General features: G+C 68.2%; 200 protein-coding genes, 5 tRNA genes, 1 pseudogene and 3 riboswitches. Of the genes and pseudogenes, 75 read left to right on the top strand and 131 right to left on the bottom strand.

Going from position 1 to position 230,686, the window contains the following annotated elements; translation table 11 throughout:
- Positions 1–67: 67 nt before the first annotated feature.
- Positions 68–1,144 (bottom strand): YeiH family protein, encoded by a 1,077-nt coding sequence (locus DID98_RS08045; protein WP_124485438.1) that lies wholly within the window; start codon positions 1,142–1,144, stop codon positions 68–70.
- 111 nt (positions 1,145–1,255) lie between these two features.
- On the opposite strand from DID98_RS08045, the gene DID98_RS08040 reads away from it, so the two are divergent.
- From DID98_RS08040 to DID98_RS08005, 8 genes are all read left to right on the top strand, one after another.
- On the top strand, positions 1,256–2,149 hold the full coding sequence (locus DID98_RS08040) for a LysR family transcriptional regulator (protein ID WP_124570533.1): 894 nt from the start codon (positions 1,256–1,258) through the stop codon (positions 2,147–2,149).
- Positions 2,150–2,311: 162 nt separating this feature from the next.
- Complete coding sequence (locus DID98_RS08035) at positions 2,312–3,076, top strand: sugar phosphate isomerase/epimerase (RefSeq protein ID WP_124570532.1); 765 nt, start codon at positions 2,312–2,314, stop codon at positions 3,074–3,076.
- Positions 3,077–3,104: 28 nt separating this feature from the next.
- A complete protein-coding gene (locus DID98_RS08030; RefSeq protein WP_044848249.1) occupies positions 3,105–4,097 on the top strand; it encodes a sugar kinase in 993 nt (330 codons plus the stop codon).
- Between the two features lie 165 nt (positions 4,098–4,262).
- Entirely contained in the window at positions 4,263–5,543 is a 1,281-nt protein-coding gene (locus DID98_RS08025) for an MFS transporter (protein WP_044848248.1), read from the top strand.
- 5 nt (positions 5,544–5,548) lie between these two features.
- On the top strand, positions 5,549–6,514 hold the full coding sequence (locus DID98_RS08020) for an NAD(P)-dependent oxidoreductase (protein WP_124570531.1): 966 nt from the start codon (positions 5,549–5,551) through the stop codon (positions 6,512–6,514).
- Positions 6,515–6,836: 322 nt separating this feature from the next.
- A complete protein-coding gene (locus DID98_RS08015) occupies positions 6,837–7,880 on the top strand; it encodes a LacI family DNA-binding transcriptional regulator (RefSeq protein WP_124570530.1) in 1,044 nt (347 codons plus the stop codon).
- Positions 7,881–7,934: 54 nt separating this feature from the next.
- Entirely contained in the window at positions 7,935–8,723 is a 789-nt protein-coding gene (locus DID98_RS08010) for a YhfC family intramembrane metalloprotease (RefSeq protein WP_124570529.1), read from the top strand.
- Positions 8,724–8,736: 13 nt separating this feature from the next.
- Positions 8,737–9,099, top strand: a complete 363-nt coding sequence (locus tag DID98_RS08005; RefSeq protein ID WP_044848245.1) for a DUF3022 domain-containing protein — start codon at positions 8,737–8,739, stop codon at positions 9,097–9,099.
- A 39-nt stretch (positions 9,100–9,138) separates the two neighbouring features.
- Here the strand turns inward: DID98_RS08005 and DID98_RS08000 are convergent, their stop codons facing one another.
- Together DID98_RS08000 and DID98_RS07995 are read right to left on the bottom strand one after the other, a co-directional pair.
- Complete coding sequence (locus DID98_RS08000) at positions 9,139–9,570, bottom strand: PGDYG domain-containing protein (RefSeq protein ID WP_124521715.1); 432 nt, start codon at positions 9,568–9,570, stop codon at positions 9,139–9,141.
- Between the two features lie 131 nt (positions 9,571–9,701).
- The gene (locus DID98_RS07995; RefSeq protein WP_124485446.1) at positions 9,702–10,247 is read right to left on the bottom strand and encodes a Spy/CpxP family protein refolding chaperone; all 546 of its coding nucleotides are present in this window, start codon (positions 10,245–10,247) and stop codon (positions 9,702–9,704) included.
- A 323-nt stretch (positions 10,248–10,570) separates the two neighbouring features.
- Between DID98_RS07995 and DID98_RS07990 the strand changes: the two genes are divergently transcribed.
- Both DID98_RS07990 and DID98_RS07985 read left to right on the top strand, forming a co-directional pair.
- Positions 10,571–11,035 carry an Lrp/AsnC family transcriptional regulator gene (locus DID98_RS07990; RefSeq protein ID WP_006481526.1) on the top strand — a complete coding sequence of 155 codons (465 nt, stop codon included), beginning with the start codon at positions 10,571–10,573 and terminating at the stop codon, positions 11,033–11,035.
- A 445-nt stretch (positions 11,036–11,480) separates the two neighbouring features.
- Positions 11,481–12,581, top strand: a complete 1,101-nt coding sequence (locus DID98_RS07985; RefSeq protein WP_040144221.1) for a saccharopine dehydrogenase family protein — start codon at positions 11,481–11,483, stop codon at positions 12,579–12,581.
- Between the two features lie 9 nt (positions 12,582–12,590).
- On the opposite strand, the gene DID98_RS35760 is transcribed toward DID98_RS07985, so the two are convergent.
- Genes DID98_RS35760 through cydX form a run of 3 tightly spaced genes read right to left on the bottom strand, consistent with a single transcriptional unit; the run spans position 12,591 to position 13,533 of the window.
- Positions 12,591–12,737, bottom strand: a complete 147-nt coding sequence (locus tag DID98_RS35760; protein WP_185640836.1) for a hypothetical protein — start codon at positions 12,735–12,737, stop codon at positions 12,591–12,593.
- Positions 12,738–12,772: 35 nt separating this feature from the next.
- Entirely contained in the window at positions 12,773–13,390 is a 618-nt protein-coding gene (locus tag DID98_RS07980) for an ATP-binding protein (RefSeq protein WP_044848242.1), read from the bottom strand.
- Positions 13,387–13,533 carry a cytochrome bd-I oxidase subunit CydX gene (gene cydX / locus DID98_RS07975; RefSeq protein WP_044848241.1) on the bottom strand — a complete coding sequence of 49 codons (147 nt, stop codon included), beginning with the start codon at positions 13,531–13,533 and terminating at the stop codon, positions 13,387–13,389. The genes DID98_RS07980 and cydX overlap by 4 nt, the downstream gene beginning before the upstream one ends.
- Positions 13,534–13,712: 179 nt before the next feature.
- On the opposite strand from cydX, the gene corA reads away from it, so the two are divergent.
- Positions 13,713–14,690 (top strand): magnesium/cobalt transporter CorA, encoded by a 978-nt coding sequence (gene corA / locus DID98_RS07970; protein ID WP_044848267.1) that lies wholly within the window; start codon positions 13,713–13,715, stop codon positions 14,688–14,690.
- A gap of 18 nt (positions 14,691–14,708) precedes the next feature.
- Here the strand turns inward: corA and DID98_RS07965 are convergent, their stop codons facing one another.
- Positions 14,709–14,996 carry a YciI-like protein gene (locus DID98_RS07965; protein WP_124485447.1) on the bottom strand — a complete coding sequence of 96 codons (288 nt, stop codon included), beginning with the start codon at positions 14,994–14,996 and terminating at the stop codon, positions 14,709–14,711.
- 453 nt (positions 14,997–15,449) lie between these two features.
- On the opposite strand from DID98_RS07965, the gene DID98_RS07960 reads away from it, so the two are divergent.
- From DID98_RS07960 to DID98_RS36180, 3 genes and pseudogenes are all read left to right on the top strand, one after another.
- Positions 15,450–15,938, top strand: a complete 489-nt coding sequence (locus DID98_RS07960) for an aminoacyl-tRNA deacylase (protein ID WP_044848239.1) — start codon at positions 15,450–15,452, stop codon at positions 15,936–15,938.
- A 325-nt stretch (positions 15,939–16,263) separates the two neighbouring features.
- Positions 16,264–17,754, top strand: a complete 1,491-nt coding sequence (locus DID98_RS07955) for an ISNCY family transposase (RefSeq protein WP_260428057.1) — start codon at positions 16,264–16,266, stop codon at positions 17,752–17,754.
- Between the two features lie 214 nt (positions 17,755–17,968).
- Positions 17,969–18,271: pseudogene (locus DID98_RS36180) on the top strand (ISNCY family transposase); the annotation flags it as partial.
- 84 nt (positions 18,272–18,355) lie between these two features.
- On the opposite strand, the gene DID98_RS07945 reads toward DID98_RS36180, so the two are convergent.
- The 3 genes from DID98_RS07945 to DID98_RS07935 all read right to left on the bottom strand — a co-directional run bounded on the left by DID98_RS07945 (position 18,356) and on the right by DID98_RS07935 (position 23,266).
- The gene (locus tag DID98_RS07945) at positions 18,356–21,454 is read right to left on the bottom strand and encodes an efflux RND transporter permease subunit (RefSeq protein WP_124570528.1); all 3,099 of its coding nucleotides are present in this window, start codon (positions 21,452–21,454) and stop codon (positions 18,356–18,358) included.
- Positions 21,451–22,572 (bottom strand): efflux RND transporter periplasmic adaptor subunit, encoded by a 1,122-nt coding sequence (locus DID98_RS07940; protein WP_124570527.1) that lies wholly within the window; start codon positions 22,570–22,572, stop codon positions 21,451–21,453. Before DID98_RS07940 ends, DID98_RS07945 begins: the two co-directional genes overlap by 4 nt.
- Positions 22,573–22,648: 76 nt before the next feature.
- Positions 22,649–23,266 (bottom strand): TetR/AcrR family transcriptional regulator, encoded by a 618-nt coding sequence (locus DID98_RS07935; protein ID WP_124485450.1) that lies wholly within the window; start codon positions 23,264–23,266, stop codon positions 22,649–22,651.
- A 98-nt stretch (positions 23,267–23,364) separates the two neighbouring features.
- Between DID98_RS07935 and DID98_RS07930 the strand changes: the two genes are divergently transcribed.
- The 7 genes from DID98_RS07930 (at position 23,365) to DID98_RS07900 (ending at position 31,554) form a co-directional block, all read left to right on the top strand.
- A complete protein-coding gene (locus DID98_RS07930) occupies positions 23,365–24,831 on the top strand; it encodes an efflux transporter outer membrane subunit (protein WP_124570526.1) in 1,467 nt (488 codons plus the stop codon).
- 236 nt (positions 24,832–25,067) lie between these two features.
- Positions 25,068–26,000: an AraC family transcriptional regulator gene (locus tag DID98_RS07925; RefSeq protein ID WP_124570525.1), complete on the top strand. Its 933-nt coding sequence runs from the start codon at positions 25,068–25,070 to the stop codon at positions 25,998–26,000.
- 373 nt (positions 26,001–26,373) lie between these two features.
- Entirely contained in the window at positions 26,374–27,843 is a 1,470-nt protein-coding gene (locus DID98_RS07920; protein WP_124485453.1) for a catalase, read from the top strand.
- Between the two features lie 66 nt (positions 27,844–27,909).
- Positions 27,910–28,551 carry an HD domain-containing protein gene (locus tag DID98_RS07915; RefSeq protein WP_124485454.1) on the top strand — a complete coding sequence of 214 codons (642 nt, stop codon included), beginning with the start codon at positions 27,910–27,912 and terminating at the stop codon, positions 28,549–28,551.
- A gap of 159 nt (positions 28,552–28,710) precedes the next feature.
- Positions 28,711–29,457, top strand: a complete 747-nt coding sequence (locus DID98_RS07910; protein ID WP_124485714.1) for a glucose 1-dehydrogenase — start codon at positions 28,711–28,713, stop codon at positions 29,455–29,457.
- A gap of 317 nt (positions 29,458–29,774) precedes the next feature.
- Positions 29,775–30,311: a DUF3331 domain-containing protein gene (locus DID98_RS07905; protein ID WP_124570524.1), complete on the top strand. Its 537-nt coding sequence runs from the start codon at positions 29,775–29,777 to the stop codon at positions 30,309–30,311.
- A gap of 535 nt (positions 30,312–30,846) precedes the next feature.
- Positions 30,847–31,554 (top strand): SDR family NAD(P)-dependent oxidoreductase, encoded by a 708-nt coding sequence (locus DID98_RS07900; protein ID WP_124570523.1) that lies wholly within the window; start codon positions 30,847–30,849, stop codon positions 31,552–31,554.
- 192 nt (positions 31,555–31,746) lie between these two features.
- Here the strand turns inward: DID98_RS07900 and DID98_RS07890 are convergent, their stop codons facing one another.
- Positions 31,747–32,679, bottom strand: coding sequence for a LysR family transcriptional regulator (locus DID98_RS07890; RefSeq protein ID WP_124570521.1), 933 nt, complete (start codon positions 32,677–32,679; stop codon positions 31,747–31,749).
- A 339-nt stretch (positions 32,680–33,018) separates the two neighbouring features.
- Between DID98_RS07890 and DID98_RS07885 the strand changes: the two genes are divergently transcribed.
- From DID98_RS07885 to DID98_RS07860, 6 genes are all read left to right on the top strand, one after another.
- The gene (locus DID98_RS07885; RefSeq protein WP_124485458.1) at positions 33,019–33,483 is read left to right on the top strand and encodes a RidA family protein; all 465 of its coding nucleotides are present in this window, start codon (positions 33,019–33,021) and stop codon (positions 33,481–33,483) included.
- 271 nt (positions 33,484–33,754) lie between these two features.
- Positions 33,755–34,174 carry an organic hydroperoxide resistance protein gene (locus tag DID98_RS07880; protein ID WP_124570520.1) on the top strand — a complete coding sequence of 140 codons (420 nt, stop codon included), beginning with the start codon at positions 33,755–33,757 and terminating at the stop codon, positions 34,172–34,174.
- A 66-nt stretch (positions 34,175–34,240) separates the two neighbouring features.
- The gene (locus DID98_RS07875) at positions 34,241–34,567 is read left to right on the top strand and encodes a DUF4148 domain-containing protein (RefSeq protein ID WP_124570519.1); all 327 of its coding nucleotides are present in this window, start codon (positions 34,241–34,243) and stop codon (positions 34,565–34,567) included.
- Positions 34,568–34,657: 90 nt separating this feature from the next.
- The gene (locus tag DID98_RS07870; RefSeq protein WP_124570518.1) at positions 34,658–34,984 is read left to right on the top strand and encodes a DUF4148 domain-containing protein; all 327 of its coding nucleotides are present in this window, start codon (positions 34,658–34,660) and stop codon (positions 34,982–34,984) included.
- A gap of 72 nt (positions 34,985–35,056) precedes the next feature.
- Positions 35,057–35,386, top strand: coding sequence for a DUF4148 domain-containing protein (locus DID98_RS07865; protein WP_124570517.1), 330 nt, complete (start codon positions 35,057–35,059; stop codon positions 35,384–35,386).
- 141 nt (positions 35,387–35,527) lie between these two features.
- Complete coding sequence (locus DID98_RS07860; protein ID WP_124570516.1) at positions 35,528–36,271, top strand: GNAT family N-acetyltransferase; 744 nt, start codon at positions 35,528–35,530, stop codon at positions 36,269–36,271.
- Positions 36,272–36,395: 124 nt separating this feature from the next.
- Here DID98_RS07860 and DID98_RS07855 read toward each other — a convergent pair whose 3' ends face one another.
- From DID98_RS07855 to DID98_RS07830, 7 genes are all read right to left on the bottom strand, one after another.
- Positions 36,396–36,851, bottom strand: a complete 456-nt coding sequence (locus tag DID98_RS07855) for a MarR family winged helix-turn-helix transcriptional regulator (RefSeq protein WP_044843621.1) — start codon at positions 36,849–36,851, stop codon at positions 36,396–36,398.
- 126 nt (positions 36,852–36,977) lie between these two features.
- Positions 36,978–37,121, bottom strand: a complete 144-nt coding sequence (locus DID98_RS35755; RefSeq protein ID WP_185500367.1) for a hypothetical protein — start codon at positions 37,119–37,121, stop codon at positions 36,978–36,980.
- On the bottom strand, positions 37,118–37,489 hold the full coding sequence (locus DID98_RS07850) for a GFA family protein (RefSeq protein WP_124485462.1): 372 nt from the start codon (positions 37,487–37,489) through the stop codon (positions 37,118–37,120). Before DID98_RS07850 ends, DID98_RS35755 begins: the two co-directional genes overlap by 4 nt.
- A gap of 190 nt (positions 37,490–37,679) precedes the next feature.
- Positions 37,680–38,780, bottom strand: coding sequence for a nitronate monooxygenase family protein (locus DID98_RS07845; protein ID WP_124570515.1), 1,101 nt, complete (start codon positions 38,778–38,780; stop codon positions 37,680–37,682).
- 279 nt (positions 38,781–39,059) lie between these two features.
- Positions 39,060–40,319, bottom strand: coding sequence for an MFS transporter (locus DID98_RS07840; RefSeq protein ID WP_124570514.1), 1,260 nt, complete (start codon positions 40,317–40,319; stop codon positions 39,060–39,062).
- Entirely contained in the window at positions 40,316–41,518 is a 1,203-nt protein-coding gene (locus tag DID98_RS07835) for a YbfB/YjiJ family MFS transporter (RefSeq protein ID WP_124485465.1), read from the bottom strand. Before DID98_RS07835 ends, DID98_RS07840 begins: the two co-directional genes overlap by 4 nt.
- A gap of 117 nt (positions 41,519–41,635) precedes the next feature.
- Positions 41,636–42,562, bottom strand: a complete 927-nt coding sequence (locus tag DID98_RS07830) for a LysR family transcriptional regulator (RefSeq protein ID WP_044843518.1) — start codon at positions 42,560–42,562, stop codon at positions 41,636–41,638.
- A 143-nt stretch (positions 42,563–42,705) separates the two neighbouring features.
- Between DID98_RS07830 and DID98_RS07825 the strand changes: the two genes are divergently transcribed.
- Both DID98_RS07825 and DID98_RS07820 read left to right on the top strand, forming a co-directional pair.
- Complete coding sequence (locus DID98_RS07825; RefSeq protein WP_124570513.1) at positions 42,706–43,875, top strand: hypothetical protein; 1,170 nt, start codon at positions 42,706–42,708, stop codon at positions 43,873–43,875.
- A gap of 486 nt (positions 43,876–44,361) precedes the next feature.
- The gene (locus DID98_RS07820; protein WP_124570512.1) at positions 44,362–45,819 is read left to right on the top strand and encodes an MFS transporter; all 1,458 of its coding nucleotides are present in this window, start codon (positions 44,362–44,364) and stop codon (positions 45,817–45,819) included.
- Between the two features lie 95 nt (positions 45,820–45,914).
- Here the strand turns inward: DID98_RS07820 and DID98_RS07815 are convergent, their stop codons facing one another.
- The 5 genes from DID98_RS07815 to DID98_RS07795 form a co-directional block, all read right to left on the bottom strand.
- Positions 45,915–46,808 (bottom strand): LysR family transcriptional regulator, encoded by an 894-nt coding sequence (locus DID98_RS07815; RefSeq protein WP_124485468.1) that lies wholly within the window; start codon positions 46,806–46,808, stop codon positions 45,915–45,917.
- 121 nt (positions 46,809–46,929) lie between these two features.
- A complete protein-coding gene (locus tag DID98_RS07810) occupies positions 46,930–47,757 on the bottom strand; it encodes an alpha/beta hydrolase (protein WP_124570511.1) in 828 nt (275 codons plus the stop codon).
- A 294-nt stretch (positions 47,758–48,051) separates the two neighbouring features.
- Positions 48,052–48,435, bottom strand: coding sequence for a VOC family protein (locus DID98_RS07805; protein ID WP_044843522.1), 384 nt, complete (start codon positions 48,433–48,435; stop codon positions 48,052–48,054).
- A 19-nt stretch (positions 48,436–48,454) separates the two neighbouring features.
- Positions 48,455–49,420: a hydroxymethylglutaryl-CoA lyase gene (locus DID98_RS07800; protein WP_124570510.1), complete on the bottom strand. Its 966-nt coding sequence runs from the start codon at positions 49,418–49,420 to the stop codon at positions 48,455–48,457.
- A 29-nt stretch (positions 49,421–49,449) separates the two neighbouring features.
- Complete coding sequence (locus DID98_RS07795; protein WP_124570509.1) at positions 49,450–50,640, bottom strand: CaiB/BaiF CoA-transferase family protein; 1,191 nt, start codon at positions 50,638–50,640, stop codon at positions 49,450–49,452.
- A gap of 27 nt (positions 50,641–50,667) precedes the next feature.
- On the opposite strand from DID98_RS07795, the gene DID98_RS07790 reads away from it, so the two are divergent.
- Complete coding sequence (locus DID98_RS07790) at positions 50,668–50,967, top strand: hypothetical protein (RefSeq protein ID WP_124570508.1); 300 nt, start codon at positions 50,668–50,670, stop codon at positions 50,965–50,967.
- Between the two features lie 67 nt (positions 50,968–51,034).
- Positions 51,035–52,000 (top strand): D-2-hydroxyacid dehydrogenase, encoded by a 966-nt coding sequence (locus tag DID98_RS07785; RefSeq protein ID WP_124570507.1) that lies wholly within the window; start codon positions 51,035–51,037, stop codon positions 51,998–52,000.
- A 342-nt stretch (positions 52,001–52,342) separates the two neighbouring features.
- On the opposite strand, the gene DID98_RS07780 is transcribed toward DID98_RS07785, so the two are convergent.
- The 12 genes from DID98_RS07780 to DID98_RS07725 form a co-directional block, all read right to left on the bottom strand.
- The gene (locus tag DID98_RS07780; protein ID WP_044843526.1) at positions 52,343–52,555 is read right to left on the bottom strand and encodes a hypothetical protein; all 213 of its coding nucleotides are present in this window, start codon (positions 52,553–52,555) and stop codon (positions 52,343–52,345) included.
- A gap of 277 nt (positions 52,556–52,832) precedes the next feature.
- Positions 52,833–53,270: a hypothetical protein gene (locus DID98_RS07775; RefSeq protein ID WP_044843527.1), complete on the bottom strand. Its 438-nt coding sequence runs from the start codon at positions 53,268–53,270 to the stop codon at positions 52,833–52,835.
- Positions 53,271–53,490: 220 nt separating this feature from the next.
- Positions 53,491–54,414: an ABC transporter permease gene (locus tag DID98_RS07770; protein ID WP_124521752.1), complete on the bottom strand. Its 924-nt coding sequence runs from the start codon at positions 54,412–54,414 to the stop codon at positions 53,491–53,493.
- Positions 54,414–55,286, bottom strand: coding sequence for an ABC transporter permease (locus tag DID98_RS07765; protein WP_124570506.1), 873 nt, complete (start codon positions 55,284–55,286; stop codon positions 54,414–54,416). The genes DID98_RS07770 and DID98_RS07765 overlap by 1 nt, the downstream gene beginning before the upstream one ends.
- 145 nt (positions 55,287–55,431) lie before the next feature.
- Complete coding sequence (locus tag DID98_RS07760; protein WP_124570505.1) at positions 55,432–56,511, bottom strand: ABC transporter ATP-binding protein; 1,080 nt, start codon at positions 56,509–56,511, stop codon at positions 55,432–55,434.
- 49 nt (positions 56,512–56,560) lie between these two features.
- A complete protein-coding gene (locus DID98_RS07755) occupies positions 56,561–57,727 on the bottom strand; it encodes an ABC transporter substrate-binding protein (protein WP_044843531.1) in 1,167 nt (388 codons plus the stop codon).
- 280 nt (positions 57,728–58,007) lie between these two features.
- Positions 58,008–58,583, bottom strand: coding sequence for an alpha/beta hydrolase (locus DID98_RS07750; protein ID WP_124570504.1), 576 nt, complete (start codon positions 58,581–58,583; stop codon positions 58,008–58,010).
- A 22-nt stretch (positions 58,584–58,605) separates the two neighbouring features.
- Complete coding sequence (locus DID98_RS07745) at positions 58,606–59,934, bottom strand: MFS transporter (protein ID WP_124570503.1); 1,329 nt, start codon at positions 59,932–59,934, stop codon at positions 58,606–58,608.
- 164 nt (positions 59,935–60,098) lie between these two features.
- Positions 60,099–61,154 (bottom strand): 3-keto-5-aminohexanoate cleavage protein, encoded by a 1,056-nt coding sequence (locus tag DID98_RS07740; RefSeq protein WP_044843535.1) that lies wholly within the window; start codon positions 61,152–61,154, stop codon positions 60,099–60,101.
- Positions 61,155–61,274: 120 nt separating this feature from the next.
- Positions 61,275–62,123 (bottom strand): TauD/TfdA family dioxygenase, encoded by an 849-nt coding sequence (locus tag DID98_RS07735; protein WP_124570502.1) that lies wholly within the window; start codon positions 62,121–62,123, stop codon positions 61,275–61,277.
- Positions 62,124–62,133: 10 nt separating this feature from the next.
- Positions 62,134–63,114, bottom strand: a complete 981-nt coding sequence (locus tag DID98_RS07730; protein WP_124570501.1) for a quinone oxidoreductase — start codon at positions 63,112–63,114, stop codon at positions 62,134–62,136.
- Positions 63,115–63,147: 33 nt separating this feature from the next.
- Complete coding sequence (locus DID98_RS07725) at positions 63,148–64,146, bottom strand: universal stress protein (RefSeq protein WP_124570500.1); 999 nt, start codon at positions 64,144–64,146, stop codon at positions 63,148–63,150.
- Between the two features lie 255 nt (positions 64,147–64,401).
- On the opposite strand from DID98_RS07725, the gene DID98_RS07720 reads away from it, so the two are divergent.
- The 3 genes from DID98_RS07720 (at position 64,402) to DID98_RS07710 (ending at position 69,547) form a co-directional block, all read left to right on the top strand.
- The gene (locus tag DID98_RS07720) at positions 64,402–67,095 is read left to right on the top strand and encodes a LuxR C-terminal-related transcriptional regulator (RefSeq protein WP_124570499.1); all 2,694 of its coding nucleotides are present in this window, start codon (positions 64,402–64,404) and stop codon (positions 67,093–67,095) included.
- A gap of 300 nt (positions 67,096–67,395) precedes the next feature.
- Entirely contained in the window at positions 67,396–68,520 is a 1,125-nt protein-coding gene (locus DID98_RS07715; RefSeq protein WP_124485483.1) for a porin, read from the top strand.
- Positions 68,521–68,842: 322 nt separating this feature from the next.
- Positions 68,843–69,547 (top strand): glutathione S-transferase N-terminal domain-containing protein, encoded by a 705-nt coding sequence (locus tag DID98_RS07710; protein ID WP_124570498.1) that lies wholly within the window; start codon positions 68,843–68,845, stop codon positions 69,545–69,547.
- A 151-nt stretch (positions 69,548–69,698) separates the two neighbouring features.
- On the opposite strand, the gene DID98_RS07705 is transcribed toward DID98_RS07710, so the two are convergent.
- A complete protein-coding gene (locus tag DID98_RS07705; RefSeq protein ID WP_124570497.1) occupies positions 69,699–70,211 on the bottom strand; it encodes a MarR family winged helix-turn-helix transcriptional regulator in 513 nt (170 codons plus the stop codon).
- A gap of 135 nt (positions 70,212–70,346) precedes the next feature.
- Here DID98_RS07705 and DID98_RS07700 point away from each other — a divergent pair, with 135 nt between their 5' ends.
- Positions 70,347–71,531, top strand: a complete 1,185-nt coding sequence (locus DID98_RS07700) for an MFS transporter (protein WP_124570496.1) — start codon at positions 70,347–70,349, stop codon at positions 71,529–71,531.
- 264 nt (positions 71,532–71,795) lie between these two features.
- On the opposite strand, the gene cobM is transcribed toward DID98_RS07700, so the two are convergent.
- From cobM to cbiE, 4 genes are read right to left on the bottom strand one after another with little or no spacing between them, the layout of a single operon-like run.
- The gene (gene cobM, locus DID98_RS07695) at positions 71,796–72,524 is read right to left on the bottom strand and encodes a precorrin-4 C(11)-methyltransferase (RefSeq protein WP_124570495.1); all 729 of its coding nucleotides are present in this window, start codon (positions 72,522–72,524) and stop codon (positions 71,796–71,798) included.
- Positions 72,525–72,568: 44 nt separating this feature from the next.
- Complete coding sequence (locus DID98_RS07690) at positions 72,569–73,300, bottom strand: cobalt-precorrin-6A reductase (protein WP_124570494.1); 732 nt, start codon at positions 73,298–73,300, stop codon at positions 72,569–72,571.
- The gene (locus tag DID98_RS07685; protein WP_124570493.1) at positions 73,297–74,385 is read right to left on the bottom strand and encodes a cobalt-precorrin-5B (C(1))-methyltransferase; all 1,089 of its coding nucleotides are present in this window, start codon (positions 74,383–74,385) and stop codon (positions 73,297–73,299) included. The genes DID98_RS07690 and DID98_RS07685 overlap by 4 nt, the downstream gene beginning before the upstream one ends.
- The gene (gene cbiE, locus DID98_RS07680) at positions 74,385–75,620 is read right to left on the bottom strand and encodes a precorrin-6y C5,15-methyltransferase (decarboxylating) subunit CbiE (protein ID WP_124570556.1); all 1,236 of its coding nucleotides are present in this window, start codon (positions 75,618–75,620) and stop codon (positions 74,385–74,387) included. The genes DID98_RS07685 and cbiE overlap by 1 nt, the downstream gene beginning before the upstream one ends.
- A gap of 226 nt (positions 75,621–75,846) precedes the next feature.
- Positions 75,847–76,039: riboswitch (cobalamin riboswitch) on the top strand.
- Between the two features lie 106 nt (positions 76,040–76,145).
- Between cbiE and cobG the strand changes: the two genes are divergently transcribed.
- From cobG to cobJ, 4 genes are read left to right on the top strand one after another with little or no spacing between them, the layout of a single operon-like run.
- Positions 76,146–77,507, top strand: a complete 1,362-nt coding sequence (cobG, locus tag DID98_RS07675) for a precorrin-3B synthase (protein ID WP_311767928.1) — start codon at positions 76,146–76,148, stop codon at positions 77,505–77,507.
- Positions 77,500–78,126 (top strand): precorrin-8X methylmutase, encoded by a 627-nt coding sequence (locus DID98_RS07670; RefSeq protein ID WP_124570491.1) that lies wholly within the window; start codon positions 77,500–77,502, stop codon positions 78,124–78,126. Before cobG ends, DID98_RS07670 begins: the two co-directional genes overlap by 8 nt.
- Positions 78,123–78,857, top strand: coding sequence for a precorrin-2 C(20)-methyltransferase (locus tag DID98_RS07665; RefSeq protein ID WP_044843548.1), 735 nt, complete (start codon positions 78,123–78,125; stop codon positions 78,855–78,857). The genes DID98_RS07670 and DID98_RS07665 overlap by 4 nt, the downstream gene beginning before the upstream one ends.
- Positions 78,854–80,605: a precorrin-3B C(17)-methyltransferase gene (gene cobJ, locus DID98_RS07660; protein ID WP_124570490.1), complete on the top strand. Its 1,752-nt coding sequence runs from the start codon at positions 78,854–78,856 to the stop codon at positions 80,603–80,605. The genes DID98_RS07665 and cobJ overlap by 4 nt, the downstream gene beginning before the upstream one ends.
- 254 nt (positions 80,606–80,859) lie before the next feature.
- Here the strand turns inward: cobJ and DID98_RS07655 are convergent, their stop codons facing one another.
- The 4 genes from DID98_RS07655 to DID98_RS07640 all read right to left on the bottom strand — a co-directional run bounded on the left by DID98_RS07655 (position 80,860) and on the right by DID98_RS07640 (position 85,553).
- Positions 80,860–81,603, bottom strand: coding sequence for an IclR family transcriptional regulator (locus tag DID98_RS07655; protein ID WP_124485494.1), 744 nt, complete (start codon positions 81,601–81,603; stop codon positions 80,860–80,862).
- Positions 81,604–81,655: 52 nt separating this feature from the next.
- Positions 81,656–82,822, bottom strand: a complete 1,167-nt coding sequence (locus DID98_RS07650) for an acyl-CoA dehydrogenase family protein (protein ID WP_124485495.1) — start codon at positions 82,820–82,822, stop codon at positions 81,656–81,658.
- A gap of 106 nt (positions 82,823–82,928) precedes the next feature.
- Complete coding sequence (locus DID98_RS07645) at positions 82,929–84,230, bottom strand: CitMHS family transporter (protein WP_124570489.1); 1,302 nt, start codon at positions 84,228–84,230, stop codon at positions 82,929–82,931.
- Between the two features lie 117 nt (positions 84,231–84,347).
- Entirely contained in the window at positions 84,348–85,553 is a 1,206-nt protein-coding gene (locus DID98_RS07640) for a CaiB/BaiF CoA-transferase family protein (RefSeq protein WP_124570488.1), read from the bottom strand.
- Between the two features lie 272 nt (positions 85,554–85,825).
- Between DID98_RS07640 and DID98_RS07635 the strand changes: the two genes are divergently transcribed.
- Both DID98_RS07635 and DID98_RS07630 read left to right on the top strand, forming a co-directional pair.
- Entirely contained in the window at positions 85,826–86,068 is a 243-nt protein-coding gene (locus tag DID98_RS07635) for a hypothetical protein (protein WP_124485498.1), read from the top strand.
- A 145-nt stretch (positions 86,069–86,213) separates the two neighbouring features.
- Positions 86,214–86,642 carry an NUDIX hydrolase gene (locus DID98_RS07630; RefSeq protein WP_044843626.1) on the top strand — a complete coding sequence of 143 codons (429 nt, stop codon included), beginning with the start codon at positions 86,214–86,216 and terminating at the stop codon, positions 86,640–86,642.
- Positions 86,643–86,657: 15 nt separating this feature from the next.
- Here the strand turns inward: DID98_RS07630 and DID98_RS07625 are convergent, their stop codons facing one another.
- From DID98_RS07625 to DID98_RS07590, 8 genes are all read right to left on the bottom strand, one after another.
- Positions 86,658–86,984: a low molecular weight protein tyrosine phosphatase family protein gene (locus DID98_RS07625; RefSeq protein ID WP_124485499.1), complete on the bottom strand. Its 327-nt coding sequence runs from the start codon at positions 86,982–86,984 to the stop codon at positions 86,658–86,660.
- A gap of 36 nt (positions 86,985–87,020) precedes the next feature.
- Positions 87,021–87,593 carry a DUF1993 family protein gene (locus tag DID98_RS07620; protein WP_124485500.1) on the bottom strand — a complete coding sequence of 191 codons (573 nt, stop codon included), beginning with the start codon at positions 87,591–87,593 and terminating at the stop codon, positions 87,021–87,023.
- A gap of 128 nt (positions 87,594–87,721) precedes the next feature.
- Positions 87,722–88,174 (bottom strand): YaiI/YqxD family protein, encoded by a 453-nt coding sequence (locus tag DID98_RS07615; RefSeq protein WP_044843557.1) that lies wholly within the window; start codon positions 88,172–88,174, stop codon positions 87,722–87,724.
- A gap of 84 nt (positions 88,175–88,258) precedes the next feature.
- Positions 88,259–88,867 (bottom strand): VWA domain-containing protein, encoded by a 609-nt coding sequence (locus DID98_RS07610; protein ID WP_124570487.1) that lies wholly within the window; start codon positions 88,865–88,867, stop codon positions 88,259–88,261.
- Positions 88,868–88,935: 68 nt separating this feature from the next.
- Entirely contained in the window at positions 88,936–90,024 is a 1,089-nt protein-coding gene (locus DID98_RS07605; RefSeq protein WP_124570486.1) for an ATP-binding protein, read from the bottom strand.
- A complete protein-coding gene (gene cobN, locus DID98_RS07600) occupies positions 90,021–93,833 on the bottom strand; it encodes a cobaltochelatase subunit CobN (RefSeq protein WP_124570485.1) in 3,813 nt (1,270 codons plus the stop codon). Before cobN ends, DID98_RS07605 begins: the two co-directional genes overlap by 4 nt.
- Positions 93,834–93,839: 6 nt before the next feature.
- A complete protein-coding gene (gene cobW, locus DID98_RS07595) occupies positions 93,840–94,928 on the bottom strand; it encodes a cobalamin biosynthesis protein CobW (protein ID WP_124570484.1) in 1,089 nt (362 codons plus the stop codon).
- Positions 94,929–94,953: 25 nt separating this feature from the next.
- A complete protein-coding gene (locus DID98_RS07590; protein ID WP_124485505.1) occupies positions 94,954–96,012 on the bottom strand; it encodes a HoxN/HupN/NixA family nickel/cobalt transporter in 1,059 nt (352 codons plus the stop codon).
- Between the two features lie 184 nt (positions 96,013–96,196).
- A riboswitch (cobalamin riboswitch) is annotated at positions 96,197–96,460 on the bottom strand.
- Positions 96,461–96,591: 131 nt separating this feature from the next.
- A riboswitch (cobalamin riboswitch) is annotated at positions 96,592–96,828 on the top strand.
- Positions 96,829–96,937: 109 nt separating this feature from the next.
- On the opposite strand from DID98_RS07590, the gene cobA reads away from it, so the two are divergent.
- Genes cobA through DID98_RS07570 form a run of 4 tightly spaced genes read left to right on the top strand, consistent with a single transcriptional unit; the run spans position 96,938 to position 100,066 of the window.
- Positions 96,938–97,747, top strand: coding sequence for a uroporphyrinogen-III C-methyltransferase (cobA, locus tag DID98_RS07585; protein ID WP_185640835.1), 810 nt, complete (start codon positions 96,938–96,940; stop codon positions 97,745–97,747).
- Complete coding sequence (locus DID98_RS07580; RefSeq protein WP_124892200.1) at positions 97,744–98,121, top strand: cobalamin biosynthesis protein; 378 nt, start codon at positions 97,744–97,746, stop codon at positions 98,119–98,121. The genes cobA and DID98_RS07580 overlap by 4 nt, the downstream gene beginning before the upstream one ends.
- 34 nt (positions 98,122–98,155) lie before the next feature.
- On the top strand, positions 98,156–98,758 hold the full coding sequence (gene cobO / locus DID98_RS07575; protein ID WP_044843565.1) for a cob(I)yrinic acid a,c-diamide adenosyltransferase: 603 nt from the start codon (positions 98,156–98,158) through the stop codon (positions 98,756–98,758).
- A 3-nt stretch (positions 98,759–98,761) separates the two neighbouring features.
- On the top strand, positions 98,762–100,066 hold the full coding sequence (locus DID98_RS07570) for a cobyrinate a,c-diamide synthase (protein WP_124570482.1): 1,305 nt from the start codon (positions 98,762–98,764) through the stop codon (positions 100,064–100,066).
- A 34-nt stretch (positions 100,067–100,100) separates the two neighbouring features.
- Here DID98_RS07570 and bamE read toward each other — a convergent pair whose 3' ends face one another.
- The gene (gene bamE / locus DID98_RS07565; RefSeq protein ID WP_124570481.1) at positions 100,101–100,640 is read right to left on the bottom strand and encodes an outer membrane protein assembly factor BamE; all 540 of its coding nucleotides are present in this window, start codon (positions 100,638–100,640) and stop codon (positions 100,101–100,103) included.
- A 251-nt stretch (positions 100,641–100,891) separates the two neighbouring features.
- Positions 100,892–102,055 (bottom strand): M20 aminoacylase family protein, encoded by a 1,164-nt coding sequence (locus tag DID98_RS07560; RefSeq protein ID WP_124570480.1) that lies wholly within the window; start codon positions 102,053–102,055, stop codon positions 100,892–100,894.
- Positions 102,056–102,409: 354 nt separating this feature from the next.
- Here DID98_RS07560 and DID98_RS07555 point away from each other — a divergent pair, with 354 nt between their 5' ends.
- Positions 102,410–103,480: a type IV toxin-antitoxin system AbiEi family antitoxin gene (locus tag DID98_RS07555; protein ID WP_124570554.1), complete on the top strand. Its 1,071-nt coding sequence runs from the start codon at positions 102,410–102,412 to the stop codon at positions 103,478–103,480.
- Positions 103,449–104,354 carry a nucleotidyl transferase AbiEii/AbiGii toxin family protein gene (locus DID98_RS07550; RefSeq protein WP_124570479.1) on the top strand — a complete coding sequence of 302 codons (906 nt, stop codon included), beginning with the start codon at positions 103,449–103,451 and terminating at the stop codon, positions 104,352–104,354. Before DID98_RS07555 ends, DID98_RS07550 begins: the two co-directional genes overlap by 32 nt.
- Before the next feature lie 42 nt (positions 104,355–104,396).
- Here DID98_RS07550 and DID98_RS07545 read toward each other — a convergent pair whose 3' ends face one another.
- The 9 genes from DID98_RS07545 to DID98_RS07505 all read right to left on the bottom strand — a co-directional run bounded on the left by DID98_RS07545 (position 104,397) and on the right by DID98_RS07505 (position 126,741).
- The gene (locus DID98_RS07545) at positions 104,397–104,819 is read right to left on the bottom strand and encodes a PIN domain-containing protein (protein ID WP_082088439.1); all 423 of its coding nucleotides are present in this window, start codon (positions 104,817–104,819) and stop codon (positions 104,397–104,399) included.
- Positions 104,816–105,082, bottom strand: coding sequence for a type II toxin-antitoxin system VapB family antitoxin (vapB, locus tag DID98_RS07540; RefSeq protein ID WP_044843570.1), 267 nt, complete (start codon positions 105,080–105,082; stop codon positions 104,816–104,818). Before vapB ends, DID98_RS07545 begins: the two co-directional genes overlap by 4 nt.
- Positions 105,083–105,353: 271 nt before the next feature.
- Positions 105,354–106,370, bottom strand: coding sequence for a GNAT family N-acetyltransferase (locus DID98_RS07535; RefSeq protein WP_124570478.1), 1,017 nt, complete (start codon positions 106,368–106,370; stop codon positions 105,354–105,356).
- A complete protein-coding gene (locus tag DID98_RS07530; RefSeq protein ID WP_124485516.1) occupies positions 106,370–107,209 on the bottom strand; it encodes a formyltransferase family protein in 840 nt (279 codons plus the stop codon). The genes DID98_RS07535 and DID98_RS07530 overlap by 1 nt, the downstream gene beginning before the upstream one ends.
- Positions 107,210–107,295: 86 nt before the next feature.
- Positions 107,296–109,560 (bottom strand): TonB-dependent siderophore receptor, encoded by a 2,265-nt coding sequence (locus DID98_RS07525; protein WP_124570477.1) that lies wholly within the window; start codon positions 109,558–109,560, stop codon positions 107,296–107,298.
- Positions 109,561–109,606: 46 nt separating this feature from the next.
- Entirely contained in the window at positions 109,607–110,983 is a 1,377-nt protein-coding gene (locus tag DID98_RS07520) for a lysine N(6)-hydroxylase/L-ornithine N(5)-oxygenase family protein (RefSeq protein WP_124570476.1), read from the bottom strand.
- A 34-nt stretch (positions 110,984–111,017) separates the two neighbouring features.
- On the bottom strand, positions 111,018–112,043 hold the full coding sequence (locus DID98_RS07515) for a GNAT family N-acetyltransferase (RefSeq protein ID WP_124570475.1): 1,026 nt from the start codon (positions 112,041–112,043) through the stop codon (positions 111,018–111,020).
- The gene (locus DID98_RS07510; RefSeq protein WP_124570474.1) at positions 112,033–117,033 is read right to left on the bottom strand and encodes a non-ribosomal peptide synthetase; all 5,001 of its coding nucleotides are present in this window, start codon (positions 117,031–117,033) and stop codon (positions 112,033–112,035) included. Before DID98_RS07510 ends, DID98_RS07515 begins: the two co-directional genes overlap by 11 nt.
- 9 nt (positions 117,034–117,042) lie before the next feature.
- Complete coding sequence (locus DID98_RS07505; protein ID WP_124570473.1) at positions 117,043–126,741, bottom strand: non-ribosomal peptide synthetase; 9,699 nt, start codon at positions 126,739–126,741, stop codon at positions 117,043–117,045.
- A 272-nt stretch (positions 126,742–127,013) separates the two neighbouring features.
- Between DID98_RS07505 and DID98_RS07495 the strand changes: the two genes are divergently transcribed.
- Positions 127,014–128,759 (top strand): cyclic peptide export ABC transporter, encoded by a 1,746-nt coding sequence (locus DID98_RS07495; protein WP_124570472.1) that lies wholly within the window; start codon positions 127,014–127,016, stop codon positions 128,757–128,759.
- 214 nt (positions 128,760–128,973) lie between these two features.
- Here DID98_RS07495 and DID98_RS07490 read toward each other — a convergent pair whose 3' ends face one another.
- From DID98_RS07490 to DID98_RS07425, 14 genes are all read right to left on the bottom strand, one after another.
- Complete coding sequence (locus DID98_RS07490; RefSeq protein ID WP_124570471.1) at positions 128,974–130,005, bottom strand: ABC transporter substrate-binding protein; 1,032 nt, start codon at positions 130,003–130,005, stop codon at positions 128,974–128,976.
- A complete protein-coding gene (gene fhuF, locus DID98_RS07485) occupies positions 130,005–130,805 on the bottom strand; it encodes a siderophore-iron reductase FhuF (RefSeq protein ID WP_124570470.1) in 801 nt (266 codons plus the stop codon). Before fhuF ends, DID98_RS07490 begins: the two co-directional genes overlap by 1 nt.
- The gene (fhuB, locus tag DID98_RS07480; RefSeq protein WP_124570469.1) at positions 130,802–132,904 is read right to left on the bottom strand and encodes a Fe(3+)-hydroxamate ABC transporter permease FhuB; all 2,103 of its coding nucleotides are present in this window, start codon (positions 132,902–132,904) and stop codon (positions 130,802–130,804) included. The genes fhuF and fhuB overlap by 4 nt, the downstream gene beginning before the upstream one ends.
- Positions 132,901–133,752 carry an ABC transporter ATP-binding protein gene (locus DID98_RS07475; protein ID WP_124570468.1) on the bottom strand — a complete coding sequence of 284 codons (852 nt, stop codon included), beginning with the start codon at positions 133,750–133,752 and terminating at the stop codon, positions 132,901–132,903. The genes fhuB and DID98_RS07475 overlap by 4 nt, the downstream gene beginning before the upstream one ends.
- Complete coding sequence (locus tag DID98_RS07470; protein WP_124570467.1) at positions 133,742–134,761, bottom strand: TauD/TfdA family dioxygenase; 1,020 nt, start codon at positions 134,759–134,761, stop codon at positions 133,742–133,744. The genes DID98_RS07475 and DID98_RS07470 overlap by 11 nt, the downstream gene beginning before the upstream one ends.
- A 44-nt stretch (positions 134,762–134,805) precedes the next feature.
- On the bottom strand, positions 134,806–135,048 hold the full coding sequence (locus tag DID98_RS07465; RefSeq protein ID WP_044843583.1) for an MbtH family NRPS accessory protein: 243 nt from the start codon (positions 135,046–135,048) through the stop codon (positions 134,806–134,808).
- A 117-nt stretch (positions 135,049–135,165) separates the two neighbouring features.
- Positions 135,166–135,834 carry an RNA polymerase factor sigma-70 gene (locus DID98_RS07460; protein ID WP_044843584.1) on the bottom strand — a complete coding sequence of 223 codons (669 nt, stop codon included), beginning with the start codon at positions 135,832–135,834 and terminating at the stop codon, positions 135,166–135,168.
- A 328-nt stretch (positions 135,835–136,162) separates the two neighbouring features.
- Positions 136,163–137,185, bottom strand: a complete 1,023-nt coding sequence (locus tag DID98_RS07455) for a fimbrial protein (protein ID WP_124570553.1) — start codon at positions 137,183–137,185, stop codon at positions 136,163–136,165.
- Positions 137,182–137,928 carry a molecular chaperone gene (locus tag DID98_RS07450; protein WP_124485527.1) on the bottom strand — a complete coding sequence of 249 codons (747 nt, stop codon included), beginning with the start codon at positions 137,926–137,928 and terminating at the stop codon, positions 137,182–137,184. The genes DID98_RS07455 and DID98_RS07450 overlap by 4 nt, the downstream gene beginning before the upstream one ends.
- Positions 137,929–137,944: 16 nt before the next feature.
- Complete coding sequence (locus tag DID98_RS07445) at positions 137,945–140,398, bottom strand: fimbria/pilus outer membrane usher protein (protein WP_124570552.1); 2,454 nt, start codon at positions 140,396–140,398, stop codon at positions 137,945–137,947.
- 118 nt (positions 140,399–140,516) lie between these two features.
- On the bottom strand, positions 140,517–141,029 hold the full coding sequence (locus tag DID98_RS07440) for a fimbrial protein (protein WP_044843588.1): 513 nt from the start codon (positions 141,027–141,029) through the stop codon (positions 140,517–140,519).
- A gap of 863 nt (positions 141,030–141,892) precedes the next feature.
- The gene (locus tag DID98_RS07435; protein WP_124570466.1) at positions 141,893–143,356 is read right to left on the bottom strand and encodes an efflux transporter outer membrane subunit; all 1,464 of its coding nucleotides are present in this window, start codon (positions 143,354–143,356) and stop codon (positions 141,893–141,895) included.
- Positions 143,353–146,490, bottom strand: a complete 3,138-nt coding sequence (locus DID98_RS07430) for a multidrug efflux RND transporter permease subunit (RefSeq protein ID WP_124570465.1) — start codon at positions 146,488–146,490, stop codon at positions 143,353–143,355. Before DID98_RS07430 ends, DID98_RS07435 begins: the two co-directional genes overlap by 4 nt.
- Before the next feature lie 19 nt (positions 146,491–146,509).
- Positions 146,510–147,712, bottom strand: coding sequence for a MexX/AxyX family multidrug efflux RND transporter periplasmic adaptor subunit (locus DID98_RS07425; RefSeq protein ID WP_124570464.1), 1,203 nt, complete (start codon positions 147,710–147,712; stop codon positions 146,510–146,512).
- 151 nt (positions 147,713–147,863) lie between these two features.
- Between DID98_RS07425 and DID98_RS07420 the strand changes: the two genes are divergently transcribed.
- A complete protein-coding gene (locus DID98_RS07420) occupies positions 147,864–148,511 on the top strand; it encodes a TetR family transcriptional regulator (RefSeq protein ID WP_124485531.1) in 648 nt (215 codons plus the stop codon).
- 331 nt (positions 148,512–148,842) lie between these two features.
- On the top strand, positions 148,843–150,120 hold the full coding sequence (locus DID98_RS07415; RefSeq protein WP_124570463.1) for a M23 family metallopeptidase: 1,278 nt from the start codon (positions 148,843–148,845) through the stop codon (positions 150,118–150,120).
- Positions 150,121–150,285: 165 nt separating this feature from the next.
- Here the strand turns inward: DID98_RS07415 and DID98_RS07410 are convergent, their stop codons facing one another.
- The 9 genes from DID98_RS07410 to DID98_RS07370 all read right to left on the bottom strand — a co-directional run bounded on the left by DID98_RS07410 (position 150,286) and on the right by DID98_RS07370 (position 162,183).
- Positions 150,286–151,011: an amino acid ABC transporter permease gene (locus DID98_RS07410; protein WP_044843594.1), complete on the bottom strand. Its 726-nt coding sequence runs from the start codon at positions 151,009–151,011 to the stop codon at positions 150,286–150,288.
- Positions 151,012–151,013: 2 nt separating this feature from the next.
- Complete coding sequence (locus DID98_RS07405; RefSeq protein WP_124522206.1) at positions 151,014–151,736, bottom strand: amino acid ABC transporter permease; 723 nt, start codon at positions 151,734–151,736, stop codon at positions 151,014–151,016.
- A 103-nt stretch (positions 151,737–151,839) separates the two neighbouring features.
- Positions 151,840–152,655, bottom strand: coding sequence for an ABC transporter substrate-binding protein (locus DID98_RS07400; protein ID WP_124570462.1), 816 nt, complete (start codon positions 152,653–152,655; stop codon positions 151,840–151,842).
- Between the two features lie 207 nt (positions 152,656–152,862).
- A complete protein-coding gene (locus tag DID98_RS07395) occupies positions 152,863–154,044 on the bottom strand; it encodes a fimbrial protein (RefSeq protein WP_124570461.1) in 1,182 nt (393 codons plus the stop codon).
- 67 nt (positions 154,045–154,111) lie between these two features.
- A complete protein-coding gene (locus DID98_RS07390) occupies positions 154,112–157,108 on the bottom strand; it encodes a GLUG motif-containing protein (RefSeq protein WP_124570460.1) in 2,997 nt (998 codons plus the stop codon).
- Positions 157,105–157,986 carry a molecular chaperone gene (locus DID98_RS07385; protein ID WP_124570459.1) on the bottom strand — a complete coding sequence of 294 codons (882 nt, stop codon included), beginning with the start codon at positions 157,984–157,986 and terminating at the stop codon, positions 157,105–157,107. The genes DID98_RS07390 and DID98_RS07385 overlap by 4 nt, the downstream gene beginning before the upstream one ends.
- Before the next feature lie 4 nt (positions 157,987–157,990).
- A complete protein-coding gene (locus DID98_RS07380) occupies positions 157,991–160,786 on the bottom strand; it encodes a fimbria/pilus outer membrane usher protein (protein ID WP_260428055.1) in 2,796 nt (931 codons plus the stop codon).
- Between the two features lie 29 nt (positions 160,787–160,815).
- Positions 160,816–161,595, bottom strand: a complete 780-nt coding sequence (locus tag DID98_RS07375; RefSeq protein ID WP_260428054.1) for a molecular chaperone — start codon at positions 161,593–161,595, stop codon at positions 160,816–160,818.
- Positions 161,596–161,598: 3 nt separating this feature from the next.
- A complete protein-coding gene (locus DID98_RS07370) occupies positions 161,599–162,183 on the bottom strand; it encodes a fimbrial protein (RefSeq protein WP_124570458.1) in 585 nt (194 codons plus the stop codon).
- 1,127 nt (positions 162,184–163,310) lie between these two features.
- Between DID98_RS07370 and DID98_RS07365 the strand changes: the two genes are divergently transcribed.
- A complete protein-coding gene (locus DID98_RS07365; protein ID WP_124570457.1) occupies positions 163,311–163,631 on the top strand; it encodes a hypothetical protein in 321 nt (106 codons plus the stop codon).
- Positions 163,632–163,657: 26 nt separating this feature from the next.
- On the opposite strand, the gene DID98_RS07360 is transcribed toward DID98_RS07365, so the two are convergent.
- From DID98_RS07360 to DID98_RS07285, 15 genes are all read right to left on the bottom strand, one after another.
- Positions 163,658–164,962, bottom strand: coding sequence for an MFS family transporter (locus DID98_RS07360; RefSeq protein WP_124485536.1), 1,305 nt, complete (start codon positions 164,960–164,962; stop codon positions 163,658–163,660).
- Positions 164,963–165,197: 235 nt separating this feature from the next.
- The gene (locus tag DID98_RS07355; RefSeq protein ID WP_044843597.1) at positions 165,198–166,877 is read right to left on the bottom strand and encodes a SpoVR family protein; all 1,680 of its coding nucleotides are present in this window, start codon (positions 166,875–166,877) and stop codon (positions 165,198–165,200) included.
- Complete coding sequence (locus tag DID98_RS07350) at positions 166,874–168,142, bottom strand: YeaH/YhbH family protein (RefSeq protein WP_044843598.1); 1,269 nt, start codon at positions 168,140–168,142, stop codon at positions 166,874–166,876. Before DID98_RS07350 ends, DID98_RS07355 begins: the two co-directional genes overlap by 4 nt.
- A 125-nt stretch (positions 168,143–168,267) precedes the next feature.
- Positions 168,268–170,190, bottom strand: coding sequence for a PrkA family serine protein kinase (locus DID98_RS07345; RefSeq protein WP_044843599.1), 1,923 nt, complete (start codon positions 170,188–170,190; stop codon positions 168,268–168,270).
- Between the two features lie 543 nt (positions 170,191–170,733).
- The gene (locus DID98_RS07335; RefSeq protein WP_124570456.1) at positions 170,734–172,491 is read right to left on the bottom strand and encodes a methyl-accepting chemotaxis protein; all 1,758 of its coding nucleotides are present in this window, start codon (positions 172,489–172,491) and stop codon (positions 170,734–170,736) included.
- A gap of 279 nt (positions 172,492–172,770) precedes the next feature.
- Positions 172,771–173,700, bottom strand: a complete 930-nt coding sequence (gene rbsK, locus DID98_RS07330; RefSeq protein ID WP_124570455.1) for a ribokinase — start codon at positions 173,698–173,700, stop codon at positions 172,771–172,773.
- Positions 173,697–174,728 carry a LacI family DNA-binding transcriptional regulator gene (locus tag DID98_RS07325; RefSeq protein WP_044843601.1) on the bottom strand — a complete coding sequence of 344 codons (1,032 nt, stop codon included), beginning with the start codon at positions 174,726–174,728 and terminating at the stop codon, positions 173,697–173,699. Before DID98_RS07325 ends, rbsK begins: the two co-directional genes overlap by 4 nt.
- A 35-nt stretch (positions 174,729–174,763) precedes the next feature.
- Positions 174,764–175,783, bottom strand: a complete 1,020-nt coding sequence (locus DID98_RS07320) for an ABC transporter permease (RefSeq protein WP_044843602.1) — start codon at positions 175,781–175,783, stop codon at positions 174,764–174,766.
- Positions 175,780–177,393 carry a sugar ABC transporter ATP-binding protein gene (locus DID98_RS07315; protein WP_124570454.1) on the bottom strand — a complete coding sequence of 538 codons (1,614 nt, stop codon included), beginning with the start codon at positions 177,391–177,393 and terminating at the stop codon, positions 175,780–175,782. Before DID98_RS07315 ends, DID98_RS07320 begins: the two co-directional genes overlap by 4 nt.
- Positions 177,394–177,538: 145 nt before the next feature.
- Complete coding sequence (locus DID98_RS07310; protein WP_044843604.1) at positions 177,539–178,489, bottom strand: sugar ABC transporter substrate-binding protein; 951 nt, start codon at positions 178,487–178,489, stop codon at positions 177,539–177,541.
- A gap of 518 nt (positions 178,490–179,007) precedes the next feature.
- Positions 179,008–179,934 carry a CysB family HTH-type transcriptional regulator gene (locus DID98_RS07305; protein ID WP_044843605.1) on the bottom strand — a complete coding sequence of 309 codons (927 nt, stop codon included), beginning with the start codon at positions 179,932–179,934 and terminating at the stop codon, positions 179,008–179,010.
- An 80-nt stretch (positions 179,935–180,014) separates the two neighbouring features.
- On the bottom strand, positions 180,015–181,073 hold the full coding sequence (locus tag DID98_RS07300) for a sulfate/molybdate ABC transporter ATP-binding protein (RefSeq protein ID WP_044843606.1): 1,059 nt from the start codon (positions 181,071–181,073) through the stop codon (positions 180,015–180,017).
- Between the two features lie 13 nt (positions 181,074–181,086).
- Positions 181,087–182,034 carry a sulfate ABC transporter permease subunit CysW gene (gene cysW, locus DID98_RS07295; protein ID WP_044843607.1) on the bottom strand — a complete coding sequence of 316 codons (948 nt, stop codon included), beginning with the start codon at positions 182,032–182,034 and terminating at the stop codon, positions 181,087–181,089.
- On the bottom strand, positions 182,031–182,930 hold the full coding sequence (gene cysT, locus DID98_RS07290; RefSeq protein WP_044843608.1) for a sulfate ABC transporter permease subunit CysT: 900 nt from the start codon (positions 182,928–182,930) through the stop codon (positions 182,031–182,033). The genes cysW and cysT overlap by 4 nt, the downstream gene beginning before the upstream one ends.
- A gap of 137 nt (positions 182,931–183,067) precedes the next feature.
- Positions 183,068–184,105, bottom strand: coding sequence for a sulfate ABC transporter substrate-binding protein (locus tag DID98_RS07285; RefSeq protein ID WP_124485540.1), 1,038 nt, complete (start codon positions 184,103–184,105; stop codon positions 183,068–183,070).
- A gap of 264 nt (positions 184,106–184,369) precedes the next feature.
- On the opposite strand from DID98_RS07285, the gene lexA reads away from it, so the two are divergent.
- The 3 genes from lexA to DID98_RS07265 are packed head-to-tail and all read left to right on the top strand — an operon-like array spanning position 184,370 to position 186,104.
- On the top strand, positions 184,370–185,017 hold the full coding sequence (gene lexA / locus DID98_RS07275; protein WP_006754655.1) for a transcriptional repressor LexA: 648 nt from the start codon (positions 184,370–184,372) through the stop codon (positions 185,015–185,017).
- Positions 185,018–185,043: 26 nt separating this feature from the next.
- Positions 185,044–185,382 (top strand): hypothetical protein, encoded by a 339-nt coding sequence (locus DID98_RS07270; RefSeq protein WP_124570453.1) that lies wholly within the window; start codon positions 185,044–185,046, stop codon positions 185,380–185,382.
- A gap of 29 nt (positions 185,383–185,411) precedes the next feature.
- Positions 185,412–186,104 carry a DUF2939 domain-containing protein gene (locus tag DID98_RS07265; protein ID WP_124485541.1) on the top strand — a complete coding sequence of 231 codons (693 nt, stop codon included), beginning with the start codon at positions 185,412–185,414 and terminating at the stop codon, positions 186,102–186,104.
- A gap of 95 nt (positions 186,105–186,199) precedes the next feature.
- Here DID98_RS07265 and DID98_RS07260 read toward each other — a convergent pair whose 3' ends face one another.
- Positions 186,200–186,697: a universal stress protein gene (locus tag DID98_RS07260; protein ID WP_044843612.1), complete on the bottom strand. Its 498-nt coding sequence runs from the start codon at positions 186,695–186,697 to the stop codon at positions 186,200–186,202.
- Between the two features lie 327 nt (positions 186,698–187,024).
- On the opposite strand from DID98_RS07260, the gene nodI reads away from it, so the two are divergent.
- Together nodI and DID98_RS07250 are read left to right on the top strand one after the other, a co-directional pair.
- A complete protein-coding gene (gene nodI, locus DID98_RS07255; RefSeq protein WP_124485542.1) occupies positions 187,025–187,939 on the top strand; it encodes a nodulation factor ABC transporter ATP-binding protein NodI in 915 nt (304 codons plus the stop codon).
- 6 nt (positions 187,940–187,945) lie between these two features.
- Positions 187,946–188,779, top strand: coding sequence for an ABC transporter permease (locus DID98_RS07250; protein ID WP_124570452.1), 834 nt, complete (start codon positions 187,946–187,948; stop codon positions 188,777–188,779).
- A 50-nt stretch (positions 188,780–188,829) separates the two neighbouring features.
- On the opposite strand, the gene DID98_RS07245 is transcribed toward DID98_RS07250, so the two are convergent.
- The 4 genes from DID98_RS07245 to DID98_RS07230 all read right to left on the bottom strand — a co-directional run bounded on the left by DID98_RS07245 (position 188,830) and on the right by DID98_RS07230 (position 192,677).
- Positions 188,830–189,252 (bottom strand): hypothetical protein, encoded by a 423-nt coding sequence (locus DID98_RS07245; RefSeq protein WP_044843615.1) that lies wholly within the window; start codon positions 189,250–189,252, stop codon positions 188,830–188,832.
- A gap of 224 nt (positions 189,253–189,476) precedes the next feature.
- A complete protein-coding gene (locus tag DID98_RS07240; protein ID WP_044843616.1) occupies positions 189,477–190,535 on the bottom strand; it encodes a permease in 1,059 nt (352 codons plus the stop codon).
- Positions 190,532–191,659 (bottom strand): tRNA 2-selenouridine(34) synthase MnmH, encoded by a 1,128-nt coding sequence (gene mnmH / locus DID98_RS07235; protein WP_124485543.1) that lies wholly within the window; start codon positions 191,657–191,659, stop codon positions 190,532–190,534. The genes DID98_RS07240 and mnmH overlap by 4 nt, the downstream gene beginning before the upstream one ends.
- 64 nt (positions 191,660–191,723) lie before the next feature.
- Complete coding sequence (locus tag DID98_RS07230; protein WP_124485544.1) at positions 191,724–192,677, bottom strand: LysR family transcriptional regulator; 954 nt, start codon at positions 192,675–192,677, stop codon at positions 191,724–191,726.
- 163 nt (positions 192,678–192,840) lie between these two features.
- Between DID98_RS07230 and DID98_RS07225 the strand changes: the two genes are divergently transcribed.
- On the top strand, positions 192,841–194,262 hold the full coding sequence (locus DID98_RS07225; RefSeq protein ID WP_124570451.1) for a M20 family metallopeptidase: 1,422 nt from the start codon (positions 192,841–192,843) through the stop codon (positions 194,260–194,262).
- Positions 194,263–194,297: 35 nt separating this feature from the next.
- Positions 194,298–195,584, top strand: a complete 1,287-nt coding sequence (locus DID98_RS07220; RefSeq protein WP_124485546.1) for an MFS transporter — start codon at positions 194,298–194,300, stop codon at positions 195,582–195,584.
- 60 nt (positions 195,585–195,644) lie between these two features.
- On the opposite strand, the gene DID98_RS07215 is transcribed toward DID98_RS07220, so the two are convergent.
- Together DID98_RS07215 and DID98_RS07210 are read right to left on the bottom strand one after the other, a co-directional pair.
- Positions 195,645–196,697 (bottom strand): NADP(H)-dependent aldo-keto reductase, encoded by a 1,053-nt coding sequence (locus tag DID98_RS07215; protein WP_124570450.1) that lies wholly within the window; start codon positions 196,695–196,697, stop codon positions 195,645–195,647.
- A 185-nt stretch (positions 196,698–196,882) separates the two neighbouring features.
- Positions 196,883–197,320, bottom strand: coding sequence for a PaaI family thioesterase (locus tag DID98_RS07210; RefSeq protein ID WP_124485548.1), 438 nt, complete (start codon positions 197,318–197,320; stop codon positions 196,883–196,885).
- A gap of 169 nt (positions 197,321–197,489) precedes the next feature.
- Between DID98_RS07210 and DID98_RS07205 the strand changes: the two genes are divergently transcribed.
- Positions 197,490–197,972 carry a helix-turn-helix domain-containing protein gene (locus DID98_RS07205; protein WP_124570449.1) on the top strand — a complete coding sequence of 161 codons (483 nt, stop codon included), beginning with the start codon at positions 197,490–197,492 and terminating at the stop codon, positions 197,970–197,972.
- A 418-nt stretch (positions 197,973–198,390) separates the two neighbouring features.
- Positions 198,391–199,014, top strand: coding sequence for a phospholipase D family protein (locus tag DID98_RS07200; protein ID WP_124570448.1), 624 nt, complete (start codon positions 198,391–198,393; stop codon positions 199,012–199,014).
- 178 nt (positions 199,015–199,192) lie between these two features.
- Here the strand turns inward: DID98_RS07200 and DID98_RS07195 are convergent, their stop codons facing one another.
- The 3 genes from DID98_RS07195 to DID98_RS07185 form a co-directional block, all read right to left on the bottom strand.
- Positions 199,193–199,411 carry a hypothetical protein gene (locus DID98_RS07195; protein ID WP_124485550.1) on the bottom strand — a complete coding sequence of 73 codons (219 nt, stop codon included), beginning with the start codon at positions 199,409–199,411 and terminating at the stop codon, positions 199,193–199,195.
- A 434-nt stretch (positions 199,412–199,845) separates the two neighbouring features.
- Positions 199,846–200,319, bottom strand: a complete 474-nt coding sequence (locus DID98_RS07190; RefSeq protein WP_124485551.1) for a VOC family protein — start codon at positions 200,317–200,319, stop codon at positions 199,846–199,848.
- Between the two features lie 262 nt (positions 200,320–200,581).
- Positions 200,582–200,890, bottom strand: a complete 309-nt coding sequence (locus DID98_RS07185; RefSeq protein WP_044845154.1) for a hypothetical protein — start codon at positions 200,888–200,890, stop codon at positions 200,582–200,584.
- A gap of 201 nt (positions 200,891–201,091) precedes the next feature.
- Here DID98_RS07185 and DID98_RS07180 point away from each other — a divergent pair, with 201 nt between their 5' ends.
- Positions 201,092–201,835 (top strand): DUF695 domain-containing protein, encoded by a 744-nt coding sequence (locus DID98_RS07180; RefSeq protein ID WP_044845048.1) that lies wholly within the window; start codon positions 201,092–201,094, stop codon positions 201,833–201,835.
- 417 nt (positions 201,836–202,252) lie between these two features.
- Here the strand turns inward: DID98_RS07180 and DID98_RS07175 are convergent, their stop codons facing one another.
- Both DID98_RS07175 and DID98_RS07170 read right to left on the bottom strand, forming a co-directional pair.
- On the bottom strand, positions 202,253–202,873 hold the full coding sequence (locus DID98_RS07175) for a hypothetical protein (protein WP_185640834.1): 621 nt from the start codon (positions 202,871–202,873) through the stop codon (positions 202,253–202,255).
- 198 nt (positions 202,874–203,071) lie between these two features.
- Positions 203,072–203,488: a hypothetical protein gene (locus tag DID98_RS07170; protein ID WP_124570447.1), complete on the bottom strand. Its 417-nt coding sequence runs from the start codon at positions 203,486–203,488 to the stop codon at positions 203,072–203,074.
- A gap of 344 nt (positions 203,489–203,832) precedes the next feature.
- On the opposite strand from DID98_RS07170, the gene DID98_RS07165 reads away from it, so the two are divergent.
- Positions 203,833–204,297 (top strand): plasmid fertility inhibition factor family protein, encoded by a 465-nt coding sequence (locus DID98_RS07165; protein WP_044845051.1) that lies wholly within the window; start codon positions 203,833–203,835, stop codon positions 204,295–204,297.
- A gap of 19 nt (positions 204,298–204,316) precedes the next feature.
- Here the strand turns inward: DID98_RS07165 and DID98_RS07160 are convergent, their stop codons facing one another.
- The 9 genes from DID98_RS07160 to ssuD all read right to left on the bottom strand — a co-directional run bounded on the left by DID98_RS07160 (position 204,317) and on the right by ssuD (position 210,564).
- Positions 204,317–204,877: a GNAT family N-acetyltransferase gene (locus tag DID98_RS07160; protein WP_124570446.1), complete on the bottom strand. Its 561-nt coding sequence runs from the start codon at positions 204,875–204,877 to the stop codon at positions 204,317–204,319.
- Positions 204,878–205,451: 574 nt separating this feature from the next.
- A tRNA-His gene (locus DID98_RS07155) sits at positions 205,452–205,527 on the bottom strand.
- Positions 205,528–205,586: 59 nt separating this feature from the next.
- Entirely contained in the window at positions 205,587–206,573 is a 987-nt protein-coding gene (dusA, locus tag DID98_RS07150; RefSeq protein WP_044845062.1) for a tRNA dihydrouridine(20/20a) synthase DusA, read from the bottom strand.
- A 126-nt stretch (positions 206,574–206,699) separates the two neighbouring features.
- Positions 206,700–206,954 (bottom strand): hypothetical protein, encoded by a 255-nt coding sequence (locus tag DID98_RS07145; RefSeq protein ID WP_124485687.1) that lies wholly within the window; start codon positions 206,952–206,954, stop codon positions 206,700–206,702.
- 55 nt (positions 206,955–207,009) lie between these two features.
- Positions 207,010–207,207 carry a hypothetical protein gene (locus tag DID98_RS07140; protein WP_044845064.1) on the bottom strand — a complete coding sequence of 66 codons (198 nt, stop codon included), beginning with the start codon at positions 207,205–207,207 and terminating at the stop codon, positions 207,010–207,012.
- Between the two features lie 141 nt (positions 207,208–207,348).
- Positions 207,349–207,564, bottom strand: coding sequence for a molybdopterin-binding protein (locus DID98_RS07135; protein WP_006400187.1), 216 nt, complete (start codon positions 207,562–207,564; stop codon positions 207,349–207,351).
- 57 nt (positions 207,565–207,621) lie between these two features.
- Complete coding sequence (locus tag DID98_RS07130) at positions 207,622–208,581, bottom strand: ATP-binding cassette domain-containing protein (protein WP_124485688.1); 960 nt, start codon at positions 208,579–208,581, stop codon at positions 207,622–207,624.
- Complete coding sequence (gene ssuC / locus DID98_RS07125) at positions 208,578–209,390, bottom strand: aliphatic sulfonate ABC transporter permease SsuC (protein WP_044845066.1); 813 nt, start codon at positions 209,388–209,390, stop codon at positions 208,578–208,580. The genes DID98_RS07130 and ssuC overlap by 4 nt, the downstream gene beginning before the upstream one ends.
- A gap of 16 nt (positions 209,391–209,406) precedes the next feature.
- Positions 209,407–210,564 carry an FMNH2-dependent alkanesulfonate monooxygenase gene (gene ssuD, locus DID98_RS07120; RefSeq protein ID WP_044845067.1) on the bottom strand — a complete coding sequence of 386 codons (1,158 nt, stop codon included), beginning with the start codon at positions 210,562–210,564 and terminating at the stop codon, positions 209,407–209,409.
- A 341-nt stretch (positions 210,565–210,905) separates the two neighbouring features.
- Between ssuD and DID98_RS07115 the strand changes: the two genes are divergently transcribed.
- Complete coding sequence (locus DID98_RS07115) at positions 210,906–211,334, top strand: hypothetical protein (protein WP_044845068.1); 429 nt, start codon at positions 210,906–210,908, stop codon at positions 211,332–211,334.
- Positions 211,335–211,451: 117 nt separating this feature from the next.
- Here DID98_RS07115 and DID98_RS07110 read toward each other — a convergent pair whose 3' ends face one another.
- Genes DID98_RS07110 through DID98_RS07100 form a run of 3 tightly spaced genes read right to left on the bottom strand, consistent with a single transcriptional unit; the run spans position 211,452 to position 213,471 of the window.
- A complete protein-coding gene (locus DID98_RS07110) occupies positions 211,452–212,600 on the bottom strand; it encodes an enoyl-CoA hydratase/isomerase family protein (protein ID WP_124485689.1) in 1,149 nt (382 codons plus the stop codon).
- Positions 212,601–212,631: 31 nt separating this feature from the next.
- Complete coding sequence (locus tag DID98_RS07105; protein WP_044845070.1) at positions 212,632–212,970, bottom strand: multidrug efflux SMR transporter; 339 nt, start codon at positions 212,968–212,970, stop codon at positions 212,632–212,634.
- A 3-nt stretch (positions 212,971–212,973) separates the two neighbouring features.
- Positions 212,974–213,471, bottom strand: coding sequence for a heme-degrading domain-containing protein (locus DID98_RS07100; protein ID WP_044845071.1), 498 nt, complete (start codon positions 213,469–213,471; stop codon positions 212,974–212,976).
- Between the two features lie 216 nt (positions 213,472–213,687).
- Between DID98_RS07100 and DID98_RS07095 the strand changes: the two genes are divergently transcribed.
- The 7 genes from DID98_RS07095 to DID98_RS07065 all read left to right on the top strand — a co-directional run bounded on the left by DID98_RS07095 (position 213,688) and on the right by DID98_RS07065 (position 219,050).
- Positions 213,688–213,764 (top strand) — tRNA-Met (locus tag DID98_RS07095).
- Between the two features lie 172 nt (positions 213,765–213,936).
- Entirely contained in the window at positions 213,937–214,482 is a 546-nt protein-coding gene (locus DID98_RS07090) for an NUDIX hydrolase (protein WP_040144100.1), read from the top strand.
- 11 nt (positions 214,483–214,493) lie between these two features.
- Positions 214,494–215,258 carry a leucyl/phenylalanyl-tRNA--protein transferase gene (aat, locus tag DID98_RS07085; protein ID WP_124485690.1) on the top strand — a complete coding sequence of 255 codons (765 nt, stop codon included), beginning with the start codon at positions 214,494–214,496 and terminating at the stop codon, positions 215,256–215,258.
- 33 nt (positions 215,259–215,291) lie between these two features.
- The gene (locus DID98_RS07080; protein WP_044845073.1) at positions 215,292–216,122 is read left to right on the top strand and encodes an arginyltransferase; all 831 of its coding nucleotides are present in this window, start codon (positions 215,292–215,294) and stop codon (positions 216,120–216,122) included.
- A 178-nt stretch (positions 216,123–216,300) separates the two neighbouring features.
- Positions 216,301–217,338, top strand: coding sequence for a quinone-dependent dihydroorotate dehydrogenase (locus DID98_RS07075; protein ID WP_124485691.1), 1,038 nt, complete (start codon positions 216,301–216,303; stop codon positions 217,336–217,338).
- A 102-nt stretch (positions 217,339–217,440) separates the two neighbouring features.
- Positions 217,441–218,235 (top strand): cystine ABC transporter substrate-binding protein, encoded by a 795-nt coding sequence (locus tag DID98_RS07070; protein ID WP_044845075.1) that lies wholly within the window; start codon positions 217,441–217,443, stop codon positions 218,233–218,235.
- 122 nt (positions 218,236–218,357) lie between these two features.
- Complete coding sequence (locus tag DID98_RS07065) at positions 218,358–219,050, top strand: amino acid ABC transporter permease (RefSeq protein ID WP_044845076.1); 693 nt, start codon at positions 218,358–218,360, stop codon at positions 219,048–219,050.
- Positions 219,051–219,105: 55 nt separating this feature from the next.
- On the opposite strand, the gene DID98_RS07060 is transcribed toward DID98_RS07065, so the two are convergent.
- The 6 genes from DID98_RS07060 to rnr all read right to left on the bottom strand — a co-directional run bounded on the left by DID98_RS07060 (position 219,106) and on the right by rnr (position 226,302).
- Positions 219,106–220,092, bottom strand: a complete 987-nt coding sequence (locus DID98_RS07060; protein WP_124570445.1) for a Gfo/Idh/MocA family protein — start codon at positions 220,090–220,092, stop codon at positions 219,106–219,108.
- Positions 220,093–220,193: 101 nt separating this feature from the next.
- On the bottom strand, positions 220,194–220,910 hold the full coding sequence (locus DID98_RS07055; RefSeq protein WP_044845078.1) for a FadR/GntR family transcriptional regulator: 717 nt from the start codon (positions 220,908–220,910) through the stop codon (positions 220,194–220,196).
- Positions 220,911–221,194: 284 nt separating this feature from the next.
- Positions 221,195–221,887, bottom strand: a complete 693-nt coding sequence (rpiA, locus tag DID98_RS07050) for a ribose-5-phosphate isomerase RpiA (RefSeq protein ID WP_124570444.1) — start codon at positions 221,885–221,887, stop codon at positions 221,195–221,197.
- A gap of 115 nt (positions 221,888–222,002) precedes the next feature.
- A complete protein-coding gene (locus DID98_RS07045) occupies positions 222,003–222,875 on the bottom strand; it encodes an N-acetylmuramoyl-L-alanine amidase (RefSeq protein WP_124570443.1) in 873 nt (290 codons plus the stop codon).
- A 63-nt stretch (positions 222,876–222,938) separates the two neighbouring features.
- A complete protein-coding gene (gene rlmB / locus DID98_RS07040) occupies positions 222,939–223,682 on the bottom strand; it encodes a 23S rRNA (guanosine(2251)-2'-O)-methyltransferase RlmB (protein ID WP_044845081.1) in 744 nt (247 codons plus the stop codon).
- A 151-nt stretch (positions 223,683–223,833) separates the two neighbouring features.
- The gene (gene rnr / locus DID98_RS07035; protein ID WP_124485696.1) at positions 223,834–226,302 is read right to left on the bottom strand and encodes a ribonuclease R; all 2,469 of its coding nucleotides are present in this window, start codon (positions 226,300–226,302) and stop codon (positions 223,834–223,836) included.
- Positions 226,303–226,551: 249 nt separating this feature from the next.
- Between rnr and DID98_RS07030 the strand changes: the two genes are divergently transcribed.
- From DID98_RS07030 to DID98_RS07010, 5 genes are all read left to right on the top strand, one after another.
- Positions 226,552–226,638: transfer RNA gene (locus DID98_RS07030), tRNA-Leu, on the top strand.
- Positions 226,639–226,974: 336 nt separating this feature from the next.
- On the top strand, positions 226,975–227,964 hold the full coding sequence (locus DID98_RS07025) for an aliphatic sulfonate ABC transporter substrate-binding protein (protein ID WP_124570442.1): 990 nt from the start codon (positions 226,975–226,977) through the stop codon (positions 227,962–227,964).
- Between the two features lie 110 nt (positions 227,965–228,074).
- Positions 228,075–228,161 (top strand) — tRNA-Leu (locus tag DID98_RS07020).
- 560 nt (positions 228,162–228,721) lie between these two features.
- Positions 228,722–228,808: transfer RNA gene (locus DID98_RS07015), tRNA-Leu, on the top strand.
- A gap of 567 nt (positions 228,809–229,375) precedes the next feature.
- Positions 229,376–230,623, top strand: a complete 1,248-nt coding sequence (locus DID98_RS07010; RefSeq protein ID WP_044846997.1) for an ROK family transcriptional regulator — start codon at positions 229,376–229,378, stop codon at positions 230,621–230,623.
- Positions 230,624–230,686: the final 63 nt, after the last annotated feature.

Below are 230,686 nucleotides of genomic sequence, written 5' to 3'. Positions count from 1 at the left end.
AGCACTGCGCCGCGCCCGCGGGACCTTCCCGTCGAGCGCGGCGCGTGTCGCGGCGTGGCTGCGCGGCTCAGCCAAGCCAGTGCTGTACCGCCCAGGTGATCCCGTAGCCGCCGGCGATCAGCCACACGTACAGGATCAGGCCGGTGGTCAGCGCGCGCGGGCCGGCCTCGCGGATCTGCGACACGCGGGTCTCGATGCCGAGCGCGGTCATCGCCATCGTCAGCGCGAAGGTGTCGAGCAGGTTCAGCGTGTGCGTGACGTCGGCGGGCAGCACGTTCAGCGAATTGACGATCACGAAGCCGAGGAAGCCGAGCGCGAACCACGGCACCGCCACCTTGCGCTTGCCTTGTGCGCCTTCAGCGGTCGCATCGGCCGAGCGCGCGGAGCGGGCGAGCCACCAGCCGAGCGTGAGCAGCACCGGCACCAGAAGCATCACGCGGGTCATCTTCACGATGGTCGCGACGTGCGTGACCTCCGGACTGATGTCGCTCGCCGCGCCGACCACCTGCGCGACCTCGTGGATCGTGCCGCCGAAGAACAGGCCGAGGCCGGTCGGGTCGAGGTTGAGCAGGCCGGCGTGATACGCGAACGGGTACAGGAACATCGACAGCGTGCCGAACAGCACCACGCTGCCCACGGCCATCGCGCTCTGGTGCGGCTTCGACTGCAGCGTCGACTCGAACGCGAGCACGGCGGCCGCGCCGCAGATCGCACTGCCGGCGGCGGTCAGGAGCGCCGCGTCGCGATCGAGCTTCATCACCTTCATGCCGACCCAGGTGCCGATCGCGAGCGTGCTGACGACGATCAGCACCGACACCGTCAGGCCCGGCAGGCCGACCTGCGCGATTTCCTGCAGGCTCACGCGCAGGCCGAAGAACGCGACCGCGATGCGCAGCAGCTTGCGCGCGGAAAAGTTGACGCCGGCCGCCCAGCTCGCGGGCATGCCGTCGCGCAGCGCGTTGCCGTACAGCGCACCGGCGACGATGCCGACGATCAGCGGCGACAGGCCGAGCCCGGCGACTGCCGGCAGTTGCGACAGACTGGTGACGGCGGCGGCGAACAGCGCGACGAACAGCACGCCGTTCAACTGGCCGCGCAGCGACGGCGCGGCGTGGGCAAGATGGGGAGTCGGAGCAGTGGACATGGGGCACCGTGATCAAGCAGGTTGCGATGGCCTAATCCTAGTTTGGTTATATCGATATGAAAAATTGTGATTTGTGACGTAAACTATCCGGGAAGCCGATAATTCATCCCCATGACCCCGGATCAACTGATAACGTTCGCGGCCGTCGCCGAACATCTGAACATCAGCCGCGCTGCCGTGGCGCTGCATCTGTCGCAGCCGGCGGTATCGGGCCAGCTGCGCCTGCTGCAGGACGAGTTCGGCGAACCGCTGTACCAGCGTGACGGCCGCGGCATCCGCCTGACGCCGGTCGGCGAGCAGCTCGCGCAGTACGCGAAGGCCCAGCGCGACACGTTCGCGCAGGCGCGCGCGTTTCGCGACGCGGTGCGCGGGCTCGACGCCGGCACGCTGCGGATCGGCGCGAGCACGACGCCGGCCAGCTACCTGCTGCCTTACCTGATCGCGGCGTTCCAGCCGCGCGTGCCGCGGGTGGCGATCCACACGATGAGCGGCAACACGGCCGACGTGGTCGCCGCGCTGGCATCGCTCGACATTGCGATGATCGAAGGGCCGCCCGGCGAGGCGCTGCCGCCCGGCACCGCCGTGCACGCATGGCACGAGGACGAGATCGTCGCGGTCGTGCCGGCCGGGCATGCGCTCGCCGCGCCCGAGTACGCAGCTGGCGTCACGCTCGAGGCACTCGCCGCGCATCCGCTCGTGCTGCGCGAGGAAGGCTCCGGCGTGCGGCAACTCGTGGAACGCGCGTTCGCGCACGGCGGCGCGCCGATGCGTGTCGCGTTCGAGATCGCCGGTGTCGAGGCCGTGAAGGAGGCCGTGCGCGCGGGGATGGGCGTCGGCTTCGTGTCCGCGATGTCGCTGCGCCACGAGGGTGCGGCGCTCGTGCCGCGCTCGCTCGCCCCCGCGCCGCTCACGCGTCATTTCTCGATCCTGGTGCCGCACGGCGCGGCGCCGTCGCGCGTGGCCGCCCAGTTCCTGGAAATGAGCCTCGCGCACGACGCCGGGTAGACACCCGAAGCCGGTCCTGGAGCGCCGGATGCCCCTGCGCCCGCCCACGTTCGTGCGGCGGCCGTCCTTAGGGATTTCCTCTATGGCGTGCGCACGGGGCGAAGCGCACCATCCGTCTCAAGCAAATGGAACCGGTTCCATTCCGGAGAAAAAAGGGCAGACATGGCAGACATCGTGATCGTGGCGAGCGCATTCGGGATGGAACGCGTGCGTCAGGAGGGCCACCGTGCATTCATCGCGACCGCGGCGGCATCCGGCGCGACCGGCTTCGAGGTGCGGCGCGAACTGTTCGCATCGGACGACGACGCGACGCCCGGCGCGCTGGCCGAGCTCGGCACGGCGCTCGCCGCGCACGGGCTGTGGTCGGTCTATTCGACGCCGGCCACGCTGTACACGGAAACCGGCGCGCTCGACGCCGAAGCGCTGCGCGACACGCTCGTCGAAGCCGACGCGCTCGGCGCGCGCTTCGTCAAGTTCCAGCTCGGCGGCTTCGCCGGCAACGCGCACGCAGCCGAGATCGTCGCGCTGTCGCGCGGCGCGCGTGCCCGCGTGGTGGTCGAGAACGGCCAGTTGCCGGTGGGCGGCGCGCTCGCGCAATTCAGCGGGCTGTTCGCGGCGCTGGCCGAGGCGGGCGCGCCCGATGCGCTCGGCATGACGTTCGACATCGGCAACTGGCAGTGGCCGGGCGAAGCGCCGCTCGCGTGCGCGCACGCACTCGCGCCGCATGTGGAATACATTCATTGCAAGGCAGTCGCTGGCGAGGGCGCGCGCCGTTTCGCGGTGGCGCCGGCGCCGGGCGACACGCTCGTCACGGGCGTGCTCGCGGCCCTGCCGCAAGCGGCGCCGCGCGGCATCGAATTCCCGTTCGATGCGGCCGACCTGGCGGGCGATGCTGGCCGGCGCGTCGCGTGGCTCGCCGCCGCGTGACGCTCGAAGGATACGGAGGAATGCACTCATGAAGGCAGCACTCGATGTCGTGACCTACGGCGAAGCGATGGCGATGTTCGTCGCCGCCGAGCCCGGCCACCTCGCGCACGCCGCGCAATTCACGAAACGGATCGCGGGCGCGGACCTGAACGTCGCGATCGGCCTGTCGCGGCTCGGCTTCCGGGTCGGCTGGATGAGCCGGGTGGGCCGCGATTCGTTCGGCGGCTACGTGCTCGACACGCTCGCGCGCGAAGGCATCGACGCGTCGTGCGTGACCGTCGATCCGCGCTATCCGACCGGCTTCCAGCTGAAGTCGCGCAACGACGACGGCAGCGACCCGACCGTCGAATATTTCCGCAAGGGCTCGGCCGCGAGCCACCTGTCGTGCGACGACTACGTGGCCGACTACGTGCTCGGCGCACGGCACCTGCATTTGACGGGCGTCGCACCTGCGATCTCCGCGACGTCGTGCGAGCTTGCGTTCCGGCTGGCGCGCGAGATGCGTGCGGCCGGCAAGACGATCTCGTTCGATCCGAACCTGCGCCCGACGCTGTGGCCGTCCGCCGACGTGATGGCGAAGACGCTGAACGCGCTCGCGTCGCTCGCCGACTGGGTGCTGCCGGGCTTGGCCGAAGGGCAGCAGCTCACCGGGCACGACACGCCGGCCGACATCGCGGGCTTCTACCTGGCACAGGGCGCGCGCGGCGTGGTGATCAAGCTGGGCGCCGACGGCGCGTACTTCCGCACGGCCGACGGCCGCGAGGGCACGGTGGCGGGCGAGCGTGTCGCGAACGTGGTCGACACGGTCGGCGCCGGCGACGGCTTCGCGGTCGGCGTGGTCAGCGCGCTGCTGGAAGGCCGCTCCGTCGAGCAGGCGGTCGCGCGCGGCAATCGCATCGGGGCGCTCGCGATCCAGGTGATCGGCGATTCGGAAGGCTTGCCGACCCGCGCGGCGCTCGATCGGCTCGAAAACGTCAGCAATCGCGCCGATCGCCTAGAGGAAACCGTCACCGCGCAATGAGAGGCCGGACACGGCACAATCCGCGGACCCAATTCGTGCTTCGTGCACGGTTTTGCATGAGGCCGGAGCAGGCGCCATCGCGCCGACGCCGGTCGATTCCCGAAAGGACGGGAGCGGAGCCGGGCGTTTGACCCGCCCACTCCGATCACCCAAGGAGACACTCTGATGGCAGCCAATCTCGCAGCACGACGCTGGTGGACGATCATGCCGATCGTGTTCATCACCTACAGCCTTGCTTACCTCGACCGCGCGAACTACGGGTTCGCTGCAGCCGCCGGCATCAACCAGGACCTCGGGATCAGCAAGGGCCTGTCGTCGCTGATCGGCGCGCTGTTCTTCCTCGGCTACTTCTTCTTCCAGATTCCCGGCGCGATCTATGCGGAGCGCCGCAGCGTCAAGAAGCTCGTGTTCGCCAGCCTCGTGCTGTGGGGCGCGTGCGCGGCGCTCACGGGGGTGGTCACCAACATCCCGTCGCTGATGGCGATCCGCTTCGTGCTCGGCGTGGTCGAGGCGGCGGTGATGCCGGCGATGCTGATCTACATCAGCAACTGGTTCACGAAGAACGAGCGCTCGCGTGCGAACACGTTCCTGATCCTCGGCAACCCGGTCACGGTGCTGTGGATGTCGATCGTGTCGGGCTATCTCGTGCACGAATTCGGCTGGCGCCACATGTTCATCGCCGAAGGCGTGCCGGCCATCATCTGGGCCGTATGCTGGTGGTTCCTCGTGCAGGACAAGCCGGCCGATTCGCCGTGGCTCACCGCGCAGGAAAAGCGCGACCTCGACGCCGCGCTCGCGGCCGAACAGGCGGCGATCAAGCCCGTGCGCAACTACGGCGAGGCGTTCCGCTCGCCGGCCGTGATCAAGCTGTGCGCGCAGTATTTCTGCTGGAGCATCGGCGTGTACGGCTTCGTGCTGTGGCTGCCGTCGATCGTCAAGAACGGCTCCGAGCTCGGGATGGTCGCGACCGGCTGGCTGTCGGCGCTGCCGTACCTCGCGGCGACGATCGCGATGCTGGTCGCGTCGTGGGCGTCCGACAAGGTCGGCTCGCGCCGCGGCTTCGTGTGGCCGTTCCTGCTGGTCGGCGCGGCCGCGTTCGCCGCGTCGTATGCGCTCGGCTCGTCGCACTTCTGGATCTCGTATGCGCTGCTGGTCGTCGCGGGCGCCGCGATGTACGCGCCGTACGGCCCGTTCTTCGCGATCGTGCCGGAACTGCTGCCGAGGAACGTCGCCGGTGGCGCGATGGCGCTGATCAACAGCATGGGCGCGCTCGGCTCGTTCGTCGGCTCGTATTTCGTCGGCTACCTGAACGGGGCGACCGGGTCGCCCGTCGCATCGTATGCGTTCATGAGCGTCGCGCTCGTCGCCGCGGTGATCCTCACACTGTCCGTCAAACCCCAGGCGCGCGATGCGCACCCGCTCGCGACGCCGCTGCAAGGAAAATGAAAACGATGAAGCCTCGTATCGTCGCGTACAAGCCGCTGCCCGATGACGTGCTCGCGTACCTGCGCGAGCATGCGGAGCTCGTGCAGGCCGACGGCGCCGACGCGCTCGCCGACGCCCTCGGCGACGCGGACGGCGCGATCGGCGCGAGCCTGAAGGTCACGCCGCAGATGCTCGATCGCGCGCCGCGGCTGAAGGCCTGGTCGACGATCTCGGTCGGCTACGACAACTTCGACGTCGCGGATCTCACGCGGCGCGGGATCGTGCTCGCGCATACGCCCGACGTGCTGACCGAATCGACCGCCGATACCGTGTTCTCGTTGATCCTCGCGTCCGCGCGGCGGGTGGTCGAACTGGCGGAGTGGGTGAAGGCCGGCCACTGGCAGCGCAGCATCGGCCCCGATCTGTACGGCACCGACGTGCAGGGCAAGACGCTCGGCATCGTCGGGCTCGGGCGGATCGGCGGCGCGGTCGCGCGCCGCGCGGCGCTCGGCTTCCGGATGCAGGTGCTGTACACGAACCGTGCCGCGCACGCCGAAGCCGAGACGCAGTACGGCGCACGCCGCGTGACGCTCGACGAGCTGCTCGCGCAGTCGGACTTCGTGTGCCTGCAGGTTCCGCTGTCGCCGCAAACGCATCACCTGATCGGCGCGGCCGAATTCGCGAAGATGAAGCGTGGCGCGATCCTGATCAACGCGTCGCGCGGGCCGGTGGTCGACGAGGCCGCGCTGATCGACGCGCTGCGGGCCGGCACGATCCGCGGCGCGGGGCTCGACGTGTTCGAGACGGAGCCGCTGGCGGCGGACTCGCCGCTGCTGCGGATGAGCAACGTCGTCGCGCTGCCGCATATCGGCTCGGCGACGCACGAGACGCGCCATGCGATGGCGCGCTGCGCCGCGGAAAACCTGGTCGGCGCGCTGGCCGGCACGCTGCGCACGAATCTCGTCAATCCGGACGCGCTCGCGCGCGTCTGAGCGGCGGCGGCCGGCCGGCGGGCCGCCGCCGCAGTTAGAGTCGATGGTCTTGGTGCGGGAGGGCAGGCTGCGTTATGATCGCCCGCTCGTCGCGCATCGACGACCCGGCCACGCGGCCGGCGGCGTCCGGCGACGGGCATCCGTGCCAGCCCGGTGCGGCCGATCGCCGTGCGTGTCAGGCGAGCGGAGCGGGCGCGAAGGCGCCGGCTTCGATCGACCGCGAAGCAGGGGAGCGGCGGCGTGCGCCGGGGGGCGTTCGTATCCAACAACAAAGGTCCGTCCGCACACGAAGCGGCGCGGATCGTACGTCGCGAGGCACGACTTGAGCGATTCGCAACCTTCCACGCAGCGTCCGGCGACGATCAGCGACGTCGCACGCGAAGCCGGCACGGGCAAGACCAGCGTTTCGCGCTATCTGAACGGCGAGACGCACGTGCTGTCCGCCGATCTGCGCCAGCGGATCGAGACGGCGATCGCGCGCCTGAACTACCGGCCGAACCAGATGGCGCGCGGGCTGAAGCGCGGCCGCAACCGGCTGCTCGGCATGCTCGCGGCCGACCTGACCAATCCCTATACCGTCGAAGTGCTGCTGGGCGTCGAGGCCGCGTGCCACGCGCTCGGCTACATGCCGCTCATCTGCCACGCGGCGAATGAAGTCGAGATGGAGCGGCGCTTCCTGCAGCTGCTCACGACCTACCGGGTCGAAGGGCTGATCGTCAATGCGCTCGGCGCCGAGGAAGACGTGCTGCGCCCGCTGCGCGGCGGCGGCATCCCGGCCGTGCTCGTCGACCGGACGGTCGAGGGCTTCGAGGCGGACCTGATCGGGCTCGACAACACCGATGCGATCGAGACGGCGCTCGCGCACCTGATCGCGCGCGGCTTCGATGCGATTCATTTCGTCGTGCAGCCGTTCGAGCGCGTCAGCTCGCGGCGCCTGCGCGAGGCCGCGTTCCGCGCGGCGCTCGAGGCGCGCGGGCTGCCGGTGCCGCCGACGGTCGTGCTCGACCTGAACGAGCCGGCCGCGGCCGCCGTGGCGCTCGCCGACCTCGACGCGCGCGTCGACGCGGCCACGCAGCGCGGCGTGCGGGCGGCGCTGTTCGCCGCGAACGCGCCGGTCGCGCTCGCGATCGCGCGCCACCTGCGCGCCCGCTTCGGCGCCGCATGGCAGGACAAGGCCGCGCTGCTGTCGATCGACGATCCGGAGTGGGCCGAGCTGATCGGCATCACGACGATCCGTCAGCCGACCTACGAGATCGGCTACAAGGCCGTCGAATTCGTGCACGAGCGCATCGACGGCGCGGTCGGCGACGTGCGCGTCGCGATGCTGCCGGGCGAGCTGATTGCGCGCGCGTCGACCGCAAGCTGAGTATCATGCGGGGCACGCGGCGCGTCAGGTGCGCTGCCCCGAACAAGGAAATTCATGACTGTCGCTCCCGTCACGCTGGCGGTGCTGATCGCCGCCACGCTGATCATCGCGCTACTGCCGTTCGTTCTCTTCCGTACCCTGCGCAAGCCGCTTGCGCTCGACCGCCGCGACACGATCGTCGGCGTCGCCGTCTTCACGCTGTTCGCGATGATCGTCGAACGCGCATTCCATGGCCTCGTGCTGAGTCAGACGCCCGCCGGCGGCTGGCTCACGCAGCCGCTCGCATTCGTCGCGTACAGCGCGCTCGCGACCGCCGTGTTCGAGGAAGTCGGCCGTTATCTCGGGTTCTGGTTCCTGAACCGCCGCTACGGCGCGTCGGCCGGCGACGGGCGCGGCATCGGCTACGGGATCGGCCATGCCGGCGCCGAAGCCTGGTTCGTCGGCGTGCTCGTCTGGGGCCAGTGGTCGTATCTCGCGTGGCTCGCGAGCCGCGGGCAGCTCGAGACGCAGCTCGCGGACCTGCCGGGCGATACCGTCGTGCGGCTGCACGTGATGCTGGCGACGCTGTCGGCACAGTCGATCCTGCTGTTGCTGATCGAGCGCTGCGCGGCGTTCGCGGTGCAGCTCGCGCTGTCGGTGCTGGTCTGGCGCGGCGTGCGTGCCGGCCGCGCGGGCGTACTGCCGCTCGCGATCGTGCTGCATGCGCTGGCGGCCGCACCGGCGTTGCTGTACCAGGTGCGCGTGCTGCCGGCCGGATCGCTCGAGGCCGTGTATTTCGTGCTGGCCGCGATCCTGGTCGCCGTGCTGGTGAAGACGTGCCGGTCGCCGCGTGCGGCGGCCTGACGGGAGAGGCGGAATGGACGACTATCTGATCGAATGCGCAAGCGCCGAATTCGACGCGCTCGCGCGCGTGATCTGCGATCTCTTTCCGGAGCAGACGCGTTTTGCCGAAAGCAGCGACGAACGCGGGCGCTTCCTGTCCGTGCAGTGGCTTGCGATGCGTTTTGGTTCGACGCCGAAACGGATGACGCTCGATATCCGCATCGTGCCGGCCGCGCTGGCGCGCTATCTGGCGCTCAGGCCGATGCAGCGCGCCCGCAGCCACGCGGTGCTGCATGCGTACACGGAAGCGATGCTGGGCTCGCTCGAGGAGCGGCACGCGGCGGGTGAAGCCGTCGAGCGCACCGCGGAACTCGAACTCGACGAAGACTTTGCGTGAGCGGCGACGCCGGCGCGGCGCGTGTCACGCGACGCGCGCTTACGCGTCGCGATAAACCTGCGCGAAGCGCTGCGCCTGCACGACGCCATAGTCGCCGGGTGCATATTGCATGACCCAGTCGCCGGCCACGCCGCGCAGCGTGTCGCCGTTTTCCGAGCGGGCGATCGTGAACGGCTCGTCCATGCGACGGGCGAGCACGACGGCCGGCCGGTTCCGGTAGGCGCCCGGCGCGCCGTGCGCGAGCGCCGGATCGGCGGGCAGGTACTTCGCGTCGAAGCGCGCGCGCGACACGACCCAACGGTCGCCGGTCGAGCCGGTGATCAGCGCGTCGCCCGCGACATAGCGGTTCGGGCCTTCGAGGCTCATCAGTTCGCCGTCGGCATCCGCGAATGCGACCGTGACGGTTTCATCCTTCACGACGCGACGGGCCTGCGGGTCGGTACGCAGATCGAGGTGCTTGAGTTCGAGCATGGCAGGGGGGAAGTGCGGGAAAAGCCGGGAGCTTATCCCGAATCCGGCGCGCCGTGTGACGCGCCGGATTCCCGCGGGATGCGCGACGCCGTTCGGCCCGCACGGGCAGTGCGGCGCCGACGGGGCGGACGTCAGGGTTGCGCGGGCGCGCTGGCGGCCGGCGCGGCTGCTGCCTTGCCTTCCTTGCTCGCGGCCTTGCCCTTGCCGCGGTGTTCGCCGCCGTGGTGCAGCCAGCTGCGGAACGTCGTGTCGGCGAGCGCCTTCTGGTCGGCCGGGAAGCGCTCGTAGAGCGGCGCGAATGCGTCGGCGAGCTTTTTCGCGCCGTCCGCGTTCGCCTGCGCGAGTTCCGCGTACTGCTTCATGTCGTCGACCGCGGACACGTCATGGCTTTCCATCCGGGCGCGATAGAGGCGGCCCATCGTGTCGCCGTTCTCGCGCATCGTGTCGGCGAACGTCTTCCATTGCGGTTCCTGCGCCGACGTGATCTTCAACTGGTCGTGCAGGTACTTGATGCGCTGCTCGATGCGCGCTTCGTGGCGCGCCGCACGCTGCTCGGCGCTCGGGGCCGACGACGCCGTTGCCGCTGCCGGAGCGGGCGTCTGCGGTTGCGGCGGGGTTTGCGCGAATGCGCTGGCTGCAACGGCGAGCGTAGCGAGGGTGAGCGAGATCTTCTTCATGGTTGGCTCTCCGGGGTGGTGTCGTGCGAGCGGGCGCGGCGGCCAGTGCCGCGAGCGCGCATCTCGCGTCGCACCTTATTAGTAGCACGTTGAGTGCAGTGCAGCAGCGAAAGCGACACTTGCTTACATCCGATACGAATCGAAATTGAAAGGGACCTGGCGAAGGCCGGCGATCGATGGTGTTCGATCGGCGAGTCGGGCGCCGCGCGCGAACGAGGCGGGGCGATGCGAACGCGTGAGATCCCGTTTGGGCGCACCGGCGTTCGGCGCTATCATCGCGTCACGTTCCATTTCGCCGGCGCGTTGCACGCCGGCCCAGCCTCATGCGTCCTCCTCGCCTCGACCAACTCGACGACCTCGACCGGCAACTCGTCGCGCTGCTGCAAGCGGATGCGCGCGCAAGCGTCGCCGATCTCGCGCGACAGCTCGACGTTGCCCGCACGACGGTCGTCGCGCGCATCGCGCGGCTCGAGCGTACCAACGTGATCGCCGGTTACAGCGTGCGGCTCGGTCAGGACGTGCTCGACGCGAGCATTTACGCATACGTCGGCATCATTCTCACGCCGAAGTTCGGCAAGGACGTGCTGCGCAAGCTCGACCGGATGCCCGAGGTGCAGCTGTTGTGCGCGGTGAGTGGCGAATACGACTATGTCGCGTGGTTGCGTGCCGATTCGCCGGAACGGCTCAACGACCTGCTCGACCAGATCGGCACGCTCGAAGGCGTCGAGCGTACGACGACGTCGATCATTCTGTCGCGCAAGATCGATCGCGGCACGATCGGCGGATGACGCGTCGCATGCGGTGTCGCATGTGACGCCGCGGCGCGATTCGATTCGTCGCGCAGGCTTTTCCTCCTTTCCCTTCCCCTTGATGCCTTGATGCCCGCCGCCCGCGCACGCCGCGGGCGGGGCGTTGCCTCGTGCGTCCGCACGCGAGCGTCGTTGTGTCGAATGCGTGCCCGGGCGCGCGCAACGATTCATTTGCCTGCCATGTCCCGCCTTGCGTGTTCCTTCCTGTCCGGCCACACGCGTCTATTGCGGCCCGTCTGACGCACGCCGTATACGCGTTTTTTAGATGATTTGGTCGTTGTGACGAAATGTGTAGTCATTTCGTCGAAAGTATCGGTCGTTTCGCATCATTCTTCGTCTTGGAACTGATTTTGCACGTCCCTAAACTGTGTTCATGGCTCGACGCCGTACACCAACACCAAACCCATCATCAGGAGATAAGCGCATGAAAATCGCCATCGTCGGCGCAGGTCTGATCGGCCACACCATTGCTCACATGCTGCGTGAAACGGGCGACTACGAAGTCGTCGCGTTCGACCGTGACGCTGATGCGCTCGCCAAGCTGTCGCGTGAGGGCATCGCGACGCAACGTGTCGATTCGGCCGACGCCAATGCGATCCGTGAAGCCGTGAAGGGCTTCGATGCGCTCGTCAACGCGCTGCCGTACTACCTGGCGGTCAACGTCGCCGCGGCGGCCAAGGCGGCCGGCGTCCATTACTTCGACCTGACCGAAGACGTGCGCGCGACCCACGCGATCCGCGAACTGGCCGACGGTTCGGACCGCGCGTTCATGCCGCAGTGCGGCCTCGCACCGGGCTTCATCGGCATCGCCGCGCACGAGCTCGTGAACGGCTTCAGCGAAGTGCGCGACGTGAAGATGCGCGTCGGCGCGCTGCCCGAGTATCCGACCAACGCGCTGAAGTACAACCTGACGTGGAGCGTCGACGGCCTGATCAACGAATACTGCCAGCCGTGCGAAGCGATCCGCGACGGCCGCAAGCAGTGGGTGCAGCCGCTCGAAGGCCTCGAACATTTCTCGCTCGACGGCACCGAATACGAAGCGTTCAACACGTCGGGCGGCCTGGGCACGCTGTGCGAGACGCTGTCGGGCAAGGTCGAGACGCTCGACTACAAGTCGGTGCGCTATCCGGGCCACCGCGAACTCGTGCAGTTCCTGCTCGAAGACCTGCGACTGTCGAGCGACCGCGACACGCTGAAGTCGATCATGCGCCGCGCGGTGCCGTCGACGAAGCAGGACGTCGTGCTCGTGTTCGTCACGGTGACGGGCGTGAAGGACGGCCAGCTCGTGCAGGACGTGTTCACCCGCAAGATCTTCGCGAAGGACGTGTGCGGGATGCACATGAGCGCTATCCAGATCACGACGGCCGGCGCGATGTGCGCGGTGCTGGATCTGTTCCGCGAAAAGAAGCTGCCGCAAAGCGGTTTCATCCCGCAGGAAAAGGTGTCGCTGAAGGCGTTCCTCGCGAACCGCTTCGGCAAGCTGTACGAAGGCGGCACGATGGAGCGCGTGCACGAAGTCGCCTGACGATCGGTCTCAGGCACGAGGGCCGTGCGACGCCGGGAGCGCAACAGCGCTTCCGGCGTTTTTTTTGACGAGCGCGTCGAAGCCCTTCGCGGCTTCACGGATCGCATTGGCGTCGGCCGAATCGACACGTTGCGTCGCGATGCCTTCACGCGACATGGTGAAGCGACGAGGAGCAGGGCGGTGCGCGCCGCTCAGGCGGGCAGCGGCGGGACGATCGTTGCCGCCGGCGGGGGCGGCACGATGCGGTACAGCAGCGCATCGATGTCCGCGTCGGACGGTGCGGTGTTGTCGAACATCACGATGCCGTCGCATTCGTGGCCGGTCGGCACGAAGCGGCGTTGCCGGTATTCGTCCCAGTGCGCGAGCTTGTACGCGTCGTTCGGATTGCCGCGCGCGACGATCCGCTGGTGCGCGACGTCTTCCGAGGTGTGGACCCACACGACCGTCAGCGCGACGTCCGGCCCGATGCCGAGCCACGTGCGGTCGAGGATGCGCCGGTCGCGCACTTCGCGCGACAGCGGGCCGACCACGAGCGCGCCGATGCCGAGCGCGAGGTTCTCGCGGGCCGTGTCGAGCAGGCCCTGGTATTCGGGATCGCGCAGATGCTTCAGGTAGAGCGGGCTGTCGCGGTCGTTCGGATCGGAGGTGAGGGCGCCCATCGCGGCCGAGCTGTAGCGGCCGTAGAGCGTGTCCTTGTCGAGCAGGCAGAAGGCTTCGCCGGTCGCGCGCATCAGCGGCCCGATCAGCCGCTTCGCGAGCGTGGTCTTGCCGGTGCCGGCATGACCGCAGAAGAACACCAGGTGCGTCACGAATACCGGCTCCCCGAATCCGTGCGCGGTGCGGCGGTGCGCTTGCCGTCGCGCGAGAACACTTCCGCTTCAAGCCACATCGCGTTGATGATGCCGAAGCCGAGCGCCACGCCGATGCCGAGTATCCACGAGAAATACCACATGGGTCTGTCTCCTTGAAGGTTGGGCGGCACGGCCGTGCCGTGCACTTGTCGAAGCGATGCCGTGCGCGAGCCGCGGCGCACGCAATCCGATCATGACCAATATCGGCGTGCCGCGCAAGCCGGGCCGCCCGCGCGGCAACCCGGTAAACTGGTGCGATAACGGCAACATGACGGACATCATGCTCATCAACTGTGCTGCATACCAGGACGGCCGCAAGCTGGCCGATATCGATATCGACGCCATCAGCGAATACGTGTCGAAACCCGAGTGTTTCGTATGGGTCGCGCTGAAGGATCCGACGCCGGACGAGATCGACCTGATGGGCGAGGAATTCGGGCTGCACGAGCTCGCGCTCGAGGATGCCCGCAAGGGGCATCAGCGGCCGAAGATCGAGGAGTACGGCGATTCGCTGTTCGCGGTGCTGCATACGGTCGAGCTCGACCACGACGGCGAATTCAATGTCGGCGAGCTGAACGTGTTCGTCGGCCCGAACTACGTGCTGTCGATCCGCAACCATACCGAACAGGACTTCCGCGCGGTGCGCAAGCGCTGCGAGCGCGAGCCGCATCTGCTGCAGGAAGGGTCGGCGTTCGTGTTCTATGCGTTGATGGACCAGGTCGTCGACCGCTATTTCCCGATCCTCGAGACGCTCGGCAACGAGCTCGAGGAACTCGAGGACCGTATCTTCACCAAGGCCACGCCCGCGTCGTCGCGCGCGATCATCGAGGATCTCTATTCGCTGAAACGCCGGCTCGTGATGCTGCACCAGCACACGGCGCCGCTGATCGAGCCGCTCGCGAAGCTCACCGGCGGACGCATTCCGCAGGTCTGCAGCGGGATGGAGCATTACTTCCGCGACGTGTACGACCACCTGCAGCGGATCGTGAAGACGATCGAAGGGCGGCGCGAGATGGTCGTGACCGCGATCCAGGTCAATCTCGGGATGATCTCGCTTGCGGAGAACGAGGTGACCAAGCGGCTCGGCTCGTTCGCCGCGCTGTTCGCGATACCGACGATGATTGCCGGCATCTACGGGATGAACTTCGCGAACATGCCCGAACTGCACCTCAAGTACGGCTTCTACGGCTGCATCGGCGTGATGGTCGTAGCCGATCTCGCGTTGTGGTGGCGCTTCAAGCGGGCGGGGTGGCTGTAGCCGTGGCCCCATGCACCGTCAGCGCGGAGCGTGCTTGCCGACCACGACGCGCCACGGACGCACGCGCCAGGACTTGACGAGGCCGTTCTGCACGTAGGGATCGGCGCGCGCGAACGATTCGGCGGCTTCCGGCGAATCGCCTTCGAACACGAGCACGGCCTGGTCGGCCGGATCCTGCAACGCGCCGGCGAGCACGAGTTCGCCGCGTTCGGTTGCCGCCCGCGCGAGTGCGAGGTGCTCGGCGCGGTACTGTTCGCGCCGGGACAGGTAATCGTCGACGAGTTCGTAGATCAGCTGGTAATGCATGGTCGCTCCCGGAATCGGCCGCCGCGGGATGGCGGGTGTTGGCTCAGTATAGGGCGAGGTTCTGTCTTTGTCGGCGCGGTTTGCGGTGGCCTCGTTGGTGCGTGGCCGGCCGATCCCCGGCGTGCGATGACGACGGTTTTCAGGTCTCGACGTTCTTCCTTAAAATGCAACTAACGGTCTGGCGCAGATCCGCCATCACATGTGGTGGGGTCCTCGTACGGGAACCGTTACCGCCCGTTGCGTCTCGTTGTGTCTTCAGGAAAGGCGGGGGCAGGCAGACATGTTCCATGCGGATTCCGGGCCCGGATTGCGCGCGCCGGAAAAGGGGGCCGAAGCCGGGGCGAGCGTCGGTGCGGGCGCCGTGCGAGGGCGTTTCCATTGGCCGCAATGCGACCTATGCTGAACAAACCCGGAGCGAACTTCGTTCGTCCGATTCGTCCAGAGAGGTGTGCCATGCCTGTATCAGCCACCCTGCAGGATTGCCTGCGCCAGAAGTCATCGCGGTACGAAGTCGTGTACCACCCGTATAGCCATACCAGCATGGAGACGGCCGCCGCCGCGCATATCCCCGGCGATCGCCTCGCGAAAACCGTGCTGCTCGAGGACGACGAAGGCTACGTCGCCGCCGTGCTGCCGACGTCGCACGCGGTGCGGCTGTCGGACCTCTGGGTCAAGACCGGCCGCCATCTCGTGCTCGCCAGGGAAATCGAACTGCGCGAACTCTTCAAGGATTGCGACCTGGGCGCGTTGCCGCCGGTGTGCATGGCGTACGGGATGAAGACGTTCCTCGAGGAACATCTCGCGCAGCAGCCGGAAGTGTATTTCGAGGCCGGCGACCACGAAGCGCTGATCCACATGATGCAGGATGAATTCCTGTCGCTGATGGAGACGGCCGAGCGCGCGCATTTCTCGCACAAGATGCAGGGGATGTGGTTGTCCTGATCGTCCTGTTGCGGGCGGTTTGCGGTGGCTGGAGACGGCGTCTGGCGGGCGGCCGTCGGGGGCATTGCGTGCCGCAGGTTTTTGCTGAGGCGGGGTTCACGCTGCAAGAACGGTGGCTGCGCGTGACTGGTGAGGAAGGAGGCCGGCGGTGTGCGGCGGGGATTTCAGGGGCGTTTTCGGGTAAATTTCATATTTGACATAATCTCAATTATCGATAGTTTTGATTGTAGTAGCTTTTTAGAAATGTCGTGTTCTGGCTACTTAGAAATGTCGTGTTTTGACCTCGGTATGCTGGCCGGTTCTTTGCGGGACCACGGAGCCGGCCATGTATCGAGGTGCACTGGTGACACTGAACATGCGAGAACTCGACCGTCTGAAGGTAATCCAAGCCGTGGTGGACATGGGACTCAAGCCCGGACGCGCGGCCGAACGACTGGGCGTGACCGTGCGTCAGCTCCAGCGTCTGGTGGATCGTTACCGTGAGTCTGGCGCCGCCGGACTGGCTTCGCGCAAGCGTGGGCGTCCCGGTAATCGGCGGCTGGACGCTGATCTGGCCGATCGAGCACTGTCGATCATCCGTGATCGCTACGCCGATTTCGGGCCGACGCTGGCCTGCGAGAAGCTGTATGAGTGCCACGGCATCCGGCTGGCGAAGGAAACGGTCAGGCGGCTGATGACGGACGCCGGGCTGTGGGTGCCGCGCCGGCAGCGGCCGCCGAAGGTCTACCAGCCACGGGCACGACGCGCGTGCCTGGGCGAACTGATCCAGATCGACGGTAGCGACCACCGCTGGTTCGAGGATCGGGCGCCAGCCTGCACGCTGCTGGTATACGTGGACGATGCGACGAGCCGGCTGATGATGCTGCATTTCACGGCGACCGAGTCGACCTTCAGCTACTTCGAGGCGACGCGCGCGTATCTGGAGCGTCACGGCAAGCCGATGGCGTTGTACAGCGACAAGTACAGCGTGTTTCGCAACGTCAACCCGGGCACGACTGGCAATCGGGTGACGCATTTCGGCCGCGCGATGTACGAGCTGAACATCGACACGTTTTGCGCAAACAGCAGCCCGGCCAAGGGGCGGGTCGAGCGTGCGCACCTGACGCTGCAGGACCGGCTGGTCAAGGAACTGCGGCTGCGCGGGATCAGCACGGTGGCCGAGGCGAACGCCTATGCACCCTCCTTCATGGCGGCCTACAACGCACGTTTCGCGAAGCCACCGAAGAGCAGTTTCGACGCTCACCGGCCACTGCGGGACGACGAGAGCCTTGAGTTGACGCTGACGTGGCGCGAACCGCGGAAAGTGACGAAGTCGCTGACGGTGCAGTACGACCGGGTGATGTACCTGCTGGACGACACGCCAGAGAACCGGAAGCTGATTCACCGCTACATCGACGTGTGGGAGTACCCGGACGGGCGCATCGAGCTCCGGACGGAGGGTCAGGTGTTGCCCTGCAGGCAGTACGATCGGCTGGCCGAGATCGATCAAGCCGCAGTCGTCGAACACAAGCGCCTGAGTCACGTATTGCAGGTCGCTCAGGCGATTCAGGCGCAACGCGATAACAGCCGCATCGGTAAAGCCCCATCCCGAACAAACCGGGGCGACTCGACCAAGACCGATCGAAACAAACCTCAGCCGGGCAAGAAGAAGCAGCGCGAGTTCGTGCAGGCGGACGTCGAGCAAGTGATTGTGGATTTGGCTGAGCGCAGGCAGGCGCAACCGCAACCCCGCAAACCTGGCCGTCGGTCTGCAAGGGACAGTGGATCCGACGCAAGCGCCCTGCCCGTTCAGACGCCCGCCTTCGACACGGCGTAACGAATAAACCAGGACAAACAGGCAGCAAAACCAACCCTAACCCCAACCTCAAAACCGGACATTTCTATTTAGCTGGCGCCACGACATCTTGAAATGGCTACGACATTGATGTGGGAGCAAAGTTGTAATGTCGCATCTGGGCAAAGTTGAAATGTCCGCTTTTCGACCCATCGTAAGCTGACCAGCTGCCGGGTGTCCGGCGCTGGGAGCTTCGATGACTGCGACAGAACGGATCACGATGACGATGCGCGAGTTGGACCGATTCAAGGTCATCCAGGAGGTGCCGGACGGCAAGCTGAAGTCATGGCGTGCGGCCGAACGGCTGGGCCTGACGACGCGGCAGATTCGGCGGCTGCGTGAGCACGGCCCGGCGGGTTTGGTATCGGGACACCGATCGAAGCCCGGCAATCGTCGGCTGGACCCAGGCGCCGCCGACCGGGCACTGTCGATCATCCGCGATCGCTACGCCGATTTCGGACCGACGCTGGCCTGCGAGAAGCTCCCGGAATGTCACGGGCGGAGTTGCCTTCCGTCCGGACGCATCGTTGCCGGTTCACATCGACGCCCCGGGCGAGACCGTCATCGCCCGGAGCGCACCTGCCTACGTCGTCACGCTGGCGCTGGGTTCGAGCGCAGAGTGGTTTTCCCCTGCCCCGGGACGGATCTTGAACCAGATCGAGTACATGGCCGGCAGAAACACCAACGTCAGAACCGTTCCGGCGAATGTTCCTCCGATAAGCGTATAAGCCAGCGTGCCCCAGAACACGGAATGGGTAAGCGGAATGAACGCAAGCATCGCGGCGACCGCAGTCAGGATCACGGGCCGCGAGCGCTGCAGCGTTGCCTCCACCACCGCATCGAACGGCGTCATGCCCGCGCGCGCGTTCTCTTCGATCTGGCCGATCAGGATCAGCGTGTTGCGCATCAGGATGCCTGAGAGCGCAATGAGCCCCACCAATGCGTTGATGCCGAAGGCCTGATTGAACAGCAGGAGTGTCGGCACCACACCGATCAAACCCAGCGGACTGGTCGCGAACACCATCATCGTGGCGGAAATCGAGCGCGTCTGAAAAATGATGATGAGCAGCGTCAGCGCGATCATGATCGGGAACAGCGGCGCGAGCGCAGTTGTCGCCTTGTTGGCCTCCTCGATGGAGCCGGCCTCCTCGATCCGGTAGCCGCCCGGCAGCTTCGCGATGATGGGCTGAAGCTGCGCGAGCATCGCGGTCGACACATCGGGCGGTTGCAACCCTTCGGCGATATCGCCGCGTACGGTGATCGTCGGCGTTCGGTCGCGCCGGCGCAGGATCGGATCCTCCATGCGGATGTCGACTTTGCCGACCTGCGAGAGCGGCACCCGCTGCCCTGCGGCGCCGATCAGCGTGAATCCGTCGATCCGTTGCGGGTCGAGCCGGATGTCGCCCGCCGAACGCGCGACGAGCTCCACGGAACGAATGTCCTCGCGCACGTGCGTGACGGGAATGCCGGTCAGCAGGAATTGCAGTTGCTGCGCGACCGAGCTGGACGTCAGTCCAAACGCCCCGAGCCGATTTTGATCGAGCGTGAAATGCACGGTGGGAACGCGCGGCCCCCAGTCGGCGTTCACCGTTCGCATCATCGGGCTGGCGTTCATGGTCCGTTCGACCTGTGCGGCGATGGTGCGCAACGTCTGGGCGTCCGGGCCCATGACCCTGAACGCAACGGGGTAAGGCGAGTAAGGGCCGAACACCAGCTGCGTGACGCGAACCTGCGCTCCGGGCACCAACCCTTCGGCGATGACCTTGCGCAGACGGAATTTGAGCGCTTCCCGTTGTCGCTCGTCATTCGTGCGGATCACGATCTTCGAGAAGGACGAATCCGGCAACTCCGGAGACATGGCCAGATAGAAGCGCGGAGCGCCCTGCCCGATGTACGAGGTCACGATCTTCGCTTCCGGCTGCTTCGCGAGCCATGCCTCGACCTTTTCCGTTGCCGACGCGGTCTGCTCGATCGAAGTCCCATAGGGCATCTGCACTTCGACGAGCACTTCCGGGCGATCGGAAGTCGGGAAGAATTGCTTCTTCACGAGCCCCATGCCCATCACGGCGACCACGAACGATGCCACCACGATCCCGGCGACCATCCACTTGCGCGCGACCACGCGCCCGAGGAAGCGGCGAAAGCGCCGGTAGTTCGGCGTGTTGTAGATCGCCTCGTGGCCGCCTTCGATTACGGCGATGTCGGGTAACAGCTTGACGCCGAGGTACGGTGTGAAGACGACGGCCACGATCCACGAGGTGACCAGCGCGATGCCGACGATCCAGAACATGTTGCTGGTGTATTCGCCGGCCGTCGAGCGCGCAAAGCCATTCGGCATGAAGCCGACAGCCGTGACCAGCGTGCCCGACAGCATCGGTGCGGCCGTGTGGCTCCACGCGTAAGCTGATGCCTGGACGCGGCTATAGCCCTCCTCCATTTTCACGACCATCATTTCGATGGCGATGATCGCGTCGTCGACGAGCAGGCCGAGCGCGAGAATCAGCGAACCGAGCGTGATGCGGTCGAAGCTCTTGCCCGTTGCGGCCATGACGACGAAGACGCCCGCGAGTGTCAGCGGCACCGCCGCCGACACGACGATGCCGACACGCCATCCCATGCTCGCGAAGCTCACGACCATCACCACGAGCAGCGCGACAAAGAACTTCACCATGAATTCGTCGATGGCCGAATGGATGTTGACGGCCTGGTCGGTCACTTTCGTGAGGCTCATGCCCAGCGGCAGCCCGGCATTGATCGATGCGACTTCCGTGTCGAGCGCCTTGCCGAGATTGAGCCCGTTCCAGCCGTCCCGCATCACGACGCCGAGGAGCAACGCCGGTTCGCCTTTGTTGCGAATCTGGAACGTGGCCGGGTCTTCGTAACCGCGTTCGACGGTTGCCACATCGGAGAGCTTCAGTGTGCGGCCCTGAACGACGATCGGCGTGTCACGGATGGTCTGCAGCTTGTCGAAGGCGCCTTCGACACGAATGAAGACCTGCGCGCCCGCCGTATCGATCGAACCAGCCGGCGTGAGAACGTTCTGGTTGTTCAGCGCGGCAAAGATCTCCTGCGGCGTCACGCCGAGCGTCGCGAGCCGGTCGTGCGAAAACGACACGTAGATCCGTTCCGCCTGCTCGCCGATGATGTTCACCTTCTTGACGCCCGGCACATGAAGAAGCCGCTGGCGCAATCCCTCGGCGTCGCGCACCAGCAATCGTTGCGGCTCGCCTTTCGCCTTGAGCGCGAACAGCGCGAACGTTACGTCGGAATACTCATCATTGACGAGCGGGCCGATCACCCCGGGCGGCAGGTTGCCCGCTTCATCGTGCAGCTTCTTGCGGGCCTGATAGAACTCCTCGGGCACGTCCGCGGGCGGCGTACTGTCGAGCAAGGTCACGGTGGTGAAGGCCAGCCCCGGACGCGTATAGGTCTCGCTCCGGTCGTACCAGCGCAGCTCCTGCATGCGCTTTTCGAGCGGCTCGGCCACCTGGTCCTGCATTTCCTGCGCGGTCGCGCCGGGCCATGCCGTAATGACCGTCATCGACTTGACGGTGAATGGCGGATCTTCGGCCCGCCCCAGTTTCAGGAAGGCAATCACGCCGGCGATCGAAATCAGGATGATCAGAAACAGCGTGACCGAGCGCTCCCGCACCGCAAGAGCCGACAAATTGAAGCCGCTCATTGCGCTGCTCCTTGCGTGGAGACGGATGCCGCGGCCAGCTTGTCGTTGGCGAGACGCACGCGCTCTCCGTCGTGCAGCAACTGGGCACCGAGCGCGACGACCTGGTCGCCTTCGCGAAGATCGCCAGTCACCGTCGCACTGTCGTCGCTCAATGCGGTGACACGAACCTTGTGCCAGGTCACACGCGATTGAGATCGATCGACGGTCCAGACGCCGGTGCCCGTGCCCGGATCGAACAAGGCGCCGACCGGCACCACCATGCCGGCCTGTGTCTGGCCGGCATTGCCGGTGAGATCGATGGTCACGGTCGCGCCGAGCGGCGCATTCGAGAGCGCGCCCTCGAGGACGTATCTGGCCTCATAGGTTCGTGTCAGCCGATCCGCAGAATCGGAGAGCTGGCGCAGGACGGCGGGAACGGGCTTCTGGTCCGCGCCGTAAAGCGTCGCCGCGGCAATCGAGCCGGACGCGGGACGCAGCGTCTCGGGAAGCTGGACGACGGCCTCGCGGGGGCCGGCATGCGCGAGCCGCACGACGATTTGTCCCGGCGCGACGACCTGGCCCGGCTCCGCCAGCGTCTCGACCACCACGCCGTCGGCGTCCGCCATGACGACGGCGTATCCGGAAGCATTGTTGGCGAGCACGGCCTGCGCCTGCGCTGCGACGAGCTGGGCCCTGGCGGAATCGGCCGCCGCCTTGAGCTGGTCGTAGGTCGATGCCGACACCGCGCCCGCCCCGACGAGATCCCGATACCGCGCCTCGTCGGCAGCCGTCTGCGTCGCGCGCGCCTGCGCAGCGTCCACGAGTTTCTGCTGCGCACGGGCCTGCAGCCCCAGATCGATCGGATCGATGCGCATCAGGGGCTGGCCGCGCTTGACCGTTTGGCCCGCGTCGACCAGTCGCTCGATGACTTTACCCTGAACGCGGAAACCGAGATCGCTCTGAACGCGGGCGCCCACGACACCCGAAAACGACCGGCTCGCACCCGCCGCACCGTGAACGGCGCTTGTACGCACAAGTGGCGCCTCGGTACGCGGATCAGCAGCCGGATGCTCGCCGCATGCTGCGAGCGCAAGCGAAGCCAGGCCCAATGTGTAGACAAGACGATGGCGCCGGAACATGAGATCCCCTCTCGCAAAGAACAGGAGACCTCATTCTGATACCAGTGACCAAATCAGTCAATAGTCACGGCGAGATTCATGGAGCAAGACTTCTGAGTACCAGGCTCGCGAGTTGGGCCGTCGCCTCTTCCGCGCCATCGAGGTTGTACTGCAGCAGCAAGGGATTGAAGTAAGGCTTCATCACCAGAAAGATCGCATTCACCGCCTCGTCCGGCGGCGTCTTGCGTTCGAATTCGCCGGTTTCTCGTCCGAGCCGCAGGATATCGGCGATGAGTTGCCGGATCTGGTCCTCATAACTCTGGACAGATGGCCAGAGCGATTCGGCCGACACGGCGGCAATATCGTAGAGCTTGCGATCCTGGAAGAAAAGCTGGCCTCCGGTTGAAAGTAAGGTCTTGAACATGCAGCGAAATTTTTCCGTCGCACTGTGCGCGCCGTCGATGTTTTCCCTGACTGCGGCGATCATCGCGGCGAGGCGATTGGCGCAGATGACCTGACCGATCGCCTGTTTGGAGTCGAAAAACTTGTAAATATAGGCTTTTGAAAACCCGATTTCCTTCGCGAGATCGGAGACCGTGGTTTTTTCGTAGCCGTAACGGCTGAAGTATTCCGTCGCGGCGTCGACGATCTGGGCGCGAACTTCGTGGTCCGAGGGGCCACGGGACGAAGAGGTGGAGGGAGTCGGTTTGTTCATGCCTCAAGCTTAGTCCGACGCTCGTCAGTTGACAACGTGTGACCATATTGTATATTGGTCACTATATTTCCCCTCCCGTTGTCGCTCCCGAGATGATCATGCCCTTGCGCCGTCCACTTGTTCTCCTGACTAGCGTCGCCGCCCTTTCGGCGTGCGCCGTGGGTCCCGACTACCGCCGCCCGGATGCGCCGCTGGCGCAGCACTACATGACCCAGCCGCCCGCCCGCGCGGCAAAGGCGCCGGTTGCCGATCTGTCCGCATGGTGGGAAAGCTTCAACGACCCGCTGCTCACGCATTACGTTTCGCTGGCGCTGGCCCAGAACCTGGACCTGGCCCAGGCCGTCGCGCAAATCACTCAGGCGCGCGCGCGCCTCGGCACGGCCAACGCGGCGCTCCTGCCATCGGCCTCGGTTTCCGCGTCGGCGGCACGAGCCTATCAGTCTGTCGATACGCCGTTGGGGCGATTGCTCAATGCCACGCCGGGGTACGAGCGCTGGGGCACCGAGTACGAAACCAACCTGGAGGCCGGTTGGGAGATCGACATTTTTGGCGGTCTGCGCCGTCAGCGTGAAGCCGCGCTCGCCGATTACTCGGCAACGCAGGCGGCGGCAGTCGCTACCCGGCTTGCCGTCGCAGCCCAGACCGCCGATATCTACGTCACGATCCGGGGGCTCCAGGCCCGTCTGGATATCGCGACCCGGCAGGTGCAGACGCAGCAGGCGCTTCTCGCAGACGTGAAACTCCTGTATTCGAAGGGCGCGGCGGCCGACTATCAGGTTCAGCAGGCGCAAGGTGCGCTCGACCAGGTGCAGGCCAGCGTGCCCGTCCTCCTCGCGGCGCTCGATGCGGCGTCGAACGCCCTCGACGTGATGCTCGGTACACCTCCTGGCACGCACCGGGCAGAGCTGGGCTCGCCTTCCCCGATCCCCGTCGCGCCGGCGCTCGCGGAAATGGGCACGCCAGCCGATCTGCTGCAAAGACGTCCCGATCTGATCGCCGCCGAACGTCACCTCGCCGCCGCCAATGCGCGCATCGGCGCTGCGATCGGCGAGTACTACCCGACGGTCTCGCTGAACGCCTTCCTCGGCAGCGCGACCTCGGCCGCCGCCGGTACGTTGTTCTCGGGCGGCGCCAACCAGGCGGCCGGCCTCGTCGGGCTGCGCTGGCGACTGTTCGATTTCGCCCGCATCAGTGCCGATGTCGACGCGGCGAAAGGCGCCGACGCGCAAGCGCTCGCGGCCTATCGGCAGGCCGTGCTCCGCGCCTCCGAGGACGTCGAAAACTCGCTCTCGTCATTGGTGAATCGAGAGGCGCAGGCTGCCACGCTGTCGCATGCCGAGTCGTCGTTTTCCCGCGCCAAGGATTCCTCGATGACCGCGTACCGCAGCGGTGCAGCGAGTTTCATCGACGTATTGCACGCCAACGAGACGCTGCTCCAGGCCGCCGACGCGCGTGCACAGGCACAGACGGAATCCGCTCGTGCAGCGATCTCGACGTTCAAGGCGCTCGGCGGCGGCTGGGACCCGGCATCGCACGATGCGCAGACGTCGTTGAGCTCACGCTGACGCCACCGCCCTGCACTGGCGCGCGCAATGGAGCCTGCGCACGTTCCTGGTTCGCGCAATAGCGCACCGCACCATTGACGTGCGCGTCGCGCCCGCAATCGGAGAGCGTCTCGCGCATCACGACACCAGTCGCGCGCCAGTCATCGAATTGCGCTAAATTGGGCCTGTTTTCATTTGAACCCGCCGTCGGGTAAAGGCACACGACGCCTGTACGGGCGCACTCCAAGGCGCGATGAATGAACGATAGGAATCACGTCGATTTCGGGCAACCCGTTGCAGACGACGCCCTCGCCAAACGGTTTCTACTGCGAGATGCGCCCACCGTGCGGGCCGGCGTTTTCTCCCACGGGCAGCCTATCTCGTTCACACGGTTGACGAACCCCCGGCCTCAACCGGGGCGCTCGCTCACGCCGCAACCGGAGGAAGCCTTTGTCTTTCAGATGCCGCTGATACTGAGCCCCGATCCCGGCCTCCGTTATTCAGGCGGTAACCTCGATGCTTCCGCGTCGTGCAGTCCCGGCAGCTGCTTTCTGCTCGACCTGCGCTCGAGCCCCACGCGCCGTCTCGACATGCCGTTCGATACCATGCGGCTCTATCTGGCCCAGAGCGCGATCGAGGAATTCACCGATCAAAAGCGGCGCCGGCGCATAGGCGGACTCGTGCAGCCGCATCTCGGCGCCAGCGACCCGGTGCTGTTCAGTCTTTCGCATACGCTGCAGGCGGTCCTGCAGCAGCCCGACCTGACGAGTGCGCTGTTCATCGATTACCTCGCGCTGGCGTTTTGCGAACACGTCGTCACACGATATGGCCGAGCCGATCCGGCGCTCCGGCCGCGCCGCTCCGGACTCGCTCCGTGGCAGATGCGGCGCATCGAAGATTATTTCGCGTCCCACCTGCACGACAATCCTTCGATTGCCGATCTCGCGCGCGAGTGCAATCTCTCCACCAGCTATTTCGGTGAAGCCTTCAAGCAGACGACCGGCAGCACACCCCATCAGTGGCTGCTCAAGCGCCGCATCGAGCGCGCGAAATCGCTGTTGCGGGAAACAGATGCGAGCCTGGCCAGCGTCGCATCGGACTGCGGATTTTTCGACCAGAGTCATTTTTCGCGCGTGTTCTCGCGCCTCGAAGGGTGCGGGCCGAAAGACTGGGCGCAGCGGAACCGATAGCGCCGGACAGGTGCGAACGTCGTTATCGGCGCTTGCGCGCTCGCTCGATATGCGTCGACGCGCGACGCACCACCGCCTCTGATCCGAGTCCAACCACTGCCCCGGTGTTCGACGGCCGTCCGCGATTCGTCCATCGAATCGTTGTTTTATACAAGATCGTTCTGGCACCCGACAGGTACGCTTCTCTCACATCGACTCGTCGATGCCCGCGCGGCTCGTCACGGATCGAGCGGGTGGCCGTCGCGGTATGGCCGTTTCTTTTCACCGCACCCGCCGGGATAGCACGCTGATTTGCCCGTAAAGTTTTGCGCGGCCGCCAGCCTGGAACGGTATGGCGCTGCGCCGGTCCGCCCAACCCTCCTGGAGTCGAGGCATGAAAAACCGCGATACGTCTACGCGTCTTGATCACGCAACGGGCGCGCCCGTTGCCGACAATCTGAACATCGAAACGGCCGGCCCGCGCGGCCCCGCGCTGCTGCAGGATATCTGGCTGATCGAGAAACTCGCGCACTTCGACCGCGAGGTGATTCCCGAACGACGCATGCACGCCAAAGGATCGGGCGCGCACGGCGTATTCACGGTAACGCACGACATCACGCGCTACACCAAGGCCAAACTCTTTTCGGAAATCGGCAAGGCAACGCCCGTATTCATGCGCTTTTCGACGGTCGCCGGCGAGCGCGGCGCCGCCGATGCCGAGCGCGATATCCGCGGCTTCGCGGTGAAGTTCTATACGGAAGAAGGAAACTGGGACATCGTGGGCAATAACACGCCCGTGTTCTTCTTCCGTGATCCGCTGCGTTTTCCCGATCTCAACCACGCGATCAAGCGCGACCCGCGCACGGGACTGCGCAGCGCAAACAGCAACTGGGATTTCTGGACGCTTTTGCCGGAGGCGCTTCACCAGGTCACGATCGTCATGAGCGACAGGGGCATTCCGCGCAGCTATCGCCACATGCATGGTTTCGGCAGCCATACGTTCAGCCTGGTCGATGCCGACAATCGGCGGACGTGGGTAAAGTTTCACTTCCGTACGCAGCAAGGCATCGCGAATCTGACGGACGGCGAAGCCGAACAGCTCGTGGGCAAGGACCGCGAAACGCATGGCCGCGATCTTTACGAAAGCATCGAGCGCGGCGACTTCCCGCGCTGGACACTCTTCATTCAGGTGATGAACGACGACGAGGCCAGGTCTCTGCCGTTCAATCCGTTCGACCTGACCAAGGTCTGGCCGAAAAGCGATTTCCCGTTGATCGAGGTCGGCGTACTCGAATTGAACCGCAACCCGGGCAATTATTTCGCCGAGGTCGAGCAGGCGGCCTTCTCGCCCGCGAACGTCGTGCCCGGCATCGGCTTTTCGCCGGACAAGATGCTGCAGGCACGTCTGTTCTCTTACGGCGACACGCAACGGTATCGGCTGGGCGTGAACTTCAATCACATTCCCGTCAATGCGCCGAAGTGCCCCTTCCACAGCTACCACCGCGACGGCGCCATGCGCACCGACGACAACCTCGGCGGCACGCCTTCTTACTATCCGAACAGTTCCGGCGAGTGGGAAGTGCGGCCCGATCTTCACGAGCCGCCGCTGAGAATCGAAGGCGACGCCGCGCATTGGGACCACCGCGTGGACGTCGATCACTTCGCGCAGCCGGGAAACCTGTTTCGCCTGATGAGTCAGGCGCAGCAACAATTGCTGTTCGACAACACCGCACGCCAGATGGCCTCCGTTCAGGCGCATATCCAGGAACGCCACATCCTCAATTGCACGAAGGCCGACCCCGAGTACGGCGCGGGTGTTCGCGAGGCCCTGGCAAGAATCGGGGCGACGACTGCAGCCAAGTAGCCAGCCATTCGCGTGCGGCGTCCGCCACGACGCCGGCGTCCGCTCACATTTCGATGGAGGACCGTCATGTCAGAGTTCATTCAGGATGTCGCGGTGCCCGACAGTCAGCTTGCGCGGGAAATTACCGAGTTCGTGCGCGACACGTCCACCCCGCTGCTCTTTCATCATTCGAGCCGCGTATATTTGTTCGGTGCGCTGGAGGGTGTGCGCCGCGGCCTGAAATTCGATCCGGAACTGTTGTACGCCGGTGCCATGTTTCATGACGTCGGCCTCACCGGAGCGTACAGCAGCGCCACCGAACGCTTCGAAGTCGACGGGGCCAATGCGGCCCGCGACTTTCTCTCGGGCCGGGGCATCGACGCGGCCGACATCGATCTCGTCTGGACGGCGATTGCGCTGCACACCACGCCCGGCATTCCGCGCCATATGCACCCGGTCGTCGCGCTGGTGACCGCCGGGGTCGAGATGGATGTGCTCGGACTGTCGTACCACGCGTTCACGCACGAGGAGCGCGAAGCCGTGACGCATGCGCATCCCCGCCCGCCGCACTTCAAGGAAGAGATCATTCAGGCGTTCTACGACGGCATCAGGCACAAGCCGGAAACCACGTTCGGCAACGTGAAAGCCGACGTGATCGCCGACAAGGAGCCTCATTTCCATCGGGGGAATTTCTGTTCCGTCATCCGCAATTCGGCATGGCCGGGTTGAAGGTGCCGTGTCCCGCGCATCGATGCCCGGCCAGTCGCGCCGCGCCACCCGATCGCGATCGTACGCAGGTCCGCATAGGCAGAAAACACCGGCGATCGCATTGGGCGAGACGGCATGCCGGTGTCCATCAACGGAATCATTCACACTGAGGTGAACATCATGGGCAAGCTTGCACGGAAAGTGGCCGTCGTAACCGGTGCGTCGAAGGGTATCGGTGCCGCCATCGCCAAGGCGCTCGCGGCAGAGGGCGCGTCGATCGTAGTGAACTACGCAAGCAGCAAGACGGGCGCGGATGACGTCGTGTCCGCCATCACCACGGCCGGAGGAAAAGCGGTTGCCGTCGGAGGTGACGTGTCGAAGGCTGCCGATGCAAAAGGCATCGTCGATGCGGCGATCGAAACGTACGGCCGCCTCGACATCCTCGTCAACAACTCGGGCGTCTACGAGTTCGCCCCGATCGAGGCGTTCACGGAAGCGCAATACCGCAGGCAGTTCGACATCAACGTGCTCGGCGTGCTGCTCACCACACAGGCCGCCGTCCAGCACCTGGGCGAAGGCGCCAGCATCATCAATGTCAGTTCGGTCGTCTCGACGCTCACACCGGCGACGACTGCCGTCTACAGCGGCACGAAAGGCGCGGTGGATTCCATCACCGGCGCGCTCGCCCGTGAACTCGGGCCGCGAGGCATTCGCGTGAATACGATCAATCCCGGCGTGATCGTGACCGAAGGCGCGCAAAGCGCCGGGGTGATCGGATCGGAGTTCGAGAGTTCCGCGGTCAGCCAGACGCCGCTCGGGCGCGTGGGCAGACCGGACGACGTTGCGTCGATTGCGGTTTTCCTCGCGTCCGACGACGCAAAGTGGCTGACGGGCGAGCATATCGTCGCCAGTGGCGGCATGCGATGACGCAGGTTCGCGAAACCGCGCACGCAGGTCGGCCTCAAAATCGACGAAACAAGCGTGACGGTCGTTCTGGATTTCTCACGCGTCAGTGCGTCGTCACGTCCAGTTGAAGCGTGACGACCGAAGTTACCGACACGAAACGTCGACGCCCGTACTTTGCAAGTGTGACCTGCATTCGCGGGTCACCTCCCTCTCCCGCTTTTCACGCGTTTTTCGTTCGTTGAACGGTGCGTGGCCGCGGATCGGCGTCAGCACGATCGCACACGCCGGGTTCACGCCGACGTCGCCTTTGACGCTTATCCAATGGCGATCATGAAGCTATGGAAAACACTCCAGGTACCGACGATGTCACGAACGGCATCAGCGACCGGCATCGCTGGGACAGGATTCTCGACGTCCTGCGATCGCCTCCGGCCGCACCGCCCTTTCCGGGAGTGGATGAGCGTGCGTGCATGAGCCACTCAAACCTGGAGGCCGTCCGCATCGTGATTCTCGAGCGCCCGTCAACCGACACCGTTCTCATCTCGTGGAGCAGCTCGACGGCGTGTCGATATGGCGAACAGACCTGGCGGAGAGTTGTTGCCCGAGAGGACGGGGTTTGCATTCTGACGGGCGACTCGATTGCCCGGGGGGATTCGGTCTTTCGTCCAAAGCGCACACGGAATGCGATGTGCAGCAACTCGATGGCGATGATCAAGGCGTCGTCCATCGATCTGCCGCGGTATCGGGTCGGTCAGACATCGGCCAGGTTGGGCGCGGAACCCAAGCCCTCGACGCCAGACCGGCTTGGAGATCGGCACGCAGATGCTCTCCCCGATCTCGAACCGCACCTTGCCCGACTGTTCTCCGAGGCTTGAGTCGGAGGCCGACGTAGGCGAGAAAAAGGAGACGTACGGACCGTTGCGGTGATTGCAGTTCGATTCGATGCGCCAGCAGATGAGCAAGCCCGGGCCGCGGACGGAACAGGAAGCGTATGCAGGTCAGGTCAGACGCGTTTTCGTACTCGCCGGTTTCGATTCATATCGATGCTATTGTGATAAGAAAAGTTATCCGGATAGATCTGATAAACCATCGAAGTACCCGACGTGTCCGAGCACACCATCGCGCGGCATTGACAGCACTTCCTCGCACGAATCCCGGATTTCGCGGCGATTCGACGCGCGGTGTCGCCCGCGATTGCTGCTTTGTTTGCAGCCGCGTCGATTCCCCTTCCGCCGCAACGATCGCCGTCGCGGCCGCCCCGTTCTTTCCCGCATTTGTTCCCGCGACGCAAGACTGTTGGTCCACGGTGGGTGTTCGAACTCCGGCGCGACGCGCCTAAAGTCTGGTCCATCGGATTCATCGATCCGGTCGGCACCGAAGCCGAAAACCAGTCACCTGTCGAGGCATATCATGAGCACATCCAAAGTCATCATCATCACCGGCGCATCGCAAGGCATCGGCGCGGAGACGGTCAACGCATTCCGCGCCCAGGGCCATCGGGTCGTCGCGACGTCCCGTTCGATCGGCGCGTCGGACGATCCCGGCCTGGTCACCGTCGCGGGCGACATCGGCGACCCGGCCGTCGCGCGGCGGGTGGTCGATACCGCACTCGAGCGCTTCGGCCGGGTCGACACGCTCGTCAACAACGCCGGCGTGTTCATCGCGAAGCCGTTCACGCAATACACCGCCGACGACTATGCGGCCATCACCCGCGTGAACCTGGACGGGTTCTTCCACGTCACGCAGCGCGCGATCGCGGCGATGCAGCGCAACGGCGGCGGACACGTGGTCAGCATCACGACGAGCCTCGTCGACCACGCGAACAGCAACGTGCCGTCGGTGCTCGCATCGCTGACGAAAGGCGGACTCAACGCGGCGACGAAGTCGCTCGCAATCGAGTACGCGAAGGCCGGCATCCGCGTGAACGCCGTGTCCCCCGGCATCATCAAGTCGCCGATGCATGCGCCCGACACGCACGCGACGCTCGCCTCGCTGCATCCGGTCGGCCGGATGGGCGAGATGAGCGACATCGTCGGCGCGATCCTGTATCTCGATTCGGCGCCGTTCGTTACCGGCGAGATCCTGCACGTGGATGGCGGCCAGAGCGCCGGGCATTGAGCAGCGACGATGGGAGACTGCGCCGACGCGAACAACGCGAACAACGCGAACAACGCGAACAACGCGAACAACGCGAACAACGCGAACAACGCGAACGGTGAGCGGTGAGCGGAGCGCGGCGGTCCTGCAACGGCGCAGCCGCGCCATTCGCGCCCCGCTCTGCCCCGTTGCCGGCATTCCCCCCGGACGAGCCTAGCGCGCCCGCTTGCCGGGCGCCTGTTGAAGATGTTCGACGAGAAAGTCGACGAACACGCGCACGCGCGAAGACAGATAGCGCGCGTGGGGATACAGCAGCATGAACGGCCGCGACCGGCCGCCCTGGCCGGACAGCACCTCCGTGAGCGTGCCCTCGCGCAGATCCCGGTCGACGATGAAGCGATAGGTCTGGAACAGGCCCGCGCCGCTGCGCGCGAGCGTGACGCCGGCGAGGACGTCGCCCGACGTGCCGTAGCCGCCGGTCGTCGCGACGTCGATTTCCGCCGAGCCGTCGTTGAACAACCACGGAATCGGCCGGCCGCTGCTCGGGAGCTCGAACTGGATGCATTCGTGCGCGTGCAGATCGTCGACGGCGCGCGGCACGCCGGCGCGTTTCAGGTAGCCGGGCGTCGCGACGACAACGAGTTCCGCATCCTCCAGCTTGCGCGCGACCAGGCTCGAATCCGCCGGCGCGCGGCCGCGGATCGCAAGATCGAAACCCTCCTCGGCGAAGTCGATGTTGCGGTTGCTCAGATGCGTTTCGACGCGCACGTCCGGATATCGCTCGCGAAACGCGGGTAACAGCGGCAACACGCGATAGTGTCCGTACGGCGTCGGCATGCTGATGCGCAGCACGCCGGCCGGCGTGGCCTGCTGGCCCGTCGCTTCGCGCTCGGCGTCGACGAGCTGCGAGAGCGCATCACGGCATTGCTCGAAATAGCGCCGGCCGGAATCGGTCAGGCGGATCTGCCGTGTCGTCCGCACGAACAGGCGTACGCCGAGACGCTCCTCGAGGCGCGCGACCGAGCGGCTGACCGCGGCCGGCGTGACGCTCGCAGCCGTCGCCGCGAGCGTGAAGCTGCCGAGTTCCGCGGCCAGGCAGAACAGCTCGATGCTGCCGAGCAGCAGGTCGTCGAATTTTCTCTGCATGGGGCGCTCCTGCTGCTTCGTGCGTGGCGTGGCCGGCAACGTGAACGTAGGCATCACGGAATCGCGCTCGCGGCGAGCCGGCGCGCGCCGTTTCGTCGCGTGACGCTGAAGCAGCGAGTGTGCATGAATCCCGGCCGGGAAACCAGCGTACCGACGACAGTCGCCGGCAACCGTTCGCGCCACATTGCGCCGCGCGCGATTCGTTACATCGCGTGTCGATTCAATTGCGCGAACGATATTTACCGGCGTCGAGCGCCTCAATAGAGTGACTGCCAGAGACCCGTGCGAGTGAAGCTTCCGAGCCTGGGCGCCACTCAATCTTCCCCGAAGGAGCAAGCGATGACGATCGAACAGAAGCTGGCCGAACTCGGCCTCACGTTACCCGAACCGCCGCAACCGCTCGGCAGCTACACGGCCGTCAGCGAAGCCGGCAATCTATTGTTCATCTCCGGACAACTGCCGCTCGTCGACGGCAAGGTTGCCTATACAGGCCGCGTCGGCGAACGGCTGAACGTCGACGACGGGCGGCATGCGGCGCAACTCGCGGCGCTGAACGTGCTCGCGCAGATCCGCAAGCACCTCGGCGGGTTCGAGCGCCTGCATCACATCGTGCGTGTCGAGGGGCACGTTGCGTCGGCGGACGGCTTTTTCGGCCAGCCGGCCGTGATCGACGGCGCATCCGATCTGTTCGCCGCCGTGCTCGGCGACAAGGCCGGACATGCGCGCTCGGCGTTTTCCCAGCGCCAGTTGCCGGCCGACGCAGCCGTGATTCTGGTCGTGATCGCCGAAATCCGGCCGGCGTAGCCGCGTTGCGGTTGCGCGGGCAGCCGCCGTTCCGACGGCGGCCGCCCTGTCCGCGCCCGGAATGTCGCGCGACGCGATCTTTTCGATATAAGGGATGGAACACCGCACATCCTTGCCTGGCAAGGCCGTACACGATCCAGATACATTGAAATACAAAATATCGCATGCGATTTAATCGAATCCGCTTGACGAGGTTCGGCGTCTCGACCAAACTGCATCGCATGCGATCGAATCGCATTAGATAGAACCTTCCAACCTGACGGAGTGAACGATGAGCAAGATCGAAAAAGTGCTGTACACGGGCAAGACGCATACGACTTCCGGCGGCCGCGACGGCGCGGCGCGCAGTTCCGACGGTCGCCTCGACATCCAGTTGTCGTCGCCGGGCACCGCCGGAACCGGCACGAATCCGGAACAACTGTTCGCGGCCGGCTGGTCGGCCTGCTTCATCGGCGCGATGCAGCTCGCGGCACGTGCGGCGAAGGTGACGCTGCCGACCGATCTCGCGGTCGATGCGGAAGTGGACCTGGGCATGGGCGGCAACGCGTACTTCCTGCAGGCCCGCCTGAACGTGAGCGCGCCGGGGCTCGATCGTGACGTCGTGCAGCACATCGTCGACACCGCGCATCAGACCTGCCCGTACTCGAAAGCGACGCGCGGCAACATCGACGTCGAAATCCGCATCGTCTGAACGTTGAATCGGGCGGCCAGGCGCCGCCCTCCCGAATCTCCTGCCATTTTCTTGTCGAGGTAAATGATGAAGACCCAACTGATCGCCGCCCTGCTCGTCGCCGTGTCCGCTGCCGTTGCCGCGCCGGCCTTCGCCAGTGACGCCGTCGTGACGCGTGCGCAAGTGCGTGCCGAACTCGCGCAGCTCGAACGGACCGGCTACCCGCTGAACCGCGCCAGCGACGCGACCTACCCGGACAACCTGCAGGCCGCGCTGACGCAGATCCACGCGGACGACGCGGTGGCCAACGCACCGTCGAACGCGGGCTACGGCGGCGACGCCGTCGCGGCGACGCAGTCGGGCCGACGCGCGGTCGTGCAGATGGCCGAGCGTTCGATCTATTTCGGTCGTTGAGCGCGATCCGCGATTCCGGACGAATCGCGTCGACATGCCGCACACGCCTGAACGCCCCGTTTCTTTCCATTGAATCTGTCGAGGTAAATGATGAAAACCCAAGTGATCGCCGCCCTTCTCGTTGCCGCATCCGCCGCCGTTGCCGCCCCCGCCTTTGCCAATGAAGCCGTCGTGACGCGTGCGCAAGTACGTGCCGAGCTCGCCCAGCTGCAGCAAGCCGGCTATGTGCCGGGCCGCGCGAACGATCCGCACTATCCGGACGACCTGCAGGCCGCGCTGACGCGTATCCATGCGAACGACACGGCCGCAGCGGATACGGCGACGTCCGGTTACGGCAGCGACGCGGCAGCCGGCACGCAGTCGGGTAGCCGTCCTGCCATGCGGGTCGCCGAGCGCTCGATCTACTTCGGCCATTGAATGAAATCGCGATCGGCGCCGGTTGCCGGCGTGCGACGCCCACACTCCGATCACTCTTTTCTGTCGAGGTAAATGATGAAGACCCAACTGATTGCTGGCCTGCTCGTCGCCGTGTCCGTTTCCGCTGCCGCACCGGCATTCGCGACCGAAAGCACCGTCACGCGTGCGCAGGTGCGGGCGGAACTGGCCGCGCTCCAGAAGGCCGGCTACCTGCCGAATCGCCCGAACGATCCGAACTATCCGGAGAATCTGCAGGCCGCGCTGAAGCGGGTGCGCGACAACGCTGCGACAGCGGCCGATACCGACGCATCCGGTTACGGCAGCGACGCCGACGGCGCGACGCAAGCCGGCAGCCGGAACGTCGTTCGCACGGCCGAGCGCTCGATCTACTTCGGTCATTGAGCACCGCGCCGAAATCGACGACGTCATCCATCAAATAAAGCGCATGCGATATAATCGCATGCGCTTTTTGTTCGTCTGAGACCTGAATGGACGATCGCGTCTATGCTGTGCGACGAACGACCTTCAATCAGGGAGCAGGCAATGCGGCAAGCAACGACGGGGAACGAAGGAAGCGGAGCGCATCCGCTCGACAACGCCGTGTGGCATGCGCTCGCCGGCGAGCAGCAGCGTTTTGCGCTCGGCGACGAGCGCGCGCGGCGCTTTCCTCCCGAACTCGCGCCCTTTGCCGGCCTCGCCGAGCGCAGCCCGGCCGCTTTCGACGCGTTGCGCGCATTGATCGACACGCACGGGCCCGCGGCACTGGTCACGCCTGACGAGATCCCGACGCCGGGCGGATGTTCCGTGGTCCGGCGCGCGGTGCTGCATCAGATGATCTGGCAGGGAACGCCTGACGATGCGCAGCCGCTGGAGCATGTCCGGCTGACCGAAGGCGATGTACCGGCCATGCTCGAACTGATCGCGGCGACGGAGCCGGGTCCGTTCGGCCCGCGCACGATCGAATTCGGCGGCTATCTCGGTGTACGGAGAGAAGGACGGCTCGTGGCGATGGCCGGTCAGCGACTGACTGCCGGCGGCCATACGGAGATCAGCGCCGTGTGCGTGGATCCCGCCTTTCGCGGCCAGGGCCTCGCGGCCGGACTGATCCGCGCATTGATCGCGCGGATTCGCGCGCGGGCGGAAACGCCGTTTCTGCATGTGCTGTCGTCGAATCGCGTCGCAATCGAGCGCTATCTGGCACTCGGTTTCACGATCCGTCGCGACATGCAATTGCTGGTGTTGGGGCGTGAGGAAACCGGGACGGGCCAGCCCGAGCGTCAGCCGTAAGCAACCGGGCGCAGCATTGCAAAAGTCGGTCCGGACGGCCGGAAAAGCATGGACATCGTGGAGGAAGCCGGCTGCAATCGCATCGCCGGCTCGACATCGAGCCGGCGGCCAGGCTATTCGTGGTTTACTCGTCGATCGAATCGATCAGGTTGCCGCGCAGCGTGACGATCGCCTTCTGCATCTTCGCGAATTCGTCGGGTTTGAGCCCGGTGGCTTCGACGAGATTCATGTCGAGCCCCTTCTCGCGCACGCGGCGACCGCTTTTCGTCAGGCTCACGACCACCTGACGCTCGTCCGACGGATCGCGGTGCCGTTCCAGATAGCCCATCGCCTCGAGCTTCTTCAGGATCGGCGTCAGCGTGTTCGATTCGAGGAACAGCTTTTCGCCGAGCTGCCCGACCGTCTGGTCGCCCTCCTCCCACAGCGCAATGATCGTGATGTATTGCGTGTACGTGAGGCCGAGCTCCTCGAGGATCGGCTTGTAGGCCTTGCCGAACGCGAGGTTCGTCGAGTAGATCGCAAAGCACAGGAACTCGGAAAGCTTCGGCGTGGCGGGCGATTGGGTTTCGGTCGGTTTCATGAGCATCCTCCATCGACACGGGAGCGTGTCGCAGATAAATGCATTATATATCGCGTGCGATCTTATCGGAAGCATGATTATCGTTTCCGATCGACAGCACGCGACGCGAGCGATGCCCGCTCACGCTCAGGCTCGATCGCCGTCGTTCCGGCCCCGGCGCTCGCCGTGCCGTTGCCGGCTGATCGACAGCAGCGAACACTGCACCGGATGCGCGATTTCGGTCGCGAGGCCGCCCGCGGCGAACAGCAGGATCGTCAGCCAGCGTTTCATGCATCCTCCACGACGGACAGGCTCGCGCCGTCGGCGACGGTCGCGTCGAGCGCATACGGTTCGACGCCTTCGAGGCAGCCGAGATTGACGCGCCAGCACGCGGGATCCTTGCGCGTCTGATGAAACGGGTAGACGCCGCACCGGCTGCAGAAAAAGTGACGGGCCGTGCGCGTGTTGAAACGGTAGGTCGTCAGCGCGTCCTCGCCTGCGACGATCTTCAGGTCGGCGGCGGGGAACATCGGGCTCATCAACGCGCCGCGACGGCGGCAAAGGCTGCAGTTGCAGCGAACGGCCGGCGCAAGCGCGGTCCGGACCTGGAATTTCACGGCGCCGCAATGGCAGGATCCGTTGAACCATGTAGCAGACATGTCGTGCTCCTCGAGAGGTGATGTCTGCTTTATAACGAACCCGGGCGGACGCGTTGTATCGCTCTGTATCCGCGCGGTGCGCAGACACAGAGCATTGCAATTCTGTCGCGAACGGTGCGGATTTCAGCGCCTTCCGGCGCCTTCGGGCACGTCCGCCGCGCGCAGGCGTGCGCGCCGCGTGATCCGGCACTCAGTCCAGCGCGTGCTGCAGCCGCGCAATGGCCGCCCGCGTCTCGCGCTCGAGCGTCGCGAACAGTTCCGCCGCCGGCAGCGACCGCACGAGCGGCGCCGCCTGCCCTGCCCACTGCGCGCCGTAGCCGAACTCGCCCTTCGCCTTCGCGGCCGCATGCAGCGCCTTGCCGGCGTCGTACGCGATCGGATAGGCGGGCGTCGCCGGTGCGTGCGGATCGTCGCCGAGCGCCGTCAGCCGGTTCGCGATGCCGCGCGCGACACGGCCGGAGATCGCGGTCGTGAAGGTCGTGCGGTGCGCCGCGTCGCCGAGGATCGCGCGGCGATAACCGTCGTCGATCGACGTTTCCGGACACGCGACGAACGCCGTGCCGAGTTGCGCGGCCTGCGCACCGAGCGCGAGCGCCGCGGCGATGCCGTCGCCGTCCATGATGCCGCCGGCGGCGATCACCGGCAGCGCGCATTCGCGCACGAGCAGTCGCGTCAGCGCGAACGTGCCGAGCCGGTCGTCGTGCGCCGTCGAGTCGAATACGCCGCGATGCCCGCCGGCCTCGATGCCCTGCGCGACGATCGCATCGATGCCGGCCGCGGCGATCTGGCGGGCTTCGTCGGGATGCGTCGCGGACGCGAACAGCGTGATGCCGGCGCGCTTGAGCATCGCGATCGCCTCGTCGGACGGCAACCCGAAATGAAAGCTCACGACCGCCGGTTTTTCCTCGAGCAACATCGCGAGCATCGCATCGTCCGCGACGAAGCTCGTGTAGATCTCCGACAGCGCCGCCGGCGGCGTCGCGCCGTATTCGCGGAACACCGGCGCGAGCCACTCGAGCCACGCGCGTTCGACCGCGGCATCGGCCCGCGCCGGCTGGTGGCAGAACAGGTTGATGTTGAACGGCCGGTCGGTGAGCGCGCGCGTGTCGCGGATCATCTTGCGCGCGCCGTCGGCGTTCGTCGCGCCGACGCCGAGCGAGCCGAGCCCGCCCGCGTTCGACACGGCAGCCGCCAGCGCGGGCGTGCTGACGCCGGCCATCGGCGCCTGGATGATCGGAGTGCGGACGCCGAGCGTGCGCAGCAGCGTCCGGTTGTCGGTCGGTCGATTCATGTCGTTGCCTCCTGCAACGTCCGGGATCGGAAGGCTCGGGCCGGCTGCCGGCCGAAGCGGCTTGGGTGCGTCCGGCGACGTCGCGGATGCGCGGTGCGTCGCGTGGACCCTGTCATGCGAATGCGAAAGCGGTGCCGGGTTCGGCGGCTGACCAAACGACGACGCGGCCGTCGCGACGCGTGGTTGCGGCGTCGTCTCCGCACGGCGTTCGAACCGGCCGCCCCGCAACTGCGCCCATGCTACGCCAGAGCGCCGCCCGCGGGCCAGCGCGCAGCGCTTCTACCGGCTGCGCACCCGATATGCGAGCGCCGCGCAGGCCGCCAGCAGCGCGGCCGTCACGAAGAACACCGAATGCAGGCCGAGCGCGACGCCGATCTGGCCGCCGATCACCGGGCCGATCACCTGCCCGCCGAACTGCGCGGACTGCAGGTAGCCGAGCATCTGGCCCGTCGCGCGCTCGTCGACCGACTGCCGGACCAGCTTGCCGATCGACGGCAGCAACCCGGCGAGCGTCATCCCCATCAGCACGCGCAGCGCGGCGAGCTGCCACCAGTGCGTGACGAACGCCTGCGGCAGCATCGCGAGCGCTGTCAGCAGCAGGCAGCCGACGATCACGTTCCAGCTGCCGATCCGGTCGGCGAGCGCGCCGAGCCGCGCGGCTGTCAGCATGCTGCCGAGTGCGGAGCCGGCCATCACGACGCCGGCGACGCGCGCCAGATGACTGCCGTCCACGCCGAGCCCGCCGATATAGACCGTGATGATCGGCTCGATCGACATGTTCGCGAGCAGCACCATCATCGCCGTCACGAGCAGCGCGGCGACCGCCACGCGATCGGTGCGCCGGGCCGGGTTCGCCGACGTTGCGCGGGCGTGCCGCGCGTGCGCGTCGGTGGCCGGATCGAAGTCCTCCTTCACGACGACGATCGTCAGCAGCGCGGCGACGGCGATCATCGCGCCACCCGCGAAAAACGTGCCGCGAATGCCGAGCCAGCCCGGCAGCAGGCCGCCGACGAGCGGCCCGACGAGATTGCCCGCGAGCGCGCCGGTCGACAGGATGCCGAGCGCCCAGCCCGCGCGTTCGCGCGGCGCCTGGGTGCCGACCATCACGGTCGACGCGGACGCATAGCCGCCGACGAGCCCGGCGATCAGCCGCAGTGCAACGAGTTCCACCACGTTGTGCGCGACGCCGATCAGCGACATCACGACGGCCATCCCGAGTGCCGCGCGCACGAGCATCGGCTTGCGGCCGAAGCGATCCGCGAGGCGGCCCCACAGCGGTGCGGTGACGGCCGTGCCGAGGAACGTCGCGCCGAACGCGACGCCCGACCACTGGATCACGGCCGACTGCGCGTCGACGCCGAGCTGCCGCACATACAGCGGCAGGAACGGCAGCAGCATGCTGAGACTCACGAGCGTCGTGAACGAACCGAATACGCACACGGCAAGATTGCGCCGCCAGTAGCGCGCATTGCGTTCGGCGTAGCCGGCGCTCGGGCGGCCGGCGTGTGCGGCGGCCGGTGCCTGGGCGGTCGTGCTCATCGCGCCCTCGCCGAGGAGATCACGTCGACCGCGAGCGCCAGCAACAGCGCGGCGGTGCCGACGCCGAACAGCGCTTCGTAACGGCCGCCGCTCGATGCGAACAGGTACGACAGACCGTAGGCGGCGACCGCCTGCATGATCGCGAAGCTGGTCGTCGCGCTGCGCCATGCGCGCTTCGCGACCGACGGATGATGCGCGAGCAGCTCGTTTACGCGGCCCAGCGCGAGCGGCACGATGCCGGGCGTGAACGCGCCGACGAGCAGGCTCGACACGATCAGCGCGGCCGGGCCCAGGCCGAGCAGCGGCAGCGCGACCGCGACGGCTTCGATCGCGAATGCGATCCGCAGTGCGCGGCCGAAGCCCGCACGGTCGGCCAGATGCCCGCACGCGAGCGGCCCGACGATCGCGCCGAGGCCGTACAGCACCCAGTACTGCGCGCCCGCGTCGACGCCCTTGCCGAGTCCGCGCGCGACGTAGTCGACGAGGAAGATCATGTGCGGGACGAGCCCGACCGCGTTGAGCCCGTATTCGACGTACAGCGCGCGCAGGCTGCCGGCCGGCAGGTTGCGCGCGTGCGCGGCATGCGCCGCGGCGGCTGCGGGCCGTGCGTCGTCGGCCGGCCAGCCGCGCCACGCGACGGCGGTCAGCAGTAGCGACACGATCGCGAGCCCGAGCCACGTGACGGTGAGCCCTTGCCGCAGCAGGATCGGCACGATCGTGCCCGATGCCGCGATGCCGAGCCCGATCCCGGTGAAGATGCCGCCGCTCGCGAAACCGCGCCGGGACGGCGGCACGTGCGTGAGGATCGCCGGCGCCGCGAGCACCATCAGCGCCCCGCCCGACAGGCCGGACGCGAAACGCCACACGAAGAACCACACGAACGACACTGGTGCCGCGCACGCGACGAATGCGAGTGTCGCGAGCAGCATCATCGCGCGCAGCACGGCGGTCGAGCCGGCGCGGCGCGCGAGCGTGCCGGCGACCAGCGCGCCGGCCAGATAGCCGCCGAGGTTGGCCGCCCCGAGATACGCGGCGGTGGACGCGGGAAACCAGTGCGCACCGATGATCGCCGGCAAAAGCGGTGTGTACGCAAAGCGCGCCAGGCCGATGCCGATCAGGCTCGCACTGGCGCCGGACACCGTGCCGCGCCACACGTTGAATGCGGGGGCGTGCGGCCGGTCGAGAAGCGCTTGTTGCATGGAGACCTCCCATTCGCTGGGCGGATGCACGCGCATCCGCCGGTTGAAGGAAGTCTAGATTGAACCGGGTATCGGGAGAATCCATGCAGCACGGAAGCCATTCTTCCGCAACGCGATTCAATCTCCGTCGGTGATGGCCGCCAGCTGCGCGAAATGCTCGCGCAATCGCGGCGCGGCGAAATCGACGAACGTCCGCACCTTCGGCACCGACAGGCGTCCGTAAGGCGTGACCAGATGAATCGGCAGTGGCGCGTGCTCGCTGTCGCGCAGCACGATGCGCAGCGCGCCGTCCCGCACCGGCTCCGCGACGTGATACGAGAACAGCCGCGTGACGCCGTGGCCGGCGAGCGCCGACGCAAGCGCGCCGCGGATCGTGTTGACGATGAAGCGCGGTGCGAACTGGACCACCTGCGGCAGCGCCGACGGCGCGGACGGCGGAAAGCTCCACGAATCGAGCCCGAAGTGCGTCATCGAGATGATCCGGTGCCGGGCGAGATCGGCCGGCGCGGTAATCGGCGGATGGTTCGCAAGGTAGTCCGGCGACGCGACGACGACACGCCGCACCGCGCCGACCGGCATCGCGACGAGCGTCGAATCGCTCAGGTGCGCGATGCGCAGCGCGACGTCGATGCCCTCGTCGATCAGGCTGACGGGACGGTCGAGCAGTTGCAGGCGAATCGACACGGCCGGATGGCGGTCGATGAATTCGTCGATGAGCGCACGCAGCACGTCTTCGCCCGCGGCGACCGGTGCGGTGATCGTCAGCAGGCCGCGCGGCGCCGAGCGTTCGTCGGCGATCAGCATGTCGGCTTCCTCGAGATCCGCGAGGATGCGGCGGCACGCTGCCGCATAACGTTCACCGGCTTCGCTCAAACGGATCGTCCGGGTGGTCCGGTACAGCAGCGCGGTGCCCGTGTGTTCCTCGAGAAACGCGAGCGCGCGGCTGACGGCCGCCGGCGAGCGGCCCAGGCGGCGGCTCGCGCCCGCGAGGCTGCCCTCGTCGAGCGTGGCGACGAACACCTTCATCGCATCGATTCGGTCCATGTCGTGTGCGGGGGCGCGTGGGGTCGTGTCGTGGGCGGGAAAAGCCAGCGAGCAGTCTACCGTACGCGCTGCGCAACGCGGGGGCAGCGCGGTCGCGCCGCTTCGTGAAATACTTCGGCCACGCGTCCTTGCGGAACTTCGAGATGACCGACTTGCCTGCCGTGCCCGCGTTGCGTTGCGTCGTCATGCGTTGCGCGTCGGCGTGCGTCGTCGCGTGGCTGGTCGCCGGGCCGGCGATGGCCGGCTCGTCGGCGGTGTCGCCGCCCGGGTTGCCGGCGCCCGCAATCCGCTCGCCGCAACGCATCCTGTTCGTCGGCGACAGCCTCACGCACGGCCGTTACACGCCCGTGCGTTCGTACGGCGCGATGCATGCCGGCCGTCAGGCCGCAGGCGCGGCCGCGGCGCGGGTGATCGACGAGAACTTCGGGCAGACCGGCGCCCGCGCGGAACGCGAGCCGGGCCCGTGGGGCGGGATTCCGGGCATCTTCGCGCGGTTTGCCGTCGAAGCCGGGCTCGACTATGACGTCCATCTCGAAGCGATGTCGGCGACGAGTCTCGCCAAACACGACCGCGTTGCATCGGACGTGATCGACCGGCCCGTCTGGGACGCGGTCGTGCTGCAGGAGTTGAGCGCGAAGCCGCTGCCGTTCGTGCTCACGCATAGCCGTGCCAGCGATCCCGCCGCCTTCTGCGCGAGCGTCGCGAAGATCGCGCGCGGCATTCGCGCTGCTGCACCGCAAGCGCGCGTCTATCTGTACGAAACCTGGCCGGGCGCCGATCTCGCGAAGGCGCTGGCGGGCGAGCCGGGCAGCGCCGGATTTCACGCGCGCTATGTCGAGCGTCTCGCCGAACTCGTCGCCGCGTATCGCGATGCGTTCGAACGCGCCCGCCGCACCGATCCGTCGATCGTGGCCGTCGCGCCGGTCGGCCGCGCATGGCAGCGCGCGTGGATGGCGGGCATCGCCGATCCCGATCCGTATGCGCCGTCGGGCGCCCCGCTGCTGTGGTACGGCATGCGCGCGCACAACGACCCGCCGATCTCGCGGCTCGACTATCAGCATCCGGGCGTGACGGGCGCTTACCTCAGCGCGCTCGTGCTGTTCCAGCAGATCGCCGGCGTCGACGTGCGCACCCTGGGCGCGCGGGAGCAAGCAGCCGCGCAGCTCGGCATCGCGCCGGACCTGGCGGTGAAGCTGCAGGCGGTTGCGTCGGAGACGGTGCGGCATGAACGGGCCGACGTCGGGGGCGGGACCGGCACCGATGCCGGTGCGGCGGCGACGGATGAACGGTCCGATCCGTGCGCGTCGCCATGAGCCGGATGGGCGGACGAGCGGCGGCGCTGCACATTCGGTGCGTCGCAGCGATCGATGAACGCTGACGAATGCAAGGTCCCGCGGCGTCGCTCCGCCGTTCCGTCGCGCGGCGCCGGCGGATTGACCGAGGATACCGAACCGCGCGGTACGCCATCACCATCACCGGCTGCCGAATCCGCGCAGCGCGGCCTATCGTTTTCCCTGCCCTGCCCTTCCAGCTTCGGCTCCCCCTCCGTCCGACGCCCGCCCAGCGGGCGTTTCCCGGCCTTTCTGCGCGGGAAAGGATGCTTGAAGCATCCGCAATTATCGCGTCGCGCAAATTCGCCGACCATGTTTCGGACGATCGGCGCCATCCCGCGCATCCGGCCTTTCGCGGGCCTTGCGGGCACGTGCGCCGCGTCGCGCGACCGGGCCCGTGATGCCGGCCGCGAATAGCCGCGAACGGCCGGGCATCGCGCCACGGCAAATCGATAATCAGGAGACACGATGAACAGCCAATCCCTCGACCTTGGCGGCACCGCGGGCGGACCCGCGTCAGCCGCATCGTCCGCGGCCCGGGCCGGCGCCGATGCGACGGCCCTGCCCGCGCGTGGCATCACGCTCGGCGAATTCATGGACGACCTGCCGGTCGGTGCGCTGCACCGGTTCGTCGTCTGGGTAATCGGCATCGGGCTGTTCTTCGACATGTACGAGATCTTCCTCGTCAGCACGATCGGCTCCGCGCTGCAGCACGAATACGGGCTCAGCCGGCAAAGCGCCGATTTCAAGCTGCTGCTCGCGTCGGCATTCATCGGAATGTTCGTCGGCGCGCTGTGTCTCGGCAGCCTCGCCGACCGCATCGGCCGGCGCAAGGCGTTCCTGATGACGCTCGTCTGGTACAGCGCGTTCTCGCTGATCGGCGCGTTCTCCGTGAACGCCGACATGCTCGTCGCATGCCGCTTTCTCACGGGCATCGGCGTCGGCGCGATCTACCCGGTCGCCGACAGCTTCCTGTCCGAAATCCTGCCGAAGGACAAGCGCGGACGGCTTGCCGCATGGGCCTATACGACTTCGTACGTCGCCGTGCCGCTGGTCGGCTTCCTCGCGCTGTGGCTGAATCCGCTGCACGTCGCGGGCGTGGCCGGCTGGCGCATCATCCTCGCGATCGGCAGCCTCGGCGCCGTGTACGTGCTGCTGGTCCAGCATCGTCTGCCGGAAAGCCCGCGCTGGCTGCTCGCGCAGGGCCGCGCCGCGGATGCGCATGCCGCGGCGAAGCGCTTCGCGGACAGCGCGGGGGTGCGCGTGCCCGACCAGTTCGCGGCATCGGCCGAACCGCAGCGGCCGCTGCGCGTCGGCGAGCGCATCGCGCTGCTGCGCCGCCGGCCGTACGGCGCGCGCTACCTGATGCTCGCGGTATTCCACCTGTTCCAGGGCTTCGGCTATTACGGCTTCGGCACGCTCGCGAGCACGGTCGTCAAGAGCCGCGGGTTCGACGTCACCGACAGCACGCTGTTCATCGCACTGTCGTTCATCGGTTATCCGATCGGCTCGCTGCTGTCGATTCCGCTGCTGAACTGGATCGAGCGCCGCACGCTCGTGATCGTGTCGATCCTCTCGATCGCCGCGTTCGGGCTGTGCTTCGCGTATTCGGGCAATACGGCGCTGATCGTCTGCTTCGGGTTCCTGACGACCTGCGCGTCGAACGTGTTCAGCAACGCGTATCACGTGTATCAGGCGGAGATCTTCCCGGCGCGCGTGCGCTCGACCGCGATCGGCAGCACCTACTCGCTGTCGCGCATCGTCAGCGGCGCGCTGCCGTTCGTGCTGCTGCCGGTGCTGGCCGAGCACGGCGCCGGAGCGATGTTCGGCGTGATCTCGGTCGCGCTCGGGATCGTCGCGGTCACGCTGCGCATGCTCGGGCCGCTGACCACGCGGCGCAGCCAGGACGACATCAACCCGGTATGACGCGGTATGCGGCACGGGGCATGCGCATGCGTGCCCCGTGCGTCGCGCCTGGCGCGCGTTGAACGCAGGTCGCGCATTCTTCGCATTCAGCGCGTTCAGCGCGCCGACATGAAATCGAACAGCTTCGCGATGTCCGTGGTCAGCACGGTGCCGGCCTTCACGCCGACCCACAGCGTGCGCGTCGCCCACGCGTCGTCGAGCGTCACGACGCCGAGCCGCGCCGCGCGCTCGCCCGTCACCGCATCGCGCGGCAACACGCCGATCCCGAGCCCGGCCTCGATCATCCGGCTCACGCCGTCGAAATTCGATACCTGGATGCGCAGCTTCAGCGAGCGCTCGGCCGCGAACGCGGCGTCGGTCATCCGCGCGAGCAGCGAACTGCCGTCGCTCAGGCCGACGTAGTCTTCATCGAGCGTATCCGCGAAGCGGATGCTGTCGCGCGCGGCGAAGCGATGCCCGCGCGGCACGAGCAGCACGAGCTCGTCGCGCCGGTACAGCCGGCGTTCGATGCCGGGCGCCGGCACGTTGTCCGCGAACACGCCGAGATCGGCCTTGCCGGACCCGAGCGCATCGACGATCTCGTGACTCAGCCTTTCCTCGAGACTGACCTTGATGCCCGGGTTGTCGGTCAGGAACGCGGCGAGATCGGCCGGCAGGAACTGGACGATCGCCGACGTATTGGTCCACACGTGAATGTGGCCGCGCACGCCGGCGACGTAATCGCTCATCTCGTGCGCCATCCGGTTCACCTGCTCGATCACCTTCGCCGCATGTTCGAGCAGCGCGCGGCCCGCGGGCGTCAGCTCGACGCCGCGCGCATGCCGGACGAACAGCGCGCTGCCGGTCACGCTCTCGAGTTCGGCGATCCGCTTGCTGACCGCGGACAACGTGAGCTGACCGTGTTCGGCCGCCTTGGTCAGGCTGCCGTGCTCGGCGACGAGAGCGAACACGCGCAGCGACTGCAGATCGAAATGAAGCGGGTTCACCATGACGAGGATCCTGGGGGTGTGCCGTGCGGCGCGTGCGAATGGCGCCCGACCGGCCTGATGCCGATCATACGCCCGGCCGTGAACGCGGCGAAATCGCGCGAAACGATGCAGGACGGCGCGCTCAGCGCGGCGCGATCGCCTGCAGTGCGGCGAGCATCGCGCTGTCCGGTCGCGCGAGATCGTCGAGTACCGTGAAGTGCTGCATGCTCGGCAGCCACGCGCGTGCAACCGGCTCGCCGGCCGTCTCGCATGCGTCCGCGTATTCATGCGCATGGCGCACCAGCTCCGGCAACTCGGCCGCGCCGACCGCGACGACGGTCGGCGCACCGGGGCCGACATGACGCAGCGGGCTGTAGGCGGCGATTTCGTGCGCGGTGAGTCGAAGCTTCTCGCCGAGCACACACAGCGAGATCGGCTCGAGATCGACGAGCGGGCTGATCGCAAGCGCCGACACGACCGCCGGATGCGCGCGATACACGGCGGTCAGGTGACCGCCTGCCGAGTGGCCGCTCAGGTGGATCGGCCGGCCGCCGGTGCCGATGCGATCGGGATCGGCCGCGAGATGGTCGAGCAGCGCGCCGATCTCGCCGACGATGTCGGTCATCGATGCATCCGGTGCGAGCGTGTATTCGGCGAGCACGACATCGAACCCGCGTGCGAGCGGCCCGGCGGCCGCGTACGCGAAATCTTCCTTCGCGCAGTGCTGCCAGTAGCCGCCGTGAATGAACACGAACAGCGGCGCGCCGGGCCGGCCGCAGCGCAGCCAGTCGAAGCGCTGCGCGGGGCGCGACCCGTAACGCAGGTCGCGCTGCGCGGGCGTCGCGGCGTAAAGCGCGGCACTGCGTGCCTGGCAGGACGCGAGTACCGCGGGGAAGTCGGGAATGGCCTTCGTGTTCAGGTAAGCGGCGTCGAGCGCCGCGCGGTCCATGCCGCGATAGAGGATCGTCATTCGGAATGTGCGTGGGTCGGATTGCGGATCTGCGGGACGCGCGTCGCGCCCGCTGCGAAGGCGGCGGACGGACCGGCGCCGATGCACGCCATTATCCGCAGTGCAACGCGGCGCGCCTATCCGGAATCGGCGGGTGCGATACGCGCCTGTCCGCTTTCGGCGGAGGATTGCTGCGTGGCGGGCGCATCGCGCCGGCGCATGCGGAACTGGCAGAACGGACGCGATGCTGCGCCCACGCCGCACGACAGCTCGGCATGACCGCCGCGCGCGCCGTGCAATTCAACGCAACGCAACTCAGATCAGCTCGGAGATCTCGATCAGGTTCAGGTCCGGGTCGCGCACGTACACCGACCGGATCTTCTGTGTCGCACCGGTGCGCTCGACGGGCCCTTCGACGATCGGCCATTCGACGCGGTGCAGATGCGCGATCACGTCGTCGAGCGGCACCGACGCGATGAAGCACAGGTCGAGCGCGCCGGGCACCGGCACGTGCGCCTTCGGCTCGAACTCCGCGCCGCGCACGTGCAGGTTGATCTTCTGGTTGCCGAAGCGGAACGCGAGCCGGCCCGCGCCGAAGGTTTCGAGCTGCATCTGCAGCACTTCGGTATAGAAATGCTTCGTCCGCTCCGGATCGACGCAAGTCAGCACGAGGTGGTCGAGGTGGTCAATCAGTGCCATGTGATTCGCTCCGGTTCGGTTACGACAAAGCCCGCTGCGCCGGCATGTGGCCGGCTTCGGCGCGCGGCGGCGGATGCAGGTCCGAGCGGCGCCCGGCCTTCAGGATCTGGCTCGGCACGTCATGCCCGATCAGCGCGGGCAACCGCGCGGCCGCGGCGAGTACGCCCGCCAAGTCGACGCCCGTATCGTAGCCGTCGAGCGCGAGCATGTGCACGAGCTCCTCGGTGCACGCGTTGCCGGTCGCGCCCGGCGCGTACGGACAGCCGCCGAGGCCGCCGAGCGATGCGTCGAAGCGGTCGATGCCGGCGTCGAGCGCGGCGAGCGTGTTCGCGAGCGCCATCCCGCGCGTGTTGTGAAAGTGCAGCGTGAGCTGCAGCGCACCGAAGCGTTCGCGTGCGCGTTCGGCCAGGTCGCGCACCTGGGACGGATACGCCATGCCGGTCGTGTCGCACAGCGTGAAGCCGTGCACGCCGAGATCCGCGAAGCGCTGCATCCACGCGAGCACGGTTTCCGCACGCACGTCGCCTTCCATCGGGCAGCCCATCGCGGTCGACAGCGACACGTTGAGCGCGACGCCGGTGCCGCGCACCGTGTCGATCACGTCGCGCAGTTGCGCGAACGACTGCTCGCGGGTCATCCGCAGGTTCGTGCGGTTGTGGCTCTCGCTCGTCGACATCACGAGGTTCACCTCGTCGACGCCGCACGACAGCGCGCGTTCCGCGCCGCGCACGTTCGGCACGAGCACCGTATAGACGACGCCCGGCGCGCGCACGATGCCGTGCATCACGGCTTCCGCGTCGCGCAGCGCGGGGATCGCCTTCGGCGACGTGAACGACGTGACCTCGATCTTCGCGTAGCCGCACGCGCTCAACGCGTCGACGAGCGCGATCTTGTCGTCGGTGTCGACGAACGCCGCTTCATTCTGGAAACCGTCGCGTGTCGCGACTTCTTGAATATAAAGTCGTTGGGGATGGGGCTGGTTCATGTCGTCGTCCCGGTCGCAGGTTGGTCGCTTCAGATCACGCCGCGCGTGCGCCAGTCGTCGCGCGTCGCGGCATCGATGCCGATCGATTCGAGTACCGCGTCGGTATCGGCGCCGAGCGCGGGCGCCGGACGCTCGATGCATCCCGGCGTCGCGCCGAGTTTCGGCACGATGCCCGGCACGAGCACGGGCGTGCCGTCGGGCAGCGCGGCGTCGACGATCATGTCGCGTGCGCGGTAATGCGGATCGGCCGCGATGTCCGCGACGTCGTAGATGCGCCCGGACGGGATGCGTGCGTCGTGCAGCGCGGCGAGCGCGTCGTCGAGATCGAGCCGCGCGCTCCATTCGCCGATCGCCGCGTCGATGCGCGCGACCTGCGCGACGCGCCCGTCGTTGTGCGCGAGCGCGGGATCGTCGCCGAGATCGGGGCGCCCGATCAGCGCCATCAGGCGCCGGAAGATGCTGTCGCCGTTGCCGGCGATCAGCGCGTACCTGCCGTCGCGGCAGCGGTACGCGTTGGTCGGAGCGATGCCCGGCAGGCTGCTGCCGGCCGGCTCGCGCACCGCGCCGAACGCCGAGTATTCGGGCAGCAGGCTTTCCATCATGTTGAAGACGGATTCGTACAGCGCGACGTCGACGACCTGCCCCTTGCCGCCCTGCTGTTCGCGATGGCGCAGCGCGAGCAGGATGCCGATCACGCCGTGCAGCGCCGACAGCGAATCGCCGAGCGACACGCCGACGCGCACCGGCGTGCGGCCGGGCTCGCCGGTCAGGTGGCGCAGGCCGCCCATCGCTTCGGCGATCACGCCGAAGCCGGGCCGGTCGCGATACGGGCCGGTCTGGCCGAAGCCCGATACGCGCAGCATCACGAGCCGCGGGTTGATCGCGGACAGCGTCTCCCAGTCGAGCCCCCAGCCTTCCAGCGTGCCGGGCCGGAAGTTCTCGATCAGCACGTCGGTCCCGGCGACGAGGCGGCGCACGACGTCCTGCCCTTCGGGCGTGCGCAGGTCGAGCGCGAGCGAGCGCTTGTTGCGCGACTGCGCGGCCCACCAGACCGACGTGCCGTCGTGCAGCAGCCGCCATTTGCGCAGCGGGTCGCCGACGCCGGGCGGCTCCACCTTGATCACGTCCGCGCCGAATTCGGCGAGCATCCGGCCCGCGAACGGCCCGGCGATCAGTTGGCCGAGTTCCAGCACGCGGATACCGTCCAGGGGGCGCGTCATGACTGTCTCCTGAAAATCGTGTTGTCGATGACGGCGATCATGACGGCGTTCGCATCCGGCGAAAATCGATCGATGCTCAACCAGCCTTTCCTGAACGGAAAGGGACGCGTGGCTCATTTCGCGGGCCAGCACGGCGGCTTCGTCGAGCGCCGCACACGCATCGTCCCAGCGGCGCCCGCGTGCGCCATCGCCTGCAGCACGACGGGGCGCTGCCACAGCGGCTCGTGCGACGGAACAGTGAACCGGGAAGTCGTCGGGCCGGCCGTGCACGGATGGCATCGACGTTTTCCATGCGGGAAAGCGCGCTCGCGCAATGCGCAAGCCTGATCGAATGCGCCGTTGGCAGAATCGTTGCCGTTGCGCGCCCGCCGGGCGCCCGTCAGCGAGGCCCGCCATGTTTTCCAGTTCCTCTCCTGCGCAGATCGTGTTTCTCGACCGCGCGACGCTGTCGCCGCAGACCGTGCTGAAGCCGTTTCCGTTTCCGCACGCGCTGCGGACCTTCGAACGGACGACAACGGACGAAGTGGCCGCGCGTATCGGCGACGCGGACATCGTCGTGACCAACAAGGTCCGGCTCGACGCGACGGCGCTCGACCGTGCGCCGCACCTGAAAATGATCGCGATCGCCGCGACGGGTACCGACATCGTCGATCTCGATGCGTGCGCCGCGCGCGGCATCGTCGTCAGCAACATTCGCGGGTATGCGGTGCGCACCGTACCCGAACACACGTTCGCGCTGATCTTCGCGCTGCGGCGCAGCCTCGTCGCGTATCGCGACGCGGTGCGCGCGGGGCGCTGGCTCGACAGCGGACAGTTCTGCTTCTTCGATCATCCGATCCGCGACCTGGCCGGCGCGACGCTCGGGATCGTCGGCGACGGCGTGCTCGGCCGTGCGGTGGCCGGCATCGCCCGCGCGCTCGACATGCGCGTGCTGTTCGCCGCGCACGGCGCTGCGCGGGGCGCCGGGCATGTGCCGCTCGACACGCTGCTGCGCGACAGCGACGTGATCACGCTGCACTGCCCGCTCACGCCGGCGACCCGCGGCCTGATCGACGCGGCCGCGTTCGCGCGGATGGCGCGCCGGCCGCTGCTGATCAACACCGCACGCGGCGGGCTCGTGGATGAAGGTGCACTCGTCGACGCGCTGCAGTCGGGGCAGATTTCGGGCGCCGGCTTCGACGTGGTCACGCAGGAGCCGCTGCCGGCCGCGCACCCGTTCCACGCGATCCTGTCGCATCCGGCGTTCATCCTGACGCCGCATGTCGCGTGGGCGAGCGACGAGGCGATGCGGGCACTGGCCGATCAGCTCGTCGACAACGTTGCCGCGTTTGCGCGCGGCGAACCTCGGCAGGTGGTGTGACGCCGGTCGCTGCGGACCGAACCTGCGGACCGCGCGAATTCGGGCCGTGCAGTCAGGGCCGTGTAAATGGGGCGCGCAGATCGACCGCGCAAATGGAGCGGCCCCGCTCGATTGCTCGAAGCGGGGCCGACGGAATGGGGGCTGCTTACGCCAGCGACTCGGCACGGTACGGGTTCGTACATCCGCCCTGTCTTGCGGCCGGTTTCCGAATTCCTGATGGGCGCTACTTCAAGGAAATCAGGCCGCCAAATCTGTAGGACGAGTCCAAAACTGATGAAACGGTGCCCAGGACACCGTTCGCTGCCGCGCCGACCGGCGCGCGAGCCTCGACGCGAAGATCGATCAGTAAGCGGACATCTCGACGCAAGGATCGACCTTGGACGGCGAGCAGATGACCGAATACTTGGCGCTTTCGCGCATCAGCGCTTCGCCTTCGTGCAGCGCGATCTTGATCTCGGGGTGACGCTCGTACGCGAGGAATGCGGAGCAGAAGACCGCGGACATCACGACCAGGGAAAACACAAATTTTTCAAGGGATTGGAGACGTTCGGGCATGGTTCGACCTTTCTTCTAGGTCGTGATTATAGCTCGAATTAAGGGTTTTCCCTATATTCCGATCCGCATACCGAGGATGGGTTCGGTCGATACCCGGTCGCGTTTGCGCCCTTTTTTGCCGCTAATCCGGGCCCGAGCACGGGTCGAACAAGATGGGGCACCGCCGCGGTCGCGGCACCGTTCGCGCAGTCCGCCAGCGGTCCGTGGAGAACGGTACGGCTCCGCTCGCCGGGAGCGTCCTCTGAAGAAAGCGCGACGAAGCCCGTCGCCGGCCGCGTCACTGCGGCGCGGATGCGCCGCTCGCCGCGTTGCCGGGCCACGCCTTGCCGATCCTGTCGATCAGCGATTTGGCGGCGCCGGTCGCGATGGCCGCGTCGACGCCCGAGGTCTGCCACGAACCGTCGGCGGCCTCGACGAAGGTCAGGTTCGCGCGCGACGGCGCGTAATCGTGGTTGCGCCACGTGACCACGACGTCGCACGTGTAGGTCCGTTCGCCGACCTTCCTGCAGTCGCCGTCGGGTTTCGCCGAGATCACGTCGGCCGACACGGGCAGCGGCTGGCCGAACAGCGCGTTCAGGCCGCCGTGGTTTTCCGCTTCGAGCGCGCGGCGCACCGCGGCATCGACGTCGCTCGATCCGGGGCCGTCGTGGAGCAGGTTGCAGGCGGCAAGCAGCGTGGCCGCACAGCCGAGCGTGAGCAGCGTGGGAAACTTCATGGAACTCCGCGAATCGGGTGAACGTCGGGCGGCATGCGGCGATGCGAGCGAACGTATCGCCGGGCCGGTACGCTGCGTAGTCTGCAACGTCCGTGCAGGGTTCGCGGTATCCATTTGTAACCAATTGCACGGATGACGCGCGCAAGCATCGCCTGCATCGCTGCGCCGTCGCTGTCCTTCGCGTTGAGTCGCGTTAACGCACGCCGCCACATGTGGACGCCTATTGCCGCTCCTGCTTCACGCGACTCACGAGCTGCGTCGGGCTCACGAACTGCAGCGCGATCACGACCCACACGAGCGTGATGGCCATGTAGATCATCGCCATCGCGTCGATCGACTGCGGCGCGCGCACGCCGGTCGAGAACACCGCGTAATACAGCGCGACGACGAGTGTCTGGGTGCTCGGGCCCGCGGTGAAGAAGGTCAGCTCGAACATCCCGATCGTGCGCACCAGCACGAGCAGCCCGGCCGCGAGCATGCCGGGCACCAGCAGCGGCAACAGCACGTAGCGGAAATAGCGCCACGTGTTCGCGCCGAAGATGCGCGCGGCGGCTTCGAGGTTCGGATCGATCTGCTCGATGAACGGCGTCATCACGAGGATCACGAACGGCAGCGCCGGTACCAGGTTCGCGAGGATCACGCCCGGCAGCGTGCCGGCGAGCCCGACCTTGTACATCACGGTCGCCATCGGGATCCCGTACGTGACGGGCGGCACCATCAGCGGCAGCAGGAACACCAGCAGCGCGAAGCGCTTGCCGCGGAATTGCACGCGCGCGAGCGCATAGGCGGCCGGCACGCCGAGCGCGACCGACAGCAGCACCACCGCGCCGACCACTTCGACCGTCACCCACAGCACGCTCGCGAGCTGGAAGTCTTCCCACGCCTTGGCATACCAGTGCAGCGTGAAGCCCTGCGGCAGCGGCGTGCCGAACCAGCGCGTCGCGACCGAGTTCACCGCGACGGTCGCGATCAGCAGCATCACGTTCAGCAGGAAGAACGCCATCAGCCCCCACACGAGCGCCTTCCATGCACGGCCGGCGAGGCTGCCGCGCAGTTTGCGCGGCTTCATCGCGTTGACTGGCTGCGCGCCGGGCGGGCTGTGCTTCGGCGGCCACGCCGGCGCGGCATGATTGTCGGTCGCCATCAGCCCTTGCCTCCCGTGACCGGACCGGTATAGAAGAAGCGGCGCGCGCCGAGCATCGACGCGACCACCAGCAGCTGCACGAAGCCCATCACGATCGCGATCGCCGACGCGAGCGAATAGTCGTAGCTCTCGAACGCGGCTTCGGCGGCCGCGATCGAGATCACCCGCGTCGGCCCGGCCGGCGCGCCGAGCAGCACGGCCGACGGGAACACCGAGAACGCCTGCACGAACGACAGGCACGCGGCCATCGTGAGCCCCGGCACGAGCAGCGGCAGGTAGATCCGCCGGAACTGCTGCCACGGGTTCGCGCCGAGCGTGGCCGCGGCGCGCGCGAGCGTCGGGTCGATGCCGCTGATGTACGACAGCATCAGCAGGAACGCGAACGGAAAGCCCGACACGATCAGCGACAGCAGCACGCCCCAGTAGTTGTGCGTGAGGCGCACCTCGTCGGTGTACAGGTGCAGCCCTTGCAGCGCCTGCGGGAACCAGCCGTTCGGGCCGAAGTACGTGAGCATCCCGTCGGCGACGAGCACCGTGCCGAGCGTGACGGGAATCACGAGCAGCGTCGTGACGAACTTCTGGTACGGCGAGTTGCGACGCAGCGCGAACGCGACGGGCACCGCGATGCCGACGTTGATCAGCGTCGCCGGCACCGCGAGCTTCAGCGTGACGAGCACGGTCGGCCACATCGCCGTGTCGGTGAAGAACTGCACGTAGTTCGCGAGCACGCCGCCGCCGTTCGTCGGCTGGAACGACAGCACGAGGCCGTACGCGAACGGATAGATGAACAGCGTGACGATGAACGCGAGCGCGGGCGTGACGAGCCACGCCTTCGCGTCGCGCGGCGCGCCGCCGGTCGCGAGCGTGCTCATGCGGCACCGCCCTTGCAAGTGCTGTTTCGACAGTGCCCGACAGAAGCATTCCGTTGCGCAAGAATGTGCGTCCGGCGGGGATGAGGGATGGTTTTCATGCTGGCCTCCCGGGGGCGCGCTGCCGCGCACGCGGCGCCGCGGCCGTTCATCGCGCGTCTCCCGCATAGACGAGCGTGCGCGCCGGGCTCACGCGCAGCCGCAGCCGTTCGCCCTGCGCGAATTCGCCGGCGACGCGCGCCCAGATCGGGCCGAACGGCGTGATCGCACGAATGAGCGAGTCGCGGCCGCCGTATTCGACCGTTTCGACGGTCGCGTCGAATGCGTTGTCGGCCCCTGCTTCCGCGCGCTCGATGTCGTCCGGGCGCAGCGCGACCACGACGTCCTTGCCGTCGAAGCCCGCCATCGGCACGCCGGTGATGCGCACACCCGCGGCGGCGACGTTCACGTAATCGCCGGCCATGCCTTCGAGCGTGAACGGCAGCACGTTGCGATAGCCCATGAAGCGCGCGACGTGCAGGTTGTGCGGGCGCGTGTACACGTCCTTCGGCGACGCGACCTGCTGCACGACGCCCTCCTTCATCACGACGATCCGGTCGGCCATCGACAGCGCCTCGTCCTGGTCGTGCGTCACGTAGATCGTCGCGCGTTCGAGTTGCGTGTGGATGCGGCGGATCTCGGCGCGCATCTCGATGCGCAGCTTCGTGTCGAGGTTCGACAGCGGCTCGTCCATCAGCACCAGCGGCGGCTCGATGACGATCGCGCGCGCGATCGCGACGCGCTGCTGCTGCCCGCCCGACAACTGCCCGGGCAGCTTGCCCTCGTGGCCGACGAGCTGCACGAGTTCGAGTGCCTGCTGCGCGCGCCGCCGCGTTTCCTGCTTCGGCACGCCGCGCATCTTCAGCCCGAAGCCGACGTTTTCGAGCACCGACATGTGCGGAAACAGCGCGTAGTTCTGGAACACCATGCCGAAGCCGCGGCGCTCGGGCGGCAGCACGTCGATGCGCGTGTCGTCGAGCCAGATGCCGCCGCTCGTGAGCGGCTGCAGCCCGGCGATGCAGTTCAGCGCGGTCGACTTGCCGCAGCCCGACGGGCCGAGCAGCGCGACGAACTCGCCGCGCCGGATGTCGAGATCGAGCCCGTTCAGTGCGGCGACCTGCGCGCCCTCCGCATTGGTGAAGCTGCGGCATACGCCGTCGAGCCGCAACCGTTCGAAACTGTGCTTCATTACGCGAACTCCGTCGGCGCGGGCGCCGCGGCGCCCGCGGGTTCATCCGTCATTTCGACTTCTGCGACCCGATCTCGCGGTCCCACTTCTGGAACGCGGCCACCATCGCCTGCGCGTTGAGCGGCTGCACGTGCGGACGTTCCGCGAGCAGCTTCGCGTACTCGGGGCGGCCGAACTTCCTGATCACTTCCTGGCTGTGCGCGGGCGCCATCTCGAGCGTCACGCCCTTCACCGCCGGGCCCGGATAGAAGTAGCCGTCGTCGTAGGTCATCGCCTGCTGCGCCGGTTCGAGCAGGAAGTTCATCAGCTTGAACAGCACGTCGAGCTTGTCCTTCGCCACGCCCTTCGGAATCACCATGTAGTGCGCGTCGTTGACCCACGTCATGTTGTCGAACGCCTGGATCCGGAAGTCGGCCGGCACGATGCCGAGCGCGCGCGGGTTGAGGTCCCAGCCGGTGACGGTCACGGTCATGTCGCGCGTGCCTTCGCCGAGCTCCTTCATCACGGCCGACGTGCCGCCCGGGTAGTACGGCACGCAGTCGTTGAGCTGCTTCAGGAACGCCCAGGTCTTGTCCCAGCCGTTGATCGGATCCTGCGGGTTCTTGTCGCCCAGCACGTACGGCAGCCCCATCAGGAACGTGCGGCCGGGGCCCGAGTTCGCCGGGCGTGCATAGATCAGCTTGTTCGGATGCGCCTTGCACCACGCGAGCAGCTGTTCGGGCGTCTTCGGCGGGTCGGCGACCTTCGCCGGGTTGTATTCGAGCAGCGGGCCGGCCGGCATGTAGGTCACTTCGAGGCCGAAGCCCTGCGCGACATCCTGCATCTTGCGCGGGCCGGGCGCGTACCGGTCGAGCACGCCGGGGAACGCGCCCGCGTTGTCGGGCAGCAGCTTCAGCCACAGGTTCTGCTCGATGCCGGCGGCCAGCGCGTCGGTGCCGGTCAGCACGAGATCGATGTCGGCGCGCCCCGCCGCCTGCATCGCCTTGATCTTGCCCGGCAGCTGCGGCGCGGGCGCGTTCGTGAACGTGACGTTCGCGACGAGATTCGGGTTCTTCTCCTTGAACGCCTCGATGGCCTTCTGCGTGAGCTGCAGGTTGCCCGCGACGTCGACGACGTTCAGCGATACGGGTGCGGCAACGGCTGCCGCGGCCGACAGCGTGAAACCCAGCGCGAGTGCGATCCGGCGCACACGGCGAGCGATCGGGGTGGCGTTCATGTCTCCTCACTTCGGTCGGTGGATGGGACCTTTCTTTTCAGGAAATCATGACGGCGTTATACGATGTCGGTCAACAAAAAACCGACTGGCGCGGGGCGGGAATTTCCCTAACAGAACCCTTCCGTTTCCCGAGGATTTGTAGATTGAGCGATTTCGCGGCGCGACACGGCGACGGGCACGCGGCGTGTTAGGACGTCGTATGTCGCTGGGCGCTCAAATGGAATCGGTTCACGTTGACGCGCCGGCAGGGAATTCATGCGCGGCGCGTTGCCGATGGCGCTCAGGCCGCACCGAGCGCGGTCACCTCCCCGATCAGCCGCTCCGCATCCCGCCACTCGCCGTACCCGGACGCCGGATTCAGATGCCCGACTTCGCCGAGATCGACGAGCTTGCTGCCCCACCCGGCCGCCAGCAGTTCGACGCGTTCGAAGCGCGCGAGCGGATCGTTGCGGCTCGCGGCCACGACGCTCGGAAACGGCAACCGCCCGGTCGGTACCGGGGTCCAGCCGTTCGCGGCGATCGCGTCGGGCGCCGGATAACCGGCGGGCATCGGCGTATCGAGATCGGCCGGCGCCGCGAGCAGCGCGCCGTGGATCTTGCGCGTGGCCTGCCGTGCCCAGTGCACCGTGATCATCACGCCCGCGCTGTGCGCGACCAGAATCACGGGGCCGTCGATCGCGGCGAGCGCCGCATCGAGTGCCGCGACGCGCGCGGCGCGGCTCAGCTTGTCGGCTTCGAGCGGCGCGACGGACCGTGCGTTCGGCAGGCGTCGTTGCAGATGCGTCTGCCAATGGTCTTCGACGTGATCGCGCAAGCCGGGCACGATCAGGATGGTGGGCGCGGTCGCCAGGGTCATGCAGCCTCCGGGTGGGTTCGGTTCAGGAAAGGTGGGACGCGCGCCGTTCGCGTTCGACGCTCGCGAGATCGGCCGCGTAGCTCGCGCGTCCGATCGCGAACAGCACGGCGGCCGCGAGCGGCACGACGGGAATCCATTGCAGTGCGCCGACGAGGCCGGCGCGATCGGCGACCCACCCCGTCAGCAGCGGGCCCGGCGCCATGCCGAGCAGGTTGTTGGCGAGCGTGAGCGTCGCGAACGCCGATGCATGGATCGCGGCGGGCGTCAGGTTCGCGACCATCGCGCCCGATGCGCCGGACGCGCCCGCACCGACCAGCATGCCCGCGCAGATCAGCGCGAGTTGCAGCGGCCCGGGCGGCAGCCGGAACGCGGCCGCGAGGCACACGCCCGTCAGCACGCAATACGCGATCGCGGTCAACCACTTGCGCTTGCCGTCGGTTTTGCCGACACGGTCGGTGACGATCCCGCAGCCGACCATCCCGACGCCCGACAGCAGCACGAAGCCGGCCGCAAGCACCGCGGCGCGGTCCGGCGCCATCGCGTAATAACGGTTCAGGTAGCTCGGCAGCCACGCGAACAGCGCGCCGGGCACGAACAGGTGCAGCCCGCTGCCGACATACGCGCAGATCACCGAACGCGATGCGAACAGCCCCGACATCAGCGCGCGCACGCTGCCGCGCAGGTCGCGCGGCGCATCGGCATGGGGCCGGCACGGTTCGACGCGGCAGGCCGCGAGCCGCCGTTCGGTGACCACGCCGCGGTACGCGACGAGCAGCACGATGCCGAGCGCGGCCATCACGCCGAACGACCAGCGCCAGCCGAGATGCGCGCCGACGAGGCCGCCGAGCGCCATCCCGAACACCGAGCCGAACGCGCCGCCGGCCATGAACGCGCCGGTAAGCGTCGCGCGCAGGCGCGCCGGAAAGATGCTGAGGATCAGTGCGACGCCGACGCTGCCGTACGCGGCTTCGCCGAGCCCGACGAGGCCGCGCGCAACCAGCATTTCCGCGTAGTTGGTCGACAGCGCGCAACCCAGTGTCGCAATGCTCCACAACGCGGCCATCAGGACGATGCTGCGCACGCGGCCGAAGCGGTCGGCGAGCACCGACAGCGGGAACGTCAGCAGGCCGACCAGCAGCGCGACGACGCCGGAGAGCGAGCCGAGCTGCGTGTCCGACAGTCCCCACGCGTGCTTGAGGAGCGGAAACACGGCATTGAGCACCTGCCGCGACATGTAGTCCGACAGCAGCAGGCCGACGGTCAGCCCGAACACGAGCCAGGCATAGGCCGGCGCGCGCCGCCCGGTGGCCGCCACGTCCTGCAGCGACGGCTCGACGTGATGAATCAGCATGCGTGTCTCCTCCGGCACCGGTGCGGCAACGCGCCGGCGCGGCTTGCGCGGCCCCGCTCCGTTCGTCGGAGCTTGCCTCGCGCACTGCGCGAGGGTGGGTGCGGCGCCACATCGATCGGCGGGCGGCGCTCGCGGGCCGCCCGATTGCACGGTCGCCCGGTGCGTCAGGCCGCGCGCAGCGGCACGCTCAGCTGGCCCGGCCGGCGGTTCGGCGCCATCCCGAGCTGCGCGAGCGTCTCGTCGACGCCGTCGTACTGCACGCCGATCCGGTAGATCGCCTTCGCCTCCTTGCCGGTGGCGATCTCGCGCCCGAGTTCGCGCGCGATCCGCGCGCACTGCTCGACCTGCTGCACCGACGTCATCCGGTTGCCCTTCTGGTCGATGATCGTGTCCTCGATCCCGCAGCGCGGATGCAGGCCCAGCGCCATCGCGACAGTGTTGATCGGCAGCACGTTCTTCATCAGCGATTCGAGCGTGATGCACGCGCCGTCCGGGCAGCGCCGCACGAATTCCATGAAGTTGTACGGATTCGGGCCGTCGAAGCCGCCGCCGATGCCGACCCACGTGACGTTCAGCGGCCCGCGATAGACGCCGCGGCGGATGATCCGCTCGAGCGTCTCGAGCGCGTGCATGCCGGTGAGCTGGAAATGCGGCTGGATGCCGGCCGCCTGCAGCCGGCGCAGGTGCTCGTCGACCCAGCCGGGGCCGGCCGGCACGGTCATCTCGCGGTACGCGTCCCACAGCGCGGCCTCGTTCAGCGACGTGCCGGCGATGTCCTTGCGGTTCATCAGCTCGGTGATGTTCATCTGCACGGTGTTGATCGCGACCGTCACCTGGTCGGGCTTCGGCGTCAGCTCGGCGAGCATGTGGCGCGTGTCGTCGGACAGCCATTTCGCCTCGGCGCCGTCGCCTTCCGGCGCGAACGAGATCGAGCCGCCGACCTGCAGGATCATGTCGGGCACCGCCTCGCGCAGCCGGCCGAGCAGCTCGTTGAATTTCGACAGCCGCTTGCTGCCCTTGCCGTCGAGCTCGCGCACGTGCAGGTGCAGCACCGTCGCGCCCGCGTTGTAGCAGTCGACGGCCTTCTGCACGTGCTCGTCCATCGTCACCGGAATGTCTTCCGGAAAGTCGGCGGGCATCCATTCGGGGCCGTACGGCGCGACCGTGATGACTACCTTGTCCTGGTTTTCCGGGTGCAGCGAATCGTCGAGAAATTGCATGTCGTCCTCCAGTGGGAATCGTTTTAGTGCAGGCGTACGGGCGTGCGTATCCCGCCGCGCCGGGCGGCTGGCCTGGCGCGTCGTGTACAGGGTTGCGAGTCGGTTAAGGTGCGGGCGCGCTCAGAACGGCACGTCGCCGACGATGCCCGCGCGCTCCATCCTGCGCACGCACGGCGGGTAGTCCATCACCGCGTAATGCTGGGTGCTGCGGTTGTCCCAGATCGCGACGCTGTTCTTCTTCCAGCGCCAGCGCACCTGGTATTCGGGGATGTAAGCCTGGCTGATCAGGTATTGCAGCAGCTGGCCGGCGCCCGGATTCGCGTCCTGCCCGACGCGCACGCGCCCGGGCGTATGGAAGTTCGTGAAGTGCGTCGTGAACGCGTTCACGTACAGCACCTTCTCGCCGGTTTCGGGATGCGTGCGCACGACCGGATGCTCTGCGTCCGGATACTGCGCTTTCAGCGCGAGGCGCTTGTCGACCGGCATCGCCGCGCCGAAGCTCGCCTCGATGCTGTGGCGTGCGCGCAAGTCTTCGATCTGCTGCTTCACGTGTTCCGGCAGGTTCTCGTATGCGAGCACCATGTTCGCCCACATCGTGTCGCCGCCAACCGGCGGACCCTCGATGCAGCGCAGCACACAGCCCAGCGGCGGCGCCACGCGCCAGCTCGCATCGCTGTGCCACGCATTCTCGTAGCGGTCGTTCGGCTGGTCGGGCGACTTGTAGATCCGCACGAGCCCCGGGTGCTCGGGATCGCTGCCGGCGACCGGATGATCCTCGAGCTCGCCGAAGCGGCGTGCGAACGCGACGTGCTCGGCGCGCGTGATGTCCTGGTCGCGCAGGAACAGCACGCGATGGCGCAGCAGTTGCGTGCGGATCTCGGCGAACAGGCCGTCGTCGTGCACGGCGTCGGCGAGGCTCACGTCCAGCAGCTCCGCGCCGATCGCACAGGTCAGGGGTTCGACTCGCATGCGCGTCTCCTCAGACGATGAATACCGACGAGCCGGTCGTCTTGCGCGACTCGAGATCGCGGTGCGCCTGTGCCGCGTCCTGCAGCGCGTAACGCTGGTTGATCTCGATCCGGATGCGGCCGGCCGCGACGTGCGCGAACAGCTCGCCGGCCAGGTCGTTCTTCTCGGCCGGATCGGCGATGTAGTCGGCCAGCGCCGGGCGCGTCAGGTACAGCGAGCCCTTCATCGCGAGGCGCTGCGGGTCGAACGGCGGGATCGGGCCCGACGCGGTGCCGACGCAGACCATCAGCCCGCGCCGCTTCAGCGAATCGAGCGAGCCCTCGAAGGTGTCCTTGCCGACGCTGTCGAACACGACGTCGACGCCGGCGCCCTCCGTCAGTTCGCGCACGCGCTTCGCGACGTCCTCGCGGCTGTAGTCGATCGTATGGTCGCAGCCATGCGCGCGGGCGATCGCGGCCTTGCGTTCGCTCGACACGGTGCCGATCACCGTCAGCCCGAGCAGCTTCGCCCATTGCGACACGATCAACCCGACGCCGCCCGCGGCCGCGTGCAGCAGGATCGTGTCGCCCGGCGCGAACGCGTGGATGCGGCGCAACAGGTACGCCGACGTCAGGCCGCGCATCGTCATCGCCGCGGCCGTTTCGCAGGCGATCCCGGCCGGCAGCTTCACGAGCGGCGCGGCGGCGATCAGCCGTTCGGTGCTGTACGCGCCGAGCGTGTTCAGGAAGCCGGTGTAGGTCACCCGGTCGCCGGCGGCGACGTTCGTCACGCCGGGGCCGACGGCCTCGACCACGCCGGCGGCCTCGACGCCGATGCCGGCCGGCAGCGGCACCGGATACAGGCCGCTGCGGAAATACGTGTCGGCGAAGTTCAGGCCGACGGCCTCGTGCCGCAGGCGGACCTGCCCCGCGCCCGGGTCGCCGACTTCGACCGCTTCCCAGCGCAGCACGTCGGGGCCGCCGGTTTCGTGGAATCGCACTGCATGTGCCATCTGGTTCTCCGTAGGATTTCAGTCGGATGCGCGTCACGCATCGTCGGGTTCGTCCGCGCCCGGCGTCGTCGCGGCTGAGCCGCTCGCCGGAGGCGCGTCCAGTTCGGTCCAGTCGGCGTCGCTCAAATAGCGCCGCGCGGCCGGGAAAATCACGCCTTCCATGCGCCCCATCTGCTCGAACGCGCCGCGCGCATAGTCGGCGAGCGCGGCATCGAACGCGGCCGACGGCAAGCCGTCGGCGGCGAGCCGCGCCAGCGCGTCGAGCGCGTGCGCATCGCGGCGCCGCTGGCGGTCGAGCTCGTCGAGTTCGGCCGCGGTGCTCTCCGCCCGTCTGCGCAATGCCGCGCACAGGCGTGCTTCGGCGGACGGCCCGGAACGCGCGTCCTGCAGCGCCGCGAGCGACGCCAACGCGGCGTGCACCGCCAGCGTGCGGGCCGCGTCGGCGGCCGGCCGCGTTGCCGAGTCCGGGTCTTCGCTCGCGAGCGTCGGCGCCTGCAACTGCGTCAGCGCCTGTAACTGCGCGCCGAGCGCGCGATGCGCGGCGAGACAGCGGGCCATCACGCGCGCCTCTGCCGGCGCACGCCGCGCCGGGCACACGAGCACCGGCACGCCGCTCGTCGCCAGCAGCAACCGCCGTTGCGCGGCCGCGCCGGCATCGGCATCGTGCGGCAGCGCCGCGACGCCGATCAGGTCGCAGCCGAGTTCGCCGGCGAGCGTGGCGGGCGACGTGCCGCCGGCCGCCGGGTGGCCGGCCCCCGGATCGCCGGCCGCCGGATGGCCGGCCCCCGGATCGCCGGCCGCCGCGATCGCATGGGACAGGCCCTGCGCCCGGGCGGCGGCTTCCACTTTCGCACCGTGTTCCGGCATCCGCGCTCCGGATAAACGCGAGTCGGAGCCAGGCGATTGCGGCGCCGCGCCGGACAGCACGAACGTGACCCGCGCGCCGACCGCACGCGCCAGTTCGAGCGCATGGCCGATCGCGTCGATGCCGCCGGGCACGCCGTCGACCGTCACGAGCAGATGGCGATACATCGTGCCGCTCCGTTTATCCGGCGCTCGGCGCGCTGCAGCGCGCGCCAGTCGATACGATGTTCATGGCCCCCTCCCCGTTGCATTGGTCAATCGCGTTCGTCACGCCTCGGAACCCATGCTATCGGCCGGGCGGCGGCGCGGCCCCACTCGCCGCGGGGGGGATTGACGCGCGAACGCGGTTCGGCCGATCCTTCCCCCCACGCCCACCCCGGACGCCGGCCTGCACGGCAGCGCCGGATTCCGACTGCTGCCCCGATGGCTCACCCACCCGAACGCGCCGACGCGCCCCCGACCGAACTCGTGCTGAAGACGACCGCGCCGCGCGTGCCGGCGCAGTTGCTCGCGCGCGCGCGGCTGAGCCTCGCCGCGGCGGCGTTCGACGCCCGGCCCGTCACGCTCGTGCAGGCGCCGGCCGGCTACGGCAAGACCTCGCTGCTCGCGCAATGGCGACGCGAATCGCTCGCGCTCGGCCGCGCGGTCGTGTGGCTGTCCGCCGACGAGCGCGACGACGCGCCGCGCCTGCTGCAGGGGCTCGTGCAGGCGGTGCGCACCGGTTGCGCGCGACCCGCGTTCGGGCGCCTGATTCCGGACGGCGCGGCCCGCGCGCTGGAGGGGCTAACCGCGTGGCTGGCCGAGGTCGCGCAACTGTCGATCGACGCGCTGCTGATCGTCGACGATGCGGAGCGGCTGCCCGCCGCCGGCCTCGACGCGCTGACCTACGTGCTGCACAACGCGCCGCAGAACCTGCGGGTGGTCGTCGCGGCCCGGCGCGGGCTCGATTACGCGGCCGGCGACCTGCTCGCCGGCGGGCAATGCACGCTCGCGGGCCCCGACTGGCTGCGCTTCACGCTCGACGAGACGATCGCGCTGGTCGGCGCGCGCTTTGCGCAGCGGGTCGACGCCGACGCGTGCGCGCGGCTGTTCGAGCGCGTCGACGGCTGGCCTCTCGGGCTGCAGCTCGCGATGGCCGCGATGGCGCGCTCGGCCGATCCGCGCCAGGCCGTCGATGCGCTCGCCGCACGCATGGACGGCACGCGCGACCGGCTCGTCGAACTGCTGCTCGCGAATTTGTCGGCTGACGACACCGCGTTCCTGACCCGCACGAGCGTTGCCGACCGCCTGCATCCGTCGCTGTGCGCCGCGCTGCTCGACGACGCGGCCGCCCCCGACCGGCTCGCACGGCTCGCGCGCGACACGCCGCTGTTCATCGCGTCCGACGCTTCCGACTGGTGCCGGCTGCATCCGCTCGTGCGCGATACGCTGCGCGACCGTCTGACGACGAGCGCCGAAGCAGACCGCAGCGCGCTGCACGCACGCGCGGCCGCGTGGCTCGACGCGCACGGGATGACGGAGGAAGCGGCGCGCCACGCGTATGCGGCCGGCCAGTTCGAGACGGCATACGCGCTCGCGCAGCGCTGCCTCGAGGACGCGATCAAGCAGGGCCGCATCAACGACGTGCTCGACTGGCTCGCGCTGCTGCCCGATGCGGAACTCGACAAGCGCCCGACGCTGCGGATCGCGGTCGCGTGGGCGCTGGCGCTCGGCGAGCGCCATGTCGAGGCGCGGCGCCAGATCGCCGGCATCCTGGCCGACCCCGGCACGCCGGCCGCGATGCGCTACGAATGCGCGCTGATCCTCAGTGCGGCCGCCTACTACGCGGACGAAATCGACCATTTCGTCGAGCTGTTCGAACCGTGGGCCGACTTCACGCCGCCCGCGGCGACGTGGCTCGCGCAGATGCATGCGAACCGCCTGTCGGCGCGCGCGATCATCGTCGGCGAACCGGCGCAGGCGCGCCGCTTCCAGCAGGCCGCGCCGCGCGGCGCGACCGCGGCCGGGTTCGGCTACGTCGCGCGCTGGGGCGAGCTGATCACCGGCCTGAGCTACCTGCGCGAAGGCCAGATCCGGCTCGCGGACGACGCGTTGTCGCCGGCGCTCGCCCGCGCGGAAGCCGATCTCGGGCGCCGCCATCCGCTGACCTGCATGCTTGCGGCGATGTGCGCGGCGATCGCGTACGAGGCCGATCGCGTCGACCAGGCCGCCGCGCTGCTCGCGAACCGGCTCGACGTGCTCGAGCACGCGGGCACGCCCGACACCGTGCTGCTCGGCTACCGGACGGCCGCGCGCATCGCGCTGCTGCGCGGCGTCGAGCATCGCGCGATCGACCTGCTCGAGGCGCTCGACGCGATGGGCGTCGCGCGCCGGCTGCCGCGCCTGTCGGTCGCGAGCCTCGCCGAGCAGGTGCGCATTCACGCGGCGCGCTATCGCGAGGCGACCTGCCATGCGCTGGTCGAGCGGATCGATGCGATCGCCGCGGCCGAGTTTCCGTCGCACGGGCCGCTGTGGCGGCGCCCCGTCGTGCTGCTGCAGGCGATGGCGCACGCGGGCGCCGCGCTTGCCGCGCGCCGCTGGGACGATGCATGCGCGGCGCTCGACGAAGCCGCCGTGCTGGCCCGCGAAATGAGCATGGGGCGCGAGCGCATCGAGATCATGGCGCTCAGCGCGTTCGCGCTCGAACAGTCCGGGCACGGCGGCCGCGCGCTGCTCGACGAGGCGATGAACCTCGCGGACATGTTCGGCCTCACGCGCACGCTCGCCGACGCGCATCCGGCCGTCGCCGACTGGGCGCGCCGCATCGGCGACGAGACGGCCGCGGGCGACGGACCCGCCCGGCCCGCACAGCCGCAGCCGCGCATCGTGCCGCCCGCGCCGCGCAGCACGGCCAGCCCGCGCGCGGTGCCGAGCGTCGTGCTGACGCCGAAGGAGCGCGCGATCCTCGAACTGCTCGCGCGCAACCTGTCGAACAAGGAGATCGCGGTGGCGCTCGCCGTCGGCGAGGAAACCGTGAAGTGGCACCTGAAGAACCTGTTCGGCAAGCTCGACGCCAGCTCGCGCAAGCACGCGGTGCGCCGCGCGCTGGTGCTCGGGTTGCTCGAAAGCGCGCCTTGACGCGCGCGTTGCCCGCCTGCGCACGTCCGAACCGGCCTCAACTCGCGTCAACTCGCCTTAACTGGCCTTGATCGGCCTTGCCCGGCCGTTGATGACAACCGCGTCACCAGGGCTTCCCTCCGATTCTCCGCAACCCTGCCCCCCGCGCATGGGGGGGAGCGGCCGCGCGCCGTTGCGTAGTCTTTCCGCACGGCTCGCACCGGCGTCGCACCCGGCGCCCTCCCGCCTGCCTCGATGCTTCCCCCGCTTCACCCGCCCGGGCTCGATCCCGTGCGGTCCATTACGATCCTGGAGACTTCGATGAAGACGAAACTGGCCGCGCTCGCGGCGCTTGCCGGCAGTGCGGCGCTCGCGCACGCGCAATCCTCCGTCACGCTGTACGGGGTGGTCGACACGGGCCTGCTGTACCAGAGCACGTCGGCCGCGTCGTTCGGCCCGAGCGCGCCGAACACCGGCAAGGTGTTCCGCATGAAGGACGGCGGCATCTATTCGAGCTTCTGGGGCATCAAGGGCAGCGAGGACATCGGCGGCGGCTACAAGGTCAACTTCAAGCTGCAGGGCTCGTTCGACAGCGGCACCGGCAGGATGCAGCTGAGCGACACGCCGGGCGCCGTCGCGATCTTCAACCAGGTTGCGTCGCTCGGCGTGTCCGGGCCGTTCGGCACCTTCACGGCCGGCCGCCAGATCGTGCCGATGATCTACGCGATGGCCGACACCGACGTGCGCAACGCGCAGTTCTTCGGCAGCGTGCTGACCGCGTGGCTCGGCCTGAACACCGCGGCCGGCTGGCCGGGGACGAGCACCAACGGCGCGATCGGCGCGCTGTACGACAGCAATGCGCTCGTCTATCAGTCGCCGACCTTCGCGGGCGCGTCGATCGCGCTCGAATACGCGCCCGGCGGCGTCGCCGGGCAGTTCCAGGGTGGCACGCGCGAATCGGTCGTGCTGCGGTATTCGAACTACGGGCTCAACGCGTCGGCCGTCTACTACAACGGCCACGACACGAATCCGGCGCCGGGTGTCGCGCCGACCGGCGTCGACAACAACCGCTTCATCTACGTCGGCGCGAAATACACGATCCGCGATTTCTCGGTGTCGGCGTCGTACGGCAACGGCAGGAATCCGTCGCATGCGGACAAGGTGAACCTCGACATGCTGTCGGCCGGCGTCGGCTATCGCTTCACGCCCGCGTTGCAGGTGACGTCGGCGGTGTATTACCTGAAGGACCGCAACCGTTCGGAAAACCGCTCGACGGCCGTCGTGCTCACGGCCGACTACAGCCTGTCGAAGCGGTCGATGGTCTATGCGCAGGTCGGCCACGTGAACAACCGCGGCACGATGAACCAGATGCTCGTGTACGGGCAGCCGGTCGCGCCCGGGGTCGGCACGACCGCGGCGATGGTCGGGCTGCGGCACAACTTCTGACGATGCGGTGCGGTGTGGCACGGGTGCCGCAGCGCGCAGGGCCTGGCGCGATGTCCACAGGCACCCGTTCGCGACACGTCGATGCGTCGTCTGTTGAGGCGGCTGACCGAAACAGGCAGGCGCGCTGCGCGCGGCGGCGCACCGACACGACGCGCGGCCGCCGTCTGCAGCGATCGCGGGGATCGGCTACAGTGGGCGTCTTCGGCGCGCCCCGCCCGCCGGTCGATGCGTTCGTCCCGTTCCTGCCGCCGTGTCAGCGGCTGCCGGCGACGCGTAGCAGGCCGGCGGGGCGCGGATCCTCAACGTTGACGAACGAACCCCCATGCCCGATCTGTCCGCCTTCCCGATCACGAAAAAATGGCCGGCCCAGCATCCCGACCGTCTCCAGCTGTACTCGCTGCCGACGCCGAACGGCGTCAAGGTCTCGATCATGCTCGAGGAAACCGGCCTGCCGTACGAGCCGCACCTCGTGCGCTTCGACACGAACGACCAGCTGTCGCCCGAATTCCTGTCGCTGAACCCGAACAACAAGATCCCGGCGATCATCGATCCGAACGGCCCCGACGGCCGGCCGCTGGCGCTGTTCGAATCCGGCGCGATCCTGATCTATCTCGCGGACAAGACGGGCCAGCTGATCCCGAAGGATCCGGCGGGCCGCTACGAGACGATCCAGTGGGTGATGTTCCAGATGGGCGGCATCGGCCCGATGTTCGGCCAGGTCGGCTTCTTCCACAAGTTCGCGGGCCGCGACTACGAGGACAAGCGTCCGCGCGACCGCTACGTCGCCGAATCGAAGCGCCTGCTCGGCGTGCTTGACGCGCATCTCGCGAACCGCAAGTGGGTGATGGGCGATACGTACACGATCGCCGACATCGCGATCTTCCCGTGGGTGCGCAACCTCGTCGGCTTCTATGAAGCGGGCGACCTGGTCGGCTTCGGCGAATTCAAGCATGTCGCGCGGGCGCTGGACGCGTTCGTCGCGCGTCCGGCCGTCGCGCGCGGGCTCGACATCCCGGCACGCGGCTGAGCCGCACGGCGGGCGCACCCGGTGCGGCCCGCCGTCTGTCCGGCCCGCCGCATCGCGCGGCGGGCGGTTCACGCGCTGCCTTGCGCGCGTTTTCTTTCGGTGTTTCCATGTCCCGCTCGTCGCGTTCGTTCGACGTGACAATGCGGCGGCGCTACTTTTCGGTCGACGCCGACACTTCTCCTCCCAATCCCGCCAGCAGCTTTTCGAGCAACGCCGCAAGTTGCGCCTGCTCCGCCTCCGACAGCGCGGCCAGCATCGCGCGCTGATTGTCGACGTGCGCGACCACCGCATCGTCGATCAGCGCGCGGCCGGCGTCGGTCAGCGCGACGAGCGTGCCGCGGCCGTCGGCCGGGTTCGGCCGGCGCTCGACCCAGCCGGCCTTCTGCAGCCGGTCGATGCGCGCGGTCATCCCGCCCGACGACATCATCAGCGCGTCGTACAGCGCGGTCGGTGTCAGCGCGAACGGCGCGCCGCTGCGCCGCAGCGTCGCCAGCACGTCGAACTCGCCCGGCTGCATCCCGTAGCGCGCGAACAGCGGATTGAGACCGTCGCGCGCGATCACGAGCGCGGCTTCCTGCAGCCGTCCCATCACGAGCATCGACGACGCATCCAGATCCGGACGCTCGACGCGCCATTGCGCGAGCGCATGCGCGGCTCGATCCATTAACCCTCCTCGGCTCACCAGTTATCTTGACGTCGAGATAAATACGCATTTATCTTGATGTCGAGATACTTTACATGAAAATGCACGGCACGCAGGACGGAGGTGTCGTGCACCGATATCGAGGGCCACTCCATCATGAATCGCTTCACTTCCCCCGGCTGGCGGCTGGCCGCCGTCGTACTGGTCGGGTTGAACCTGCGGCCCGCGCTGGCCGCGATCGGTCCGCTGCTCGACATGATCCAGCGTGCGACCGGCATCGGCGATGGCGCGGCGAGCCTGCTGACCACGATCCCGATCCTGCTGATGGGCCTGGGCGCGCTCGGCGCGCGGCGGCTGCAGCGCGTGACGGGGATCGCCGGCGGCGTGTGGCTCGGCGTCGTGCTGATCGGGCTCGCGTGCGCGTCGCGCTTCGGCGCGCAGCACGCGTGGCTGCTGCTCGCGAGCGCAGGTTGCGCGGGCATCGGGATCGCGATGGTGCAGGCGCTGCTGCCGGGGTTCGTGAAGGCGCATTTCGCGACGCGCATCGGCGGCGCGATGGGCGTCTATTCGACGTCGATCATGGGCGGGGCGGTGCTCGCGAGCGTCGTCGCGCCGTTCGCCGCGGCCCGCTGGGGCTGGCTGGTCGCGCTCGCGGGCTGGGCGCTGCCGGCCGCGGTCGCGGCGCTCGCGTGGCCGCTGGCCAGTCGTGGCGGCGACGCACCGGCGTCCGGGCCGACGGCTGCGCCGTTGATGCAGGCGCGGCCGTCGCGCTCGCCGCGGGCCTGGCGGCTCGCGATGTTCTTCGGGATCGCGACGGGTGCCTACACCCTCGTGCTCGCATGGCTGCCGCCGTACTACATGCGGCTCGGCTGGTCGCCGACCGCGGCCGGCAGCCTGCTCGGCGGCGTGACGCTCGCGGAAGTCGTCGCGGGGCTGGCGATCTCGGCGACGATCGACCGCCTGCCCGATCGCCGGCCCGCGCTGCACGCGGCGATCGCGTCGCTGTTCGCCGGATTGCTGGTGATGCTGGCCGCGCCGGACACGCTCGCGATGCCGGCCGCGCTGCTGCTTGGCGCGGGGATCGGCGCGCTGTTTCCGCTGTCGCTGATCGTCACGGTCGATCATGCGGCGACGCCGGCCGATGCGGCATCGCTGACCGGGTTCGTGCAGGGCGTCGGCTATCTGGTCGCCGGGTTGTTTCCGTTCGCGGCCGGCATCGTGCGCCAGCATCTCGCGGATCTGACGCCGGCATGGATCGCGATGGCATGCCTGTGCGTCGTGCTGTTCGCACTGGCGGCGGGCTTCGCGCCGCAGTTTGCGCGGCGTGTCGCGCGTGCGTAGCGCCGGTCAGGCGCGGCACGTGAAGGCGTCGACCCGGTTCGTGGCCGGCGCGCGGTTGCCCGTTGCCGGTTCATGCAGTGCCGTTCGACGATGGACATCGATCGGCGGCCCGGTTCGCGCGGTTGCCCGTTGTCACCCGGTCGCGCCGGTTCACGCGGAGAGCGCCGCTCGACGATGGGTATTGATCGGTTGCCCCGCTCGCGAGGCAACCCATTGTCGCGATGCCTCGCAACGCGAAGTGCGTTGCGTTCGGTACACGCGTCATCACCCCCCGCTCGCGTACAGCGTCGAATCCGCGAACCCTTCCGCATCGAGCACGCGCCCGATCAGGATCAGCGCGGTGCGTTCGATCTGCGTGCCCTGCACCTTGGCGACGATGTCGGCCAGCGTGCCGGTCACGCGCTCCTCGTCGGGCCAGCTCGCGCGATAGATCACGGCGACCGGGCACGCGGGCCCGTAATGCGGCAGCACTTCGTCGACGATCCGCGCGAGATGCCGCACGCCGAGGTGAATCGCGAGCGTCGCGCGATGCGCGGCGAGCGCGCCGAGCGCTTCGCCTTCCGGCATCGTCGTCTTGCCCGCGAAGCGCGTGAGGATCACCGTCTGCGCGACACCGGGCAGCGTCAGCTCGACTCCGAGCGTCGCCGCGCAGGCGGCCGTGGCCGTCACGCCCGGCACGATTTCATAGGGAATCCCGAGCGCTTTCAGCCGGCGGATCTGTTCGCCGATCGCACCGTACAGCGACGGATCGCCCGAATGCACGCGCGCGACGTCCTGCCCTTTCGCATGCGCGTCGGCGAGCAGCGCGACGATCGCGTCGAGGTCGAGCTCGGCGGTATTGACGACCCGTTCCGCACGATGGCCGTCAAGCACGGCCGGCGGCACGAGCGACCCTGCATACAGGATCACCGGGCACGTGCGCACGAGGCGCTGGCCCTTTACCGTGATCAGCTCCGGGTCGCCGGGGCCCGCGCCGATGAAATACACCGTCATCAAAAAATCTCCGTCAATTCATGGGACAGCCGGGTTGCGTGGCATCAAGCACGCGCGGCCGGGTCGAGCGCATCGAGCAGCGCGGCGGCCGAGTCGAACACGCGGTCGGCGTCAGGCAGCGGCGGCCGGCGCAGCATCACGACCGGCAGCCGGCGTTCGCGCGCGACATCGAGCTTGGCTTCGGTCGCGGCGCCGCCGCTGTTCTTGCTGACGACGACGTCGATGCCCGCGAGCGCGAACAGCGCGCGCTCATTTTCGAGCGTGAACGGCCCGCGCGCGGCGACGATCTGCGCGCGCGCGTTGCCGGGATGCGCATCGAGGCAGCGCACCAGCCAGAACTGGTGCGGCGGGATCGCGTCGAGATGCGCGAGCGGTTCGCGGCCGAGTGTGAACAGCGGCCGCCGGAACGGCGCGAGCGCGGCCTCGATGCCGGCCCAGTCGTCGACCATCCGCCAGTCGTCGCCGGGTTGCGGCGCCCACGGCGCGCGGCGCAGCGCCCACAGCGGCACGCCCGCGTCGCGCGCGGCGGCCGCCGCGTTCGCGCTGATGCGCGCGGCATACGGATGCGTGGCGTCGATCACGAGGCCGACGCCGGCACCGCGCAGATACGCGGCGAGCCCCGCCGCCCCGCCGAAGCCGCCGACGCGCACGTCGCAGCGCAGGTCGTCGGGCACCTTGCCGAGACCCGCGAGGCTATAGACGTGCCGCGGACCGAGCGCGCGTGCGATCTTCAGCGCGTCGCCGGTGCCGCCGAGCACCAGGATGCGCGCGCTCATCGTGCGATCCCGACGAAGCGGCCCTGCCGGTCGATCGCGAACATCTCGACGGCGACCGATGGCGGCACGATGTCGCGCGCGACCCGCAGCGCGTGCGCGCAGACGAGGTCGCCGAGCGGCACGCCTTCGGCCTGCGCGAGCTTCAGCGCTTCCTGGCTGGTGTTCGCCGCGCGCATCGCGGCCTGCAGCGCGTCGTTCGCGCCCGCCTCGGCCGCCCACTGCGCGAGCAGCGGCAGGTCGATGCTCGAATGGCGGCTGTGCAGGTCGAGATGGCCGGCCGCGAGCTTGCTGAGCTTGCCGAAGCCACCGCACATCGACAGGCGCGCGACCGGCGCGCGGCGCAGGTGCTTGAGCACCGCGCCGGCGAAATCGCCCATTTCGATCAGTGCCATGTCGGGCAGGCCGTAGTGCGCGCGCATCGCATCCTCGCTCGCGTTGCCGGTGCACGCGGCGATGTGCGCGATCCCGTTCGCGCGCGCGACGTCGATGCCCTGATGGATCGACGCGATGTACGCCGAGCACGAGAACGGCCGCACGATGCCGGTCGTGCCGAGAATCGACAAGCCGCCGACGATGCCAAGCCGCGGGTTCATCGTCTTCAGCGCGAGCGCCTCGCCGCCCTCGACGCCGATCGTCACGTCGAAGCCGCCCGTGTAGCCGTATTCGGCCGCGAGCGCGTCGAGGTGCGCGGTCATCATCTGGCGCGGCACCGGATTGATCGCCGGTTCCCCGACCGGCAGCGTGAGCCCCGCGCGCGTGACGGTGCCGACCCCCGGCCCCGCGTGAAAACGCACGCCGGGCGCGGCGGCGAGCGCGACCCGCGCGAAGATCAGCGCGCCGTGCGTGACGTCCGGATCGTCGCCGGCATCCTTGATCGTGCCGGCTTCCGCGCCGTCGGCCGTGGCTCGGCAGAACGCGAGCCGCATCATCACGCGCTGCCCCTTCGGCAACACGATCTCGACCGCATCGTCCGCGCGGCCCGCGAGCAGCACGCGTGCGGCGGCGAGCGACGTCGCGGTCGCACAGCTGCCGGTCGTGTAGCCGAAGCGCAGCGGTGCCGGTTGTTCGGGGGTTTCGTCGCGCATCAGGCAGGGTCCGCGAGGTCGGTCGCCGTGGAAGCGGGCTTGTGCACGTCGTACAGCGTGACGGGCAACGGCTGCCGCCATGTGTCGAAGCGGCCGAGCGGCTCGGCGTGCGCGAGCGATACGCGCGTGAGCGTGCCGCCGTGCGCGTCGCGCCACGCGGCGAGCGCCAGCTCGCCCTGCAGCGTGACCGCGTTCGCGACGAGCCGGCCGCCGGGCTTCAGCGCCGACCAGCACGCGTCGAGCACGCCGGGCACGGTCGCGCCGCCGCCGATGAAGATCGCGTCGGGCGCGGCGAGCCCCGCGAGCGCATCGGGCGCGCGCCCGGCCACGAGTTGCAGGCCCGGTACGCCGAGCGCGTCGCGGTTGTGCTCGATGTAGCGCTGCCGCTCCGCATGCGACTCGATCGCGATCGCCTGGCACGACGGATGCGCGCGCATCCACTCGATGCCGATCGAGCCGCTGCCCGCGCCGACGTCCCACAACAGTTCGCCGGGGGCAGGCGCGAGGCGTCCGAGCGTCAGCGCGCGCATGTCGCGCTTGGTGAGCTGGCCGTCGTGGCGGTACGCGTCGTCGGGCAGGCCGGGCGTGAGTGCGCGGCGCGGCGCATCGGGGCCGGCCTGGCAGTCGAGCGCGACGAGATTGAGCGCGGCGGTTTCGTCGATGTGCCAGTCTTGCGCGAGCCCGTCGATGCGCCGCTCGAGCGGGCCGCCGAGGTGCTCGAACACGCTGAGGCGCGTCGGGCCGAAGCCGCGCGCGGCGAGTTCGGCGGCGACCGTGGCCGGCGTGCGGCCGTCGGCGCTCAGCACGAACAGGCGCCGGCCCGGCAGCAGGTGACGCGCCAGCGTCGCGAGCGGCCGGCCGACGAGCGACACCGCGCCGACGTCCTGCAACGCCCAGCCGAGCCGCGCGGCTGCCAGCGACAGCGACGACGGTGCGGGCAGCACGCGCCATTCGTCGGGGGACAGTTCGCGCGCGAGCGTCGCGCCGACGCCGAACAGCATCGGGTCGCCGCTCGCCAGCACGCAGACGGGCGAACCGCGCTGCGCGAGCAGGCCCGACAGGTCGAACGGCGACGGCCACGCGGCGCGTTCGGCCGGCAGCCGCGCGGGCAGCATGTCGAGGTGCCGCTTCGCGCCGACGACCCGCTTCGCCTCGAGCAGCGCGCGCCGCGCGCCGCGCCCGAGCCCCGCGTAGCCGTCGTCGCCGATGCCCACTACCGTCAGCCACGCCGTCATGCACCCTTCCCCTTCGTCCGATTCCATCGAGTCGCCGCACGGCGGCCGTGAAGGCGCCGGTGCGGCTGTCCGCATTGCGAAAGTCGGCATGGTACCGTGTTCCACCGCGCGTTTCATCTGCGAGCCCGCCGACGCCGGGCCGCGTTTCGCGTCGTCCACGGCGCCTGCCCGACGGTCGCCCGGCGGTCGCCTGGGGGTCCCGAAACGCCGGTGAAATCGGGTATCCTACGGCCGTTCGTTCGCCGGTGCCCTTCGGGGCCGAAGAGGGAACACAGGGCGCGCCTCGCGCCGCTGTGGCTGCCCCCGCAACTGTAGACAGCGAGCCGATCTCCCCCCTCATGCCACTGGTTTCACCGGGAAGGCCGGGAGCCGGCGCCGACCTGTCAGCCAGGAGACCTGCCGGCCTGAAAGTGCGTGCGTGCCAGTCGGCGTCGGGCGGGGTGTACCGATGCGTTGGCCGCGGCGCGACACTGTCCCGGTATCCCGTTGAGATCCGCCCCCGATTCGAATCCTGCTTCGCCCGTCGTGCGCCCTTCGGCTTGCCCGGGGCTCGTGCGCGTCGTCGCGGCCGCCGACGGCGGGCTGTGCCGGATCAAGCTGCCGGGCGGCCGGCTCGACGCGCGGCAGGCGCGCGCGATCGCCGCCGTCGCGCGTGCCTGCGGCTCCGGCGCGATCGACGCGACCAATCGCGCGAATCTCCAGTTGCGCGGCATTCGCGACGGCACGGCCGATACGCTGGTCGACGCGTTGCTCGACGCGGGCCTGGGCCCACGCATCAACGCGGGCGAGGCCGCTGACGACCGCGCCGCGCTCGCCGCAAGCGACGACGTCCGCAACCTGATGCTCAGCCCGCTTGCGGGGCGCGATCCCGACGCGCTGCTCGATAGCCGCGCACTCGCGCTTGCGCTGCTCGACATGCTGACGCACGAGCCGCGCCGCGGCGAACTGTCGCCGAAATTCTCGATCCAGCTCGACGGCGGCGAATCGGTCGCGGCGCTCGATCATCCGCACGACATCTGGCTCGCCGCGTGGCGTCGCGGCGACGGCGCGGTCCGCATCGCCGCGGGCCTGGCCGGCTGTCCGCCGGTCGCGCCCGGCGATCCGCCCGCCGCGTTCGACGTGGCGCCGGACCAGGCCGTCGCGCTCGTGCGCGCGTTGCTGCTGGCGTTCCTCGATCTCGCGCCGGCCGACGTCACGCGGATGCGCGCGTGCCTCGCGACCGGCGGCGCACGCGCGTTGCGCGAGCGTGCGCAGCATTACGTACCGTTCCCGCTCGAAGCCGATCCGGCACTGGCTGGCTGGCGGCGCACGCAAGCGGATGCCGCGCTGCGTTTCGGCGCACGGCCGTCGCGCGACGCGGATCGCTGCAGCATCGGCGCGCAGTTCGTGCTCGGCCGGCTCGACGCGTCGCAACTGGAACGGCTCGCGGCACTGGCCGACGCCGACGGCGACGGCACGCTGTCGATGACGCCGTGGCAAGGCGTGTTCGTGCACGGCGTGCGGCACGAACGTGCGCCGGCCGTGCTCGACGCGCTGGCGTCGCTCGGGCTCGTGTGCACGACATCCGACCCGCTGGCGGCGCTGGTCGCCTGCACCGGCAGCGCGGGCTGCGCGAAGTCGCGTGCCGATACGAAACGCGATGCGCTCGCGCTGGCCGCGCGCGTCGGCCATCCGGTCGACGTGCACCTGACCGGCTGCGAGCGCCACTGTGCGCTGCCGCACCCCGCGACGCATACGCTGGTCGCGGTCGCGCCCGCGCGCTACGACCTTTACCGGCGCGACGCCGCCGCGGGGCTCGGCGCCCCGCTCGCGCGCCATCTGACGATTGACCAGGCCGCGGCCCGACTGACGGGCGCGCGCCACAGCCAGGACACCACCGATGCTTGACTACATTCGCGACGGGCAGGAAATCTACCGCCAGTCGTTCGCGACGATCCGCGCCGAGGCCGACCTGTCGCAGGTTCCGCCCGATCTCGAGAAACTCGCGGTGCGCGTGATCCACGCGTGCGGGATGGTCGATGTCACCTACGACCTGCGCTTCTCGGCCGGCGCCGGCACGGCGGGCCGTACGGCGCTCGCGGCCGGCGCGCCGATCCTGTGCGACGCGAAGATGGTTGCCGAAGGCATCACGCGCGCGCGGCTGCCGGCCGGCAATCGCGTGATCTGCACGCTCGGCGAACCGGAAGTGCCCGACCTCGCTCGGCATCTCGGCAACACGCGCTCGGCCGCGGCGCTCGAACTGTGGCGCCCGCATCTGGCCGGCAGCGTCGTCGTGATCGGCAATGCGCCGACCGCGCTGTTCCACCTGCTCGACATGATCGACGCCGGTGCGCCGCGCCCCGCGCTGATCCTCGGCTTTCCGGTCGGCTTCATCGGCGCGGCCGAATCGAAGGCGGCGCTCGACGCCGACAGCCGCGGCGTGCCGTACGTCGCGCTGCTCGGCCGGCGCGGCGGCAGCGCGATGGCGGCCGCCGCGGTCAACGCACTCGCGACGGAGGCCGAATGACGGCCCCGCGCGGACGCCTGTTCGGGGTCGGCGTTGGCCCCGGCGATCCTGAACTGATGACGATCAAGGCGCTGCGCGTGCTGCAGGCCGCGCCGGTGGTCGCGTATTTCGTCGCGAAGGGCAAGAAGGGCAATGCGTACGGGATCGTCGAGGCGCACCTGCGCGACGCGCAGACGCAATTGCCGCTCGTCTATCCGGTGACGACCGAGGCGCTGGCGCCGCCGCTTTGCTACGAGACCGTGATTGCCGACTTCTACGACACGGCGGCCGAGATCGTCGCGTCGCATCTCGATGCCGGGCGCGACGTCGCGGTGATCTGCGAAGGCGACCCGTTCTTCTACGGGTCGTACATGTACCTGCACGATCGCCTCGCGCCGCGCTACGACACCGAAGTGATCCCGGGCGTGTGCGCGATGCTCGGCGGCACGGCCGTGCTCGGCCAGCCTCTCGTCTATCGCAACCAGAGCCTGTCGGTGCTGTCCGGCGTGCTGCCGGAGGACGAATTGCGCGCGCGGCTCGCGCAGGCCGACGCTGCCGTCGTGATGAAGCTCGGCCGCAACTTCGACAAGGTGCGGCGCGTGCTCGACGAACTGGGGCTCGCGAAGCGCGCGCTGTACGTCGAGCGCGCGACGATGGCGGCCCAGCGCATCGTGCCGCTCGACGAAGTCGATCCGATGGCGTCGCCGTATTTCTCGCTGCTCGTCGTCCCGGGGGAAAAATGGCAAGGATGACGACTCCGCCCGCGATCGTGATTCTCGGCGCGGGCGCGCTCGATACCGCGCGGCGCATCCAGGCGCGTTATCCGGGGGCCGCCGTGCACGGGCTCGCGTCGCGCGTCGAGGCTGACGTGCCGTTCGACGAACTCGGCGCGCACCTGCGCGAACTCTACGCGCGCGGCTTGCCGATCGTCGCGCTGTGCGCGGCCGGCATCGTGATCCGTTGCGTCGCGCCGGCACTCGCCGACAAGGGTGTCGAACCGCCGGTACTCGCGGTCGCGGAAGACGGGTCGGCCGTCGTGCCGCTGCTCGGCGGGCTGACGGGCGTCAACGTGATCGCGCGCGAAATCGCCGAATGCCTCGGCGTCGCGCCGGCGATCACCACGAGCGGCGAACTGCGCTTCGGCGCATGCGTGCTCAACCCGCCCGACGGCTATGCGCTCGCCGATCTCCAGCAAGGCAAGCGCTTCGTGTCCGACCTGCTCGCGGGCGCGGCCACGCGCGTCGACGGCGCGGCGCCGTGGCTCGACGACGTCGCGCTGCCGCGCGACGACGCGGCCGCGCATGCGATCCGCGTGACGCCCGATGCGTGGCGCGGCGCGCGCGACGAACTCGTGATCCATCCGCGCAGCGTGGTGGTCGGCGTCGATGCGCGCGGCGTGCGGGCCGATGCGGCGCCGTCGCTTGCCGAACGCATCGACGCGCTGCTCGACACGCACGGCCTCGCGCGGCTGGCGCTTGCCGCGCTCGTCGCACCGGCGACGTTGCTTGGCGATGCACGGGTCGAAGCCGCCGCGCGGATGCTGGAGGTGCCGCTGCGCTTCGCCGATGTCGAAGGCGATGGTGATAGCGAAGGCGAAGGCGATAAGGCCCGCGCTGGCAACACCGCTGCCGCCACCCTGCTCGCCCGCACGTTGCGCGTCGCGCATACGCTGCGCGCAGCGACCGATGGCCTCGCGTGCGCGGTCGCTGCCGAGCCCGTCGACCCCGCCACGCTCGGCCGTGCACGCGGCCGCCTGACGGTGCTCGGCCTCGGCCCGGGCGACGCCGCATGGCTCACGCCCGCGGCGCGCAGCGCGCTCGCGGACGCCACCGATATCCTCGGCTATACGACCTACGTGACGATGGCCGGCCCGTTCCTCGCGGAGCAGCGCGTGCACGGCACCGACAATCGCGAGGAAATGCAGCGTGCGCGTCATGCGTTCGAATTGGCGGCCGAGGGCCGGCGCGTCGCGGTCGTGTCGTCGGGCGATCCCGGCGTGTTCGCGATGGCCGCGGCCGTGCTCGAAGCCCTCGACGAAGCGCGCGATCCGCGCTGGGCCGCGGTCGAACTGCGCATCGAACCCGGCGTATCGGCATCGCTCGCGACCGCCGCGCAGGCCGGCGCACCGCTCGGCCACGATTTCTGCGCGATCTCGCTGTCGGACAACCTGAAGCCGTGGGACGTGATCGAGACGCGCCTGCGGCACGCGGCGCAAGCCGATCTGGTGATGGCGTTCTACAACCCGATCTCGCGTGCGCGGCCGTGGCAGCTCGATCGTGCGCTCGATGCGGTGCGCGCGCATCGCGCGGCCGACACGGTCGTCGTGCTCGGCCGCGACATCGGCCGGCCCGGCGCGACGCTCGCGACGACGACACTCGGCGCGCTGCGCAGCGATCAGGTGGACATGCGCACGATGGTGATCGTCGGTTCGTCGACGACGCGGCGTTTCGCGATCGGCGACGGGCGTGAGTGGGTGTATACGCCGCGCTGGTATCGCTGAGCTTTGATGCGGATTGAGCCACAGCCCAGCCTTGCTGGCCGGGGCGGTGGCGTGGTTCGGGCGTCGAGCTGCCCGGATATCGCGCAGCAGCCGTACGCGTTCGCAGCGACCTTCGGGACGCTCGACGGCGAGCGGCGTACCGGCACGTGATGCGATGCGGCCGTTCCCGGTCGCTATCCGCTATCCGGCATCTGGCATTGCGGTGAACGAGACGCGAAGCGAAGCAGGCGCCCCGCCCCGCTTCGCGGCCTTTGCTAGCCGCGCCCCTGCTCGGCCAGCAGCCGCGCCTTCGCATCGACCAGCAGCGCTGCATGCGTGTCGCGATGCTGGCGGATCCGCTCGGTCGGCCCGACGACCGACAGCCCGTACCAGTCGCCGTCGAGCGTCAGCGCGACCGCGATCGCCGACAGCTCGGGCGCGCTCTCGCCGAAGTTCTCGGCCCAGCCGAGTTCGCGAAACCGCGCGGTTTGCGCGACGAGCGCCGGCAGGTCGGCCACCGTCGCATCGGTGAAGCGCTCGAACGACAACTGCGCGCCGAGCGCCTGCTGCGCATCGCTCGCGAGTTCCGCGAAGATCGCCTTGCCGATCGAGTTCGCATGCAGCGGGCGCAGCTCGCCCGGCTGGCGCGTATAGCGGATCGCCTGCTCCGACTCGACGACGTCGAGATACGTGACCGACGCGCCCTGGATCTTGCCGAGCACGGCCGTCTCGCGGCTCGCGTCGCGCAGCGCGACGAGATGCGGATGCACGATGTCGACGACGGGATCGGTCGCGTCGATCGCGGCGGCGATCGTCTGCAGGCGCCGCGTCGGATAGTAGCCGCCGCGCTTGCGCACCTCGTACAGATAGCCGCGGCTCACGAGCGTGCGCGCCATCGCCAGGCAGCTCGACGCCGGCACGTTGAGCAGGCGCGCGAGTTCGGTGAGCGGCAGCGGCCGCCGTTCGGCGGCGAACAGCTCGAAGAGATCGAGCGTGCGGGCAACGAGTTTGACGTCCATGACGAGCGCTTGATTCGGAACGGGAAACGCGCGCCGGGCGAGCCGCCGCGTGTCAGTACGACTTCGGCAGCCCGAGCACCTTCTCCGCGATGTAGCACAGGATCAGTTGCGGACTCACGGGCGCGAGCCTCGGAATCATACACTCGCGCAGGTAGCGCTCGACATGGTATTCCTTCGCATAGCCCATCCCGCCGTGCGTCGCGATCGCCGTCTGGCAGGCCTGGAACGCGGCTTCCGCGCCGAGGTACTTCGCGGCGTTCGCCTCCGCGCCGCACGGCTGCCCCGCGTCGTAGCGCGTCGCGGCCTTCATCACCATCAGCCACGCGGCCTCGAGCTGCATCCACGCCTGCGCGAGCGGATGCTGGATCGACTGGTTCTGCCCGATCGGCCGGCCGAACACGACGCGCTCGCACGCATACTGCGTCGCGCGTCGCAGCGCGGCCTGACCGAGGCCGATCGCCTCGGCGGCGATCAGGATCCGCTCGGGGTTCAGCCCGTGCAGCAGGTAGCGAAAGCCGTCGCCTTCGTTGCCGATCAGGTCGTCGCGCGGCACGCGCAGGTTGTCGATGAACAGCATGTTCGAATCGACGGCCTTGCGGCCCATTTTCTCGATCTCGCGCACCTCGACGCGCGCACGGTCGAGGTCGGTGTAGAACAGGCTCAAGCCGTCGGTCGGCTTCGCGACCTGGTCGAGCGGCGTCGTGCGCGCGATGATCAGCATCTTGTTCGCGACCTGCGCGGTCGAGATCCAGATCTTGCGTCCGCTCAGCACGTAGTGGTCGCCGTCGCGGCGCGCCTGCGTGCTCAGGTGCGTCGTGTCGAGGCCGGCGTCGGGCTCGGTCACCGCGAAGCAGGCCTTGTCGCGCCCGGCGATCAGCGGCGGCAGGAAGCGCGCCTTCTGCGCGTCGTTGCCGAACACCTGCACCGGGTTCAGCCCGAAGATGTTCATGTGGACGGCCGAGGCACCCGACAGGCCGGCGCCCGACGCGCTGATCGTGCGCATCATCAGCGCGGCCTCGGTCATCCCGAGCCCGGCGCCGCCGTGGGCCGGATCCATCGCGATGCCGAGCCAGCCGGCCTCGGCGAGCGCCGCGTGAAAGTCGGACGGAAATCCGCCCGCGCGATCGCGCTCGAGCCAGTAATCGTCGCCGAAGCGTTCGCAGATTTTCTCGATCGCGCTTTCGATCGCGCGCTGGTCGTCGGTCAGGTCGAACTGCATGGATTGCTCTCCAGGAAAACGTGAACGGCCGCGCCGCACTCGAGACGATGTCGGCCTTCGAGGGGGCGCGGTGGCGGCCGGCGCGGCGCGACAGGCACGCGGACGCTCACAACGGAAACACGCCCGCCACGACCGCGGCGAAGACCATCAGCACGGTGGCGGCGAACAGGAACGGGATCGTGAACTTCTGGTGCTCGGCCAGCTCGACGCCGGTCAGGCCGACGATCAGGAACGTCGCGGGCGTGAGCGGACTGACCGGGAACCCGGTGGTCATCTGGCCGAGCAGCGCGGCCTGCGCCATCTGGATCGGCGGTACGCCGAGCAGCTTCGCGCTTTCCGCGAGCACCGGCAGCACGCCGAAGTAGAACGAATCGGGATCGAACAGCAGGCTGAGCGGCATCGACAGCAGGCCGAGCACGAACGGCATGTGGCGCGCATGCTCGACCGGCACGTGCGCGACGACGACCTCGGCCATCGCCTTCAGCATCCCGGTGCCGGACATGATCCCGGTGAACGCGCCGGCCGCGAGCAGCACGCTCGCCATCATCAGCGCGGCCTTCGCGTGCGCGTCGATCCGCTCGCGCTGCGCCTGCACGTCCGGATAGTTGATGACGAGCGCGGCGACCGTGCCGAGCATGAACATCACCACCGGGTCGACGATGCCCGACACCAGCGTGCCGAGCACGACGAGCGTCAGCGCCAGGTTGAACCGGAAGCGGCCGGGCCGGCGCAGCACGCGCTCGGCGTCGGTCAGCTCGCGCGGCGCGACCGCGAGCGACGCCGCGCCGGCGCGATCGAGCCCGAGCCGCCTGGCCTCGCGCACGCCGAGCATGTAGGCGGTGCCGAACACGAACGCGAGCCCGACGATCTGCACCGGGATCATCGGCATGAAGATCGCCGAGCCGGGAATGTGCAAGGCCGCCGACGCGCGCAGCATCGGCCCGACCCATGGCAGGAAGTTGACCCCGGCCGCCATCGACGCGACGCACGCGAGAATCCGCCGGTCCATGCCGAGCCGCGTATAGAGCGGCATCATCGCGGGCAGCGTGACGAGAAACGTGACGGCGCCCGAGCCGTCCAGGTGGATCAGCAGCGCGAGCAGCGCCGAGCCCGTCACGATGCGCGGCGGATGGCAGCCGATCACGCGCAGCACGCCCGCGATGATCGGGTCGAGCATCCCCGCATCGGTGAGGATTCCGAAAAATAGAATCGCAAAAACGAACATCCCGGCGATCGGGCCGATGTTCTGCACGCCGCGCACGATGAACGTGCCGGTCGAGAGTCCGAAGCCGGCCGCGAGCGACGCGGCCACCGGCACGACGATCAGTGCGACGAGCGGCGACAGCCGCTTCGTGATGATCAGGCCGAACAGCGCGACGATCGCGATCGCGCCGATCCATGCGAGCATGATGTGTCTCCTCTGGCGCCGGCGCGCGTCGGGCGCGGTGCGGCGCGATGTCCGAAGCGGCGTGCGGGCGTGCGGCGGCGTCGGGCGCCTTCGCACGGCCGCCGGTCGCCAGGCGTGTCAGTTGCGGCGCGTGCGGCCGGCGTTGTCGTTGGTGTCGTTGGCGTCGTTGGCGTGGCCGGCGTCGCATGCATCCTCGGCAAACACCTGTGTCGCGTGTTCGTTCAGCGCCGGCGGCGGCCGCCGGTACGTGGCCGGTGTGCGGCCGAGCTTGATCGGCGACGCGATGCCGCGATGCCGGCCCAGTTCGACCTTCATCTGCCGATGTGCGACGTGCGGATGGTCGAGCGCCGCATCGAGCCCGAGCACCGGCGCGCACGGCACGCCGCGGCGCATCAGCTGCTCGGCGAGCGCCGCGCCGTCGTGCGCGGCCAGCGCCGTTTCGAGCAGCGCGCGCAACGCGGCGCGGTTCGCGCTGCGCGCGCGGTTGTCGGCGAAGCGCGGATCGGCGGGCCAGTCGCGCGTGCCGAGCACGTCGCACAGCGCGGCGAACTGCCCGTTGTTGCCGACCGCGAGAAAGATGTCGACGCTCGCGGTCGGAAAACTGTCGTACGGCGTGATGTTCGGATGCGCGTTGCCGGTGCGCGTCGGCGCCTTCCCGGAATGGAAGAAATTCGGCGTATGCGGATGCAGGATCGACAGCGCGCAGTCGAACAGCGTCGCTTCGACGAACTGGCCGCGCCCGCTCGCATCGCGTTCGCGCAGCGCCATCAGCACGCCGAGCGCCGCGTTCAGCCCGGTGACGAGATCGACGATCGGCACGCCGACGCGTAGCGGCGCGCCGCCCGCCTCGCCGTTCACGCTCATTAGCCCGGCCAGCGCCTGCACGGCCGCGTCGTAGCCGGGCAGGCCGCCGAGCGGGCCGTCCGCGCCGAAGCCCGAGACGCGGCAATGGACGAGGCGCGGAAAGCGCGCGTGCAGCGTGTCGAAGCCGAGGCCCCAGCGCTCCATCGTGCCGATCTTGAAGTTCTCGACCAGCGCATCGGCGTGCTCGAGCAGGCCGAGCAGCCGCTCGCGATCCGCCGGCTGCGTCAGGTCGAGCGCGATGCCGAGCTTGTTGCGGTTCACGCCGAGGAAATACGACGCCGTGTCGCCGTCGAACGGCGGCCCCCAGGTGCGCGTCTCGTCGCCCGACGGCGGTTCGACCTTGATCACCTCCGCGCCGTGGTCGGCGAGGATCTGCGTCGCGTACGGGCCGCCCAGCACCCGCGACAGATCGATGATGCGCAACCCCGCCAACGCGCCCTGCTGCTTCAGTTCCGCCATGCGTCTCGCTCCTGCTTCCGGTTGATCGGACCGCCGGTTCCGCCGGGCCGACAGCAGCGGCACGGTTGTCCGGACTCGAAGAATAATTCTTGGGTGTGAATTTATATTCACACTCGAGAATTTCATTGTCAAGCAGGAGATGCCTCGGCGGCCGCGCCGAGAACGCGGCCGGCCGCAAGTGGGGACGCCACCGAACGCCGGCCGGTTGCCGCGCCGGGCCGCGATTCGCTAAGCTGGCGGACGGTGCTCAACTGAAGAAAGGCGGAGATTTCATGAAACGCATGCTGCTCGCGGCCATCCTGCTGGCGTCGACGCTGGGCGTCGCTCGCGCGCAAACCCAGACCTTCCATTTTGGCGAGGGACAATTACAGCCGCGGGCCGCCGCGCCGGTGGCACGACCCGCGCCGGTGCGCCCGCACGTGACGCCGCCGCATCACCACCGGCGTACCGTCCACAAGCAGCACCACGGGCGGTCCGGAAAGCCGGCGCGCGCGGGGATCGACACGCACGCGTGAGGTGATCCGCGTTGCGCGCGACAACGCACGGAACTGTCACGAACGGCCGGTATGATCGGCGCGGCGGCTTGCATGCCGTCGTGCCCGGCGATCGGCCGACGTGCATTTCCCTTCACGATTGAGCACCAGTTTTGTTTTGCCGAACATGAATACCGGGCCGGATACCGTCGTCAGCATCAAGGAACGCGCCACGATCGTGTGCCGCCAGCGCAGCAGCGTGCTGCTGGTCGCCCGTACCGCGGCGCGCTGGTCGCTGCCGGGCGGCACGATCCGGCGCGGCGAGACGCCGCTGGAGGCCGCGCAGCGGGAACTGGCGGAGGAAACGCGGCTGGAGGGGCTCGCGCTCGACTACGCGGTGCAGTTCGGCGGCCTCACGAAGCTCCATCACGTGTTCGTGGCCGACGTGCCGAAACACCTGACGCCACGCGCGAGCAACGAGATCGCGCGCTGCAAGTGGTTCGACGTCGAGCGGCTGGAGACGCTGCGTGCGAGCGTGCCGACCCGCAAGATCATCGAGCTGCTGCACCTCGACCGCTTTTCCGCGCTCGCGGACGGGCCGCCTCGCTCGCGCTGAACCGAGCCGCGCGGCTCACGCGCGCAGCAATGGCCCGGCCTTGCGCTCGAGCAGCGCGACCAGCTCGGGCTGCATGTAGGCGTAGCGGTCGGGGATGTCGAGACAGACGATCTTCTTTTGCTTCAGCCGGGCGCCGAATCGGGCGTGCAGCTTCGCCTGGTGCGCGCGTTCCATCACGAACACGATCTCGGCCCACTCGAGCTGTTCCGCGGACAGACGCGTTTCCGCGTCGGGCGCGAGGCCCGCGGAGTCGGTTTCGACGCCCGGCCACGCGGCGAACACCGCCTCGGCCGTCGGGCTGCGCAGCCGATTGCGGCTGCAGATGAACAGGGCGCGTGTCATGCCGGTGCGCGGCGGCGGGATCGTCCGCTCGACCGTTCAACCCTGCGGAATCGTGCCGGGCCGCACGTAGGCCAGCATGTGCGGCACGTAGTCGGCCTTGCCCAGCTCGACGCCGTGATGGCGCAGGATCGCGTACGCAGCGATCGAATGAAAATAGAACTGCGGCAGCGCCCAGTCGCGCACGTACTGCTCGCCCGTCATGTCGAACGCGATACCGTTCGGCAGTGCGAGCGCGATCGGCAGCGCGGCGCCACCGTCGAGTGCGTCGGGCGCGAGTTCGCCGAGGAACGCGATCGTGCCGGCGAGGATGCCCTGTGCGTCGCCCAGCGTGCCGGGCTGCGCATCGGCATGCCAGCCGGCTTCCCGCAACGCCAGCAGCGCGTCCGGCAGCGGTTCGCCGCGCAGCCGGTAGACGGGTTCCATCGCCTGGAAGCACGAAAACCGCACCTGTGCCGCGAGCGGATACATGTCGGGTGCGAGCTTCAGCGCGAGCACCGCATCGGGCGCGTCGCCGGCGGCCTGCCGGTGCGCCACGGCCTTGTCGAGCCACGCGGATTGCGCGCGCAGCATCTGGGTGAACGTTGGAACGAGAAGTTGAGTCGGTGACATCCATGCCCTCCGGTGGGTCGTTCGCGCCACGACATCGATGCCGGGGCAGCACCCGTATTCTGCCGTAGCGGACGGTTCGACGCGAAACCGGTGACGTATCGCACGATCGACGCGCGGGGCCTGATGTGTCACGGCTTGCCGTGGCGTGCCAGGAACCGGTCGAGCTGCGACGCGAACGCCTTGCCGTCGCGTGCGCTGAACGGGGCCGGCCCGCCCGTATCGATGCCCGCGCTGCGCAGCTGATCCATCATCGCGCGCGTCGACAGGCGCTCCTCGATGTTCTCGCGGCTGAACCAGTTGCCGCGCGGGTCGAGCGCATGCGCGCCCTTGTCGAGGACGGCGGCGGCCAGCGGGATGTCGGCGGTGATCACGAGATCGCCGGCTGCCGCGAGCTCGACGATCCGCGCATCGGCCACGTCGAAGCCGGCCGGCACCTGCAACGCCTTGATGAACGGCGACGGCGGCGTGCGCAGGAACTGGTTCGCGACCAGCGTCACGCAGATCTCGGCGCGACGCGCGGCGCGAAACAGCATGTCCTTGATGACGGCGGGACACGCGTCGGCATCGACGAGTACTTGCATGGAAGGCATTCCGGTGAGTAGAAACGGCGATCATAGCGCAGCGCCGGCAATCGGCCCGCCCGGCCCGCGCGCCCGATCACCGGATCAGCCGGCCAGCCGTGGGCACAGCGACGCGGCCGTCATCCATTGCGCGCCCCATGCATCGGCGAGCCGCCTGCCCTGCCCGATCCGCACGGCTGCATCGTCGAAATCGACGAACACGACGTGATCGGCGGCCGCCGGTTTCGGCGGTGTTTCGCGCGTGCGCCCGTCGGACAGCACCCACAGCCAGCGCTGCTGGTCCGGCGTGCGCCGTGCGGCGCCCGCGAGCAAGTGTCCGGCGGCGGCGATGCCGTCCGCAAGCGGCGTGCCGCCGCCGCCGTCCACCGGCTCGAGCCAGCGCGCATTCCACCAGCGCGGCACGGCCGGGCCGAAGCGGCGCTCGGCGCCGTTGCCGCCGAAACAGATCAGCGCGGTTGCCACGCGGTCGCGCGCGGCCTGGTCGAAGTACGCGACGATCAGCCCTTTCGCGAGCGCGAGCCGTTCGTGCGACAGCATCGACGCCGAACAGTCGAGCACGAAGCAATGGAGTGCGCGCGGCGTGCCGGCCTGCTTGCGAAAACGCAGGTGGTCGGTGTGCAGCGGGCCGCCGCGCTTCGCGGCGAGCGTCGCCGGCCATGCAACGGCCGTGCCGGCACGCACCGTACCCGGCACGCGCGCGGCGGCGCCTGGCAGCCATCGAGGACCGCGAACGGTGTTCGCGGCGGCGTCGGCTCGATGGCTCAGCGTTTTTTTAGCGGCAGCGGCACCACGCCTTTCACGTCGCGCAGTCCGGCGGGCTCGGGCGGCAGGTAGCCCCAGTCGCCTTGCGACGCCGTTGCATCGTTTCGTGCCGCGCCCGGTCGATGATCGGGCTGCCGGCGCAGGTCCGGCGGCGCAGGGTCGTCGCGGTCGCCGCCGCCCTCTGCATTCGACTGCGACGCGCCCGACGACGGCGGCGCACCCGCATGACGCCGATGCCGCAGCACCGCGTCGGCTACGCGTTCGACATCTGACACCGTCACCGCGTCGGCCTGTTCCAGCGCCGCGAGTGCGCGCGCGGCCCGCAGCATCACGAGGTCGGCGCGCAGGCCGTCGACGGCCGCGTCGATGCACAGCGCGCTGACGCGCGCGTGAACCGCATCGTCGAAATCCAGCGTCGACAACTTTGCCCGCGCCGCGTGGATGCGGTCGCGGAGGTCGCGCTGTGCAGTCGCGTGACGTGCGCGAAACGCATCCGGATCGAGATCGAACGCGAGGCGCGCCTTCACGATCTGTTCGCGCTGCGCGGCGTCGAAGCAGTTCGCGAGTTCGACCATCAGCCCGAAGCGGTCGAGCAATTGCGGGCGCAGTTCGCCTTCCTCGGCGTTCATCGTGCCGACCAGCACGAAGCGCGCGTCGTGCGCATGCGACACGCCATCGCGCTCGACCACGTTCACGCCGCTCGCGGCGACATCGAGCAGCGTATCGACGAGCCCGTCGGCGAGCAGGTTCACCTCGTCGACGTACAGCACGCCGCGATGCGCGCGCGCGAGCAGGCCCGGCCGGAAGCGCACGCCGTTTTCGGCGAGCGCATGCGCGAGATCGAGCGTGCCCGTGACCTGCTCGTCGCTCGCCGACAGCGGCAGCGTGACGAATGCCCCTTCGGGCAGCAGTTCGGCGAGCGCGCGCGCGGCGGTCGATTTCGCGGTGCCGCGCGGCCCGCTGACGAGCACGCCGCCGAGCGACGGGTCGATCGCCGCGAGCAGCAGCGCCTGCTGCAGCGGTTGCTGCGCGACCAGCGCCGCGAACGGGAATACCGCGCGTGCGTGCTGCGTCGTCGGATCGGTCATCGCCGTCCTCCTTCCTGAAGTTGTTCGCTGTCGAGCCAGACCGCTTCGATCCGCTCGCGATAGTCGCCCGGCTGCTGCCACAGCCCGCGCTGCATCGCTTCGACGAAGCGTTCGCAGATGCCGTGCAGCGCCTTCGGGTTGTGGCGTTCGAGGAACGCGCGCGTGTCGTCGTCGAACAGGTACGCGTCGGCGACGAGCGCGTACTGGTGGTCCGACAGCACGCGCGCGGTCGCGTCATAGCCGTACAGGTAGTCGACGGTCGCGGCCATTTCGGCCGCGCCCTTGTAGCCATGGCGCTTGACGCCGTCGAGCCATTTCGGATTGACGACGCGCGAGCGGATCACGCGCGCGATCTCCTCGCGCAGCGTGCGCATCTTCGGCGCGGCCGGGTTCGCATGGTCGCCGTGATAGATGCTCGGCTGCTGCCCGGACAGGTGCCGCACGGCCGCCGTCATCCCGCCCTGGAACTGGTAGTAGTCGTTCGAATCGAGGATGTCGTGTTCGCGGCTGTCCTGGTTCTGCACGACCACGTCGATCGTCGCGAGCCGCTCGCCGAACACGTCGGGCGCGGGCTCGCCCGCGCTGTTCTGCGCGTATGCGTGGCCGCCCCACTGGCGGTACGCATCGGCGAGATCGGCGTCGCTCTGCCAGTGGCGCTGGTCGATCAGGTCCTGCAGGCCGGCGCCGTAGCTGCCCGGCCGCGCGCCGAACACGCGCCAGCCGGCACGGCGTCGCGCTTCGTCCGGCGCCACGCCCCGCTCGATCCACGTTGCGCGTTCGCGCTCGACGCGCGCGCGGATCGGGTTCAGGGCCTCCGGCTCGTCGAGCGCGGCGACGGCCTGCACGGCGGCGTCGAACAGGTGCATCAGGTTCGGGAACGCGTCGCGGAAGAAGCCGGACACGCGCAGCGTCACGTCGATGCGCGGCCGGTCGAAGATCTCGATCGGCAGGATCTCGAAGTCGGTCACGCGATGGCTGCCGTGCGCCCATTTCGGCCGCACGCCGAGGAGCGCGAACGCCTGAGCGATGTCGTCGCCGCCGGTGCGCATCGTGGCCGTCCCCCACACCGACAGCCCGATCGCGCGCGGATAGTCGCCGTGATCCTGCAGATGACGTTCGATCAGCTGCTGCGCGGATTTCAGCCCGAGCGACCACGCGGCCTGCGTCGGCACCGCGCGCGTATCGACCGAATAGAAGTTGCGGCCCGTCGGCAGCACGTCGGGGCGGCCGCGCGACGGCGAGCCGCTCGGCCCCGGCGGCACGAAGCGGCCGTCGAGCCCGCGCAGCAGCTGGCGCAGTTCCTCGCCGCCGCACGCGTCGAGCGCGGGCATCAGCGTCGCGCGCACGCGTTCGATGACGGCGAGCGTGTGCGGCCAGTCGCCGGGCGGCGTCGTGCCGATCCCGGAAGCGCCGGACGTGCCGGCCGCGCACACGCCGTCGAGCCACTGCTGCGCGAGCCGTTCGAGCCGCTCGCGCGTGTCGCCCGCATGGCGCCACGGCGATGTGTCGAGCGCCTGCAGCACGGCCGGCCGCGGGCCCGTCCACGGCGCGGCCCAGTCGGCCGCGAGCGGATCGAAATCGTCGCCGAGCGCGAGATCGCGCGCGAGCGCGCCGATCAGCCCCGCACGTTCGCCCTTGCCGTCGCCGACCGGAAAGCGCGCGAGCGCGAGCAGCGTGTCGCGGCGCTGACGGTCGGCCGGCGACGCGCCGAACACATGCAGCCCGTCGCGAATCTGCGCTTCCTTCAATTCGCACAGCCACGCGTCGACGCGCGTCAGCAGCGCATCTTCGTCGCCCGCATCGCGCGGCGGCGACACGCTCAGTTCGTCGTGCAGCCGGTGTTCGGCGATCGTCGCGAGGATCGTCTTGCGCAGCAGCTTCGCGCGCCGCGCATCGACCATCAGCGCCTCGTAGTATTCGTCGACCTGCCGTTCGAGATCCTGCAGCGGGCCGTAGTTTTCCGCGCGCGTGAGCGGCGGCATCAGGTGATCGATGATCACCGCCTGCGCGCGGCGCTTCGCCTGGCTGCCCTCGCCCGGATCGTTGACGATGAACGGATACAGGTGCGGCAGCGGCCCGAGCGTCAGGTCGGGCCAGCACGCGTCGGACAGCGCGACGCTCTTGCCCGGCAGCCATTCGAGGTTGCCGTGCTTGCCGAGGTGGATGACCGCGTCGATGCCGAACGCATCGCGCAGCCAGAAATAGAACGCGAGGTACGCGTGCGGCGGCACGAGATCCGCGTCGTGGTAGCTCGCATAGTCGTTCTCGCCGCGCGAACGCGACGGCTGGATGCCGACGAACACGTTGCCCGCGCGCCAGCCGGCGATCGTGAAGCGCCCCTGCCGCAGCGTCGGATCGGCTTCGGGCGGGCCCCAGCGTGCGTTCAGCGCGTCGCGCACGGCGGCCGGCAGTCGCGCGAAATGCGCAATGTAATCGGCCAGCGCGAAACTCTGGAACGCCGGGCGCAATGCGCGCACGGCCGGGTCGTTGGTCACGCCTTCGGTGAGCCGCGCGATCAGCGCGTCGCCGTCGGCCGGCAGGTCGGCCACGCTATAGCCCGCGTCGCGCAGCGCCGCCAGCACGCGCAGCGCGGACGCCGGCGTGTCGAGCCCGACGCCGTTACCGATCCGCCCTTCGCTTTGCGGATAGTTCGCGAGGATCAGCGCGATGCGCTTGTCGGCAGGGTCGAGCGTGCGCAGCCGGCACCAGCCGCGCGCGAGCGCCGCGACGAACGCGATCCGTTCGGCGTCCGGCTGGTAGCGCACGACGTCGACCTCGGTGTGCGGACAACGATATGCCAGCCCCTTGAAGCTCACCGCGCGGGTGACGATGCGCCCGTCGACTTCGGGCAACGCGATGTGCATCGCGATGTCGCGCGCGTGCAGCCCCTGGTTGTCGGCCACCCACGCGTCGCGGTTGCCGCCGGACAGGATCACCTGCAGCACCGGCGCGTCGCCGGCGAGCACGTCGGGCTCGGGGCTGTCGATCGCGCCGGCCGCGAAGGCCGTGGTGTTCAGCACGAGCGCGACACCGTGCGTGTCGCACAGCCGCGTGATGACCTCGCGGCTCACGGCATCCTTCAATGACGTGACGGCGATCGGCAGCGGATTGAGCCCTTCGCGCACGAGCGCATCGGCCAACGCGTCGAACACGGCGGTGTTCGCGGCCTGCCAGTGCGCACGATAGAACAGGATCGCGACGACGGGCGCGCCGGGCGTCCAGCGCGGACGCCAGTCGTCGACGCTCGCCGGGTCGCGCGCCGGGTGATACAGCGCGGCGGCCGGCAGCGGGCGCGGCAGCTCGGGTTCGTCGCCGACCCCGAGCGTATGGAACGCGATGCTGCGCAGCAACGCTTCGGCGTTGTGCATCCCGCCTTCGCGCAGATAGCGCCACCACAACCGGCACAGGTCCGGCGCGACCGTGCTCTTCGCGACGAGGTTCGGATCTTCCTGCAGGTCGCCCGAGAACATCGCGAGCTGCTGCCTGCGTTTCGACGCGAGCGACACGGCCTGTTCGATCCCGTACGGCCAGTACGCTTCGCCGCCCAGATGATCGATCACGACCGTCTTCGCGTGACGCAGCACGTCGTCGACATAGAAATCGACCGACGCCGGCTGCCGCAGGAACGTGACGTTCGCGAGCCGCACGCTCGGAAAGCCGGCCGGCAGCTTCGGCACGACGCTGGCCAGCAGCGACAGCGTCGTGTCGGCCGAGCTCAGGATCACGATGTCAGCCGGCTGCTGGTCGATCCGGACGACACCCTGCGTATCGTCGACGAAGCCGCCCGGCGTGGTGCGCAGCAGATGCATCGTGCGTTACGCCTGTTGCGGCTCGGCCGCGCACGCGACGTCGAACGCGCGCTGCAGCGCGGCCGCGTCGAGATCCTCGCCGATCAGCACGAAGCGGCTCGCACGCGGTTCGCCGTCCTGCCAGCGACGGTCGAAATAGCTGTCGAAGCGACGGCCGACGCCCTGGATCACGAGCCGCATCGGCGCATCGGGCAGCGCCGCGAAGCCTTTCGCGCGGTAGATCGTGTGCGTCTCGACGACACGCTGCAGCGCGGCGATCGTCGCCTCGCGCGAGCCCGCGTCTCCAGACACCACCACCGAATCGAATTCGTCGTGGTGATGGTCGTGATCGCCGTCGTCGGCCGAGCCGTGATGGTCGTGCCGCAGGTGGATCGTTTCCTCCGATGCCGATTCGAGGCCGAGCAGCATCGCGAGGTCGAGCTCGCCGCGCGTCGCGCGCACGATCTTCACCTGCGGCGGGATCTCCTCGCGAATCGCGGCTTCGACCGCGGCGAACTGCGCGTCGGCGACGAGGTCGGCCTTGTTCACGATCACGAGATCGGCGGACGACAGCTGGTCGGCGAACAGTTCATGCAGCGGCGATTCGTGGTCGAGGTTCGGATCGGCGCGGCGCTGCGCGTCGACGGCCTGCGGGTTCTCGGCGAACTGGCCGCTCGCGGCGGCCGGCCCGTCGACGACGGTCACGACCGCGTCGACCGTGAAGCTGTTGCGGATCGTGGGCCAGTTGAAGGCCTGCACGAGCGGCTTCGGCAGCGCGAGGCCCGACGTCTCGATCAGCACGTGATCGATGTCGGCGCGGCGCTCGACGAGCGCTTCCATCACCGGATAGAACTCCTCCTGAACGGTGCAGCACAGGCAGCCGTTCGCGAGTTCGTACAGCTGGCCCGACGCTTCGCTGCGGGCGCCCTCGGCATCCTCGCAGCCGATCCCGCAGCCCTTGAGGATTTCGCCGTCGATGCCGAGCTCGCCGAATTCGTTGACGATCACCGCGATGCGGCGGCCTTCTGCATGCTGCAGGATGTGGCGCATCAGCGTGGTCTTGCCGCTGCCGAGAAAGCCCGTGACGATCGTGACGGGAAGCTTGCGTAGGGTCATGGTGGGTCCTGTGTCTAAGAGGGAGTCAGGCCGAGAGCGTCACGTCGATCTCGTCGTAGCGTTTGAGGCGGTAGATCGCGGCCGATACGATCCAGCACGCGACGAACAGGCCGATCACGACGTAGCCGAGCATGCCGAAATGCGATGCGACCATCGTCGCGAAATCCCATACCGGACCCTGCAGCGAGAGTTTGTCCGCGAGCAGCGCGAGCACCTCGATGCCGCCGATCAGCGCGGCAACCAGCACCGACACGAACGTGATCGTCATGTTGTAGTAGATCTTGCGGATCGGCCGCACGTACGCCCAGCGGTACGCGCCCATCATCAGGATGCCGTCGGTCGTGTCGACGAGCGTCATGCCCGCGGTGAACAGCACCGGCAGCGCCATCACCGACCAGAACGACAGGCCGCCCTGCACCTGCGTGGCCGAAATGCCGAACAGCGCGATCTCGGTCGCGGTATCGAAGCCGAAGCCGAACAGGAAGCCGACCGGATACAGGTGCCAGCTGCGCGACACGAGGCGGAACAACGGCCGGAACAGGCGGGCCAGCACGCCGCGCTGGTTCATCAGCATGTCGAGGTCGGCGTCGACGATCGGCTCGCCGCGGCGGGCCGCGCGAAACGTCCGGTACACGGAGATCAGGATCAGCAGGTTCGCGGCCGCGAGCACCAGCAGGAAGAACGCCGACACGCTCGTGCTGATCACACCGCCCCAGGTCTTCATGCTCTCGAAGCGCGCGAGCGACGCCGCGGTCAGCGCGACCGCGACCGACATCACGATCACCACCGTCGAATGGCCGAGCGAGAAGAACAGGCCCGCGCCGAGCGGGCTGCGGCCCTCCTGCATCAGCTTGCGCGTGACGTTGTCGATCGCGGCGATATGATCGGCGTCGACCGCGTGGCGCAGCCCGAACACGTAGGCGAGCAGCGCGGTACCCAGCAGCACGGGCTGGTCGCGAAACGCGATGAAGGCCCAGATCCACGCGCCGACGTTGAATGCGACGAGCAGTGAATAGATCGCGACGATTTTGCCGCGCAGCCCGGACGGGCTGTCGTTGAACAGGCGGAAGAACGAGTCGAGCATGATGCTCCTTTGCGAACGGTCGACATGATGTATGCCAACACGGCCGTCGTCGGCCTGCCCGCGTAGCTGACCGTTCTTCGCCCCGGCCCGCACGCGTGCAGCGGCTGACGGATCGGCGAAGGAAGGGCAACGCCCGGGCGTCCGGCGAACTGCGGCCGTGGACGATGCGCCGCCTCCCCGCGGCGCTGAACCCCAACGTCTCGGCCGGTATCCGGGCTGACGAACACGCCGCTTCGCCTTCCCGGATGCGCGGCATCCAGTGGCGGTCGTCCGCATGCGGCAGGCATGCGGCGAAGCGGCGCTGCATCGCGCTGGGCGCGACGCGTTCGCTTACCGTTGCGGGGGCAGCACAGGTTGGCCCGACTGCGGCGCAGGCAGGCTCCCTGTTTCCCGTTTAACTGCGCGCGCCGGAGGAGCGCGCGCGAGCACCGAAACGCGTGCGAGTGTAGGCGGCGGTGCGGGGAGCGTCAAGGTAAAGGCGGAACGGCCCGCCGCGGCGCGTCCGGCGTGGTGGCGGCATCGCACCGGGGGCGCTTGCGGCGCCCGCGCGGCGGGTTCGCGCGGGCCGACCGCTGTGCTATCGTATGCGCCGCGTTCGGTGCTCGCATGCGCATTCCGCGCACGCAGTTAAACGGGAAACAGGAGGCGGAAGTCCGCCCGGCCTGTGCTGTCCCCGCAACGGTACGCCGCCCGCGCGCCGCGGTTCCCCCCGCACGCGCCCAGGCCGCCCGCGATGCCACTGCCCTTCAGCGGGCGGGAAGGCTGCGGCCTGGCAAGCGGCCAGCCCGGATACCGGCCGACGCAAGGGGCGAGCCCGCTGCTCGCCGAACGCCCGATCCGCGGGGGACGGATGGGGTGCGCTTTCCGCCCGCGTTCGCGCGGGCTTCGCCCGATCCGTCATGCCTTGCCTGTCCGCCGGCCGCCGATGCGCCGCTCGCTGTTCCCTTTCCACTGCCACGACACGGTGTGCGCCGTGCCGCGTCCGATGAGCCGCGCCTGGCTCGTCGGCGCCGGCCCCGGCGACGCCGATCTGCTGACGCTGAAGGCCGTGCGCGCGATCGCCGCGGCCGACGTGCTGCTCGTCGACGATCTCGTGAACCCCGATGTATTGCGCCATGCGCGCGCCGACGCGCGCATCGAGCACGTCGGCAAGCGCGGCGGCCACGCGTCGACGCCGCAGGAAACGATCGTCGCCGCGATGCTCGCGCACCTGCGCGCGGGCCGCAGCGTCGCGCGGCTCAAGGGCGGCGATCCGTTCGTGTTCGGCCGCGGCGGCGAGGAGCTGCTCGCGCTCGGCGCGGCGGGTTTCCCGGTCGAGGTCGTGAACGGCATCACGGCAGGTATCGCGGCCCCGGCCGCACTCGGCATTCCGGTCACGCATCGCGGCGACGCGCAGGGCGTGATCTTCGTCACGGGCCACGGCGCGGGGGCCGACGAGCCCGACTGGCGCGCGCTGGCCGCGACGCGGATGACGATCGTGATCTACATGGGCATACGCCGGCTCGACACGATCGTGGCCGCGCTGCGTGACGGCGGCGTGCCCGGCGACATGCCGTGCGCGGCGATCGAGAACGCGACGCGCGACGGGCAGCGGCACGCGCTCGCGACGCTCGACACGGTCGTCGAACGCATCGGCGCCGCCGGTATCGGCTCGCCCGCGATCGTCGTGATCGGCCGCGTCGCGGCGCTCGCCGGCGATCCGGCGGTGCGCGCGGCGCTCGGCGGCAGCGCATGATGCGCGTCGCGCTCGGCGTCGGTTTCCGCGCGGGCGTGACGGCCGCGCAACTCGATGCCGCGATCCGCGCGGCGCTGGCGCGCTACCCGGGCGCCGAGCCGGCCGTCGTCGCGACGCTCGCCGACAAGGCGCGTGCCCGGCCGCTGCGCACGCTGTGCGCACGCCGCGGCTGGCCGCTCGTCGCGTTCGACGCGGCGCAGCTCGCGCGGTGCCCCGAACCGGCCTTGAGCGGCCCGTCGGCTGCGGCGCTCGCGCGTTTCGGCGTCGCGGGCGTGGCCGAGCCGTGCGCGCGGCTCGCGGCGCCCGATGGCCGGCTGCTCGGCCCCAAATCCATCCGGGACGGCGTGACGGTCGCGCTCGCCGGCCCGCTCTGAACCTTTTGTTTCGCTTTCGACAGGACGATTCCCGATGAAGACCGATGCCGAATCCCATCAGCGGATGACCGAACGCCGCCGCGCCGGCCATGAAAAGAAGCAGGCTGCCGCTACCCAGGAAAAGGGCCTGCTGATCGTCAATACCGGCAACGGCAAGGGCAAGAGCACGGCCGCGTTCGGCATGGCCGTGCGCGTGCTCGGCCATGGCATGCGGCTCGGCGTCGTGCAGTTCATCAAGGGCGCGCTGCACACGTCCGAGCGCGACTTCCTCGGCGCGGTCGCGCAATGCGACTTCGTGACGATGGGCGACGGCTATACGTGGAACACGCAGAACCGCGACGCCGACATCGCGACCGCGCGCAAGGGCTGGGACGAGGCGCGCCGGATGATCGAAAGCGGCGAGTACCGGATGGTGATCCTCGACGAGCTGAACACCGTGCTGAAGTACGAATACCTGCCGCTCGACGAAGTGCTCGCGACGCTCGTCGCGCGCCCGGAATCGGTGCACGTCGTCGTCACCGGGCGGCATGCGCCCGATGCGCTGATCGACGCGGCCGACCTCGTCACCGAAATGCGTCTCGTCAAGCATCCGTACAAGGAGCAAGGCGTGAAGGCGCAACCCGGCGTGGAGTTCTGAGCAATGCCGGCCTGCCCCGCGCTGTTCGTCAGCGCACCCGCGTCCGGCCAGGGCAAGACGTCGGTGACGGCCGGCCTCGCGCGGCTGCACCGGCGGCTCGGCCGGCGCGTGCGCGTGTTCAAGACCGGGCCGGATTTTCTCGATCCGATGCTGCTCGAACGCGCGAGCGGCGCGCCCGTGCACGCGCTCGACCTCGGCATGGTCGGCGAAGCCGGCTGCCGCGCGCTGCTCGCCGATGCGGCGCGCGACGCGGACCTGATCCTGATCGAAGGCGTGATGGGGTTGTTCGACGGCACGCCGAGCAGCGCCGATCTCGCGGTCGCGTTCGGCGTGCCGGTCGTCGCGGTGATTGCCGCGAAGTCGATGGCGCAGACGTTCGCGGCGATCGCGTTCGGGCTCGCGCGGTTCCGGCCGGAGGTGCCGTTTCACGGCGTGCTGGGCAATCGTGTCGGGTCGCCGCGACACGCGGAACTGCTGCGGCAGGCGCTGCCGGACGACCTGCGCTGGCTCGGGCACGTGCCGGCCGATGCGGGCATCGCGCTGCCGGAACGGCATCTCGGCCTGCACCAGCCGGCCGACATCGACGATCTCGACGCGCGGCTCGAGCGTGCGGCCGACGTGCTCGCGCAGACGGCGCTCGCCGAATTGCCGCCGGCCGTCGCGTTCGCGGAACCGGACGTTCACGCCGCGCTGCCGCGCGTGCTCGCCGGCAAGCGGATCGCGATCGCGCGCGATGCCGCGTTCTCGTTCATCTATCCGGCCAATCTCGCGCTGCTCGAGGCGCTCGGTGCGCAGTTGCGGTTCTTCTCGCCGCTTGCCGACGCACCCGTGCCCGACGATTGCGACGCGCTGTTCCTGCCGGGCGGCTATCCGGAGCTGCATGCGGCGACGCTCGCGGCGAATGCAGTGACCGCGCGGACGATTCGCGCGCACGCGGCGGCCGGCCTGCCGATCGTCGCGGAATGCGGGGGGATGGTGTATCTGTGCGAATCGCTGACCGACGTGGACGGCGCGACGACGCCGATGCTCGGACTGTTATCAGGCCATGCGACGATGCAGCGCCGGTTCGCGGCGCTCGGGATGCAGCAGCTGGACACGCGCACCGGGCCGATGCGCGGTCATACGTTTCATTATTCGCGGCTCGATACGCCGCTGGCGCCGGTGGCGACGGCTGCGCGGCCCGACGGCGCGCCCGGAAGCGGCGAAGCCGTTTATCGCGCGGGCCCGATCGTCGCGACCTATATGCACATGTACTGGCCGTCGAATCCGGAGATGGCGGCCGCGCTGTTCGGCGGCACGGCATTCTGACGAAAATACCCTGGGACACCGCGCGGCCGCGCGGTCAGGGTTTTTCGCGGCCCGGCGCTTCCGAGCGCGAAGTCCGGATCACGGTGCCGTCGGGGGAGAAATGCGCGTTGAACATCGCGTCGCCCGATACGCCGCCCTCGGCCCAGTGCCAGCTCCACACTTCCTCATGGCTCAACGCGTAGTGCGCGACCTCGGTCGGCTTGCCGAGCAGTTGCCGTACGTCGTCCTTCGACATCCCCGGCACGACCTTCGCGATGTTCGCCGCCGTCAGCGCCTGCGTGATCGACACGAGCCTGCCGTCGGGCCCGAAATCGAGCATGTACGTGCGCGTGCCGTACGGGCCGCGCGGATACTCGAAGCGCTGCGAGCCGTCGTCGCCCTGCCGGACCATCTCGGGCTTGCCCGCCTGGCGCAGCACGTCCTCGGTCGTCGAGACGCCCGGCTGCAGATTGCCGAACGCCATCGGATCGGGCTTGATCGCATTCACCGCGTCAGCCACCTTCTGGTCGTCGCATCCGGCCGCCAGAACGCCGACCGCGCAAGCCGTCAGCACGGTCAGAAACTGTTTTCGCATGTCGTCCACACCTGTATTCATCGAGCCGATCCGGCGTCGCGCGCAGCGTAGCACGCGGCCCGTGCCGTCGATGTCAAGGAGCGTCAAATTCAGCGCGCGAGCGCTTTCCAATGGAACATGAGCCTGGGCGAGGGTTTGCGGTAGCTCTTGTGTAGCGCCTTTGGCGCGTTTCCAATGCGTCCCGCGCGGCCGGTGTCATGGCCGCGCGGGCGTGCACCGGGCGGCGGTGCCCACGTCGATGCGCCGCGGCGTCACACCAGGAAGGTCTCCGCCAGCTTGACCCAGTACGATGCGCCGATCGGCAGCGCCGCGTCGTTGAAGTCGTAGCCGGGGTTGTGCACCATGCAGCCGCCCTCCCCGTCGCCGTTGCCGATGATCAGGTAGCAGCCCGGCCGCTTCTCGAGCAGGAACGCGAAATCCTCGCTGCCGGTGAGCGGCACCATCCCGTCGATCAGGTTCGCTTCGCCGACCCACCCGCGCGCGACGCCGCGTGCGAACGCGGTCATCTCCGCATCGTTGACGAGCACCGGATAGCGACGCTGGTAATCGATCGTCGCGGTCGCGCCGAACACGGCCGCCTGCGCATGAACGACTTCCTTGATGCGTGTCTCGAGCAGGTTGCGCACCTCGGGCTTCAGCGCGCGAACGGACAGGCGCATCTGCGCACGGTCGGGAATCACGTTCGGCGCCTCGCCCGCGTGGATCGCACCGACCGTGACGATCGCCATGTCGAGCGGCGATACGTTGCGCGAGACGATCGTCTGCAGCGCGATGACGATCTGCGCGCACACGACGACCGGGTCGATCGCCTTGTGCGGCACCGCACCGTGGCCGCCGCGCCCCTGCACGTCGATGGTCACGGTATCGGACGACGCCATGAACGGCCCCGGCAGGAAGCCGAACTTGCCCGTCGGGAAGCCCGGCATGTTGTGCATCGCGAAGATCGCGTCGCACGGGAACTGCTCGAACAGCCCGTCGTCGAGCATTTTCTTCGCGCCGCCGAGCCCTTCCTCGGCCGGCTGGAAAATCAGGTTCAGCGTGCCGGAAAAGCGGCGCTCGCGCGCCAGGTGCTTCGCGGCCGCGAGCAGCATCGCCGTGTGGCCGTCGTGACCGCACGCGTGCATCTTGCCGGGGATCGTGCTCTGGTACGGCAGGCCGGTCGACTCGTGGATCGGCAGCGCATCCATGTCGGCACGCAGGCCGAGGCGCTGCGTGCCATTGCCCACCTTCAGCTGCGCGACGACGCCCGTGCCGCCGAGCCCGCGCTGCACCGTGTAGCCCCACGCCTGCAACTGCCCGGCGACGAGATCGCTCGTCGCGAATTCCTCGAAGCCCAGTTCGGGGTGGGCATGAATGCGGTGCCGGATCTCGATCATTTCGTCGGCGAGGCCTGCGGGGATCACGCTGTGCGTCACGGTGTCGTCTCCTGGGTTCCGTGGGGAATGTGCAGGCAAGGATAGTCGGTTGAGCGGCAACCGGACAGACAGAAAGTCGTCGCGGCGACAACCTGGAGTTGCCAGTCTGCCCGCCGGCACACGACGAATCGCACGGCGGGAGGAAGCCGGCCATTCGGGTGACTGCCGGCCACGATCGGGATGCGCGATACTGCGAGTTCGTCTTGATTTCTCAGGTGGGAGTGCACGTTGAGTTCCGTTCGTCATTCCGGAATAACCCCGCCTTATCAAAGAGTTGAACGTTCTTGTTCATTTTTTGACGGTTGTACATTTTTTGTGTACGCTGGCAGAAAAGTGAACAAGCGATCCATCCCGATGCCCGAGAACGCCACCCTGCCGATAGCGGAACAGCACGTGCTCGACGAAGCCTGCGCCGCGTTCGAACGCGCGACCCGGCACTTCCATGCGCGGCCCGTGCGCGTGCCGGCAGCCTACGATGCGCATGCCGACGCGATGATCCGTTTCGCCATTGCCGGGCAGGCCTTCGAGATGCCGGCGGCGGTGAGCGTCGGGGTCGAATCGGTGCAGGACGCACGCGCGGCGCTGCGCCGGCGCGGCGGCGCCCCGCTGCCCGGCGAGCGGCCGCTGATGCTGGTTGCGCCGTACGTATCGGTCGAGCTGGCTGCCCGCCTGACCGATCAAGGCATCCCGTTCCTCGATACGGCCGGCAATGCGTGCCTGATCCAGCCGGAAGCGACCGTGATGATCACCGGCCGGCCGAAACCCGCCCGCACGCCGCGCCGGCAGGCATCGCGCGCGACGACGCCCAAGGGGCTGGCCGTGATGTTCGCGCTCGCGACGCAGCCGGGCCTCGTCGCGCAACCGTACCGGGCGATCGCTGCCGCGTCGGGCGTCGCGCTCGGCACGGTCAATCTCGCGATGGACGACCTGCTCGCGCGCGGCCTTGTCGCGCAGCGGCGCAACGGCGAACGGCTGATGCCCGACTGGCCGCGCTTCATGCAGGAATGGGTCGCGCTGTATCCGAGCCGCCTGCGCGCGAAACTGCCGGCCCGGCGGTTTGCCGCGCTCGCGCCCGACTGGTGGCGCGGCTTCGATTTCGCGGCATTCGACGCGCGGCTGGGCGGCGAACCCGCGGCCGACTTGCTGACGCACGACCTGAAGCCGGCCGCGATCACCGTCTATACGCATGGCGCCGTGTCGAACCGCCTGCTGCTCCAGGCACGCCTGCGCCCGGACGAGCGTGGCGACGTCGAGCTGCTCGAAGCCTTCTGGCCGCCGTCGCCGGCGCTCGACTGGCGCGAGCAGGACGTGCCGCTCGTGCCGCCGCTGCTGATCTACGCGGATCTCGTCTCGTCCGGGGACAGTCGCAATCTCGCCGCCGCCGAACACATCCATGACCGATACCTCGCCCGCCCGCCCGCTTGAAGTCGACGCGCGCCGGCCGCTCGAGCCGGCGGCGGTCGCGCTGCTGCAGGCGGTCCGCGCGGCCTGCGCGCAACTCGACGCGGCATTCGTCGTCGCCGGTGCGACCGCGCGCGACATCCTGATGTGGCATGTCCACGGCATCCGCCCGGTGCGTGCGACGCGGGACGTCGACGTCGCGGTGTGCGCGGTGAGCTGGCCGTTTCACGAACGGCTCGTCGATGCGCTCGTCGCGACCGGGCAATTCGCGCGTGCGCCGAAGCATCGGCAGAAACTGCTGTTCGACAGCGGGACGCAAGGCTTTCGCACGGAACTCGATCTCGTGCCGTTCGGGCCGCTCGAAACGCCGCCCGGCGAAATCGCTTGGCCGCCTGGCGGCGATTTCGTGTTGAACGTGCTGGGCTTTCAGGAGGCGATCGATACGGCGCTGGTCGTGTCGATCGCGGCCGACGTCGCGGTGCCGGTGGCGAGCCTGCCCGCCCTTGCGCTGTTGAAGTTGCTCGCGTGGAAGGACCGGCGCGCGCGCCAGAACAGCGACGCGTACGACCTGTTGTTCCTGCTCACGCATTTCCACGACGCAGGCAATCGCGAGCGCATCTGGGACGTGGCGCCCGACCTGCTCGAGCAGCACGGTTTCCAGCCTGAGGTGGCGGCGGCTGCGCTGCTGGCGCGCGATGCGCAGCGGATTGCTTCGCCGCAGACGTACGATGCGATCCGCGCGCTGTTGTCCGACGAAGCAATCTACGCGACGCTCGGGCAGGATCTGCAGGCCCGCGCGTTCGCGCTGCTGCCGGGGGAATTCAGCGCTGACGCCGACCGGTATCTCGACGCGTTCCGCCGCGCCTTCCTCGCGGATCCGCCTGTTCCTCGCGTGTGACGTGCGACCGCGCGGGCGCCACGCCATCGCGCATTCACGACCTCAGGCCGAGGCCGCCCAGTCTTCGAGCGACAACCCCGCGACGCGGCCGAACTCGCGACGATTGTTCGTGACGAGCACGGCGCCGGCCGCGATCGCGTGACCGGCGATCGACGCATCGTTTGCGCCGATCGGCGTGCCGCGCGCGGCGAGGTCGGCGCGAATCGCCGCCGTTGCATCGACCGCCGCGGTATCCCACGACAGCACGCCGTCCAGCCGAGCGACAAAGGCCGTCACGAGTTCCGCATGCTTCGGCGATGCCTTTCTGCCTACCGCGCCGAACCGCATTTCCGCATAGGTAATCGCCGACACGACGATCCGGTGCTGCGCATTGACGCACGACTGCAGCCGGGACAACACCACGGACGGTCGCTCGCGCATGATGAACGAACAGATGTTCGTATCGAGCATGTAGAGCGTGGTCACCGGCCCGACTCCGTCGGTGCGGCGTCATCGGCGCCGGACAAGTCGAAACGGCCGGATTCGACGACAGCCGGGCGCTCGACGAGGAAGTCGGCATCGGCCAGCGGTTCACTCGCGAGCGACAGCCACGTCGGCCGCACCGGCCGCAGCAGCAACGTGTCGCCCTCGCGGCGGATCTCGAGTTCCGTCACCCCCTCGAATTCCATGTCCTTCGGGATGCGGATTGCCTGGTTACGGGCGTTCTTGAAAATGGAAACGGTGCGCATGAGCCACTCCAATGGAGTACGATGCACCCATTCTAGGCATATGCCGGCATATGTCAATATCGGGCGGCGCTGGTGCGGGATCGCGCCTGATGCTGTCGCGGGTGTGCTTGCCATGTCGTCACGACCTGTCTGCGATGAGGGAGCGACCATTCTTCCTCATGCCGCCCACCCGATCCATATCCCGAACGGCCGATGCGCGCCCCCTGCAAGCCGCGCGATACGTCGATGCTTGCGAATCGACGTATCGACGAATCGACGCCTCGCGCCCCCGTCACGGCAACCGGAAAGTGTCGAAGAATGTTTCGCGCTCCATCACGGTAAGCGCCGCGCGCTTGTGCGGGAAATCGAACTCCTTCAACGTATGGAACCCGAGCCGGTGCATGTACGCGATATGCCGCACGTGATCGACGCGCGGCTCGCCGACGAGCCGCTGCGTGCGCGGTTCGTCGACGAACATGTAGTGCAGCACCCCGCTCCACCATGCATGCAGCTTGCCCGCGCTCTGGAAGCGCGAGTCGCCGATCAGCAGGTGCAGCCCGCGATCGTAATCGTGCGCGTCGTAGAACGGCGCGAGGCGGTCCTCCTTCGCCCAGTAGAACTCGAAATAGCCGAACGGCGTGTCGTCGAAATAGCCGATCATCGGATGCATGTGCGGATCGGCGAGCCGCTCCGCGAGATACGCGGCGTGCTCGTCGAGCGTGCCGCGCTGATCCCAGAAATGCGCGACGCGATCGAGGTTCATCCAGTCGCTGAACAGCTGCGCATGTGCAGCGATGTCGACGGTGCGCAGGCTGAACGTCATCCCGACCTGCGGCATGTAGCGCGCATAGATCTCGCCTGCCGGCGACGGCGGCCGCACCGGGTGCCGGTGGCCGTTCGTGATCGTGTAGCGCAGCGGCATCCCGCCCGACGCGGGGGCCTTCAGCCACGGCCGCGGGTTCTGCCAGAACGTCGCGCGCGATGCGGTGACGCGCAGCCGGCCGCCCGCGATCCGCGCGCCGTCGATCACGCCTTCGCGCACCGCGCGCGCGACGTACGACGCGACGGCCGCCGGATCGGCGCCGCCGAGCGGCACCGACACCGTCGCCGCGTCGTGCCGCGTGTCCGTGTTGAACAGCGCGACGAATTCCGCGAGCAGTGCCGCCGGCGGATCGCCGGGCCGCCACGCGTCGAGCGTGCGCTCGACGGCGGGCGGCTCCTGCCCGTGCGCGGCGCCGTCGAGTGCCGCGGCCACGTGGCCTTCGACCGCGTCTACCGCGTTGGCCGGTTTCGTCAGCGTGTCTTCCATCACAGTGCTCCCGCGTCGTGGCGGTCGGCGAGGATGTGCAGCCCCCGCTCGAGCGCCGGAAACAGGCTGCGCTGGAAGTTGTTCCAGCGCAGTTCGAGAATCGTGTCGTCCGGCGCGATCGGCGTGTCGAGCACGTCGCAGATCACCTCGCCGGAATCGATGCCGTTGTCGACGTAGTGGAACGAGGCGCCCGTCATCGTCACCGGTTCGACGCGCGAGGTCGCGCCGCTCGCCCAGTCGACCCGTTCGCCGCGCGCGCCGTGCAGCGCGTCGAGTGTCGCCCACGCACCGCGCCGCTGGTACGGCGAAGCGTCGGCCGTAATGCCGGGATGGATGTTCGCGATGCGGCGGTGAAAGCGCGCGCCGGGACGCACGAGCTCGTCGAGGATCACGAGCAGCCCGTCGAGCACGACCACGTCGGCGTCGAGTTCGAGCAGGCGTTCGAGCAGGCGGCGCTCGAACGCCTGCTTGCCCGTCACGCGCTCGCGCGCGTCGCGCGGCAGCCGGCGGTACGTCGATGCAATCGTGCAGAACAGTTCGTCGACCGGCCGGCCCTGCACCGTCAGCCCGTCGGGCAGGATCCACGGGCGGCCCGGCGTGCGCGCGAAGCCGTAGTCGGCGACCTTCGCGCGGTCGGCCGGCGAGCCTGCGTCGTCGTCGACGATCACGCCCTTGAGCGCATAGCGTTCGCCGAGCGGCGAGTCGTTCAGGCGCTCGACGAGGAATTCGAGCGGCGCCTTCATGTAGCGCGTGCCGCCCCGGTAGGCGACCGGCTGGCCGGCGCGATCGGCCGCGCCGTTGCGCAGCGACTGGATGTAGACGAGATTTTTCTTCGGCATGGAGGCGTCGTGGAAAAAACGGACGACGGCGCCGCGGCCCGCCCGCGCCGGCCCGAAGGCCGGCCGGCGCGCCGCGGCGCGCGGCGTCACCAGTTGTATTTCGCGGTGGCGAGCACCGTGCGGTCGGTCCCGAAAATGCAGACGCTCGTCGACTGGCAACCGCTGATGTAGTGGCGGTTGAACAGGTTCGTCCCGTTCACGGCGAAGCGCCAGTTGCGCGTGTCGTAGTGCACGCCCGCGTCGAACAGCGTGTAGCTCGCGACCGTCAGCGAGTTGTCGGCCGCACCGGCCGACGCGCTCTGGTAACGCACGCCGCCGCCCAGGCCGAAGCCCGTGAGCGGCCCCGTGTGCCACGTCCAGTCGGCCCACAGCGACGCCATCTGGCGCGGTCGCGGAATGTCGACCGGCCAGTTGTTCAGCGATGCGTCGTTCGCCTTCACGTTCTTCACGTCCTGGTAGACGTAGGACGCGATCAGCGACAGGTTGCGCGTGAGCTTGCCGGTCGCGTTCAGCTCGATCCCGCGCGAGCGCACTTCGCCCGTCTGGACCGACGTCGTGCCGGACGGATCGAGATTGAGCGGCGTCGACGTCAGCACGTTGGTCTGGTTGATCTGGTAGATCGCCGCGCTCAGCATCAGGTTCTTGCCGGGCGGCTGCCAGCGCAGGCCGGCCTCGATCTGCTTGCCGCGGGTCGGCTGCGGCAGGCCGCCGCCGTACAGGTTCACGCCGATCAGCGGGTTGAACGACGTCGCGTAGCTGACGTACGGCGACAGCCCGTAGTCGCCCTGGTAGGTGAGGCCCACGCGGCCGGTGAACGCACTGATGTCGGCCTTCGACCGCGTGCCGCCCTCGCGGTCGTCCATCCGCTGGTTGACCCAGTCCTCGCGGCCGCCGAGCGTCAGCGTCCAGCGGTTCCACTTGACCTGGTCCTGCACGTACAGCCCGAACGTGTTCATCGTCGTGTACGTGTTGGTGCGGTACGTGGTGTTCGGCGGCGAGAACACGGACAGCGTGACGGGCGTGTAGACCGGGTTGTAGATGTTCAGCGTCGGCGCGGCGGCCAGCCATTCGCTGTCGGTCGCGGTCTGCCGGTTGTACTGGAAGCCGAGCAGCGGCGTGTGCTCGAGCGGCCCCGTGCCGAAGCGGCCCTGCAGGTTGTTGTCGATGTCGAAGCGGCTGTAGTTCGTCTGGAACACGCCGGCCCAGCGGTTGATGTCGGTCAGGCTGCCGTCCGCGAAGCCCGCGCCGAACACCGAGCCGTTGTCGAGCGACAGGTGCATCCAGCGCACGTTCTGCCGGAACGTCCACATCGAGTTCAGATTCCGCTCGAACTGGTAGCCGAGCGACCACTGCTTCTTGCGGTAGTAGTTGAAATCCGGGTCGCCGCCGTAGACGTCCTTGTCGAGCTGCCCGTTCGGGTTCGGCAACACCGTGCCTTGCGCCGGCAGGAAGTTCGACGAGATGTCGCCCCAGTCCTGCAGGTAGGTGGCGGACAGTGTCAGCGACGTATCCGCGTCCGGGCGCCAGCGGAACGACGGCGCGAGCGCGACGCGCTGGTCGTTGTTCGGGCCGGTCAGCGCGTTGCCGTCGCGCGCGACGCCGACGAACCGGTACGCATACTTGCCGTCCGCATCGAGCTTGTCGCCGACGTCGATCATGAACTGCTTGCGCGCATAGTTGCCGAACTGCACGCCGGCTTCGCGCACGCGCTCGCCGTCGGCCGTCTTGGTCTGCACGTCGATGATCGCGCCCGGGTCGCCGGCGCCGTACAGCACCGACGTCGGCCCGCGCAGCACGGTGATGCTGTCGATCATGTACGGATCGACGCGCCAGCTCGACAGGTTCAGCGTGTTCGGCACCTGCAGGCCGTTCACATACGCGGTCGGCGTGAAGCCGCGCAGCGCCGCGTACCAGTCGGAACGGTTGTCCGAGCCGTACGACGAGAAACCCGGCACGTAGCGCAGCGCCGCGTTCACGTCGGTCGCGCCGGTCATCTCGATCTGCTGCGCGGTGACGATGTTGATCGTCTGCGGGATTTCGTTGATCGACGTATCGGTCTTGGTGCCGGTCCGGCTGCGCCTCGCGACGAGCCCGACCGTGCCGTCGCCTTGCGAGCCCGCGTTGACGTTGATCGCCGGCAGCGTGCCGGACGTCGAGCCATTCTGCGCGCCGGTCGACGTGCTTGCCGCCGCACTAGCCGCCGCACCGTTCTGCGCACCGCCGGCCGACACCGCGGCACCTGCGTTCACGGCCGGCGCCGTCTGGGCGTATGCATGCCCTGCCGCCATCCCGAACGCCACGCTCGCCGCGGCTGCGATCGCACGCACACGCGTGCCTGTTGCCCACTCCATCTTTCTCTGCTCCACTTTCTTGATGCGGTCTCCGACCGCGCCTTTGTCAAAGAGCGAAAGCCATGCGGCCCGCGCTCGCCCCGTTTTGGTGTCGTTGTTCATGCAGCGCCCGGACCGCCCCGTCGTCATGGCCGGGCGCGATCCCTTCCTCGAGCGACGCGCAGATCTCGTCCGCGCGGCGCGCGAGGACCGACAGCAGCGTGTCGGACAGGCCGTGGCTGTCTTCGCAGCAGCCTTGCAGGTAGATGCGCGGCGCGAAGTGCTCGGGCGTCGCGAGCAGGTAGTCGCGCGTGACGTCGCCGCGCGTGAGCGCATCGCCCAGGTGCGGCGCGAGTCCTTCGAGCAGCGCCGAATGCGTGTCGCGCCGGTAGCCGGTCGCCAGCACCAGCGCGTCGAAGCGTTCGACGTGCGTCGCGCCGCTCATCCGGTCGCGCAGCGTCAGCTCGATGCGGCCGTCGGCGGCGCGCACCGCGGCCTCGATCGCGCTGTTCGCGCGCAGCGCGTGACGCGGCGTGCCGTCGATGCGCTGCAGGTACAGCATTTCGTAGATCTGCTCGATCAGCGGCCGGTCGACCACCGCGTAGTTGGTGTCGCGATAGCGCTCGAGCAGCGCGCGGCGCGCGTCGTGCGGCTGCGCGTAGACGACGTCGGTGAACGCAGGGCTGAAGATCTCGTTGACGAACGGGCTGTCGTCGGCCGGTTTCAGTGCGCCCGCGCGCATCACGAGGCTCGCGTCGACGTGCGGGAAGCGGCGCGCGAGGTCGATGAACACCTCGGCCGCGCTCTGCCCCGCGCCGATCACCGCGACGCGACGGCGCTCGCCGTCCGGCGACACGACCAGCCGGTCGATGTCGGTCAGGTAGGACGACGAATGGATCACGCGGTCGCGGCCGAGCGCGGCGAACGCGTCCGGCACCGCCGGCGTGCCGCCGACGCCGACCGACAGCGCACGCGTCACGCGCTGGCGTTCGTGGCCGGCCGCATCGCGCGACAACACGCGCAGCGCGTCGACGCGCGCGCCGTCGCCGCGCACGGGCTCGATCGCCGTGACGGTTTCGCTGTAGTGGACGTGTTCGTCGAACGCGCCGGCGACCCAGCTCAGGTAGTCGTGGAATTCGACGCGGGTCGGATAGAAGTTCTTCAGGTTGACGAATTCGTTCAGCCGGCCGCGTTCGAACAGATAGTTGATGAACGTGTAGCGGCTCTTCGGATCGCGCATCGTGACGAGATCCTTCAGAAACGAGATCTGCATCCGGCAGTCGTCGAGCAGCATGCCGCGGTGCCAGCCGAATTCCGGCTGGCGTTCGACGAAGCAATGCGCGAACGGACGCGTGCCGTGGCGTTCCGCGAGGCGCACGGCCAGCGCCAGGTTCGACGGCCCGAAGCCGACGCCGATCAGGTCGAATACGGTTTCTCTCTGCATGTCTCTCAGCTCCCTTGTCGGTGAAACCGGCCCGTCAGACGTGACGGCCGGAGAAGAAGGTCTCGCGCAGCGTGCGCATCCACAGCGGCTGCCCGTCGGCGAGCGCCAGGCGGCGCTGCCGCGCGAAGCCATGCCGCGCGAGGGTATCGACGACCCGCGCGCGGCCGGCCGGGACCGCGCAGCCGACCGCTTCGGTGCGCGGGTCGTCGAGAAACAGGTAATGCACGACGGACGGCAGCCAGCCCGCCACGCAATGCGGGCCGCGCCAGCGCGATGCGCCGACCAGCATCCGCAGCCCGCGGTCGTAGTCGCGCGCGCCGACGTGCGGCGCGAGCGGGTCTTCCTTCAGCCAGTACGCCTCGACGTACGCGAACGGTTCGCCGTCGAAGCAGCCGACGAGCGGGCTCACGTGCGGATCGGCATCGGGCGCCGTGCCGTGCGCGCCGGGCTGCGTGCCCGGCCAGCCGTCACGCACGCGCGGCTCGTCGAACCAGTGCGCGAGGCGCGCGGCATCCTCGCCCGGCTGCCAGCCGCGCAGCGTGAAGCGCACGCCGAGCGCCGGCAGGTCGCGTGCATACACGTCGCCGCGCGGCGCGGGCGGCCGGCGCGGATGACGCCGGCCGTCGGTCAGCATCGGCAGCGTCGCGCACGGCAGATGCGCGCCGACGCGCCACAGATCGGCCTGCTGGGCCCAGCCCTCGCGCATGCACCGGCCGCCGTCGGCCAGCACGCCGCTCGCGCGCAGCGCATCGAGCGCGACCGCCGGCCATGCGGCCGGGTCGAGCCGGATCGCCGCGTGGCGCGCGCTGTCCGAAAACGCCGCGGCGAGCGCGGCCAGCAGCGCGCGGCGCTGGTCGGCCGGCGCCGCGCGGTGGTTGCAGGCGACGAGGCGCAGCGCGCCGTCGTCGCCGAGTTGCGCACGCAGCAGCTGCGCGCCGATGCCGTCGCCCTGTGCGACGCGGATCTCCGTGCCGTCGCGCACCGCGAACAGGCCGTCCGCGAACGCGAGGCGGTACGTATCGAGCATCGTGAATCCGTCCGGGCGCACTTCAGCCAGCATCGCGCACCTCCAGTCGCGTGTGCGCCGCTGCGTCGAGATGCGTGCCGAGCGCCGCGAGCGTCGGCGACGCGAACACGTCGGCCACCGTCAGCGCGTGCCCGGCGCGGCTCGCCGCATCGACGAAACGCACGACGTCGAACGACGTCGCGCCGGCCTCGAACAGATCGGCATCGGGCGCGGGCGCGGCCGTCGCGAACGTGTCCGACCACAGCGCGGCGAGCGCGGCAGCCGTGTTCGGCGCGCGCGCCGCCGCCGCATGGGTCGCGTTGCCGGCCGGTGCAACCGCGACCGCTGCCGGCGCGGCGAACAGCTCATCGGGCACGCCGAGTGGCGCTTGCGCCGCACCGGCGAAACGCGCGACTTCGTCGTGGTAAAGATCGACGAGCGCATCGACGAAGCGGCCGTCGAGCAGTTCGTCCGCATAGGAGAACGCGGCGCTCACGCGGCCGTCCGGATGCTCGACGACGTCCAGCTCCAGCGTGAACACGACGCGATGACGAACGTCGTCGAAGCCGGCGAGCGACAGGCCGGCCCAGTCGCGTGCGGCCGCGCCAGTCGGGCGCAGGTAGTTGAACATCACCTGGAACAGCGGATTGGCCCGCGCGGCACGCGGCGCGCGCAGCGCCGCGACGACGTCGGCGAACGGCACGTCCGCATGCGCATAGGCGGCAAGCGCCGTATCGCGCACCTGAGCGAGCACGTCCGCGCGGCGGGCCGTGGAATTGAGCCGCGTGCGTACGACCACCGAATTGATGAAGAGACCGAGCGCGTCGCGTGCGGCTTCACCCGTGAGTTCGCGCGTCGATGCCAGCACGCCGACCGGCTGGTCGGCCGCACCGGTCACGCGGAACAGCGCGGTATTGAGCGCCGCATGCAGCAGCATCGGCAACGTCGCGTGCGACGCCGACGCGGCATCGCGCGCGGCACGGATCAGCGACGCGTCGAACTCGAACGCGATGCGCGCCGCACGCCATTGCGGCACGGCCGGCGCGTCGGCGCGCTGCGGCAGCATGGGCGGCGGCAGGTCGGCCAGCGCGTCGCGCCAGTACGCGACACGGGCCGGCTGGCACGGCGCGGGCAGCACGAGCGGCGTGTTTTCTGACGTCGTTGTCGTCGTCGAAGAGGCCCGGGCCGCTTCGACGCGCACGAGCGCGACATAGCGCGCGCGCACCGCGTCGAGCCACAGCTCGATCGATTCGCCGTCCGACACGATGTGATGGATCGTCACCGACAGCACGTGATCGTCCGCGCCGAGCCGCAGCACGCGGGCGCGCCACAGCGGCGCGTCGGCCGCGAGATCGAACGGCGCGAGCGCATCGGCGCCGGTCAGCGCCGCCGCGCGCGCGAGCGCGTCGGGCTGCGCGGACAAGTCGACGACCGGCAGCGCGACGCTCGCCGCGGCGTCGATCCGCTGGCCCGGCAGCATGCCGTCGCGCGCGACGAGCCGCGTGCGCAGCACCGGATGCGCGGCCGCGACCGCCGAAAACGCCGCGCGCAGCGCATCGACGTCGAGCGGGCCGCGCACGCGCAGCGCGACCGGAATGTTGTATGCGGCGCTGTCCGGCTGCGCGCGCCACAGGAACCACAGGCCGAGTTGCGCGGGCGACAGCGGCCACACGCCGTGCGCATCGGGCTTCACCATCGCGACGCCCGGCACGGCGGCGCCGGCGTGCGCGGCGCGCGGCGCGTCGGTCACCTGGCGCGCGTACTGCGCGAGCACCGGCGCTTCGAACAGCGCGCGCACCGGCACGTCGCGGCCGAGCCGCTCGGCGACGCGGGTCGCGACGCGCACCGCCGCCAGCGAATGGCCGCCGAGTTCGAAGAAGTGATCGCCGCGGCCGACGCGCTCGGCGTTCAGCACGTCGCGCCAGATCGCCGCGAGCACGGTTTCGTCGCCGTCGTGCGGCGCCTCGTAGGCACGTTCGACGCGCACCGGCGCCGGCAGCCGCGCCCGATCGACCTTGCTGTTCGCGTTGCGCGGCAACGCGTCGAGCACGATCAGCTGCGCGGGCACCATGTAGTCGGGCAGCGTGCGGCGCAGATGCGCGTCGAGCGTCGCGGCCTCCACCGGTTGCGCGGCCGCCTGCGCGTCGGCGGTCAGTTCGACGTACGCGACGAGCTGCGCCTGCGCGCCCTGCCCGTGCACGACCGCGCACGCTTCGCGCACCGCATCGTGCGCGGCCAGTTGCGCCTCGATCTCGCCGAGTTCGATGCGCAGCCCGCGCAGCTTCACCTGGTGATCGACGCGGCCGATGAAGTCGAATACGCCGTCCGCGCGCCGCCGCACGAGGTCACCCGTGCGATACAGGCGTGCGCCCGGCGCGCCGTACGGGTCGGGCACGAAGCGCTCGGCCGTCAGCGCGGGACGGTCGAGATAGCCGCGTGCGACGCCGATCCCCTCGCCGCCGAGGTACAGCTCGCCGATCACGCCGACCGGCAGCGGATGCAGCCGCGCGTCGAGCACGTGCGCGGTGCGCGCGCCGACCAGCGTGCCGATCGGCAGGTACGCGGCGTCGCCGAGCGTCGCGAGATCGTCGCCGGGACGGAACATCCACAGCGTCGGCGTGATCACGGTCTCGGTCGGCCCGTAGCCGTTGACCACGCGCACGTTCGGCATCGCGCGGCGCAACATCGCGAAGGCTTCGCGCGACGTCGCCTCGCCGCCGACGGTCAGCGAGCGCAGCGTCGGCGGCGCGCCGTGCGCGAGCGCCCATTCGGCGAGCTGCGCGGCGCAGCCGGGCGGCACGTAGGTCATCGTCACGCCGTCGCGGACCATCATCGCGCAGGTCTGCGCGGGCGGCCACAGCACGTCGGCCGTCACCGACACGGCGGCGCCCGACAGGTACTGCGAAAACCAGCCTTCGTGCGCGCCGTCGAAGTTGACCGACTGGAACAGCAAGAACACGTCGTGCTCGCCCGCGCCGTAGCGTTCGGCGATCGCCGCGCAATGCCGCGCGAACGCCGCGTGATCGACGATCACGCCCTTCGGCTTGCCGGTCGAGCCGGACGTGTAGATCGCGTACGCCGCATGGCCGGGCAGCACGTCCGGCAGCGCGACGTCCGCGGCTTCGTCGAGCGCGTCGACTTCGTCCGCGCGCCAGACGCGCAGCGCCGGCAGCTCGGGCAGCGAGGCGGCGCTCGCGGCGTCGGTCAGCACGTGCGCGATGCCCGCGTCGCCGACGATCTGCGCGAGCCGTTCGCGCGGATGCGCCGGATCGAGCGGCACGAACGCGGCGCCCGACTTCAGTACCGCGATCAGCGCGACCAGCAGGTCGACCGAACGCTGCAGCGCGACGCCGACGCGCATTTCCGGCTGCACCCCGGCGGCGACGAGGTTGCGCGCGATGCGGGCCGCGCGCGCGTCGACCTCGCCGCGCGTCAGTGCGCGATCGATGTCGGCGACACCGCGTGCGTCGGGCCGTGCGTGCGCGTGTGCGGCGATGCGTGCGTGCACCGGCACGAACGGTTCGGCTTCGGCCGCGCCTGCCGGCGCATTCCACGCGAAGAGTTGTGCGAGTTCGCCGGCCGGCAGCCAGTCGAGATCGCCGATCGGCATGTCGGGGCGCGCGAGCGCATCGCCGAGCAGCGTGACGAAGCGCGCGGCCAGCCGCGCGATCGCGTCGCCGTCGAACAGGTCGAGCGCGTAGATGAATGCGGCGTCGAACGTGCCGTCGGGCGTCGCCTCGACGACAAGCGTCAGGTCGAATTTCGCGGAAGGCGTGCCGGACGGCAGCAAGGATGCCGATGCCGCGCCCAGCGCCGGCAGCGCGCGGCGCTCGCCGTACGCGGCCATCACCTGGAACAGCGGATGGTGGCTGGCGCTGCGCGGCACGCCGAGCGCATCGACGACCTGCTCGAACGGCACGTCCTGATGCATCTGCGCATCGACGAGCGCGCGTTGCGTGCGCGCGACCAGCGACGCGAAATCGTCGTGCGCGGGCACGTCGACATCGATCGCGAGCGTGTTGACGAAAAAGCCGATCAGGCCGGCCGTTTCCGCGCGCTCGCGGTTCGCGGCCGGCACGCCGACGCAGATCCGCGCATCGCCAGTCGCGCGCGCGAGCAGCGCGTCGAGCGCCGCGAGCAGCACCGCGAACGGCGTCGCGCCCGACGCGGCCGCGAACGCGCGCAGCCGCGCGCCGGTGTGTGCGTCGAGGGAAAACACGTGACGCGCACCGCGTGCGCTGCGGCGCGCCGGCCGCGCGGCGGCGCCGGGCAGCGTCAGCACGCCGCGTTGCGGGTCGAGGCGCTCGCGCCAGAACGCCAGCTGGCGATCGCGCTCGCCGGCATCGAGCCAGCGGCGTTGCCACAGCGCATAGTCCGCATACTGGATCGGCAGCGGCGCGAGCGGCACCGGCGCGCCCGACGCATACGCGCGATAGAACGCCGCGAGCTCGAACCGCATCACGTCCGACGACCAGCCGTCCGACACGATGTGGTGAACGGTCAGCGCGAGCCAGTGATGCGTCGCGTCGAGACGGATCAGGTGTGCCCGCATGAGCGGCGCCGCGCCGAGATCGAACGCGGCGGCTTCGTCGGCCGTCGCGATGCTTTCGGCGCGTGCCATGCGCTGCGCGTCGGGCAGCGCTTCGAGACAGGTCTCGCGCCACGGGCAGCGCAGCGGCGGATGGATCGTCTGCGCGACGCCGTCCTCCGCTTCGTCGAAGGTGGTGCGCAGCGCTTCATGGCGCGCGATCAGCGCATCGCACGCGAGCCGCAGCGCGTGCGCGTCGAGCGGACCGGTCAGCGCGAGCCGCTCGGTGATGTGATACGCGTCCGGCGCGTCGATCAGCCGCGCGTGCAGCCACAGCCGCGTCTGCGCGAACGATGCCGGCACACGGTCGCCGCGCGGCGTGCGCGGCGGGATCGGCAGCATGCGAAAGTCGATGCCGGCCGCGCCGAGCTTGTCGATGAACACCGCGCGCTGCGCGTCGGGCAATTGCGCGAAACGCGTCGCGAGTGCGAGCCAGTCGGGTTGCATCCTCGTCATCCGTCGTCCTTATTGGGTTTCCAGTTCGCCGAGCAGCGCGTCGATCGCGCTCGCCGCGTCGGTCGCGCCGCGTGCCGCGCAGGCCACATCGATCGCGTCCGCGCAGCGTGCGAGCGTGCGGGTGTCGAACAGCGAGCGCAGCGGCAGCGCGAGGCCCCAGTGCAGGTTCGCCTGCGCATGGGCTTGCGTCGCGAGCAGCGAGTGGCCGCCGAGCAGGAAGAAATCGTCGTCGCGGCCGATCGCGTCGACGTGCAGCACGCGTTGCCAGATCGCCGCGAGCGTGCGCTCCGTGTCGGTCGCGAGTTCGCTGGCCGCGGCCGCCTCGCGCACCGGTGCGGGCAACGCATGGCGGTCGCACTTGCCGTTCGGCGTGACCGGCAGCGCGTCGAGTTCGATCAGCTGCGACGGCACCATGTAGGCCGGCAGCTGCGCGCGCAGCGAATCGAGCATGGCCGCACGGTCGAGCGGCCCCGCGTCGCCGCGTGCGACATAGCCGATCAGCTGATCGTCGCGCACGATCACGACCGCGTCGTGCACGCCCGGCGCCGTGCGCAGCAGCGCCTCGATTTCACCCGGCTCGATCCGCTGGCCGCGCAGCTTCACCTGTGTGTCGACGCGGCCGAGGTAGTCGAGCGCGCCGTCGGCGCGACGCCGTGCGAGGTCGCCGGTGCGATACATGCGCGCGCCCGGCACGAACGGATCGGGCACGAAACGCTCGGCGGTCAGCCCCGAGCGGCCGAGATAGCCGCGCGCGAGCCCCGCGCCGGCCAGATACAGTTCGCCGGTCGCGCCGGCCGGCACCGGCTGCCAGGCCGCGTCGAGCACGTGCAGCTGCAGGTTCGCGATCGGATGGCCGATCGGCACCGCGAATGCGTTGGCGTCGTCGGGGCCGCAGGTCCAGTGCGACACGTCGATCGCGGCTTCCGTCGGCCCGTACAAGTTCACGAGCGTCGCGTTCGGCACGAGCCGCGCGACCTTCGCGACGAGTTCCGGCGCGAGCGCCTCGCCACTCGCGACGATCAGGCGCACGCTGTCGCATTGCGCGGCGGCCTGGAAATCGTCGAGATACGCGGCGAACGCGGCCAGCATCGACGGCACGAAGTGCAGCACCGTCACGCCGTGCGCATGGATCGCGGCCGCGAGGCGGGCCGGATCGCGGTGGTCGCCGGGCGCGGCGATCGCGAGCTTCGCGCCGGTCGCGAGCGGCCACACGAATTCCCACACCGACACGTCGAAACCGAACGGCGTCTTGTGCAGCACGACGTCGTCGCGCGTGAGTCGGTACGCGTGCTGCATCCACGCGATCCGGTTCGCGAGCGCGCCGTGCGAGTTGCCGGCGCCCTTCGGCTTGCCGGTCGAGCCGGACGTGTAGATCAGGTACGCTAGCTGGGCGGCGTCGATGTCGGTCGCGATCTCGGCGGCATCGCCCGCTTCGCCGTACTCGCCGCCATCGTTCGCTTCATCGGCGAGCAGATCGGCGACCGTCAGCAACTGCGTCGTCGCGTCGTCGCCGAGCGCAGCCTCGACTCGCGCGCTCAGATGGGCCTGCGTGATCGCGACCGCGGGCCGCGCGTCGCGCAGCAGGTACGCGATGCGCTCGGCCGGATAGTCGGGGTCGACCGGCAGGTACGCGGCGCCGGCCTTCAGCACGCCGACGAGCGCCGTCACCATGTCGAACGAACGCTCGACGCACAGCGCGACCGGCGTGTCGGGCTGCACGCCGCGCCGGCGCAAGGCGGCGGCGACGCGCGTCGTGTTCCGGTCGAGTTCGCGATAGGTCGCGCGTTGCACGTGGCCCTGGGCATCCGCGTATTCGAGTGCGATCGCATCGGGCGTTGCGCGTGCGGCGTCCGCGAATTGCAGATGCAGCGGTTGCCGTTGCGCGTCCGGCCAGCTCCGTGCGGTGTCCTGCGCGCGGGCCAGCGCGTCGCGCGTCGCGTCGTCGGCGATCGACAGCGTGCCGAGCAGCGCGTCGGGCGTGCGGGCCAGCGCATCGAGCGCGCACGCGAACGCGCGGTGCCAGGTCTCGACCTGGTGCGCATCGACGCGCGCGGTGTCGTAGCCGTAGTCGATCGTCAGCTCGGCGCCGCTTTCGATCACGAGCGTCAGCGCGAAATCGGTCGACTCGATGCTGCGCACGCCGCTCAGCGCGAGCGCACGCGGATCGGCATCGCGCGCCGTGTCGTCGACCGGGTAGTTCTCGAACACGACCAGCGTGTCGAACAGTGCGCCGCCGGCGCCGCGCGCCCAGCGCTGGATGTCGGCGAGCGGCGTATGCGCATGCTCGGCAGCCGCCGCGTTCTCGCGCTGCAATCCCTGCAGCCAGTCGGCCGCGCGTTGTTGCGGCGCGGGTGCCGTGATCACCGGCAGCGTGTTGATGAAAAGGCCGAGCACCGTATCGACGTCCGCGAGCGCATCGGGACGGCCCGCGACGGTCGCGCCGAACGCGACGGCCGGCTGGTGCGTCATGCGCTGCAGCGCGAGCGCCCACGCGCCCTGCACCAGCGTGTTGACGGTCAGCTTCAGCGCGCGCGCCGTGTGCGCGATACGCGTCGTCGCGGCCGCGTCGATCGTCGCGCGCCACGTGACCATCTCGGCGTCCGCGCGGTCGGCCACACGCTCGGCGATCAGCGTCGGCGCATCGAGGCGCGCGAGCCGCCCGGTCCAGAAACGCTCATCGGCGTCGCGGTCGCGCGTGCCGAGCCACGCGATGAAGTCGCGATAGCGCAGCGCCGGGCGGCTCGCGAACGGCGACACCGCATCGGGGTCGCGATAGTCGCGCAGCACGTCCGCGAGCAGGCGCGCGGTGCTCCAGCCGTCGAGCAGCACGTGGTGGCGCGTCCACACGACGCGCCACGCGTCGTCCGTCACGCGGATCAGCGTGAGCCGCATCAGCGGCGGCTCGCGCCAGTCGAAGCCGCGTGCGCGATCGACCGCGAGCCACGCGTCGAAGTCGGCGTCGAGCGTGTCGCCGCGCGTACGCCAGTCGAGTTGCTCGACCGGCATCCGCGCATGGCGATGCACGCATTGCAGCGGTGCGGCCTCGTCGGGCATCACGCTGGTGCGCAGGATGTCGTGACGTGCGACCGATGCGGCGAACGCGGCCGCGAGCCGGTCGGCATCGAGCGCCGTCGCGGTCGCGACGAGCTGGTTCACGTAGCTCGCATGACCGGGCGCGAACAGCGCATGGAACAGGATCCCCTGCTGCATCGGCGACAGCGGATACACGTCGTCGATCGTGCGCCAGTCGAGCGGCGCGCGCTCGATCGCGGCCTGCGTGAGGCCGGCAGCCTGCGCGAGCGGGAAGTCGCCCGGCGTCGCGCCGCCGCCGCGATGCGCGACACGCGATGCGCATGCGTCGGCGAGTTCGCGCAGTGCGGCCGCAAAGCGTTCCGCGAGCGCATCGATCGTCGCGCGCTCGAACTGCGGCGCGCCGTATACCCAGTGAACCTTCAGCGTGCGTGCGCCGTCGCGGTCGGTATCGAGATACGCATGGATCGCGAGCGTGTTGCCGAGCGGCCCTTGCGGGTCGCGCTCGATGCCGGTGCCGCCGAAGCGCGGCACGAGCGTCGCGTCGCGCGGTGCGTCGAACTGGCCGAGATAGTTGAACGTGACGCGCGGACGCGGCACGGCGGCCAGCGCCGCCCGCGTCGCCGCGTCGCCGTAGTGCGCGAGCACGCCGAAGCCGAGCCCCTTGTGCGGCACCGCGCGCAGCGTGTCCTTGACCGCGCACAGCGTGTCGCGCGCGGTGGCTTCGACCGGCAGCGTGACCGGATAGTGGCTCGTCAGCCAGCCGATCGTGCGGCTCGCGTCCGCATCGTCGAACAGCGCCTCGCGGCCATGCCCCTCGAGTTCGACGCGGCACGACGCGGCGCCGTCGGCACCGGCAAGCGCCAGCGCGAGCGCCGCGCCCAGCAGTTCGATCGTCTGCGTGCGATACGCGGCGTGCGCGTCGGTCAGCGCGGCGCGGGTCAATGCCGCGTCGATGGTCTGCACGACGACCGCCGCGTCGGCGTTCGTCGCCGGTGCGTCGGGATGATCGGGCACCAGGTCGTCGCCCTGTGCCATGCCGGCCCAGTAAGCCGCTTCAGCCGCGAACGGCGATGCCGGCTCCGTCGCGGCACGCGCGAGGCGCGCGGCCCACGCATCCGCGCGCAGGCCCGGCTGCGAGAGGCGAACGGGCGTGCGCTCGCATGCGGCGCGATACGCGGCGTCGAGGTCGTCGAGCAGGATGCGCCACGACACGCCGTCGACGATCGCGTGGTGAATCGCCAGATACAGCCGCGCCGCGCCGTCCGGCAGACGCGCGGCGCATGCGCACGCGAGCGGCCCGCGGCCGAGGTCGAGGCGACGCTGCAACGCGTCGAAGCGCGCCAGTGCGTCGGCTTCGTCGCGCGCGGCGACTTCGACGAACGGCAGCGCGTCGTAGGGTTTCGGCGCATCGCTCGCGCGCCACTTGCCGTCCGCGCCACGCGCGAAGCGCTGGCGGAATGCGTCGTGATGGGTGAGCAACGCGTCGAATGCACGTGCGAATGCGTCGGCGTCGAACGGACCGCGCACGTCGAACGCGACGGACTGGTTCCAGTGGCCCGGATGCGGCACGTCGAGCGCGAAGAAGCGCTGCTGTGCAGGCGTCAGGACCGCTGCGGAAGCGGTTGCGGACCGAGCCGGCGCGGTCGATGTCGTTGCGGCGGCAACGTCCTCGATCTTCGCGATGCGCGCGAGTTCGGCGACGGTCGGGCCGTCGAACAGCTGCTTCGGCGTGAAGCGCACGCCGCGCTTGCGGGCGCGTGCGATCACCTGCAGCACGAGGATCGAATCGCCGCCGAGCTCGAAGAAATTGTCGTCGCGGCCGACGTGCGGCGCCTTCAGCACCGCTTGCCAGACTTCGGCGAGCGCCGTTTCGACCGGCCCCTGCGGCGCATCGCCGGCGGCCACCGCCACCGGCGCTGCGGCCAGTTCGCGCAGCGCCGCGCGATCGAGCTTGCCGTTCGCGGTCACCGGCAGGCGTGCGAGCACGACGAACTGCGCGGGCACCATGTAGTCGGGCAACGCCGCGCCGAGCGCCGCGCGCACGGCCGCTTCGTCGAATGCCGCGCCGTCGCGCATCACGACGAACGTGGCGAGCCGCAGGCGGGCGTCGTGCTCGATCGCGAGCGTCTCGGCCTGCGCGATCGGGCCGGCCGCGCGTACCGCCGTGCTCACCTCGCCCGGCTCGACGCGATAGCCGCGAATCTTCACCTGGTCGTCGATGCGGCCGAGGAACGCGAGACGGCCGTCCGCGCGCAGGCGTACGCGATCGCCGGTTCGATACAGGCGCGCACCGGCCGCGAACGGATCGGGCACGAAGCGCTCGGCGGTCTGCGCGGGCCGGTTCAGGTAGCCGCGCGCCACGCCCGGGCCGCCGAGATACAGTTCGCCCGCCGCGCCGGCCGGCACGCACGCGCCGAACGCGTCGAGCACCAGCGCGCGCGCATTCGGCAGCGGGCCGCCGAGCGGCACGCCGCTCGCGGGGTCGCGGGCATCGGCGGCGATCGACGCGGTGTCGCACGCGATCGCGCCGACGGTCGCCTCGGTCGGCCCGTAATGGTTGATCACGCGGCAGGCCGGCGCGAGCGCGGCGATTCGCGCGACGAGCGCCCACGTCAGCGTTTCGCCGCCGGTCACGAGCGCATGGCGCGGCAGCACGTCGGCCGGCACGCGCGCGTCGAGCAGCGCCTGCAGGTGGCTCGGCACGATCTTCAGCACGCCGACGTCGCGGCGGCGCATCTCGTCGGCGAACAGGTCCGGATCGAACGCGCACGCGGCCGGCAGCAGGTGCAGCGTGCGGCCCGCGCACAGCGCGCCGAACAACGTCGTGTGGCCGAGGTCGGCGGCAACCGTCGACACCATCGCGAACGACGCGTCCGGTGCGAACGCGAGTTCGTCGAGCATCCCCTGCACGTAGTCGGCCAGTGCGCCGTGAGACACGACGACACCCTTCGGCGTGCCGGTCGAACCCGACGTATAGATCAGGTACGCGCCCTGTTCCGGATGCGGCGCGACGCGGATGCCCGCCGCATGCGCGAGCGTCGCGTCCTGCGCGAGCGTGTCGACGTCGAGCGGCTGTGCGGCGCTGCCGGCCGGCCACGCGGCCCCGTCCGGCTGCTGCGCGACGAGCGCCCAGCGCGCGCCGCAATCGGCGGCCGCGGCCACGAGGCGCGCGGCCGGCTGGGCCGGGTCGAGCAGCACGGCCAGCGCGCCGGCCTTCAGTGCGCCGAGCAGGCCGACGACGAAGCGGGCCGAGCGCTCGATGCAGACGATGACGGGTGCTTCGGCCGTCGCGCCGCGCAGTTTCAGCGCATGTGCGATACGGTTCGATGCATCGTCGAGTTCGGCGAACGTCAGCGACGCCGACGCATCGGCGAGTGCGACGCGATGCGGATACGCGGCGGCCTGCCGCGCGAACGCGGCGACGATGTCGGCGTGTTCGATCCGCAACGCACGGCCGTCGCGCGGCTGGCGCGATGCCGGCGACGCATCGCACGGCAGCGCGGCCGTCGCGCGGTGCGGTTCATGTGCGGCGGACGCGACGAGCGCCGCATAGCTGTCGAGCCATGCGCGCGCGGTGTCGGCATCGATGCAGTCGATCGCATAGGCGGCGACCAGTTCGATCCCGTGCGCGTCGTCGGTGAAATCAAGCGCGAAGTCGAAGCGCGCGGCGAGATCGGGCCCCGGCGTCGCAACGGCGGTCGCGCCCGGCAGCACGCTGTCGTGCCGCGCATCGAACTGCTGCGCGAATTTCACGCGCAGCCATTCGTCGCCGCGCCGGACCGGCGGTTTCACCGCATCGACGACGCGCTCGAACGGCACGTCCTGGTGCGCGACCATGTCGAGTGCCGCCGTGCGCGCCGCGTCGACCAGCGCGCGGAACGGCAGCGTCGGCGCCACCCGCACGCGCAGCGCGACCGTGTTCAGGAACAGGCCGAGCAGCGCGCGGGTTTCCGGCCGCTGCCGATGCGCGACCGGCACCGCGACGACCACGTCGGTCTCGCCGGTCAGGCGCGACAGCCATGCATCGAGCGCAGCCAGCAGTACCGTGAAGACCGTGGCCTGCGCGTCGCGCGCGAGACGCCGGACGTCCGCCGCAACCGTGTCGGGCAGGCGAACCGACACGCGTGCGCCCTGCAGCGTGCGCGTCGCACCCGGCTTCCGATCGACCGGCAGCGCGAGCGGGCCCGGCACGTCGCGCAAGGCGTCGCGCCAGTAATCGAGCTGACGCTCGCCTTCGCCGCCGGCGAGCATGTCGCGCTGCCAGTCCGCATAGTCGGCGTACTGGACCGGCAGTGGCGGCAACGCCGGTTCGCGGCCTTCCGCATACGCACGGTACGCGGCCGACAATTCGTCGAATGCGCAGCGCGAGCTCCAGCCGTCGGTGATCGCGTGGTGCGCGGTCAGCAGCAGCCGGTGGCGATCGTCGGCGAGCACGACGAGCGTCGCGCGCAGCAGCGGTCCGTTCGACAGATCGAACGGTGCGCCCGCGTCGCGCTCGGCGATACGCGCGGCTTGCGCGTCGCGAGCGGCCGGCGGCTGGTCGCGCAAGTCGAGCGTCGCGATCGTAACCGGCAGACGGGCATGGATGCGCTGCATCACGATGCCGTCGTCGTTGTCGACGAGCGTCGTGCGCCACGCGTCGTGCCGCCCGATCACGTGATCGAGCGCACGCTGCAGCGCAGCGCGATCGAGCGCGCCGTCGATCGTCCAGTGCGCGGCGATGTGATACGCGGCGCTGGCATCGCGCGTTTGCGCGAGCACCCAGAAGCGTTGCTGTGCGAGCGATGCCGCGCGATCGACATACGGGGCACCCGATGCGGCGGCGTCGCCAGGTACGCGGCGTGCGGCAATCGCGGCCAGCGGCTCGCCCGTCTCGCGCTCCGCCTGATCGACGTGCGCGGCCAGCTCGGCCAGTGCCGGATCGGCGAACAGCGTGTCGAGCCGCAGGTTCACGCGCAACGCGGCGCGGATCGCGGCCTGCAGTTGCATCGCGGCGAGCGAATCGGCGCCCAGCGCGAAGAAGCGGTCGTCGCGCGACGGCGTCGCGTCGAGGCCGAGCAGCGTCTGCCAGAAGCCGGCGATCTGCGCTTCGGTCGGCGTGCACGGCGCGGCGCCGGCGGGAGCTTCGGCGTCGCGCGCGGCGGCGCTGCGCTCGCGCAGCGCGGCACGGTCGAGCTTGCCGTTCAGCGTGTACGGCAGCGCAGCGCAGCGCACGAAGCGGTGCGGCTGCCACGCGGCGGGCAATTGCGCGCCCACGTGCGCCTTCAGCTCCGCATCGTCGGCGGCCGCGCGCAGCGCGACGCACGCGATCAGCCGCGTCGGCCCGTTGCCGGTTTCGGCGATCACGGCCGCGTCGGCCACTGCCGGATGCGTGCGCAGGCACGCGGCGATTTCCGCGGGCTCCACACGCACGCCGCGCACCTGGACCTGATCGTCGAGGCGGCCGAGATAATCGAACGCACCGTCGGCGCGCAGGCGTGCAAGATCGCCGGTGCGATAGACGCGGGCACCGGGCTCGCCGTGCGCATCGGGAATGAAGCGTTCGGCCGTCAGCGCCGGGCGGCCGTGATAGCCGCGCGCGAGACACACGCCGCCGAGCAGCAGCTCGCCGCCCTCGCCCGCTTCATTCGGCTCGCCGGCCGCGTCGCCGTCGATGCGCGCGACACGCGGGCCGATCGCGCGACCGATCGGCAGCGACGCATACGCATCGTCCGCCGCCAGCGCGGGCATTTCACCCGGCTCGACCGGCCACAGCATCGGCGAGATCACGGCCTCGGTCGGCCCGTAGCCGTTGATCAGCCGTACCGACGGGAACGTGCGGCGCACGAATTCGAATGCCTGTTGCGGCAGCGCTTCGCCGCCGAACGCGAGCACGCGCAAGGCCGGCGGCACGCCGTCGCGCGCGGCGACGGCCGCGAATTCGCGCAGGTAGGCCGGCGGAAATGCGGCAACGCTGACCGCTTCGCGCACCATCAGCGCATGCGCGGCGTCCGGCGCGAACGGTTGCGGCGGCGCGATCGTCACGCTCGCGCCAACCGCGAGCGGCGCGAGCCAGCACTCGTGCGCGGCATCGAAATTGACCGACGCGAAATGCAGCAGGCGGTCGCCGCCCGCGATCGGCAGCGCGGCCGCGAGCGCATCGCAATGCGCGGCGAGCGGCCCGTGCTCGACGATCACCGCCTTCGGCGTGCCGGTCGAGCCCGACGTATAGATCATGTAGGCGGCCGAGCGCGGATGTACCGGCGCGTCTTCGTCGTCGACGCAGGCAGCGGCATCCGCGGAGCTTGCGTCGAACGCGTGATCGAACGACGCGCCGAGCGCCGCGCGGCCGGCCGCATCGACGACGCCGTGCCGCAGTTGCGCATCGCGGACGATCCAGTCGAGGCGCGCGGCCGGATGACGCGGATCGAGCGGCACGAATACGCCGCCCGCCTTCAGCACGGCGAGCAGCGCGACGAACAGCTCGCACGAGCGCTCGACGCAGACACCCACCCGCACTTCCGCGCCGACACCGGCCGCGCGCAGTTGGCGGGCAAGGTGCGACGCACGCGCGTCGAGCGCGCCGCGCGACAGGCGCAGGTCGTTCTGGAAAGGCGCGGCGAGCGCCGGGGCGTCGGGCGCGCGGCGCGCCAGTTCGCGGATTCGGTGATGCAACGCAGTCGGGAAACTCGTCATGTGCGTGAAGTCCTTCGGTCCGGCCGCTTCGGCCAAGTCTCGGGGCCGCATGGGGCGGCTTCACTGGTGTGACGAACGGCGCGGCCGATTTTTTACCGTTTTGCGCGCAAAGCCGGCACGGATGCATTTTTTGAAGGCAGGGCTAAATATTTGCGCGGCCCGTTCGTCTATCAGGGAGGAAAGTCGCAACCGGGCCCGCCCCGCGCGCCGCTTTCGCATCAGTCTTGCCGTTTCCGCAGGGTTTGCCTGCCCTTCATTTACCGACGTTGCCGATGACCGCTGCCCACGAGCCCTCTTCCCCGCCGTCCCTCGACGCCCCCCCCGGCCGCCCCGCGGCCCGCCTGATCCTCGCGTTGCTGCGCGAAAGCCGCGCGTCGCTCGCGCTGGCGCTCGTCGCCTGCGTGCTCAACGGCGTCGCGAGCGTGCTGCTCGTCGCGACGCTGAACCGCGCGCTCGCGACGCCCGGCGCGGCCGACGCGGCGCTCGCGTGGCGCTTCGCGCTGTGCGCGGTGATCGCGCTCGTCACGCGGATCGTGTCGGGCACGCTGTTCGCCCGGCTGTCGCAGGACACGATGGCGCGGCTGCGCATGCACCTCGCGCGGCGCGTCGGCGCGGCCGAGCTGCGCGACATCGAGCGGATCGGCGCGGCGCCCGTGCAGTCGGTGCTGACCGACGACGCGACCAACGTGTCGATGCTGTTCTTCGCGCTGCCGAACCTGGTGATGCACGGCTCGATCGTGTTCGGCTGCCTCGGCTATCTCGCGTGGCTGTCGTGGCCCGTGTGCGTGCTCGCGCTGACCGCGATCGTCGCCGGCTCGCTCGGCTATCACACCGGCGATCGCCGCGCGATCGCGTCGCTGGAGGCGGCCGGCCACGCGCAGGACCGCCTGTTCGGCTATCTCGGCTCGCTGTTCTCCGGCGCGAAGGAACTGAAGCTGCACGACGCGCGCGCGCGCCAGTTCGTCGACGGCCAGCTCGGCGCCGCGATCGGCGAGGTGCGCGACCACCGCCGCCGCGCGTTCAGCGCGTATGCGATCGGCGTCGGCTGGATCATCTTCCTGTTCTACGTGTTCCTCGGCGCGGCCGCGTTCTGGCCGCAGCTCGGCGTGCATGCCGATGCGGGCACGGCGGCCGGCTACGTCGTCGTGTTCCTGTTCATGCTGGTGCCGCTCGACGGTCTGCTGAACAACCTGCCGACCGTCAACGCGGCGCGCGTGTCGCTCGGGCGCATCGAAGGCGTGATGGCCGAATTCGGCGCGCTGCGGACGGTGCCGCCTGCGAGCGACGCGCCCGACGTGCCGCCGGCAGGCGCCGTCACGCTGCGCGGCGTCACGCACGCGTATTTCCACGAGCGCGACGAACGGATGTTCCGCATCGGGCCGATCGACCTGACGATCCGGCCGGGCGAGCTCGTGTTCATCGTCGGCGGCAACGGCAGCGGCAAGACGACGCTCGCGAAGGTGCTGACGGGGCTCTACGAGCCGGAGGAAGGCACGATCGAGGTCGACGGCCGCCCGATCGGCTGGCGCGAGCGCGCCGCGTACCGGCAGCGTTTCAGCGCGGTGTTCAACGACTTCCACCTGTTCGATGCGCTGCTCGGCATCGTCGATCCCGACGATCCGGCGCGGACGCAGGCCGATGCGCGCGCGAACGCGCTGGTCGCGAAGCTCGCGCTCGATCACAAGGTGAAGGTCGTCGACGGCGCGTTCTCGAACCGCGCGCTGTCGACCGGGCAGCGCAAGCGGCTCGCGCTCGTCGTCGCGTACCTGGAGGACCGGCCGTTCTACCTGTTCGACGAATGGGCGGCCGACCAGGATCCGTCGTTCAAGGCGGTGTTCTACGAACAGTTGCTGCCCGAGCTGCGCGCGCGCGGCAAGGCCGTGATCGTGATCACGCACGACGACCGCTATTTCGGTCTCGCCGATCGCCTGCTGAAGCTCGACAACGGGCAGATCGTCAGCGATACGACGCCCGCGCGGTCACGCGCACGCGATGGTGCGGATGTGCTGAGCGCGTAAGTATCGTCAAACACCTGCCGCCTGCGCGCAGCGGATGCTGCACGCAGGCGGTTTCAGGTTCGAAGGATGGTGAGCGTCGGGAAGTACCGGAAGAACCTGAGATATATCGTTTGCGACGTCGACGGAATGCAGCGGAACAGGCATTCGCGCAACACGCGCGAGACAATGCAATTCGCGACCACGCCACCCCACCCGCGCACGACCCGCCGCGCGTTCAGCGCACGGCCGGCAGCGTCAGCATCGTATCGGTCATCACGTCGGCCAGCTTCAGCGCCGACATCGGCCCGCCGAACCCCCAGATGTTCCGCTCGACCAGCGCGATCCTGCGCTCGCGCAGCGCGGGCACGAAACGCCACACCGGCGAATCGAGTTTCGACGACAGCGGCACGTCCATCCCCGTCGCGGTGACGAACAGCACGGCGAGATCGCGTTGCCGGAGCAGATCGGCGGACGTCACGTAAAGCGTGCCTTCCCGCGTCGGCTTCTTCGGCCACGGGTCGAGCCCGAGCGCGCGCGCGAGGCCGGCCGACGTGCTGTTGCCCGTATAGGCCCAGTAGCGGTCGGGCAGCCCGAGATCCTGCAGCAGTGCGATGCGTTCGCCGCCGCGGCCCGCGGCCGCGAGCCGCGCCGCATTGCGCGCGATCCCTGCGTCGAGTTGCGCTTCGACCGCCTGTGCGCGTGCCTCGCGCCCGGTCACGCGACCGATCGTCCGGAAGATCTGGCGCATCCAGTCGAGCTGCGTGACGGGCACGCCGCGTTCCGACACGTTCGGGCTGAACTGGAACAGGATCGTCGGCGCGATCCGGTCGAGCGCGGCGAAGATCGGCGCATGCCGGAAGCCGACGCCGATGATCAGGTCGGGCTTCACCGCGGCAATCGCCTCGAGCCCCGGCTCCTGCCTCGAACCGATGTCGGTCACGTGCGCGAGCCGGTCGCTCTGGTAGCCGAGCCAGCCCGGATAAAACGCGGTATCGGCCATGCCGACCGGCACGAGGTCGAGCGCGATCACGCTTTCCGCGAACATGAAGTCGAGCGCGACCACGCGCTGCGGCCGCACGGGCATCGTCGCGCTCGCCTGCGACACGACGGGGTTGGCGGCGAGCGAGCGGCCCGGTTGCGACGGCATGCCGCCCTGCCCGGCGCGCGCGCCGTCCGCGATCGCGACGGCCGGCGCACCGCAGCACGCGGCGCCGAGCGCGGCCAGTGCCGCGAGCGCATGGCGGCGGCCGGCATGCGGTACCGGCATCACCGGATCGCATCCTGCCCGGCCAGCGCCGCGTCGTCCATCGTCAATAGCAGCGGGCAGCTTCCACACAGTTGCGTTTCTCCAGGAATTTCATAGCGCAGGCAGCATACGCGGCGCGCGCGAAACGGCGTCGGCAGCAGCGGCGAGCGCGGCACGGCGTCGCGCACCGGCATGCGCAGCGGATTCGGCTCGCCGGCGACGCACGACGCGCCGAACAGCCAGTCGGCATCGCGAACGGGATCGGCCGCGCACGGCAGCGCGCGGTACGTGTCGAGCAGATAGTCGAGCAGGTTGCCCGCGTTGCTCCACAGCACGCGCGGCGTGACGCGGCCCATCGCCGCGAGCAGGTCGATCACCGCGCCGAGATGCGCGACGAGCCCCGCATAGCGCGGCGCAGGTTCGTCGCACGGTGCGCCGAGCGCGTCAGGCGAGACATACAACGCGGCCGGCATCCCGTCGTCGAGCGCGACGAAGGTGCGCTCCGGCGCCATGTCGAGCGGCCGGCCGAGCGTCAGCGCGGCGACCACGCCGGCGGGCGCCGCGCGGCCGAAGTAGTACTTGCTCCATTGCGACATCAGCGCGCGCGCATGCAGCACCGGATCGCCGCCGTAGTGGCGGACCATCGCGTCGAGCACCGTATCGCGATGCTCGGGCAGCGCGCTGACCGGCACGACGATCCGGCCCGGCGCGTGCGTGTCGTCGGGCATCCCGAGCCACACGGCGTCGAGATGCGCGGCGAACGGTTCGGGCGCGAACGCGGAGAATCGCGTGGCGCGTGCGCCGTCGAGCGCCGGCGTCATCGCCCCGCGCGCCGGGCGCGGCGCCCCTCGAGGATCAGCAACCCGAGCAGGTAAGGCGCGCCGATCAGCGCGGTCAGCACGCCGGCCGGCACTTCGCGCGGCGCGACGACCGTGCGGGCGGCCAGATCGGCGAGGCCGAGAATCAGCGCGCCGCATGCGGCCGCGAGCCACAGCCGCGTGCGATGCCGGCGCGCGCCGAGCATCGTCGCGACGTGCGGCGCCATCAGCCCGATGAAGCCGACCGGGCCGACCGCCGCGACGGCCGCGCAGGCGGCGAGCGTCGCGATCGTCAGCGCGAGCGGCCGCAGCGCGGCGACCGGCAGGCCGAGCGCGGCCGCCTGGTCGTCGCCGAGCGCGAGCATGTCGAGCGGCCGCGCGAGCCACGCGAATACCGGCAGCGCCAGCACGCACCACGGCAGCAGCATCGACACCTCGCCCCAGCTGCGGCCGTAGGTGCCGCCGACGAGCCAGACGACGAAGCGCGCGGGCTGCACGCTTTGCTGCGTGATCAGCCATTGCGCGAGCGTGGTCCACAGCGCGCCGATCGCGATGCCGGTCAGCGCGACCGCGAGCGGTGCGTAACGATGCCGGTGATTCAGCACGAGCGTGATCGCGAGCGACGCCGCACCGCCGCTCAACGCGGCCGCCGCGAGCGTCACATGCCCCATCAGCGGCCACGTCGACAACGCGAACAGCGTGACGAGCCCCGCGCCCTGCGTGACGCCGAGCACTTCGGGGCCGGCGAGCGGGTTGCGCACGACGCTCTGCATCGCGACCCCGCTCACCGCCAGCAGCGCACCCGCTAGGAGCGCACACAGCAGCCGCGGCATGCGCAGGTCGATCAGCATCCGCGCGACGGGATCGTGACCCGACAGCGCGGCGGACCAGCGTGCCGGCGACAGCCATTCGGGGCCGGCCGACACGCCGACGAACACGACGAGCGCGCCGGCCACGACGAACAGCGCGGTGCGCAGCGGCCAGCCGAGCCGTTCGAGCCAGCCGACCATGCGCGTCGCCCCGCCGCCGGCCGCGCGTTCGGCTTGTGCGTGCAGCACGCCCGACCACGCGGCGCCGCGCCGGATCATCGCGAGCATCAGCGGCGTGCCGACGAGCGCGATCGCGACGCCGGTCGACAGCGTCGCGTCGAGGCCCGACGCGAGCACCGCGCTGTCGGTGACGAGCACGAGCGCACCGCCCGCGAGCGCCGACAGCGGCACCAGCACGCCGAGCCGCGCCGCGCGTGCGCCGCGCACCTGGCGCAGCAGGTTCGGCGCGACCAGCCCGACATACGACAGCGGGCCCGCGATGCTGACGGCCACGCTGGTGAACGCGACGGCGACGATTGTCGCCGCGAGCCGCGTCGCGTCGACACGCACGCCGGCCGCGGCCGCCGCCTCGTCACCGAGCGCGAGCGGATTCAGCGGCCGGATCACGAACGGCAGCGCCAGCAGCGGCACGACGAGCCAGCGTGCGGCGAGCGCGAGCCCGGTCGCGCCCGGCTGATAGAGACTGCCGTTGGTCCACAGCGCGGCGCCCGCGATGTTCTGCTCGAAGAACGCGAGCACGAGCGTCGACAGCGCCGCGAACAGCAGCATGCAGACGCTGCCCGCGAGCACGAGCCGCAGCGGCGTCGCGCGCCAGCCGCCGGCCGCGACGATCGCGCACGCGGCGGCGACCAGCCCGCAGACGAACAGCAGCGGCACTGATGCGACCCCGGCGAGCGCCGGCACCAGCATCGCCGCGAGCAGGCCGAGCTGGGCGCCGCCCGTCACGCCGAGCAGGTCGGGGGATGCGAGCGGGTTGCGCGTGAGCGACTGGAACAGCGCGCCCGCGATGCCGAGGCAGCCGCCCGCCACGAGCGCGGCCGCGACGCGCGGCAGGTTGAGATCGAACAGGAACACGCCCGCGAGCGCGGCCGCGTCGCTGCCCGGCACGGCGTTCCACCACACGCGCAGGTCGGGTGCGACGCGCAGCACCGCCAGCACCGCGATCAGCGCGACGAGGCCGAGCGCAAGCGCGCCGGCGCGGCGGCCGGCTGCCGCACCGTGGGCGCCCTGCCCGCTCGCGGCGAGCCGTTTGCGCATCGCGAACGTCGTCATACGGCGATATCCCGCTGGACTGTGCGATCGAACGCGTCCGTCGCGCCGGATGCCGGCGGTCCGTAGGCCGGCACGCACATCGGCGCGCCCGTCTGCGGATGCGCGAGCTTCAGCATGTCGACGCCGAACGCCGCGCGCAGCTGCGCAGGCTCCAGCATCGCGTCGGGCGAGCCCTGCGCGACGAGGCGGCCGGCACGCATCAGCACGATGTCGTCGCTGTACGCCGCTGCCTGGTTCAGGTCGTGCAGGACCCACACGATCGTCAGCCCGCGCGCGCGGTTCAGCGCACGCAGCGCGTCGAGGATGTCGAGCTGGTGATGGATGTCGAGATAGGTCGTCGGCTCGTCGAGCAGCACGATCGGCGCCTGCTGCGCGAGCGCCATCGCGATCCACGCGCGCTGCCGCTCGCCGCCCGACAGCGCGCCGACGTCGCGCCCGGCGTCGCCGGCGAGACCGCTCGTGTCGAGCGCCTCGTCGATCGCCGCATGATCGGCGCGCGACAGCCCGCGCAGGAAGCCGCCGTACGCGTAGCGCCCGTACGCGACGAGCTCGCGCACCGTCAGGCCCGACGGAATCTGGTTGAACTGCGCGAGCATCGTGAGCTCGCGCGCGAGCGCGCGACGGCGAAACGACGCGAGCGGCTTGCCGTTCACGTCGACCTGGCCCGCACGCGCGGGCTGCAGGCCCGCGAGCGTGCGCAGCAGCGTGCTCTTGCCGCAGCCGTTCGGGCCGCACAGCGCCGTGACGCGGCCGGCCGCGATCGACAGGTCCAGCCCGTCGATCACGACATGGTCGCGATAACCCACCGTCAGCCCGCGCGCGGCCAGCGCGGCGCTACTACGCGTCATCGGTCCTCCGTTCGGTCGCGCGCGGGACCGTGTAACTCTGCGCCATCGCGACGACCACCTTGCGCGGCCCCTCGAACGGGTCACGTGCGTGCGCGGTCAGCATGTTGTCGAGCATCAGCACGTCACCCGTCCGCCACGGGAACACGATGCGCTGGCGGTCGAGCACGCCGCGGATCTCGGCGAGCGCGTCGGCCTCGAGCGGCTCGCCGTCGCCGTAATACACGTTGCGCGGCACGTTCTCGAGCCCGACCGCGTCGACGAGCGCTTCCTGCATGTCGTCGTCGAGCGCGGACAGGTGAAACAGGTTCGCCTGGTTGAACCACACACGGTCGCCCGTGCGCGGATGGCGCGCGACGGCCTGGCAGCGTTCGCGCGTGCGCAGCAGCAATTCGCCGTCGTCGTCGGTACGCCATGCGCATTCGATCCCGCGTGCCGCGCACATCCGCTCGACCTCGGCCGGCTCCTCGGTGCCGAACGATTGCTGCCACGGCAGGTCGAGCCCCTGGCCGAAATTGCGCACGTACAGCAGCTCGCGCTGCTCGAAGCGCGCGATGAGCGCCGGATCGAGCGCGCGATAGACGGCGCGGCTGTCCGCGATCGGCGTCGCCCCGCCCTTCGGCGCCGCGAGCGCGCAATGGAACCAGATCCGCAGCGGCCACTCGCGCGTGTACGACTGCTCGTTGTGCAGCGGAATCGCGCGGTGCGGCGGGTATTCCGTCGACGTGTAGACGGCGCCCTCGACCTGGCTGCGCGGCGTCGACGCGTATTCATAGCCGATCAGCGGATCGCCGAACGATGCCGCGAACCGCTGGAACGCATCGATCGACGGCACGTGAAAGCCCGTGAACAGCACACCGCCCGCCCGTTCGAGCGTGTCGGCCGCGATCGCATGCGCGAGCGGCGCGATCTCGTCGATCGAAATGCCGTCGGCGCTGCGCGGCGACACGACGGTGGGCAGCCCCGGCTCGATACGCAGGTCGTCGAGCGTCGGCAACGAAAGCAGGGTCATGCAACGTCCTCTTCAGGTGACGCGCCGGATCGCGGCGCGGCGGGTCACGACGTGCGCGTCGCGCGTTCGCCGTCCATCGCGCGGCGCAGGCTCGCGGGGCGCATGTCGGTCCAGACGGTCTCGATGTGCGCGAGGCAGTCGGCTTTCGGGCCGCGCACGCCGACCTCGCGCCAGCCGGCCGGCACGGGCCGGAACGTCGGCCAGATCGAATACTGTTCTTCGTCGTTGATGACGACCGTGTAGACGAGGTCGTCGGTATCGGCGGAAGGCGTCGTGGCTTGCGTCATGATCGAAAAAACGGGAAGCGGTTGAAGGATGCGAAGCGGCAAGTGACCGGACCGTCGGATCGTTGGACCGTTGAATCGGCCGCTCCTGTCTTGAAGACGATTGGCCGGCGCGTTTTTTTACCGTCGCCGCGCGCGGCCGCCGAGAAACACCGGGCACGCGACGCCGCGATGGCATGCGTCGAGGCATTCCGCGCAGTGCCGCTCCGCGTCGCGCACCATGAAATGCACGAGGGTTTGCGACACGTTCAGCGCGCGCGCCGCGGTCTGCAGCGTCTCCTCGCGCAGCCGCACCATCTCGAACGCCGCGCGGCTGCGCGCCGGCAGGTCGTCGAGCGCGGCCCATACGCGACGCAGCGTGTCGCGCGTCAGCAGCGCGGCCTCGGGCGTCGGTTCCGGCGACGGCACGTCGAAGCCGTCGTCCTCTTCCGTGTGATAGACGTTCTCGAGGCTTTGCCGGCGGCACGCGTCGATCGACGCGTTGCGCACCATCCGCGTCACGTACGCGACCGGCTGGCGCACGGCGTCCTGGTTCGGGAATTCGACGAGCTTCACGAACACGTCGTGCACGACGTCCTCGGCCCGGCTCGCACAACCGACGAAGCCGCGCGCGACGTTGACGAGCATCGCGCGATGGGCGATCAGCACGTCGAGCAGCGCGCCCTGCGCACGCGGCTGCGCGCCGCGATGCGCCCGCGGTGCGGGACGTGACGGGAGGTCCGGACAACTGCCGAGGAACGGGTTCGCCGCTGCGGCTGCCGGCCGTTCGAGCACTTCCGCCATTGCCATCGATCTGCTCCGTCAGATTTCGAGATAGCGCAATTTAACGTAAACGCAAATCATTCTCAATACGATTACGGGATGTCCCTTCAGATCGTCAGGATTTGTCTGATTAATTGACGGGATCCGTGTTTTTGTCGGACGGGATGGCTGCCGCGCAGCGGTGGCGTGGGGAAAGCTTTCCGCGGGAAGGAATTGGCATGGCACCTAAACGGCCCGCGGCGCCTGGTGGGTGTGGAACGGCGTCGGGAGCGCCGCAAAGAAGCGCCGGCATGCCGGCGCTTCTTTGCGGCGCGCGCGGCGCGCGCGGCGCGTCCGGCCGCGCACGCAGCGCGCGTCAGTAGATGAACAGCCGGATCGTTGCGGTTGCATCGAACCGCCCGATCTTCGGCGGCCCGAACGACTTCAGCACCGCGTCCATCCGCACGCTTTGATTCATCACGTTCGACGGAAACTGCGCGAGCGTGAACTGCTGGTTGAACGGAATCGCGTTGCCCTTGCTGTCCTCGATGCCGATCCCGAAATTGCTGTCCTTCGCCGGCACCAGCAGGCCGTTCTGCAGCGGATAGCTCGTTTCGAAATAGCCGTCGACGCGCACCGCGACGTTGCACTTCTTGGACAACGACAACGAGAACGGCTTGCGCGGCACCACGGGCAGGAAGCCGTTACCCACCGCCTGCACCTGTCCGAAGTTGACGATGCCCGGTTCGGGCGTCACGAGCACGTCGACGAAGCACGGCGTCGGCTTGAGGTTGCGCAGGCCGCTCAGGCGGTACTGGAAGCTCGTGCCGAATGCATTCAGCCCGAACTCGCCGTCGAACTGGAACACAGTGTAGATATCGCTCGGCGGCTGGACCCAGTTGCCCTTCTTGCGCACGACGACCTGGTAGTCGATGCTGATGCGGGTCTGCTCGCAACGCCTGTGATCGAAGTCTTCCCTGCTGCACGGCGGCACCGCATAGCCGGTAAACACCCCGCCGCTGCGATTGCTCGTCTTGTCGAAGTAGTCGACGCCCTTGTAGCGGATGCCGATCTCCAGCCCCCACGCGGCCGGGTTCGTGCGATTCGGATTCGCGTAGAAATAGATGTTGTCGACGACTTTCAGGCTGTCGGCATCGCCGAGGTCCTTGTAGCAATACCCCGACGTCGTGCGGACCGGCGACACCCAGATCACGTAGCCGTCCGGCGCGTCGGTCGGATACGACGCCACGCCGCCGATCGGCTCGGTCAGCGAGGTCGCGCCGCTGTTCGTCAGGCATCGCAGCGCCCACGCCGGCTGCGCCGCCGCGACCAGCAACGCAAGCACGAGCCAGCGCAGCCATGCTGCCGGCCGTTGCCGTTCGCGCATCCCGCCGCTCATCGCTTCACGCTCTTGCACGCACCGGCATCGCACGCGTATTCGACCGCCACCTGGCCGCCGTAATCGTCGATATGCGTGACGAACAGCGTCGACGGCGTCGCGGCCTTGAACGGCACGCCGGCCGTGCTCATCGGGCTCACCATCACCGGCTCGATCGGCACCGGCGTCTTCTGCGCGCCTGCCGTCACCTCGACCACCGTCACGTGGTACGGCGTCGGGTTGTCGAACACGAGCGTGTGCGCGGCCGGGTCCACCCGCAGCGTCATCGGCAGCGTCCAGTCCTCGTCGCGCGCGGGCTGCACGGCCTTCGGCCGGTAGAACAGCTTCATCTGCGTATGCAGCGCGATCTGCAGCGTGTTCGGTATATCGGACTTCGGCGGCACTTCGCGGATGTTCAGGTAGAACACCGATTCGCGATCGGCCGGCAGCGCGGCACCGGGCAGCTTCGCGATCCGCAGCACGTTGCGCTCGTTCGCCTCGATGCGCTGCAGCGGCGGCACGACCATCAGCGGCGACGCGATCTTGTTGCCCTTCGCGTCCTCGAGCCACGACTGCACGAGATACGGATACGTCGTGCTCTTGTTCGTGATCGTGACGATCGCGGCCTGTTCGCCTTCGTTGAAGATCACGCGGGTGCGGTCCGGGACGATCGCCGCGTGCGCGACACCGGCGAGCAGCGCGCTCGCCGCGCTCAGCATGCACGACGCGCGGCGCAGGAAGGAAAGGGAGAAAACGTGGTTCATCGCTGGATCCGTGAAATCATCGTTCGACCCGTGCGGCCGCTGCGTGCGGCTCGCCGGATGCCTGGCACGTCACCGGAATCGGCGTGCCTTCGAGTTGAAGCTGGTTCGGCAGCACGTCCACCGTGCACAGCGTGCGTTCGCCCGCGCGCACCGCGAGCGCGGATTTCGGCTGAACCTGGGTCAGGAACGCGGCCCCGCCCTCGCCGACGATGCCGAGCTCCTTGCCGTTCGCCGCGTCCTGCACCGATGCGCCGAACGGCAGCGGCTTGCCGGCCGCGTCGGTCAGCGTCAGGTACAGGTTGCTGCCGCGCGCCGCCGAAAACCTGACGAAGCCGATCGCGCCGTCGGTCAGCACCATGCGCTGGATCGGGTTCGATACCTGCACCTCGAGCGGCAGCTTCTCGACGTTGACGGTCGCGTCGTACACGTTGTACGGCGAGATCCCGTCGAGCACCGCATAGCCGCGCGAGTCGGTGTGCGTGAGCGTGCCGGACAGCGGCACGTCGCGCACGCCGTCGGTCGAGACCAGGAGGCGCGTATCGCCCGCGTTGCCGTTCGCGTGTGCGGCGAGCCCGTACTGCGTCGCGACGAGCGAGCCGTCGACCTCGAGCGACGCGGCCGCATACGCGTTCGCGACCGTCGACGCCTGTGCGGTCAACTGGACCGCCGACGTGCGCTGGCGGAAACTCGCGTTCGCCGATGCGCGGCCGTCGGTCGCGCCCGCGTTGACCTGGTAGGTGCGGCCGTCCGGATCGTCGTAGATGTAGCCTGCGTTCGCGCTCGTGCTGCCGTTGCCCGTCGTCAGGTTCGACGTGACCGTGTGACGACCGCCGATCGGCAGCGTCGCGGTCACCGAGAGCTGGTTGCCGCTCGTGCCCGCGCTTTGCGTACGGAACGCCGACAGGCTGACGTTCAGGTTGCGCAGCGCACCGATCGAGAACGCACGCGTCAACGTGAGGCCGATGCGCTGCTCGGACGAGCGCGCCCAGTAAGTCGTCTGGTCGTACGAAAAATAGGTCGACGTGTCGCCGAAGCGCTTCGACAGCGTCGCCGAATAGCGCTGCTTGCTGTTGGCGAGGCCGTATGCGGTCGGGTCGCCCGAGAACTGCGCGAAGTTCGTGTATTCGCGCTCGGAAAAGCGGTAGCCGAAAAAGCGCACGTCGGCATCGAGCATGTCGAAATGCTTCGAATAGTTGATCCGGTACGAGTTGCCGTTGCGCGTCGCGCCGTTCCACCACAGGCGCGCACGCGCATGCGTGACGTCGGCCGAGACTGCGCCGAACGTGCCGAAATCGCGGCCGACACCGAGCGCGATCGACGTATAGCCCGACGCGGCGATGAAGCCGCCGTACACGGTGAAATCCAGCGGCAGGCCGTACGCCGCTTCACCGAAACCGAAGAACGGCGTGATGCCGGCACCACCGAACTGCCGCGGCTTGCCGACCGCGGCCTTGTAGCGCAGCTGTCCGGTGCGCGCGAGAAACGGCACGGCGGCCGTCGTCACCTGGAAGCGCTGCACGCTGCCGTCTTCTTCCTCGACCGCGACGTCGAGCGTGCCCTGCACGCTCGTGTTGATGTTCTGCAGCGCGAATGCGCCCGGCGACACGCGCGTCACGTACAGCACGCGGCCCGCCTGCGAGACGGTCACGGTCGCGTTGGTGCGCGCGACGCCCGCGATCAGCGGCGCATAGCCGCGCAGCGAAGGCGGCAGCATGCGGTCGTCGCTGCGGATCGACGCGCCGGTCAGCGCGAACGTGTCGAAAATGTCCGAACTCAGGTAGTCGTCGCCGAACGTCACCGTCGACTGGATCGACGGCAGCGCACGAAATGCGTAAAGCCGGCTGAAGCGGAACGTGCGATCCGCGTACGCGCTGCTGCCCGCGTTCGACTGCGCCTGGTAGTCGCCGCGAAAGCGCCACGCGTCCCAGTTCGCGCCGATCGTTCCGTAGGCCTGGATCGAATTCGTCTGCTCGCCGCCCGAACCGAAGTTGCGGTTCGTGTTCGCGATCACGCGATAGTCGAGCATCGCGCCCGGAATCCCTTCGGACCAGCGCTCCGGCGGCAGGTAGTTCGAATCGGTGAATTCGAGCGCGGCCTGCGGAATCGTGATCTTGAGCCGACCGTCGCTCTTCAGGTAACGCACGGTGGCGCCCTCGATCGCGCCGAGATCGACGCAGCGACCGCCCTGGAAGCGCGGCAGGTCCTTCGCGAGCGACGGCTTCAGCCCGAATTGCGCGACGAGTTCCGGAGGCAGGCACGGCTTGCCTGCACCGGACGGGTCGAGCGCGATGAACTGGATCGCCTGCAGCCCGTAGAACAGGTCGTTGACCTGCACGTCGAGCATGTATTCGCCCGGCAGCGTGAAGTCGGCCTGCGCGAACTGCGACAGGTCGACGTTGTTCGAGCCGTCGATGTCGAGGAACGACGAATTGAATTCCGTCGCATGGCTCTGGCTGCCGACCACCAGCACGGAGACGCAAAGGAAGGAATGTCTGATTCGCACGCGGTGCTACCGGAAGTCCGAGAAAAACTGGGCAGGAAAACAGGCAGGAGAAGGGGTGCGCGCACCCCTCCCCCGTGACGGCCGCTTACTGGTAGCGAACCGTGAAGTTCGCGACGCCGTCGGCCGTACCCGGCGTCACGTCGGCTGCCGTCGCTTCGTAGCGTGCGGCGAAGCGCACGGTGTTGTTGCCGTTCTGCAGCAGGGTTGCAGCGGCCTGTTCGACGCCGTTGTCGAGGTCTTCGCCCGTTGCGCCCTGTACGCGGATGCCGACGTTGGTTGCCGAGCCGATCGTGGCGAGCAGCTTCGGCTGGGCCGCGTTCGACGTACCCGTGAACGTGAAGAATGCGTTCTTCGAGATGCTGGTGTCGCAGTCGGTCAGGACGATGTCGAACTTGACCGGCTCCGACTTGTCGCCGGCCTTCTTGAACGTGTGGGTCGGCACCTTGCCGAGGTTCACGGTCTGGTTGACCGAACCCGAGTCGATACCGCACGCGCCCGCGACGATCTCGCCCGTGAAGTTGATCGTGCCGGTGCCGGCTGCGAAGGCCGAGGTGGACAGGGCTGCGAGTGCGACAGCGGCCAGGAGGGATTTTTTCATGACGTTTTCCGTGAGAATTGCAAAGGGAATGGACGACGTGGCGGATACAAAAGGCAGCGTGTGGTTGGCTTCCGTCCGTCACGAGGCGGCATTATCGAGATATGAATGAAAGAATTCTGTAAAGCATTGTCAAATCGCAAATGACAATCTTCGCCTTGCGTACTTTCAAACCCACTGTTTCCTTGAAATTCTCAATCACGATATTTTCATCCGCAGTCCTTTTTGATTTTCCAGAACCGACTGAAAATTAAAGACATTTCTTTTTGGGATCGCTTATTCCCCGCCCCTCCTTGCTGGATATGGCTTCGACGGATTACCAATCAAAAATGCCAAAATTCTGTCCGATCCTGCCATCGTTGCCCGACCGCAACGAATGCATTCATCGATTTTCAACTGAGAGGAAATTAACAGCTGATTTTCGGTGCCGTGGATTTCTCGCGCAAACGATTGCGCAATCCGCACAAACGTTTTGCCGCGACATTTCGTCACCCGTCATTATTCCCGATACAAGAATCAATTGAATCGTCAACCCGGGATTAAAAGCCGCATGTAATGCCGTGCGCCGTCTCGACATTCGGCGTACCTGCGCGACGACGCGCACGCGACGTTTCGGCGCCCTGGATGGAATCGAAAAAGGAGGAAGTCCGGCACGCTCGGGGCCGTGTGACGACGCGATCGGTCGCCAGGATGCGTGACGGGTTGAAGGCGCGCTTCAGCTCGACAGCGGGGAGAAACTATATGGATGACGACGACGCGCGGATGCGTTCATCGTCGATCGGTGCCGACGGCCGGATGGACGCCACACCGGTCGGGGTGGCGACGACACATCGCAATGCGCGATCGCCACCCGCACGGCTAGCGAATCACGCGGCGGCCTCCCCGGCTGACGCCGGCGTCCAGCCGCCGCCCAGTGCGCGATACAGCGCAATCGCATTCGCGAGCCTCAGTTCCTTGAGCCGGATCAGTTCCTGTCCCGACTCGTACGTGCTGCGCTGCGCGTCGAGCAGTTCGAGATACGTCGCGACGCCGCCCGCATAGCGGCGCTCGGCGAGCTTCAGCCGCGCGCCGTCGGCCGCGTACACGTCCTGCTGCGCGGCAAGCTGGCGATCGATCCAGTCGCGCGCGGCGAACGCGTCGGCCACTTCGCGAAACGCGGTCTGCACGGTCTTCTCGTATTCGGCGACCGCGATGTGCTTGCGCGCGGTCGCGACGTCGAGATTCGCGCGATTGCGGCCGCCCGCGAAGATCGGCAGCGTGATGCGCGGCGCGAACGTCCACACGCTCGTGCCGCCCGCGAACAGGCTCGAGAACGCGTCGCTGACCGAGCCGTAGTCGGTCGTCAGCGCGACGCGCGGGAAGAATGCGGCGCGCGCGGCGCCGATCTGCGCGTTCGCGGCCTTGAGCCGCGACTCGGCCTGCCGGATGTCCGGCCGCCGCTCGAGCAGCGCGCTCGGCGCGCCGGGTGCCACCGGCGCGATCGCGAGCGCGTCGAGCGCGGTGCCGTCGGCCGGCACCGTGCGCGCGAAATCGCCGGCAAGCAATTGCAGCGCGCGCACCGACTGCGCGTGTTCGCGCTGCAGCGCGGCCTGCGACGCACGTGCGGACGCGACCAGCATCTCGGCCGAGCGCAGCTCGATCGCATCGCTCGTGCCGGCCGCATAGCGGCGCTGCGTGAGCGCGGCGATGCGCTCGCGCGCGTCGAGGGTGTGCTGCGCCAGCGCCAGTTGCGCGTGCAACGACCGTTCGGAAACGTACGCGCCGGCGACTTCGGCAATCACGCCGATGCGCACCGTGCGCTGCGCGTCGGCCGTCGCGAAATACTCGGCGAGCGCTGCATCCGACAGGTTGCGCACGCGGCCGAACAGGTCGAGCTCGTACGCGCTGATACCCACGCCGGCGCGATACAGCCCGCTCACCGCGCTCTCGCGCACGACCGGGTCGTACTGGCGCGTGCGCTCGTAGCCGAGGTTCGCGTCGAGCGACGGCATCCGGTCCGCGCGCTGCACGCCGTACAGCGCACGCGCTTCGTCGAGCCGGCCGGCCGCGATCCGCAGGTCGCGATTGTTCGCGAGCGCCGCGTCGATCCAGGCCTGCAGCGCCGGGTCGGTGAAATATGCGCGCCAGTCGTCGAGCAGCGCGGCATCGACAGGCGCCGCGACCGACGCCGGCTGCGTGCCGCCGTCGACCGGCGCATAGCTGGCCGGCACCGGCGCCGCCGGCCGCTCGTAGCGCGGCGCGAGCGAGCAGCCGGCGAGCGCGAACGCGAGTGCAGCGGCCAGCGCGACCGGGGCCCGCGGCGTCGCGTGCGCCTTCAGGTGAAACGTCATTGCGCACCCTCCATCGTCGCCGGCCGCGACCCGCCGCGCCGGCGCGGGCCGACGTCGAACAGGCGGCCGACGATCACGAAAAACAGCGGGACGAGGAATACCGCGAGCACCGTCGCCGTGATCACGCCGCCGAGCACGCCGGTGCCGATCGCCGTCTGCGCGCCGGACGCGGCGCCAGATGCGAACGCGAGCGGCAGCACGCCGACGCCGAATGCGAGCGACGTCATCACGATCGGCCGCAGCCGCAGGCGCGCGGCCTCGAGCGCCGCGTCGACGAGCGACATGCGCTGCGCGACCAGATCCTTCGCGACTTCGACGATCAGGATCGCGTTCTTCGCGGACAACCCGATCGTCGCGATCAGCCCCACCTTGAAGTAGATGTCGTTCGGCATCGCGCGCAGCGTGACGCCGAGCACCGCGCCGATCACGCCGAGCGGCACCACCAGCATCACCGCGAACGGGATCGACCAGCTCTCGTACAGCGCCGCGAGCGCGAGAAACACGACGAGCACCGACAGCGCGAACAGCATCGGCGCCTGTGCGCCCGACAGCCGCTCCTCGAACGACTGCCCCGACCACGCGTAACCGATGCCGGCCGGCAGTTTCGCGGCGAGCCGCTCGATCGCGGCCATCGCTTCGCCGCTGCTGTGGCCCGGCGCGGCCGAGCCGTTGATCGTGAACGACGGATAGCCGTTGTAGCGCGTGAGCTGCGGCGGCCCGAGCGTCCAGTGCAGTGTCGCGAACGCCGCGAGCGGCACCATCTCGCCGCGCGCGTTGCGCACGCGCAGCTTCTGCACATCGTCCGGATCGAGCCGGTGCCGCCCGGCGGCCTGCACGATCACGCGGCGCACCTGCGTGCCGTGCATGAAGTCGCCGATATAGTCGGAGCCGAACATCACCGCGAGCGTCGTGTTGATCTCGTCCATCGACACGCCGAGCGCCGACGCCTTGGCACGATCGATGTCGAGCTTGAGCTGCGGCGCGTCCTGCGTGCCGGCGAACATCAGGTCGGTGAGCGCCGCATCCTTGCCGCCCGCCGCGAGCAGTTGCTCGCGCGCGGCGCTGAACGCCGCATGGTCGAGCCCGCCGCGGTTCTGCAGCCGGAAGTCGAAGCCGCCCGTCGAACCGAGATCGGGCAGCGCCGGCGAGTTCATCGCGAACACCGTGGTGTTCGCCGTGCCCGCGAAGCGCGCGTTGATGCGCGCGACGATCGCCTGCACGTGATCGCGCCCGGCCTTGCGCTCCTTCCAGTTCTTCAGCGTGACGAAGATCATCCCGCCGTTCGGCCCCTCGCCGTACAGGTTGAAGCCGCCGAGCGCGAACGTGTACGCGGCCGGCTCGTCGCGACGAATGTACGATTCGACCTCGCGCACGCTCTGCATCGTTTCCGCGAGCGGCGTGCCCTGCGGCCGGATCACCATCACCATGAAGTTGCCCTGGTCCTCGTCGGGCAGGAACGCGCTCGGCAGTTGCGTGAGCATCAGCGCGGCCGCCGCGGTCAGCGCACCGTACACGACCAGCCAGCGCAGCGGCTTGTTCAGCATCGCGCCGACGCGCGTCGCATAGCGCTGCGTCGAGCGCGCGACGAAGCGGTTGAACCAGCCGAAGAAACCGCGCTTTTCGTGATGGTCGCCGGATACCGGCTTGAGCAGCGTCGCGCACAACGCGGGCGTCAGCGACAGCGCGAGAAACGCCGAGAAGCCGATCGAGACCGCGAGCGCCAGCGCGAACTGCCGGTAGATGTTGCCCACCGCGCCGCCGAAGAACGCCATCGGCACGAACACCGACGTCAGCACGACCGTGATGCCGACGATCGCGCCGCTGATCTGCTGCATCGCCTTGACGGTCGCGTCGTAGGGCCCGAGCCCTTCCTCGACCATCAGTCGCTCGACGTTCTCGACGACGACGATCGCATCGTCGACGAGGATGCCGATCGCGAGCACCATCCCGAACATCGTCAGCACGTTGATCGAGAAGCCGGCCGCATGCATCACGCCGAACGTGCCCGCGAGCGCGACCGGCACGACGAGCGTGGGGATCAGCGTCGCGCGCAGGTTCTGCATGAACAGGAACATCACGAGGAACACCAGCACGCCGGCCTCGACGAGCGTCGTGACGACCTTGTTCATCGACACGCGCACGAACGACGACGTCTCGTACGGGATCTGGTATTTCACGCCCGGCGGGAAGTAGGCGGACAGCGCGTCCATCGCCGCGCGCACGCGCTGCTCGGTGGCCACCGCGTTCGAGCCGGGCGCGAGCTTGATGCCCATGCCCGTGGCGACCTTGCCGTTCACGTACGACGGATAGTTGTAGTCGTTGCCGCCGAATTCGATGCGCGCGACGTCGCGCAGATAGAGCGCGGCGCCGTCCGGCTGCGTGCGCAGCGCGATCGCGCCGAAGTCGGCCGGCGTCTTCAGCGGCGCGTCGGCGAACACCGTCGCCGCGATCGGCGCGCTGTCCGGCACCGCGCTGCGGCCGATGTCGCCGACCGTCACGCGCGCGTTGTGCGCACGCACGGCCGACGCGATGTCCGACGCGGTGAGGCCGTGCCCGGCCAGCTTCACCGGGTCGGGCCAGATCCGCATCGCGTATTCGGCGCCCCAGAACTGCACCCGGCCGACTCCGTCGACGCGGCGCAGCGCCTGCACGACGTTCGCCGACGCGTATTCGCCGAGCTGCACGTCGCTCATCCGGCCGTCGTCGGACGTCAGCGACACGACGAGCTGGATGTTGTCCGCAGCCTTCTCGACCTGGATGCCGTCGCGCCGCACGGGTTCGGGCAGCCGCGCCTCGACCGTCTTCAGCCGGTTCTGCACTTCGACGGCCGCGAGATCGGCGTTGACGCCCTGCTTGAACGTCAGGTAGAGCGACGCCATCCCGGCGCTGCTCGTCGCGGACGTATACAGCAGCCCCGGCGCGCCGTTCATCTCGCGCTCGATCAGCGCGGTCACCGATTCCTCGACGACCTGCGCGGACGCACCCGGATACGTCGCATAGATGCTGACGACGGGCGGCGCGATGTCCGGATACTGCGCGACGGGCAGCGCGCGAATCGCGAACACGCCGCCGAGCATGATGAAGAGTGCGATCACCCACGCGAAGACGGGGCGATCGATGAAGAAACGTGCCATGTTGGTCTATGTGAACCGGTCAGGTTTGACGGGCGGCCGCCGGTGATGCGGACTTCGCCGACGAGGCCTTCGTCGGCGAGGCCTGCTCGACGGGCTTGACGGTGGTATCCGGCGCGAACTGCGCGGCGTTGTCGACGATCACGCGCTCGCCGCCCGCGAGACCGCGCGTGATGCGCCAGTCGCGGCCGCTCATCCGGTCGGCGGCGACTTCGACGTCCTTCACCTTGCCGTTCTCGCCGACCACGCGCACCGACGTGCGATCGGCCGTGCGCAGCAGCGCATCGCGCGGCACGAGGATCGCGCGCTGGTCGACGGCCGCGTCGAGCGCGATCCGCACATACGCGCCCGGCAGCAGTTCGCGCTCGGGATTCGGGAACAGCGCGCGCATCGCGACGGTATCGGTGGTCGGATCGACCGCGAGATCGCTGAACAGCAGCTTGCCCTTCAGCGGATACGCGGTGCCGTCGGCGCGCAGCAGCGTCACCGTGACGTCGTGCTGCGCGATGCCCGTCGCGCGCCCGCTCTTCACCGCGCGGCGCAGTGCGTCGACGTCGGCCGCCGGCTGCGAGAAATTCACGTAGATCGGGTCGAGCTGCTCGACGGTCGTGAGCGGCGTCGCCTGGTCCTGGCCGACGAGCGCGCCTTCGGTCACGAGCGCGCGCCGGGCGCGGCCCGAAATCGGCGCGGTGACGGTCGCATAGTCGAGCTGCAGTTGCGCGCGGGCGAGCTCGGCCTGCGCGGACGCGACGTCGGCCTTCGCCTGCGTGTCGCCCGCGACGGCCTCGGTGTGATCGCGCTCGCTGACTGCGCGGTCGCGCACCAGGTCGTCGTAACGGCGGCGCTTGTCGCTCGCCGCGAGCGCGGCGGCCTGCGCCTTCGCGAGCGCCCCTCTCGCTGCGTCGCGCGCGGCCTTCAGCGGTGCGGGGTCGATGCGGAACAGCACCGCGCCCTGCTTCACTTCCTGGCCTTCCTCGTAAGTCCGCGCGGTGACGATGCCCGCGACCCGCGCGCGCACTTCCGCCTGCCGATATGCGTCGAGCCGGCCCGGCAATTCGACGGTCATCGGCACGGCCGTCGGACGCACCGTCACGACCGTCGCGTCCTGGATGGCCTCCGGCGCCTTGTCCGGTTCGCCCTTTCCGCAGCCGGTCGCGGCCAGCACGGCCGCGAGCGCGAACGACGCCAGCCGCAGGCGGCGCCCCAGGGAGCGTTTGTTATTCATGTGCTGACCTCGGATCGTTCGCCGCCGATACAATGCGGCGGCTCAGGGTGGCCGATTATAATCAGTCACGACTGATTAAATACAGGTGGTCGTCATCCGGCCGCCATACTGTCTCAACAAAACGACAGCGAACTGTAAGGAAATTCACGACATGGCCCGCAAGACCCGGGAAGAATCGCTCGCCATCAAGCACCGGATCCTCGACGCCGCCGAGCTCGTGCTGCTCGAAAAAGGCGTCGCGCAAACCGCGATGGCGGACCTCGCCGAGGCCGCCGGAATGTCGCGGGGCGCCGTGTACGGCCATTACCGCAACAAGATGGAAGTGTGTCTCGCGATGTGCGACCGCGCATTCGCGCGTACGTCGGAAGGGTTCGACGCGGTCGACAGCCTGCCCGCGTTCGCCACGCTGCGCCGCGCGGCATCGCATTACCTGCGGCAATGCGGCGAGCCGGGCGCGATGCAGCGCGTGCTCGTGATCCTCTATACGAAATGCGAGCAGAGCGAGGAGAACGGCGCGTTGCAGCGCCGCCGCATGCTGCTCGAGCTGCAGATGCTGCGCATCACCAAGGCGCTGCTGCGCCGCGCGATCGCGGCCGGCGAACTGGCCGCCGATCTCGACGTGCATCTCGCGGCCGTCCATCTCGTGTCGCTGCTCGAAGGCGTGTTCGCATCGATGATCTGGACCAACCGCTTGCGCGGCAATCTGTGGAACGACGCGGAAGCGATGCTCGACGCCGGCTTCGACGCGGTCAGGACATCCGCGGCGCTGCGCGTGCGCGCGCAAAAATTTCCTGTCTGACGAAAAGCCGCGCAATAAATGCTGATTTAACCCGATTTACCGCAGTGCGAAACGAATGAGCCGACCCTCTTTAAAATTTTTAACGTTTCGCGGAACATCGGTAGACTGACGCTGTCATCTTTCTTTAGCGTCTTCGTGATAAACCGGGTTCGACCCGGAAAGGTCACGCCGCCGTTCGAAGCGGGCCTGCCCGCGAGTTGGGTCGAACGGAAACGACACAGGCCCCCTGGCGGGGCCTGTTTTGTTGCACGCCCGTCGCCCGCCCCGTCGTCACCCGACGGATCTGCCGCCGATGGTTCACGCCCACACCTCTTTGAACCGCTTTTCCTGGATGTGGACACCTTTGGTCAAGCCTGCCGCAATTCCTGATGCTTTCGCGCCCGGGCGCGCGCAGCGCCTCGTGCGCGCGCTCGTGCCGGCCGCCGTGCTCGGCGCCCTCGCCGCCTTCGGTCTCGCCGCCGCGCTGCCGGCCGTCTCGCAACTGCCGGGCGCCGTCGACTCGGGCACGGCCGCGCTGCCGCAGCGCGTGCTGTCCGACACGCCGTTTCCCACCGCGCAGCATTTCGTGACGAGCGAACTCGCGCGCACGATCGGCGAGCGCAACGAACGCGACGAACGCCCCGACCGCAACCTGCAGCCGGGCCTGTTCGCGCCGCTCAGCGCGCACCGCAACGACATGCTCGGCTATACGAGCCTGTTCCAGCTCGCGCCGCCCGAGCAGCAGCACGGGATGCGCGCGGGCGACATCGAACTCACGCTGTCCGATACGCTGAACCGTCTCGACGTGCCGCCCGAAGTGCGCATCCAGCTCGGCGATCTCGTCACCGGCAAGGTCGCGCTGCGTGCCGGCGCGCAGCGCGGCGACTACTACCGCATCGCGTACGACACCAACAACGGCACGCCGCACCTCACCGCGCTCGAGCTGCGCGTCGCGGGCCGCACGTTCGGTGCGATCTGGTTCCGCGCGCCGGGCGCCGACCACGGCGCGTACTACACGCTCGACGGCGCGCCGCTCGAAGCGGCCGCGTTCACGATGCCGGTCAAATGGACGCGCATCAGCTCGTTCTTCGGCGAGCGCGTCCACCCGCTGTCGCAGGCGATGGCATTCCATACCGGCGTCGATCTCGCCGCGCCGTCAGGCACGCCCGTCAATGCGGCGGCCGACGGCGTCGTGTCGTTCGTCGGCACCGATCCGGGCGGCTACGGCCACTACGTGATCGTCGATCACGCCGACGGTTATTCGACCTACTACGCGCATTTGTCCGCGTTCGCGCGCGGGCTGAAGACCGGCGAAACCGTCAGGCAGGGCCAGCGCATCGGCTCGGTCGGGATGACTGGCGCGGCCACCGGTCCGCACCTGCATTTCGAAGTGCACGTCGCGAACGACCCGGTCGATCCGCTCGTCACGCTCGCGAGCGCGCAGACGGGGCTGTCCGACATGCAGCTCACTGCGTTCCGCCAGGAAGCGGCGCAATGGCGCTTCCGCCTCGCGTCGATCAGTACGACGCCGTTTGCATTTGCGCAGAGCGACGGCCCGCTGTGGGGCGACTTCGCGACCGGTCCGTCGACGCTGCGTTCGGTGTTCGATACGCACTACAGCGCGTCCTGACGCTGACGCGCTGAAGTGCTGAAGTTCTCAAGCACCGAAGTTCTGAAGCACCTTCACGCCCGTCGCCGCTCGCTCGGCGACGACGCGGCCCGCTGCGGATAGCCGCACGCTCTCACCTTCATCACCGGAAACGCGCCGCATGCATCGCACGCGGCGCGCACGCCGTCACCGCACCGGTTCCGTGCGTTCAGCCGCAGCCCGCGCGATGCGCTCCGCGCGAGGACGACGCGACAGCAACCAGCGCGCCGCACCGTCGAGCGACGTGCACAGCACCAGATAAATCGCCGCGACGAACAGGAAGATCGGCGCCGGATACACCATCAGCCGGTTGTTCACCTGCGTCGCGACGAACGACAGTTCCGGCACGCCGACGATATACGCGAGCGACGTGTCCTTCACGAGCGCGACCCACTGGTTGACGAACGACGGCGTCATGATCCGGATCGCCTGCGGCAGCAGCACGTAGCGCACGGTCTGCCAGCGCGTGAGTCCGAGCGACAGCCCCGCCTGCCACTGCCCGTCGCCGGCCGCGACGATGCCCGCATGCACCGCATGCGCGAGATACGCGCCGCCGATCAGCGCCAGCGCGCACACGACCGTCGCGAGCCCCGGCACGTCCATGTGCAGCAGCATCGGCATCAGGAAGTACGTCCAGAAGATCAGCATCAGCACCGGAATCGCGCGAAAGAAGCCGATGAACGCGAGCAGCAGCACGCGCAGCGGGCCGCGCGCGAGCGCCATCGCGACACCGAGCGCCACGCCCAGCACCGCCGATGCGATGGCCGACGCGATCGCCAGCACGAGCGACAGCGCGGCGCCGCCGAGCGGGCCATCCGGGAATGCGCCGACGAGCAGGTACGGCAGGTTGTCGAGCAGCAGCGAGAGATCCATCGTCAACGCCCCGCCCCGAGCCGGTCGCGCCATTGCGTGGCCGCGTAGGCACCGGCCTCGATCGCGGCCACCGCGGCGACGTACAGCACGGTCGCGACACCGAAGGCGGCAAAGGTCTTGAACGTCTCCGTCTCGACCTGCCGCGACGCGTACGACAGCTCGGCGACACCGATCGCCATCGCGAGCGACGAGTTCTTCACGAGATTCATGTATTGGCCGAACAACGGCGGCAGCGCGATGCGCACGGCCTGCGGCAGCACGACGTAGCGCAGCGACTGCATCGGCGTGAGGCCGAGCGCCGCGGCCGCATCATGCTGCGCACGGCGCACGCCGCGCAGCCCGGCTTCGCATTCCTCGGCGACGAACGCGGCCGTGTACGCGCTCAACCCGAACCAGCCCGCGACGAACTCGAACGACGGCCATGCGAGCGTGAACGGGCCCGCGCTCAGCTGATGGCGCGCGTTCAGCCATGCGACCCATGTGTCGGGCAGCAACGACGCGACGCCGAAATACCAGAACAGCAACTGCACGAGCAACGGCGTGTTGCGGAACGCGACGACATAGCCGGCCGCGAGCGTGCGCGGCGCCGTTCCGCGCGCATGCCGCATGACGGCGAGCAGCAGTCCGCCGACCGTCGCGGCGAGCGCCGACGCGGCCGCGAGGCCGAGCGTCAGCAGGAAGCCCTGCCAGAGCCAGGACAGATATTTGGGAGCCAAGCCGAGCATGGTGGTGCGGGCGCGAAGCAAGCGATCAAGAGAAACGAAAAACGCCGCGATCCCCACGCACCGGCACGACCGATGGCGGAGCGCGGCGCGTCCTGCATGCGACTCAGGTCTTGTCGCCGATGCGGAAGATGCGCGTGAGCGGCGTCTTCGTCGTCGGACCGAACCACGCGTCGTAGATCTGGCCCGCGCGGCCATTCGCCTCGAGCCCCTTGAGCGTGTCGTTGACGAAGCCGAGCAGGCGCGTCTCGCCCTTCGGCACGCCGACGCCCATGTAGTCGTTGGAGATCGTGAATGCCGGGATCTCGTAGTTCTGCCTGTCGGGCACGTTCGCGAGCAGGCCGATCAGCTTCGGCCCGTCCTGCGTGATCGCCTGCACGTTGCCGGCGCGCAGCGCGGCGAATGCGAACGGCGTGTCGTCGTACGCGACGATCGTCGCCTTCGGGAATTTCTCGCGCAGCGTGATCTCGTTCGTCGTGCCCTTGTCCGCGCCGACGCGCAAGCCGTTCAGCTGGTCGGCCGATTTCAGCACGCCCTTCTTCGCGAGAAACTGCTGGCCCGACGAGAAATACGGGATGCTGAAGTCGACCTGCTTCGCGCGCTCCTCGGTGATCGTGAAGTTCGCGAGCACCAGGTCGACCTTGCCGGAGGTCAGGAACGGAATGCGGTTCGCGGGATTGGTCGGCTGCAGCTGCAGCTTCACGCCGAGCTTGTCGGCCAGCGCCTTCGCATAGTCGACGTCGAGGCCGACGATGTGATTGCTCTTGCCGTCGACATAGCCGAACGGCGGATTGCTGTCGAAGGTCGCGACGCGCAGCACGCCGGCCTTCCTGATGTCGTCGAGGCGGTCCGCGTGCGCGACCGTGCCGGCCGTGACGAGTGCGGCCCCGACGAGCCACGTAGCGAGAGTGTGGAGTTTCATGAGCACGACCTGATTTGTTATGAAGGCCGGCGCGGATCGCGCGGCGGCCGGTTCGAGGAACATCGCGACGCTGTGTGTCGTCGCGAAGCCGCTAACGTATCAGCGCGTGCGGCGATTCCGAACCAACAAATGGTGCTTTGCTCTGCGGGTTTCGTGATGAGGCATGGCGCGCGCGCATCACCGCGATGCGTGATGCCATGCGCACTTTCATGGAAACGTAAACGAAAACTCCGCACCGCCACCGGCGTAACCGGGCGCCAGTTCGCTATCCGTGCCGGTGCGGATGTACTGGGCGCGCAGCGACATCACGGCGATATCTCCGGTGCGCCGCATCGGATACTGGGTGGCCGCGCCCGGTTCGTCGTAGGCTATCCGCTCGCCGGTCAGCGCGTTCGTCATCACGATGTTGAAACCTTGCGCGACCCTCTGACTGGCCGGTGCGCTCAACTGCAGCAGCGTGCGGTCCGCGTTAGGCTTGGCCGCCTTGTCGCGGAAGCTGATCGACGGTTTCGCCGCGGCAGCGCACTGACTGAGCGTGATATCGAAATCGACGGGCTTCGACGTCGCGTGCAGGCTGGGGAAATTGCTGATCGAGAAATTGCCGAGCGTCACCGGCACGATCATGTTCGACTGGATCTCGCAGCGATTCGGCACCGTGATCTGGCATTCACTGCCGATGCAGATGTTGCCGACGCCGACAAAGGTGCGCCTCTGCTTGCATCGATTGGGGGGGATGGTCTGTTCCGGCACCGTCACGTCGCCGCCGATCGATACGGCGCCTTTCGGGAGATCGACCGCATAGATCGCGACGGTCGGGTTGCCCGGCAAATTCCGGACGACCAGCTTGCCTTCCGGCAACTGTGACGCAGGCTTGCCGAGTACCAGGAACTGCCGGTAACGCATGATCTGGACATCGCCCTTGGTTCCACCACCCGCCGGATCGATGACTTCGGTTTTCCCGACGGCCATCGGAGAACCACTCTGCTGCAACGTTCGTTCGACGCCATCACCGGATACGCCAGCCCACTTGAAGCCGATACCGTCGACATTCGTTTGCGCGACACCGTCTGCAATCATGGTGCCCGGCATCCAGTGCCCGGCGTTCACCAGTTCGTGCGCGCCGTCGGCGCCCGGGCCGCCGTGGTTGAACGAAACGAACAACGAAACGGTACGTTGGTACAGGACCGAGCCGACCGGCGTCGCGCTCGTCAACGGCGTGACGAGTCGCCACGGCGTCGCCTCGACGTTGCTGAATGTGCAATCGAGCGCCGTTGAGGCGCCGGGCGCCGCGGCATGCGCTACCCAGGCAGACGCCGCGCACCCGGCCACCGCCAACCGAAGTATCCGCCGAGCTGTTCGCCCGAGCCCGCGCCACTGAATCCTTGTCATGATGTCTCTCACTGACTGGGCGGCGAGCGCCGCACGCCGGCAGCGTGCGTGCCCGCCGCCGGCTGCATTACTCGATCACGCCGAGGTTGAGCCCCGCGATCTTTTGCAGCGCCGCGTCGCCCGACGTCCCGCTGTTGCGGAACGTGCCCCGGTTGATGCCCACCAGACCGCCGAAGGTCTGACCCGACGATCCGTTGATCCGGCCGCTGGCGGCCGAACGCTCGACCAGCCCCGTGTTCAGGCCCACGAGACCGCCGAGCGTCGCATAGCAGCCGGCCCAGATCGCGCCCGACGCGGACACGTCGATCATCGTGCCCAGGTTTTCACCCGCGAACCCGCCGACCGTGCTCGACGAGCCGCCCTGGACCTTGCCGGTCGCCTGCGCCGTCGCAATCGTGCCCGACGACAGGTTGGTGCCGGCGAAGCCGCCCACCGACGCCCAGCTTCCGGCCGACACGTCGCCGCTCGCGTCGACGTCCATCAGTTCGGCCCCGTTGCTGCCGACAAAACCGCCCGTCTTGCTGTAATTGCCGCCGGTCGTCTTGCCGCGCGCAACCGCGTGGGAAATCCGGCCGCCGAAGTGACTGCCGACGAAACCGCCGTTGGTGCCTTGCCCGCCCGAGACCGCGCCATGCGCTTCCGCCATGTCGATGAGCGAGTCGATGCCCACGTTGATGCCGACGAAACCGCCCGTCGCACCGGTCGACGCGCTCGACACCGCGCCCAGCGCCTTGCTGTTGCGCACGATGCCCTGGTTCAGCCCGACGAAGCCGCCGGTTCCCTGTGCGTATCGGCCGTCGACGACGCCGGAGGCGATCGAATCGGTAACGGTGCCGGTATTGATCCCGACGAGCCCGCCCGCCATGCCGCTCGATCCCCCGGTCACGCGTCCCGACGCCGATCCGCCGTCGATCTCGCCGAGCAGGTTCGCACCCACGAGCCCGCCGACGTTCACGCCGGCAAGATTCGCTCCCGACGTGGAACCGAGGCTCGATGAGCGGAGAATCCTGCCGCCCCGGTTGACGCCGACGAGCCCGCCGATCGATGCCTGGTTCGACGCGCCGCCGGATACGGTCGCGTTCGCCGTGCTGTCGGCCAGCACGCTGTCAGGTCCATTCGTGCCGTTCTCGCCGACCAGTCCGCCAACCGCATACGACATGCCGTTACCTGTCACCGACCCGGCAAACGAGGTATCGCGGATCTCTCCGAGGTTGATGCCGGCCAACCCGCCCAGCGCATTGCTGCGATTGGCACCCGCGCTCACCTGCATGCCTGTCGCCGTCACGTTCGAGATCTTGCCGACGTTTTCGCCGACCAACCCGCCGATGGCGACCGGCCCGACCCCCGATGCCGCGCTGACGCGCAGCGACTTGAGCTTGAGATTGGCGATGGTGCCGGTGTTGCGGCCGAACAGGCCCGCATACGGGCCGCTGCTCGAGATGGTCAGGTTGCTGATCGTGTTGCCGAGGCCATCGAACGTACCGTAGAACGCCGTGCCGGAGCCGATGGTCTGGAACGCGCTGCCGTAGTACGTGCCGGCAATGTCGTTGCCGAGCACGTACAGCCCGCCGAGGTTCGAGCCGGCCGCCTGCAACTGGCCGAGCGTCTGGATCACGGTGTAGCGCTGGCCATTCGACTCGAAGCCCGCGCCGAGCCCCGACAACGTCACGGCCGCGCCGTTGGCGAGCGAATACCCGCCGACATGGTCCAGCGTGAACAGCGCATTCGCGCCCGTCAGCGAAATCGGCGCCGCGATCTGCACGCCCTGCCCGGATGCGATGTCGAGGCGCGCGTTCGCGCCCGTGGCTCGCAACGCGCCGTTGATCGCGACGTTGCCCTGCTTGCTGGCAAGACCCAGCCGGTTGCCGCTGGCCCAGGTCACCGGCCCGTCGACCGACAGCGTGCCGCGTTCGGCGACGAGTTCGACATGGGTGGTCGCAAGGTTGCGGGCCAACGTGTCGGCCACGATCGTACCCGGCTGGTTCGCGCCAGCCTTGACCTTCAGCTCGGACGACGCGATGCGCCAGGTACCGCCATACCCGTTGGTCGCACGGGTATCGACCATCGCACCGAGCGCCACCTTCACGTCGGCGCCCCGCGTCTCGATCGTGCCGCCGTTGCCCGGCGTCGCCGCGCTGGCGTTCAGGATGCCCGCGACGTTGACGATGCCTGCATCGTAACCGTCCAGCGTGATCCGGCCGGCCTTGTTCCTGAGCGTCTTCGCCTCGATGGTGCCCTGGTTGTTGACCACCGTGTTCAGCACCGCATCGGCCGTCTTCGCGCTCATCAGCACCTGCCCGCCGTCGGCCTTCAGTAGCTGCTCGTTGCTCACCAGCGCTGCGAGTATGCCCTTGTCGATCTGCACGCCGAGCAGCTTGCCACCGTCGAAATTCAACGTGACGTCGCTGCCCGCACCCAGCGCGACGGTGCCCATCTGCGCCTGGACGATACCGCGGTTCGTCACTTTCGCGCCGAGCAACGCGATCGCGCCGCCTTCGCCCGCGACGAGATTGCCGGCGTTCACCACCTCGCTTGACGATGAGCCTGCAAACCGGTAGCGGCCGGCCTCGAAGTCGTCGTTCTTGATTTCCAGCGTCGTCGCAACCAGCCCGCCCACGTCGACCTGCGCCCCCTTGCCGAACAGGATGCCGTTCGGATTGACGAGGAACACGCGGCCGTTCGCGTCGATGTTGCCCAGGATCGCGCTGGCGTCCTGCCCGACGACCCGGTTCAGCGCGATCGACGTCACGGACGGCTGGTTGAACGTGACGCGCTGCCCTTTGTCGATGTTGAACGACCGCCAGTTCGTCACCAGTTTGTCGCTATGCTGGTTGATCGACATCTGCTGACCGTTGTCGTAGCGAAGGATGTCCGCCTTCCCGGACAAGATCGTCTCGCCCACCGGCAGCGCATACACGGGCGCCAGCGTGCCGCCCGCGAGCAGTGCCAGCAACGCGACGACGTGCCTGCGCACCGCGGACTTGCCGCGCCGGCGTGCCCGCTCGCCGGCCACCTGCCAAGCGCCCTGCCCGGCGCTCCATACCAAAGCGTATGTCCTGTTCACTTTCGTTTTCCTTGTAGTAGTTGAATCCCTGCCGATGCCCCCGGCAGGACGGGTACTGCAAGCGTTGACGTACCGGCGCCCACTGCGGCGGCGAGCCGCGCCCGGTATTCGTGCGATGCGCCGCTGTCGTCGACGGCGTCGAACACGACCTCGCCCGGATGCGCGGCGGCCTGCGCACCGACCGGGATCTCGGCGCGACCGAACGGCGCGACATCCACCGCGCCGTTCGCAAGCCCGATGGATTCGCCATCCAACGTCACGCGCGTGAGGGTCACGTAATACGGGGTGGGGTTGATCGCGACGATCGACGAGGCCGCCTTCGTGCCGCCCTGCGTCCAGGCGAGCCGGTTCGGTGCGTGTTCGGAGTCCCCCTCGAGACCCGCCGGCCGATACAGCAGCTTCATCCTGAGCCGGTACGCGATGCGCAGCATGTGATCGCCCGCCGACGCGGCCGGCGGTACTTCGAGCAGGTTGATCCAGAAGCACGATTCCCGATCCGGTGCGAGATCGCCGCCGATGGACTGCACGCGGATCGACAACGGCTGCGCCGGATCGAGTCTCGCGAGCGGTGGCGCGACGACGAACGGCACACGCAGGCGGCTCGGGTCGGCGTTCGCGTCGCCATCGTCCAGCCAGGCCTGCACGAGGATGGGTGCCGGCCCGCCGTTGCGCGCGAGTATCGCGAGCGAACGCGCGTCGCCCGGATAAACGAAGCGGGTTCCGATCACGGAAAGCGCCGCCTCGCACCGAACCGTCGCGATGCTCGCCACGCATGCCAACACCGCCACGCACACGAAGCGAACGGTGCCGGCCCGCCCGCGTGAGCGGCATCGCGCGATGCGGATGACAGCGTCGACAGGAAAGACGGCGCGCTGCATCGGACTAACGCTCCCCGACACGGCCGGCGGACGATGCGGCGGCCAGTGGAGGCGCCGTCGACACACGGCAGGTGCCGGTCATCGGCACGTAACCACTGCCCGTGCGCTGTGCTGCCGGCACCGAATAATCGATCACGCACTGCTGGTCGGGACGCGCCCCCCATTCGACGCGGATCCGACCGTCGTTCTCGGCACCGCGCACGAACAGGCGGCTGCCCTGGCCGACCACGCCGAGCGCGGCGCCGGTGCGCGCGTCGAGCGCGCGTGCCGCGAACGGGAGCGGCCGACCGTCGTCGGTCTGCGCGTCGATCAGCAACGCACGCGCCTTCAGCGTGTCGTACGACAGCATGACGACGGAGCCCGCGCGCGGGGCAACGCTGCGCGAAACGGTCTTCAGTTCGACATCATCCGGGACGTCCTTGGGATCGATGTCGACCTTGTTGAGCTGATACGGGATGAGGCTCGGTACGATCGCGTAGCCGAACCGGTCGACGCGTGCGCTCGTATTGGCGACCAGCGCACCGCGCGCGTGCGGCGCGTGCACGACGCCGATCGTCTCGCTCAGCGTGGGCGCCGCCGTCAGACCGCCCGGGTGCAGCACCAGGCCGCCCGTCGCGTTCGCCGATGCCTGCTGGTATTCGCGCCCGAGCCCGAAATTCGCCGACAGCGACATCGACGGCAATTGATAGCCGATGCCGACGCCGCCTGACGCCGCGCGGTTGTTGCCGTCGTAGCTCGACGACAACGAATACGACCCGTCGCTCCGCTCGCCGAATCGGCCGGCCACGCTCGCCGTGGCGCTCGTGCCGGCGCTGCTGTCGTGTGTGACGAGCGTGCTGAAGATCGGCGCGCGCCGCGTGTTGTGCCCCAGCGGGATCGATACGTTCACGCTCACGAGCGTGCTGCCCGCCTCGCCGCCGGACGACGGGCCGCGTGCGGACAGGTTGCGCACACGCTGCACCGACGCGGTCAGCGTGGCGTCGCGCCATTGCGTGCTGTAGCCGAGCGTGAAACTGAGCGACTGCCCGCCCCCCGCCCAGTAGCTGAGCGCCGATCCGTTCGCGTAAACGTTGCCCGATCGCCCGATCTGTTGACTCACGTTGAGGTCGACTCGATTGCGCAGCCGCGGAAACGCTTCGGCGCCGGCGCCCTGGTCGCCCCTGCCGTTCAGCAGCAACGCGTCGCGCAGGCCGAGATAGCCTTTCGTCGAGTAGCGATAGGCGAGCAGCGAAAAGTTCGTGCCGCTGTTCGGCAGGTTCTTGCTGTACGACACGCGGATACTCGACCCGGTCAGACGGTCACCGCCTGGCGGCTGGGTCCGCGCGATCGTGACGTCCGCCGCGAAGCCGCCAATCGACGTGTTGAGCGCGGCACCCATCAGCACCGACTGGTAGCGATTCGCAAACGCGGCGCCTCCGTAGGCCGTCACCGTATTGCTGACGCCACGCTGCACCGTGAACTGGCCGACGTATTGCGTGCCGATATCGCCGCCGAGTTCGATTGCCCGTCCCGCCATCGCGCTGAACCGCGTGCTGCCGGGACGCAACAACTGGACCGTCGTTGCGAACGGCACCACGAAACTGCGCGTTTCGCCGTTCGCTTCGGTCACCGTCACGTTCAGGTCGCCGCCGTAGCTCATCGCCTGAAGGTTCTCGATCGCGAACGGCCCGGGGGCGACGGTCGTCTCGTGAACGAGGTAGCCGCGCTGATAGATCGACACCTTCGCGTTCGTCTGTGCAATGCCTCGCACGATCGGTGCGTAGTAGCGCTGCTCGTCGGGCAGCATCCGGTCATCGCTGGCCAGTTGCACGCCTCGAAACGATATGGCGTCGAACAGTGCACCGCTGGTCGAACTCTCGCCCGCCAGCAACTGCGCACGCCATTCGGGCAGATCGGTTTGTGCATAGACGTAACCGCGCTGGTAGCGCGCGCCACCGCGCTGCGACCAGGTCAGGTTGCCGTTGTGGCGAATCCGGAAGCGCCCTGCGCTCGCCGCCATCGAAAGGCCGGTGTAGAGCTGCGAGAACTCGTCGCCGCCGGAGCGCGTCGTGAACGCGCTGACGTTGTAGTTCAGCAACGCAGCCGGCACGCCGTTCGTCCAGTTTGCCGGGTCGACATAGGTGCTGTGGCTGGCCCGCCGCATATAGAACTGCGGCACCGTCAGATACAGTTTCTGCTCCGCCGGATCGAACGACAGCACAGCACCGGGCACGTACCGGGAAGGCGCGTCGCAGAACAGCGCGTCGGGCATCGGATTCGGCGGCTGGCTGCCGTCCTGGCCTCGCTCGCTCCGGTCGAGGTCGACGCCGGCCCGCTGCAGCAGCAGGCGGTCGTAGCACGGCCGCACGTCGCCGTGCTCGTCACGCCGGAACGTGATCTCCTCGACACCGCGCCACTGCCCGTTGACGATCAGATCCGCACGATGCTGGCCCGGTACGATGCCGTTCGGCCGCTCGAACGGCGTCGTATCGATCGGCTCACTGCCCGGGCCACGCATCAGCATCGAATCGTCGAAATGCGTCGCGCCAGCAGGCGGGAGAATCGGCGATGCGCCCGCGCCTGCATGGCGTGCGTTGTCCGGCTCGATCGCGTCCGCGACAGCGTTTGCGCTCGCCGACATCGCTACCGAAGCAAATACCGAAGCGACTGCCAGCAGGCAAGGACGCCGCGCGGGTCGCGGGACGGGTCCGGATGTGAATGACGAACGTGAACCTTCTAAACTCCGCATGTCGATACAGTTATTTCGCATACCGAATCTCTCGCATCTCATTGCCACCTCGGATTCGACATGCAGGATCATGCCTCTGGCGCGTTGCGTGGACCGACTGCTCAGTCGGTCAGTTTTTTGGTTATCGTGCTGCGCCCGCCGTAGTCGTCGATGACCATGTATCGCACGGCCACGGGGCGATGCGATCGTGCGGCGACACCCGGCAACGGGAAACGCTGGGTGCCAAATGGCACGACCATCCCGCCGCCGGCCGGGATGAAGGTTCCGCCGACATCGCCTTCAACCATCCCGAACGAGACGTAATAGGGTGTCGGATTGGAAACGTCGAGCGACACCTGTCGCTCGTTCGCATGCGACGTACTGGCTGATACCTTCCAGACCAGTTTGGCCGGCGCGGTCTCGACGTCGTTCGCAAGCGCCGCGGGCCGGTAGAACAATTTGATGCGAGTCCGGAAAGCGAAGCGCAGCAGGTTGTCCGTGTCCTGCTCCGCCGCAGGCACCTCGAGCACATTGAGCCAGAACACCGACTCACGGTCGGCGGGCAGCGGCTCCTGCATGTTCGTGATGCGCAGCACCGCGCCCCGCCCCGCTTCGACGCGTACCAGCGTCGGCGCGACGATGAACGGCGTGCGCATCTGCTCCGGAGGCACGTTGGCGCGACCGTCGTCGATCCAGCTCTGTGCGAGCACCGGCGCGGTGCCGGAATTTTCCATCCGGACGGTCACGTCGCGGGCATGCTCAGGGAAAATCACGCGGGTGCCGTCCAGCAGAAGCGCTGCCTGCGCCATCGCGGCGCAGGCAGCCCACGCCACGAAGCCGGCCACGGATGCTAAATAAGGATTACGAATTGACAAGGCCATGACGTGGAACGGGAAATGCACCGATCAGTGGTAAGCGAGCGTGTACCGAATGAACGAGTTGCCCGAGCCGGTCTTGATCGCGGCCGGTTCGGCGGTCGATACGTAAGCCGCCGAGTACGTCAGGGTCGCCGTGTTTTTGTCGATGGTCGCGACCTGCGCGTCCGCCAGATTCTGCGGCTTGCCAAGCACGATCTTGCCGGTCTTGCCGTTGCCTGCATCGCTGATCTGGATCTCGACGCCCTCCGCCGGCTTGGTCCCGATGAGCTTCAGGTTGCCGGTTTCCGGGTTGACGTTGACCGAAACCGGATCGAAATCGATCACGACCTTGGTGCCGTCCGCACAACCCGCGTTGCCGCCAAGTACCAGGCTGAACGGGACAGGCTCCGACGTCGCGCCGATCTTGTCGAACTTGCTCGGGCTGATGCGGTCGCCGAGTTGCACTTCCTTCCGGTTGCCGGCGCCGGGCGCTGCGCCGTTGATGTTGCAGGTGACGTCGGAGATGCTGCCGTAGAAGGCGAGCTCGCCGTCGAACGCGTGGGAAACCGACGGTACCAGCGCGGCGCTCGCGATGCCGGCTGCAACGCAACCCCGAAGCAGATTCATTTTCATCGTTGAATTCCTCTAAAAGCAGACGTTTTTCTCGAAACAACTCGATCGCCATGCAGGCACCTCACTACCCGCAGCCGGATCGAATCGCCCTATTCCGAATAAGCGAATGATTCCATCCAGAAAAATGACGACCGAGTCATTCTATTTTCGAATGCAGATTCCCGATATCGTACAAGTAAGAATTATTGGATTGATTTTCACTCACCCGGAATTCAGATTCAGACATATGCCGACGGCCGTCGCTCCCGTCTGTTTGAAGCGCTTGTCGCGGATCGTCTCGCCGGATCTCCAAATCGACCGCCCGCCAGAAGCGATGGCCAGCGATGCGGCACGATGCGCCGCGGACAGCCAAAGAAACCTACACCAATCGTCAAGATTATTGAAAGCCAATAATCCCTCGCCTTCCGGACGAAGTAATTTGAAATTTATTTCTAGAGCCGATCGGATATAGGACAAGTCAAATGCCCGAACGCTCCAAGGATTTTCGTTTCGCCGCGGAATTGGCCATACGGAATAGCCATTGCGTCCAAATTCGACTTTCGATCGCGATTCGCCATGGCGATCCGGAATTTTCCGCATAATCACATCGACGAACGCTCCGTCACGGACGCGTCTCATTCCGCAACCGCCCAGTCGTCGTCTGGCGAGCGATGCATGGTTTGTTTCGAGGGTGATGTCCGGCGCGCGTTCGTCCGCACCGACATCCGCTGCCGGTCGGTGTTTTCGCCGGTGTTCGGCGCAAGTGCCGCGAGGTACACGAGACGCGTGACATTCGCAAGTCGTCCGCTTCACTGGTCGCTGCGCCATCGTGCAAGCGACCGACCGGCAGCACCGATCCGCCCTGCTGCGCGAGCATCTGGCGCGGCACTCGGCGTCGCCGTCGAGCAACGTCGGCGACAGTTCGACCGCGTGCATAGACGCATGTCGTCTGGATACCGGCACGACGAGCGTGTTGCCCCCTCCTGGCGTCGCCCCGGAAGCCCTGAGCAAGGCGACCGCAAGTTTGCTCATCGTGTCTTTGACTCGGCACGGGCATGACGTGCATCGCATCGCCATCCACTCGGTCGGCCGCAGGCGGCCCCGTCACCGCGGACCGGGACCGTCGCGATGACATGCAGCAAGCGCCCATGGGCAAGCAAGCCGCCACGCGGCACCGGCCCTGCCTCGGCTTGCGAACCGCGCGGCGCGCAAAAAAAGACGCCCGCTGCACGCAGCGGGCGCGAATCCCAGTCAAGGAGGTGTCACACGAACTACGAGTTCAGATTAAGGAAATCGCCTGCAACAAACAACGAATCGATTTCAATATCGATATGACGGGATGCACGCATGCCGGCACGCCCAGCGTCGAGCAGCGGATGCCACCGCCGTGTCGCCGCCGTGACGGCTCCGCCCGTGAAATCGCACGCCGCAAAAAAACGTCCCGCCGGCTGGCGGGACGTTCGTCATGATGCGGATGCGCGCGCCGCGCAATCGATCACGGTTCGTGACGCAGGTACCCTTCCTTGCTCGGATCGCGCATCCGCCACGACACGATCAGCGAGATCGCGCACAGCACCGTCACGTACCAGTAGAAGGTTTCCTCGCTGCCGATCGACTTGAACCACAGCGCGACGTACTCGGCCGAGCCGCCGAAGATCGCGTTCGCGACCGCATACGACAGGCCGACGCCCATCGCGCGCACTTCCGGCGGGAACATCTCGGCCTTGATGAGGCCGCTGATCGACGTGTAGAAGCTGACGATCGCCAGCGCGATCGTGATCAGCACGAACGCGGCCGTCGGGCTCGTGACGGTCTTCAGCGCGTGCATCAGCGGCACCGTGCCGATCACCGCGAACGTGCCGAACAGGATCATCGACGTGCGGCGGCCGATCTTGTCGGACAGCGCGCCGAACACCGGCTGGATCAGCATGTACACGAGCAACGCGACGGTCATCACGTTGCTGGCCGTCTTCGCATGCATGCCGGCCGTATTCACGAGGTACTTCTGCATGTACGTCGTGAAGGTGTAGAAGATCAGCGAGCCGCCGGCCGTGAAGCCGACCACCGTGAAGAAGGCGCCCTTGTGCTGCCACACGCCGCGGATCGTGCCCGCGTCCTTCTTGTCACGCGATGCGCTCGTCGACGTCTCGTCGAGCGATTTGCGCAGGTACAGCGAGATCAGCGCGGCCGCCGCCCCGCAGACGAACGGAATGCGCCAGCCCCACGCCTTCAGCTCGTCGTTCGACAGCGCCTGCTGCAGGATCACGAGTACCAGCAGCGCGCACAGCTGGCCGCCGATCAGCGTCACGTACTGGAACGACGCGAAGAAACCGCGCCGCCCCTTCAGCGCGACTTCGCTCATGTAGGTTGCGCTCGTCCCGTATTCGCCGCCCACCGACAGCCCCTGGAACAGGCGCGCGACCAGCAGCAGCGCCGGCGCCAGCGCGCCGATCTGCGCATAGGTCGGCAGCACCGCGATCACGAGCGAGCCGCCGCACATCATCAGCACCGAGATCATCATCGCCGTGCGACGGCCGTGACGGTCGGCGATGCGGCCGAACAGCCAGCCGCCGATCGGACGCATCAGGAAGCCGGCCGCGAACACGCCGGCCGTGTTCAGCAGCTGCGTGGTCGTGTTGCCGCTCGGGAAGAACGCCGGTGCGAAGTACAGCGCGCAGAACGAGTAGATGTAGAAGTCGAACCACTCGACGAGGTTGCCCGACGAGGCGCCGACGATGGCGAACACGCGCCGCCGGGTGTCATGCGCGGACAGCGCAGCTTGGTCGGTCTGGACGTCCATGGGTTGGTCTGTTCCTTTTAGTGCTTTCTGGGCGAGACGGCTCGCGGGCCGTCGCGTACGGTCGCACGTGGCACCGGTTCCGGCGGCACGGCGCTACGGGATTTTAGCGAAATGTAAAGTAACGGGCTTTCCGGGTTCGTCCGGATGTAGAAAATTTTTCTCCCGGTACGCGTTCGTCATATGAAAACGCCAGCCCTCAGGCTGGCGTCCGATGCAAACTGCTCTCGGGCGATCGTCAGACGCGCACCTCCGGCGGCACGTAGCGGCACTCGTAGCGCTTGCGCACGGTCCCGGCCTCGTCGACGCTTTCCAGGAACACGTCGAACTGCCAGAGCCGCGCCATGTGCTTGAGCACTTCCTCGCTGTCGTTCGACAGATGGCGGTTGTCGGTCATGAAATGGCGCAGCGTGAGGCTGCGGTCGCCGCGCGTGTTCACGGCCCACACCTGGATGTTCGGCTCGCGGTGATGGATGTCGTACTGCCGCGACAACGCCTGCCGCACGTACTGGTAGCCGGACTCGTCGTGGATCGCCGACACCTCGAGCGAATCGCGCATGTCGTCGTCGAGCACCGAGAACAGCCGCATCTCGCGGATCAGGTTCGGCGACAGGTACTGCGCGATGAAGCTCTCGTCCTTGAAGTTGCGCATCGCGTAGTGCATCGCCGGCAGCCACGGGGTGCCCGCGATCTCCGGAAACCACTTGTAGTCCTCTTCCGTCGGCGCCTCGCAGATCCGGCGGATGTCGCTCATCATCGAGAAGCCGAGCGCATACGGGTTGATCCCGCTGTAGTACGGCTTCGTGACGGGCGGCTGGTAGACCACGTTGCTGTGCGAGTGCAGGAACTCCATCATGAAGCCGTCTTCCAGCTTGCCCTGGTTGTACAGCGTATTCAGCAGCGTGTAGTGCCAGAACGTCGCCCAGCCTTCGTTCATCACCTGCGTCTGCCGCTGCGGATAGAAGTACTGGCCGATCTTGCGCACGATGCGGATCACTTCCCGCTCCCACGGCTCGAGCAGCGGCGCGTTCTTCTCCGCGAAATACAGCAGGTTCTCCTGCGGCTCCGGCGGATAGCGTCCTTCCTGCTCCTCCATCTGCTCGGGCTTCTTGCCCGGCAGCGTGCGCCACAGCTCGTTGACCTGCGACTGCAGATACGCCTCGCGCTCGCGCCGCAGCGCGGCCTCCTTCGACAACGACGGCTTCTGCGGCCGCTTGTAGCGGTCGACGCCGTAGTTCATCAGCGCATGGCACGAATCGAGCAGTTCCTCGACGCGATCGAGGCCGTAGCGCTCCTCGCATTCGGCGACGTAGTTCTTCGCGTACACGAGATAGTCGATGATCGCGTGCGCGTCGGTCCACAACCGGAACAGGTAGTTGCCCTTGAAGAAGGAGTTGTGCCCGTACGCCGCGTGCGCGATGACGAGCGCCTGCATCGTCATCGTGTTCTCTTCCATCAGATACGCGATGCAGGGATTCGAGTTGATGACGATTTCGTACGCGAGGCCCATCTGGCCGCGGCGATAGCTTTTCTCGGTCGCGAGGAAGTGCTTGCCGAACGACCAGTGGCGATAGTTGACCGGCATCCCGACCGACGCGTACGCATCCATCATCTGCTCGGCGCTGATCAGCTCGAGCTGGATCGGATAGATGTCGAGCTCGTACTGCTCGGCGACCTGCGAGATGTGCGTGTCGTATTCCTCGAGCAGCTCGAACGTCCAGTCGGACGGGCACGGCAGCGGCTTGCGTTCGGCAACGTTCATACGCGCTTCCTTCTGCCCGGCACCGGGCAAGTCGGCGGCCGGCGCCGCCGGTTCGGTCCGGCCGCTTTGCTGCGATGCGGCAGGGCCGGCCGTGTCGTCGCCGGAAGGGCGCGGCGCGTAGCCGCGCGACTCGTTGTGCAGATGGCGGGTCGTCATGACATTTCCACCTGCTTTTCGAACAATTCGCGAAACACCGGGTAAATATCGGCAGCCGATTCGACTTTCTTCATCGCGAGGTGCGGTTGCGACAGCGCCAGCTGTGCGTACTCCAGCCACAGGTTCTGCTCTTCCGGGGCGACCTGGATATACGCGAAGTAACGCGTCTTGGTGAGGATATCCTCTTCCAGGATTTTGCGACACTTCGGCGAATCGTCAGTCCAGTTGTCGCCGTCGGACGCCTGCGCGCCGTAGATGTTCCACTCGGTCGGCGAGTAGCGCTCGTTCATCACCTTGCGCATCAGTTCGAGCGCGCTCGACACGACGGTGCCGCCGCTTTCGGTCGAATGGAAGAAGGTGTCCTCGTCGACCTCCTCGGCGCGCGTGTGGTGACGGATGAACACGACCTCAATGCGCTCATAGTTGCGCTTCAGGAACAGGTACAGCAGGATGAAGAAGCGTTTCGCGAGATCCTTGCGCTGCTCGTCCATCGAGCCCGACACGTCCATCAGGCAGAACATCACGGCCTGGCTCGACGGTTGCGGCTGCTTCACGCGGTTGATGTAGCGCAGGTCGAACGGATCGATGAACGGGATCCGCCAGATGCGCCCCTTCAGATGATGGATCTCGGCCTCGAGCGTCGCGATATCCTCGCGACGGTCTTCCGGATCGAGCTTCATCACCTCGAGCCGCGCTTCGAGTTCGCGCAGCTCGTTGACGAGCGGCGAACCGAGCGCGATGCGTCGCCCGAGCGCGCTGCGCAGCGAGCGCACGACGTCGATGTTGTTCGGCGTGCCTTCCGCCGACCAGCCCGCGCGCACGTTCTTCCAGCTCGGCACCGTCAGCAGGTGCGTCTTCACGAGGCGCGGCAGTTCGAGGTCGTCGAAGAAGTACTGCATGAATTCGTCGCGGGACAGCTCGAACACGAAGTCGTCCTGCCCTTCGCCTTCGTTGCTCGCCTGACTGCCGCCGCCGCCCGAGCCGCCCTGCGGACGCGGAATCTTGTCGCCGCGCACGTAGTCCTCGTTGCCCGGGTGCACGTATTCGCGACGCCCGCCCGGCGCGTGCCGGAAATTCGGCTCGGCGATGTCCTTGCGCGGAATCGTGATGCTTTGCGTGCTCTGGATATCCTTGATGCTACGGTCGCGCACCGCGTCGGACACGGCACGACGAATGTAGTTCTTGACGCGACGCAGAAAGCGTTCGCGGTTGGCGATGCTCTTGTTCTTGCCGGCCAGCCTGCGGTCGATGATTTGATGAAGCACTCCCGGTCTCCCGCTCGAAAGTCGATCTGCCGGGGCACTCGCCGCGCATGCCGTCTGCCGTCATGCGGGCGGCGCCTCTGAAAGCGCCCGTACGGACTCGCCGCACGGGCGCGGTACCGCGCGCGTCATGACGACTTGCGCACGCGCAGGTACCAGTCGCAAAGCAGCCTCACCTGCTTCGGCGTATAGCCCTTCGCGACCATCCGGTTCACAAAGTCCTCATGCTTGCGCTGCTCCTCCGCCGAACCCTTGGCGTTGAACGAAATCACCGGCAACAGTTCCTCGGTATTCGAGAACATCTTCTTCTCGATCACGACGCGCAACTTCTCGTAGCTCGTCCACACGGGGTTCTTCCCGGCGTTCGCCGCCCGTGCACGCAACACGAAGTTCACGATCTCGTTGCGGAAATCCTTCGGATTGCTGATCCCGGCCGGCTTCTCGATCTTCTCCAGCTCCGCATTCAGCGCGGCGCGGTCGAAGCTCTCGCCCGTGTCGTGATCGCGGAATTCCTGGTCCTGGATCCAGAAGTCCGCATACGTGACGTAGCGGTCGAAGATGTTCTGCCCGTACTCCGAATACGACTCGAGGTAAGCCGTCTGGATCTCCTTGCCGATGAACTCCGCGTAGCGCGACGCGAGTACGTCCTTCACGAACGACAGGTACTTCTGCTCGGTCTCCGGCGGGAACTGCTCGCGTTCGATCTGCTGTTCGAGCACGTACATCAGGTGCACGGGGTTGGCCGCGACCTCGCTCGAGTCGAAGTTGAACACGCGCGACAGGATCTTGAACGCGAAGCGCGTCGACACGCCGGTCATCCCTTCGTCCACGCCCGCATAGTCGCGATACTCCTGGTACGACTTCGCTTTCGGATCGGTGTCCTTCAGGTTTTCGCCGTCGTACACCTGCATCTTCGAGAACAGGCTCGAATTCTCCGGCTCATGCAGGCGCGACAGCACCGAGAACTGCGACATCATCTTCAGCGTGCCCGGCGCGCACACGGCCTCGGCCAGCGACGAGTTGCGAATCAGCTTCTCGTAGATCTTGATCTCTTCCGACACGCGCAGGCAATACGGCACCTTCACGACGAAGATCCGGTCGAGCAGTGCCTCGTTGTTGCGGTTGTTGCGGAAGGCCTTCCACTCCGACTCGTTCGAGTGCGCGAGGATCACGCCGTCGAACGGAATCGCGCCGAATCCTTCGGTGCCCTTGAAGTTGCCTTCCTGCGTCGCGGTCAGCAACGGGTGCAGCACCTTGATCGGCGCCTTGAACATTTCGACGAATTCGAGCAGGCCCTGGTTCGCCAGGCACAGGCCGCCCGAGTAGCTGTACGCATCGGCGTCGTCCTGCGCGTACTGTTCAAGCTTGCGGATGTCGACCTTGCCGACGAGCGACGAAATGTCCTGGTTGTTCTCGTCGCCAGGTTCCGTCTTCGCGATGCCGATCTGCCGCAGGATCGACGGAAAGCGGCGTACCACGCGGAACTGGCGGATATCGCCGTTGTATTCGTGCAGGCGCTTGACGGCCCACGGACTCAGGATGCTCTTCAGGTAGCGGCGCGGAATGCCGTACTGCTCTTCGAGGATCGGGCCGTCTTCGTCGTAGTCGAACAGCCCGAGCGGCGATTCGTTGACGGGCGACCCCTTCAGCGCATAGAACGGCACACGCTCCATCAGCTGCTTCAGGCGCTCAGCGATCGACGACTTGCCGCCGCCCACCGGGCCGAGCAGGTAGAGAATCTGCTTCTTCTCTTCGAGCCCTTGCGCAGCGTGGCGGAAGTACGCGACCACCTGCTCGATCACTTCCTCCATTCCGTAGAATTCACGGAACGCGGGATAGACCTTGATAACCTTGTTCGCGAAGATCCGCGACAGGCGCGGGTCGATGCGGGTATCGATTTGTTCGGGTTCCCCGATTGCAGCCAGCATGCGTTCGCCAGCCGTGGCGTACGCTGACGGATCGTTCTTGCAGAGCGCGAGGTACTCCTCCAGCGAGAACTCTTCCTCTCGCGTTTTTTCGAAGCGGTTCGCGAAGCTGCTGTAAATATCCATGCTACCTCCCTCGCCTGAGTCTGAAGACGTGCCTGCCTTCTATGACTGCGCAGAAGCAAGCGCGTTCGAATTCATCCTAAACCCTTTCTTATTTTTTTTCACGAACTCTTCGTATGAAGTTCGTCATTCTCGACAACACCGCTTGGACAACGCATTTCGACGCTTTACAATCGATCTCCCGTGTCGCGGAAACGGCATCCGCGACGTCTCGTCGAGCATCGGAACGTCTCGTGCGTTGGACACCTCCGTCGTCGTCGCGGCACCCTTCACTCCCCCTTCATCCCTAGACGTTCGAGCGGCCGTTTACGACGACACGCTGCGCGCGCCGTTACAAATTTTTTTCGCATCGTCCGGAGATACCCGTAGTGCGGATGCGAACACGCAGTGCGCGGCGACGCACGAACTTTCACGTGCGCTGTCACATTCCATCGGTCGAAACGACGACGCCCGCATGTCGCGGGCGTCGTGTGCTGCCAAATGGGGAGAGATACGGGGAAAGATACCGGGGAGCGTTACCGCGAAAAGATGCGCGTCACGCGCGAATCAGAACGTTTCCCAGTCGTCGGCGCCGGCAGCCACCGGAGCGGGCGCGGCGGCCGCGGCAGCCGGCTTGCGCGCCGGCGCGGCGCGCTTCGGCGCTGCATCACGATCGTTGCGCGCCACGGCCGGCGCGGGCGGCGAAACCGGCACCGCAGCCGCTGCGGGCACCGCGCGCGGCGCCTGACGTGCGGCGGCAGCGGTCGCCGGCTGCGCCGCGTCGTCGTCGATCCGGAACACCGACGCCGTCTCGCGCAGGCGCGCGGCCTGTTCGTCGAGCGATTGCGCGGCGGCCGCCGCTTCCTCGACGAGCGCGGCGTTCTGCTGGGTGACCTCGTCCATCTGCGCGACCGCGCGCGCGACCTGGTCGATGCCGCCGCTCTGTTCCTCGGACGCCGCCGCGATCTCGCCCATGATGTCGGTCACGCGCTGCACCGCACCGATCACGTCGCTCATCGTGCGGCCGGCTTCGTCGACCAGCGTCGACCCCGTCCGGATGCGCTCCACCGACGCGTCGATCAGCATCTTGATCTCCTTGGCCGCGCTCGACGAACGCTGCGCGAGACTGCGCACCTCGCCCGCCACGACCGCGAAGCCGCGGCCTTCCTCGCCGGCGCGCGCGGCCTCGACCGCCGCGTTCAGCGCCAGGATGTTGGTCTGGAACGCGATTCCCTCGATGATCGCGATGATGTCCGCGATCTTCGCGGAGCTGTCGTTGATCTCGCCCATCGTGCCGACCACCTGGCCGACCACCGTATTGCCCTTGTTTGCAATCTCCGACGCGTTCGCTGCCAGCGAGCTTGCCTGCCGCGCATTGTCCGCGTTCTGCTTCACGGTGCCGGTCAGCTGTTCCATGCTCGATGCGGTTTCCTGCAGCGCGGACGCCTGCTCTTCCGTGCGCGACGACAGGTCGATGTTGCCTGCGGCGATCTGGCGCGCCGCGGTCGCGATCGACTCGCTGCCGCCGCGCACGGTGCGCACCGTGTCGACGAGGCCGCGCTGCATCCTCGCGAGACCGTCCAGGAGCTGGCCCATTTCGTCGCGCCGATGCACGACGATCGAGCGGCGCAGGTCGCCCGCGGCGATCGCGTCGAAATGCGCGAGCGCGTCCGCGAGCGGACGGCCGATCGCACGGCTGAGCGTCAGCCAGGAAAACGCGGCGGCAACCAGACCGGCCGCAAGCAGGACGATCGACAGCACGCGCAGCGTCTCGTACAACGATTCCGCGCGGTTGAAGCCCGCCTGCCCGTCGGTGAACTGGAAATTGCGCAGTGCTTCGCCCGCAACCGAGAGCTCGTTATAAAGCGTCGAGAGCTGCTTGGCGCCCTCGCCGATCCGGTCGTGGTCGCCCGCCGCGACCAGCCCTCCGAACGCGTCGCAACTGCGCTGCAGCGCCTGCCGCTTCGCGGCGACGTCCTGCGCGAGCCGGTCTTCCTCCGGGCCGCGCGGCAGTGCAAGGTATTTTTGCCACCACGCGTCGGACTGCGTGCGCATCGCGCGGCTGCGTTCCACGGCCGCAGCCGAGTCGGGCGTGCCCGCCAGCAGCGCGGCGCGATCGAGCGCCAGGCGCTCGCGCGCCGCGTACATTTCGGCAACGGCCACGTCGACCGCGCTCGGCATCTGGTTCGTGAAAATCTCGCGCGTCGCATCGTTCGAGCGCGTCATCCCGTACACGCCGAGTACGCCAATCGCGCCCAGCAGTACCGCGAGAAACGCCATCGTCAAACCGATGCGCGCACGTATCGTCAGGTTTCCGATCACCATCATTCTTCCTGTGTTGCGTCGTCGTGGACGGGCAAGGCCCGTTTTTCGAAACAGTGTTTCGCCCAGGTGTATTTACGACCGGATGTTGCGCAGCTTGATGGTATTCACATCAATTTTTTCAGCAATTCACCAGTTCATTACAGATTCCAGAATAATAGGGGCGAAGCATCGCCGGCCCGCTTCGTGAACGCGCACGGCAAGCAATCGAGGACAGACAAGTGGGGAAAGATGGCCGGCCGCCTGTTGTCGCACGCGCCGGCCGGGATGCGCGATCCAGCCCTATTCGGCCAGTTCGGCGAGCGTGGGAATCGACGGCTGCGCGCCTGCGCGCGTGACCGACAGCGCCGCCGCGCGTTGCGCGAAGCGGATGGCGGCATCGACGTCCGCGCCGGCCGCGAGCCGTGCGGCGAAACCGCCGATGAAGGTGTCGCCCGCCGCGGTCGTGTCGACCGCCTTGACGACGGGGGCCGGATAGTGGCGTGCCGCGCCGTCGGCCGTCAGCGCGAACACGCCGCGCGCGCCGAGCGTGATCAGCACATTGCGCGCGCCGGCTGCCCGCAATGCACGCGCCGCGGCTTCCGCCTCGGCCGGATTGCGCACCGGCAGCCCGGTAAGCGCGGCCGCCTCGACTTCGTTCGGGATCAGGTAATCGACCAGCGGCAGCCAGCCGTCCGGCAGCGGCGCGACGGCAGGCGCCGGATTGAGCACCACGGTGCGGCCGAGCCGCCGCCCGGCCGACAGCGCGGCGAACACGGCGTCCGGCGGCGTCTCGAGCTGGCAGATCAGCACGTCGGTCGCGGCCAGCGCCGCCTCGTGCCGCGCCACCGTATCCGTCGTGACTTCGCCGTTGCCGCCCGCGACGATCACGATCGTGTTCTGGCTGGCGTCGTCGACGACGATCAAGGCGACGCCGCTCGACGCCGTCTTGCTCGTCGCGAGCCGCGAGCAGTCGATGCCTTCGGTCTCGAGGCCGGCCCGCAGCGCGGTGCCGTGCGCATCCGCGCCGACGCAGCCGATCATCGCGACCTGCGCGCCGAGCCGTGCGGCCGCGACGGCCTGGTTGCCGCCCTTGCCCCCCGCGGCCTGCGCATACGCGTGACCGGCGAGCGTTTCGCCCGGCAACGGCAGCCGCGACGCCCGTACGACGAGATCCATGTTGAGGCTGCCGACCACCGTCACGCGGCCGGCGCCTGCCGCACGCGCCGTCATGGGCGAGCACCCGGCGCGGCCGGCTCGCGGTAGACCGCCGTCGATTCGCGCAGCACCAGACGCGGCGACACGACACGACGACGGCTCGGCGCGGCCGTCGAGCCGCCGCCGATCCGCTCGATCAGCGTCTGCGCGGCCATTTCGCCGAGGGCGCGCACCGACTGGCCGACCGTCGACAGCGCCGGATAGGTATAACGGGAGAATTCGATGTCGTCGAAGCCGATGATCGAGCAGTCGTCCGGCACGCGCATGCCGCGCTCGGCCGCCGCGCGCAGCGCGCCGACGCCCATCAGGTCGTTGCCCGCGAAAATCGCGCTCGGGTGCACCGACTCGAACAGCCGCGATGCCGCGTGATAGCCGCCCAGGCACGAAAAATCGCTTTCCGCGATCGCGCCCGGCACGATGTCGATCCCGCGCTCGGCCATCGCGCGGATGAAGCCGTGCACGCGCATCGCGCTGACGGCCGTGTCGGTCGGCCCGGTGATGCAGCCGATCTTCGCGTGCCCGAGTTCGAGCAGATGACGCGTCGCCAGGTAGGCGCCGCGTTCGTGGTCGATCTGCACGAGATCGGCCGCCAGCCCCTCGATGTTGCGGTCGACGACGACGAGCGGCGCATGCGCGTCGGCGAGCGTCTGCGCGAGCACCGCGTCCTCGCCGGCCGACGCGACGATCAGCCCGTCGATGCGCTTTTCCTGCAGCACGCGCAGGTAGTTGCGCTGCTTCACGGGATCGTCGTCCGAGTTGCAGAAGAACACGCAATAGCCGTTGGCCGCGCACTGGTCCTCGATGCCGCGCGCAAGCTCCGCGAAGTACGGATTCGTGCTGTTCGGCACGACGAGGCCGATGGTCGCCGTCGAGCGCGCCTTCAGCGAGCGCGCCACGGCCGATGGCACGTAGTTCAGCTCGCGGATCGCGCCTTCGACCTTCGCACGCACATCCGCGGACACCGGCCGCGAATTGTTCACCACGTGCGAGACGGTCGTAAACGACACGCCCGCCATGGCCGCCACATCCTTGATCGTCGCCATTTCCCGTTTCTCTCTGGTCTGCTTTCTGTGTAGTTTTACCGGGCGCGCGCGCGCCGGCTGCGATACGTATCGAGCACGACCGCCACCACGATCACCGCCCCGGTGATGATCCGTTTGGTCGGCTCGTTCGCGCCGATCTGCGCCAGCCCCGCGGCCAGCACGGAAATGATCAACACGCCGAAGAACGTGCTGATCACCGAGCCGCGCCCGCCCATCAGGCTCGTGCCGCCGATCACGACGGCTGCGATCACCTGCAGTTCGAGGCCCACGCCCGCGTTCGGGTCGGCGGCCTCGAGCCGCGAGATCTGGAACAGCGACGCGAGCCCCGCGAGCGCGCCCATCAGTGCGAATACGAGGATTTTATACGGCCGCGGGTTAACCCCGGCAAGCCGGACGGCTTCTTCATTCGTGCCGATACCGACAAGATAGCGCCCGAACACGGTGCGCGTGAGCACGAACTGCGCCGCGATCATCACCGCGACCGCGATCAGGAACGCCGGCGAGATGCCGAGCGCGATCGGGTTCGAGAGGAAATCGAACGCGTCGCCGATGTAGGCCGTGCGCGAATTCGTCAGCTGGTACGCGACACCGCGCGCGGCCTCGAGCACGCCGAGCGACACGATGAACGACGGAATCCGCCAGCCCACCGTGATCGCGCCCGTCAGCGAGCCGGTCACGGTCGCGACCGCGATCCCGATCAGCGCGGCGGGCAGCGGCCCCCAATGCCATTTCAGCGCGGCCACGCTGACCATCGACGCGGCCAGCGCGAGCACCGAGCCGACCGACAGGTCGATGCCGGCGATGATCAGCACGAACGTCATCCCGACCGACATCACGACGAGATCGGGGATCTGGTTTGCGATCGTGCTGAACGTATCGTAGGTCAGGAAATGCGAGCTGAGCGTCGAGAACAGCGCGATCATCGCGGCGAGCGCGCCGGCGAGCCCGAGATAGTTCGACACGCCGAGCCGCGTGCCGGACAGCGTGCGCGCGCGGCGCCCGGTCACGTCCTGCTGCGCGCCGGCGTCGCTCGGGGATACGGGAGGCTGGGTCATTGCTGTCGTCCTGTCGTCGAAGAGGCGGAAGCCGCGCGCGGCGCGCTTTCCGCATCCGGATGGCGTGCGCCGTCCGGCAGCGCTGCGCGGCCGAAGCCGGCGAACGCCGCGGCCAGCAGCGCATCCTGGGTCCAGTTGCCGCGTTCGAACACGGCGGTCATGCGGCCGGCCGACATCACGCCGATCCGGTCGCAGATCAGCATCAGCTCGCGCAGGTCGCTCGAGACGACCACCAGCGCCCGGCCCTCGCGCGCGAGCGCGCCCATCAGCGTGTAGATCTCGAATTTGGCGCCGACGTCGATCCCGCGGGTCGGTTCGTCGAACAGCAGCACGCCCATGTCGCGCGCGAGCCAGCGGCCGATCACGACCTTCTGCTGGTTGCCGCCCGACAGTTCGCCGACCGCCTGCGCGGCGCCGTGGGTGCGGATCCGCAGCGCGTCGATCTGCTGCTCGGCGAGCGCCGTCTCGCGCGCCGTATCGACGATGCCGCCGCGCGCGAGCCGGTCGAGCTGGCCGAGCGACACGTTCGACGTGACCGACTGCGACAGCAGCAGCCCTTCGCCCTTGCGGTCCTCGGTGATCAGCGCGATGCCGTGCTTCACCGCGTCGACGGGCGAGCCGATGCGCGCCGGCTTCAGCGGATCGCCGACCGCGATCATCCCGGCGTCCGGCGTGTCCGCGCCGTAGATCAGCCGCAGCAATTCGGTGCGCCCGGCACCGATCAGCCCCGAGATGCCGAAGATTTCGCCCGAGCGCACTTCGAGCGACACGTCCTGCACGGCCGTGCCGCGCGTCATGCCCGACACGACGAGGCGCGGCGCGCCGATGCGGCGCGCGCCGAGGTCGATGTGCTCGCCGACCTCGCGCCCGACCATCAGCGTGACGAGCCCGTCGGACGTCGTCGCGGCCATGTCGCCGACGTGCACGAGCCGGCCGTCGCGCAGCACCGCGACACGCTCGGCGACCCGCGCGAGTTCCTCGAGCCGGTGCGAGATGTAGACGATCGCCACGCCGCGCGCCTTCAGCCGGTCGACCTGCTCGAACAGCAGTTCGACCTCGCGCGCGGTCAGCATCGCGGTCGGTTCGTCGAGGATCAGCACACGGCAGTCGCCGATCAGGTTGCGCGCGATCTCGACCATCTGCTGGTGGCCGATGCCGAGCGCACCCACCGGCGTATCGGGATCGACCGCGTCGAGCCCGACCTGCGCCATCGCGGCACGCGCATCGTCGCGCAGCCGCGCGCGATCGATGATGCCGAAGCGCCGCGGCAGACGGTTCAGGAACAGGTTCTCGGCGACCGTCAGCGTCGGCAGCAGGTTCAGCTCCTGCATCACCATGCGCACGCCGAGCGCCTCGGCCTGCGTGCGGCTCGCCGGCGCGTAGGCCTGGCCGCCGAGTTGCATCGTGCCGGTCGTCGGGTCGACGAGCCCGCCGATGATCTTCGACAGCGTGCTCTTGCCGGCGCCGTTCTCGCCCGTCAGCGCGAGCGCTTCACCCGGCACGAGCGTCAACGTGACGTCGGCGAGCACCGGTTCGGCGTAGGTCTTGCCCACACCGGAGACGGACAGCACGGGAACGGCTGAACGGGAGGGTTGGAAGGTCGGTTCCATCGCGATCCTGGTTGCGGCCGCGCGCACGCGGCGCGCGGGTGTGACGCTCACAAGTGCATGTGCATGCAGTGGCCGTGATCGCGCTCACTCCGTATAACGGCCGCCGGGCCCGCTTCTTGAGGCCGGCGGCCGCGACGGGGCGGCGTTACTTCGTCACGAGATCCACCGGCGTCTCGACCACGCCGGACATGTCGGCCTGCTTGCGATGCTCGGCGATCGCCTTGAGCGCCGTGTCGATGCCGAACACGGCCTGTTTCGCCGCGTACTGGTCGGCGGTCGCGAGCACGCGGCCGTCCTTCAGCATCGGTCTGATCGCGTTGATGTTGTCGTAGCCGACCACGAACACCTTGCCCTGCTTGCCCGCCGCGCGCACGGCCGACACGGCGCCGATCGCCATGTTGTCGTTGCCGCACAGCAACGCGCGCAGGTTCGGGTATTCGTTGAGCATCGCGGACGCGACCGCATTGCCCTTGTCGATCTCCCATTCGCCCGACTGCACCGACACGACCTTCATCCCGCCCGCCTTCATCGCGTCCTCGAAGCCGGCCGTGCGCTGCTGCGCGTTGGTCGTCGTCGACACGCCTTCGAGGATGCCGACCTGGTCGCCCGCCTTCAGCCGCTTCGCGAGGTAGTCGCCGATCTTGCGCGCGCCCTTGCGGTTGTCGGGGCCGACGAACGGCACGTTCAGGTTCTTCGATTTCAGCACGTCCGGGTCGAGCCGGTTGTCGATGTTCACGACGGTGATGCCCGCGTCGACCGCCTTCTTCACGACCGGCACGAGCGCCTTCGAATCGGCCGGCGCGAGCACGATCGCATCGACCTTCGACACGATCATCTGCTCGACGATGCGGATCTGGTTCGCGGTGTCGGTCTCGTCCTTGATGCCGTTCGTGATCAGGTCGAACTGGCCGGCGTTGTGCTTCTGGTATTCCTTCGCGCCGTTTTCCATCGTCAGGAAGAACTCGTTGGCGAGCGACTTCATCACGAGCGCGACCTTCGGCTTGGCCGCGGCCTGCGCATGGACGGCCGGTGCGGCAGCGACCGCGACGGCGGCAAGCGCGGCGGTCAGGAAGCGACGGCGAAAGAGGACATTCATACACATCTCCTGGCGACTGGCCCACGGGCCAGATTATTGTTTGACTGTTGTTTTAATGAGAGCAAACGTTTGCGCTACACTTCCCGGGCATTGGCCATCGTTGCTGCTTGTCGGTACCACGGAATGGAAGCGAGGCAGACGGCCGACTGCCTGGCGCGTGCTGTCGTGACGCGCCACCGCCGGCGGGACGCCGGCGGAGTGGAAGCTATGCTGTACCGTTTCGGTTCGACGCGCAACCCGTCTGATCAATATTTAAGGGTTTATTCGGAGCGCGCGGTTGCACGTGCCGATTGCGGCGCGTTACATGATCGAAGCGAGGCACGCGCATGCGCCGTCTTGTTTTTCTATTGGTCGGCGATCAGATGACGGCCGCCGCTCACGGCAACCCGGCTTGTGAGCGACAGCTTCGATCGAAGGACCGACGCGTCGGCACGCCCTGAGATGGCGGATGCAGCATCGGCGCCCGATGCAACGCGTCCGAAGGGCGCCTGCCGCGCCCCCGGAACATCGTCCCGCCGTCAGACCGCTTCGCGCAGCAGCCCGGCGATTTCCGCTTCGTTCAGGTGCGGCGCGAACATCTCGATCAGCCGGTACGCATACGCGCGCAGGAATGCGCCCTTGCGCAACCCGACCCGTGTCGTGCTCGCCTCGAACAGGTGCTGCGTGTCGAGCGCGACGAGCCCGGTGTCGCGCTGCGGATCGAAGGCCATCGCTGCGACGACGCCGATCCCCATCCCGAGCTCGACGTAGGTCTTGATCACGTCCGCGTCGATTGCAGTCAGCACGACGTCGGGCACGGCGCCGGCCTGCGCGAATGCCTGGTCGATGTGCGAGCGGCCCGTGAAGTCCTGGTCATACGTGATGATCGGGTACTCGGCGATTTCGTCGAGCGTCAGGTTCTCGCGACCGACGAGCGGATGCCCCTTCGGCACGACGACCGTGTGGTGCCACGAATAGCACGGGAACGTGACGATGTCCGGATAGCGATCGAGCGCCTCGGTCGAGATGCCGAGATCGGCTTCGCCGTTCAGGATCATCTGCGCGATCTGCTGCGGGCTGCCCTGGCGCAGCGCGAGATGCACCTTCGGAAACACCTCGGTGAACTGGCGGATCACCTTCGGCAGCGCGTAGCGCGCTTGCGTGTGCGTCGTCGCGACGACGAGGTGGCCGCTGTCCTGGTCCGCGAACTGGCGCGCGACGCGGCGCAGGTTTTCCGCATCCAGCAGCATCCGCTCGATCAGCTGGTGCACGGCCTTGCCGGGCTCCGTGAGCCCCGTGAGCCGCTTGCCGCGCCGGATGAAGATATCGACGCCCAGTTCATCCTCGAGATCCTTGATCTGCTTCGACACGCCCGACTGCGACGTGTACAGCACGTTCGCGACTTCCGTCAGGTTCATGTTCTGGCGCACGGCCTCGCGCACGAAACGCAATTGCTGAAAATTCATGGGTATGCCTCTTAGGCTGTCGTTGTTTGAATGTCGATTCGGAGCGGTATCCGCCCTCTTCTCTTTACCGCGTCCGGGCGTCAGTGCGCGGGAAACACGCGGACCGCGCGCGGCACGGCCGTCGCGCCGTCGCCGACCTGCAGCGCGAGCGCACGCCACGCGTCGCGATCGAGTTCCGCTTCGAGTGCGCCGCCCGTGCGCGCCTCGAGTTCGACCCGCACCGAGCCGCCGAGCGGGATCACGCGGCGCACGTCGACCGCGATGCCGTCGCGATGGTCGTCGCCGGCCGGCCACAGCTGCAGGTCGTGCGGCCGCACGTATGCGTTCGCGGGACCCGCGAAATCGGCGTCGACCGCGATCGGCGCGGCCGCCCCCTCGGCCACGAAGCCGCGCCCGGCGACCGTGCCCGGCAACCGGTTCGCCGCACCGAGGAATTCGTAGACGAACGCGCTTTGCGGATGATCGTAGACGTCCTGCGGGCTGCCGACCTGCTCCACATGACCGCGGTTCAGCACGACGATCCGGTCGGCCACTTCCAGCGCCTCCTCCTGGTCGTGTGTGACGAAGATCGTCGAGATGTGCAGGTCGTCGTGCAGGCGCCGCAGCCAGCCGCGCAGTTCCTTGCGCACCTTCGCGTCGAGCGCGCCGAACGGCTCGTCGAGCAGCAGCACCTTCGGCTCGACCGCGAGCGCGCGGGCCAGCGCGATCCGCTGACGCTGGCCGCCCGACAGCTCGGACGGGTAGCGCTGCGCAAGCCAGTCGAGCTGCACGAGCTTCAGCAGTTCGTGCACTTTCTCGCGGATCACGGCTTCCGACGGCCGCTCGCGGCGCGGCTTCACGCGCAGCCCGAACGCGACGTTCTCGAACACGGTCATGTGGCGGAACAGCGCGTAATGCTGGAACACGAAACCGACCTGGCGCTCGCGCGCGCCGACCGACGCGACGTCGAGCCCCTGCAGCACGACCTGGCCGGCGTCCGCGTGCTCGAGGCCCGCGATCACGCGCAGCAGCGTGGTCTTGCCGCAACCGGACGGCCCGAGCAGTGCGACGAGCTCGCCCGGCGGAAAGTCGAGCGACACGTTGTCGAGCGCGGTGAAATCGCCGAAGCGCTTCTGAAGGTGACGGACGGTGATACCCATTCTGGTTGCCTCTTTACGATTTCGACGAAATGGCGGCGGCGGGGCCGGCATGAGCGGGAACGTCATCGCGTGCGCCGGCCAGTTCGGCGGCGAGGTGACGCTCGGCGAGCAGCTTCAGCGCGAGCGTGACGAGCGCGAGCAGCGCCAGCACCGACGCCACCGCGAACGCCGCCGCGAAGTTGTATTCGTTGTACAGGATCTCGACGTGCAGCGGCATCGTGTCGGTCACGCCGCGGATGTGGCCGGACACGACCGACACCGCGCCGAACTCGCCCATCGCGCGCGCATTGCACAGGATCACGCCGTACAGCAGGCCCCACTTCACGTTCGGCAGCGTCACGCGCCGGAAGATCTGCCAGCCCGATGCGCCCAGCACGCGCGCGGCCTCCTCCTCGTCGGTGCCCTGCGCCTGCATCAGCGGGATCAGTTCACGCGCGACGAACGGGAACGTGACGAAGATCGTCGCGAGCACGATGCCCGGCACCGCGAAGATGATCTGCACGTCGTGGCCCTGCAGCCACGGCCCGAGCCAGCCCTGCGCACCGAACAGCAGCACGTAGACGAGGCCCGAGATCACCGGCGACACGGAGAACGGCAGGTCGATCAGCGTCGTCAGTAAAGCCTTGCCGCGGAATTCGAACTTCGCGATCGCCCACGACGCGCACACGCCGAACACGAGGTTCAGCGGCACCGCGATCACCGCGACGGTCAGCGTCAGCTTGATCGCCGACCATGCGTCGGGATCCGCGAGCGATTCGAGATAGAAGCCGACGCCCTTGCGCAGCGCCTCAAAAAACACCGCGGCGAGCGGCACGACGAGGAAGAACGCGAGGAACGCCAGCGCGACGCCGATCAGCAGCCAGCGCACGGCGCGCGGCTCGCTGACGGGATCCGGTTGTTTCGCGGCGCGCACGCGCGCGGCGGACGGGTTGTTCAGCACGGCGGTGGACTCCTGGCTCATTGCTGGCCTCCGGCGGCAGTCGCGGCAACGGTGACGGTCGCGGGCGCGGGGCCGCTCGCGCCCTTGCTCGTGCGGCGCTGCAGATACCACTGCAGCGTGTTGATGAGCAGCAGCATCAGGAACGACACGACCAGCATCACGACCGCCAGCGCGGTCGCGCCCGCGTAGTCGTACTGCTCGAGCTTCGTGATGATCAGCAGCGACGTGATCTCGGATTTCATCGGCACGTTGCCGGCGATGAAGATCACCGACCCGTACTCGCCGAGCGCGCGCGCGAACGCCAGCGCGAAGCCGGTGAGCAGCGCGGGCAGCACGGCCGGCAGCACGACGCGGCGGAACGTCAGCCAGCGCGTTGCGCCGAGGCACGCGGCGGCCTCTTCCTGCTCGCGCTCGAAATCCTCGAGCACGGGCTGCACGGTGCGCACGACGAACGGCAGCCCGATGAAGGTCAGCGCCACCAGCACGCCGACCGGCGTGAACGCGATCTTGATGCCGAACGGCGCGAGATACTGGCCCACCCAGCCGTTGGTCGCGTAGACGGCGGCAAGCGAGATGCCGGCGACCGACGTCGGCAGCGCGAACGGCAGGTCGACGATCGCGTCGACGAGCCGCTTGAACGGGAACGTGTAGCGCACCAGCACCCACGCGACGAGAAAGCCGAACACGGCATTGATCACCGCACCGCCGAGCGCGGAGGCAAACGTCAGCCGGTACGACGCGAGTACGCGCGGCGACGCGACGGCGGTGACGAACTGGTCCCACGACAGCGTCGCGGTCTTCAGGAACGTGGCGGCGAGCGGAATCAGCACCACGAGGCTCAAATAGGCCACCGTGATGCCGAGCGTCACGCCGAAACCGGGCAGCGCGCTCGGCTTGCGAAAGGTGTACGTCGTCATCGGATGCTCTTGCTGGGTCGTTGCTGCTCACGGGTCCGACGCAAACGCCGGCGCGGGGAGTCGCGCCGGCGGGCCGTCGGGGATGCGGCGCGCTGTCGTGGCGCGCCGCTGTCGTTGTGGTTTGCTGCTGCCTGGTGTTACTGCGGCTTGTAGATCGAGTCGAACACGCCGCCGTCCGCGAAATGCGTCTTCTGCGCGTTCGTCCAGCCGCCGAACGTGTCGTCGACCGTGTACAGCTTCAGCTTCGGAAACTGCTTCGTCAGGTCCGCCGGCACGTTCTTCGAACGCGGACGGTAGTAGTTGCGCGCCGCGATTTCCTGGCCCTGCGGGCTGTACAGGAAATTCAGGTAGGCCTCGGCCAGCTTGCGCGTGCCCTTCTTGTCGACCACCTTGTCGACCACGGCAACGGGCGGCTCGGCCAGGATGCTCACCGACGGCACGACGATCTCGAACTTGTCGGTGCCGAATTCCTTGATCGACAGGAACGCCTCGTTCTCCCACGCGATCAGCACGTCGCCGATCCCGCGCTGCACGAAGCTCGTCGTCGCACCGCGCGCGCCCGAGTCGAGCACGCCCGCATTCTTGTAGAGCTTCGTCACGAATTCCTTCGCGCTCTGCTCGTTGCCGCCCGGCTTGTGGACCGCGTATGCCCATGCGGCCAGGTAGTTCCAGCGCGCCCCGCCCGACGTCTTCGGGTTCGGCGTGACGATCGAGATGCCCGGCTTGGTCAGGTCATCCCAGTCCTTGATCCCTTTCGGGTTGCCCTTGCGCACCAGGAACACGATCGTCGACGTGTACGGCGATGCGTTGTCGGGCAGGCGCTTCTGCCAGTCCTTGTTGACGAGCCCCTTGTTGGCGATCGCGTCGATGTCGTAGGCGAGCGCCAGCGTCACGACGTCGGCCTGCAGGCCGTCGAGCACCGAGCGCGCCTGCGCGCCCGAGCCGCCGTGCGACTGCTTGAAGTTGACCGTCTCGCCCGTCTGCGCCTTCCACGCCTTGCCGAACGCCTGGTTGAAGTCCTGGTACAACTCGCGCGTCGGGTCGTAGGACACGTTCAGGAACGTCGTATCGGCCTGGGCATGCGTCGCGACGCCCAGCGCCGCCGCCGCGCCCAGCGCGAGTGTTGCGATCAGGCGGCCCACTCCGCCCACCAGCCCCGTATTGCGCTTCGCCATCCTTGGTTCTCCAGTGTTGTCGGTATTGCGATGTCGGGCCAGTCTAGCGAACGGGTTACATGATTAAAAATAATCGTTCCTTATTTTTTAATACCCAAAAGTGCTAACGCAGACGGGATGGACGGTAGAGGCAGATGAACCGGCGTCCGGGCGTCACGAAATCACGTCGGAACCGGCGCGATCGCATCGAACTTCAAGTAACACTTGAAATTCGCGAAGTACTGTATAAAAATACAGCTCACTGTCTATCCATACAGTTCAGCCATGACCAAACTCACCGCCCGTCAGCAGCAAGTGTTCGACTTGATCCGCCGCGCGATCGAGCGCTCCGGTTTCCCGCCCACGCGCGCCGAGATCGCGGCAGAGCTGGGCTTCAGCTCGCCGAATGCGGCCGAGGAACACCTCCGTGCGCTGGCGCGCAAAGGGGTGATCGAGCTGGCCGCCGGCGCGTCGCGCGGCATCCGCCTGCTCGGCATCGACGACGCCCCCCATCAGTTCACGCTGCCGCATGCCGGCCTGATGCAACTGTCGCTGCCGCTCGTCGGCCGGGTGGCGGCCGGTAGCCCGATCCTCGCGCAGGAGCACATCTCGCAGCATTACGCGTGCGATCCCGCGCTGTTCACCAGCAAGCCCGACTACCTGCTGAAGGTGCGCGGCCTGTCGATGCGCGACGCCGGCATTCTCGACGGCGACCTCCTCGCCGTGCAGAAGCGCACGGAAGCGAAGGACGGCCAGATCATCGTCGCGCGGCTTGGCGACGACGTCACGGTCAAGCGCCTGATGCGCCGGCCAGGCGGCCTCGAGCTGATCGCGGAGAACCCGGATTACGAAAACATCTTCGTCAAGGCCGGCAGCGCGGAATTCGCGCTGGAAGGCATCGCCGTCGGGCTGATCCGCTCGGGCGAACTCTGACAATCGGTCTCGCTGAGGAGAACATCATGGAACGCCTTTCCCGTTTGCTGCCTTTCCGTCAATTCGGCCGCCTGCGTCACCTGCGCGGCCGCACGCCCTGCGCGCCGCTGTCCGCCGCGGCGCCCGTGGTGAGCCAAGAAGTCGCAGTTGAACGGCAGGCGTCGCTGCTGCCCTCAGCGCTTCCCGCCTTCGCACGGGTCTCGCTGAACGCCGGCCTGCACCACACGGAACCGGCGCGCCGTGCCCCCGTGCGCGTTTATCACGGCCGGTCGCGCCTGATCATGGTCGGGACGATCGATGCCGTGTGCCGGATGATCGATCGCTGCATCGACGAGGAACGATCGGCCACGCACGGCGGTCTCTGATTGCGGAACCTGTCCGCATCGGAGGCATCGTGACTGGATCTTCGGGCCGCGCGTGGCGGCTCAAGCCCCTGCTGATCGTCGTGCTGGCCGTCGCCGTTTTGGTGGCGATCGGCTATGCGTACGCATCGCCGTATGTCGCGCTCGGTCGCCTGAAATCGGCGATCGATGCGCGCGATGCGCAATCGGTCAGCGAATATGTCGATTTTCCGTCGCTGCGCATCAGCCTGAAGCAGCAGGTCACGGAAGAGTTGATGCACCGGATCGACGCGGTGAAGAAGGACAACCCGTTCGCGGTGATCGGCGCGCTGATCGGCTCTGCATTGATCGGCCCGCTCGTCGATGCGTATGCGACGCCGGAAGGCGTCGCGGCGCTGATGAGCGGCATTCCCCCGCGCGGTAATCCGGGCGAGCGGCCACCCGAATGGTCGGGCCCGCCGTCAGGCGGTGCGCCTGGCAGCGCATCGGCCGCACCGCCGGCCAATCCGGCGAGCACCCCCGTACCGGGCAGCAATGCCTCGGTCGCGTCCGCGCCGGCCCCCGCATCCGCGCCAGCCGGCCCGGGCGACACGCGCCATCCGCAGCAAACGAGCGCCGGCTACCGGAATATCGATGAATTTGTCGTGACCTACCAGCGCAGTGCCGACGGCACGCGCTATGCGGCGATCTTCCACCGCTTTGGCCTGTTTTCGTGGAAGCTGTCCGCGATCGACCTGCACGCGTGAGCGGTCGCGATCGGGATCGATGCCGCTGCGGCGGCAATGGCGAGCGACCGGCGCGGATCGCAGGACAACCCGGCCGGTCACACGATCTCACTGTGTCACTTGCCGCTCGCGGTGGCCGCTTCGCGTTCGCGCGCGATCTCGGCCTTTTGCTCTTCAGCCGACGAACACGCGACCAGAATGCTGCAGTTCACGCGATCGAGCAGTTGCGTATTGCCCGACCCCATCCACCATCTCGACAATCCGCTGCGGCACCGATGGCCGACAACGACGAGGTCGGCCTTCAACTCGGTCGCGAGATTCGCGATTTCGTCGATCGGATAACCGAACGCAAAATGGCCTTCCGCCTGGACGCCGCGCTCGCGCAGCCAGTTCACGCCTTCCTGCAGGATCTCGCGCGCGGTTTCCTCGAAGCGGCCGCAGGCGACGTCGGTCAGCAGCCCCGCGCTTTGCGCGATGCTCGAGCGCATGTCGACGACCGACAGCAAATGCGTTTCCGCCTTCAGGTCCAGCGCGAGATTCGCACCGCACCGCAAGGCCTTGCGTCCTTCGAGCGTGCCGTCGTAGCACAGCAGAATCTTGTTGTAGCTAGCCATGAGACCTCCCTATCGCGACAACGTGCCCTATGCACTCATCATGGTGCGCCGCAATTCCGGACGCAAGGGATGGAAAACGCTGATTCGCCACGCGGGGCGCGTCGGCGATGATGCGGTGCACGATCCGTGCGCGCATGCACCGTCGCGCGCGTGTGCGCCCTGATGAGACGCAGCCGATGCACTAGAATGGCCCGTCCGTGTCCTCGACGTGCGTTCGCCCCGGTCATGCCCATGTGACACGCATTCGCCCGATCCGTTCGCCGAGCGGCATGCCCATCCGGCCGGCCGCGAAACGCGTCCGCGCCTGCCTACAACGACAACCTGCCCATGTCCGTTGCACCGATCGATTTCCGGAACGTCGAAAAGCGCTATGGCGACAAGCTCGTCGTCAACGGCCTGTCCTTCCACGTGCAGGCCGGCGAATGCTACGGCCTGCTCGGGCCGAACGGCGCCGGCAAGACCACGACGCTGAAAATGCTGCTCGGCCTCGTGTATCCCAACGCCGGCACCATTTCACTGTGCGGCGAACCGGTTCCGTCGCGCGCGCGGCATGCGCGCCAGCGCGTCGGCGTCGTCCCGCAGTTCGACAACCTCGACCCCGACTTCACGGTCCGCGAAAACCTGCTCGTGTTCAGCCGCTATTTCGGGATGTCGGCGCAGGCTTCACGCGCGCTGGTGCAGCCGCTGCTGGAATTCGCGAAGCTGGAAAACAAGGCCGATGCGAAGGTCGGCGAGCTGTCGGGCGGGATGAAGCGCCGCCTGACGCTTGCGCGCGCGCTCGTCAACGATCCGGACGTGCTGGTGCTCGACGAGCCGACGACGGGGCTCGATCCGCAGGCGCGGCACCTGATGTGGGAACGCTTGCGTTCGCTGCTCGCGCGCGGCAAGACGATCCTGATCACCACGCATTTCATGGAGGAAGCCGAGCGCCTGTGCGACCGGCTGTGCGTGATCGAGGAAGGCCGCAAGATCGCCGAAGGCGCGCCGCATGCGCTGATCGAATCGGAGATCGGCTGCGACGTGATCGAGATCTACGGGCCGGACCCGGTCGCGCTGCGCGACGAGCTGACGCCGTTCGCGAAACGCACCGAGATCAGCGGCGAGACGCTGTTCTGCTACGTGAGCGATCCCGAGCCGCTCAGCGCCCGGCTCAAGGGTCGCACGGGATTGCGCTATCTGCATCGTCCGGCCAATCTGGAAGACGTGTTCCTGCGGCTCACGGGCCGCGAAATGCAGGACTGATCGATCATGGACGCACGCAACTATTCCCCCGCCGCGCCGTCCGCACCGCCACGCGAATCACGCTTCGCAGTCGCGCTGCCCGCGAATGCCACCAACTGGATCGCCGTGTGGCGGCGCAACTACCTCGTGTGGCGCAAGCTCGCGCTCGCGTCGCTGTTCGGCAATCTCGCCGATCCGATGATCTACCTGTTCGGGCTGGGATTCGGGCTCGGCCTGATGCTCGGCCACGTCGACGGCGTGTCGTATATCGCGTTCCTCGCGGCCGGCACGGTCGGTTCGAGCGTGATGATGTCCGCGAGCTTCGAGTCGATGTATTCGGGCTTCTCGCGGATGCACGTGCAGCGCACCTGGGAAGCGATCATGCACACGCCGCTCGCGCTGGGCGACATCGTGCTCGGGGAGATCGTCTGGGCGGCGAGCAAGGCGCTGTTGTCGGGCGTCGCGATCATGCTCGTCGCGGGCCTGCTCGGCTATGCGCGCTTTCCGTCGATGCTCGCGGCGCTACCCGTGATCGTGCTCGCCGGCCTCGCGTTCGCGAGCACCGCGATGATCGTCACCGCGCTCGCGCCGTCCTACGACTTCTTCATGTTCTATCAGACGCTCGTGCTGACGCCGATGCTGCTGCTGTCGGGCGTGTTCTTCCCGATCACGCAGTTGCCGCCGATCGCGCAGCATGCCGCGCACGTGCTGCCGCTCGCCAACGCGGTCGAACTGATCCGGCCCGCGATGCTCGGCCGGCCGGCGACGGACGCCGGCCTGCATCTCGCGGTGCTCGCCGGTTATGCGGTCGGCGGATTCATCGTCTCCGCGTGGCTGTTCCGGCGGCGCATGATGCGCTGACGGCCGACGCGCACGGCGCGCCGGCTCGCTGCGACGAAGCGGCGGCGGCGTTACTCGTCGTCGTCGCTCCACGGAATCTCGACGTCGGTCAGGAATGCGACGGTCGCCAGCGGGCCGCCTTCGTGGCGGCCGAGCTTGCCGTCCGCGCGATGCCATTCGACGCGGAACTGCGTACCCGGATCGTCGGCAACCAGATAGACCGCGCGCAATTCTTCGGCGTCGGCTTCGTCGACCGGACCGTCGAACGACACCAGCATCTTCTGCGGCCACAGGCCGTTCACCGGATCGTAGATGCGGTCGCCCTGCGGAATCTCGATGCTGGCCTCGACGCCGATCGTGGCGGAGGCCTCGATGATCATCGTGCCGAGCGCGTTCAGCACGGCAGTCGCCCGCGCGGAATTGGCCTGGCGGATCGCGAGATCGCCACGCGTCAGCGCCTTTTCGAGTCGAGGATGAATCTTCGGTTGGGTCATGCGTTTTCCTGTTTGCTTCTTGTAAAGGGCACCGCGCGCGTGAGGCGGCGGCGCCGGATGAATACGACGGTCATGCGACGGGACCGGTCGGCGCCCGCCGCGGCGGCCATCGCGCAGGGTCCGGTCGCCGGCAGCCGGGCATGTCGTGCCCCGCGCCTCGATCGGCCACGCGAGCCGGACTTGTCCGGCCGTCGCGCCCGCTCGCCGTCCCGTCCGCGAGTCCGTCAGAACCCGAATGCGATCGCGAGCAGCCCGCTCACGATCCCGAACACGACGACGAGGCCCGTGACGATCGCCAGCATGTAAGGCTTGAACGACCGCGCGAGCATCGCGAGCGACGGCACGCTGATCGGCGGCAGCGTCATCAGCAGCGCGGCGGCCGGGCCGACGCCCATGCCGAGCGACAGCATCGCCTGGATGATCGGCACTTCACCGGCCGTCGGGATCACGAACAACGTCCCCGCGACCGCGAACGCGATGATCCAGCCGAGATGGTTGCCGATGTCCGGGCCGATATGCGGGAACAGCCACGCGCGCGCCGCGCCGAGCAGCAGCACGAGCACGATGTATTCGGGCACGAGCCGCACGGCCATGCGTGCGAGCAGCTTCATCCAGCGGACGAACGGATTGCCGGCGGCAGCCTGTTCGGCCACCAGCGCGGCGAGTTGCGCGTCGTCGATACTGCGGTCCTCCGGACGCGCGATGCGGTTCAGCAGATAGCCGATCCCGAACACCATCGCGATGCCGAGCACGAGCCGCAACGCGCTCCAGTGCCAGCCGAGCACGAAGCCCATGAACACCAGCGCGGCCGGATTCAGCACCGTGTTGCCAAGCCAGAACGCGACCGCGCCGCCCGGCGACGCGTGCCGCGCACGCAGGCCCGCGACGACCGGCGCCGCGCAGCACGTGCACATCATGCCCGGCAGCGACAGCAGGCCGCCCGCGGCGACACTGCCGAAGCCCGTGCGGCCGAGCACGCGCGCGACCCAGTGCGCGGGCAGCAGCGCCTGGACGGCCGAGCCGAGCAGCAGGCCAAGCACCATGGCCTGCCAGATCGCCTTGCCATACGCCCATGCGTAGTCGAGCGCCGCCTTCAGCGACGGCTCGGGCGCGCTCGCCGACGTGCCCATCAGGATCGACTGGCCGATCGAATGATGCTCGGCGGCGACGAACGCCTTGTTGTAGTACGGGAACCATTTCACGTAGAACAGTCCCGCGACCGCGATCAGCAGGAAGGTCAGCCAGCCGAGCGCCGGACTGGGTTGGGTGCGTGTGGTCGTCATCGTGCGGTGGTCGTAGGGTTGTGGTCGGTGGCGGCTCGCGCCGCCCCGCCGGCGGCGGGCGAGGCCGGCAGCCCGGCCTGCGCGAGCGCGTCGAGCAGCGCGCGCGCCTGCTCGCGCCCGTCGGCCGCATTCGGCCGGAAAGTGAACGTCAGTGCGCGGTTCGGCTTGTTGTACGTGGCGCGGTAGGTGCGCGCATAGGCGGGATCGTAATGCTTGTCGATCAGTTCGGTGAACAGCTCGGCCCGCGCGTCGGCATCGATCAGCGCATGCCAGTGCGCCACCTCGTCACGGCTGTGCAGGCCGATCAGCCGATTGAGCTGCGCCTTGAACGCGGCCGGCTCGTCGAACAGGTGGGCATAGTCGTCAAGGAGAAACGCGATGCGTTCGTCGTGCGCCGCCTCGACCTGCACCCACGGCCCGGCGTGAAACGCGTCGATCAACGCGATCGGCAGGTGCACGAGCCCGATCCTGCGGCTTTCCGATTCGACGAACACCGGCCATTCGGGGTCGAAACGCCCGAGTGTCTCGACGAGCCCCGAATCGAAGCCCTTCTGCGACGGCTGCGGCTTGCCCGGCAGCGCGCCGAGCAGCGAGCCGCGATGGCGCGCGAGCGCCTCGAGATCGAGCGTCTGCGCCCCTTCGTCGCGTAGCGCGTTCAGCAGCCGCGTCTTGCCGCAGCCGGTATGACCGACGAGCGCGATGTAGCGAAACCGCGTCGGCAGCGTGTCGAGCGTCGCGCACACCGAGTGGCGGTACGCCTTGTAGCCGCCGTCGAGCTGGCGCGCCTGCCAGCCGATCAGGTTGAACCAGGTCGTCATCGAACCCGAGCGCTTGCCGCCGCGCCAGCAGTAGATCAGCGGCCGCCAGTTGCGCGGACGGTCTGCAAACGTGGTGTCGAGATGGCGCGCGATGTTGCGTGCGACCATCGCCGCGCCGACGCGCGTCGCTTCATACGGCGACACCTGACGGTACATCGTGCCGACGATCACGCGCTCCTCGTTGCTGAGCACGGGCGCGTTCAGCGCGCCGGGGATGTGATCCTCGGCGAACTCGAGCGGCGTGCGCACGTCGATGATCTCGTCGAACTCGCCGGCGCGATCGAGGGTGACAATCAGGTTCTTCAATTTGGCGTCGAACAGGGGCGATGCGGCTCGGCGAGCCGCACGGGCACGGAAGGCGGATTCGCGATTATCTCACGCCCGGGCGTCCCGGGCCGCGCGCGGCAACCGGCGGCGGCGACGCGGCGCTCATCACGTCGATCAGATGGTCGCGAAACGCGCGCACCGACGCGGGCAGATCGCGCCCCGCCATGGTCTGCACCTGGATGCTGCGCTCGCGCAGCTGGGGGTTCGTGACGGGCACGACGACGAAGCCGTCCGCGTCGAAGCGGTCCCGTACCGACAGCAGCCCGGTGAACATGACCGCACCGGTACGCTGCGCGTAGCGGTACATCACCGCGGTGTTGTTGCTGGTCAGTTCCGGCTCGAGCATGAGCCCGTCGAGCACGCACGCGATGTCGATCAGCTGTCGCACTGTCGTGCCGGCCTCGGGCAGCACATGCGGGTGCCGGGCGACATCGGCGAGCGACACCGAATCGCGCGCCGCGAGCGGATGGTCGCGCCGCACGAGCGCGAAGACCGGCGCACGCTCCGTGTGTTCGACGCGTACGCCCTGCTCCGGCGCCAGGCTGAACGTCAGCCCGATGTCGGCATCGCCGTCGCGCACGCGCCGCGTCGCCTCCGCCGGCGACACGACCCACACCGAGAAATCGACGCCCGGGTGGCGCGCCTTGAAGCCCGCGAGCGCACCCGGCAGGAAATCGATCGCGAACCCTTCCGAGCAGGCGACCTTCAGCAGGCTGCCGTGCAGCGCCTCCAGCCCGCCGATTTCCTTCATCACGTGCTCGGCCTCCAGCAGGCTGCGCTGCGCGAAGCCCAGCAACCGTTCGCCGGCCTCCGACAGCGCCATCCCGCGCGGCCGGCGCTCGAACAGCGGCGCGCCGAGTTCGCTCTCGAGCTTCGCGATCTGCCGGCTGATCGCCGAGACGGCCACGTGCAGCCGCGCCGATGCGTCGCTGATCGAGCCGGTGCGCGCGACTTCGACGAAATACCGCAGCGCAAGACCATGCAGGAAAGCCGCCATCGTTCTGTCCCCGGGCCCGTCGCCCAGGCCGCTCCGCTTTGCCTTTTCGGCAAAGAAATGTTCGAAATTCGATCATTGTGACAAAAAAAACCGCTTCCTAGAATCGATCGCACTCCCGGTCGTGCGCGCCGCGCCCGCCGGAAAACCGATACAGGAGACCGTCTTGAGCCGTACCGCCGCCATCCAGCACGCGCTGAACCAGTTCGAATCGGGCGCGTTCTTCACGACCCTGAGCCGCCGCGTCAGCCTGCGCACCGAAAGCCAGGACAGCGGCTCGGGCGCCGCGCTGCGCGCCTACCTGACCGACGAGATCGTACCGGAGGCCGCGCGCCTCGGCTTCACGTCACGGATCGTCGAGAATCCGGCCGACGGCGGCGGCCCGTTCCTGCTGGCCTCGCGCCACGAGGACGACGCACTGCCGACCGTGCTGATCTACGGCCACGGCGACGTCGTGCGCGGCTACGACGCGCAATGGCGCGCGCCGCTGTCGCCGTGGACGCTGACCGTCGACGGCGATCGCTGGTACGGCCGCGGCAGTGCCGACAACAAGGGGCAGCACACGATCAACCTGGCCGCGCTGGCGAGCGTGCTCGCCGCGCGCGGCGGCCGGCTCGGCTTCAACGCGAAACTGCTGATCGAGATGGGCGAGGAAACGGGGTCGCCGGGCCTCGACGCACTGTGCCGCCAGGAGCGCAACACGCTCGCGGCCGACGTGCTGATCGCGTCCGACGGGCCGCGCGTCACCGCCGAACGCCCCACCGTGTTCCTCGGCTCGCGCGGCTCCGTCAACTTCAAGCTCAGCCTGCGCGCCCGCGACGGCGGCCATCACTCGGGCAACTGGGGCGGCCTGCTGCGCAACCCGGCGACCGTGCTCGCGAATGCGCTCGCAAGCCTCGTCGACGCGCGCGGCGCGATCCGCGTCGCGGGGCTGCGCCCGCCGCCGATCCCGGCCGCCGTGCGCGCCGCGCTCGCCGACCTGTCCGTCGGTGGCGGCCCCGGCGACCCAGCGCTCGACGCCGACTGGGGTGAGCCGGGCCTCTCTGCCGCCGAGCGCGTGTTCGGCTGGAATACGTTCGAGATCCTCGCGTTCAAGGCCGGTAATCCCGACCATCCGGTCAATGCTATTCCACCCGTCGCGTATGCCCATTGCCAGCTGCGTTTCGTGGTCGGCACCGACTGGGAGGCGCTGCATGCGCACCTGCGCGCGCATCTGGATGCGCACGGCTTCGCCGACATCGAGATCGACGTCGAACGCGGCGCACCGGCGACGCGTCTGCCGCCGGACGATCCGTGGGTCCGCTGGGCCGTCGCGTCGCTCGCGCGCACGACCGGCAAGAAGCCCGCGATCCTGCCGAACCTCGGCGGCACGCTGCCGAACGAAGTGTTCGCCGACACGCTCGGGCTGCCGACCCTGTGGGTGCCGCACTCGTATCCGGCGTGCTCGCAGCACGCGCCCGACGAGCACCTGCTTGCGAGCGTCGTGCGGGAAGGACTGCAGATGATGGCCGGCCTCTTCTGGGATCTCGGCGACGCCGCGCCGCCCGTTCGCCGCGCGGCACCCGCCGCGGCCGGCGCCGCCCTGTAACGCGCTTCGCCCCCTTTCTCGGGACTGCTCACACGATGAATACGACCACCCTGACCTCGCAGGACGCCGCGCGCCCCAGCACCGCGAAGATTCGCCGCATCATCTTCGCCGCGTCGATCGGCAACGCGCTCGAATGGTTCGACCTGATCGTCTACGGCTTCTTCGCGGTGACGATCGCCAAGCTGTTCTTCCCCGCGACGAGCGAGGCGACCTCGCTGCTGCTCACGCTCGGCACGTTCGGGCTGTCCTACCTGATCCGGCCGATCGGCGGCTTCGTGCTCGGCGCCTACGCGGACCGCGCGGGCCGCAAGGCGTCGCTGCTGCTGTCGATCGCGATGATGATGGCCGGCACGCTGCTGATCGCGCTGATGCCGACCTATGCGTCGATCGGCATCCTCGCGCCGCTCGGGATCATGCTGTCGCGGCTGATGCAGGGTTTTTCCGCCGGCGGCGAATTCGCGAGCTCGACCGCGTTCCTCGTCGAACACGCGCCGCAGCGGCGCGGCTTCATGTCGAGCTGGCAGTTCGCGAGCCAGGGTCTCGCGACGCTGCTCGCATCGGGCTTCGGTGCACTGCTGACGTCGACGCTGAGCACCGCGCAACTCGAAAGCTGGGGCTGGCGCGTGCCGTTCCTGTTCGGCCTCGCGATCGGCCCGGTCGGGCTCTACATCCGCCGCTACGTCGACGAAGGCATCGAGTTCAAGACGCAGGCGCGCTCGGAAGCGCCCTTGCGCGAACTGTTCGCGGACCAGAAGATGCGCGTGCTGCTGTCGATCGGCGTGCTCGTGATCTCGACCGCGATCAACTACATGGTGCTGTACATGCCGACGTACGCGATCAAGCAGCTCGGGCTGCCGGCATCGACGGGCTTCGCGGCGACGCTCGCGACCGGTTTCGTGCTGACGCTCGTCACGCCGCTCGTCGGCCACCTGTCCGATCGCACCGGACGGATCCGCGTGATGGCGGCAGCCGCCGTGCTGATGCTCGTCACCGTCTGGCCGACGTTCGCGTGGCTCACGCATCACGCGTCGTTCGCGACGATGCTCGCCGCGCTGATCTGGATCGGCCTGCTGAAGGCGACGTACTGCGGCGCGCTGCCGGCGCTGATGGCCGAGCTGTTTCCGTCGCAGACCCGTGCGACCGGTCTCGCCGTCAGCTACAACACGGGCGTCACGCTGTTCGGCGGCTTCGCGCCGTTCGTGATCACGTGGCTGATCAGCGCGACCGGCAACCGGCTGTCGCCGGCGCTGTACCTGATCGGTTGCGCCGTGTTGAGTCTCATCGCTCTGCTGGTCGCGCGCACGCGGCTCGGGATGCGCTGACCGCGCTCGCGAACAAAACGACGGCGCGGCATCCGTGCCGCGCGCCATTTACCGTGACGTCTACGGCGCCGGATTCGGCTGCAGCTCGTGCAGCGCGTCGATCTCGGCGAGGATCTCGTCGGACAGCTTCACGCCGATGCTGCCGATGTTCTCCTTCAGTTGCGCGAGCGATGTCGCCCCGACCAGGTTGCTGCGCACGAACGGCCGGCTGTTGACGAACGCGAGCGCGAGCTGCGCAGGCGACAGCCCGTGGCGCTGCGCAAGCGCGACGTAGCGTGACGTCGCTTCGACCGCCTGCGGCTTGCTGTAACGCTGGAAGCGCTCGAACAGCGTGATGCGCGCGCCGGCCGGACGCGCGCCGTTCTCGTACTTGCCGGACAGCCAGCCGAACGCGAGCGGCGAATACGCGAGCAGGCCGATGCCGTCGCGATGCGTGAATTCGGACAGGCCGTTCTCGAACGTGCGGTTCAGCAGGCTGTACGGATTCTGGATGCTCGCGATGCGCGGCAGCCCGAGCTTCTCGGCCGCGCGCAGGAACTGCGCGACGCCCCACGGCGTTTCGTTCGACACGCCGATCGCGCGGATCTTGCCGGCCTTCACGAATTCCGCGAGCACGCCGAGCGTTTCCTCGATCGGCACCGTATACGCGTCGTCGACCCACGGATACGCGGGGCGGCCGAACGTCGTCGTGCTGCGATCGGGCCAATGCAGCTGGTACAGGTCGACATAATCGGTCTGCAGGCGCTTGAGGCTGCCGTCGAGCGCCTCCGTCAGGTTCTTGCGGTCGAACTGGTTGCCTTCGCCGCGAATATGGCGCGGATTGTGCGGCTGTCGCGCCGGGCCCGCGATCTTCGTCGCGAGCACGATGCGGTCGCGCTGCGCACGATGCCGCGCGAGCCAGGTGCCGATGTACTGCTCGGTGCGGCCCTGGGTATCGGGCTTCGGGGGAACCGGATACATTTCCGCGGCATCGATCAGCGTGACGCCCTGCCCGAGCGCGTAATCGATCTGCTCGTGCGCGTCGCGCTCCGAATTCTGCTCGCCCCACGTCATCGTGCCGAGACCGATCAGGCTGACCTCGATGCCCGAATCGCCGAGTGTGCGGTATTCCATGCTGTTCCTGTCGCGTCAGTGGAAAGCAGAAACGCTATCACACTGAAGCGAATGCTTCAGATGGCCGATGCGTTCACTTACAGGCGGCCTTCGATGTGCGTTCAGCCCTCGCCGATACGGATACGGCCGCCTTCGCGCGCGTCGTCCGGTGGATGGCGCCGGGCGTAACGACACCACGCCACCCGTTACTGCGGCCGCTGAATGAAGCAGGTCGCCGATGCATGCGCGACGATCTTGTCGTCCGGCGTTTTCAGCGTGCCTTCGGCGACGCCCAGCGAACGCGACAGGTGAATCACGCGCCCTTCGGCGATCAGGTCGACGTCGCGCGGCACGGGACGCAGCATCTTCACGTGCAGGTCGACCGTGCCGTAGCCGACGCCCGCGTCGAGCATCGAATGCACCGCGCAGCCCGTGACCGAGTCGAGCACCGTCGCGGCGAATCCGCCGTGCACGCCGCCGAGCGGATTCAGGTGCCGGCCGTCCGCCCGCGCGGAAAACTTCACGTAACCGAGCTCGACGCCCAGCGGCCGCATCGGCATCGTCTCCGAGATCGACGCGAGCGGCACGTCGCCTGCCGCCGCCGCGCGCAGCAGTTCGAGACCGGACAGGGAAAGCGGATTCATCGGGTTGTCTCCTGATTGAACGCGCGTCGCCGCGCGAGTAAGTTCCAAATTGGAACTGATTATTGACAAGCGCGCCAGGCTTGTCAATGCAGCCGGCGCCCGGTGCAACCGAAGCTCAGTTCTATAATCGAACCCGCTCCTTCGCTGAACTGCCGCACGAGACTCGATCATGAAATGGGATGACATCGGTACGCTGAACTGCTCGGTCGCGCGCACGCTTGCCGTGCTCGGCGATCGCTGGACCATGCTGATCCTGCGCAACGCCTTTCTCGGCTGCCGCCGCTTCGATGCATTCCAGACGCAGCTGGGCCTCACGCGTCACGTACTGGCCGAGCGGCTCGCGCGCCTCGTCGACGAAGGCGTACTGGTCAAGCGCGCGTATCAGGAACGCCCGCCGCGCTTCGAATACCGGTTGACCGAAAAAGGCCTCGACCTGTACCCGGCCCTGCTCGCGCTGATGACCTGGGGCGATCGCTGGAAGGACGACGGCCAGGGGCCGCCGGTGCAGTTGCGCCATCGCACCTGTGGCCAGCTGATGCATGCGGTCGCGGTGTGCTCGGCGTGCGGTGAGCCGCTCGCCCCGCGCCACGTGCAGCCGGAACCCGGGCCCGGCTGGGTCGCGCACGAGGTGGCCGGAACGCACGATGCCTGACGCGTCGCGCTGAGCGCCGGTCGTACGCACATGGGTACGCCCATGACAGCGCGGCGCGGCCATCATGCGTGCGCGTGTTGCATGCGTCTTCGCTCGACGCGCATCGTTCGTGTTGCCGCGCCCTGTCTGCCGTTCCCGTCTCGTCGATCGCACGCCGCATTGCCCCTGCGCCCGCACGTGCGTGCCGTTCGTCACGCAGGGACCGTGCCGTCTGCGCACATGCGCGCACCGCGTCGACTTCCGTCACCCGGCACGACCGCCGAGCCGATGCAGGCGCCGCGCGGCATGATGAACATCACCACGTCGGGCGCTGCAGACAGCCATCCAGCTGTCGTCCATTCGCATCCGGGCGTGACCGCGCCGCCGTGTCTGCGTTACACTCACGGCCCGCTGTCTCAAAAAAGATTCGCTGTCCAAGATGTTGTCGCGCAAACGCCTCGCCGCCGCCTGCCTCGCTGCTTCCCTCATCGCCACACCCTTCGCCGCCTTCGGCAAGACGCACAATGAATCGCTGCTGCAGCAGGCGTTCGACTTCATCGCGCAACTGCTGCCGACCCCGACCCATGAAGCGCCCGCCACGCAGTCCGTCGAATCGGCGTTCTCGCCCGATGGCGGTGCGGAGGCGCTCGTGCTGAAGGCAATCGGCGCCGCGCGCACCTCGATTCGCGTGGCCGCCTACTCGTTCACGTCGCCGCCCGTCACGCGCGCGCTGCTCGCCGCGAAGCGACGCGGCGTGAATGTCGCGGTCGTCGTGGACGACAAGGGCAATCGCGCGAAGAGCAGCAAGCAGGCGCTGAACCTGCTCGTCAACGCGGGCATTCCGACGCGCACGATCGACGCCTATGCGATCCACCACGACAAGTACCTCGTGATCGATGCCGAACATGTCGAGACGGGCTCGTTCAACTACAGCGCTTCGGCAGCCAGCCGCAATTCCGAAAACGTCGTCGTGGTCTGGAACAATCCGCAACTCGCGTCGCGCTACCTCGCGCATTGGCAAAGCCGCTTCGACCAGGGCACGCCGTACCGCTCGTCGTACTGACGCTTCGCCGCACGCGATCGCGGGCGCCGTTCGCGTGTGGCGCGGCCGACGCGCGTCGGCGTCGCACATCCGCGTCGTGATGTCGTCAATGATCGGCGCACATTGCATGGCGATCAACCTGGCCGAATGGCCTGCACACCGGACATGACGGCGCCGCGATCACTGGAATCAGTTGAAATCAGTGGATGTCGGGCGAGCGCTCGGCGATCTGCGTGGCCGCGACGCACCGGCCGGCATGCGCACGCGCATCGCTTGCCGAAGGCTTCGGCCGATCGCGCGTACCGCCAGGCAACGCGTCGAGTACGCAGTCGGCACTGAAGGTCAACGTGTTCTGGACCATCGGATAGAGCAGATACAGCGCCAACGCGAGATACCCCGCGTACAGAATTCGAACCATGGTGCGTTAGATGAACGATTGATCTTGCCCTGTTTACGGCATCACGTCGGACAGCTTGAGCATTGGGCGTTGAATTGCATGGCCGGCAGCAACGCACGACGCGTGAAGCGTCCGTATCGCATCGACACGGCTACAACGCGTGGTGGCAGCACGATGGAGAATGCGTGATGCTGCTCGACGGGCGCTCGTCGAGCGTTGCGGTATCGACAGAAGCGAAGCACGCCGCCCGGCTTGCGCGAGCGCCGAGCGACACACGATCCCGCGCGGCATCGCGCGGTCGCCGACCGGCTCGGATCGGCCGATCGGCACAGGTACGAATCCGCGGACAAGCGGCGAAGCAACGCCGCCGGCATCTGAACGCGGACGAGCCGCGCGCCGATACGCGCGGCCAAGAGCCACGTTCAGTCGCGTTCAACCGGATTCGCCCGGCCCGGTCAGGCTCCGCACGGCGGCGCGCTCGCCATCGCTTCCGCGATCTGCTCGGGCGTCAGGTCGCGCTGGTGGGTCGCGATCGACCAGCGATGGCCGAACGGATCCTCCACTTGCCCATAGCGATCGCCCCAGAACATGTCGGCGGCCGGCATCGTGACTGTCGCGCCGGCCGCGACGGCCTGCGCGATCGCCGCATCGGTGTCCGGCACGAACAGGTGCAGGCAGACCGGCGTGCCTTTCAGCGTCTTCGGCCCGAGTGCGCCGTGCTCCGGCATTTCATCCACGAGCATCAGCGTCGAATCGCCGATTGCGAGGCATGCATGCGCGAGCCGGCCGTCCGGGGTCGGCAGGCGGAACCGTTCGGTCGCGTTGAACGCGCGCTTGTAGAAGTCGATGGCTGCGGCGGCGCCGGCGCAGATCAGATGCGGCGTCAGCGTGCGCATCCCTTCCGGGATCGGATTGACGGATGTGGTCATGGGTGTCGCTCCTTCAGTCGGTTGTCGTGTCGGAAATCGGGACGGACGCACGATGCGCACGCCTCCGATGCTACGACGGACGGACTCGACGGAAATCGACACGCCGGACGACATTTTTTTGTTCGCGACAGGTGCCGGAACAGGTTCGGCCCGACAACGCGCGAGCATCAGGCAGGGGGCGACGTCCAATGGGGCGATCGCACATCCGGGCATGGCCTCGTGCGCGATGGCACGGCTCGTGGGAACACGCACCGATCGCCGCTCAGATCTGCGGAAGGTCGCGCAACGTGCGCGACTCGCTCGTCGCATCGATGTCGAGTTCGATCCCCTCCGACGCGTCGCGATACAGCACGCGCTTCAGCCGCGGCCCCACCGCTGTGCCGTCCGCTTCGTCAAATACGGCGCGAACGTCGTTGCCGGCCGCGAGCGCACGTGCCACTTCCGCCACCGACGCCTCGCTCGGCGTCGCCGCCCACGACCGGTCCGCCGGATTGACAGCTGCCCAGCGCACGTGCGTCACACGCGCACTGCGCACATCGATTCGGACACCATTCACCGCGAACATCGACATCGGAATCTCCTTCGAAACGGTTGCGGCCGGGCGAACGCCCGACGATGGAAACCGGCGATGGCGCGACAGCACGCGTTCGATCGCCACCGGACCCGCCGGACGCGCGATCACCCAGGCACGCAGCTTCGGCCAACGCGATTTTCGATGATACATTGGGACGCTTTGCAACCGTCAACAGACAATCGTGCACGGGAGAAACACATGACCGACGCCTGGGGAACCTTCCCTGCCAGAATGGGCGACCATCAGGCCTTCATCAGCTTCAATCACGGCTTCGCGGAAATCGCCGAAAGCGACCCGCGCACGTCGCTGCTCAGCGTGCGCGTCACCCTTGCGCATCCGACGCCCGACGGCCTGCCGAGCGGTGACGAATTCGCCGATCTCACGAAGATCGAGGATCTGCTGGACGCCGCGGTGACCGCGAAAAACGGCGTGCAGGTCGGCCGCATCACGGTCGACGGCAACCAGGATTTCCTGTTCTACGTGCCGTTCGACGAAGCCGCCGCGGGCGAGATCGTCGACTCGCTGGCCGAACAGACGACCTACGCACTTCAGTACGCCTATCAGGACGATCCGGACAAGGAAACGTACTGGCGCACGCTCTACCCGACCGACGACGACTGGCAACTGATGCGCGACATGCGCGTGCTCGAGGCGCTGCGGCAGAAAGGCGACGTGAGCGACGTGAGCCGGCGCGTGATGCACTGGGCCTACTTCCCGGACCCCAGCGACGCGCACCAGTTCGCCGACTGGGCCGAGTCGAAAGGCTATCTGGTCGAATCGGTCGCGCCCACCGAGGACGGCAAATCGGCCGTGCGGTTCGCGCACGAAGGCACGACGGTGCTGGCCGACATCACGCACCATACACTCGAGATCAATCGCGAGGTGCACTCGCTCGGCGGCGAATACGATGGCTGGGAAACCAGCGTCGAGCAGGCAGGCTGATTGCGCTGACACGCGCGTGACGAGCGATCGGACGGTGGCGGCTTCAGGCCCAAAGCATCCCGGCGGCGCGACCGCGTACCGCCGGGCCCCAGGCATCGCCGGCCGCGACCGGCGATCGGCCCCAAGCGATCGCTCACGCACGAGGAATGCGATTCATGCGGATCAGGCGAACGGATGCCGGGACGCGAAACATCGTCTGCCGAACGCCTGTCCGGTTCCGCCGACGCGGCTTGCATGCGTCGTGCGGCCAAAAAGCCCCCGCTCCTGCGCGAGCGAGCGGGGTAACGGTTGACCGGGCCGGGGTAGAACGGTCAACCGGCCAGATTGTCATCGTGGCCCGTGCGACCGTCTGTGCGGCAACTCACCCTTTCAACCGGAAAGCCCGCACGCGCCGGCACCGCACGCGGCACGTCGCGGTCAGCGCGCGACGCCGGCGAGTGGCGCGGCGACCGCGACGATCACCGGGAACAACACGACGGCCCCGATCATCATCACGCCGTCGGCCGCCAGCGTGACCGGCGTCGCGAGCACGCGAACGGCCTTGTCGCCCTTCGTCAGGCGATCGTCGACCTCGATCGTGTAGGTATGGGAAAACGACGACCACGTCTTGCCCTGCTCAAACCCGTCGGCCCGATAGCGCGAACCATTCAGCGCGCCTTCCATGCTCAGCTCGCCTTGACGGGACGTCGTAAAGCCGTCCGCCTGCGCACGCGCCCAATCGTCATCCGTCATGCCGGCACGGGAAAGCACGAGCCGGTATTCGCCCGAGATCTTGCTGCCCTGTGCGACGAATCCATGGAGCGCCGCCTCGATCGACTTCCGGTAGGACGAGGCCAGCACGGCGCCGAGATGCGCGGGCATGTCGAAGATGTAGTGATACTGGTTGCCCAGCACGACGAATTTCTTGCCGTCCTCGCTGACGAGGAATCGATCGACCGTCTCTTCGTATCGGCCGTTTTCGAACAGCATCGCGGTACATCCTGCCAGACCGGTGGCAGCGACGATCGTGCCGGCGGTCAGCAGCGTTCTTCTTTTCATGTTTCGAGTCCGGATTTTTTTGATTTATATCGGCGATTTTTAAATCGCGCCAGTCTCCGGTATCGCGCATGCATCGTCAAAGCAGCGTGATGCGCTTTTCCGTGAATCCGCGCTTTTTCTCCGGATTTTCGTGAAACGACGTTTCACGACCTAACCCACTTTTTCTGGATTTCTGGATGGAGCGGCGCGAACCCGACGCTACGCCGGGCCGTCCGTGAACCATTCCGCAATCATGTCGATCCAGTCGAGATCGCTGGCGATTTCGACGACGACGTCGCTGATGGTTTCTTCGACTGAAGAATCGCTGGCGACCGCACTGGCGGTACCAGCGGCAGCACCTGCTGCGACCGCCTTCGCGGCTGGGATTTCGACGAGCGGCGCGCCCCGCGGGCTGACCAGTTGCTCCAGCCAGTCGACGATACTGGCGCGCGCGTCGTCCTCGTCGGCGAAGTCGTTGCGCTTCAGAAAACGGTCGAACACGACCCACGCGAGCGTCTTGCTTCGGGAAACGGAATCCAGTTGCCATTCGGTCACGGCGACCCGCCCCGTTTCCCGGGTTTCGAGCGTCGCTGTGAAGCGGTAATCGAGATATTCGATCTCAAGTTCAGGCGACATGATTTTCTGCGGCCACTCCGCTCTCTCGGTTCTTATCGATGTGCCGCGCCAGTCCGGTTTCACGCGCCGCGTGAATCTTGTGTGAATTCCGGACCGCGCGTCATGCAGACAGGCAGTATCGCGATATTCTCGCAAGCTGTCGACCGCGACTGAAAATGCATGGCCGCACCCGTCCAGTAACCGAAACCCGTTGCGTGATCGATTCCGTGCCGCATTCTTTCGCGCATGATTGCGCCGGCTCGATTCCGGGTATCCGCGTGCTCCGCGGCCGCAGCCGCAGCCGCAGCCGCAGCCGCGCTGTTACACTCCCGCCACAAAAAACGCTTGCCCCACCCAAGGAAACAATGACAGTCGCTCGGGCACAACATGACGGCGTCGATGTCTGGATCATCCAGCTTCCGGGACACCCCGCCTATGCCTATACACATCTCAAACGGGTATTCGCGTCCGACGACTCGCGGCATCGCGTCGTGACGGTCGACCTGGCGAAGCTGCTCGCGTGCGCAGATCGCGACACGACCGACTATGTGCTGCCGTCGGTTCAATACTGGGCGCCCGGCAAGGCCGCCGGCATCCGCGATTTCCTCGATCCGGCCGAAGCCCGGATTCCCGACATGCCCTTCATCACGTTTCGCGAGACGAGAACGCGGACGCTGCTTGGCCTTCCGGGCCTGTCGAAAGTCGGCATCGCGTCGTTCCGGAACGGTCAGCATCGCGCGCGCTATCTGGCGTTTGCAGGGGCAACGAGCCTGCCTGTCGAGGTGCATGAAACCGAGGCGGATTTGCTCGTGCGGTATTGCGGCGAGTAACGGACGCGCCGCCTCATCTTCAGCGGCATCGGTCGTGCAGCGTGCCACCTTGGGGTTCGGTGCCGGCATCGATCACGTAGATCCGGTCGGCGACCTCCGTGCGGCCGATGAAGCTGGTTTCGACGCCTGCCAACCGCCAGCCGTTGTGCTCGTAGAAGCCAATCGCGCGGACGTTGCCGTCGAGTACCGAAAGATGAACCTTGTCCTCGCCGATATGGCGGGCCCATGCGCGAACGGCTTCGATCATGCGCTTGCCGGTACCGCTTCCGTGATGCGCGGGATGCACATGAAGGCAATCGAGCAGGACGCCGCGCGCCGGATCGACCGGCCTTTCGGCGCTGACGAAACCGACCGGCGCCCCGTCGGACTCGGCGATCAGCACGAGGCCCCACTCCGCTTCGGCGCGGTCGAAATAGTTTCGCCACCGCGTCGCGTGCTCCGTCGGCACCTCATCGGCGAGATAGGCCGCCGGCAGGATATGGCTATAGGCGTTCTGCCAGCTCAGCGTGTGCAAGCGAGCGATGTGTTCCGCGTCGTGTGGTGTCGCGTTGCGCAGCGTGATGGTGCGGTTTTCCGGCATGCGAGGGTCGCTCTCGTTGTGCGATGGAGGCAGGGAAAGTGTAGCAATCGCGATGTTTCAACGGCGGGTTGCACAGGGAGTCGCATGCGGCAGTGCGCGTCATGCCGTGGTCATCGCTTAATGCACCGTGACGCCTGCCGCTTTCTCCAATTCCTCGACAGCAGCGCCGCCAAAAAAATGTCCCGACGCCTTCCGGGGCGTCGGGACCGAACGGCCCTGCAAAGCTAAGGGCACGAGGAATCGATACATTACATGAATGTAAGACTATTAAGCATTGGCGGCTCGTGCCAAGTCATTGGTTTAATCCGCCAATCTGCGAGACGATGAGCGAAGCCGGTCGCCGCTTCGCTTCGCGGGGCTCATGAGCAGCGGCCGCTCGATGGATCGGCCACGCGCGATTGACGTGACTCGGCGCGCAGTCTCGGTATCGAAACGGCTTTCGTCGGCTGACGCGAAATGGATGAACGGCGAGCAGAACGCTCTGGAAATGGCGCGGCTCGAATCGATGCAATCGCATCGAATTTTCCGCACAAAACAAAACAGGCGCCGAAGCGCCTGTTTTGTTTGAGAATTTTGGGGTGGCTGATGGGACTCGAACCCACGACAACAGGAATCACAATCCTGGACTCTACCAACTGAGCTACAGCCACCACTGATACTGCTTTGTTTCTTCGCTGCTTCGTTTCGTGTTCAGCAGCGAAGAACAAGATTATACGAAGACTTTTCCGTCTTGCAAAGCATTTTTTTCAAAAATTTCTTCGGCATCGTTCAGATGCGTGCGCGCCTCGTCGAACACGGCCAGATCGCCGCGCGCGAGCTTCTTGTTGTCGGACAGCACACGACGCCAGCCGCGCGCACCCGCGACGCCACGATAGAGCCCGAGAGCATGCCGCACGATCGCGCCGAGATACGTGCCGCGCTTCAGTTCCGCCGCGCAGTACTCGATCAGTTTCGCCTCGGCCTCTTCGCGCGTCGGCACCGCCGCAGTCGACCCGTAGAAGCGCGCATCGACACCCGCGAGCACATACGGGTTGTGATAAGCCTCGCGGCCGAGCATCACGCCGTCCACGTGCTCGAGATGCTGCGCGACTTCGTCGAGCGTCTTGATCCCGCCGTTGATCACGATCTCCAGCGACGGGAAATCGCGCTTCAGCTGATACGCATAGTCGTACTTGAGCGGCGGGATCTCGCGGTTCTCCTTCGGCGAGAGCCCCTTCAGGATCGCATTGCGCGCGTGCACCACGAACGTTTCGCAGCCGGCCTCCGCCACCGTGCCGACGAAGTCCCGCACGAACGCATAATCCTCGACCGCGTCGACACCGATCCGGTGCTTGACCGTGACCGGCACCGACACCGCATCGCGCATCGCCTTCACGCAGTCGGCAACGAGTTGCGGCTCGTTCATCAGGCACGCGCCGAACGCACCGCGCTGCACGCGCTCGGACGGGCAGCCGCAATTCAGGTTGATCTCGTCGTAGCCCCACTGCTCGCCGAGTTTCGCGGCGCGCGCGAGATCGTCCCGTTCGCTGCCGCCCAGTTGCAGCGCGACCGGCGATTCGTTCGGCGTGAACGCGAGATGCCGCTGGGCGTCGCCGAACAGCAGCGCGCCCGTCGTGATCATTTCCGTATACAGCCACGTGTCGCGCGTCAGCGTGCGATGGAACGACCGGCAATGACGGTCGGTCCAGTCGAGCATCGGGGCCACGGAAACGCGGCGGGGAGGAAGCGAGGACGGTACGGACATGGAATTCGGGGCAGCAAGCGGCGCGGGAAACAACCCGACATTTTACCGCAACGCGACCAAGCCGGCCCGGCAGCCTGACTAGACCGGCCCGCCATCGCCCAGTTCGACGTCGACGGCCCGCCGCGCCTCGTCGAGCACGCGCTCGATCACGCGCCGTTCGGTCAGCAGCATCCCGTCGACTTTCACGAGCCGCCAGTCGATCCGCACGGCCGAACCCTGCAGCACGCGGTAGTGCGCATGCTCGCCGTCCCACACCTGCTCGGTCTTCACCTCGATCTCGTAGCCGCGGTACGGCTCGCTGAAATCGCCGAGATCGCTGCCTCTCGGTTCCATCGCTCGCTCCGTGGCGACACGGCGCCAGGCCGCCGCGGCGGCCGGCGCCGTGTGCTCAATCGTATTCGTTGGACAAAACGGATTTGCCATCGGCGGTCAGGTCGACACGGTCGGCCGCCGCCTGGTAGATCAGCCCTTCGTTCAGCAACGCATAGACGACGTCGTCGAACGCGGCAGGGACCGGCCGGCTGTCGCCGAACTGGTCGATCCACTTCAGCGCCACGATGGCTTCGGGAGAAAGGATGGGGGTCATGCGTTGGCCTCCGGCGTCGGTGTCGTTCCATCCTAGCACTTCGTCCTGACGCCGAATACCGAGGCAAACGCTCGACCATGAAACAGGGGCGCCGCGGACGGCCAGACGGCCCGCCCGCGGCGCCCTGCACCGGAAACGCGCTCAAAGGCGCGCGATCGACACCTCGGTGGATTTCACGAGCGCGACGACTTCCGCGCCGACCTTCAGTTCGAGTTCGTCGACCGAGCGCGTCGTGATCACCGACGTGACGATGCCGAACGGCGTCTCGACGTCGACCTCGGACACCACGGGCCCGCGAATGATCTCCTTCACCTTGCCTTTGAACTGGTTACGCACGTTGATTGCAGTGATGCTCATCGGGTTGATCGCTCCGAAGAAAAAAGTCTGAGAACGGGCGGCCGGTGCCGCCCGGATTTAAACGGCCCAGCGAATCTGCCCGACCGGTCGTACGTGCTCCACCTCAGGCACCGCACCCTGCTCGCCCCCACCCGGCCCGCCGGCGAGTACGCGTTGCAGCACACGGTCTTCCAGCGCCGCGAATGCGGCCGACGCGCGCGCACGCGGCCGGTCGAGCGGAACGGACTGATCGAGGGCGACGCGCCCTTGCTCGATCAACAGGATCCGGTCGCCGAGTGCGACGGCTTCCTGCACGTCGTGCGTGACGAGCAGCGCGGTGAACCGATGCTCGCGCCACAAGCGCTCGATCAGCGCATGCATCTCGATGCGGGTCAGCGCGTCGAGCGCACCGAGCGGCTCGTCGAGCAGCAGCAATTGCGGCCGGTGCACGAGCGCGCGGGCGAGCGCGACGCGCTGCCGCTGGCCGCCCGACAGCTGGGCGGGCCAGTCATTCGCGCGCTCGAGCAGCCCGACTTCGTCGAGCACCGCGCGCGCCTGATCGCGTGCCCCGCGGCCCAGGCCCAGCATCACGTTCTGCAGCACGGTCTTCCACGGCAGCAGTCGCGCATCCTGGTACATGATCCGGGTGTCGAGCGTGCCGCCACCCTCGCCGCGCGTCACGAGCGCACCGCTGCTCGGCGCCTCGAGCCCCGCGACGAGACGCAGCAGCGTGGATTTCCCGCAGCCGCTGCGGCCGACGATCGCGACGAAGCTGCCGCGCGCGATGCCGAGTTCGACGTTGTCGAGCACGGTGCGCGTGCCGAAGCGCTTGCTGACGCCCGACAGCGTCACCGCGTCGTCGGCTGCCGGGCTGCCCGCGCGCCGCCGCGCGAGCGGAACGACGGATGCACCGCCGTCCCGATCGACGATCACCGCATCGCGTGCGTCGTCGTCCGTCACGCGCGCCTGTACCAGTTCGGCCTCGAGGTCTGCGCCGGCGAGCGGGCCGTAGGCGGCCGCCGAAGTCGTCGCATTCATGCCTTTGCTCCTGATTGATAAGCGGGGTGCCAGCGCAGCGTCACGCGCTCGATCCATTTCGCCAGCACATCGGCCAGCTTGCCGAGCACCGCATACAGCAGGATGCCGACCACCACCACATCGGTTTGCAGGAATTCGCGCGCGTTCATCGTCATGTAGCCGATGCCCGATTGCGCGGAGATCGTTTCCGCGACGATCAGCATCACCCACATCAGCCCGAGCGCGAAGCGCACGCCGACGAGAATCGACGGCAATGCGCCGGGCAGGATCACGTCGCGATACAGCGCGAAGCCGCGCACGCCATAGCTCTTCGCCATCTCGATCAGGTTCGCGTCGACCGAGCGGATCCCGTGATACGTGTTGATGTAAACCGGGAAGAACACGCCAAGCGAAACGAGGAACAGCTTCGCCTTCTCGTCGATGCCGAACCACAGGATCACGAGCGGAATCATCGCGAGCGCGGGGATGTTGCGGATCATCTGGATCGTCGAATCGAGCGCGACCTCCGCCGCTTTCGACAGGCCGGTCGCGAGCCCGAGCGCGAGACCCACGCCGCCGCCGATCGCGAAGCCGAACAGCGCGCGCCAGGTACTGACCTTCACGTTCGCCCACATCTCGCCCGACGTCACGAGCGACCACGCGGCACGCACGACCGCCAGCGGCTCGGGCAGCACGCGGGTCGACAGCCAGCCGACGCGCGCGCCGACCTCCCATGCGGCCAGCAGCGCGAGCGGCACGAGCCACGGCGCGATGCCGCGCCAGGCGCGGGCGGCCACGGCGGCGCCCGTCGTCGACGTTTTCGTTGTCATCGCAGGCCTCCTTCGTTCAGCTCTGGCTCGCCTTCGGCAGATAGTTGTTGCCGACGATCTCGCCGAACGGCCCCGACAGCGGGCCGGACGGACGCGCCGCGCCCTTGCCCTTGATCAGCGGGAACACGAGCTCGGCGAAGCGGTACGACTCCTCGAGGTGCGGATAGCCGGACAGGATGAACGTCTCGATGCCGAGATCCGCGTATTCGCGCATGCGTTCCGCGACCTGCTCGGGGTTGCCGACGAGCGCGGTACCCGCGCCGCCGCGCACGAGACCGACACCGGCCCACAGGTTCGGATACACCTCGAGCGCCTCGCGGCCGCCGCGCTTGCCACCGTGCAGCGCGGCCATCCGGCGCTGGCCTTCCGAATCCATGTTCGCGAATGCCTGCTGCGCGCGGGCGATCGTCTCGTCGTCGAGACGGCTGATCAGGCGGTCGGCATCGCGCCACGCCTCGTCCTCGGTCTCGCGCACGATCACGTGCAGGCGGATGCCGAACTTGATCTTGCGGCCACGCGCCTCGGCGCGGGCGCGGATGTCTGCGATCTTCTTCGCGACGGCCTCGGGCGGCTCGCCCCAGGTCAGGTAGGTGTCGATGTGATCCGCGGCGATCGCGTGCGCGGCCGGCGACGATCCGCCGAACCACAGCGGCGGATGCGGGCGCTGCACGGGCGGATACAGCGCCTTGCCGCCCTTCGACTGAAGGTGCTTGCCGATGTAGTCGAAGCCGCCGTTATCGTGCGAGGCGGACAGCAGTCCGCGCCAGATGTTCAGGAAGTCGTCGGTGATCTCGTAGCGCGTATCGTGATCCGCGAACAGCCCGTCGCCTTCGAGTTCGGCGGCGTCGCCGCCCGTCACGACGTTGATCAGCAGGCGGCCGCCCGACAGGCGGTCGAACGTCGCGGCCATCCGCGCCGCGAGACCGGGCGATGCGATGCCGGGACGCACGGCGACCAGGAACTTCAGACGCTGCGTCGCCGGAATCAGGCTCGACGCAACGACCCACGCATCCTCGCAGGAACGGCCGGTCGGCAGCAGCACGCCTTCGTAGCCGAGCGTGTCGGCCGCGACGGCGATCTGCTTGAAATAGTCGTAATCCGCGGCGCGCGCGCCTTCGGCGGTGCCGAGATAACGGCTGTCGCCGTGCGTGGGAATAAACCAGAAAACATTCATCTGCTGCTCCTGCTTGACTGTCCTTGCCGGAATCTGGATAAAACGAAGCCCTGCTCGCGTCGCGAATCAGCGACGCATGCATGGTGTGCATTCGAATCGGGATGGCTCGCCGGTCAGGCCGTGCCGCGGACGAGTACGCGATTGCACGGCTGTTTCTGGGAAATCAGTCTATGGATCGGTGCAGGGCTTTGGAACGATTTTTTTGAGCTTAGGTTTTCCGCTTTCGTGATTAGCGCGACGCTCCAGCGAATATCGCATCGGCCGGGCCCTATAATGACGCACCTATCCGAACAACTTCGCGCGGACGGCCCCGGCCGGCCGCGCCTGCAATACGCTCACCGATGCAGAAAGTCATCCTGCCGTTCCTGTCCGGCTTCCTGGCCGCCCTCTTCTTTCGCGAAGCGACGCTCGCGCTCCTGCATACGGCCGACCTGATCGCCGCAGCCGGATTCTCCACGCAACCTTTCGCGCCGCTCGGCATTCCTGAATTTGTCGCGAACGCGCTGATCAGCGCGTGCTGCGCGATCCCGATGGCGTGGCTGCTGCGCGTGTCGCCGGAGCGCGAAGCGCCGTGGATCGGCGCGCTGGTGTTCGGCGGCATCGTGCTGACGGCCGCCCGTGTGTTCGCGATCGATCCGCTGCGCGGGATCTGGCCGTCGGGCAACATGATGCCGGTGCTCGCCGCCGGTTTCGCGGCAAACGCGGTGTGGGGTTTCGGTGCGCTGGTGTTCATGCGCGCGTTCATGTCGGACGACGCCGGCGACGAATGACGCACGGCTTGCGGCGAGGCCCCGGCCCTGCCGCCGAGCCGGATCGGCATCCGCAAACGGAAAGGCCGCCTGCACATGCAAGCGGCCTTTTTGCTTTTCGCTTCGATACCGCGCGCGTCAGTCCTTCAGGTTGCGCAGCGGATGCGTGTCAGGCGTCCACGGGCTGTCGAACATCGCGAGCACGTCGGCCCGGTCGATATCGGCCGTCGACTTGAAACGCCAGACCGGCTGTTGATCCTTGTCGACGATCAGCGCGCGCACGCCTTCGATCACGTCGCCGTGCGCGAACGTCGAACGCGTGAGGTCGAGATCGCGCCGCAGGCAATCAGCCATCGTCGCGCCGCGCGCGCGCTCGACGACTTCGAGCGACACGGCCATCGACAGCGGCGACAACTGGCTGCGCATCGCGTGGGTCGCCTTCTCGACCCATCCGTCGATGGCCGCGCAATCCTGCTCGGCGTCGAGCGACGCCAGGATCGCGCCGATATCGGGCTGCGCGAAATGCCGGTCGATCCCGGCGCGCGCGTCGGCCAGCGCCGACGTGTCGGGCGTCGGCACGACCTTGTGCGCGGCAGCTGCGTCGGCCACGCATGCGACGGCCTGCGCGCCGCTGTCGATCCGCGCGCCGTGCAGCGTATCGAGCAGCGCCGGCAGCGCGGCGTCAGGCAGGTATACGTCGGCGAGCTGCGCATACAGTGCGCCGGCCGCGTCGAGCGTCGCGCCGGTCACCGCGAGATAGCGGCCGAGCGCGCCCGGCGTGCGCGCGAGGAACCAGCTCATTCCGACGTCCGGGAACAGGCCGATGCGCGTTTCGGGCATCGCCATCTTCGTCGAATCGGTGACCACACGCAGGCCGCCCGTATGTCGCGCCGCCTGCGAAATGCCCATGCCGCCGCCCATCACGACGCCGTGCATCAACGCGATGTACGGTTTCGGATAGGTGAAGATCGTATGGTTGAGCGTGTATTCCTCGATGAAGAACGTGTCGACCGCATCGCGATCGCCGCGCTGCCACGCATCGTGGAAGAAGCGCACGTCGCCGCCCGCGCAGAACGCGCGCGGATGCGGGCTGTGCACGACGACGGCCGTCACCTCCGCGTCGTCGCGCCATGCATCGAGCGCCTGCTGCATCAGTCGGATCATCCCCACCGACAGCGCATTCAGCGCCTTCGGCCGGTTCAGTTCGAGATAGCCGATGCGGTTCGCGACATACGCGCGCACGTCGGGCTGGGCGGCTTCGGCGGAAGCGGCAGTGGAATCGGTCATGTGAGCCATCCGGCGTATCGCGGGCGCACGCTCAGTGCGCCTGCATCTTCGAGAACAGGTTCAGCACCACGACGCCCGAGACGATCAGCCCGAGGCCGATCACGGCCGGCAGGTCCGGCACCTGGCGATAGAGCAGCATCGCGACGAGCGTGATCAGCACGATGCCGGCCCCCGACCACACCGCATAGATGATGCCGACGGGCATCGTGCGCAGCGTGAGCGACAGACAGTAGAACGCGATGCCGTAACCGGCCACGACGAGCGCCGACGGCCAGAAGCGCGTGAAGCCGTCCGCCGCGCGCAGCGCGGACGTGCCGACCACTTCCGCGACGATCGCGATCGCGAGCCATGCGTAACCCGGAATCTGCATCGCTCAGCTCCTTGCAAGTGCCAGCACGGCATAGTCCTGCCCGAGCTCGGCGCACAGGGCTTCGACAACGAACTCGTGATCCGCGCGCTGCGGCAGCCCCGATGCGGTGATCGAGCCGATCACGCCGGCCCCCGCGACGGTCAGCGGAAACGCGCCGCCGTGCGGCGAATAGTCGGAGATCGGCAGCCCGTGCTTGTCGGCGAGCGTGGCGCCGGCCTGCTGCATGCGCAGGCCGATCGCATACGAACTGCGGCGGAAGTGCGCGACGACGTTGCGCTTGCGGCGTACCCAGTCGGCGTTGTCGGGCGTCGCGCCGGCGAGCGCCGCATAGAACAGCGGCTGGCCGAACGTGACGATGTCGATCGCGATCGCATGGCCGCGCGACGTCGCGAGCGCATGCATCCGGTTGCCGAGCGCCCAGGCACGAGCCGGGTCGAAATGGGGAAACACGAGCGCCTGTTCCTGCGCGCCGATCGATTGCAGATCGTGAGCGATGTCCATGAATCCGTGGATGCAGTAGTGAGTGTTGCAACGGCACCGACGCGATCGCGCGCGACTCTCCGCTGCAGGCGTGAACGACACAAGCAAACCGCTCGATTCTAGCGCACGCGCCTGCCGTACCGGCCCTGCCGGCGTCCCGCCGGCGACTGAAACGCGATTATCAGAAAGTGCTTGCAAGCATTCTGGTTAGCCCATATAATTCATTTCTTCGACGGACGCGGGGTGGAGCAGTCTGGCAGCTCGTCGGGCTCATAACCCGAAGGTCGTAGGTTCAAATCCTACCCCCGCAACCAACGTCCCGATTCATGCAAAAAGCCCGGCTCCACGCCGGGCTTTTTGTTTTCCGGCGCGCGATTGCGCGCCTCGCACGTTGCGCTTCGCGCCGCACGCCGCGCACATGCGCTCGCGTTCGAGAATGCCCCGCCCCGGTGATACACTCGCATCACCTCGTCCCTTCCACTCGACATGAAATTCTGCTCCGTCTGCGGTCACGAAGTCATCGCGCGCATTCCTCCGGGCGACAACCGCGAGCGCTTCATTTGCGATCACTGCGGCACGATCCATTATCAGAATCCGCGCAACGTGGTCGGCACGGTGCCGGTCTGGGGCGATCAGGTGCTGCTGTGCCGCCGTGCGATCGAACCGCGCTACGGTTTCTGGACGCTGCCGGCAGGCTTCATGGAAATGGGCGAGACGACGGCCGAGGCCGCCGCGCGCGAAACGCTCGAGGAAGCCGGCGCACGCGTCGAGGTTCAGAACCTGTTCACGCTGCTCAACGTGCCGCACGTGCACCAGGTCCATTTGTTCTATCTGGCGCGGCTCGTCGATCCGGCTTACGAGGCCGGCGAGGAAAGCCTCGAAGTCAAGCTGTTCGACGAAGCCGACATTCCGTGGGACGAGATCGCGTTCCCGACCGTCAGCCAGACGCTGCGTTTCTTCTTCGCCGATCGCGCCGCCGGCGACTACGGCGTCCATACCGGCGATATCTTCCGCTCGCTGCGCAACGGCTGAGCCCGCGCCCCATGGTCCCCTGGCTCGGCCCGGACGATCCATTCCCGCCCGTCGAACGCGCGCTCGGCTCCGCGACCGGCGCGCCGGGGCTGCTCGCCGCGAGCGCCGACCTGCTGCCGTCCCGCCTGATCGAGGCCTACCTGCGCGGCATCTTCCCGTGGTATTCGGACGGCCAGCCCGTGCTGTGGTGGAGCCCCGACCCGCGGATGATCCTCGCGCCGGCCGAATTCAAGGTGTCCCCGTCGCTGCGCAAGACGCTCAAGCGCGTGCTGCGCGACTCCGCGTGGGAAGTGCGCGTCGACCATGACTTTCCGGGCGTGATGCGCGCGTGCGCGCAAGCGCCGCGCCGCGGGCAGCGCGGTACCTGGATCACGGCCGAGATCATCGACGCGTATTCGTCGCTCTACCGTTCCGGCAACGCGCACAGCATCGAGGCGTGGCACGACGGGCGACGCGTGGGCGGCCTCTACGGCGTCGCGTTCGGGCGGATGTTTTTCGGCGAATCGATGTATGCGGATGTCACCGATGCCTCGAAGATCGCTCTGGCGACGCTCGTCGCCCACCTTCGCGAGCAGGGGCTGGAGATGATAGACTGCCAGCAGAATACGTCGCATCTAGCGTCGCTCGGTGGCCGCGAGATCGCACGCAAGGCCTTTGTCGCTCACGTGCGCCGCGCGGTAGCCGAACCGCCGATTCCGTGGCAGTTCGACAAGCGTGTGCTCGCCATGCTGACGAGCCCTGCCGAACCGGCCGCCCCCTCCGGGATCGAGCGCTAGCGCGGCACTCCCTCCCTGCATCGAGAGCTGCCCATGACTCACCCGACTGAGCTGCCGCTTTCACCGCTTTCGGCGCTGCAATTCTATGCAACGGCGCCCTATCCGTGCAGCTATCTGGACGGCCGCGTCGCGCGCTCGCAAGTCGCGACGCCGAGCCACCTGATCAATTCCGACATCTATACCGAGCTCGTGAAGGCCGGCTTCCGGCGCTCGGGCGTGTTCACCTATCGCCCGTACTGCGACGGCTGCCGTGCCTGCGTGCCGGTGCGCGTGCCGGTCGGCGCGTTCACGCCGTCGCGCACCCAGCGCCGGATGTGGAAGCGGCACCGCGCGCTCGTCGCGACGGTCTCGCCGCTGCACTACGACGAGGAGCACTACGCGCTCTACATGCGCTACCAGTCGGCGCGCCACGCGGGCGGCGGCATGGATCGCGACAGCCGCGACCAGTACGAGCAGTTCCTGCTGCAGAGCCGGATCAATTCGCGCCTCGTCGAATTCCGCGACCTCGACGCGCCGGGCGGCGAGCCCGGCAAGCTGCGCATGGTCAGCATGATCGACATCCTCGGCGACGGACTGTCGTCGGTCTATACGTTCTTCGAGCCGGACGAGCAGCATACGAGCTACGGCACGTACAACATCCTGTGGCAGATCGAGCAGGCGAAGAGCCTCGGCCTGCCGTACGTGTATCTCGGCTACTGGATCCGCGAGAGCCCGAAGATGGCCTACAAGGCCAACTTCCATCCGCTCGAAGGGTTGCTCGACGGCCGCTGGAAGATACTCGATCCGGATCGCATCGACCTGCCGCCGGTCGACGCGGCACTCGCCCGTGCGCCGCTGCCGGGCGGACATTCCGGGTCGGGCTGACGGGCCATCCCGCGGCGCGGCGGCGCGCCTGCAACGGGCACCCTGCGGCCCTTGCACGCGTTGCCGCGCGGCACAAGCGGTGCCACCGGCCGCGCATGCGAAGCGAAGCCCGCCCTTGCCGCGCAACTCCCGGTAAAATAGCGGGTTGTCATTCATTCCGGCCGTCCGCCCAATTCCCGTGTTCAGTTCCCTCTATCCGCTGGCCCGCGCATCCCTGTTCAAGATGGATGCGGAAGACGCTCACCACCTCACGCTGCGCGCGCTCGGCGCGGCCGGCCGCACGGGCCTCGCCTGCGCGCTGTCGGCCCGCGTGCCCGATGCGCCGCGCACCGTGATGGGACTCACGTTCCGCAACCCGGTCGGCCTCGCCGCCGGCCTCGACAAGGACGGCGCGGCCATCGACGGCCTCGCGGCGCTCGGCTTCGGCTTCATCGAGGTCGGCACGGTCACGCCGCGCCCGCAGCCGGGCAATCCGCGCCCGCGGATGTTCCGCCTGCCGCAGGCGGAAGCGCTGATCAACCGGATGGGCTTCAACAACCACGGCGTCGATCAGTTCGTGAAGAACGTCCAGGCGGCCCGCTATCGCGGCATCCTCGGCCTGAACATCGGCAAGAACGCCGACACGCCGATCGAACGCGCCGCGGAAGACTATCTCTACTGCCTCGAGCGCGTGTATCCGTTCGCAAGCTACGTGACGATCAACATTTCGTCGCCGAACACGAAGAACCTGCGCCAGCTGCAGGGCGCGGGCGAACTCGACGCGCTGCTCGCGGCGCTGAAGGACAAGCAGCAACGCCTCGCCGACCTGCACGGCAAGCTCGTGCCGCTCGCGCTGAAGATCGCGCCCGATCTCGACGACGAACAGGTCAAGGAAATCGCCGACACGCTGCTGCGCCACAAGATCGAGGCGGTCATCGCCACCAACACGACGCTGTCGCGTGCGGCCGTGCAGGGCCTGCCGCACGCCGACGAAGCCGGCGGCCTGTCGGGCCGTCCGGTGTTCGATGCGTCCAACGAAGTGATCCGCAAACTGCATGCCGAAGTCGGCAGCGCGGTGCCGATCATCGGCGTCGGCGGCATCTTCTCGGGCGAGGACGCGCGCGCGAAGCTCGCGGCCGGCGCGTCGCTCGTCCAGCTGTACACGGGCTTCATCTATCGCGGCCCCGCGCTCGTCGCCGAGTGCGTGAAGGCGATCGCGCGTGACCGCGCCGTGTAATATAGCCATAAACAAACGATATTTAATGGCCGATTGTATTTTTGCTATGATCGACCCCACAGTCAGAATCAAGCGCCCCGCTGGGGCAAGGAAGCTCACACGATGAAAATTTCGCTGCTGAAGAAGCTGCTGGTCGCCGGCCTGATCGGCACGTCGTTCGCCGCCGCCACCGCGCAGGCGGCCGACCTCCTCGACCAGGTGAAACAACGCGGCACGCTGCGCGTCGGCCTCGAAGGCACGTTCCCGCCGTTCAACTCGAAGAACCCGCAAGGCGAACTCGTCGGCTTCGACGTCGACATCGCGAATGCCGTCGCCGCGAAGCTCGGCGTGAAGGCCGAGTTCGTCACGACCGAATGGAGCGGCATCATCGCGGGCCTGCAGGCCGGCAAGTTCGACGTGATCGCCAACCAGGTCGGCATCACCGACAAGCGCAAGGAAACGCTCGACTTCTCGCCCGCGTACACCTATTCGTCCGCCCAGCTGATCCAGCGCAAGGACGACACGCGCCAGTTCAAGTCGCTCGACGACCTGAAGGGCAAGAAGCTCGGCGTCGCGCTCGGCACGAACTACATGGACATGGCGAAGTCGGTGCCCGGCATCGACGTGAAGACCTACCCGGGCGCGCCCGAGTACCTGCGCGACCTCGCGGCCGGCCGTCTCGATGCGGCGCTCAACGACCGCCTGATGCTCGCGTACCTGACGAAGAACTCGCAACTGCCGCTGCGCCCGGGCGCGAACGTCGGCTCGGCGAATCCGTCGGGGATCCCGTTCAAGAAGGGCAACCCGAAGTTCCAGAAGGCGATCGACGACGCGATGGCGCAACTCGAGGCCGACGGCACGTTCACGAAGATCTCGGACAAGTGGTTCGGCATCGACGTGACGAAGCCGGTCAAGTAAGCACGCCTCTGCTTACCGCCTGACGGCGGGCCGGAAAGGGCGGCATCCGAAGCGATGCCGCCCTTTGTTTTATCGGTCCGGTTTATGATTGCGCTTTCGCGCACGCATTCGATTCGTATTCCATGTCGACAACGTCCCTGCTCGTCCAATCGCTGCCGGTGCTCGCCCAGGGTGCCGTACTGACCGTCAAGTTCGCCGTGCTGTCGATGGTGTTCGGCCTGCTCGGCGCCGTCGTGCTCGCGATGATGGGCATCCGGCAAAGCGAACCGCTCGACGGCTTCGAACGCATCTGGGTCAACGCGCTCGCGGGGCTCGCGCGCGCCTACGTGAGCCTGATGCGCGGCACGCCGCTGCTCGTGCAGATCTTCGTCATCTATTACGGACTGCCGAGCCTCGGCATCTCGCTCGACCCGACACCGGCCGGCGTGATCGCGCTCTCCGCGAATGTCGCCGCTTACATGTCCGAAAGCATGCGCGGCGCGATCAACGGAATCGCGCGCGGCCAATGGCTGGCCGCCTACAGCCTCGGGCTGTCGTGGGGGCAGACGCTGCGCTACGTGATCGGCCCGCAGGCGCTGCGCATCGCGGTGCCGAGCCTGTCGAACAGCCTGATCAGCCTGATCAAGGACACGTCGCTCGTGTCCGTCATCACCGTGACCGAACTGCTGCGCAGCGCGCAGGAAGTGATCGCGGCGACCTACCAGCCGTTGCCGCTGTACCTGGCCGCCGCCGCGATCTACTGGGTGCTGTGCCAGATCCTCGAATGGGTCCAGCGCTGGTACGAAAAGCGCCTGTCGCTGCCCGCGCGGCACTGAGCATGTCGCCTCTCGCGCCGGGCCGCGGATGCGCGCCCGGCCCCCGCCTTCCCGCCTACTCGCCCGAATAGCGCACGCCGAGCGCCGCGCGTGCGGCATCGGTCATCGCGATCATGCGCCGCGAATGGTCGTGCGTCATGATCGGGCTCTCGAGTTCGCCCGCGCGCAGCAGGTCGCAGAAATGCGCGGTCTCGTAGTTCAGGCCGCCGCCGTCGACCGGCGCGTCGAGTTCGACCGTGCGCCCGTCCGCATAGCGGATCGTCGCCCGCGCGGGGTTCCACCACTTTTCGTGAATCGTCACGTGCCCGCCTGCTGCAGCGATCAGCGCATCGCCGCGTCCCATCACGTCGAGCCCGCAAAAGAGCTGCGCAATGCCGCCGTTCGCGTGACGGCTGTTCAGGCTCGCGAACACGTCGACACCCGTCGCGCCGATGCGGCCGAGCGTCTGCACGTCGACTGCCGCGCCGAGCCAGTCGACCGCGAGAAACGCTTCGTAGATCCCGATGTCGAGCAGCGCGCCGCCGGCGCGGTCGAGCCGATAGACGGAATGATCGTCCGGCACCGACGACGACGCGCAGCCCGCGCGCACGAGCCTGATCTCGCCGATCGGATCGTCATGCAGATGCGCGCGCAACTGACGATACAACGGAAAGAACGGCGGCTTCATCGCTTCCATGAAGAGCCGTCCGGCAGCGTGTGCCGCATCCAGCACGGCATCGAGCTGCGTCGCGTTCAGCGTCGCGGGTTTTTCGCACAGCACGGCCTTGCCGGCGGCGAGCGCCGCTTGCGCGTAGTGCGCGTGACTGTCGTGGAGGGTCGCGATATAGATCGCGTCGATGTCGCTCGCGAGGAGCGCGTCGAGGCTGGCGGCAGGCTTGCCGCCGCAGCTGTCGCAGAAAGCGGTTGCCGCATCGGCGCGGCGGGCCCACACGCCGGCGAGCGTGGCACCCGGCACGTGCGCGAGGCTTTGCGCGAAACGGCGTGCGATGCTGCCTGCGCCGACGATGCCGAAGCGCACCGGGCGGTTGTCGAATTCGTTCATCCGGATCTTCCGTGTCGGTCGTATGACGGTGGCCGGCACGCTGCCGGTCGGCCGTCATGATAAACGGCTCGCCGGCACAGGGATAAGCGACCCGCGCCGATTCAAGCGCGCACGGGCACGTCGACGGAGAAATCGCGCGAGATCTCGTCGGCGCTGAAATCGATCAGGGCAAGCGACGCCGCCTCGGCTTCGCGCGGATCGCGGCGTTCGATCGCATCGACGACGCGCGCATGCGCCTTCACCGCGATGTCGTGCGCACCGTCCTTCTGCGCGACGCGCGGATTCACGAGCCGCACAGCGCCGCGCACGATCGCCGCCATCTGCTGGAAAAACTGGTTGCCGCTCGCCTGGACGATTCGCGTGTGCAGCAGTTCGTCCGCCGTGTCATAACCGGGGTCGCCCGGTTGCAACACCTTGAACGCTTCGAACGCCTCGCGGATGCCCGCGATGTCGGCCGCCGTCGCACGGACCGCCGCCTGCGCGGTCGCGCGCGGTTCGATCAGCATCCGGAATTCGATGACGTCGCGCATGAACTGCGGATCCGGCTTCGCACGAAACCGCCAGCTCACCACGTCTTCATCGATCATGCGCCAGTCGCGCATCGGCCGAACGCGCGTACCGACTTTCGGACGCACGTCGAGCATGTCGCGCGCGAGCAACATCGACAATGCTTCGCGCATCACCGTGCGACTCACGTCGAACTCTTTCGACAGCACATCCTGCGGCGGCAGAATGCCGCCGTACTTGTCCTCGACGATACCTGCGACAAGCCCATCCATCACTTTGGCGACCAGTGACCGGTCTTTGCCCTGCTCCATGACACCTCCCCGTGCGTCGATTTGCGAACACCTGCTCCGCAGTTCCGCCGGCCCTGGTTACGACTGTTCTTATGATCTATAAGTTGATGAGTTCGGGGATATTTCGCTATCTGGTAAACACCTGACAGGGTTATCCCTCTTTTTGATGCGGTTGATTTATAAGGCTTCAAAAAAAGCCCGGAAAGCGCGCTGCGCTTGCCGGGCCGGGCTTTCCACGAACTTTGAACATGCAATCCATTACGGCATCCGGATGCCATTACGGACTGCTTCTCATTCAGTTTCGATTAATCGGGATAAACGATCGTTTCAACGCCGTTTGCCGTGCCGAGCAGGCACAGATTCGCGCCGCGCGCGGCGAACAGGCCGACCGTCACGACGCCCGGCCATGCGTTGACCTGCGCCTCGAAACCGCGCGGATCGGTGATTTGCAGCCCCTTGACGTCGATGATCTCGTTGCCGTTGTCGGTGATGTACGGCGCGCCGTCCTTCGTCACGCGCAGCACCGGCACGCCGCCCAGCGCGGTCACGCGCCGGCCGATCGCCGTGCGTGCCATCGGCACGACCTCGATCGGCAGCGGGAATGCGCCGAGCACCGGCACGCGCTTGCTGCCGTCCGCGATGCAGACGAACGTATCGGCCACCGACGCGACGATCTTTTCGCGCGTCAATGCGCCACCGCCGCCCTTGATCATTGCACCGCTTGCGTCGATCTCGTCGGCACCGTCGACGTACACCTGCAGCGATTCGACCTCGTTCAGGTCGAACACCTTGATGCCGTGCGATTTCAGGCGTTCGGTGGTCGCGATGGAGCTCGACACGGCGCCGCGATAGCGCGACTTGACGGCCGCGAGCGCGTCGATGAAGCAGTTGGCGGTCGAGCCGGTGCCGACGCCGATCACGGCGCCTTCCGGCACGTTCTGGATCACATAATCGGCGGCCGCCTGGCCGACCAGGCATTTGAGTTCGTCTTGAGTCATGGGGGTGGGAATACAGCGGGATTGCGGAAAACCGCCAGTTTACCGGACTCGGGAGACGACCCGGGCATTTTCGGTGGGGTGCCGGCGCTGCGATCAGCGCCGGGCACGCCGGCGATCACGGCGCGCCGGTGGCGGATGCGTCGCCCGCCGGCGGCGTGGCGGAGAAATACTTGTCGAGCAGCGCCTGTGCGATCGCATCGGTTTCGGCGTCCGGATTGCCCGCATAGTCGGCCGGCCGGAAATGCATCTGGAACGCCGCGAATACGCGTCGCGTGCGGGTGTCGAGCACGCCGTCGGCCGGCACGTCGTAGCCGTAGCGCGCGAGCTTCAGCTGCAGTTCGCGCACGTCGACGAGCGCGTGCGGATCGCGGCCGCCGAGCCGGGCGGCCACGGTCGCATCGTCCGGCCACGCGCCGACACCGGCTTGCGCGAGCGCATGCCACGGGAACAGCGGCCCCGGATCGATCTTGCGTTGCGGCGCGATGTCGCTGTGCCCGACCACGCGCGTCGGCGGAATCCGGTAGCGCGCGACGACATCTTTCGACAGACGGATCAGCACATCGACCTGTTCGGGCGGATACGGCTGCCACGTGCGGTTTTGCGGATCGAGCGGGCCGCGATTCACGTTCTCGATGCCGATCGACGCTGCGTTGAGCTCGGTCGTGCCCTGCCATTCGCTGATGCCCGCCTGCCATGCGCGTTCCGATTCGGGCACGAGCTGGTAGACCACCGGCATCCCGCGTTCGATGCGCGGTTGCGGCGGCACGACGTAGTGCGCGCTGACCGAATCGCCCGTCAGCGTGCGCAGCGATTTCGCTTCGTCGCTTTCGGTGTAATGCATCACGAGAAAGCGGATCCGCGAATCGGCGCCGCGTGCGTGCAAGCTCGTGTCGGCGTAGTAAGTGCCGCGCCCGACCAGTGACGGCGACGTGCAGGCGGCCAGCAGGCCGAGGATGGCGCACGATGCGCCGAGGCGAAACAGGGTCATGTTCGCGAGTTCCGGGAGGCGCGTGCCGCGCAGCGCGCGAGACCGCGCGCGTCAGCCCGTGTATCAGCCCTTCACGCGCCGCTGCCGCACCGCTTCATACAGGCACACGCCGCTCGCGACCGACACGTTCAGGCTTTCGACGCTGCCGGCCATCGGGATGCTCATCACTTCGTCGCAGGTGTCGCGCGTGAGCCGGCGCATGCCTTCGCCTTCCGCACCCATCACGATGGCGACGGGACCGTCGAGCTTCGTGTCGTACAGCGTGCCCGACGCCTCGTCCGACGTACCGATGACCCACACGCCCGCGTCCTTCAGCTCGCGCAGCGCGCGGGCGAGGTTCGTGACCGTGATGTACGGCACCGTGTCGGCCGCGCCACTCGCGACCTTCGCCGCGGTCGCGTTCAGGCCGACCGCGCGGTCGCGCGGCGCGATCACTGCATGCGCGCCGGCCGAATCGGCGACACGCAGGCATGCGCCGAGGTTGTGCGGATCGGTGACGCCGTCGAGTACCAGCAGCAGCGCCGGGCCCTGGATGCCGTCGAGCAGCTCGGACAGGTTCTGTGCGAGCGGAACATCCTCGACGCGCGCCACGACGCCCTGGTGGCGCTCGGTATGCGCGAGGCCCCACAGGCGGGTTTCATCGGCCGCAATCAGCCGCACGCCCGCTTCCTTCGCGGCGTGCAGGAAGTCCTGCATGCGGCGGTCGCGGCGCGTCTGGTCGTACAGCACCTCCGCAACCGTCGACGCATCGTGCCGCAAACGTGCGGTCACCGCATGAAAACCGTAAAGAACCTTCAGACGAGACATGACTGGAACAACCTTCGATCAAACGTGCGGCCGCGCGACGTGCGCAGCCGCGATCCATGGAAAAGGAAAGCGCCGCGTTGCCGGCCGGTGACCGGTCAAGCGCGGCGTCTCTCGATACTGCAAGGGCGTGCGCGTGCGCCGCCCCGAACGCTCAATACTTCTTGCGGGCGTGCACCTTCTTCGCGGCCGTCTTCGCCGCCGCGCCGCCCTTCTTCTTCGCGGCACGCGCGGCGCGCGCCTCCTTCACCGCGACGGTCGGCGCGCTGGCCGCCTTCTTGCGGCGCGGCGCGGCGTCCTCCACCGGCGGCAACGCGCGCACGCGCGGGCCGCCGCGATCGTTACCGTTACCGTTGCCGGCGACAGCCGGCGCCGGTGCCGGACGCGGCGCCTTCACCGGCGTGTCGCGCACGAGGCGGAAGTCGATCTTGCGCGCGTCGAGATCGACGCGGCTCACCTGCACGCGCACGCGATCCGACAGGCGATAACGGATGCCCGTGCGCTCGCCGCGCAGCTCGTTCTTGATCTCGTCGTACTGGAAGTAGTCCGAGCCGAGTTCCGTGACGTGCACGAGCCCCTCGATGAACAGCGTATCGAGCTGCACGAAGATGCCGAACGACGTGACGCCGTTCACCATCCCGCCGTACTCCTCGCCGAGCTTGTCGCGCATGAAGTAGCACTTGAGCCAGGCCTCGACGTCGCGCGACGCTTCGTCGGCACGGCGCTCGTTCGCCGAGCAGTGCAGGCCGAGTTCTTCCCAGATCGCCGTGTTCGAGCGCGAACGGCCGCGCGCTTCGTCGTCGGCCTGCTGCATCGCGCGGGCGCGCGGCGACAGCGCGGTGTTCAGCTCGAAGCCGTCCGGCGCCTTCGGCGCATACTTCTTGCCGGACAGGATCGCGTAGATCGCGCGGTGCGTGAGCAGGTCGGGATAGCGGCGGATCGGGCTCGTGAAGTGCGCGTACGCCTCGTATGCGAGACCGAAGTGACCGATGTTGTCAGGGCTGTAGACGGCCTGCTGCATCGAGCGCAGCAGCATCGGCTGCAGCATCTGCGCGTCGGGCCGGTCGCGGATCTGCGCCATCAGCGCCGCGTAGTCGCTCGCATGCGGCTTGTCGCCGCCGCCGAGCGAGAGGCCCATGCCGCGCAGGAACGCGCGCAGGTTCTCGAGCTTCTCCGGCGTCGGCCCCGCGTGCACGCGGTACAGGCCCGGGTGCTTGTGGCGCTTCAGGAAATCGGCCGCGCACACGTTCGCGGCCAGCATGCATTCCTCGATCAGCTTGTGCGCATCGTTGCGCTGACGCGGGACGATCTGCTCGATCTTGCCTTGCGAGTTGCAGACGATGTAGGTCTCGGTCGTGTCGAAGTCGATCGCGCCGCGCTTCTGGCGTGCGGCGAACAGCGCCTTGTAGACGCCGTACAGATCCTGCAGGTGCGGCAGCAGGTCCGCGCGGCGCGCAGCCTCCGGCCCCTTCGTGTTCGACAGCACGGCCGCGACTTCGGTGTACGTGAGGCGCGCGGCCGAATGGATCACGGCCGGATAGAACTGGTACGCCTTGATCTCGCCGCGCGCGGTAATCACCATGTCGCATGCGAGCACGCAGCGATCGACCTGCGGGTTCAGCGAACACAGGCCGTTCGACAGCTTCTCCGGCAGCATCGGGATCACGCGGCGCGGGAAGTAGACCGACGTACTGCGCTCGAGCGCGTCGGCATCGAGCCCGCTGCCCGGCTGCACGTAGTGCGACACGTCGGCGATCGCGACGATCAGGCGGAAGCCGTCGCCGCGGCCGACCTTGGTCGGCTCGCAGTAGACGGCATCGTCGAAGTCACGGGCATCCTCGCCGTCGATCGTCACGAGCGGCACGTCGCGCAGGTCGACGCGGAAGCGCAGGTCGGTCGGCCGGACCTTGTCCGGCAGCGCGGCGGCTTCGTCGAGCGCCGGCTGGCTGAATTCGTGCGGCACGCCGTACTTGCGCACGGCGATCTCGATTTCCATGCCCGGATCGTCGATGTCGCCGAGCACTTCGACGACGCGGCCGAGCGGTTGCGAATGCCGGCTCGGGAAGTCGGTCAGTTCGACGACGACGACCTGCCCGACCTTCGCCTTCTTCACGTTCTGCGTGATCAGGATGTCGTGGCCGATGCGCTTGTCTTCGGGGGCGACGATCAGCGCGCCGTTCTCGTTGAGCAGGCGGCCGATCACGCGCTTGTTCGCGCGCTCGGTGACTTCGACGACGTGCCCTTCCGGCCGGCCGCGGCGATCGTAGCCGACGATCCGCGCGAGCACGCGGTCGTTGTGCATGACCTTCTGCATTTCGCCGTTCGGCAGGAACAGGTCGTCCTGGCCGTCGTCGCGGATCACGAACCCGTAGCCGTCGCGATGGCCCTGCACGCGGCCGGCAACGAAGTTCGACGGATGGGTGAGCTGGTAGTGGCCGCGCTTGTCGAGGCGGATCTGGCCGTCGCGTTCCATCGCGGCGACACGCCGGAAGAACCCCTCGCGCTCCTGACGCTTGATCGACAGCGCTTCGGCGATGTCGTTGGCTGCCAGCGGCGCGTCGCTCGTACGCAGCACGCCGAGAATTTCTTCACGGCTCGGAATGGGGTACGGATATTTGCTCAAGGGTTTGTCGATGATTGTTCTCGTTGCGTTGACTGATGGTGCACGGCATCAACATAGAAGTGTCCGTCAGACAGTTCTATAGTGACGGCGGCGGATCATTCTATCACCCGCCTGTGTCGCCAAATGACGCGAATGCCGCGTGCAGGCGCCGCGGCGACCGGTTTGCGGTGCATCGCAAAAAAGTGTTGACACGATTAATTGGGGCGCTATAATTTCGCTTCTTTGCAGCAAGCAGCTACTGCAAAACGTGCCCAGGTGGCGGAATTGGTAGACGCACTAGGTTCAGGTCCTAGCGGTGGCAACATCGTGGAGGTTCGAGTCCTCTCCTGGGCACCACTTATTTAAAAAAAGGTCGGCTTCTGCCGGCCTTTTTCTTTTTCAGGCCCAGGAAGCAAAGCGCCTGCGCGCTTTGCGCGAGGACTCGAGAGGCTGCGCTTGCAAGCGCAGCCGGGGTCGCGCTCGTGTGACCGAGTCCTCTCCTGGGCACCATCTGTTTTTGAAAAGGTCGGCTTCTAGCCGGCCTTTTTTCATTTCCGGCCGCACATTGCGCGTACTGTGCCACGCCATATGCCCGCCACTCCGATCGATAGCAGAATTAATCGGTTATCGATTGCCCTCCCCGTTGGTACGTTAGCCGCCTCGCTTTCAACGAACCCGACAAGGAACCACCCCATGACGTCGATGAACCGACGCGCGTTCGCGCGCGCGATGCTGGCCGCCGGCCTGAGCGTCGCCGGCATCCGGACGCACGCCGAGAACGCGCCCTCCACGTTGCGCATCGGATACCAGAAATCGTCGACGCTCATTACGCTGCTCAAGACGCGCGGCACGCTGGAGCAGTCGCTTGCGCCGCTCGGCCTGCGCGTGTCGTGGCATGAATTTGCGAGCGGCTTGCCGCTGACCGAAGCGCTCAACGTCGGCGCGGTCGATTTCAGTGCCGACGTGGCCGACACCGTTCCCGTCTTCGCTCAGGCCGCGCATGCGCGCTTCGTATACGTTGCGCAGGAAGCGCCGTCACCGAAAGCGCAGGCCATCATCGTCAAGCGCGACAGCGCGCTGCGCACGCTCGCCGATCTCAAGGGCAAGCGCATCGCCGTCACGAAGGCAGCCGGCAGCCACTACCTGCTGCTTGCCGCACTCGCGCGCGCAAAGCTCACCCCCGCCAACGCCGCAATCCACTACCTGACGCCGGCCGACGGCCGCGCGGCGTTCGAGCGCGGCAGCGTCGATGCATGGATCACGTGGGACCCGTATGTCGCATCGGTCGACGCGAATCCCGACGTGCGGATTCTGGCCGACGGCGACGGGCTTGCGTCGTACCAACGCTATTACCTGGCGTCGAGCAGCTTTGCCGCCGCGCGCCCCGACGTCATCCAGATCGTGTTCGACCAGTTGTCGCAAGCCGGCACCTGGCTGCGCGAACATCAGCAGGAGGCCGCCAATACCCTCGCCCCGATCTGGGGACTCGACGCGAAGACGATCGAGCGCGCGAACGCACGACGCAGCTATCTCGTGCGCACCGTGGCCACGCAGAACTTCGGTGAGCAGCAGAAGATCGCCGATACGTTCCTCGCGGCCGGTTTGCTGCCCGCCCGCGTCGACACGGGTGAAGCGCTGCGCTGGAATTTCGCGGCAAAGCGTGCTGAGCCGATCGGCGCCTGATGCCCGGAACCTGCAACGCGCGATAATTTTGATCGCCATCGAAAAATTGTGTTGACAGATACTCCAGACACGCTAGAATAGCGGTCTTCGCATCGCAGCAAGCGAAACGTGCCCAGGTGGCGGAATTGGTAGACGCACTAGGTTCAGGTCCTAGCGGTGGCAACATCGTGGAGGTTCGAGTCCTCTCCTGGGCACCACTTATTTAAAAAAGGTCGGCTTCTGCCGGCCTTTTTTCTTTTTCAGGCCCAGGAAGCAAAGCGCCTGCGCGCTTTGCGCGAGGACTCGAAAGGCTGCGCTTGCAAGCGCAGCCGGGGTCGCGCTCGTGTGACCGAGTCCTCTCCTGGGCACCACTTATTTAAAAAAGGTCGGCTTCTGCCGGCCTTTTTCTTTTTCAGGCCCAGGAAGCAAAGCGCCTGCGCGCTTTGCGCGAGGACTCGAAAGGCTGCGCTTGCAAGCGCAGCCGGGGTCGCGCTCGTGTGACCGAGTCCTCTCCTGGGCACCATCTGTTTTCTAAAAAGGTCGGCTTTCAGCCGGCCTTTTTTTATTTCCGGCGCCGAATCGATACGCTCGCCGTGGCACGATGGTCGCACCTGACCATCACGACGCATCGACGAACACTCCGATCGTTTCCGCGCACGCTCCCCTCTCGCATCGCAAGCAGGCCGGCAAATTATTTTCGTTCGCAACCTCAAATTCTGTTGACAGATCCTTCAGAAACGCTAGAATAGCGGTCTTCGCATCGCAGCAAGCGAAACGTGCCCAGGTGGCGGAATTGGTAGACGCACTAGGTTCAGGTCCTAGCGGTGGCAACATCGTGGAGGTTCGAGTCCTCTCCTGGGCACCACTTATTTAAAAAAGGTCGGCTTCTGCCGGCCTTTTTCTTTTTCAGGCCCAGGAAGCAAAGCGCCTGCGCGCTTTGCGCGAGGACTCGAAAGGCTGCGCTTGCAAGCGCAGCCGGGGTCGCGCTCGTGTGACCGAGTCCTCTCCTGGGCACCATCTGTTTTCTAAAAAGGCCGGCTTTTAGCCGGCCTTTTTTCATTTCCGGCGCCGAATCGATACCAGGTTCACGCCGCGCCCCATACCGTCCCGGTGACGCGCATGACGCGCATGACGCGCCATCTTTCCTTTGCCACCTGCGCATCAGGACAAATCGCCCCGGCCTGCGCGACGAGTCAGTCCGGCCGGCGGTCCGTCGAGCGTGCGCGCCGGCCGCGATCCATCGCGCGAATTCGACATCGCCGGTCCCGCTGCACGGCGCGGCGGCCGCCCGCCCCGGCAACCTAGGCCCCGCCTTCATCCCGCAACAAAACCGGGATTTCCCTAGGCTGACATGCCAGCGCTCACGCGGTTAAATAAATCAACATGCTTTATTTAATGCGTCGACGTTCGACGCAACATGGAAGGAGACGCCATGCGAAGCCCGCACTTCGGTCAGGGCAGCAATTCGGCCAACGTGCGCCGTTACAACGAGCGCCTGCTGCTGAAGACGCTGCGCCGCGTGGGCAGCGCGTCGAAGGCCGACCTCGCGCGTCTCGCGAACATGACGAGCGCGGCTGTCGGCGGCATCATCGCGTCGCTCGCCGACGCGAAGCTGATCGAATCCGCCGGCCGCACCGAGGGCCAGCGCGGCCAGCCGGCGTCGCTGATCCGCCTCGATCCGCGCGGCGCGTTCGGCATCGGCGTCCACCTCGACCGGATGCGCATCGAGACGGCGCTCGTCAATTTCGCGGGCGACGTGCTCGGCCGCCGCTCCCACGACTGCCTGCTCCCCCCGCCCGCCGACGTGCTCGACATCGTGCGGCGCGACATCGATGCGATGCAGGACCTGCTCCCCACGCATGAGCGCGCGCGCCTGACGGGCGTCGGCGTCGCCCAGCCGTACAACCTCGGCGCGTGGATGCGCGAACTCGGCCTCGCACCCGACACGTTCCGCGCGTGGGAAGACGTCGACTTCGCGAGCGACCTCGGGCGCACGCTGTCGCTGCCCGTGTTCGGCGAAAACGACGGCAACGCGGCCGCGATCGCCGAACTGTTCTACGGGTACGGCCGGCAGTGCGACGATTTCGTCTACCTGTTCATCGGTCCCGCGATCGGCGGCGGCATCGCGATCGACGGCGACTGCCTGCGCGGCGTGACCGGCAATGCCGGCGACATCGCCGTGATTCCCGTGCCACCGAGCCGGCTGGCGTCCGCGCCGCCGCCCCGCGGCCCGTGGGACATCCTGCTCGCCCGCGCGTCGCTGCACGCGCTCGTGCGCCACCTGCGCCATCACGGCGAGACGGTCGAGAACCGCGCCGATCTCGAGGCCTGTATCGCGCGTGGCCTGCCGGCGGTCGACGAATGGATCGACGACTGTGTCGACGCGCTCGCGCCGGCATTGCGTGCGGTGCTGTGCGTCGTCGATGCGCCGGTGGTCGTACTCGACGCCGATACCGACGCCGGCCTGCTCGATGCGGTGACGACCCGCCTGCGCGCGGCGCTCGTCGCCACCGCGCCGGAAGCGCGCGGCACGCCGACGCTCGTGCGCGGCTCGTTCGGCGCCGACGCCGGTGCGATCGGTGCCGCGACGCTGCCGATGTTCTTCAACTTCTCTCCACGGGCCGGCATCCTCAAGGGCGCCCGCACCGAATCGCAGGAGGTCAACCATGTCGCGTTCTGAGTCCCCCCGGCCGCTGCTCGAGATGCGCGGCATCAGCAAGACCTTCCCGGCCGTGCGCGCGCT

Origin of the sequence: Burkholderia sp. Bp8984 (assembly GCF_003853755.1) — a bacterium.
Taxonomy (GTDB): Bacteria; Pseudomonadota; Gammaproteobacteria; order Burkholderiales; family Burkholderiaceae; genus Burkholderia.
Note: the sequence above shows the minus strand (reverse complement) of the source record. Positions and strands in the feature narration are given on the sequence as shown.

Coding starts and splice junctions, on each gene's coding strand:
- DID98_RS08045 (WP_124485438.1), bottom strand. CDS start 1,144: ATGTCCACTGCTCCGACTCCCCATCTTGCCCACGCCGCGCCGTCGCTG.
- DID98_RS08040 (WP_124570533.1), top strand. CDS start 1,256: ATGACCCCGGATCAACTGATAACGTTCGCGGCCGTCGCCGAACATCTG.
- DID98_RS08035 (WP_124570532.1), top strand. CDS start 2,312: ATGGCAGACATCGTGATCGTGGCGAGCGCATTCGGGATGGAACGCGTG.
- DID98_RS08030 (WP_044848249.1), top strand. CDS start 3,105: ATGAAGGCAGCACTCGATGTCGTGACCTACGGCGAAGCGATGGCGATG.
- DID98_RS08025 (WP_044848248.1), top strand. CDS start 4,263: ATGGCAGCCAATCTCGCAGCACGACGCTGGTGGACGATCATGCCGATC.
- DID98_RS08020 (WP_124570531.1), top strand. CDS start 5,549: ATGAAGCCTCGTATCGTCGCGTACAAGCCGCTGCCCGATGACGTGCTC.
- DID98_RS08010 (WP_124570529.1), top strand. CDS start 7,935: ATGACTGTCGCTCCCGTCACGCTGGCGGTGCTGATCGCCGCCACGCTG.
- DID98_RS08005 (WP_044848245.1), top strand. CDS start 8,737: ATGGACGACTATCTGATCGAATGCGCAAGCGCCGAATTCGACGCGCTC.
- DID98_RS08000 (WP_124521715.1), bottom strand. CDS start 9,570: ATGCTCGAACTCAAGCACCTCGATCTGCGTACCGACCCGCAGGCCCGT.
- DID98_RS07995 (WP_124485446.1), bottom strand. CDS start 10,247: ATGAAGAAGATCTCGCTCACCCTCGCTACGCTCGCCGTTGCAGCCAGC.
- DID98_RS07990 (WP_006481526.1), top strand. CDS start 10,571: ATGCGTCCTCCTCGCCTCGACCAACTCGACGACCTCGACCGGCAACTC.
- DID98_RS07985 (WP_040144221.1), top strand. CDS start 11,481: ATGAAAATCGCCATCGTCGGCGCAGGTCTGATCGGCCACACCATTGCT.
- DID98_RS35760 (WP_185640836.1), bottom strand. CDS start 12,737: ATGTCGCGTGAAGGCATCGCGACGCAACGTGTCGATTCGGCCGACGCC.
- cydX (WP_044848241.1), bottom strand. CDS start 13,533: ATGTGGTATTTCTCGTGGATACTCGGCATCGGCGTGGCGCTCGGCTTC.
- corA (WP_044848267.1), top strand. CDS start 13,713: ATGCTCATCAACTGTGCTGCATACCAGGACGGCCGCAAGCTGGCCGAT.
- DID98_RS07965 (WP_124485447.1), bottom strand. CDS start 14,996: ATGCATTACCAGCTGATCTACGAACTCGTCGACGATTACCTGTCCCGG.
- DID98_RS07960 (WP_044848239.1), top strand. CDS start 15,450: ATGCCTGTATCAGCCACCCTGCAGGATTGCCTGCGCCAGAAGTCATCG.
- DID98_RS07955 (WP_260428057.1), top strand. CDS start 16,264: ATGTATCGAGGTGCACTGGTGACACTGAACATGCGAGAACTCGACCGT.
- DID98_RS07945 (WP_124570528.1), bottom strand. CDS start 21,454: ATGAGCGGCTTCAATTTGTCGGCTCTTGCGGTGCGGGAGCGCTCGGTC.
- DID98_RS07940 (WP_124570527.1), bottom strand. CDS start 22,572: ATGTTCCGGCGCCATCGTCTTGTCTACACATTGGGCCTGGCTTCGCTT.
- DID98_RS07935 (WP_124485450.1), bottom strand. CDS start 23,266: ATGAACAAACCGACTCCCTCCACCTCTTCGTCCCGTGGCCCCTCGGAC.
- DID98_RS07930 (WP_124570526.1), top strand. CDS start 23,365: ATGCCCTTGCGCCGTCCACTTGTTCTCCTGACTAGCGTCGCCGCCCTT.
- DID98_RS07925 (WP_124570525.1), top strand. CDS start 25,068: ATGAACGATAGGAATCACGTCGATTTCGGGCAACCCGTTGCAGACGAC.
- DID98_RS07920 (WP_124485453.1), top strand. CDS start 26,374: ATGAAAAACCGCGATACGTCTACGCGTCTTGATCACGCAACGGGCGCG.
- DID98_RS07915 (WP_124485454.1), top strand. CDS start 27,910: ATGTCAGAGTTCATTCAGGATGTCGCGGTGCCCGACAGTCAGCTTGCG.
- DID98_RS07910 (WP_124485714.1), top strand. CDS start 28,711: ATGGGCAAGCTTGCACGGAAAGTGGCCGTCGTAACCGGTGCGTCGAAG.
- DID98_RS07905 (WP_124570524.1), top strand. CDS start 29,775: ATGGAAAACACTCCAGGTACCGACGATGTCACGAACGGCATCAGCGAC.
- DID98_RS07900 (WP_124570523.1), top strand. CDS start 30,847: ATGAGCACATCCAAAGTCATCATCATCACCGGCGCATCGCAAGGCATC.
- DID98_RS07890 (WP_124570521.1), bottom strand. CDS start 32,679: ATGCAGAGAAAATTCGACGACCTGCTGCTCGGCAGCATCGAGCTGTTC.
- DID98_RS07885 (WP_124485458.1), top strand. CDS start 33,019: ATGACGATCGAACAGAAGCTGGCCGAACTCGGCCTCACGTTACCCGAA.
- DID98_RS07880 (WP_124570520.1), top strand. CDS start 33,755: ATGAGCAAGATCGAAAAAGTGCTGTACACGGGCAAGACGCATACGACT.
- DID98_RS07875 (WP_124570519.1), top strand. CDS start 34,241: ATGAAGACCCAACTGATCGCCGCCCTGCTCGTCGCCGTGTCCGCTGCC.
- DID98_RS07870 (WP_124570518.1), top strand. CDS start 34,658: ATGAAAACCCAAGTGATCGCCGCCCTTCTCGTTGCCGCATCCGCCGCC.
- DID98_RS07865 (WP_124570517.1), top strand. CDS start 35,057: ATGATGAAGACCCAACTGATTGCTGGCCTGCTCGTCGCCGTGTCCGTT.
- DID98_RS07860 (WP_124570516.1), top strand. CDS start 35,528: ATGCGGCAAGCAACGACGGGGAACGAAGGAAGCGGAGCGCATCCGCTC.
- DID98_RS07855 (WP_044843621.1), bottom strand. CDS start 36,851: ATGAAACCGACCGAAACCCAATCGCCCGCCACGCCGAAGCTTTCCGAG.
- DID98_RS35755 (WP_185500367.1), bottom strand. CDS start 37,121: ATGAAACGCTGGCTGACGATCCTGCTGTTCGCCGCGGGCGGCCTCGCG.
- DID98_RS07850 (WP_124485462.1), bottom strand. CDS start 37,489: ATGTCTGCTACATGGTTCAACGGATCCTGCCATTGCGGCGCCGTGAAA.
- DID98_RS07845 (WP_124570515.1), bottom strand. CDS start 38,780: ATGAATCGACCGACCGACAACCGGACGCTGCTGCGCACGCTCGGCGTC.
- DID98_RS07840 (WP_124570514.1), bottom strand. CDS start 40,319: ATGAGCACGACCGCCCAGGCACCGGCCGCCGCACACGCCGGCCGCCCG.
- DID98_RS07835 (WP_124485465.1), bottom strand. CDS start 41,518: ATGCAACAAGCGCTTCTCGACCGGCCGCACGCCCCCGCATTCAACGTG.
- DID98_RS07830 (WP_044843518.1), bottom strand. CDS start 42,562: ATGGACCGAATCGATGCGATGAAGGTGTTCGTCGCCACGCTCGACGAG.
- DID98_RS07825 (WP_124570513.1), top strand. CDS start 42,706: ATGACCGACTTGCCTGCCGTGCCCGCGTTGCGTTGCGTCGTCATGCGT.
- DID98_RS07820 (WP_124570512.1), top strand. CDS start 44,362: ATGAACAGCCAATCCCTCGACCTTGGCGGCACCGCGGGCGGACCCGCG.
- DID98_RS07815 (WP_124485468.1), bottom strand. CDS start 46,808: ATGGTGAACCCGCTTCATTTCGATCTGCAGTCGCTGCGCGTGTTCGCT.
- DID98_RS07810 (WP_124570511.1), bottom strand. CDS start 47,757: ATGACGATCCTCTATCGCGGCATGGACCGCGCGGCGCTCGACGCCGCT.
- DID98_RS07805 (WP_044843522.1), bottom strand. CDS start 48,435: ATGGCACTGATTGACCACCTCGACCACCTCGTGCTGACTTGCGTCGAT.
- DID98_RS07800 (WP_124570510.1), bottom strand. CDS start 49,420: ATGAACCAGCCCCATCCCCAACGACTTTATATTCAAGAAGTCGCGACA.
- DID98_RS07795 (WP_124570509.1), bottom strand. CDS start 50,640: ATGACGCGCCCCCTGGACGGTATCCGCGTGCTGGAACTCGGCCAACTG.
- DID98_RS07790 (WP_124570508.1), top strand. CDS start 50,668: ATGACGGCGATCATGACGGCGTTCGCATCCGGCGAAAATCGATCGATG.
- DID98_RS07785 (WP_124570507.1), top strand. CDS start 51,035: ATGTTTTCCAGTTCCTCTCCTGCGCAGATCGTGTTTCTCGACCGCGCG.
- DID98_RS07780 (WP_044843526.1), bottom strand. CDS start 52,555: ATGCCCGAACGTCTCCAATCCCTTGAAAAATTTGTGTTTTCCCTGGTC.
- DID98_RS07775 (WP_044843527.1), bottom strand. CDS start 53,270: ATGAAGTTTCCCACGCTGCTCACGCTCGGCTGTGCGGCCACGCTGCTT.
- DID98_RS07770 (WP_124521752.1), bottom strand. CDS start 54,414: ATGGCGACCGACAATCATGCCGCGCCGGCGTGGCCGCCGAAGCACAGC.
- DID98_RS07765 (WP_124570506.1), bottom strand. CDS start 55,286: ATGAGCACGCTCGCGACCGGCGGCGCGCCGCGCGACGCGAAGGCGTGG.
- DID98_RS07760 (WP_124570505.1), bottom strand. CDS start 56,511: ATGAAGCACAGTTTCGAACGGTTGCGGCTCGACGGCGTATGCCGCAGC.
- DID98_RS07755 (WP_044843531.1), bottom strand. CDS start 57,727: ATGAACGCCACCCCGATCGCTCGCCGTGTGCGCCGGATCGCACTCGCG.
- DID98_RS07750 (WP_124570504.1), bottom strand. CDS start 58,583: ATGACCCTGGCGACCGCGCCCACCATCCTGATCGTGCCCGGCTTGCGC.
- DID98_RS07745 (WP_124570503.1), bottom strand. CDS start 59,934: ATGCTGATTCATCACGTCGAGCCGTCGCTGCAGGACGTGGCGGCCACC.
- DID98_RS07740 (WP_044843535.1), bottom strand. CDS start 61,154: ATGCAATTTCTCGACGATTCGCTGCACCCGGAAAACCAGGACAAGGTA.
- DID98_RS07735 (WP_124570502.1), bottom strand. CDS start 62,123: ATGCGAGTCGAACCCCTGACCTGTGCGATCGGCGCGGAGCTGCTGGAC.
- DID98_RS07730 (WP_124570501.1), bottom strand. CDS start 63,114: ATGGCACATGCAGTGCGATTCCACGAAACCGGCGGCCCCGACGTGCTG.
- DID98_RS07725 (WP_124570500.1), bottom strand. CDS start 64,146: ATGTATCGCCATCTGCTCGTGACGGTCGACGGCGTGCCCGGCGGCATC.
- DID98_RS07720 (WP_124570499.1), top strand. CDS start 64,402: ATGGCTCACCCACCCGAACGCGCCGACGCGCCCCCGACCGAACTCGTG.
- DID98_RS07715 (WP_124485483.1), top strand. CDS start 67,396: ATGAAGACGAAACTGGCCGCGCTCGCGGCGCTTGCCGGCAGTGCGGCG.
- DID98_RS07710 (WP_124570498.1), top strand. CDS start 68,843: ATGCCCGATCTGTCCGCCTTCCCGATCACGAAAAAATGGCCGGCCCAG.
- DID98_RS07705 (WP_124570497.1), bottom strand. CDS start 70,211: ATGGATCGAGCCGCGCATGCGCTCGCGCAATGGCGCGTCGAGCGTCCG.
- DID98_RS07700 (WP_124570496.1), top strand. CDS start 70,347: ATGAATCGCTTCACTTCCCCCGGCTGGCGGCTGGCCGCCGTCGTACTG.
- cobM (WP_124570495.1), bottom strand. CDS start 72,524: ATGACGGTGTATTTCATCGGCGCGGGCCCCGGCGACCCGGAGCTGATC.
- DID98_RS07690 (WP_124570494.1), bottom strand. CDS start 73,300: ATGAGCGCGCGCATCCTGGTGCTCGGCGGCACCGGCGACGCGCTGAAG.
- DID98_RS07685 (WP_124570493.1), bottom strand. CDS start 74,385: ATGCGCGACGAAACCCCCGAACAACCGGCACCGCTGCGCTTCGGCTAC.
- cbiE (WP_124570556.1), bottom strand. CDS start 75,620: ATGACGGCGTGGCTGACGGTAGTGGGCATCGGCGACGACGGCTACGCG.
- DID98_RS07670 (WP_124570491.1), top strand. CDS start 77,500: ATGCTTGACTACATTCGCGACGGGCAGGAAATCTACCGCCAGTCGTTC.
- DID98_RS07665 (WP_044843548.1), top strand. CDS start 78,123: ATGACGGCCCCGCGCGGACGCCTGTTCGGGGTCGGCGTTGGCCCCGGC.
- cobJ (WP_124570490.1), top strand. CDS start 78,854: ATGACGACTCCGCCCGCGATCGTGATTCTCGGCGCGGGCGCGCTCGAT.
- DID98_RS07655 (WP_124485494.1), bottom strand. CDS start 81,603: ATGGACGTCAAACTCGTTGCCCGCACGCTCGATCTCTTCGAGCTGTTC.
- DID98_RS07650 (WP_124485495.1), bottom strand. CDS start 82,822: ATGCAGTTCGACCTGACCGACGACCAGCGCGCGATCGAAAGCGCGATC.
- DID98_RS07645 (WP_124570489.1), bottom strand. CDS start 84,230: ATGCTCGCATGGATCGGCGCGATCGCGATCGTCGCGCTGTTCGGCCTG.
- DID98_RS07640 (WP_124570488.1), bottom strand. CDS start 85,553: ATGGCGGAACTGAAGCAGCAGGGCGCGTTGGCGGGGTTGCGCATCATC.
- DID98_RS07635 (WP_124485498.1), top strand. CDS start 85,826: ATGAAACGCATGCTGCTCGCGGCCATCCTGCTGGCGTCGACGCTGGGC.
- DID98_RS07630 (WP_044843626.1), top strand. CDS start 86,214: ATGAATACCGGGCCGGATACCGTCGTCAGCATCAAGGAACGCGCCACG.
- DID98_RS07625 (WP_124485499.1), bottom strand. CDS start 86,984: ATGACACGCGCCCTGTTCATCTGCAGCCGCAATCGGCTGCGCAGCCCG.
- DID98_RS07620 (WP_124485500.1), bottom strand. CDS start 87,593: ATGTCACCGACTCAACTTCTCGTTCCAACGTTCACCCAGATGCTGCGC.
- DID98_RS07615 (WP_044843557.1), bottom strand. CDS start 88,174: ATGCAAGTACTCGTCGATGCCGACGCGTGTCCCGCCGTCATCAAGGAC.
- DID98_RS07605 (WP_124570486.1), bottom strand. CDS start 90,024: ATGACCGATCCGACGACGCAGCACGCACGCGCGGTATTCCCGTTCGCG.
- cobN (WP_124570485.1), bottom strand. CDS start 93,833: ATGCATCTGCTGCGCACCACGCCGGGCGGCTTCGTCGACGATACGCAG.
- cobW (WP_124570484.1), bottom strand. CDS start 94,928: ATGACCCTACGCAAGCTTCCCGTCACGATCGTCACGGGCTTTCTCGGC.
- DID98_RS07590 (WP_124485505.1), bottom strand. CDS start 96,012: ATGCTCGACTCGTTCTTCCGCCTGTTCAACGACAGCCCGTCCGGGCTG.
- cobA (WP_185640835.1), top strand. CDS start 96,938: ATGCGCCGCTCGCTGTTCCCTTTCCACTGCCACGACACGGTGTGCGCC.
- DID98_RS07580 (WP_124892200.1), top strand. CDS start 97,744: ATGATGCGCGTCGCGCTCGGCGTCGGTTTCCGCGCGGGCGTGACGGCC.
- cobO (WP_044843565.1), top strand. CDS start 98,156: ATGAAGACCGATGCCGAATCCCATCAGCGGATGACCGAACGCCGCCGC.
- DID98_RS07570 (WP_124570482.1), top strand. CDS start 98,762: ATGCCGGCCTGCCCCGCGCTGTTCGTCAGCGCACCCGCGTCCGGCCAG.
- bamE (WP_124570481.1), bottom strand. CDS start 100,640: ATGCGAAAACAGTTTCTGACCGTGCTGACGGCTTGCGCGGTCGGCGTT.
- DID98_RS07555 (WP_124570554.1), top strand. CDS start 102,410: ATGCCCGAGAACGCCACCCTGCCGATAGCGGAACAGCACGTGCTCGAC.
- DID98_RS07550 (WP_124570479.1), top strand. CDS start 103,449: ATGACCGATACCTCGCCCGCCCGCCCGCTTGAAGTCGACGCGCGCCGG.
- vapB (WP_044843570.1), bottom strand. CDS start 105,082: ATGCGCACCGTTTCCATTTTCAAGAACGCCCGTAACCAGGCAATCCGC.
- DID98_RS07535 (WP_124570478.1), bottom strand. CDS start 106,370: ATGGAAGACACGCTGACGAAACCGGCCAACGCGGTAGACGCGGTCGAA.
- DID98_RS07530 (WP_124485516.1), bottom strand. CDS start 107,209: ATGCCGAAGAAAAATCTCGTCTACATCCAGTCGCTGCGCAACGGCGCG.
- DID98_RS07525 (WP_124570477.1), bottom strand. CDS start 109,560: ATGGAGTGGGCAACAGGCACGCGTGTGCGTGCGATCGCAGCCGCGGCG.
- DID98_RS07520 (WP_124570476.1), bottom strand. CDS start 110,983: ATGCAGAGAGAAACCGTATTCGACCTGATCGGCGTCGGCTTCGGGCCG.
- DID98_RS07515 (WP_124570475.1), bottom strand. CDS start 112,043: ATGCTGGCTGAAGTGCGCCCGGACGGATTCACGATGCTCGATACGTAC.
- DID98_RS07510 (WP_124570474.1), bottom strand. CDS start 117,033: ATGACGAGGATGCAACCCGACTGGCTCGCACTCGCGACGCGTTTCGCG.
- DID98_RS07505 (WP_124570473.1), bottom strand. CDS start 126,741: ATGACGAGTTTCCCGACTGCGTTGCATCACCGAATCCGCGAACTGGCG.
- DID98_RS07495 (WP_124570472.1), top strand. CDS start 127,014: ATGACCGCTGCCCACGAGCCCTCTTCCCCGCCGTCCCTCGACGCCCCC.
- DID98_RS07490 (WP_124570471.1), bottom strand. CDS start 130,005: ATGCCGGTACCGCATGCCGGCCGCCGCCATGCGCTCGCGGCACTGGCC.
- fhuF (WP_124570470.1), bottom strand. CDS start 130,805: ATGACGCCGGCGCTCGACGGCGCACGCGCCACGCGATTCTCCGCGTTC.
- fhuB (WP_124570469.1), bottom strand. CDS start 132,904: ATGACGACGTTCGCGATGCGCAAACGGCTCGCCGCGAGCGGGCAGGGC.
- DID98_RS07475 (WP_124570468.1), bottom strand. CDS start 133,752: ATGACGCGTAGTAGCGCCGCGCTGGCCGCGCGCGGGCTGACGGTGGGT.
- DID98_RS07470 (WP_124570467.1), bottom strand. CDS start 134,761: ATGACCCTGCTTTCGTTGCCGACGCTCGACGACCTGCGTATCGAGCCG.
- DID98_RS07465 (WP_044843583.1), bottom strand. CDS start 135,048: ATGACGCAAGCCACGACGCCTTCCGCCGATACCGACGACCTCGTCTAC.
- DID98_RS07460 (WP_044843584.1), bottom strand. CDS start 135,834: ATGGCAATGGCGGAAGTGCTCGAACGGCCGGCAGCCGCAGCGGCGAAC.
- DID98_RS07455 (WP_124570553.1), bottom strand. CDS start 137,185: ATGAGCGGCGGGATGCGCGAACGGCAACGGCCGGCAGCATGGCTGCGC.
- DID98_RS07450 (WP_124485527.1), bottom strand. CDS start 137,928: ATGAACCACGTTTTCTCCCTTTCCTTCCTGCGCCGCGCGTCGTGCATG.
- DID98_RS07440 (WP_044843588.1), bottom strand. CDS start 141,029: ATGAAAAAATCCCTCCTGGCCGCTGTCGCACTCGCAGCCCTGTCCACC.
- DID98_RS07435 (WP_124570466.1), bottom strand. CDS start 143,356: ATGACGTTTCACCTGAAGGCGCACGCGACGCCGCGGGCCCCGGTCGCG.
- DID98_RS07430 (WP_124570465.1), bottom strand. CDS start 146,490: ATGGCACGTTTCTTCATCGATCGCCCCGTCTTCGCGTGGGTGATCGCA.
- DID98_RS07425 (WP_124570464.1), bottom strand. CDS start 147,712: ATGAATAACAAACGCTCCCTGGGGCGCCGCCTGCGGCTGGCGTCGTTC.
- DID98_RS07420 (WP_124485531.1), top strand. CDS start 147,864: ATGGCCCGCAAGACCCGGGAAGAATCGCTCGCCATCAAGCACCGGATC.
- DID98_RS07415 (WP_124570463.1), top strand. CDS start 148,843: ATGTGGACACCTTTGGTCAAGCCTGCCGCAATTCCTGATGCTTTCGCG.
- DID98_RS07410 (WP_044843594.1), bottom strand. CDS start 151,011: ATGGATCTCTCGCTGCTGCTCGACAACCTGCCGTACCTGCTCGTCGGC.
- DID98_RS07405 (WP_124522206.1), bottom strand. CDS start 151,736: ATGCTCGGCTTGGCTCCCAAATATCTGTCCTGGCTCTGGCAGGGCTTC.
- DID98_RS07400 (WP_124570462.1), bottom strand. CDS start 152,655: ATGAAACTCCACACTCTCGCTACGTGGCTCGTCGGGGCCGCACTCGTC.
- DID98_RS07395 (WP_124570461.1), bottom strand. CDS start 154,044: ATGACAAGGATTCAGTGGCGCGGGCTCGGGCGAACAGCTCGGCGGATA.
- DID98_RS07385 (WP_124570459.1), bottom strand. CDS start 157,986: ATGCAGCGCGCCGTCTTTCCTGTCGACGCTGTCATCCGCATCGCGCGA.
- DID98_RS07380 (WP_260428055.1), bottom strand. CDS start 160,786: ATGATCCTGCATGTCGAATCCGAGGTGGCAATGAGATGCGAGAGATTC.
- DID98_RS07370 (WP_124570458.1), bottom strand. CDS start 162,183: ATGAAAATGAATCTGCTTCGGGGTTGCGTTGCAGCCGGCATCGCGAGC.
- DID98_RS07365 (WP_124570457.1), top strand. CDS start 163,311: ATGGGCAAGCAAGCCGCCACGCGGCACCGGCCCTGCCTCGGCTTGCGA.
- DID98_RS07360 (WP_124485536.1), bottom strand. CDS start 164,962: ATGGACGTCCAGACCGACCAAGCTGCGCTGTCCGCGCATGACACCCGG.
- DID98_RS07355 (WP_044843597.1), bottom strand. CDS start 166,877: ATGACGACCCGCCATCTGCACAACGAGTCGCGCGGCTACGCGCCGCGC.
- DID98_RS07345 (WP_044843599.1), bottom strand. CDS start 170,190: ATGGATATTTACAGCAGCTTCGCGAACCGCTTCGAAAAAACGCGAGAG.
- DID98_RS07335 (WP_124570456.1), bottom strand. CDS start 172,491: ATGGTGATCGGAAACCTGACGATACGTGCGCGCATCGGTTTGACGATG.
- rbsK (WP_124570455.1), bottom strand. CDS start 173,700: ATGACGGCGCGTGCGGCAGGCGCCGGCCGCGTGACGGTGGTCGGCAGC.
- DID98_RS07325 (WP_044843601.1), bottom strand. CDS start 174,728: ATGGCGACGATCAAGGATGTGGCGGCCATGGCGGGCGTGTCGTTTACG.
- DID98_RS07320 (WP_044843602.1), bottom strand. CDS start 175,783: ATGACCCAGCCTCCCGTATCCCCGAGCGACGCCGGCGCGCAGCAGGAC.
- DID98_RS07315 (WP_124570454.1), bottom strand. CDS start 177,393: ATGGAACCGACCTTCCAACCCTCCCGTTCAGCCGTTCCCGTGCTGTCC.
- DID98_RS07310 (WP_044843604.1), bottom strand. CDS start 178,489: ATGAATGTCCTCTTTCGCCGTCGCTTCCTGACCGCCGCGCTTGCCGCC.
- DID98_RS07305 (WP_044843605.1), bottom strand. CDS start 179,934: ATGAATTTTCAGCAATTGCGTTTCGTGCGCGAGGCCGTGCGCCAGAAC.
- DID98_RS07300 (WP_044843606.1), bottom strand. CDS start 181,073: ATGGGTATCACCGTCCGTCACCTTCAGAAGCGCTTCGGCGATTTCACC.
- cysW (WP_044843607.1), bottom strand. CDS start 182,034: ATGAGCCAGGAGTCCACCGCCGTGCTGAACAACCCGTCCGCCGCGCGC.
- cysT (WP_044843608.1), bottom strand. CDS start 182,930: ATGACGACGTACACCTTTCGCAAGCCGAGCGCGCTGCCCGGTTTCGGC.
- DID98_RS07285 (WP_124485540.1), bottom strand. CDS start 184,105: ATGGCGAAGCGCAATACGGGGCTGGTGGGCGGAGTGGGCCGCCTGATC.
- lexA (WP_006754655.1), top strand. CDS start 184,370: ATGACCAAACTCACCGCCCGTCAGCAGCAAGTGTTCGACTTGATCCGC.
- DID98_RS07270 (WP_124570453.1), top strand. CDS start 185,044: ATGGAACGCCTTTCCCGTTTGCTGCCTTTCCGTCAATTCGGCCGCCTG.
- DID98_RS07260 (WP_044843612.1), bottom strand. CDS start 186,697: ATGGCTAGCTACAACAAGATTCTGCTGTGCTACGACGGCACGCTCGAA.
- nodI (WP_124485542.1), top strand. CDS start 187,025: ATGTCCGTTGCACCGATCGATTTCCGGAACGTCGAAAAGCGCTATGGC.
- DID98_RS07250 (WP_124570452.1), top strand. CDS start 187,946: ATGGACGCACGCAACTATTCCCCCGCCGCGCCGTCCGCACCGCCACGC.
- DID98_RS07245 (WP_044843615.1), bottom strand. CDS start 189,252: ATGACCCAACCGAAGATTCATCCTCGACTCGAAAAGGCGCTGACGCGT.
- DID98_RS07240 (WP_044843616.1), bottom strand. CDS start 190,535: ATGACGACCACACGCACCCAACCCAGTCCGGCGCTCGGCTGGCTGACC.
- DID98_RS07230 (WP_124485544.1), bottom strand. CDS start 192,677: ATGGCGGCTTTCCTGCATGGTCTTGCGCTGCGGTATTTCGTCGAAGTC.
- DID98_RS07220 (WP_124485546.1), top strand. CDS start 194,298: ATGAATACGACCACCCTGACCTCGCAGGACGCCGCGCGCCCCAGCACC.
- DID98_RS07215 (WP_124570450.1), bottom strand. CDS start 196,697: ATGGAATACCGCACACTCGGCGATTCGGGCATCGAGGTCAGCCTGATC.
- DID98_RS07210 (WP_124485548.1), bottom strand. CDS start 197,320: ATGAATCCGCTTTCCCTGTCCGGTCTCGAACTGCTGCGCGCGGCGGCG.
- DID98_RS07205 (WP_124570449.1), top strand. CDS start 197,490: ATGAAATGGGATGACATCGGTACGCTGAACTGCTCGGTCGCGCGCACG.
- DID98_RS07200 (WP_124570448.1), top strand. CDS start 198,391: ATGTTGTCGCGCAAACGCCTCGCCGCCGCCTGCCTCGCTGCTTCCCTC.
- DID98_RS07195 (WP_124485550.1), bottom strand. CDS start 199,411: ATGGTTCGAATTCTGTACGCGGGGTATCTCGCGTTGGCGCTGTATCTG.
- DID98_RS07190 (WP_124485551.1), bottom strand. CDS start 200,319: ATGACCACATCCGTCAATCCGATCCCGGAAGGGATGCGCACGCTGACG.
- DID98_RS07185 (WP_044845154.1), bottom strand. CDS start 200,890: ATGTCGATGTTCGCGGTGAATGGTGTCCGAATCGATGTGCGCAGTGCG.
- DID98_RS07180 (WP_044845048.1), top strand. CDS start 201,092: ATGACCGACGCCTGGGGAACCTTCCCTGCCAGAATGGGCGACCATCAG.
- DID98_RS07175 (WP_185640834.1), bottom strand. CDS start 202,873: ATGAAAAGAAGAACGCTGCTGACCGCCGGCACGATCGTCGCTGCCACC.
- DID98_RS07170 (WP_124570447.1), bottom strand. CDS start 203,488: ATGTCGCCTGAACTTGAGATCGAATATCTCGATTACCGCTTCACAGCG.
- DID98_RS07165 (WP_044845051.1), top strand. CDS start 203,833: ATGACAGTCGCTCGGGCACAACATGACGGCGTCGATGTCTGGATCATC.
- DID98_RS07160 (WP_124570446.1), bottom strand. CDS start 204,877: ATGCCGGAAAACCGCACCATCACGCTGCGCAACGCGACACCACACGAC.
- dusA (WP_044845062.1), bottom strand. CDS start 206,573: ATGCTCGACTGGACCGACCGTCATTGCCGGTCGTTCCATCGCACGCTG.
- DID98_RS07145 (WP_124485687.1), bottom strand. CDS start 206,954: ATGGAACCGAGAGGCAGCGATCTCGGCGATTTCAGCGAGCCGTACCGC.
- DID98_RS07140 (WP_044845064.1), bottom strand. CDS start 207,207: ATGACCCCCATCCTTTCTCCCGAAGCCATCGTGGCGCTGAAGTGGATC.
- DID98_RS07135 (WP_006400187.1), bottom strand. CDS start 207,564: ATGAGCATCACTGCAATCAACGTGCGTAACCAGTTCAAAGGCAAGGTG.
- DID98_RS07130 (WP_124485688.1), bottom strand. CDS start 208,581: ATGAATGCGACGACTTCGGCGGCCGCCTACGGCCCGCTCGCCGGCGCA.
- ssuC (WP_044845066.1), bottom strand. CDS start 209,390: ATGACAACGAAAACGTCGACGACGGGCGCCGCCGTGGCCGCCCGCGCC.
- ssuD (WP_044845067.1), bottom strand. CDS start 210,564: ATGAATGTTTTCTGGTTTATTCCCACGCACGGCGACAGCCGTTATCTC.
- DID98_RS07115 (WP_044845068.1), top strand. CDS start 210,906: ATGCAGAAAGTCATCCTGCCGTTCCTGTCCGGCTTCCTGGCCGCCCTC.
- DID98_RS07110 (WP_124485689.1), bottom strand. CDS start 212,600: ATGACCGATTCCACTGCCGCTTCCGCCGAAGCCGCCCAGCCCGACGTG.
- DID98_RS07105 (WP_044845070.1), bottom strand. CDS start 212,970: ATGCAGATTCCGGGTTACGCATGGCTCGCGATCGCGATCGTCGCGGAA.
- DID98_RS07100 (WP_044845071.1), bottom strand. CDS start 213,471: ATGGACATCGCTCACGATCTGCAATCGATCGGCGCGCAGGAACAGGCG.
- DID98_RS07090 (WP_040144100.1), top strand. CDS start 213,937: ATGAAATTCTGCTCCGTCTGCGGTCACGAAGTCATCGCGCGCATTCCT.
- aat (WP_124485690.1), top strand. CDS start 214,494: ATGGTCCCCTGGCTCGGCCCGGACGATCCATTCCCGCCCGTCGAACGC.
- DID98_RS07080 (WP_044845073.1), top strand. CDS start 215,292: ATGACTCACCCGACTGAGCTGCCGCTTTCACCGCTTTCGGCGCTGCAA.
- DID98_RS07070 (WP_044845075.1), top strand. CDS start 217,441: ATGAAAATTTCGCTGCTGAAGAAGCTGCTGGTCGCCGGCCTGATCGGC.
- DID98_RS07065 (WP_044845076.1), top strand. CDS start 218,358: ATGTCGACAACGTCCCTGCTCGTCCAATCGCTGCCGGTGCTCGCCCAG.
- DID98_RS07060 (WP_124570445.1), bottom strand. CDS start 220,092: ATGAACGAATTCGACAACCGCCCGGTGCGCTTCGGCATCGTCGGCGCA.
- DID98_RS07055 (WP_044845078.1), bottom strand. CDS start 220,910: ATGGAGCAGGGCAAAGACCGGTCACTGGTCGCCAAAGTGATGGATGGG.
- rpiA (WP_124570444.1), bottom strand. CDS start 221,887: ATGACTCAAGACGAACTCAAATGCCTGGTCGGCCAGGCGGCCGCCGAT.
- DID98_RS07045 (WP_124570443.1), bottom strand. CDS start 222,875: ATGACCCTGTTTCGCCTCGGCGCATCGTGCGCCATCCTCGGCCTGCTG.
- rlmB (WP_044845081.1), bottom strand. CDS start 223,682: ATGTCTCGTCTGAAGGTTCTTTACGGTTTTCATGCGGTGACCGCACGT.
- DID98_RS07025 (WP_124570442.1), top strand. CDS start 226,975: ATGACGTCGATGAACCGACGCGCGTTCGCGCGCGCGATGCTGGCCGCC.
- DID98_RS07010 (WP_044846997.1), top strand. CDS start 229,376: ATGCGAAGCCCGCACTTCGGTCAGGGCAGCAATTCGGCCAACGTGCGC.